This window comes from Pseudomonas sp. ANT_J12 (assembly GCF_008370045.1).
Classification (GTDB): Bacteria; Pseudomonadota; Gammaproteobacteria; order Pseudomonadales; family Pseudomonadaceae; genus Aquipseudomonas.
In genome coordinates, this window is sequence record NZ_VOBN01000004.1 from 57,672 (window position 1) to 288,357 (window position 230,686).

The following is a 230,686-nucleotide window of genomic DNA, read 5'->3' on the forward strand; positions in this document are numbered from 1 at the left end:
TCAAAACACGAGCAAAATCCCACATCTACTTTTCATACTAAAATTGATTAGCTTTCCTTTTGGCTGGATCGTCTGGACAGGGATATTGGGATCATTTATTCCAGGTCATGACGTAGCTAAATACTTGCAAGACTTGTCATTACTATTTTTTCTCGTTATTTCCACCGTTCTCATAGTTGGATCACTAACGCTTTACATGATGGGGAAAAAAATAGTCCATCACATGCACATCGTAGGTTTTTTTATTTGTGCAGGTATTGTGTATTGGCAAAAAGGATCTTTTTGGGGGAATGATGGGATACAAATCTCCCTATGGATCGGAGCCTTCCTCTACTTCATGGGTGCCATCGGTTTTGATTGCCTGCTCTGGCTCGACAGCAAAATCACCACCCACGACGGAAGCGAATTCAACCGCATCGACGGCATGCTCCGCTTCAAACGCCGTTTCCGCCGCCTCTTCGTTGCACCGTTCGAAGAGTTCGACCCAGTGCTGCAACTGCTTCCCAGCGGTTATGGCTCCCATGACTACGCCCTGTGGTTGCATCACCGCTATACCGATAACAAGATTTGTTTGGCTACCAAAGTCCACGCCTTGGGCCTCGACCAGGCGAATGCACTGGCCTTCTGGGATTGCCTGCAACGCTACATGGACGTCACGCAACCGCTGCCGGACCTGCCAGTGCTGGAGCAAAGTCGCCACCTCGATCCGGTAACTGCGGTCTACGACGCTAAAACGGGCCGTAATCCGAGACGCTGGCGCGACCAGTCGGAAAAGGGTTGGTTGGCGACAGGTCTCAAGCAGCTGACTCAACAGTTGCAGCAATACCCTTGGCAACAACAACCCTGCATCATCAAGGCTCGGATTGATCCGTCCCTGAGCATCGAAGCTTACTACCGCGCTCAAGAATCTAAAGGCATCCAGTCAACGCCGAAGGCCGATGACTTTGATGATGTTCATCGTGGTTGAACGTAAAGTTTAAAAGGGATAACTTATTTTCTTTGCATTCCTTGACTGGAGGTCGCGTAAAAATAAACCTATCCCATTTTTTTGTACTTCCGGAATAAAGAAGAAATGCACAAAGAAAAACCTGATAACGACATAAAACAAAATGAGGCATCAATAGAGCAAAGCGACTTCATCCACTCCATGGAAGGAAGCCAGTTGATGTCATGGACAAGTAAGGTCCTAAATCAACCTAGACGCGAAATAATCTTAGGTCCAATAATAATCCTAGGCCTAGCCATGACAATATGCCTGGCGATCACTTGGAAAATGTGGGGACAAATCGGAGAAAATCTAGATATTTGGTCTGGAATGTGCGTTATAGTCTTCACCATGTTAGGTGGTCTTCTATTAATAACAAGACAAAAAACCATATTTAATTACCGAGCTACTACAACCGGAATTGCAGTTGAGCACACTCTCTACTACCCTGAATTTGCTGGCCCTTTGTTCAAAGGCAGTGCAATATTCGTAGTTCTTTTATTCATCGGAATAGCGTTTTACACAAATTCATTGATATTTCTATTTGGTCCGGTAGCAATGTCCTTAGGCGCAGCGAAATTTTTACTCGGTTGGAAAAATGAAAAAAAATACGAAAAAAGCAGGCCATGGAACGAGTACAATTTTGTTACCGTTGATAGGCCCAGTTCTGTTGTAGTCATTCATCGGACCGACAAGACCGTAGGGTTTGAAACCCGCTTTGAAAACAAAAAAAATCTTGAGCAATATTTAAAGTTACTAAAAGAAACACTGCCTAAAACCGCAGTTTTCACAGAAGACACTTGGCCATATTGAAAAAGCATGAAGAAGAATATAAGAAACGGGACAGATTTATTGGCCAATAATCAGCCATGACTTCGTCCACGCCCGGCAACCGCTAGGGATTGGCACATCAAAACACTGAGTTCTCTGTATGACCGTACAAAAGGATACCCCGTACGTTGCCAGTGCTTATCGCAGCAACAGTCATGAGCCTTTACCACCGCCGAAATGGGCGGGAGATGCCAATCGCTCAGGGAACTTTGATACCCGTCTCGCCTTTGGTCATTACGCCAATTTTGAACCGGCGATGGAGATTACTACCCAATTGCAAGGTGAAGAGCACACGCGCTATCTACAGCAGCAGAAACTCGGAAAAAAAGAAGAAATTTACTGCGATGCTAAAAGTTGGCACTTTCAAAACTCAAGCAAGGTCCCACATCTATTATTCTTACTAAAACTGATGAGTTTTCCATTCATCTGGGTCGTTTGGGGAACTTGGATTTTGAGCTCGCTTCTACCCGGATTGGAGGTAGCGAAGTATCTGCGAGATTCGTCACTACTACTCTTGGTAGTGGTATTTCTTCTTTTATCATTAGGCTCATTAACTCTTTATATGACAGAAAAAAAAATAGTTCACCACGTACAGATTATTGGTTTTATTGTTTGCGCCGGAATCGTGCTTGGAATGACGGGTTCATTATGGGGCCATAATAAACTGCAAGTAGCCCTATGGACCGGAGCCTTCCTCTACTTCATGGGTGCCATCGGTTTTGATTGCCTGCTCTGGCTCCACAGCAAAATCACCACCCACGACGGAAGCGAATTCAACCGCATCGACGGCATGCTTCGCTTCAAACGCCGTTTCCGCCGCCTCTTCGTTGCACCGTTCGAAGAATTCGACCCAGTGCTACAACTGCTTCCCAGCGGTTATGGCTCCCACGACTATGCCCTATGGCTGCACCACCGCTACACCGACAACAAGGTTTGTCTGGCCATGGACATTGATGTGATGTTCAGATCAGGCGACGAAGCCCAAGCCGTTGAGCAAATGCACAAGTTGTTCGCGGCACTGAAATGGCAAAGCGCACCACCGCTGTTCCGCGAGCGCACGATGGCCGAACAGACCCAAGACATGGATTCAACCTGGGAGCTTCCGGGTGGCTGGTCGAAGGCTGCTGAGCTCGCGAAAAAGGCGCTGCCCGACGCCTTTTTCCCGGATGAAGTTGCGCGAGTGCAGACACTTATCGGTGTGTCGCAGTACCGGCACGGCGACCTCGATGCCGCTCGCAGCGCGCTGGGTTTGGCCGTACCTGCCTGGGAGAACGGCTCTATCAATGAAATCTTCTATCGCACTGCGCTGGATTACGCAGCGGACATCGCCTACCGCCAGGGCAGAACTCAGGAGGCCATCGCCCTGAACCGGAAGCTCATCGAATGGCAGCAAAGCGATGCGACGCTCGGCTGGGGAACACCGAAGGATGAAAATGCGCTAGTGAATAGCTGGAAAGGCATTCACCTGCCCTTGCGCGTGGGCGACTACCGTTTGAGAACGGACACGGAAAATCGTTTCTACTACGAAAACTTGCAAACAGGGGCACAGCTTGGCCTCACCGTGGATTCGGCTCAGACATCGGACGAAAATCTTGAGTCGTTGCTGCGTGCCTTCATGGTGAAAAAGCTGGGGCTACAAGCCGCAGATATGCGCAAGACGAAGTTCTCACCCAAATCGGCCGAACCAGGAAAGTCGCAAGCAACCGGGCAAATATGGGAGTTCGATGTGACGAAGCTGCCTGGCGAACAAGGCCCCGTGTCCGACGACTTCGTGGCTGGTATCCAGCGGAAAACGCCCACGAAAATGACGTTCTGGATTGTGGATCGCGAGGGGGTACGGTCGCTGCTACGGGCGCCAATCATGGAGGGTGGGCAATCCGGGAAAGAGGCGAATCAGATTGCGCAAGCGTTGCGCTGGTAGGATTGGACGATGTGTCGGTAGTCGTGAAGATTGGGGGGCGGCGAGCATCCTGCCCCCCCCAATAAAGAAAAAAGACGCTTAACCCGAGGCCTAATCCAAGTGAGCAGCAACCCGATCACCCCGAAAGACTTTGTCATTGGACTTAAAACGGCTGTCGTGGAGGAGAATATTTGTATTTACAGACAGCTTTTCGCCAACACGACCATTCACGATGCAACCGACGAATACTGGAAGCGAGCCTTAACCTTGTTCAACTCGCTACCTACCGAACAGCGAGAAGTTTTCTTTGAGGTCATCAGGCAGACAATGGTCGATACCACATCTAACCTTTTGGGAATCATGGATGGCGTCAGCACAATAGCGGGTGTAAACGATGCGTTTTCTCTGACTTACGGCATAGACAACGACACGCTGAAGGGTGACTTGCAGAGTCTGTTTTTGGCAGAAGAACAGCGCACATCGTAGAGAACAAAAAGCGTCGAGAAGGCTTAGATCGCCGACGAGCCTTCCGCTTGCCAGCCCGCCCCGTCGGCAGGCTGGGCAAGTCCGAATATCACATCTCCGGCTGGGTCAATAACCGCACCAAGGCGGGCTTCCCTAAAGAGGTTCAAAAATGGTCACAATCTCTTCCCACTGAACAACATGCTATGCCTGGTGAAGATCTGTTCAGGGAAAGCGCTGCAATACGGAAGGCTTTTGCCGACGGCCAAAACCTGTTGGATTACTTTAAGGTGACATTTGCCGAACCGACTCAATAACCCGAGACCTCTACTTGACGAGCCATACCCTTGAAAAATAGATATGACCGACTGCCTCAAGCAGGTGACATCGACAGAGAATCAGGCACTGAAACACTCTATTTATCACCAAAGCCAGTGCCAACCGGAGTGCAGCCTTTCAGTGCTCGCCAGCTACACCGCTATGCCGATGAAGTAGTCTTGGACTTTGCCGTTTCTAGAGGAAGCTTTGAGTTTATGACTCGAGCCGGAATCGGGGCGGTTATGTTCCTGTTGATTTTTCTGTTTTTCACAACGGGTTTCGGATCCTGGATAAGACGCGACATAGAACCTTTCTGGAGTAGCTGGCTGGATTTCTTTACAAGTATTGCCGTTTGGGGTTTTGTGGGAGCGCTGGCCACTCTCTACCTTTGCGTGTTTTTCTTTGCAATTCGTCGGGTTAGCAATCAACCTCCTGTACGCTTCAATCGTCAGCGTCGCGAGGTCGTCTTTGTTCCCAAAAAAGGCATGACCCCACGTTATGTACCGTGGGAGGAAGTCATTACGAGTGTCTCGATCAGCAAATTGATCACTCAATATGCTGTCATTCCTGAATTCAAATTAATGATTGGGCTACGTGAGACGAAAAACGGCGATGTGCTTTGGATCAGTGTTCCAAGTGGAAATTTGAATCAGGCGATCGCTGAGTGGGAGGCAATCCGTGTCTATATGGAAGATGGACCGCAAGCCTTGCCCGAGGGGCAATCGGATGAATTCGAAGCCGGCTCGGTCGCCTACTTCCATATGTGTAGAAAAGGTTATCGCTCCCATCATTCATTGCTTCGATATGTCTTCGGCTTCTTGATAGTTCAGTTTTTCAGTGGCTGGACGATTCCTTGTTACCTTGCCGCCTGGATCAATAACCGCCCTAAAGCAGGCTTCCCAAGGGAGGTTCTGGAGTGGTCGCTACCGCGCCCTATTAAAGAACATGCAGTACCTGGCGAGGAACTGATTAAGGAAAGTGCTGAGATCCGAAAGGCATTTTTAGAAGGAAAGAACTTGCTGGACTACTTCAAGATTAAGCTTGGCGAGTCGAACAAAATACCTACATAAAGCAGACAGATTTTTATCTGTGGCGGGGCTTCCCAGAGCCCCCTTCGACGCTAAACACACACGGCAAACCGGGAAGATTCCCCTGCAAGGAGCAGGACGCATGTTGAACATATCCGTCCGGCCAAGTCACCTAAATCCAACCCGCTACGCGGCAATAGCCCGTGGGTGTTGCCCGCTACCGTGAATCGGCGATTATTCAAACGCTCGCTGATGTGAGAACAGGGGATTTCAATGAATGTTGTGTCCTTTAGTCGACATATTCCATTCCAGCTTTCGCCTGATCTTAAGCTATTTTGTCGCGACTGAAGAAGGTGCTGTATCGGCTAGCTCTAAAGCTACCAACGACTAGATAAAACGCAAGATGGCCTCACTGTCCGCTTACTTCTGGATTAATATCGATACCGGACGGCCAAGGCGCACCGTTCACACCGCGCCGCGCCTAAAAGCGCGCATCTACTCAATGACAGGGACGCAAGCACTCATGCATTCAACCGACCTCCACGCTTCTTCCGCCACCGGCGAGCTGATCGCGACGTTCCGCCAGGGTAAGGCCTTTTTGATTTTCAACCTGATATTGGCCGCTGCGTTTTTGGGCCTCGCCGTGTTCGTCTTCTATCTGAGCACGATTTTGCCGATGGGCAATGACGGCCCGGTCAGTCTTCAGACGTCCCGAGGCATGACTCTCAATTTCGCCAGCACACACGTCATGTTTTATTTCACGACCGGTTTGTTGGCCATTGCGGGGCTGTGCATATTGGGTATCTACGTTTGGCAAAAGAAGCTGCGTAATACCCACTACGAAGTTTATGAACACGGCCTCGTGCGCATCACTAAAGAGCAGCGCGACTACATGCCGTTTGCTGAGATAGAAGACCTGTATCTGTTCAGCTCCGGGCAAACTGCATTGACCGGCCTGATCACAAACCTGGCCTATCGCCGTAATGCCGCGGAGCCGTTTCATCGGGTTCTCGAATCCCTCAAAGGCTTTCAGAAGTTTCAGGAACTGGTTCGTGAGTTGCACGTACGCGCGCGCCTGCCGTCTGTTGCACAAACGCTGGAGTCGGGCGGCTCCGTAACTTTCAACTGCATCAATTCAAAGCAGGTTTGGGGCAAGCGAGTGACCGGTAACTTCCTCAAAATAACTACCGCGCCAATTGTTGTGCGCCAGGATTTCCTCGAGTACCAAGGCAACAAAGTGCCGATGTCGTCGCTGCGTACGGTAGACCTCAACGCCTGGACCAAAAACGTGGTGATCAAGGACGAAAACGGCAAGCCCGTATTGTCGACCACCACCACCGGCATCCTGAGCCATGACCTGTGCCTCAATACGCTTGATGTCGTGTTGGCTGTTGAAGAGCAAGCACGCGAGTCAGCTGCAGATGTTTTCGAGATGAACAGCAAATGATGATCTATCGCGGCGCAGGCTGGATGACCTTGTTAACACCAATAGTCATGGTGCTGTTATTGATGTGGTTGTTGATGGATCCCAGCGTTAAGCCCGGCAATATATCGCTCATGCATTTTTTGATGGGGGTGGGTATCGGTTCAGCCATCAACGTTGTGCTGGGCTTTGTATTGAATCGCCAGGTTCACGCCGATGGCGTTCACCACCACTTCTTTTTCATGCCGATGCAGTGGCCGGCGCTGGCGATTGCGGTTGTCTGCGCAGTGATTGCCTTGCTGAAATAAGCTTACCGACCGCTCGGCAAGGGCGGTCGCGTTTCGACTTGTTCAAGGCTTACACGGTAGGTGGTGTAAGTATCGCCATCTTCCAGGTAAAGGTTGCTCTGGTAATCCGAGACTGCGCCTTTGAGCTTGATGTGCAGGCCGTTAGAGACTCGCTGGATGACCACGTCTTTCAAGTCAGTGTCCGAGACCAGGAAGGGCGGGGTCTTGCCGAGGCGCACCTTCATCGTCTCATTATTCCTACTGCCGCCGTTGTTGACGTAGAACCTCAGGCTTTTGGGCTCATCTGGATCCCTGGCATCCTGAACGATGTAGATCGACTGCCCCGGAATGAAGCCTTGCTTCAGGACTATCTCAGAAGGGAATTCCGGTTTGTGCAGGTATGCATAGATGAAAACGCCTACAAGGCAGAGAAAAAAGATAATCGAGAGATACTTTTTAACTCTGACTACAAGGGTTTGCAGTTCGGTCTTACTCATGGGATTCAGCTGTAATCGAAGGTGAATAGCACCAAGCCTTCAATCGGTTCGTAGAACATGACGATCAGGTCTGCGCCGGCCGTCCGGTAATGCCAGCCCGGAACGCTTGCCACGTGGAAAAACCGGTTACCCGCAGGGCTCAGGGGGTAGACATTCGAATCGCCGCGGTCGGGGTCCAGTTCAACGATGTGCATTGGAAATTCGACCGCCTCCACCCAGTTGGCGCAGCCATCGACTTCGCCGCCCAGTTGCGCGACAAATTCCACTGCATACAACGGTTCGCCATCCTCACGCGCCAGCACGCCGCTGGTTTTAAACCTTTCAACGGTGGCGGCAAACGCGCGGTGCTGATCGGCGTAGTGCCGCTCCAGATCCGCTCTCGCCTCCGGGTGAGGATCAGCCAGCTGTGCATTCCCCTCGTGCAGAAAGAAGTAGCGTGGATCGCCGCACAAGCGATACCGCCCTTGCTCGACCTTGAAGCCGATCCAGTTGGTTTTCAGCAGGTAGCCATGGTATCCGTCCCACTCGGTCAGCTCGCCGACAAAGCCCTCGTACGGCTCCAACGGGCTGAGCATGTGCAGCACGCCCGACCACTCGGGGTTTACGGTGCTGATATCGAGGCTGAACAAAGGGTGCAGATGGTTGGCCAGTTCCAGTTGATCGGCGACAAACATGTCTTCAACAGGCGGGAACGGCAGCATGCCGGTGGGGACTTTGGTGAAGTCGGGGGTGTGATCGTCGCTCATAAGAGGTTCTTCCTTGTGGGTCGCTACGGGTTGAGAACTTGGGTATCAATGGCTGTCTTGGTAAGCGCCCAGCGTGGCGCAGTGGCGACATTTGAACAGGTAGGCGGTAGGCCCATGATCCTTATCCAGGGCATTGAAGAACGCTTGCCACTGCGGACCGTTCTCCAACCCTGTTGAGTCCTGAACGGCGGCGATGGCTGCGGGGCCCAGTTCAAGCAACTCTGCATGGCCGACCTTACCGACAAACTCGGCTGCGTCGTCGCAGTGAGTGAACCAGCACTCTTGCTGCCAGCCGCTAAAACCAGGCGTGCGCTGGCTGACTTCGGCGATCTGCGCCTCGCTCAGCGTGTCTTCGCCGTCCAGGCCGATACTCTCGTCATCGACAAACGTCGCGCCCAGGCGCTGGTGCGCACTCCCGTCGGCAATGCACCAAGGGCAGATGCAGTTTTCGTATTCATCAATGGCGTATACCGGGCCCACATAAATGTAGCCTCGCGCCTGATTGCAGCTCACGCAAGTGGCGGAAGAGAGTTGCACCGAACCGCTACCGACGGGATCGGGATGGTAAATAAAGTGGGGCAGTGTCATGTACGCATCCTTGTTAAGTGCATGCCTTTCATTGCTCGACCTGCTCTAACCAAGTCTTGAATTCGAGGGCTTGCTCGGGGGAATTGAGTTGCGTAATCCAGGTGATTTCTTCCGGCACGCTTTGAAAGTCAGAGACTGTGAATACATAAATGGCGTTCTCAAACGCGCACGTCGTTAGCGGCTTCAAGGCCGCAACACAGTGTTCGAAGACGAGCGCGCGGTGACGTTCAAAATCTTCATCGGGAATCGAATCAGCCAAGTCCCACAACAGGTTCGACAGGGCGTTGAAGTGTTCGCCACCGAACGTTTCGTGGCTCCATTCAGCGGGTGACCATTTGAAGTACCGCTGCTCAGCAGGTTCTTCAGCCTGCATGCGCGTTAAGTGATCAGCCGTGTTGAACGACGGCACCAACGTCCGCGCATCGGCGTCTGAGTACAGCGCAAACCCACAGACATCGGCGGTGGGGTGCGCTTGGCGAAACTGCTCGATGGCCTTTTTGCACGCTACCTGAATATCTCGCTGAAAATGGTCGTTGATCTGGCCCGAGTCGCTCATTCAAAAAAGAACCTCATGAAACCATCCACATCCGTGCCCTCAACATCGCCGACCACTTCCCTGACCCTGGACAGAAAGGCAGGCGTATAGTCGTCGTCATCGTCACAAGTGGCATCATTAAACTCGTTCAATTGCACCGCGATACCCGCTTCCAGCGCGCGTATCAGCGCGAGAATATTCGCCGCTACCTTGAATGAGCGCTTTTGAATCGAGCCAAATATGGCGGAGTGTTCATCAAGGCGATCATAAACCAGCACATCGCCATGGCGATCAGCGAACACAGTGAAGCTGTCTTTCCAGCCCCACGCCGGATTTTCATCACCTGTTGCGTGCCATCCCTCCTGCGCTTTGGGCAAGTCGTCAGGACCATAGAGCGCGAGCATGAAATCCCCGCCGATCATGGGGCGATCAGGGAAGTCTATCCACTGGAAGTAGCTGCTCATGATTCCGGCTCTGGGGGCTTCGGCAATAGCCGTAAGGTCCGCTGGACTCTCGCGCAGGTGCAGTTGGCCGAGGGAGTCAGGCCACGTATTGAATAGCGTGACGAACTGCGTAAATGCTTGCGGTGCTTCATCAGGGGTCGTCATTAACAAATATCCTTATTTGATCAAAACAGCTGCGTTCGCCAACCCTCAATCGTCCAGCACTGTATTTAAGGTGCGGTGGGCTGGGGGCATTGGTCGGCCTAAATGGGGCATGGACACGTTCGTCCATCCACCTGTGCGGCAATAGCTGGTCAACCTCACTCGCCCGCTGCGTCGGCAGCGGCGTAAGTATATCCTTCAGATGGCTCCGTCATCGAGGTAGCGCGACAGCCCTCTGGCGCAGGCACCTGCATAAGCGAGTTTTTCTCGTTCTCCCCGTCATTCAAGGCTGGCACTATTGTTTGGCACACCAGAGTTGCCGGGCTGCCCACTGGATGGGTACCCATTGCCCGGGATGCGGGCGATTTTCTTATTTGTCGAATTTCAATACACACTCCACCCCTGTCGAGATGTTCGATCCAGAATCCGGCAGTACATGCTTTGTAGCTAACAGTTTTGATGATTTTGTTGGCTTATGGCGAGAGTAGGACAGGGATCAACATCAATGAAAACAACATTCGAAATAGCCATCGACAAACATGAAACTCCCGACTTCTTCAAAGGAAACGGCATTTACTAGAAATCCAACGATTAAAAACCTATGGCTGCAACCTCGACCTTGAAAGTCTTTAAATCATAAAAAACTTATAAACTCTGTTCCTCGCGCCTCAGTGAAGTGCATATATCAATTGAAAATCCCCACCGCATGGACGAATCCGATAACGCAACCCAAAGTTTAACCTGGCTTTTTGACGCCCACACAGGTTGAATACCCGCCATTTCGTCTGACGCATGCCGTCAGCCAATAAAACCGGATCACCACCCAGCAAAGGAATGACCCTTGTTTACCATCGCACGCCCCCTCGCCCTGCTTTTGGCGTTGTCCGTTTCTCTTGATGCCGCGGCATTGTCACTTCGTTCAGAAAAGCGCGCCGACGGTGCCACCGTGCTCGTGCTGTCCAACGCGCCCGCCGCTGCGCGGCCGCCTCAGCTCAATGAAGATCCGGCCGTACGCGCGGCATTGGTTGATTTCATCGGTTACGCCACCGGCAGCTACACCCTCGACGGCAGTTTGATCGTGTCGCAGATACTCGATGCCCTCGATTCGGAATTCACGATATTTGAGGAAGGCGTGCCGGCCGGGCGCACGATGCTGACCGCGATGGATGATGGTAACCACGGCGACGAGCGCGCCGCGTTGTTGTTGGACGAAAAGGGGCAGTTGATCGCTGTGGGGTTGGTCAATGGGCATTGCACCGTCAAATCCCGTACAGAGACGTTGTCCTGCAACCCGGGTCCCGAAACCGTGTTGACGATTTTCCAGGCCAAAGGCGCGAAAAAGAGCGACGCGGACCCGATGATTGTCTGGAGCAAACAGTTGCCTCCGCTGGTCGCGTATTGGGCTGAAAGCGAAGATCCGGAAACACGCGCCAAGGCGCAGAAGATCGGCTCGGTCGAGTACATCACCACGGACCCGAAAAAACCGTCCTGGACGACCTCGCAATTGCCGTCCGACCTTCCGAAGGCGATGCTCCCACTGCTGCCGACGAATTCCTTTCTCTCGGGCGTTGGCGCCGATGGGTTTTACATTTCGCCCGGAATCAAAGGCTCCCCGATGGAGGGTGAGTTCGACCAGATTGACGGCCGTCCCATGCATGAGTTCGAGGTCATGTTGCACACCTATATGCCGTTCGCCGACGTACTGAGGTTTTACAAACAGCACGCCAAGGGTGCCGAGTTACAGGCCAATGATGAAAAGGCACGGGTTGACGGCGTTGCGGGCGGCGGCACCTACAAAATCGACATCCGGGATAAAGAGGATGAAGGCACCGCCATCACGTTTACTGCCTGGAGAAAAGAGGTCTGATCTTTAACTGATAAAGATAAAAAAACGGGTGATCCTGAGATCGCCCGTTTTTTATATTACGACCGGTATATCAACTAACGCGTCATCCACCGCGTACTTGACCACCACCCTATTTCGATAAAGACATTCACTCTTCACCAACTGACTGTCCTGCCCTTTGGTGCGTACATCCCGCCATATTTCGTTCTCTCGAAACACCCGGCCACCGTCGCGCACAAACCGATGTTCCCGTTGATAAACGTGATACCGGTACTCCCGAATCTGGTCACACAACAACTCCCCTTCCAATTGTTGTTCGCCGACATTCAGTTTCAACTGAAAATGCCGATCCGTCGGGTTGTACAACACCAAATCAACATAGTTATAAAAAATCGCCGCCCCGGAGCCGAAGGGCAGTACCCGCCCTTCATCGGGAAAAGGATCAAAGCTGTGATTTGAGCGCTCAACCACCACCAGCGGCGAGTGAATCGCCATCCAGTGAATCAGGTTGCTCAATTGGCAGATCCCGCCACCGACGCCCGTGCGTGCCTCACCAAAGGATAATTCCATGCCTTCGACATACCCGCGCTGGCGAGTCGGTCGACCCACCAACCGGCAAAAAGAAAAATACTCACCAGGGGCAATGACGACGCCATTGACCGACGCCACGGCGAGTTTCAGGTTAATGACTTTGTTATGTTGCAGTGCAATATCGGAGTTGCCCAGTTTACGAATCAGTTTTGAGGTGTGTTTGAGGTAGCGATATGGCAAGCGGGTGCTGTCCAGCGACACGGTGTATGTCTTGCGGGAGAAGCGCCAGGCCAATTGGCGGAACAGTCGTTTTTGCCACACGCGCAGCCAATAGAGGGCCGGGTGGTAGAGGGAGAGTGGTTTCATCCGTGTCAGATCGGCGGCTGCCGTTTTCTTCCTTGAGTAAAAAGCCGCGCATCTTAACGTATTGCTGCAAGTGCGTGTCGCACTAAAAGAAGGTGTTCGCCCAGTGTAATGGCCTGGCAATCCATGCACCGGTAAAGAGCCCTGACACTGGGCGAACGAAAGGCATATTAATAGAAGTTGATGAAGATGTCCGCATACACATACATGAAATTTTATGTATACAACTTGGGTGGATATTTATCGGATATCAAACTTACAAACACTAAACTCACCAACTGGAACGTTACGCTGATTATTCTTATACAAGAGTCATACAAGAATAATCAGTTTATGTAGAGCTAATACTCAGCTCTGGTGCTGACGGTTCACTTTCAGTGAAATCGGCGTAAGTGACAACAACGACGACCATTGCTGCAGATCAGGGCGTGTTCGCCGTTTCTTGCGCGGTGGATTCGCCGCTGTCGGTGCCCTTGCTGTTTTCCTTGCGCTTGTTCGGGTCGGTGGGGCGCAGGGGGTCGTTGTCGCGCTCGGTTTCACCGGGTGGCCGGGGTTCGTCGGGGTGTTCGGATTCGGTAATGGGTTTCATGGGGGCTCCTCAGGCTTCAGGGTCGTCGACTTCCCGGGCGACGTTGACGGCAGGCGAATCCTTGTGGGATTGCTCGGCCTTGGCTTTCAGGGTTTGCCATTGTTCGAGGTCGATGGCGCCCTGCCCCAGCAAGTCGTCGGCCACCCGCAGCAGGTCGCTGTAGTGGGCGTCGGGGGATTGCTGCCAGTAGGCCTTGTCGTCGAACAGACGTTGCCAAGTGGCAAGATCCGGGGGTTTGAGGTCGTCGCTCATGGCGGACTCCAGGGAACGGGCTTCATAACGTAGGAGGACGTCGTTGCGGCGAGAGTTCCGATTCAATAACCGGTCATTTCCAGATACCCCTGCCCCGCATGACTGCCGCTCAAGCGCACCGGCCCTTCCCAATAAGGAATGCGCAAATCCATCCACGCATTCGGGTTCAATGCGCTGATGCTAATGTCGAGGTGTTTTCCGGGGATTTTTATCGACCAACGCACAGGCATGGATCGGCCGGCAACCTTGGCGGTGTCCCCGGGTGTGAGGCTGATGTCGTCGCCCTGCAACAACTGCGTTTTCCCTTGGGCATCGATCCAGGTGCCCGTCAAAAAAGGCGCGCCGTCCTTTTGCCGCATGCGGTAGAGCATTACCTGTTCGCCGCTGTCCAGGTGCAGGGAAAACCAGTCCCAGCCAGTTTGATTGGCCGTGAGGGGTTGGCTGCTCCATTCGCGATCGAGCCATGCGGGGCCGCTGACGGTGTAGGTTTTGCCGTCGATCTCCAGTGAACCATTGGCCTGGAAAAACGGCTGGCTGTAGTAATACGAGGCCTGGCCTTGCTCGGACTTTTGACTGAACCCCTGATCCCCTTGAAGCACCAGCGGACCGGTTGACGTCAGCCGCAGTTGATAGCTGAACCCCTTGTCCCGTGCGCTGAGTTGCAGATCGGTCATAGGACCGCTGAACTGCCAATCATCGATCCAGGCCTTGAACGGCGCCGCGTTCACACCCGCCTGGCCCACGCCGCCCCGCGCATAGCGTTCGGCAGCGTGATGCACCGTGGCCGAAGTGACCGCCGCGTGACCGAGCCAGATCGTCGGGTTGCTCCAGCCCGCCACTTCGGGCGTAGCGTTCAAGGCGCTGCGAAACAACGTCCATTGCACGCCAAACTCGTTGCCTTGCGCGTCCTTGAGATTGGCGGTGACGTACCACCACTCGATACGAAACCCATCATGCGGCCCATGATCCGCTGGAAAACTGAACACTCGTCCGGGCACCACCGGCGTAAACGCGGACGCCTCGCCGCCCATCCCGGCGAAGCCTTTTTCATCGGGTGCCGAGTTATCGCATCCGCTCAAGAGTGCCAAAACCAACCACAGCGCGGCCTTAATCCTCATGGGCAAACGTCCTCAGCAGGTCCGCCGGCCGGGTGCGGTACAAGGTGTACAACGGCCACGCCGACGCCAGCAGCGTGGCGAGCAACGCCAGCCCCATCAACTGCAACAGTTGCAGCGGGAATACCCGCAACGGCAGGCGCCAACCGAAGGCCTGGACGTTGATCACCGTGTCCAGGCACCAGGCCAGCGCAATGCCCAACGGCAGCGCCAGGACCAGCGTCAACAGCGCCAGCAGCCAGGTTTGCCCGAGGTTGAGCAGCATCAGTTGCCGTCGTGTGACGCCCAGCGCCCACAGCGGCGCGAGTTGGCCGAGACGGCTCTGGCTCTGGGTCAGCAGGCTGATGAACAGCGCGACGCCGGCCACGCCGAGGGTCAAGCTGTTGAGCGCGGCGGTGGCGGCGAAGGTGCGTTCGAACACTTGGGTCGACCAACCCTTGAGCCGCGCCTGATCGACGATGCGGTTGTCGTCCAGCGCGAAGCGGTTTTGCAGTGCAACAAGGAACGCCGGGGTCGCCGCCGGGTCGATGCGCAGGTTAAAACGGTTCGGCGTGAGTTGCGGCCAGCCGCGCAGCAGGTGATTGACGTTGACCAGCACATGGCCCTTGGGATTGCCATAGTCGGCGTAGATCCCGACCACCCGCGGCGCCCACGAACCATTCGGCGTCGGGATCGTCAGGTGATCGCCCAACTGCACCTTCAGGCGCCGTGCCAGTTGTTCGCTGAGCATCACCGTGTCGTCTTTGGTCAGGCGCTCCCACGGGTTGTCGCCCACCGCTTCCAGCAGCGGCCAGTGCTGGCGGTAGTTCGGGTGGTCGATCACGCCGTAGACGTCCGCCGGCCAACCTTGCAACTGGATCGACACTTGCCAGCTCGGCAACACGGCAGTGACTTGCGGTTGTTGTTTGAGCCAGGTGTGCAGCTCCCGGGCCTGGGCCGGGTTTTGCGGGTTGAGATAGAGCTCGGCGGTCAGGCGTTGTTCGAGCCAGTCACTGAAGGTCTGGCGGAACCCGGCGGTCATGCTGCCGGCACCGATGTTCGCCGCCAGCGCCAACAGCAGCGCCATCAGCGCCAGGCTCAGGGCCGGCAGTTGCTGGCGGCAATCGGCGAGAAACCATTGGCCGAGCACCGTACGACTGCGATGCAGCACCAGGTTGAGCACGGCGTTGAGCAACACCGGCAATGCCAGTGCTGCGCCGAGTAACAACACGGCCATCAGCACAAAACCGCTGGCCAGGCTGTCTCCCCAGATCAACGCCAGCAGCGCGATCACCGCCGCCAATGCGGCGACCCAACCCTGGCGCCGCAACCACCGCGCATGAGCCTGATGCCAAGCTTGCGGATTGGCCAGCGCCAGCAACGGCAAACGCGCCGCGCGCAACAGGCTGTTGGCGCCCGCCAGTAACGCGCCGAGCAAACTCAGGCCGACGCCGCTGAGCCACCACCACGGACTCAAGCTCAACTGCCCCGCCACCTCGGCGCCGTACAACCCGCGCAGGCTGGCGGCGACGTCCGGCAACAGCACACTCGCCAGCAGATAACCGCTGGCGACGCCGGCGATGCCACCGATCAGCGCCAACCCACCCAACTCGACAGCGAGGCAGCCGATCAACATCCGCGCACTGACCCCACAGGCGCGCAGGGTCCGGAGCAACCCCCGGCGTTGTTCCAGTGCCAGGCCGATCGCCGCATGCACGATAAACAGGCCGACCACGAAGGACAGAAAACCCAGGGCATCGAGGTTCAGGTGAAAGCTTTCGGTCAGGCGCGCGAGATTGTTTTCTTCGCCGCTGGTCTTGAGCTGGAGCTGGCCTTTGAATTGATCGGGTAAGGTCGCGGAAAAATCCTTGGGCAACAACAGGCGCGACAGTTGATCCGGCTGGCCGAGGATTCGCTGGGCGAAGCCGATGTCCACCAGCAACACACCCGGTGCCATGTCCGGCTGGGCATGCAGCGGCGGCAAGGTCTGCCCGCTTTCGGCAACCGGTGATTCACCTTCATGCAACCCCAAAGCCTGCAAGGTCTGCGGGGCAATCCAGGTACGGCCCGGCGGGCTGAAGAACTCGACAATGCGTTCCATCCCCAGCGCCTGCCCTGCCACCGCCGAACCGGCGGGCAACGACACCGGTTCGATGCCCATCAGTTGCAAGCGTTGATCATCGTGGCCCTTGAGTGTCAGCCGGCCTTGCAGCACCGGCGATACCGGCCAGCCCGCCCGCCGCAAGTCGACAAACAGTTGCTGAGAGAACACGCCGCCACTGGGCGCACTGAGGCTGGCCTGGGGTTCGCCGCCGATCAACTGACTGGCCTTGGCATAACTTTCCCGCGCCTGACTGTTCAGCGCCTGCACCCCCGTCAGCAAACTGGTGGCCAGCCACAACCCGGTCAGCACACTGAAAAACTGCACCGGATGCTGACGCCAATGGCTCAACAGCGCGCGCAAGGTTTCGCGAAAGACCCGCACCTCAGCGCACGTCCGCTTCAGCCAGACGACCATGATGCAGCACCACTTTCTCCGCCAGCCGCGCCGCCACCCGTGGACTGTGGGTGACCATCAATAACGTCGTGGGCGTGTCGTCGAGCAGCTCCAGCAACAAGTTCAACACCTCATCGCTGGTGGCTTCGTCGAGGCTGCCGGTGGGTTCATCCGCCAGCAGCAGTTTCGGTTGCGAAGCCAACGCCCGGCCGAGAGCAACCCGCTGCTGCTGGCCGCCGGACAACTGCTCCGGGTAACGCTTGAGCAAATCACTCAAGCCCAGGCGCCGCACCAGATGCGCCTGCCAACGCGCATCGTGGCGCCCGGCGAGGCGCGCCTGGAACGCCAGGTTGTCCTCCACCCGCAAGCTGCCGATCAGGTTGAACTGCTGGAACACCAGGCCGATTTCCGTGCGCCGCCAGTTTGCCAACTGCCCTTCGTTCATCTGCTCCAACCAGTGCTCGCCGCTGCGGATGCTGCCGTTGTCGACCTTGTCCAGCCCGGCGATCAGGTGCAGCAAGGTGCTTTTGCCACTGCCTGACTCGCCCATCAGCGCCAGGCTGCTGCCGGGTTTGAGGGTGAGGTCGATGCCTTGCAGCACCGGCAATGGACCTTGGGGGGTGGCGTAGCTTTTGAAAACACCGTGGACAGACAGCATGGGCAGACCCGATTGATAAGCGTGGAGCCAAGGATAGCGGACGGGCATCTGCCCATGGACGACCTGTTAGTTCTTACAGTAGCGGTCACTCAGGCGCAGGTATCTAATAACGTCACACAAGGAGCGTTTGATACCGGGATGTTAAACGCATTGCACGTTGGTGTTGCAGGATAGGTGCCTGGATCATGAAGACGTCTGTACACAGTCCGCAAAAGACCGACGCGAGAACGGTCGGCAAACACCGACGCAGGTCGACCATCCACGGGGTCATCGAAGTCGGTCGTGAACCCAACAGCCTGGCGCTGGCGCCCCTCGGTTCAGAGGCCTGGGTCTGTAACACCCAGGACTGCACGCTCTCGGTGATCGACACCGAAGCCTTGCGCGTGAGCGCCGTCTTACCGCTGCCCATCCGGCCCCAGGCCATCGCCTTCGACCCCACTGGCACCCGGGCCTATGTCACCGGGCTGGGCAAACCGTTGGTGGTGGTCGTTGACGTTCCGGCACGCAGGATCATCGGCCAAATCGCCGCCAGCGAAGGCCATGCAATCGCAATTGATGCCGAGGGCGAGCGCGTTTACATCAACGCCAACAGCCATGCCAGGGGCCAGATCTGTGTCATTGACGCCGTAGCCGGCAGATTGCTTGAGCGTATCGACACCGGTCCGTTTGCCAGCGCCGCCGTTCTCGGTCCTGACCGGCGCCTGTTCTTCTGCGACTACCTCCATCACGAGCTGAAGACAATGGATACGGCGACTGGCGAGATCACCACCGTCCTGTCATTGCCCGAGCCCTTCGAAGAGTTCGCCATCAGCCCGGCGGGTGACTTTGGGTACGCGCCCTATCGGACGGCCGACCGTGTCGTGGCGAAGATTGCTCTGTCGAGCTACGCCCTGGTGGACCTGTTGCCCGCCCCGCCCCTGCCCCACGGTTTCACCTTCAGCCCGGTCGGAGGCCTCGCGTGCTGTTGCAGCGCGGCTGTGCGCAGTGTCTCGATTATCGACACCCGGACCTGGCAGGTCGTCAGCCAGTTCCAGGCCGGTGAGTATCCACAGAGCCCGGTGTTCAGTGCCGATGCAAAACGCCTGTACCTCTGCGATTCAACCGGGAACGCCGTTTGCGTGATGGCGCTGGATTGAAGGGCGGGCGGGTCAACACCTCACTGCCCCACCGCCACACTCGTCGCCGCCTGCGCCGGCGTGACAATCGTCTTCAGATCGATATGTTTCCATTCCGGCTTGGCCCCCAACCGCGCGTTGAACCGGTAGTTGAAGGTGAACTCGTCCGCCGTCGCCACGCTCAGCGGCTTGCCATACTCCGCTTCAACCCCCGCCAGGTCATACCCCATCAACTGCAACAGCGTCGGGAAGATGTTGTAGTGACTCGACCGATCCTTGTTGCCGGCCAATTGCGCCGACCAGTCCAGGGTCTTCAACCCGCTGCCCTGAATCACCACCAACGGCACCAACCCTTCCTCCTCCACCGGGTCGCCGCCGCAGTGGGTATTGAGCCCCGGGTTGCCGCGTTCATGCAGATCCTGGCCATGGTCCGAGGTGTAGATCAGCGTGGCATGGCTCAAATCCGCCTGGGCGAACACCCGTGAGAAAAACTCCCCGACGTTCCACAGCAGCGTGTTCTTGTAGGCGTTGCGGTACAGCACCCAGTCGTCCGGCTGGCCATTGAAGCCATCGCGCTTGCCGGTGTCCGCCACTTCGACAAACTGCCCGCGGGGCAAGGTCGGGCGGTAGGCCATGAAGGCGTCGGGGTATTTGTCGTGCACCGGGAAATGCGCGCCGACCTTGTTGATCACCACCAGTTGCGGCTGGTCGTCATTGAGCAGCTCGATCAGCTTCGCCGCCGCCGCCATGTCGCGGTCGCGCACGCTGGTCTGGTCGAATTGCACGAACGCGTCGATGTCTTTTTTCTCGGCGTCGTTCATCAGGTTCTGCAGGTTGCCGCCGGTGCGCTGGGCGTCAATGTAGACGGTGCGCAGCCCGGCCTTTTTCGCGTACTGCCAGATCGACGGCAGCGTGGTGTTGATACGCATGTAGTCGGCGCGGGTGCCGCCGTAGCGCAGGGTGACGTTGGTGTCGGCGCTGCAATTGGCAATGGAGACGGCATAGCCATAGTTGAAGATGTCGACGCCGGGGCGGGTTTCCTTAAGGTTGCTGTGCACGCCGAACGGCGCGTTGATGTCCAGGTAGTTGCCGGAAATGCTCTCGTCGATGATCAATACGATGTCGTGGCCTACCGGTTGATCGTTGCGCCCCAGTTTCACCGGTTCCCGTGGGCCGACGGTGTTGTGCAGGGCTTCATAGGTGAACAGGTTCAGGTAGGCCAGCGGCGTGTACATGACCGGCAGGCCCCGGGCGCCCTCGCCGGCCCGCACAAACAGCACCGCACTGAGCAGCAACACCCCCAGCACCGGCGCCGCCGCCAGCAATGCCCCCGGCAGCGGCATCCGCCGACGGGGCTTGAGGCCGATGCCGAACAGCAGCAACAGGCCACTGAGCAGGCCGCTGATCAGCGGATCGCGGTACTGGTACGCCGCTTCCTGAATGAAACCGCCGGAATACACCAACGACACAAAACTGCTGTAAGTCAGGTAATCAGCGGTCACTTTCGTATAAACGTCAAAGAACACGGCCGACACAAACAGCGTTAAAGCGAATAGATGCCTGATGAGCGTCTGGCGGATGTACGCGGTCATGAACAGCGCCACCGTCAGCGCCACAAACATTGCGCAAAATAACAACAACGCAATACCGATGCCCATGGCGTTCAGGCGTTCAAGGTAATAGTCATAACTCTTGAATAAATAGAGAACTAACAGCAGTTCTTTTAAATATCGAATCATAGTATTTACGCTGCTCGTCGTAGGCATCTGGCCAATAGATTGTCGGCCATTTTTTGACACTAGCACCGGGCCATCAAACCGCAAGAAATGCCCGACTTTTTCGAAAAGCGTCAAAAAAACGTTGACTCAAATCTGACACACTCAAGGCGCTACAGCCCTTGTAATTCAAGCGTTTCGACCGTTTATCGTTTTCTTCGACATGTGAAAAACCCGTCAAAACCGCGGCAAATCCAGATACAGCAAGCACTTGATGGCCAATCGCCCCCAAAAATGGGGCTGTTCTAGCAAAGCAACATGTCATTTTGCTGACACGTTTTGCCGCGGCTGGGCTATACCCCTTTTGACAGTCTAATTCCTGATCTTTCCACCGTCTTACGAGGCACGCCAATATGGACGTGAGCGTATTTGGTACGGGCTACGTTGGCCTGATTCAAGCAGCCGCACTGGCCGATGTCGGACATCGCGTGCTGTGTGTCGATATCGATCCGAACAAGATCAAACAGTTGCAACAGGCAGTTCCACCAATCAGTGAACCGGGACTTTCCGGCACGCTGGAAGAAAACATCAAGGCCGGTCGTTTGCTGTTCACGACCCAGGCCAGTGATGCGGTCGAACATGCCGAATTGATCTTTATCGCGGTCGGTACGCCAGCCGATGAAGACGGCTCCGCCGACCTCAGCCATGTGCTGAACGTGGCCCGGCAGATTGCCAGTTTCATGGAAGCGGATCGCACCCTGATCATCAAATCCACCGTGCCGGTGGGCACTGCGGACAAGGTGGCCGAAGCCGCCAATGAAGAACTGCACCGCCGGGGCAAAGATGCGCTGTTCGTAAGGGTCGTGTCCAACCCCGAATTTCTCAAGGAAGGCAGTGCCCTCGCCGACTGCATGCGCCCGGACCGGATCATCGTCGGCACCAGCGATGACACCGCTCGCGAGCAGTTGAGCGAACTCTACGCACCGTTCTGCCGCAACCATGAAAAGCTCATGTTCATGGACAACCGCAGCGCCGAGCTGACCAAGTACGCGGCCAACGCGATGCTCGCCACCCGCATCAGTTTCATGAACGAGCTGGCCAACCTCACCGAACTGCTGGGCGCCGACATCGAAGCGGTGCGCAAGGGCATCGGCTCGGACCCACGCATCGGTTATCACTTTATCTACCCCGGTTGCGGCTTTGGCGGCTCGTGCTTTCCCAAGGACCTGCGTGCGCTGCTGCACACCGCCGAACACAACGGCATGCCGTTGCGTCTGCTGCGCAGCGTCACCGACGTCAACGACACGCAACGGCACATCCTGTTCAGCAAACTCAAAGCGCAGTTCCCCCAGGGCCTGGCCGGCAAGTCCATCGCCATCTGGGGCCTGGCGTTCAAGCCCAACACCGATGACATGCGCGAAGCCCCGAGCCGTTACCTGATGGAGGCACTGTGGGCCGAAGGCGCGAGTGTGCAGGCCTATGACCCGGAAGCCATGTCCGAATGCCGGCGCCTCTACGGCTACCGCAATGACCTGCACCTGTGCGCCACCCGCGACGACACCCTGGAAGACGCCGATGCGTTGGTGATCTGCACCGAGTGGAAGAATTTCCGGGTGGTGGAGTTCGACCTGCTGGCGAGCAAGTTGCGCTCCAAAGTGATCGTCGACGGGCGCAACCTCTACAACCCGGAACAGGTCGCCGCCGCCGGTTTGCACTACAGCGGCATCGGCCTGCGGCACATCGCGCCGGAGGGTCCGCGCCCATGAATATTCTGGTGACGGGAGCGGCGGGATTCATCGGGGCCCATTGTGTGTTGCGGTTGATGCGCGACGGGCATCGGGTCTGCGGGCTGGATAATTTCAACGACTACTACGACCCGCAACTCAAGCACGATCGCGTGCGCTGGGTGCAGGAGCACGTCGGCAATTTCCCCCTGGCGCAGATTGACCTGGCCGACGCCCCGGCCATCGAAGCCTTGTTTGCGCAAGAGCAACCGGAAGTGGTGCTTCACCTGGCTGCCCAGGCCGGGGTGCGCTACTCGCTGGATAATCCCAAGGCTTATCTGGACAGCAACCTCAGCGGGTTCCTGAACATTCTCGAAAGCTGCCGGCACCATCCGGTGAAACACCTGATCTACGCCTCGTCCAGTTCGGTGTACGGCGCCAATCAACACACGCCGTACTCGACCCATGACGGGGTCAATCACCCGCTGTCGTTGTACGCGGCCACCAAGAAAGCCAATGAGCTGATGGCCCACAGCTACAGCCACCTGTTCGGCATTCCCAGCACCGGGCTGCGCTTCTTCACCGTTTACGGCCCCTGGGGTCGGCCAGACATGTCGCCGATCCGTTTCGCCCAGGCGATTGTCAAGGGCAGCCCGTTGAAGCTGTTCAATTACGGCCAGCATCAACGGGACTTCACCTACATCGACGACATCGTCGAAAGCATCGCCCGCCTGGTCGATCAACCACCGAGCACCGCGCCGGATTGGGACCGTGAACAACCGGACGCCGCCAGCAGCATGGCGCCGTGGCGGATCTACAACATCGGTGGCGAACGCCCGGTGGAACTCAAGGATTACCTGGCCCTGATGGAAAAGCACCTGGGCCGTAAAGCCAATGTCGAGCTGTTGCCGCTGCAACCGGGCGATGTGCTCAACACCTGTGCCGATGTTCACGATCTGGAACGGGACACCGGTTTTCAACCGCGCATCGAACTCGACGAGGGCCTTCGCCGGTTCGTCGCCTGGTTCCGCGATTACTACCCATTGCACGCCCACGCGCCGCTTGCGGCTGAGCTACAGGGCTGAGAACTCCAAGCGGAGGAGTCTATGACTGGACATGAAAAAGGTGTGCCACTTCAGAATATGCGCCGTGACAAGCGCCTGGACCCCGAGCACCGAATGCGCCTCGACACCGCGATCCACATGCAGGGTCGCGGCTGGATGACCGGTCGCGACGGTGGCCGGCCCTGGACCTTGTCGCGCACCAACCGGGTTGTCGCCTGCTTCGGTGCCCTGCTGATCCTGATCCTGATTTCGCCGCTGTTGCTGGGCCTGGCCCTGGCGATCAAGTTCAGCAGCCCGGGCCCGATCATGTTCGTGCAAAAACGCACCGGCTATCGCGGTCGCGTGTTCGGCATGTACAAATTTCGCACCATGGTGGCCAACGCCGAGGAGCTTAAAGAGTCCCTGCGCCACCTGAACAAGCACGGGGCCGACGCCATCGATTTCAAGATCGACAAGGACCCGCGCATCACCCGCATCGGTGGGTTCCTGCGGCGCAGCAGCCTCGACGAGCTGCCCAACCTGATCAATGTCTTTACCGGCGACATGCGCCTGGTGGGCCCTCGGCCGACCTCGTTCAACGCCTACCGCTACAAGGATAACCACCTTGCACGCCTGAGCATCTACCCCGGCATGACCGGCCTGTGGCAGATCTCCGGACGCAGCAATATCGACTTCGACCAGCGCGTTGAGTTGGACCTCAGCTATATCGCCGAGCAGAGCCTCTTGCTTGATCTGAAGATCCTGTTGAAAACCCCCTTCAAAGTATTCAGCGGCCACGGAGCGAGTTAAATGGACGGTTCATCGAATAAAGCCCTAAGCATCGCCAACCCGAGCGAGTCCAACCTGACTTCGACCGTGCTCGATCAAGATCTGCGGATCCTATTCCTGACCGCCGCCAACCCCGGCGCAGGCACCACCACCAGCGCCCTGGTGCTGGCCAGCCAACTGGCGCAGATGAGCAGCGGTCAAGTGCTGCTGGTCGACGCCAGCCAGTCGGCGACCAACCTCACGGCCCAGCTCAGTCTGCAAAAGGAGCGCGGCTTCCGCGACCTGCTGTTCAGCACCGGCGCCCCGCCGTTGTTGCAGGATTGCCTGTTGCAGGTGTCGAGCCTGCCGTTCGATGTGCTGCCCAACGGCCGGCACCTGCGCGGCAACGAACACCTGACCGCCGAACGCCTGAGCCCGTTGCTCGACCAGCTCGGCAGCCGTTATCGCTTTGTGGTGATCGACGGCGACGCGGTGTATTCAGCCGCCGACACCCTGGTCATCAGCACCCAGGTGGACGGCGTGATCATGGTCGTGCGCTCTGAAGACACCCGCTGGGAAGTGGCCCAGGCCGCGGTCCAGCGCCTGACCCAGGCCGGGGCGAAACTGGTCGGCAGCGTGTTCAACCGACGCAAGTACTACATGCCCAAATGGCTCTACAAAAACCTGTAAGCAACCAGAAAAGGATGACGCCATGAACGCCAAAATGCTTGTCCTGCTGTTGCTGCCGCTTGCAGGTTGCTCCAGCAATTCCGACACCCAGAACATGCCGGTGAATATCCTCACGGCCTCGCCGGCCAATGCCCAGGCTACCGACATGCCCAGGGTCGAACAGACCTTGCGGCCCCAGGATGTGCTGGACGTGATCTTCCACATCAGCACCAGCGGCTCGGACGCCTACCGCGTGCAGTCCGGGGACCAGATCGGCCTGAACTTCACCGCGGCCAGCCAGCTCAACGGTAATCAACTGGTGCTGCCCGACGGCACCATCGAACTGCCGGGGGCCAACACGTCGGTGAAAATCGCCGGGCTGACCAGTGAAGAAGCGCGCACCGAGATCCAGCGTGCCTATCAGCGCAAACAACTGTTCCAGCCCAACCGTAATCAGCTGACCGTGCAGATCATCAGCCCGCTGAGCAACGAATCGAACCTCAAAAGTGCCCTGAACCACCCCGCTACCGGCATGAGCCGGGAGATCACCGTGGGCACCGACGGTTATGCGAGTTTCCCGGAAATCGGCGCGGTGCCGCTGCAAGGCATGACCGTCAATCAACTGGAAACCTTCCTCAACAAACGCTACGCCACCCTGCCGGGACGGATGACCGTCGACGTGCTACTCAAGTCCACGGCGGGCAACGAAATCTACGTGTTGGGTGAAGTCGGCCAGCCGGGTTCCTACCCGATTCGCCGGCCAGTCTCGGTGCTGGAAGCGTTGACCCTTGCCCGCGGCACCAACGTCAAAGCGCGGCTCGATTCGGTGGTGATCATGCGCCGCAACGGTAATCAGGTTCAGGCCCGGCGCTATGACGTGGAAAAAGCCTTGTCCGGCGATGCGTCGCAGATTGCCTATCTGCAACCGGACGACATGCTCTACGTGCCCAAGACGAAACTGGCCAGCGCCGGTGAGCTCGCACGGCAATTGGCGGATGTGGTGCTGTTCCAGGGCGTGGGCTTCAGCTTCGGCTACCGCGTCGACAACAAAGACAGCAATAACAACAACTGACTCCCAGGTGACCTGACATGAATCCAAAGGAAAACTACCTGCACGAGTTCTTCAGGATCTTCTTCGCCAATAAGCAGTTGGTGAAGCGCGTCTTCCTGGTCTTTGCAGTCATCGCGTTGATCTTGCCCCTGGTGCTCAAGCAAAGCTTCGACATCACCGCGCAAGTGATCGTCCAGTCGAAAAAACTCTCCCAGGGCGACGCGACCACGTCGCTGAATCAGGAAAACGCCAGTTTCATTCCGCCGTCACTGGCGGACATGGAAACTGAAAGCAACATCCTGCGTTCGCCGGCCCTGATTCGCCAGACCATCAGCGAACTGCGGGACAAGGGCGAGTACACACCCGCTCCCGGCATGTTCAACACAATGGTGTCCGAGCCGCTCAATCGCTATGTCACCACGCCGCTGCGCCAATACGTGATCAACCCGGCGAAATCCGCGTTGGGCATGGAGACCGATCCGGTGCGCGACACGGCGCTGGATACGCTGACCCAGGAGGCCATCGACAAGCTCAAGGTCGAAACGCTGCCGGGCTCCAACGTGATCTCCATCGTCTACAGCTTTGGCGATCCGAAACAGGGCACCCAGTTTGTCGCGACATTGCTGAAAAACTACCTGGTCAGCCGTCAGGAACTGCAGTCCATCGAGCTACCGCAAAGCTTCTATGAAACCAAGAAGCAGCAATACGAGGTGCGTCTCGACGGTCTGGAAGGCAACCGCCTGAAGTTGCTCGAAGCCATCGGCTCGTCTGATCCCAAGGAGGAAATCACCTTCCGCCTCAACGCCATCAACACCGAGGAGCAAGCACTCAATCTGTACCAGGACCGCCGTCTGCAAAGCCAACGCTGGCTCGAATACTTGAAAACCAGCCTGGCCGCGGCCAGTGCGTCGAAGCTCAACGACTACACGTTCCCTTACACCTTCACCACCACCGTGGACAACGTCGCCTTTGAAGATCGCGAGATCAAACAGATGGGCGAGGCACTGACCACCCAAGTCAGTCGCTACATGAACGACCTGGCGATCTTCCAGCCCGGCAGCGAACCGATGTTGCTGACCCGCGAGCAAATTGCCCGTACCCGCCAGCAGTTCCTGAAAGTGGTGAGCAACCGGATTCAGGAACGCACCAGTGACCTGGCGATTGTCGGCTCGGTGATCGATCAGAAAACCGCGCGCATCGCCGACTTCAAGAACCGCATCCACCAGTTGCAGGAAACCCAGAGCAAGCTGCGGCAGCTGGACACCGAGATCGACGCTCTGCATGCGGCGTTCGGCACCTACGCCCAACGCTTTGCCGAAAGCAGCTCGGCCCGCTCGCTGGACAACGACCTGTCCAACGCCCGGGTGCTCAGCCCACCGTATGAACCGACGGCCCCGGCGTTTCCCAAGCCGTTCCTGATCATTCCGTTCGGCTTGTTTACCGGTCTGTTACTGGCGATTGCCCTGGTCTACGTGCGTGAGTTCTTCGATCACCGCTTCAAGCATCCAGCGCAAATCACCCACGAACTGGGCCTGCCGGTACTGTTGGTGATCAACGATCAGAACACGCTGCCAAACAATCCGCACAAGAACTGGACCGTGCCGAGCTTCGTGCATTGGGTGCGCAATTGAACGCGCCGCTCACTCCCTCCAGCGCCCTGCCGATCATTCATTTGCTCAGCAGCGGCGGCTTCTATGGAGCTGAGCGGATGCTGTTGGATCACTGCCTGGCGACGCCGGGACAGCACCAGGTGCTGTTTCTCGATGCGCCGCCAGACCTGATCGAACGCTTCCGCGAAGCCGGGGTGGATTGCCAGGGCTGCACGGGGCTGGGGGCGTTGCTTGGGCATTTGCGTCAGCGTCGGGCGGAACAGCCGCTGATCAATACGCACAACTTCAAGGGCCTGCTGTTCGGCTGGGTCGGCGCAACGCTGTTGCGCTTGCCGCTGGTGATTACCCAGCACGGCTTCACGCCGCGCAGCCGCAAGCAGAAGTTCTACACCTGGTTGAGCCTGCAACTGTGCCGCACCGCCTCGGTCAATCGCGTGGTCTGCGTGGCCGAAAGCATCGCGACCCTGTGCCGTCAGGCCAGTGTCCGGGCGGAGAAATTGCAAGTGATCCCCAATGGCTTGCCGGCCACCAAGGGCTTGTTGCCGCACCGCGTCAATCGCCAGCGCTGGCTGGCCGGTTACGTCGGGCGGTTGAGCAGTGAAAAAGGCCCGGACCTGTTTCTCGATGCGCTGATTCCGCTGTGCCTGCAACACCCGCGACTGGACGCCGTGATGCTCGGCGACGGCCCGGAACGGGACACCCTGCTGGCACGGATCAGCGATGCGGGTTTGCAGGACCGCATCACCCTGCCGGGTTATCAGACCGACATGACGGTGTGGTGGCGCCGCCTCGATGCGCTGGTGATCAGCTCGCGCACCGAAGGCACGCCGATGATTTTGCTCGAAGCCATGCAGGCCGGTGTGCCGGTGGCGGCCTTTGGCGTCGGCGGTATTCCCGATGTCCTGGAAGACCGGCACAACGGCTTGCTCGCCACGCCGACCGACAGCGCCGCCCTCGCCCGGCAGATCGGCACCTTGCTGGCGGAACCGAAACTGGCCGGCGAATTGAGTAGCAACGCAAAACGTACACAACTGGATCGCTACGACCTCAAGGCCCTCGCCGAACGCTGGTCGCAGCTTTATATCCGTACTGCACGGGAGGCACGCGCGTGATCTTTCCGCTCTCGATCATCAGTCTGCTCGGCCTGGTCTGCCTCGGTTTGCTGGCCAGCCCTTATCCGTTCCTGGCCCCCGGCGCCGTACTCGGCCTGGTGGGTGTGGCGGTGCTCTATCGCAAGCCCGGCTGGGGTTTGCTGGGGATCGTCGCGCTGGTGCCGTTCGAGGGTTTCTTCAAGGACAGCGCGCTGTCGGGGACCAAATTCGTCGGCGCCTCGCTGGCGTTGATCCTGATGTTGCAACTGGCCCTGCACCAGATTCCGTCCGAACGCCTGCGCAGCAACATCTGGCGTTTCCTGATCTGGTTCATGGTGTTGTACCTGCTGAGCACGATCAATACCGATGACATGGGTGTATCGATGGGTCACCTGCGGGAACTGAGCGTTGGCCTGATTCTGTTTGTCATCACGCTGCTGGTGGGTCGCGAGCTGAACCTGGACCTGTTCGCCAAACTGGTCACCCTCAGTGTCACCGTGACCTGCGTATTAACGATGTTTTCCACCAAGTATCAGGACCAGGGCCGTGCCGCCGGCCTGCTGGAAGACGCGAACGCCTTTGCCATGCTGATCGCCTTCGCTGTCCCCCTGGGCCTGTTGCTGGTGATCCGCAGCCCGAACCTGTTGCACCGCATTTCCTGGGGCGTGTGCTGCCTGGCGCTGTTGGGCGGCATGACCAAGACCGAATCCCGTTCCGGGCTGGTGGTGCTGTTCCTCAGCCTGATGATCGGTGCCTGGCACTATCGCGCAGAATTGACGCGCATCCGGCCACGGCATTTAGGGTTTGCCATGCTCGGCCTGGCGATCGCGATTCCGCTGGCGCTCTACGCGATGCCCCCTGGTTATGTCGCCCGGATTCAGTCCTTGAGCATTCTGAGCGCGGGCGCCAAGAGCCAGGACGAATCCCTCGGCCGTCGCGCCTCCTACATCGTCGTCGGCGGCCAGATGATCCGCGAGAATCCGCTGCTGGGCAGCGGCCCCGGGACCTTTCCGCTGCACTACGCCACCACCGGTTACGCCAAGGCCTTTTCGGCCAACCGCAAAGTCGGCGACCTCTATCGCCGCGCCCACAACACCTACCTGGAAATCTTCAGCGAACTGGGGATTCCCGCCGGCCTGTTGTTCGTCGGCATGATGGCGCTGGGCGTATACAACCTGATTCGCGCCCGCCGCGCCTGGATGCTGCGCCGCAACTGGCCGGAGGCCGATTTCATGACCCACCTGGGCATGAGTTTCCTGTCGCTGACGCTGTTTTTGATGTTCCTCAGCGCCCCCAACCAAAAATACGTATGGATCATGCTGGCCCTGACCAGCGTCCTGCGCCTGAAGGCAGAACAAGCGCCACTGACAGAGGCCAAGGCATGAAACGAATCAGTATTGTGATCCCCATGTTCAACGAGGCCCGGCACATCGGCCGGACCTTGCTCGCCGCGCAAAAGGCCGCCGATGCGGCAGACGTGGAATGCGAGTTGATCGTGGTCGATAACGGCTCCGAGGATCACGGCCCGCAGGTTGCCCGGCAGTTCGGCGCGCAGGTGTTAGTGCTCCCCGGCTTGCTCATCGGAGCGCTGCGCAATCGCGGTGCTGCGCTGGCCACCGGGGAATGGCTGGCCTTCATCGATGCCGACGTCGAGATGCCGGAAAACTGGCTGAGCCTGCTGTTCGAACTTGAATCCCGCGCCCAGGCCGATGTCTTCGGCCTCGACCTGCACACCCCGGCGCAAGCGCCGTGGTACGCCGATGCCTGGCAACGTCGCACGCTACGTCCTGCCAGCCACACCCTGCACTCGGTGCAATGGCTGCCCACTTCCAACCTGCTGATGCGCCACACCTGGTTCGAGCAGATCGGCGGCTTCGACGAAACCCTGCGCACCGGCGAAGACAAGGACCTGACCATGCGCCTGCGAGCGGCTGGCGCGCGCTTGATGGCGGTCAATGAAAGCGTCGCCCTGCATTGGGGCTATGAAGCCAATTGGCGCGAATGGATGGGCAAGGAGATGTGGCGCCAGGGCAGTCACCTGCAACTGCTGCGCACCCACGGCTACAGCCTGCGGTTGTTACGGTTCCCAGTCCTGTCGCTATTGGTCTGGTTGCTCGACTTCCTGGCGGTTTCCGCGCTGCTGGACGGTTTCCCGCACCACGCGGCGGTGATGGTCATGATCACCTTACTGCCGGGGCTGCTCCTGAGCCTGCGCCAGAGCCTGAAACACCGTGACATTCTCCTGACCCTGCAACTGTGGGGCCTGCATTGGGTGCGCCTGCACCTGGCCGGCGCCGCGTTCATCCTCAGCCTGTGTCATTGGAATGCCAGGAGGCCCGCCCGTGGCTGAATTCATTTTCTGGTTGTGCCTGTTGCTGCCGGTTTACGCCTACGTTGGCTATCCGCTGTTGCTGACGCTGCTGGCGCCGTTGTTTGCGGTGCGGCGTCACGACCTCGCGCCGCCGCTGAACATCAGCATCGTAATCGCCGCGCACAACGAGGCGCGACACATCGAGCACAAGCTGCGCACCTTACTCGCCCAGGATTACCAGCCTTCGTCGCTGGAAATCATCCTGGTCAGCGATGGTTCCACCGATGACACCGTGGCTTGCGCGCACAAGGTCATCGACCCGCGCATTACCGTGCTCGACCTGCCGCGCCAGGGTAAGGCCGCAACTTTGAATGCCGGTGTGGCGCTGAGCACCGGCGCCATCCTGGTGTTCACTGATGCCGACAACCAATGGTCCCGCGACACCCTCGGCCACTTGCTCGCGCCACTGGCCGATCCTAAGGTCGGCGCCTGCGCCGGGCACATGGTGATCCCGGTCACCGGCGGTGGGCTGAGTGTCGGCGACAGCCTCTATCGTCACTACGAAGGCTGGTTGCGTCGGGTGGAAAACCGCACCGGGTGCATGGTCTCCGCCGATGGCGCCCTGCTCGCCTTGCGCCGCGAGTTGTTCGAGAACGTGCCGGCGGAGGTCAACGATGATTTCTTTATCAGCACCTGCGCGCCGGTGGCGTTCAAACGCATCGTCTATGTGCCCGAGGCCCAGGTGATCGACCACGGCGTCGATGAAGCCGACAAACAGTTCCGTCGTCGCCAGCGCGTCACCGTCGGTGGCCTGCAAAGCCTGGCGCAGCGCAGCGTGCTGCTCAATCCGCTGAAGTATGGGTTGTATTCGCTGGCGCTGATCAGTCACAAGCTGATCCGGCGTCTGGCACCGATCCTGTTGGTGCCGTTATTCCTGAGCAATTTCTGGCTGTGGAACGACCACGGTTTCTATCAAATGTGCCTGGTGGCGCAACTGCTCGGTTACGCGGTGGCCATTGCCGGTCTGCTGGATGTGCAACACCGTTTGCCCAAACCCTTTCGCCTCGCCGCGTTCCTTCTGGTGACCCTTGCCGGGATGAGTATCGGTCTGTGGCAGTTCCTGCGTGGCCAGCGGTATAGCCAGTGGAACCCCGAGCAAAATCGATGAGAGGCGCGTGCCATGGCGATCAAACAATTATTAAAACGCACCAGTGGCTGGCTCTACCTCAACTCCTCGGTGGGGCGCAATCAACTGCACGGCGCCGGGGTGATCCTGATGCTGCACCGGGTGCTGGCCAACGACCGCGCTGCCGAGTTGCCCCATCGCAATGAACTGTGCGTCGGGCCCAAAGCGTTCGAGCACTTGCTGGTCTGGCTGAAAAAACACTTCGACTGCGTGCCGCTGATGGACATCCTGCACCCCGGCACCTTGCGCTCGGAGCGGCCCAGGGTCTCACTGACGTTTGATGACGGCTGGCGCGACAACGCGGTGAATGCCTTCCCGCTGCTGCAAAAATATCAGGTGCCGGCAAGCATCTTCCTCTCCACCGATTTCATCGGCAGTCGCCAGCGCTTCTGGTGGGAAAGCCTGGGTGAAACCCTGTGGGGCAGCCATGGCGAACAAGCCCGGATGCACCTGATCGAATGCCTGCAACAGGTCGGCCGGCCCCTGCCGGTGTTGATGGATGACGTCGATGTGGACCGCCGCAGCCTGACCCTGTTGCACTACCTGCAAAGCCTGAAAACCCTGGCGCCGGACGACTTGAGCCGCCTGACCGACGAGTGCCCCGAAGAGTCGTTGCCCCAGGCGTTGGACTGGCAGCAAGTGCGTGCGCTGGAAGCCTCCGGGCTGGTGCGCTTCGGTCCCCACGGCGCCAGTCACGCGATCCTCACCGGCCTCGACGATCAACGTCTGGATGAAGAACTGAGCCGCAGCCGCGATGCGTTGTTGAACGGCTGCAACCGGCCGCTGCCGGTCTACTGCTACCCCAACGGCGATCACGATGCGCGCGTCCGGCAACAGGTCGCCGACCATGCCTTTCCCTATGCCCTGGGCACCGGCACCGGCATCTATCGCGGCGCCAGCGATCCATTGGCGTTGCCGCGCTTCGGTGTCAGCCAGCGCACGGCGCGTAATCCGGAGTTGCTGTCGTGGCGCATCTACCGCGGGGCACGGCCATGAGTCGCAGCCATTACCTCAAGCACCTGGCCCTGAGCATGGGCACCAAGCTGGCGATGATCGGCCTGCGCCTGCTGCGCAACGTGTTACTGGCGCGGATTCTCGGGCCGAGCGAGCGCGGCTTGTTTGCCCTGCTCAGCACCCTGCCCGACCTGATCAGCGCCGCCACCAGCGGCGGCTTGAATTCGGCGGTGGGTTATCAGGCGGCCAAGCAACGGCCGATGGGGTTGCTGCTGAGCCAGGTGCTGGTGTTTGGCTGCCTGCTGGCACTGCTGCTGACCTTGCTGGTGGTGGCGCTGACCCGGGAATTCGGCAGCGAACTGGACATTACCACCCAACTCGGTTTGCTCGCCTGGTTGCTGTTGCTGGCGGTGCCGCTGACCGTGCTCAAAAGTGGTTTGCTGACCTTGCACAACGCGTCCGGCGGCGTGGTGGCGTTCAACGCCTTGCGCCTGGTGGAGTCCCTGGCACCGTTGCTGCTGTTCCTGGCCCTGTTCTGGATGTGGAAAACCGCCGCCCTGGAAGCGGCGCTGATCAGTTGGCTGGCGGGCATCAGCCTGGTGGTGCTGGCGGGGTGGGTCTGGCTCAAGCGCAATCAACCGCTGACCCTGCAATGGGACCGCGCCAGTCAAAATGAGCTGCTGCGCTACAGCGCCCGCAGCCATCCCGATTTGCTGTTCCAGCAAGTGATCCTGCGTTCCGACTACCTGTTTATCGGCGCCTTGCTCGGCAGCACCGCGTTGGGGCATTACGCCATGGCCAGTGCGGCCGCCGAGTTGTTGCTGATCGTCCCGGAAGCAGTGACTACGCCGTTGATGAAACGCCTGCTGCAACAGGACGAAGGCATGGACAAAGTCACCCCGCTGGCCCTGCGCCTGACCGCCACGGTGATGCTCGGCGCCTGCCTGACCATGGCGGTGATCGGCGAATGGCTGATCGTCACGCTGTTCGGCGCCGCGTATCAGCCAGCGTATCCGGCCTTGCTCGCCCTGCTGCCGGGACTGTTGGGGCTGTGCTACGCCAGCATTCTGCGCCTGGACTTGCTGGGCAAAAATCGCCCCGGCACCGTGTCGCTGCTGATGGGGATCGGCGCGCTGCTTAACCTGGCCCTGAACCTGGTACTGATTCCGGCCTACGGCATCGTCGGCGCCGCCGCCGCTTCATCCATTGCCTATCTGGCGGTGACCGTCGCGCTGCTGGTGATGTATTGCCGCTTGAGTGGCGTGGCGGTCTGGCAAACCCTGATCATCCTGCCCAGCGACGTCGCGCCGATGCTGCTGATGCTGCAACGGAAGTCCGCATGAATCGCCTGGCGCTGTTGTTGAGTCTGGGCTTCGCACTCGACGCTCAAGCGGCATCGATGCGTTGGTCCGACATTCGTGACGGCAGCCTGTACCTGCAAGCGGATCGCCCCGACACCGTGACCGTGCGCTGGACGCCGGCGTGGCAGGCCGACGCCAACGAAGAACATATTTATCTGGTCGATGGCCAGGGCAAACTGGCGGGCGAACGCCTGATCGCCGCCAGTGAAGCCCGAGGGACCCAGAGCTGGCCATTGGCACCCGGCGCCGCCAGTTATCAGCTGGAGATTCCGGGCTACAGTTTCCGCCGCTACAAGGTCGAGCACGACGAACGCACAGTGGCCTTGTTCGCCCCGGCCAAGGTGCATTTCAGTGCCGAAGCCCGTGACGGCGACGAGTTGTACTTCAAGGTCGCACCGGGGGAACACGCGGTGCTGGCCGGCAAGTTCCACGGTGGCGTCGGCGCCCTGCAAGCCCAGCGCGTGGGCGACAACCAACCACTGTTGCTGGCGCTCAAACCCTATCGCGCCTATTGGCAGTTCGATCAAGTTGCACTGCCGGTCAGCAACAGCGAACAAACCTGGCGCCTGCGCCTGCGGGGCAGCGGCAAGGTGGCGTTCTGGCTCGACGGCACGGCCAATCTGTTCGCGCAGAACCCGCAGCAACTCAAACCGCTGCGTGAAGACAACGGTCAGACCCGGCTGACACTGCACAAAAAAGTGCTCGGGCCAACCCCGAACCTGGGCGTCGCCCTGCCCTACGTGATGCCGCCACCGTCGAGTTTTGCGGTGCTCGATGCGCTGGGTGCGAAGGCGGCCAGTTACTACAGTTTCGTCGATATCACCCAGCGCAAGCCGGATTACGAAGACGCGTTCCGCCGGGTCTATCAGGATCGCTTCGGCATCACCCAGGACATCACCTTGCTCGCCGGCAGCCAACGCCAAGCCGATTTGCGCGCCGACACCACGAGCAACAGCGGCCTCGACGCCTGGCTCGCCAGCACCCGCGCCCTCGGCGGCAAGGGCACCCACTACATCGGTTTCGCTGACGAGCCGAACCTCAACTACCCCGACTACGCCCATTACCAGAGCCTCTTCAACAGCATGGCCCGGCAGGTGCGCAGCAACCCCGGCAATGCCAAGGCCGGTATTCGCATCGCCATGCCGGCCAGTTCGCGGCTGGTCAACGGCCCCTTCGCCGACAACGCGGCGGACAAGCGTGGCATCGACTGGGCCCGGCGCCTGCTGGCGGAATCCGGCGAGCAGATCGACGCCCTGGCCTGGCACGAATGGATGATTCGCGACTTGCTCGCGACCCGGGTCTACCGCGACAGCGTGCGCCGCGCCGCCGACCTGGTGGGGCTGGACGCCAACGGGCGACCACGCAAGGCGCTGCTGCTGGACCAGACCAATATGTCCAGCGGCTCGAGCCTGAGCCCCTACGATCAGGAAACCCATTTCGCCTCGCTTTGGTGGGCTTCGGTGGCGATCAATTCGGCCCAGGACGGCTTGTTGGAGATGCTTAACTGGTTCCAGGCCGCCGATGAGCCGAACTACCCCAAGGGCATGTTCAAGGTCCTGGATGACGATCATTTCGAGATCAAACCAGTGGGCCTGGCCCAGCAGTTCATCCAGCAGCATTGGCTTCGCGATGTGATGCTCCTGGAGAACGACGCTTTCGAGGTCGACGTATTGGCCATGGCCACCGACCTGCAACGCGGCCTGTTGGGGGTCAACAAAGGCACGCGCTTGCAACGTATCGACCTGAGTGGGGCGAACTGTCCGCTGACCAAGGGTTCATTGCGCTACTTCGGCGCCGACAACCGCAGCCGCGACGCGCCCTTCCACTGCCAGGACGGTCGCGTCAGCTTCGACCTGCCGGGGCAAACCCTGTTCGCCCTGAGCTGGACTGCCTCATGACCGCCCTTCGAATGCATGGCCGCGCCGGCATGTCGCCGCGCGTTGTATTACTCCACTCACGGCCGATCCCGTCAGGAGTTAATAACATGAGAATTTTGAAGAAACTCAGCGAACACATTAAGCAAAAAGGACTGCGCCCCACGTTCAACAAAATATGGAAGCACTACGTCTTTTCTCACCAGGAATTGCTGTGGATGGAGCGCGATCTGGTCAGCCCGGTTCCGCCGCACAAACTCAGACCCTATCCGCCGCTGCGTGTCGTCAACATCACCCCTGACAACGCCAGCGCTTTCGCTCGTTACTTCGGCGACCGGGTGGGAACCATGGCTGAGCTGGCCCGCGAGGGTTACACCGGCCAAATGCACCTGGATGATCAAGGTGACGCGGTGGCCTTCATCTGGGGCGCCGCGCGCAACTACCACGACAAACACTATTACGGTTGCTGGTTCCCGGTGAAGCCTGGCGAATTCTTCGAATTTGGTGGCGAACTGACCCGTGCCTACTGGGGCACCACGCTTTCGGTGGACCTGCAACTGGACCTGTGGAAAGCCATGGCTGACCAGGGCTGCAACACCGTGGTGGATGTTTGTGAATTCCACAATATCCCGGCGCTCAAGCTGCACATTCGCATGGGGTACAAGGAGCAAGGACGAATCATGAACGTCTACGAGCTGTTTGGTCGCTGGCGTTTCTACCGTGAAACCCGCTACAGCGGCTCGCGTCTGGATGCCTTGCGCAAACCGACGCCGACCCCTGTTGCAGCAGAGGCGACCTGACCCGATGGCGACGCGATTCGAATGGCGCACTTCGCTGTGCGCCCCGGACTTTCCGGCAGTGGCTTATGAAGCCTTGCGCCTGCGAGTGACGGACCACACACCTTTCAACACCCTGGCCTGGCTGGTCGCTGCGGAACTGGCGCTCAAGGACGGCGAGCGCCTGCACGTGCTGCTCGGCTGGCGGGGTGATGAACTGGCGCTATGCCTGCCGTTGGTGGCGACTCGCGAACGGTTTGGCAGGTTACCGTTCCGGGTGTTGCATCACCTCGGCTACCCGCTGACCGATCGTCTGGCGCTCCTCGCTTGCCTGGATGCCGAGAGCATCCACAAGGCATTGATCGTGATTCGCCGTCGTTTGCCCCACGCGTTACTGCAACTCAACGAGTTGTCCGAACCCACGGGCGAAGAAAGTGCCCTGACGGTGTGGATGGCTCACTGTTCTACCGGTGAACGGCGCCTCAGTTGCAAGGTGCCGGTGCACCTGATCAGCGAAGCGGATCGCCAGGAAGTCTCGGGCGATCCGCGCTACAAACTGCGCCGCGCGCGCAAACGCATCGCCGCGTGTGGTGCCCAGGTGCGACGCATCACCCCGGACGCCGCGACCATGGGCCCGCTGCTGCAAGCCATCAGCGAAGTCGAAGCGGTGAGCTGGAAAGGCGATGAAGGCGTCGGCATTTTCGCCGACGAACGCCATCGACAATGGATGGATCGCGCCTTCACCGCCCTCGCCGCTCGTGGCCTGGTGCGAGTGGTGGTGCTGGAACTGGACGGGCGCTGCATCAGCTATCGCCTGGGCTTGCTGGAACAGGGCCGGCTGTACGATTACAACCTGGCGTTCCTGCCGCAATACGCCGACCTGGGCAGCGGCCGGGTCCTGCTCGAAGAGTGGATTCGCTGGGGCCTGGACGACAACTGGCGCTGGATCGATGCCTCGCGGGTCAGCCTGGAAAACTCCAGTCATCAACTCCACGAACGCATGACCGGGCAACTGGAGCACTGGCGCTGGAGCTTCTATTCCTGGCGCCCCAGCGGCCTCGCGTTGGGGCTGGCGTTGCGTGTGTGGCAACGGCTCAAACCGGCGTTGCAAACATGGCGGGCGAAACGGGCGGCGGCAGTTATATCGGCGCCCGCACCGGAGCCCAAAAGCCCTGCGCCCATTGAAAAAACCACGGAGGGCGAACATGCCGCACCAAGTCATAGTCAACGCTGACGATTTCGGCCTCAGCCCATGCGAAAACGCGGTGATCCTCGGCGCCTTCCAGGCCGGGGTCATCAGCTCCGCCACGGCCATGGCCAACATGCCGGCATTCGAAGCCGCGTGCCTGATGGCCCAGCATCCGCTGCTCAAGGGACGCATCGGCCTGCACTTCAACCTCACCTATGGCCGGCCGCTGAGCCAGGGCATTCTCGAACGCTCGACGTTCTGCGACAGCCAGGGCGAGTTTGACCTCAACCTGCCCCGCCACACCCTTTGGCTCAATCGCCTGGACCGGGAAGCGGTGATGGACGAGCTCCAGGCGCAATGGCAACACTGCGTGGATCACGACGTACGGCCCAGTCATATCGACTCCCACCAGCACGTGCACAACATCTGGCCCATCGGCGAGATCGTCGCGCGCTTTGCCGCACGACAAGGGGTGGCTGTGCGCCTGGCACGGAATCTGGGGCAAAACCTGAGCCTGCCCAAGCGCGCGTTCAAGGGGTTGCTCAATCGGCGCTTGCAGAACCTGGCCGGCGCGACGGCGGACTATGTCTGCACGCCCGTGGACCTTCGAAACGCCCCCGTGCCGACCGACGGCTTGCTGGAAATCGTCGCTCATCCCAACCAGCTCGGGGCGGATTTTGGCGATGCATACCTGAACCCCGGCGAGTCACTAACCCAAGTGCTAGAGCGGCGCCTTACGGGTGTCGAGCGGGTGTCCTACGCCGTTGTGAGCAGGGATTTGCCGGGCGGCACAGCTGCACTCGAATGAGTTACACAAGTTGCAACATATTCAAAGCTGGCGCTTTGACATGAAGTTACAGCGTTGATCTATACCCATCGAAAGCATCCCCCACATCACCTTGGCCTTGGCCATGGAGGGCTTTATGAACGTCATCGACAAGCTGCGCGAACGCATCAGGCAAAAAGGTCTGGGCAACCTGTTCAAAGCCTTCTGGAAGCGCTACGTGTACTTTCACTGGGAGCTGTTGTGGATGGAGCGTGACCTGGTCAGTCCGGTGCCGCCGCACAAGTTGCGGCCCTATGTCGGCTTGCGCCAAGTGACCATCACCCCGGACAACGCCATCGCCTTCACCAAGCACTTTGGTGACCGCGTCGGGACCATGGCCGAACTCGCCGCCGAAGGTCACACCGGGCACATGTACCTGGACGAGGAAAGCCACGCGGTCGCGTTCATCTGGGGCAGCACCCGCGACTACCACGACCGGCACTATTACGGTTGCTGGTTCCCGGTCAAGCCGGGTGAGTTCTTCGAATTCGGCGGTGAAATGACCCGGGCCTATTTCGGCACCAGCCTGTCGGTGGATGTTCAAGTCGCCCTCTGGGAAGCCATGGCCGCCCAGGGTTGCAACAAAGTGGTGGACGTCTGCGAAACCCACAACATCCCGGCGCTGAAACTGCACATCCGCATGGGCTACCACGAACAGGGCCGCGTGACCCACGTGTATGGCCTGTTCGGCGGCCGCTGGCGCCTCTACCGCGAAACCCGCTACACCGGCTCGCGCCTCGACACACTGCGCAAACCGGGCCGGCCCGTGGTGGCAGGGGCGCCGGCTGGGGCCTGAACACCATCAGCCAGTTTTAACACTCAACCTGTGCCTGGCGCCTTGCAGGAGCAAGGCTTGCCCGCGAAGGCGTCCCTGAGATTGCCTTCGCGAGCAAGCTTTGCTCCTACATTGGTTTTGTGCCGTTGATCGTTCCCACGCTCCGCGTGGGAATGCAGCCCGGGACGCTCCGCGTCCCTTTCCAGAGCTGGAACGCGGAGCGTCCCTTGAGGCGTTCCCACGCAGAGCGTGGGAACGATCGTGAGCAATGTAGGAGCAAGGCTTGCCCGCGACGGCGTCCTCGGGATTGCCTTCGCGGGCAAGCCTTGCTCCTACGGGGGATTGGGTACGCTGCAAACTCGGTTTAGGCAATCAGCGCTTCACCGCCACCCACGTAAAACACAACGGCAACTGCGCCACCTGCCGTTCATACCGGTCATACGCCTCTTCGCGGTTGGAATGCGGGTATTCCTTGAAGTGGCTGATCTGCAACCCGGCGTCGAGGGCGGCGGTGAAGATGGCGCTCAGGGTGTGGACGAACCAGTAGGACGCGGCCGCCGGTTGTTCGACTTTGCCTTCATAGACGATCGGCTGGTGCTGCACGAACGGCTCGCTACGAAAGTACGAGCTGTCCAGGCGATACGGGTCGGCGGCTTCGGGGTCGAGCATTTCCAGGAACGGGTGGGCTTCGTAGATCACCAGTGCCCCACCCGGTTTGAGGACTTGCGCGGCGTGGCAGAAGAACTCGGCGATGTCCGGCATCCAGTTCAAGACACCTATGGTGATCAGCGCCACATCGAAACGCCCCTCAAGCGCTGTCGGTAGATGATGGATGTCGGCTTCGATGAACTCGGCCTCATGGGGCGACCGGGCCCCCAGTTCCCGGGCCTGCTCAAGAAACGCGGCGGACTGATCCACCCCCACTACCCGCCGCGCGCCCAGGGCAAACAGTGAAAGACTTTCGCGACCGTTATTGCAGCCCAGTTGCACCACGTCCTGGCCCTCGACGCCCACCTGTTCCAGCACACCGCGCAGGGTGTCATCGATGCAGCAAAAATCAGCCTGGCTCACGGCATTGAGCACGCCCTGCCATTCGGGGCCGTCCTTGTGATGACTGGCGGAATCATTCCAGGCCTCGCGGTTACTGGCGACGGCTTGTTGTTTGGTCGGCATGTCCATTGCGCACTCCAGATCTCGTTTTTATTGACCGGCACGAGTCTAGATCAGCGTCCGGAAAAACCACATCGGGGCTTTGTTGCGATGTTGTAATCGGACCGTCGCGAACGCGTGGCCCTACGGCAGCTATAGTTAAAGGCCTTGGGGAAATGCGGGATAACCGATTGCACAGGTGCTGCCATGAAACACACGCTGTTCTTCTTAGCTGTCCTGACTGCCGCCAGCGCTGCATTCGCCGACGACAGCCCCCTGCAAACCGACAGTTCCAGCAGTGAAATGATCTACTACGGACCCAATCAGCCCTTCGCGCATCCAGCGCCGCCGACGTTGAACACGGTGCCGCCACGCGCGTACATCCCGACCGCGCCCCAGGACTTCATCCCCATCGCCAGCGAGCATGTGTTCTACGATTCCCGATTGCCCACTGTGGCGGATGCCAATGTGCGGGTGTTTATCCGTTCCTACGATCCGGAGCGCGGCATCTACGTGAATGACGAAGTGCTCGACCCGTCGTGCCTGCTGGCCTGCCTCACCCGTCAGGTCCAGGCGATGCCTTGAGCGTCAGTCACAGGGCCAGGTGTGGCGCAACGCCGCGCGGCGATCGATGGCCTCGCGCAGGCGGCGTTTCTGGCTTTCCCAGACTTCGCTGTCAACCTTGTCGGCGCGCATCATGTCCAGCACCGCTTGCTTGGCTTTGAGGTACTCGTCCCAGGCATCCTGACGCTTGAGCCGCAGGGCTTCATCGTCAGACATCTCCATGTGGCGCAGGGCCAGGGCGCAAGGATCGTCCAGCACCACCCCCAGCGTCAGTTGAATGCGATGGGGCGCACGGAATGCCGTCACCGTGTTGAGAATCGTCTGGGCGCAGGCGCAGCCCCATTCCAGCGCTTTCACCAGCGTTGGATGGCCCTCGCGGTCGTAAAACTCCTCTGCAATCGGCACGCCATCGGCGGCATACACCCCGACGAACACCTGGGTCACCTGCTCACGATTGAACCGGGCCTGTACGTCAATCTGCGTACCGTCCGGCAAGACCTCTTCGTGAATGCGGCCGTGTAATTGCCTGTTGCTCCAGAGCCAGTATTGCGTCCCTCTACGCCGCATAGCCCGCCTCTCCATCAAAGGGGAAAAATCAGTTAGGCACAGCCTCCGTGGATTTTCCACCGAGCGTCCCCACCTCTCGTCGTCCTCTGACAAACAACCGACCATCAGTCCATTTGCGCGCTTACCATTGGCGCTTGTCCGGGCGTGCCAGGCCCAGTTTTTCAATGCGGTAACGCAGCATGTCGCGACTCAAACCCAGCAGGCGCGCCGACTTGGTGACGTTCCAGTCAGTCTTGTCGAGCATCTTGCGCACCATGTCGCGCTCGACCTCCGGCAGGTTCATCGATTCGACGGGGTGGTGTGGCCGGGGTTCGATGAAGTGCGTTTCCGGCAAGACAAACGGTTCATCCACCAGGCTCTGGCACACATTCAATTGATGGGCGCCAATGGCGTCGCTCTGGGCCAGCAACACGGTTTGCTCCAGCATGTTGCGCAACTCGCGCACGTGCCCGGCCAGGTGTAGCTGAGCAGCAACTCTTCGGCCTGGTCACTGAAATACAAGTGCGGCTTGCCATAGCGTTTGCCGTGGATCGCCAGGAAGTGCCGGGCCAACAGCAGCACGTCGGCACCCCGGGCATGCAGGCGTGGGACCTTGATCGAGATGATGCGCAGGCGGAAGAACAGGTCGCGGCGGAACTTGCCCTGCTGGACCATTTGTTCGAGGTTGCAATTGGTGGCGCTGATCACCCGCAAATCGACTTTGCGCTCCTTCACCGAACCCACCCGGCGAATGGTCCGGTCTTCCAGCAGCTTCAGCAGTTTGGCCTGGAGCAACAGGTCCATCTCGCCGACTTCATCGAGAAACAGCGTCCCGCCGTCGGCGGCTTCCACCAGCCCGACCCGGCGGTCCTTGGCGTCAGTGAACGCGCCCTTCTCGTGGCCGAACAGCTCCGATTCCACCAGGTTGGACGGGATCGACGCGCAGTTGAATTCAATAAACGGTCCCTTGGCTCGCGGACCGTCGAAGTGCAGCGCCCGGGCCACCAATTCCTTGCCGGTGCCGGTTTCGCCTTCCACCAGCACCGGCGGCAGGTCGGTGTTGGCCATGCGGCGCTCGGCGTCGAGCAATTGGCCGATGGTGTCTTTGAGGTAGTGCATGGGTGCCGATTCACCAATCAACGCCTGCACCCCGGACTTCTGCGCCTCGCGTTCCTGATAGAACGACAGCGTGCGTTCCATGCGGTCGGTGGCCAGGGCCTTGTCCAGCAGCAACTTGAGCTCCGGCAGCGCCACCGGTTTGGTCACGTAGTGAAACGCGCCCTCCTTCATCGCCACCACGGCGTCTTCGACGTTGCCGTAACCGGTCATCATGATCACTTTCAGATCCGGCGCGCTGATGCGCAGCTTCTGGATCAGATCGTGACCACTCATGCCCGGCAGCGAATTGTCGGTCAGCACCACGTCCGGGACAAACGTGCCCAGCTGTTCCAGTGCGTCCTCGGCCGAGTGGCAAACCGTCACCTCGAAGTCTTTGCGCTCCAGGTAGGTCTGGATGTTCTCGGCGAGGAGTTCATCATCCTCGACCAGCAGTATGCTGTGCTCCATATTCCCCTCCCGTTGCCACTTTAAAGTTGAGACAAACGCGGGTTCCTTCCTGCTCCTGACTGGTCAGTTCGACCGAGCCCTGGAAGCGTTCCATTATTCGTTTGACCAAGGCCAGGCCGACGCCCAAACCGCCCTGCTTGGTGGTGAAAAACGGCTTGAACACCATCTCCATCTGTTGCTGCTGTTTGTTCATGCCCTTGCCGGTATCGGTCAGGGTCATGCACAACTGCCCTGGCTGCGTCGACTCGATATCAACGCTCAGCACACCGCCCTTGGGCATGGCTTCCAGGGCATTGGCGAACAGGCTGTTGAGAATCTGTGTGAGCAGCACTGGCTGGCTGACCACCGGCGGAAAACTTTGCGGGGTAAAACGCACCTCGACGTTCGAACGCCTGATCAGCGGGTCGAAGGCGCTCAGAGCGTCGTCGATGGCCAGCACCAGGTCCACCGATTCACTGTCGTCGCTCATCGGCCGCAACGACACCAGCAACTCCCGGACCCAGCGGGACATGCGATCGACCTGGTTGATGATGTCGCCGATGTTCTTCTGGGCGCCCTGGCTCGCGACTTCCTGAGCCAGTTCGGCGCTGGAGCGGATGGTGGCCAGCGGGTTGCGCAAGCTGTGCGCGACCGCCGAGGACATCTCCCCGAGGGCCACGAAGGTTTCGTTGCTGATCAGTTGTTTCTGCTGGCTCTGCAGCAGTGTCGCGGCGCGTCGCACGATCCAGAACAGCGCCAGGTAAATCGCCGCGCCGCCAAGCAGGGTCGCGATCCAGATCGACTTGAAGCCGCGCTCAATGCGCTCCACCAGGTCAGCAGGCTCTTTGTAGATCTCCACCATGGCGATCACTTTGCTTTTGTCGGCGTTGAACATCGGAATGTAGTTCTCGATAAACAATAGCTGCGGCTCGCGCAACAACATCTGCTCGGGGCGTTCGTCGTCGATCTTGTGGTAGCTGGAAGACACCGGCACCTTCATTTCGAAGGACTCGTCCAACTCCTCGTCGTCTTCGAAACGCATGCCAATCATCGCCGGGTTGGTCGACCAGATCACCGAGCGGTCGAGGGCAAAAACCGTGGCCAGCAAAATATCCGGCAGGTGCTCCACATGGTCGAGGAATTCGATACGGGCGGCGGCGCGGGCGCCCGGATCCACATCGGGATAAGCGTTGTCATGGCGCGGATCGAGCATTTCGCCCATGGTTCTGTTCGGATTAATCGAGGCATGGCGAATTTCGGCATCGCCGATGGCCTGAATAAACTGCGCCGTCAGCAAGGCGTCACGCTCAATACTTTCGGTGACCACAAAGCGCGTGGAGACATAGCCCAGGCCCAGCGCCACGGCGGCGATGATGAAAAAACTGGCCAGGGAAAACCAGCGCAGCAGATTGAACTGACCGCCCCAGCCCTTGCGCTCTGCTGCCGCCATAGGCGGCGCAGGTACTTTTTGTTGTTCTGATAGCTGCATGGGAATGTCCCTGGATGCTTGCCTCAAGCCTTTTTTAGCCGTGTCACGAACAGTGTAGGTGGCATTGATCGTGGTCGACGGGCCAATGATGTTATTTAGCCGCTAGTTCATCTGCGACACCTCTGGCGCCTGCTCTGCCAAGGGTTGCTGGCGGTCGGTTTCTTCCTGCAAAAAATCGATGATCGACTGCGCGGAGTGTTCATCCAGGCGCAGGTTGGGCATCGAAATCTTGTCGAAACGCTGATACAGCTCCAATGCAACCGGGTCTTTCTCCGCGAGCATGCGGTCCGGCTCACGAATCCAGCGGTTGAGCCAGGCCGGTTCGCGCAGGCGGGTCACGCCGATCAGGTCCGGGCCGATGCTGCGCATGCCGATGCCCTGCCCGTCTTGCGGCCCCAGGCTGTGGCACGAGGCGCAACGGGTGCGGAACAGTTCTTCGCCGTTGCTCGGCGGGCGAATCTCGGGCGCATTGGCGTAGCTTTCTTCAATGCTGGGCTGTTTCCAGTTCTGCAAAGTGTTGGCCAGTTGATCGGCGAGGATCCACGGGTTCTCGAAGGGTGAGGCCTTCATCCAGCGGCCCGTTTGCTGATTGCCGACGATCAGGCTCAGGTTGTGGTCCTTGCTGCGACCGTTGTCGACGCCTTCGATAAACAGCCCGAGCTTTTTGCGCAGGTCGGTGACGTCGGCAAATTCGCCGGTGAGGAACTTCCAGCCCGGCCCGACCTTGAAACGTTGCGCATACGCCTTCAGCACCTCGGGCGTGTCGCTGAGCGGGTCGATGCTGATGGAGTAGAAGAAAATGTCCTGACCGACCCGGTCGCCGAGCAATTTCTGTACTTGGCGCAGGCGTGCGGTTTCCAGCGGACAGGAATCGCTGCACGACGTGAAGATGAAATTGATCACCACCACTTTGCCTTTGATCAGGTCATCGAAAAAATGCACTTGCTGGCCGTCCTGGTCGGTCAGCAATGTGTTGGGGAAGTAGTCGCCACCCCACGGGGTGGCGGATTCCTGCGGTGCCAGTTCATGGGCGAGCAGCACCTGACTGGCCAGCAAACAAGTGACCAGAACCAGTATCAGGTGCATGCCCAGAGCGCGGGAGCGCGGCGTGTACAACGGCTTGTCGGCTCCCCGGCGCTTCATTTTTTCACCGCCACTTGTGGACCAAAGCCATCACCATTACGGAAGGTTGGCAGCGCGGCGGAGTTGACGTAGCGCACCCCGTCCCAGCTCGGCAGCGGGGTCGGCATCAACTGGAATTGCCCGGGTTTCTCAATGTCCCAACGCAGCAGCATCGAGTTGTCTTCGTGCTGGGTGTTGTGGCAGTGCTCCATGTAGGTCCCGGCGAATTCGCGGAAGTTGATCGCCATCTCGACGTTGTCCAGGCCATCGGCTTCCGAACCGATGCGGTACACGTCCTTGCGCGCCCATTTTTCCCATTCCGGTGGCGCCTTGCCGCCGCGACTGAGGATGATCCCCTCCTCGAAGTGCACGTGCACCGGGTGGCTCCAGCCCTTGCCGCCGGCCTTGATGTTCCACACTTCCAGGGTGCCGAAACCGCTGACACCGGCATCGGTCGGACCGGTTTTCAGCTGGGTGGCTGTGTTCAAGCGCCGTGGGTCCATGTGGAAGCCGAAGCCGCCGTCGGTCTTGACTGTCCACGGTGCTTCATCGGTGCCGTCGGAACGGCCGAAGGTGAAGGTACGGTGACGGGCCTGGGACAGCAGCACTTTGTCGGCGGCGTTGTCGCGATGGATTTTCAGCGGGATCATCACCATGCCTTCGGCTTTGCCCGGTTTGGCCGGTTCGTACGCTGCGGGGTCCATGGCCAGGTCTTGACCGGTGTAGGCCTTGACGTTGAGCTGCAAAACTTTGCCCACGCCCGGGTCGCCCTTGTCCCATTGCGGGCCTTTGCTCGATTGCTTGAGCACCGCCAGGTATTTCTCCGACAGCACATCCCCCAGGGCGATCGGCTCTTTCGGGCCTTTGCCATCGTCGTGGGCCATCAGGTTGACCACGAACAGTTTGTCGCCAGGCTTGATGCCGTTTTTCGCGAAGTTGACGATGATGTCGAAGCGCTCGGCGATGCCTTGGGTCGGCAGGATCGCGTTGTGGTTCTGTTTATCGCCGTCGGCGTCCAGGTCCATGGTGCCGTCGAACGGCACGCTGTGTTCCATGATGTTGCCGTCGTTGGCAATCATGTGGAACGGTACGCGGGCATAGGAAACACCCGAGTTTTTCGGCCCCTGGAACTCGCCGCTGGTACCTTTGATCTCACGCACCACCGCGAATTTGAAGTAGCGCGACACCGAACCATTGAGGATGCGGAACCGATAGCTGCGGGCGCGCACGTCCAGGGTCGGTTTCCACTGCCAGTTGACCAGCACCTGGTCACCAAGGAAGCCGTCGGTGTTGAACGGGTTGAACCACAACTGACCGTTTGCGTCCCAGGCCTTGTCGGCGAACACCAGGTTCACGTCGTAGTCGCGGTTACCCCATGGCAAGGCGCTGCCGCTGGGGAAACGCAGGTTGACGCCATCGTTGACCGACTCGTTGCCACGGTCCAGGGCGCTGTAGTAGTTCATCATCGCCGCGTTGCCCTTGTAGACGTTCTGCGCGGTGAAATCGAGCATGTGGTCGTGGAACCAGTGGGTGCTCATGGTTTCGCGCCAGTCGCCGCGGATCTTGATCGTGCCGTGGTCGCAGGTTTTGCGGCTGGGGCTGAGGTCGTTGGTCCACAGGGTTTCGCCGGGCGAGCACGGGAATGCCGCGCGGGGGTCATGGGCGTCGGTGTTAATGCTGTCGTAGCCGGCCAACTGGATCGGCCAGCGATAGTCGTAATACTGCCCCGGAAAGAAAAACGCGTTGGCATAGCCGTCGCTTTCCGCTGGCGCGTGGCCGTTGTGTTCGTGAGTGCTGATGGTGTGCAGGCCAAAACCCATGTTGGCCGACGGGTCGATCGGCAAACCGTTGTAGTGACGCATCATCACCGGTTGACCGTAACGCACCATCAACAGCTTGGGCGGCAAGGTGCCGTCGAAGGTCCACACTGAGTTGTGGTTCTGCACCGGCATGTTCGGGTGGAAACGCGGATCGACGCCTTTGGAGGTGCCATCGGTGGCCGGCACGCCCGCCACGTTGTGATACAGGCCACCGGGGCCGAATTCGCCCAGGGCATAGCCGTGCATCTGATGGCTGTCACGCCAGCCGCTGTTGAGCCTCGCCCCAGTCTGCACGGTCTTGTAGGCCACTTGCGGGTAGAACTCGTTCCAGCGCTGATGCGACCAACCCTTTCCAGGCGGACGACCTTCAGCGGAAGAACCGATATGCCGATTGAGGAACACCTCGATCTGCGCCTGCCACGGGTTGCGGTCCACCACGTTGGAGAACTGGCTGGGGAATGGTGTCAGCCCCGGTTGGCGCAAGAAAGCATCCAGCGCGGCACTCGGTGGCGCACTGCGGGCGGCATTGGTCGGGTCTTGTTGGGGCAACGGGCCAACGGCGGCCGGCGGGAAGCCCAATGGAGCCGCCGGGGTGGTGGGGTCGAGTTTTTCCGGGCCGAATTCTTCGAACAGCACCAGTTGCTGGGTGAACGGCTGGGCGCCGAACAACGGGCTCGGCTTGCCATTAGTGGGGTAGTTGAAACTGGTCTGTACCGTCGGCGGCAGGACGTTTTCCTTACGCGTGTCGTCGCGGCTGCCTTTGACCCCATCGGGCAGGTCGAAGGAATCTTCGTTGGCCTCCGGCATGGTCAGGATGGCGTTCAGGGCGGCGGGTTCATCAGCCGGTTCGTCGTAGTAAGCCGAGGGATCGGAAGGCTCGGGCTGGCGCTCATCGTCGATCGGGCTGGCGCGCAGCGGGCTCGCGCCCAGCGTCATCGTCAGGAGGATACTCAGTGGGGTCAACAGGCCAAACCACTTGCAGGGGTGCCGCGCTTTTGTGTCCATCACCAGCCGCCTCGAAGTCGTGAAGGGGGTGATAGGTGTTTTGCAATTACCTCGCCACACTTTGAAACAATTTACACAAAAGCATTAATACCTGAGTGAACAATGGCTTATGAACATCACCCTGCCACTATCGGTGCAATGACTGGGCCATGACACCCGCTAACGGGGAAAGTTCATCCCCGATTTCAGGGGATTAACTTGAACGACAGACGGACGCAAGTGCCCTCGCCTTCCCGGCTGCCGAGTGTCACCCCGCCACCGAAACGCTCCATGATGCGCTTGACCAGCACCAGCCCGACGCCAAGCCCGCCGGCCTTGGTGGTGAAGAACGGGCGGAAGGCCATGGTGCGCTGTTCTTCGTTCATGCCTTTGCCGGTATCGCTCAGCACCACGCACACGCCCTGGGCATCGGTCGGTTCCAGGGTGACGGTCAGCGTACCGCCCTTGTCCATGGCTTCCAGCGCATTGGCCATCAGACTGTTGAGGATCTGCGTCAGTTGTACTGGCTGGCTCAGCACCATGGGTGTCTGTCGTGGATTGAACACTACGCTGACTTTCGCCCGGGCAATCTGCTGCTCGAACGCCGTGAGGCTGTCGTGAATCGCCGCCACCAGGTTCACCGGTTCGGGGTCGTCGTTGAGCGGGCGCAAGGATTGCAGCAATTCGCGGACCCACTTCGACATGCGATCGACCTGGCCAATGATGTCGTTGATGTTCTTGTGCGCCGGGCCGCTGTCGAATTCCAGGGCCAGCTCGGCGCTGGAACGGATGGTCGCCAAGGGGTTGCGCAGGCTGTGGGCGACCGCCGAGGACATCTCGCCGAGGGCGACAAAGGTTTCGTTGGTGATCAGTTGTTTCTGTTGTTGCGCCAGCAGGATCGCGGCGCGGCGCACGATCCAGTACAAGCCCAGGTAAATCAGACCGCCGCCCAGCGCCGTGGCCAGCCAGATCAGCGCCAGGCCACGCTCGATGCGGCTGATCAGGTCCTTGGGTTCCTTGTAGATTTCGACCATGGCCGTGACGTTCTTGCCGTCGGCATCGAACAGCGGGATGTAGTTTTCGATAAAGATAAAGTCCGGGGGCACGACGAATTTCTGCTCCATCCGCGCCTCGTCAACGTCGTGATAGCTGGCCGAGACCGGGACCTTGAATTCGAAGGCATGGTCCAGGTCTTCGTCGGCGTGAATTTTTGTCCCCATCAGGGCCGGGTTGGTCGACCAGATCACCGTACGGTCGGGGGCATAGATGTTGGCCAGGATTACGTCCGGCAAGTTGGCGATGTGGTCGAGGAACTCGTCCCGGGCATTGGCCCGCGCTGCCGGATCGACGTCGGGAAAGTCCTTGTCCTGGCGCGGGTCGACCAGCTCGCCCATGGTCCGAATATGGGGGATCGCTACATGGCGCACCTCGGCCGAGGCAATCGCCTGAATGAATTGCGCGGTCAACAAGGCGTCGCGCTGCACGCTTTCGGTAATCACAAACTGCGTGGACACCGCCCCCAACGCCACCGCCACGGTGCCGATCACCGCCATGCTGATCAGCGAAAACCAGCGCAGCAGATTGAACGGCTGCTTGCGTGAGCTCAAGCGAATGTCGCCTTCCTCAGGCCGGTGCGTTGGTGCGTGCATGTTCATGGGCGATGATCCAGGCGATTCCCCTATAGAGGGGGTATAGCCCAGTGTTTGGGGTTTGACCCAATGCAAGCAAGCTAAGCAAATGCTGGGCGCTCGCGGAGCACCAGCCCGACGCCATCCCCGTAGGAGCGAGGCTTGCCCGCGAAGAACGATAACGCGGCGTGTCAGGCCAGACGCCATTCCCTGTAGGAGCGAGGCTTGCCCGCGAAGGGGCCGTGTCAGCCGACACGTGTATTGACTGACACACCGCTTTCGCGAGCAAGCTTCGCTCCTACAGGGTCCAGCGATTAGCCGGGCTTGTGGTTATCCAGCATCCGATTGGCCGCCATCTCACCCATCAGGAGCGACCGATGCAACACCAGCATCGTATGGCGTCGCGGGCCGTCCGTCAGCTCGACGAGATCGTTGACCATCTTGCGGGCCGTTGATAACGATTCGTAGACCTCGACCAGCAACGTTTCGTCATCCACCGCTGCGTCGATGGTGAAGAAGGTGCCGCAACTGCGGGGCGGTATCTGCGTTTTCGTCGCCCCGGGGTTGAGGTATTAGTCGAGTGCTCGATCGGCCGCCACTTTCATTTTTGTGGGGTCAAGATCGAAAGAGGCGTCGTAGGGTACTGGACCGATATTCGGGGGGTTGGGCGTTACTTTGAACATGGATGGAACCTTCACTTAGAGTATTAAAGGAGCCATCACCCTCGCTACCAAACGAAGAGTGGCGGCCATACGTGGGTTGGTAGACCGGTCTAAGTGAGAAACCCGGCGCTCACAAAGGAGCCCCACGCATGACCACCATTAAAGGTGACACCATGCGGCTCACATAGAGGCGGGCTACCAAACCCGATCACTGTTTTGCAGTGACCCGGAAACGATATAGCCCACCCCTCAGCCGCACAAGCCGGCGGATTCTGGCGTACGCGTAGGCAACGGCGCAAGGCGTTGTAGCCGTTTATGACGTAACACCGGGTGTCTTTAAACACACAGCAAAGAACGCGTTTAACCGCATTTAGAGTCGAGTCGTGTATTGAGTAAGTGACTGGATGCTTCGATTGCCATCCTTGAGGTGGCAGTGCACAAGGGCTCCGATGCACTGGATTGCAACCCCCAATTACCTGACCCAGGCTCGCGTGCCGGACCCGTGCCATTTATGCAGTGCAGCCCGATAGCAATGCAGCCCTGGGCCAATGTCTGGCCCAGGACTGTTAACCGGATCTAAAGCTTTTCGGATCGACCCGTGCCTTCGATAGCATTGAGCGATAGTGTTGCAAACCGTATTTAGTGTTGGTTATACATAACTCTCGCTTGTTAAATTTTACTAATCCAGCGTCCTGATTCGGTGTCCTCAATTCTTACTTTGTCACCGACAGAATATTTTTTTTCGTCTCCCTGCTGGCCATCTACCTCCACATTCGGGGACCCATCATCAGGTGTAACGGTGATGACGACCGATATAGGTCCACCCCGAATAATTGCTAGCGCACTGACGTTTTTTACAGTCCCAGTGAATCCTTCTTCAGACATATAGTTCTCCTTGCATTCAATAAAGTCAGGAATGTCACACTCAAAGTTGTGAGCGTCGACGTTATTATGAAACAGCAAGGCTTGGGGTATGACTACTGTCAGATTTGACAGGTGTAACGACCAAATCAGGTAAAAAACCTACCGTTTGTCATTTTTTCGGATCAGGCAGCTTCAAGGGAAACCCTGTAGAGGGGGTATGATGAAAAACTACCCTGAGTAAGTTCATGAACGATACCCCCCCTGCATGACTAAAAGTGACCTCACACATCATCATCCCCCACCTGCCCCACTCACCCCCAACTCTGGGGACACTCGCCCGCCCCAACCTCCCTTTCTCAATCCCCCTCCAACACCCCGCAGCGCCCAACCCCGGCCCTCTCCCGTCAATCCCCGCCGATTGGTATGCAATTTGCGCTAGCCCTCTCAACTGGCCCGTCTCCATGGGACAGGCACTCCGATAGAGGGATTAACTCATGCACCCTTTACTGTCCAAAACCGCGGCCGCGCTGGTCGTTTCCGCTCTGGCCCAAGGCGTTGCCCAAGCGGCGTTGTATGCGGTCGATCCAGGTCCTTACCTGCCCGCCAACGGCTCGTTCGCCGGCTGGTATCAAGACACCCACGGCCGAACCCTCGACCTGTGCCTGTCCAAAGCCGTCAGCTCTCGGGTGCCCAGTGCGCCGGGCGCGCCCACTTACATGTGCAACTTGCTGCCGGCACCGGGGATCTTCGACGACGCGCAACCGCTGGTCTTCCCGACCAACTTCCCTGACGAAGCCTTCTGGTTCACTGCCGACGGTGCAATCGTCGATGCGGCCAGGGGCATCGACCTGACCTATGTCAGCGCTGTCGAAGCCGCCTTCAGCGGCGGCGACCCGGTAGAGGGCGATCAGATCAGTTTCGCTCGTATCCGCATTCGCGTGGATGTGCCCACTGCCGGCACCTACATCATCACCCACCCCTATGGCGTCGAGGCGTTCACCGTCGATACCCCCGGCCGCAAAGCAATCAACATGACCCGGGACATCGGTATCGGCACCCCGAAAACCTACGATGGCGCCCTCAAGGGTGACATCGGACCGTTCCTGCGCAGCGTCAACGGCCCCTACACCGAAACCAACCCGGTGACCGGCCAGGCTGAGAAATTCATCGGCGACCCGAACCTCTCCGAAGCCGTGACCGGCAGCCCGTTCAATACCAACTTCATCCGCATCGAAGGCCCTAACGGTATCGACCTGCGCACCACGGTGTTTGCCATCTCCGGCAAGTTATCGACCGTGGTCCGGCCGACCCCGATGATCACCCAGCGCGGCACTTACTCGCGCAAATCCGGCGCCAGTGCGCCGGTGGCCCAGCAAGATGTGTTTGTCATGGCCCCGCCACCACCGGCCACCGTGACGCTGGACAGCAACAACCCGGCGCTGCACCTGACCGAAGCCGACACCACCGGCAACTGGTACGCGCAATCGTCGACCAACCCGAGCTTGCCCAGCACTTTGCAAGTGACCGCCGACAATCACCTGGCCATTCCCACTAGCACACCGACCACGCTGTCGATGCCGTTGACAGATCTGGTGGTGATTTCCCGCGCCGAATACAGCCTGAGCACCGGGCAACTGACCCTCGTGGCCTCGACCAGCGATGAAACTTCGCCGCCGGTGCTCACCGCTACATCCGGCAGTGGCGCCGCCATCGGCGCGCTAAGCGGTGACGGTGCGGTGAAAACCCTGGCCACCGGCATCTCGCCGATTCCGCCGGCCAAGGTGCGGGTGACGTCATCCAATGGCGGCAGCGATACCGAAGAAGTGGTCATCGTGCAATGAACGCTCTCATGCCCAGATCCGTATCAGGAGGCATCATGAACAATTGGCCACGCCTGGCGCTCAACGCCCTGGGACTGACTCTATCGCTGTCGGGAAGTGCTTTCGCGCAACTGGCGGCGGTCGATCCCGGCCCCTACACCTTCGCCACCGGGAAATTCCCGATGTGGTATCAGGACAACAATCTGCTGTCGATGGAACTGTGCCAGTCCCGGGCCGCGAGCTCGCGGGTACCGGCCAGTGTGCCACCGGCCTACATGTGCACCCTGCTGCCGACGCCGGGCATTTTCGACGACACCCTGCCGATGGTGTTCCCGGATAACTGGCCGGACGAAGCCTTCTGGTACCTGGCCGAAACCACCATCCCCAACAATGCCGCCGGTTACGGAATGGACGCCTACGTGGCCGGGATCGAAGCAGCCTTTGCCTCGGGCACCCCAGCAGATGGTGACCAGCAAAGTTTCGCGCGGATTCGCCTGCGGGTGAACATTCCCGTCGCGGGGACTTACACCATCACCCACCCGTATGGCGTGGAAACGGTCAACGTCACCGCCCCTGGCCGTCGGGCGATCAACATCACCAAGGATGTCGGCATTGGCGCCCCCGGTGATTTCAGCGGCGCATTGAATGGTGCCATCGGACCATTCCTGCGCAGCCTCAACGGCCCCTACACCGAAGTGAACCCGGACACCGGCGCCGTCGAAACCTTTGTCGGCGACCCGAACCTCACCGAAGCGGTGACCGGCAGCCCGTTCAACACCAACTTCGTGCGCATCCAGGGCCCGGCCGGGACCATCCAGACCAACCTGTTCACCGTCGCCGGCAAGGTCCTCGACAACCGTGCGCAAACCGCCGTGGAGATTGATCGCGCGACCTACCGCCGCACCACCTCCGGTACCGGTAACAGCGCCCGGGTGGAGGTCTTCGCCAAGTCGAACAACGGCTCTACTTTGTGCTTCCGGGATACCCTCGCTCTGGTGGTCGGCCCTCCGGCTTCGCCTTGCCAGACCAGCCTGATCGGCGACAACAACGGCTTGTTCTTCGGTCAACATCTGGCCACCGGCACCTTGCCGAAAACCGTGGTGGTCACCGCGACCAACCCGGCCGGCACCACACGGCCGACGGCGGTCTCAAGCAAACTCACGGACCTGGTGAAAATCCAGACCGCGCGCTACAGCTGGAGCAACCACAGTCTGCTGATCGAAGCCACCTCCACTGACGAAGTGGCCGTGCCTGAAATGGTTGCCCAAGGCTACGGACGCCTGTCCAAATCCGGGACCTTGCAACGCCTGACCGTGGCCGACCTGACCCAGCCACCGGCCAGCGTCACGGTCAAATCCGCCGCGGGCGGCAGCGACACCGAGGCCGTGGAGGTGGTCGGCACCGCACCGGACACCGGCGAAAACCAGGCGCCGCTCTCGGTGGCCGACACCGGCAGCACCAGCTTCGGCGTGCCGATCACCCTTAACCTGTTGGCCAACGACAGTGACCCGGACGGCAACGTGCCGCTGAGCATCACCGCCCTGACCCAACCCGCCGCCGGCCAAGGCACCGTCGCGTTGAGCGGCACCACGGCGGTGGTCTACACCCCGCCCGCCGTCGTCACCACGCCGTTGACCACGACCTTCACCTACAAGGCGCAGGACGTCAAAGGCCTGGCTTCGACCACCGCCGCGACCGTGACCATTACCGTGGCGCCGAACCGGCCACCGGTAGCGGTTAACGACAGCGTCGCGACCCTGGGCGTGGCAATCCCGATCAGCGTGTTGGCCAACGACACCGATCCGGAAGGCAACGTGCCGCTCGGCGTCGCCAGCCTGACCCAACCAGCGGCCGGTCGCGGCACCGTCAGTACTGACGGCACTGTGATCACTTACACGCCACCGGCCACGGTCACTACGGCGTTCACCACGACCTTCACCTACTTTGCCAAGGACAGCTTCGGCGCAGTGTCGACGGCACCGGCGACGGTCACCGTGCAAGTCTCGCCAAGACCTGCCGCGGAAACCTTCACCGTGACTACCGCCACGGTCCAGGCCCGCTCCAACAACCGCTTCAACTGGGACTTCGCCGGGACTTCATCGGTGACCACCGGCAACACCATCACCATCCAGGTGTCCACCCCGACCGGGCTGGTAACCCTGGGCACCACCACGGTGCCGGTGACCGGACGCTGGCGGTTAACGATCAACAACAGCACCACGGTGATTCCGTCGGCGAACCCGACAGCCACCATCCGCTCGTCCCAAGGCACCGTGCGTTCGGTGTCGGTGACCACGCTCTGAGCCTTCGCCCCGCCGACCTTTAACGTCGGCGGGGCCAGCCTCTTGACCAAGGACAACGCCATGCAAACGCCGACCGCCACCCTGCTCTGCCTGCTTCTGCTCTGCAGCAGCGCAGGCGTGCGCGCCGACGATTTGATGGACAACGACGATCTGGCCCCCAGCGCTGATCTCGGCGAGTTGCCAGCGCCGATTGGCCAGCAAGCGCTGATCAATCAGCTCGGCCAGGCCAACGTCGCGTTGTTGCAACAGAACGGTCAGGGGTTGCTCGGACGGATCGTCCAGTCGGGCAGCAATCAGGAAGCCTGGATCCTGCAACAGGGCAGCGACCTGATGGCCCAGATCACCCAGCAAGGTTATGGCAACGACGCCTCGATCACGCAGACCGGCAGCCACAACCGCGCGCAGATTTCCCAGAACGGCAATAACAACGACGCCAGCATCGACCAGGCCGGCACGGGGCTTTCCAGCGCCGTGACCCAGTCCGGGAACGGCATGAGCGTTTCGGTCAAACAATATCGCTAAGCACTGCAATAACCCTGGAGGTTTCATCATGTTCAAATTGACGCCCCTCACCGCTGCCATCCTGGTCATTGTCAGTGCCCAGGCTTTGGCGGACGACAGCGTGTCCACGCAGAATCAGGTCGGCACTGCGAACATTGCCGACGTGAAACAGACTGCGGCGCCGTTCAGCACCGCCACCCAACAGCAACTCGGCCAGGGCAACGACGCGGCCGCCGTACAAGACACCGCCACCAGCACCATCGACCAGAACCAGGTCGGTGATTACAACGCCGGTTACGCCGAGCAGTTGTTCGAAGACACCAGCACCATCCAGCAGCAACAGGTCGGCAGTTTCAACACCAGCCACGCCAGCCAGTCGATCGGCAGCGGCGAAAACCAGGTGCTGCAACAACAGCAAGGCAGCGGCAACTTCTCGTTCGTCTACCAGGATTCCCAGGAAGCCACCTCGGGCCAAACCTTCCAGTTCGGCGACAACAACGAAGCCAACATCGAACAGATCCAACCGGGCGTCGCCAACAACGCGGTGATCATCCAGTACGGCACCACCAACTACGCGACCGCCGAACAAGTCAGCCACATGGGCGGCCAGATCGGCATCAACCAGGCCGGTGGCGACAACTACGCCTACGGCGACCAGCGCAACGGCATCGGCGGCAACCTGAACATCAACCAGTTCGGCGACTTCAACGCCACGGAAGTCTGGCAAGACACTCAAACCGCCAGCCAGGCCACGGTCAACCAATACGGGCAGACCAACGAAACCGTGGTCGACCAGAGCTTCGGCGAAAACAACGTGGCGCAGGTGCTGCAAGTCGGCGACCTCAACGCGATCTACGCCGACCAGTTCGAGTCCATGGGCTCGACGCTCGCGCTGTATCAGCAAGGCAGCGGCAACGTGCACTTCACCTACCAGAGCGGCGACAGCCATGTGCTCAACGCCACTTCGCTGGGTAACGGCAACAAAGTCTACGCCAGCAACTGGAAAGGCCCGCAACTGGGCGGCCAGTTCGGCAGCAACCAACGCGCGACCCTCACCCAGAACGGCACCAACAACGTGGCCAGCTTCACCCAGAACGGCGCCGGCCACATCATGACCACGAACCAGACCGGCACCGGCAACAAAACCACGGTCAGCCAGGCCGATTCCTACAACGAGCTGTACTTCGACCAGAACGGCAGCGACAACATCCTCATCGCCGACCAGCGCGGCACCACCAACCTGGCCCAGGGCTCGTCCAACGGCTCGGGCAACAGCACCGAGTTCGACCAGTCCGGCACGGGTAACCAGGCGTACACCGCGCAGTTGTACGGCAGTGACAACCAGATCACCGTCAAACAGGCCGACAGCATGAACGTCGCGTACGTGACCCAGGGCGGCACCGGGAACATTGCCAATGTGGATCAAAGTGGCGTGACGCAAATGGCCACGGTGCAACAGTTCGGCTCGGCCAACCAGGCGACTGTGCTCCAGCAATAATCCCAAGGCATAAAAAAACCGCGACCCTTTATCGGGTCGCGGTTTTTTATGGCATGAACACAATCCCGTAGGAGCGAGGCTTGCCCGCGAAGGCGTCATCTGCCACACCATCAACACCGCGTCGCGCCCTTCGCGGGCAAGCCTCGCTCCTACAGGGATTGGTGGTGTACGCAGATTTTGCGTACAACGCCCCACCCTGTAGGAGCAAAGCTTGCTCGCGAAGAACGATAACGCGGTCCCTCTGACTGCACGCTTATTGTGGCGAGGGAGCTTGCTCCCATTGGCCTGCGCACCACCGCATTCTGATCGTTCCCACGCTCTGCGTGGGAACGCCGCCAGGGACGCTCCGCGTTCCGCCTCCAGAGGTGACGCGGAGCGTCACGGGATGCATTCCCACGCAGAGCGTGGGAACGATCGATCACCTACTCTCACGCCCCGCCACTTTTAGAACCGGTCAACACGATGGCTCACCATCTGGAACTCGAAAAAAGCGCCTACGAAGATTTCCAGGCCCTGTACAGCGCAGGACATTTCAGCGGGCAGCGATTGGGGCAGGCGTTCTACAACCATTTCAAACTGCACCGACTCGCTGATCAGCAGCCGTTGAAGGGGTTGTATGAAGCGGATGGACATTCAGCGATCAAGATTATTGAGCGAGTTTGTGTCTTCGGTTAGTGCTGGCGTACATCCGCAAGAGACTGATCGGCTGTCAGGCCGCCATCGCGGGCAAGCCTCGCTCCTACAGGGATTGGTGATGTACGCAGATTTTGCGTACAACGCCCCACCCTGTAGGAGCAAAGCTTGCTCGCGAAGAACGATAACGCGGTCCCTCTGACTGCACGCTTATTGTGGCGAGGGAGCTTGCTCCCACTGGCCTGCGCACCACCGCATTCTGATCGTTCCCACGCTCTGCGTGGAAACGCCGTCAGGGACGCTCCGCGTTCCGCCTCCAGAGGTGACGCGGAGCGTCACGGGATGCATTCCCACGCAGAGCGTGGGAACGATCGAATAAGAGCCGGTTTATTCGCTCTCCGGATCCACCTTGTTCTGGCTCAAATACCGCCCCAGCGTCTCATCCTGCACGGGCGTGGAGTTGTCCCCCGCCACCTGCCACAAATGCCGCTCGATCCCTTGGGCCAGGAGGTGCCCCACCGCCGATTCAATCGCCGACAGCACACACAACTGCGCCGGCTCATTGGTGGTGTAGCCCACTTCCGCCTCAAGCAATTTCTTGAACTCGATAAATTTGAACACCCCGGCACTGCGCCCGACGGAGTAGATGGTCTTGCTGGTCATGACGTTGGCCAGCACCTGCCCGCTGCGCACGTCTACAGCCCGCAGGTTGACCGAGACCTGGTCCACCCGATATTCCCGGGAGAGGTCGATCCCCAGGTACCGCGCCCCTTCCCCGCCGCTACGCACGTTTGTGTCGTAGGCAATGATCCCGCCCTCCAGCATCAGGTTCGCCGCTTGCAACGGCGGCAATTCGCCCTGGATATTCACCGGCGTATTCGGCTTTTTCTGCGAGGCGCGAATGATTTTGCGTTCGGTCAGCAGGTTCTGCAGCCCTTCACGTTCCAGCACCACGAACCAGCCGCTGGCCTGCAGCGCGTCCATCAACATGCTTGCCGCGCCCTGGGTCACGCTGGTGGAAAACGAGCTGGCCGGGGTCGGTTTGTATTGCCCGGTCTGGTCGCGGAAGCCGTACACCACCGCCATCAACCGGCCTTTGGGCCGTGGCATTTTCAGCAAGTCGTAGTAGGTCGACGCCCGTGGTGTGAGGGTCGGTGATTCGGTGTCCTGCTCGGCCGGCATGGTGTCGCGCAAGCTGCAACCCTGTAATGCCGCCAACATCAGCCCTAGCACAATTATATTTTTCATGTCCTTCTCTCCCCGGCAGCCGAATCCCTTCAAGGGTTGAGGCCGTTCACCTGGATTTCCGAAACTTCACCGGTCGCTCGGTCGGTCACTTCAATGCTCAGTGCGCCGGAGTCGTCGATGACGTTGACGATAAAACTGTCGGTGGACAGGCTCCCGGTGTTGCCCGTGGAGATGTTGTCCAGCAACTGCCCCAGCAACCGCGACTGCAATTGGCTGGTGAAGCGTTCAAGGGCCGAGGTGCCTGCCACCGCCGTGCGGTTTTTCAGGTCCGGGTCGTCGTAGTCGTTTTGCGCCTGGGCATTGTTGAGCAGCCAGGTGCCGTTCAACGGGTTGCCGCCGAACGAGGGATTGATTGGCGTGTAGACCAGCTCGGTGGCGTGGACCAGGCCGCAACTGCCCAACCCGAGGAGCCAAATGCCGGTGCGCTGTGAGAACGTTTTCTTGTTCATAATTCGTCCTTCTCCAGGTCGGTGGTGTCCTGCAATAACGTTTCCAGCTTGCGCTGGACGATTTGCCGGCGAACCCAGTCGGCGGCGTCGTACGCCTCGTCCTTGAGCTCCACGGTGTTCGGCGGCAGGAAGCGCCGGTAAACCAGGCGTTGCTGATATTCCACGGTCACCAGGCTGCCCCAGCGGGCCGAGGGTCGTTCGCGCACCACCAGGTTGAAATCCATCGGGCTGGTGGCGCGCAGGCGTTCACTGAACGAGTAATAAAAGTCGTGGCCGATGTGCGAGATCGTGTCGTCGACGATGAAGCCCATCATTTCGTCCTCTTCGCCGGCCGAGGCCAAAGGGGTCATCAAGATCAGCAGTAGCGCCAGGCAATATCGGTTCATGGCGCCAACGCCTGGGGGGTCGACGACTGGGGTTCGGGCCCGGACGCGCCATCGAGAAACGCCTTCTCGGCCACGAACTGCCAATCCTTGTAGCTGGCCATGCCGACGAAGTCCGACCATTGGCTGGGGAAATCGGTCTGTTTCAGCGGTGTGTCGGTCGAAGGGCTGTAGAGACCGGTGATGCGCCCGTCGAAGCCGCGCATCAGCGTCCATTCACCGCCGCCGATCGGGTCCGGGTAGAGCTGGCGCAGATGATGTTTGGGCGAAGGGAAACGCTCGTCCTGCAGCAGGTCGGCCAGGTCTTTGGGGTACTGCGCCAGCCCCGGCGAACTGCGGTAATAGCTGCGCAGCGCCTGGGCGTATTGCGTGCCGACCCACAGCAACTGGCGTTCGCGATCCCGCCGCGAGGCGGTGGACCACAACTCCCCGGCGCTGGCCAGGCCCATGCCCATCAGCACGATCAGGAACAGCACGCCCAGGTAAGTGAACCCACCCTCTCTGGCGGGCCTACCACTCGGAATAAAGGCTGCCATCACGCGCCCTCCCGGTAGCACCGCTCTTGATATCAGCCACCGCGCCCGGCACGCCGTCCGGTGGTGCGACCAGCACCCACAGGTCTTTGCGCTCGGCAATCGGGTCCACCGGCGGGTTGCGCAAATAACGCTGCTCCACCAACTGCTCGATGGAATCGGGATAGCGCCCGGTGTCGCCGTAGTAGTGATCCAGCGCTTCGCGCATCGCCGACAGGCTCTGGCGCAACGTGGTCTCCTTCGAGACTTCCAGGCTGGTGAAATAGCGGGGCAAGGCAATGGTCATCAGGGTCGCGATGATTGCCATGACCACCATCAATTCCAGCAGGGTAAAACCTTTTTCCCGGCGCATAGGTTCACCACTCGCGGTAGGCAATGCCGTTAAGGCCTTTGCCCCGGGCCTTGGAGTAGACGTCAAACACGTCTTCGCCTTCCCGGGGGTTTTGAGCCGTGCTGTCGTAGGAGCGCAGGCCCCAACCACCTTCGTCGTTACGCTTGACCGGCAGCAACGGGTCATGGGGCACCCGGCGCAGGAAGTAGAACTTGGCACCCTTGGCACTGCGCACATCGCGCACGCCGTCCACCAGCACTTGCAGGTTCGGCGGGTAGCCGCTGCTGTTCAGCGACTTCTCGATATAGCCGGCGTCGAAGGCGCGCTTGTAGGCGTCGATGGCGTCGCGAATCTGGTACAGCGCCGCGCGCATGTCCTGCTCCTTGCCCCGGCGCACCACGGTTTCGGTCAGGGGCGCGGCCATGCCGGCCAACAGGCCGATCAGGGCCAGCGTCACCACGACTTCAATCAAGGTAAAACCGCGTTGGGAGGCGTTCATGATCAAGGCTTCTCGACGACAACGTGGGCGGATGAGGCCACAGGGGTGGTCATGACGTCAGTGTGAATCGCCGTGTCCATGCCACGATCGGGTGCCTGGATGTGCATGCTGGTTTCGGTGCCGGTAGGGAATTCCATGTCCGACGGGCTCTGGTACGGCAGGTTGCGCACGATGCGCGGGGTGATCGACAGCACCAGTTCCGACTTGCCGACCGTGTCCTTGTTGCTGCCGAACAGACGGCCCAGTCCGGGGATGTCGCCCAGGCCCGGAATCTTGTTGCCGGTGGCGCCATGGTCGTTGCGCACCAGCCCGGCCAGGATCTGGGTTTCGCCATCGTGCAGGCGCAACGTGGTCTGGGCGTTGCGGGTGTCGACCTGCACCGGAATCGTGCCCTGGCGGGTCGGTTCCAGCGGCGTGGCGTTACTCACTTCCAGGGCAATCTTGATCGCCACTTCGTTGTTCAAATGCACGATCGGCTGCACTTCCAGCTTCAGACCGACATCCAGGTATGTGACGCTTTCAGTGATCACCGGCCCCTGGGTGGACGGCACCGACGTGGCGCTGATGATCGGCACACGCTGCCCGATATGGATCCGCGCCTGTTCGCGGTTGCTGACGCGAATCACCGGGCTGGCCAGGGTGTTGATGTCGTTGTCCTGGGCGTTGATCTTGGCTTGCGGCGACGGCGAGATTGAGATCCGGCTGGAGTTGATGCCCCGCAGTTGATCAAGAATTGTCACCCCCGAACCGTCGCTGTTGACCACGCCGAAGGTGTTCGGCCATTGCAGGCCCAGGTCAAGAATCCGCTGGGTGGCGACTTCCATCACTTCCACTTCGAGGATCACTTCCGGGTCGGACTGATCCTGGGATTGCAGGAGTTTCTCGGCCATGCGCACCGCGTCTTCGGTGTCGCGCATGGTCAAGGTGTTGAGGCGCTCATCGACGAACACGTCGCGGGTCTTGAGCATGGTTTTGATCATGTTCAGCGCGGTGTTGGCATCGACGCTGGTCAGGTAGAAGGTGCGCATCACCAGCTCCTGGTAATCCTTGACCTTCTGCGGCGAGTCCGGGTAGATCAGCAAGGTGTTTTCGTTCACCACCTTCTGGTGCAGCTGGTTCTGTTGCAGCAGCAGTTCCACGGCATCTTCGATGCGCACGTCACGCACGAAGATCGTGGCTTTCATGTCCGGGCGCAGGTCCTTGTCGAAGATGAAGTTCAGCCCGGCGACCTGGGACAGCACTTCGAAAATGGTCTTCAGGTTGGCGTCGCGAAACTCCAGGGTCACCGGCCGATCCAGCCGCGTGCGCAGTTGTGGATAGGGAATCACGTTGCGGCTCTGGACCAGGCGGATATTGCCTTGCAGCTCCAGGGCGCCTTCATTTTTCGGGTCGAGTTCGAGGATCTGTTTGACCTGGCGGTCGGCGCCGTAGATATCGCCCCGTCGCAGGTCGCCCCGGGCCAGTTCGAGTTTGTCGTCCTGGCTGCGCAGGTAGTCGAGTTGCTTCAGGGAATCCTGGGCCCGGCGGTTGCTCGGTTCGATGGTCAGCACCCGACCGTAGGCCAGGCGTGCCGCTGGAAAGTCCCGGCGCGCGCGGTCGGTATCGCCCGCGGTCAGCAGCGCGGTAATCGCCTTGGCCCGACCAGTGTTCAGCAGCAGGTGCAATTCGGTATCCCGAGGGTCTTCCCGCAAGCCTTCCTGGATGCGTGCCAATCCGGCTTCGTACTGACCTTGTTCGATCAGGTCGGACGCTTCTTTGTTAGCCACCTGCGCGGAACTGCACGCGGCCAGCGCTGTGGTCAGACACAGGCTCATCAGCAAACGGGATCTGTTCATTGCGTGCTCCCCACAGACAAAGTCTGGGCCAAATGCAGAGGCAGGTAGACCAGGCTCAATTCCACATCGGAAATGCCCTCGATCCGCCAGGTGTCGTCGATCACATCCCCTTTGCGTACGACGTATATTTTTTCGCCGTTCTGCAAAAACACTTGCAGATCGGCACGGTCATGGAGCTTGCCAACGAACTGGAACGGCATCGGCGGTGCGCTGGGGATTTGCACCACCGGGGTCAGGTTGACGGGTTGTTCGGTGACGCTGGCCAGTTGCGGTGCAGCCTTCCAGCTGCGGGCGGCGAACAGGTCGCCGGATGGGCTCAAGTCCTTGATCGGCGCGGCTTTGCCGCTGTCCACGGCGGCCGCTGTTTTGCTTTTGGCGGGTGTGGCCACGGTGGCGACGCTGAGCTCGCCGTCCTCCGGTGCTTTCAAGTAATCAGGCAACCAGGCCAGCGCCGCCGCCACGCCGAAGAACGCCACCCACCCTGCTACGCGCTTGGTATTCATCACGACCTCGACAGGTAAAGGGTCATGCGGATCCGTCCGGTGAGGTCGGTGTCGGCGATCTTCTTACGCTGGAACTCCACGTCCTCCACCACCACCGCCGGCAACTGCCCGAGCAAGGCATGCAGGAAACGCCGCAGTTGCGGATAGCTGCCCCGCACCGGCAGCAGAATCTGATAGCGGGCCAGATGGGTCTTGGGGTCGATGCCCAGCGAGTATTCACCCCGGGCCAACGTGATGTGTTCCAAAGCGGCCAGGGCGTAGATCTTGTCGATGGCCACCGTGGCCTGGGGCTGGGACGGCAGTTTGCTGCGGAAGTCATCGAGCTGGCGTTGCGGCACCACCGGTGGCGCAACGCTGCCGTCCTCGACCCTGGCCAGGTACTCGCCGGCTTCGCGGGTTTGCTGGCTGAGGCTTTGCAGTGACTGCCAGTCCGGCAGCAACCCGCCGAGGGCAAACACCAGCGCCAGCGCCACCAGCGCTATCCCGGCCAGGCCAGGAATGCCCAGGCCTTGCAGGTATTCATGAACGATCAGTCTAGGGATTTGCATCGCCAATCTCCCAGGTCGCCGACAGGTTGAATTGCACCGGGTGTTCCGGCACGTTGGCGACGATTTCGTGGCTGAGCAGGGACACGTCCGACAGCTCGTCGCTGGCTTCCAGACGTTGGTGAAATTCGAGCATCGCTTCCAGGTCCCGCGCCTCGGCGCTGATCCGCACCTGGCCCTTGCGTGCATCCGGGGTCAGGGTCAGCAAGGCAATGTCATCGCGGGGCATGGCTTCGAGCATGGCGAACAAGCGTTCCCAGGGCCGACGCAGTTGCTGGGAGACCTTGCGCATTTCGGCGAGGTTTTGCGCTTGCTCGCGGGTCTCGGCCGGGGTCAGGCCGACTTTGCCGCCCGTATCGCCGGTGAGTTCCCGTTGCGCGTGTTGCAAGTGACCTTGTTGTTGCGAGGACTGTTGGTCGAGGTGCTGCTGGGCAAAGAAGCAGGCCAGGGTCAGCGCCACGCCAGCGGTCAACAGGCTCCAGCCCAAGGGACCGGAGCGGCGGCGTGGCTGGAAGTCGAGGGTCAGGGCGCGCATGTCAGGCCACCGCCCGGGACATCACGTACAGGCAATCCCGTACCGATGTCCGGTCCTCTTCGAGGGTTCTGAGGTGCACACCCGGTACATCGGGCGGCGACTCGATGCGTGCCGGGGCGTGCAGATACACGTTCAATGGCCGTTCGCTGGCGGAGGCCTGCAACTGGTTTTCCCGGCCAATCAGCGCGGTGAGCGCGACATCACTGTCACTGCTGCCCACCGAACGCACCGAGGTCCAGCGCCCTTCCCTTGCCAGCAGCAACACGCTGCGCACCGGTTCGGCGACCACGAACAGGAAGTCCCCGGCATCGAAGCTTTTATCGAAGTGGTTGAACGCCGCCATCAGGTACGGTTGCACCGAACGCAGGCGCAAACCGCGACCGCTGACCAGTGTGCGCAGGCGTTCCAGCAAGTCCTGGGGCAAGGCCGCCGCGATGCGGTCGTAGCCCGCCGGTTCCGCCGACAGCACCAGGTTCCAGGGTTGGCTCGGCGCGCCATAAAGGTCTTCGAAACACAGTTGGGCGAAGCCGAGCAATTCGTCGGGGCTGCTGATCTGGTCGCTCCAGGGCACCAGGCAAAAGCGGCTGAAGTGCCCGGAAATCACCACGCTCAATTCGGCACCGGCGCGAGCATGTTCGCCGAGCAAACGGTCGAGGGTTTCCAGGGCGACGGTCCAGGCGTGGAAGCCTTCGTCGATAAACCCGACGCTGCCCAGCCAGCGGGTGTCGCTGCCCTGACGCTGACCGAGGCCGACGCCACTGGCGCCGAGCACGGCCACATAACGATCACGAGACAAAAGTGACACGATTGATCTCCTCGAGCGTGGTCCGCCCCGCTTGCACCAGTTCCAGCGCCGACTCACGCAACAAGCGCAAGCCACGTTTGCAGGCGTGGGCCTTGATTTTCGATATGGGTTGGCGCTCGACGATCATTTGCCGCAGTTCATCGTCGAGGTGCAGCAGTTCGGCAATCGCCGTACGCCCGCGATACCCGGTGCCCCGGCAATGGCCGCAGCCCTTGCCGTGGACGAAGTGGTAATGCGCAACGTGTTGCGGGTCGAGCCCGGACAGTTGCAGTTCTTCTTCGGTTGGCTGGTGCGGTGCGCTGCAACTGGCGCACACCAGGCGAATCAGGCGCTGGGCGAGCACAGCGTTGAGCGCCGAGACCAGGCTGTAGGGGTCGATTTCCATCTGGGTGAAACGGCCGATCACGTCGAACACGTTGTTGGCGTGAATGGTGGTGAACACCAGGTGCCCGGTGAGGGCCGATTGCACGGCGATTTGCGCGGTGTCGGGGTCACGGATTTCACCGACCATGATTTTGTCCGGGTCATGGCGCAGGATCGAGCGCAGGCCTCGGGCGAAGGTCAGGCCTTTTTTCTCGTTGACCGGGATTTGCAGCACACCAGGCAGTTGATATTCCACCGGGTCTTCGATGGTGATGATCTTGTCCACGCCGTGGTTGATCTCGGTGATCATCGCGTAGAGGGTGGTGGTCTTGCCGCTGCCGGTGGGGCCGGTCACCAGCACCATGCCGTAGGGTTCGGCGGCCAGGCGGCGCAGTTGCTTGAGGGTTTCTTCTTCAAAGCCCAGGGCCTGCAATTGCACGCCGCTGACCTTGTCCGCCAGGTCCTGTTTGTCCAGCACCCGCAGCACCGCGTCTTCGCCAAAAATGCTCGGCATGATCGACACCCGGAAGTCGATCTGCCGGCCGCTGATGCCGATTTTGAAGCGACCGTCCTGGGGCACGCGTTTTTCGCCGATGTCCAGTTCGGCCATGACCTTGACCCGGGAAATCACCTGTTCGGCGAACTCGCTGCCCTGGATCTTGCTGATGTTGTTCAACACGCCATCGATGCGGTACTTGATCACCAGGCCGCTGCCGGTGGTGCCCAAATGGATGTCGCTGGCGTGCATTTTCAGCGCGTCGTAGAGGGTCGAGTTGACCAGTTTGACCACCACGCTGGCGTCTTCGCTGATGCTGGTCAGGGACAGACTTTGCAGGTTGTCGATCTCGACGCCGGCCTCGGCCTGGGCGTTGAGCGACTCCACCGCGTGGAAGCTTTCTTCGTGGCGGGCCAGGTAGGCTTTCAGGTCGTCGGCGTGCACCAGATACAGCGGCGCGCCGTGCAGGCAGTCGTCGATCCAGGCCAGGCGCGCGGTGTCGAACGGGTCGGCAAACACGCCGATGACCGCGTCGTCGTGGCGCAGCAGGATGAATTCGCGCTTGAGGCATTGGGCCAGGGTGACCCGGTCGAACACCGGGGTGGCGCGGAACAGCGTGTCGGTGTCGAGCACCGGGTAATGCAGGGTGGCGCCGAGGCACTGAATGAAGGGCATGGGGGCCAGTTCGCACAACACCCCGAGGGCGTCCAGCACCCGTTCGCCGGAACTCGCGGCCCGCAGCCGCGCCTGGGTCAATTGCTCACTGGAAAAGCGTGAAGGTGCAGGGTCCAACGGTGCCGGTTCTACGGCCAGTGATAGACGTTCCATGGCTTGCTCTCCAACGCCGGGGGCTTAGAGCCCTGTCGGCGCGGCAGGCCATTGCGGCGGGAGCCGGAACGTCGTGTCGCGCCACTACTCCCCGGTGAGCAATTGTTCGTCGTCCGGTGCCAGCGAGGCCGATGTTCGTCGGCGGTCCGCCAGCACCCAACTGCCGTCGTACAACTGCAGCGGGAAACTCTCGGTCCTGCTCTGGCGTCGTTCGACGAAACCTTCGGAAGTGCTCGCGCCCGCTTTGCTTTCGCGTTCCATCCCCAGAAGGTCGCAGACTGCACGGGCCAATTCCGCCAATGGAAAGGGTTTGAACAGGATATGGCTGACACCTAACTGTCGGGCCCGCTCACAGACTTCAGCGGTGGGGTGCCCGGTGATCAGCACAAAATGACACTTCCTGTTCTGGCGGACGGCATCGAGCACCTCAAAGCCTTCCATATCCGGCAAGCGGTAATCGAACACCATCACATCGGGTGCAAAACGTTCGGCTTCGCCGATTGCCATGGCACCGTCGTGAGCTATCCGGACTTCCAACGCTTGCGCCTGAAGGTAATTCTTGAGGTTTTCGGCAAGCAGTTGTTCGTCTTCGACAACCAGTACTTTGTTTAACAAGGTCGACTCCTTGAAACCGCAGGTCCGAGTACCGAGCCTGGTGGAGTGTGTGCCTTACAAGGGCTAACGCACACTTCATGCCAGGCCAAGCGCCGGGATTAGTATCTCTTCATGTCCTTGAATTTGAAGACAATGCCATATCGTCCAGAATCCCCTCCCCCCAAAGCCGGGGAAGCGCATGGATTGGCATTGAAGCTTTTCCCCAGTATTGGGGGGAAGGTTCAATCATCGTCAATCCGCTCGATTCGATTGCTGGATCGCAGTTGCGCCAGAACGTCTCGACGAGCCTGGGCCTTTTGCTGTCGGGCAAGGTACACCCGGACTGTTGCAAGCCCCTGCTCCTCTGTGACATCGGTCGCCTCCTGGTGGTTCTGTAAATAGATCAAATGCCAGCCGACCGGTGTTCGCACCGGCTCACTGACCTGCCCCGGCTTCAGGGCGAACGCCGCCGCTTCGAATGCCGGCATCATGCGCCCACGTGCGAAATAGCCCAAGTCCCCGCCAGCGCTGGCCGAAGCGTCTTCGGAACCGCTGCGGGCGACGCGTGCGAAGTCTGCGCCTTGGGCGATTTGCACACGCATCTCCTCTAAGCGTAGTCGCGCGGCTTCGACTGTGGCGGCATCCGCGTCCTGGGGCACCTTGATCAGGATGTGCCGGGCCTGGATCTGCTCGGGGCTGCTCATCTCGGCGCGGTGCTGTTCAAAAAAGGCCCTGACTTGCTGTTCGTCCGGCTCCGCCACGCGGGTGAGGTCGGCGAATACCTCTTGGGCGGCCAGTTCGCGGCGGGTGTATTCGGCAAAACCGGCCTCGTCGAAACCGGCGTCTTGCAGTTTGCGGGCGAACACCTCGGCGCCACCGATGGCCTGACGGGTCAGCGCCACTTGGCTTTGCACCGTGACATCGCTGATCACCACCCCGCGCTTGACCGCTTCCTGCCACAGCAATTCCTTGTCGATCAGCGCATCGAGGGCGGCCTGGCGCAATTGCTTGTAGGCCTTGGGATTGCGAATGCTGGCCACGGCCCGGCCCTGGTCCTCCAGGAATTCGGCGAAATAGCGCTCCAGGCGAAACTCGGAAATCTCCGCGCCATTGACCCGCGCGGCGGCCGGCTCGTTATTGCTCAAGGCCACGGGCACCCAAAGCATCAGCAGCAACAGTAGCGTCTTCATGATCGAAGCCTCCCATCAGGGTGTGACGGCAATGGGTTTATAGGGCGCGACCAGATAAAAGCGTTGGTCGGTCAGGTCCACGGTGACGATATGCGCGCCGCTCAGGCCCAGTCGGCGGCCGGGGCCGAAGCTGATCCGCGGGGTCAGCCCGGTGTCGAAGTCGTGCAGGCCTTCGAGGGCGCTGATGAGTTTTTCGCGGCTGGCATCGCGCCCGGCCTGCTTCATGCCTTCGCTGAACAGCAGCATCGAACTGAACGCGCCCACTTGCAGCACCGCATGTTGAGCGCCGAGGCCCTGATGCTCGCGCAACATCGTCAGGGCCGTGCGCCCGGACTGAGTCCAGTCGCTGGGCACGAAGGGATAGGCGAGGAACACCCGCCGGGAAAATCCGCCGGGCACCTGCAGCAAATCCCCCGCCACCTGATTCGAGGCGGCGAACAGGTAAGGCACCTGCCCCGCCGTCTGCAAGCGCTCGGCCAGGTGCGTGAAGCCGCCGCTGCTGCCCAGGTAAAACACCGAGCGCGAGCCCAGCGGCAATTCGTCCTGGGCCGAGTCGTAGGCTTGCAGCCGCACCTCTTGCCAGTTGTGAGCCTGCAAATACTGGCCGAGGCTTTGCGCCGCCAGGCGTTGGCCCGGGTCCTGCGGGTAGACAATCAGCGTCGGCCCCGGCAGCACTCGCAGGCTGTCGGTGGCGTAGTCGGCCAGGGCGATCAGTTGCTCGCGCAAGCCTGGCAGCGGTTCGAAAATCTGCCGACTGGCCTGGGCCGTGCCCAGCAGCGACTGCGGGCCGATCAGCGGCACACCGGCGCGTTCCAGACGAGCGGCCAGTTCCGCGTCCAGCGCCGGGACCAACGGCGCAATCAGGGCGAACACCTGCTCTTGCTCGATCAACCGATCCAGGGCCTGCTCGGCGCTGGCGCGGTCCGGACCGGGATCAAGGATGGTCAGGCGCAACGTCCGGCCATGAATCCCCCCCGCCTCGTTGATCCGCGCCACGCTGCCCTGGAGCACCGCCGCCACCGTCGCGCCCTCCTCACTCAAGGGGCCCTGGCTCGGCAACAAGGTGCCCAGGTGCAGGCTGTCGGGGCTCAGGCCCGGATCGCGGTCTTCGCCCAGGCGCTTGAGGTAAGCGCTGAGATCCCGTTGATCCTTCATCGACAGCACGAACCGCGGCATGGCCGGGTCGAGCTGATTGTTGCCGGGGTCGCGCCCTTCCTGAATCGCCCGGGCCAGCGTGCCTTCGGTGTAGGCCGGATAATCGCGGCCGTTAATCTGCTGCTGACCATAGCGGCTGCTGAGCCGCGACCAGTTCAGGTCCGGCGGCCGCACTCCGCCCTCCGCTCGCCCCTGGCCGTCGGCGCCGTGGCAATTGGCGCACGGCAGGCTGCTGGCCGGCAGCACAATGTCCGCCGCGCCGACCCGCGCCATCACCGGTTCACCACTGCCCGATAACCCCTCGCGGTACAGGCGCTTGCCCGCACTTTCACTGGGGTTGAGCGGCAAGGCGCTGGAACTCAGGCTGAGGCTGGCGAGAACGATCAGGAGGGCAATGTTCATGGCCCGGACTCAGCGACCGACCACAGGCATTGTCAGCAACTGCAAGCGCTGGGCAATGGCGGCGGCCGGGGCATCGGGACGGATCTTGCTCCAGCGTTTGTTGGCCACGTCACCGACGATCAGTTGCGTGGAATGCTGCTCGGGGGTCGGCACGATCTGGCCGATGCGCCCCAATACCAGATCCATTTGCGCCTTGTCGCCGGTTAAAAAAAGCCAGTGCGGGTCATCGACGCCCTGCTTCAAGGTGTAAGCCTTGAGGACCGCCGGGGTGTCCCGCAGCGGATCACTGGTAAGGGAAATGAAGGTGATGCCGTCGGCCTTGTCGCCCAGTACCTCGCGCACTTCCTTGAGCTTGCGGGTGATCAGCGGGCAGGCATCGTTGCAACGGGTGAAAATCACGTTGAGCAGCACCACGCGGTTTTGCAGGGCATCGCTGTAGAAGCGCAGGGTGTTGCCGTTCTGGTCCTGCAATGGCGTGTCGGTGAACCAGGTTTTGGCATCGCGGGTGCCGGTGGCCGGTGCGGCGGCGGCCACGGTCGGCGTCGGTGCTTCGTGCTGTTCGTGGGAAAACGCCAGAAAGCTGATCACGCAAAAGCACATGGTCAGGAAGATCAGGATCAGGGCTTTCATGGCTGAGTCTCCATGGCGATCGCGGTGTGTTTGGCGTGGGCATTGCGTTGGCCGCTGAGTTTTTCCACTTCACGGGTCAACACCGTCGGGTCGGTGAAGCCGTAATAGCGGGTCCAGTGGCGGCTGTTGCCGTCGCCGACCATGATCAGCGGCGCGTGATTCTTGAAGTCACCGCTGAAGGTGCCGAGGCCCTTGAGGGTTTCGGTCACCGATTGCGGGGTGCCGGTGAGCCAGCTCCAGCCCGGGCCGTTCTGGAAACTGCGGGCGTATTCGTTCAAGCGTTTGGGGTCATCGCGCTGGGGATCGATGCTGATCGACACCAACTGCACCTCTTTGCCGACCCGGGCACCCAGTTGCTTTTGCACCTTGCCCATGATCGACGACACCACCGGACACACCGTGGTGCAACTGGTGTAGATGAAGCCCATCACCACAATCTTGTTGGTCACCAGGTCTTTTTCCAGGCGTACCGGTTTGCCGTACTGGTCCACCAGCGCGACGTCGGCGAATTTCACCTGGGCGCTTTCCTGGGTCTTGGCCGGCGGCGCATTGTGCCCGGCGTGTTCATCCGCCGAGTGCGCCAGGGCCTGGCCGATGCCGGTGGCCAACAGGCAGAACGTTAACAAGCCACGGTGTGCGAATCGGTTCATGTCAGTTTCCTCTTCGGTGAGCATCGCCGGGCAGGACCCGGACGCTGGCAAAGGTCTTGTCATCGAAACTCGCGCCCAGGGACGCCGCGCGGACATGCAGGTACCAGGCGCCGCTCTGGTCGAGGGTCACCGGCGCTTCATACACGCCGTCGCCGACATCCAGCGCCGCGACTTCCTGGGCCCGGGATGTCGGGGCGCGGAAGTAACGCACCTGCACGTCCTTGACCCCGCTGCGTTGGGTTTTCCCGGGGCCTTCAACGATGCGAAACCGCACGACATACGGGTCGCCCACTTTCGCGGTGTACTTATCGAGCAGGAATTCCACCTTCGGCACGCCCGGGTGTTGGGCCAGGTTTTTGTCCGGTTCTACCAATGCGGTGAAGCAATGAATGATGTTCGGTTGGTTGAGCAGGAACGCCACGTCGAAGCGCCCCGCCGCCGGCAGCTTGATCCGTGCGCTGTACAGCCCCGGCTCGACCTCGCGCAAACTGCGGTCGATGACCATCGCCGCCCGCGCCACTTGCCCGCGATTGGGGTAGCCGGACATCGGTGCGTTCATGCCTTCGGCGTAGAAGTAGGTGGTGTTGTCCACCGGGTTGACCACGAACACCGCGTTGTCGTCCCGAGACACCGCCAGGCTCGACGCCAGCGGTAAATCACCGGCCAGGCGTGGCACCTGGGGCCCGGCTTCGAAACCCTGGCTGATCGGCGTGCGACCTTCGCCCAGAGACGCGAGGTTGATCATCGTCACCTTGGCTGAGGCCAGTCCGCGCACGTAGGCATAGGCCTTGGTGAACACCACTTGGTAGGGTTCGGCGGAGACGTCGATGTTGTGGATCAGCGAATTGGTGGCGGCGTCGATGATTTCTGCACGGTTCTCCAAGGTGTTGAGCACCACGCCGAAACGGCCGTCGGCGCTGAAACCCATCGGGCCCAGGCCCTGGCTCAACTTGATCACCCGCCGCACCGCCAGGCTGCTGGTATCGACCACGGTCACGGTGCCGTCCTGGCCATCGGCGACGTACACCGCTTGAGACAGCGGCGAGTACGCCACCGACAACGGGTGCGCGCCGGTCTTGAGTTGTTGGACGATGGTCAGGCTGGCGATGTCGATGAGGCTCAGGGTGCCGTCGTCGCGGTTGGTGATGAAGGCATGGCGGCTGTCCTTGCTGAAAGCGATTTCGTGGTGGCCACGGCCGGTGGCGAGGTGTTTGAGGGTTTTGAGGCTGCGGCTGTCGATCACCGTGACCCCGGACTGTTCGGCCGTTTGGGCATTGTTGCCGACCCACAGCAGACGCTCGTCCGGTTGCAGCGCGACGCGCACCGGGTTGCTGCCAGCGGCGACCGAGTCGAACAACTTGAATTGTTCACTGTCGAGCACGGCCACTTCCCCGGCCGTCGGCATCGAGATGAACACGCGTTTGTTGTCTTTGGTGGTGACCCAGTCCATCGGCGGTTGCTTGAGATCGATCCGGGCCATGGTGCTGGTGATGCCGCCGACCGACACGGAAGGATCGACCACTGAAACGCTGGCATCGCGGCTCATCACCAGCAGGAAGTAGCTGTTCAGATCCAGCAGGGGCCGCGCGTTGATACTGGATTTAAGGAACACCCCGACCCGGGATTTGCAGCTCTGTTCACGGCCCTGGGCCTGGTCGGCAGCAACGGTTTCCGGGTCGAGCCAGGCGCCGGGGTTCACCCCCGACAGCGGCTGCCCCGAGCTGCTGTCGCTGACCCGGAACTGCACGTCGGCAAAACCGCCTTCGCGCAAGACGCCGTCCTCGGCCAGTGGTCGCACCTTGAAGTCCACCGCCACCCCGTCACGGGCCAGTGTCTGGCCGCTCCAGGTGTCGGGTAACGCGACCTCGCTGAGCAGCGTCGGCGGCGCCGTGCGCCAGATACCCAGCCACAGCAGCACCGCCGCGACAACCAGCGCACACCCGGCGATTTTTATTGTTCGGTTCATACCGCCTCTCCCTTACCCATCCACCACACCACACCCCTGTAGGAGCGAGGCTTGCCCGCGAAAGCGTCATCCGCCACACCGCCAAAACCACGTCGATCCCTTACCTGTAGGAGCGAGGCTTGCCCGCGAAGGCGTCATCCGCCACACCGCCAAACCACGTCGATCCCTTACCTGTAGGAGCGAGGCTTGCCCGCGAAAGCGTCATCCGCCACAACGCCAAAACCGAGTCGTCCCCCTCGCGGGCAAGCCTTGCTCCTACAGCGATGGCTTCATCCGCCACACCTACGGAGCCGGCGCCGGTTCAGGTTCATTGGTCACCCGCAACAATCCCCACAACCCGGCGGTGTTGCCGTAGGCGGCGTAGTCGCGGAACAGGTAGTCGCCCGGTATCGCATTGCTGCCCCCGGCGCTCGGGTGCATGAAGCTGAAGTGCGCCGCCGGCAGGATGCTTTCGTGGGCGCCGATGTACATCGACATCGGGTTGTAACCGAACCGCACCGAACCCACCCCGGGTGTGCTCATCGGATAGCCTCCGGTGTCGCTCTTCTCCGACTGGAACGGGTTGACCGACCACACATGCCCATCGAGCTGGAAGGTCGAGCCACGGCTGCCACCGGTCGGCATCAGGATGTGCGTGCGGAACGGTTGCCCCGGTTTGGCATACAGCACCGGTGTCTGTGGATCGCCCCCCACCAGCGCATTGCTATAGGCCATGTGCGCGTTGGGCACGTCGCCGTAGCCATTGCCATCGGCGTGCCCGAACGGTGCGTCCGGCGCCAGGCCGAAGCGGAACCACATCGGCTCGGTCTTGTAGTTGATCGCCATGCTCGAGTTGTCCTGGGGATCGGTCGGCACACCGTTGCCTTCTGCGGCGATGCCTTCCACCGGACGCCCATTGGCCCAGCGCATGTTCAACGCCTTTTGCCAGACCATCGCAAAGTCGCGATAGGTGGTTTGCCCTGGCGCAGTGACTGTCGCATTCACCTTGCGCGCGTCCTCAACCCAGGTCGCACCGATCGGCAGGATGCTCATCGCGCCACCGAGGCCTTTTTGTGGCTGCTTGATCACGTCCGCCGGGGTGAAATTCAAGCCGCCGAACTCCACCGCCGTGGCGTTGATGTTGTCGACGCTGCGCCCCAGTTGCGAGATCGGCTTGCCTTCGCGCTCCAGGTGCCCGGCGTAGTACTGATAGGTACGGGTCGGGTACGGACCGGTATTGCCAACGCGTGGCGGCACGGTCTGGATCGGGTTGGCGCCCACGTTGGTGCCGTCGGATTTGGTGATGTCATACGCCAGTAATTGCGCATGCAGACCCACCGTGCTGGATGGCCGCATCAGGTTGTTGCTGAAGGTCGTCGAGCCCTCGCCACCGTTGCGATCACGCTTGACCATCCCCATCATCGAGGCCGTCTGTGCCAGGTCCGGCATCACGCTGGGCAGACGGTTTTCCAGGGTGATGTTGATGCAGTCTCCGGCCGCCGCGCGCAGCACCAGCGGTTCGACAGGCACACCGGGTTTCAACTTACCGGTGACCGGATCGAGGTCAGCCTTGCGCACGTAGAGAATCGCCGTCGGATCATGCAACGGACCGCTTTGCCCGCCGATGGTGAAGGTCGTCCCGTCCTCAGGGTCGTTCACCGTGACTTGCGGAATGCTCACGGCCCGCGAGTTGTACACCAAGGTGCCACCCGCCGGATTCAACGGCCCGCCGACGTGTTGGCCGAGCCCCGCCGGGTCGGCCATGGACAGGTTCAGCGGGTTGCCGAGGATGTCGTTGGCCAGCGCCGCGACCACTTCATAGTTGCGCTGCACGGTGGGCCGGGTGCCGATGCCATTGGGGTTGGCGCCAATCCGTGGGCAAGTCCCGTCGAAGGCCACGGTGTTGCGCATGCCCGCCGGTTTCGGGTTGTTCGGCAGCGCAAACAGGTCGTTGCGCTGGGCCGTGTAGTTGCGCATCACGCCCCAGATCCCGCTCCAGTAACCTTCCAGGGACGCGTCCATCGAGTACAGATAATCCCCGGTGGTGGCCGCCGAACTGGAGAGCATCGACACTGGCGCAATAAAGCCCATCTGCTCGGAAATCCCGATCATCTGCGACGAGCGCCAGCCGGAGTTGGAGCTGTTACCGAAACCGGAACCGCTTTGCAGCCATTTCACGCCATGCAGGGTCACGTTGTGCTCCTCTTCGTGACCGCCGGCATGCACCCGCAGCCGCACGTTGTCACCGGTGTAGGTGCGCAGCATCGGGGTGAACGGGTCGCCTGGTTCGGCGCCGCCCTTGTTGATGTGCGGCGGGAACAGCGTGGTGCCGCCCGTTGGGCCGGTGGCTGCAGTGACCAGGTTCGGCGCCAGGTTCATTGCCGGAATCGCCCGATCAGTGCGGCTTTGCATGGCGTACGCAAGGTCGCCGCCGAGGCCGTCGGCCTGCATGCCGCGCTTGCCATCCGGGCCGACCTTGTTCGGGTCGTACACCCGCAGGGCGAGCGGTTCGTTGCGGTAATTGACCACGAACATCCCAGGATCATCCACCGAGATGGCTTGCGGGCAAGGTCGGCTTGGGCAACCGGGCGTCAGTCCACCGCGGGCTTCGACCACCTGCTCAAGCAGGGTCTCGGCTTCCTTGCGCACCGGAGGGTTGATCGCGTAGCGGAAGCTGTCCGCAGTGGCCGGGAACGCTTGTGGATTCGGCACACCATTGGGCCCGGCGCCCACGTACACGCCAGCTTCATAGGCGTGCTGGAAGTCGCTGTATTCGAGGAAGAACTCACGGAAGCTGTCGTTCTTGCCGTCGCCGTCCAGATCGCCCGTGGACACCACCGCTTGCCATGAAGTCGGCCCGCCATCCTGGCGCGCGCCGCTGTACAACGGCTCGCCGGTTTCGGCGTGGAACCAAGTGGAACCGGCCGGTTCGGCCAGCACGGTGGCGTACAAGCCAATCTGCTGGTGAGTCGATGGGCCGAGGTGGTCGTGGGTGAAAATCGTGCCCAGGCCACGGTCGACACCTTTGGCATTCACCACCGGGTCGACAAACCAGCGCTGCATCGCCGTGCGCGCGCCCATCCAGTCCGAGCGTCCATATTGGCCGAAGAACGGGTGCGCCTTGGCTTTCGGACAGGCCGGCGTGCCGTCCCGTGGGTCGGTGCCTTCGCACTGGTTGAACTCGCGAATGGCGTGGATGCGTTCTTGCACGGCGCCGGGGGAAAGCACGCCGTCTTCGTAGTTCCAGCCGTTGGCCGAACCGTCGGCGGCGGTCAGGTCCCATTTGGGCAGGTGGATGTGCTGGCCGATCACGTCGGTCGGCGTGCGCACCTGATAGTCGTCCATCTCATAGGTGGCCGGCACCAGGTTGGTTTGCTGGTACTGCACGCAGTCGAAGGTGTTCATGCGCATCACCAAAGGCTCTGGCGGACGCTGCTTGGTGATTACCGGCCAGGCGTCTTCCCACAGGGCGAGGATGCGCGCTTGCGGGAAGTGGTAGCCGACCTTGTTGTACACCGCGTCGAACTGGATATTCGCGGCTTTGTAGATGCGCGGACGGTCAGCGGTGAAGGTCGAGGAACCGGTGAAGGACAGGCCGTCGACCCGCTCGCCGCTGTTGAATTCGCCGGTACCGGCGCTGGCGGTCAGGCGTTTTTGCCGGTCGTCCATGCACGGTTCGTAGTACGGCGCACCGGCAATCGGCAACGCGCCGTTGGTGCGGAACGCCTTGGCCACGATTTGATTACCGGGCAGCAGCGCGAAGCTTGGGTGATCCTTTTTCGCGTGGAAGGCCATGGCCGCCTGCTCGACTTCGGTGCCCTCCTCCGGCATGTAGATCGGTTTGGCCCGGGTCACTTCCTTGGAGAAATCCAGGGACGTGGTCACGGTGTGCGCAGTGCCGCCAGAGGAAAAGCCATCCAGGGAATGCCGGCCCAAACCACCGTCCCAACCGCCGGACTGCGCCGGGTCGAGGTTGGCCCACAGGGCATTGCCACTGGTTTTCAAGGTTTGCGCCTTGGCGGCGTCGAGCATGTCCAGCGGTGGTGTTGGCGGACGTTGGCCGACCGAACTTTCCATGCCGCCGATCCAGAACGGATAGCCGGGGTTTTTCAGGCTGCCGTCGGCATTGCGATTGGCTTCGCTGCGATCCACCAGGGCCAGGGAGCCGATGGCTTGCGTGCCACCGCCCTGATGTTCGCCGTCATCATCGTCATCATCAGCCACCAGGGTTTCGCCGATTTTCGGCACCACGGCGACCTTGCCCGGCATCGGCGCCATGGCCTTGCCTGGCAACGGCACAACCGCAGGAATCGGCGTGCCGGCGACAATCTCGCCATCGGGCAAGGCCCGCGCGCCCGCCGCCGGTTTACCGCTGCGCAAGGCATAGGGTTCGCTGTGATAACCGTCGGCGCCCTGCTGCGACACTTCGAGTTTGGTGCCTTCTTCGAACACATCGTGGACCCGCCACATGCTCCACATGCCTTGGGCAAAATGCGGATAGAAGTGGCAGTGATAAATCGCATCGCCGGCCACGCGGTTGCGGTTGCCCGACCCGCCGTTGGCGATTTCGTAGGTGTAGCCGGCGCCCGGGCCGATGCCTTGGGCGTCCACGTAGTCAGAGTTATCGTCGTTCGGGTTGAACAGCCACTGATGGCCGTGCAGGTGAAAAATATGCTGTTCGTGGCCGTTATGGGTGTTGCGGAATTTGACGAAGTCACCGATATAGCTGTGGTTGACGTTGGCCGGCTCGGACGGATACAGCGCCATGGTCGCCTTGACCCCGACCTGATCGGCGCGCGGTGTTTCGCCGGGGCGAATGTTTTCCAGGCCGGCGTTGGCCGGCACATCCACCAGCATCGCTACATCGCCCACGGTGTGGGAACTGAGGAAGAATTCTTCATAGGCGCAGGACAGGCAATCGTGCATCGGCCCGACGCCCAAGCGGTTGGCCACCACCTCGGCGCCCATGCCGCCAGAGCCGTAGTTGATCATGAACGAGTCGCGGGTCGGTTCCAGCACGTGGGCCATCACCGGGTCCGCCCAATACGCGGGAAAGGCTTGAGTGGCGGCGGTTTCGTCCTGGAACTGCGAGGCGAAATCGCGGAACGGCTCCAGCCGATTCGGAATCGCCGGGTTGCGTTTGCCGATGGCTTCCAGCGGATAGGTCGAGGGCGGGAAGCTGCCGTCGGCGTTGCTGCCCATCACGATCGCGTCGCTCTCGCTGGAAATGATTTCATTGCCATCGACCATGCTGATGATCGGCGTGCCGGCCTTGCCTTCACGGATCCACGGTTCGCGCTGCGGGTAGCGCGCCTGGTAATCGACAATCGGCTGACCGGCGGGCGTGCGGCCGGTGCTGGCCAGGCGCATTTCTTCTTCGGTGACGGTATTGCGATAAGTGCGGCCGCCCTTGGGCACCACCACTACTTCGCCGAACAATCCGTTGGCGACGTTACCCGCATCGCCTTCGCCGCCGAAAGTCGCACCGCGACTGCTGGCGGCAAACGCGCCTTCGCGCTCGGCGTACAAGGTATAGGAACGGCTGGCGCCAGGGGCGATCAAGGTGTTGGCGTTGCGCCCGGTGTAGGACGCGATGTCGTCGATGCTGTTGACCGCTTGCAGGCCGTTGACCTGGAAGCCGACGTGGCGGTCAGTGACTTGCTCATCGACTTTGAAGTTGCCTTCGTTGCCAATGGCTACTTCACCCTCGATTTCACCCACCTCCCCGCTTTCGTGACTGCCAGGGTTGGCCTGATAGGCCAGCAGGTTTTGCAGGTTGACGGTCAGGCAGTCACCGGCAGCAACCCGCAACACCAGCGGCCGTGGACGCTTGTCGGGGCGCAGCGAGACTTTGCCCGGCACCGCCGAACCACCCAGCGCCAGGGAGCGGTCATGGTCATCGACCACATCGCGGCGCAAGGCGAACATCATGCCGTTGGCGTTCTGTGCGCCGAGGCGGTTGAACATCAGCGGCTGGTCGAGCGCCACGACGTTGGCCACCAGATTGCGCTCGCAACGGACGGCCGCTTCGGCCATCTCGATGCCCAGCACCGACGCTGCCAGCAGCAGCCAACTTAACAAGGACGGAATGTGGTGTATGCCGGTCATGATCACGGGCCTCGCTGTGGGTGCTCACAGGAATAATTCTCGACAAGTCCGGTTGAGCAATCTGCATGCCATAAATTATTTGTTTGTATATCAATCTGTTAGAGAAACGAGTTGATAAGCCGGGGGATATTCCCCACCCATTCCCCACATTCCGGGCGTACCCGGGTTGCCCCACATTTGGGGCAACCTGCCCCATCACCGTCGATCACAACGGCGCATCCACGGCCAGGCCCTGCAAACGCCGGTACTGGCGCAACACGCTGGGCACATAACGCTGGGTTTCGGCGAACGGCGGGATCACCCCGCCTCGGCTGAGCACCGCTTGAGGTCCTGCGTTGTAGGCCGCGACGGCGAGGCTGATGTCGTTGTCGAACAGGGTCATTAGGCGCTTGAGGTAACGGGCGCCGCCCTGGATGTTGGCCTTGGGGTCGTAGACGTCGGTCACCCCCAGCTCGCGGGCGGTGTCGGGCATCAATTGCATCAGCCCGCCGGCGCCTTTGGCCGATGTCGCGTCGGCGTTATAGCGCGACTCTTCCCGGATCACTGCGTGCAGCAGCGCGGCCGGTAATTGATTGGCCGTGGCCGCCGCCGACACCAGCGCGGCGTAGGGCTGATTGGCGATCATCTGCGGTTGCTGATCCATGCTCAGCTGGGCGGATTCGGGCTCGTGAATCACCCGTTCATAGTGCCGTCCGGGGCGGTGGACATTGGACAAAACGTAGCTGCCCTTGGCATCCATGGAAACGAAGACATCGGCCTGGGCGACGCCGCTCAGCAGCAGCGCGCCGAGCAGTCCTGCGGTGAGAGTTTTCATGTTTCATACCTCCCCTGGCCGGCCCCGAAAAACGGGGCTTATGCCCCAATGGCCGGTAGTCAACCAGCCATACGCAAGCACTGTGCCGTCGGCGCCAAGGCCCGGATCACAAGGGGTTCAGCGGTATCTCCAAGCGTGAGCATGGCAATTGCATACGCCTTGATAGCGACCCTGCTGCCCACTGGATTGAGGTCATCATGAATCAGCGTCCGTGTTCCGCCCCGCGCCTTCAACGCGGGTTCACCTTGCTCGAATTGTTGGTGGTGTTGGTGGTGCTGGGGTTGTTGGCCGGCATCGTCGCGCCGAAGTATTTCGCCCAACTCGGGCGCTCGGAAGTGAAGGTCGCCAAGGCGCAGATCGAAGGCCTGAGCAAGGCACTGGATCTGTACCGGTTGGAGGTCGGTCACTACCCGTCCACCGAGCAGGGTTTGCAGGCGCTGGTGACCGCGCCGAGCGATGAAACCCGCTGGACCGGCCCTTACTTGCAGAAAAAACTGCCGATGGACCCATGGGGTCGCGCCTACACCTACCGCTACCCCGGTGAAAACAGCGAGTACGACTTGCTGTCGATGGGCAAGGACGGGCAACCCGGCGGCGAAGGCGAAAACGCTGAAGTCACTAACTGGCAATAAGCGGAGCAACGCCCATGCGCTTTCATCTCAAGGCCGTCGGCAAGGCAGGGGTGGTGTCGATGACCGTCGAGGCCCCCGGCCACAGCGAGGCCCGACGCATCGTCGAAGACCAGGGCTTGCGCGTGGTCAGTCTGCAAGCCGAACGACACTGGCGGGCCCTGCGCCTGAGCCAGCGCGAGACGTTCAACCTGGTGCTGTTCAGCCAGGAGCTGACCACGCTGCTCAACGCCGGCCTGCCGCTGATCGATGCCCTGGAAAGCCTGGCGGAAAAAGAAACCGCGCCCCAGGCCCGCAAAACCCTGAGCGAACTGGTGCGCCTGCTGTACGAAGGCAAATCGTTTTCCCAGGCCCTGGGCCAGTTGTCGGCGGTGTTCCCGCCGCTGTACGTGGCGCTGGTGCAATCCAGCGAGAAGACCGGCGCGGTGGGCGAGGCTCTCGGGCGTTATGTCAGCTACCGCCAGCGCATGGACGAGGTGCGGCAGAAGATCGTCAGCGCCTCGATCTACCCGCTGCTGTTGTTGATCGTTGGTGGTGGCGTGGTGCTGTTTCTGATGGGCTACGTGGTGCCGCGCTTCAGCCTGGTGTTCGAAGGCCTGGGCTCGAACCTGCCGTGGATGTCGCAGATCCTGATGAGCAGCGGCATGTTCCTCCACACCCATCAGCTGGAATTTTTCGGCACGCTCACGGCGATCATCGTCGCCCTCGCCTTCCTGCAGCGGCAACCGGCCTTTCGTCGGGGCGTGGACCGGCTGATCGAAAAACTGCCGGCCGTTCATCAGCGAATCTTTATGTACGAACTGGCGCGCTTCTACCGTTCCCTGGGGATTCTGCTGCAAGGCGGCATCCCGCTCGTCACGGCAATGGGCATGGTCCGCGGCCTGCTCACCGTGGCCTCGCGCTCGCGCCTGGACCAGGCCTGCGAGCGGGTGCGCGAAGGGCAATCGTTGTCCACCGCGCTGGAACTCAACCACCTGGTGACCCCGGTGTCCCTGCGCCTGCTGCGCGCGGGCGAGCAGTCCGGCAACCTCGGGCAAATGATGGAACGCAGCGCCGACTTCTACGACGAAGAAATCAGCCGCTGGCTTGAGTGGTTCGTACGCTTGTTCGAACCGCTGCTGATGACCTTCATCGGCCTGCTGATCGGCGTCATCGTGATCCTGATGTACATGCCGATCTTCGAACTGGCTTCAAGCATTCACTAACCCCACTGAATAAATCCGCGCGTTGCAGTGTTCACCGATTGAATGAAGCAGCACGTTGCATTGTTCATCCACGTTCCAATCTGAAATAAGAAGACGGAGAACGACATGCACATCAACAAGCTTTTATTGGCAGTAGCGATAGGCGCGGTGTTGTCGGCGTCGACCATTTTGATTCCGGACAGCCTGTCCGGTGTATCGAGTGCACAGGCCAAGGAAGGCGGTAGCGGTGGTGGTGGTCATGGAGGCAGTGGCGGTGGTGGTGGTGGCGGAAGTGGGGGTGGCGGCGGTAATGGCGGCGGCCACGGAGGAAGTGGTGGTGGCGGTAATGGTGGTGGCGGCGGCGGTGGGAATGGCGGCGGTGGTGGCAGCGGCAATGGTGGCGGCAATGGTGGCGGTCACGGCGGCAGTGGCAGTGGCGGCAGTGGTGGCAGCAGCGGCAGCGGTCACAGCGGCAGCGACCACGGGTCAGGACACACCGGGGACGCGGCGTCCTCCGGGCGCAATGGCACACATGCCGAGACGGGGGATGATCATGGGGTACACCGGGCGGGCGAAGTGGGCGATGACCACGGCGTGCATCGCGCCGGTGAAGTCGGCGATGACCATGGCGTCCACCGCGCGGGTGAAGTCGGCGATGACCATGGTGTCCATCGCGCGGGTGAAGTCGGCGACGACCATGGTGTCCATCGCGCCGGTCAAGTGGGTGACGACAACGGTGTCCATCGCGCCGGTCAAGTAGCCGATGACCGTGGCGTCCACGTCGGCGGCGAGCCGGGGGACGACAAACGGGTCAACTGATCCCCCCGAATCCCTGTAGGAGCGAAGCTTGCTCGCGAAGGCGATTTCACATTCAACAGGGATGTTGGCTGACACACCGCTTTCGCGGGCAAGCCTCGCTCCTACAAGGTGGGGTAATGAGACAGATCTATTTGGTTTTTTGGGCCGCTGCGCCGCCCTACGGGATGGTGCGGCATTCCGACAAGCCCCCCTCGCCACAAAAATGAGTGAAGTCACGTCAGGAAGAGGCCTACAGACATGGCAGATGTTTCGGGCTTTTTGGCGGTTGACTGCCCTGACCTCTCTCCCTATCCTCGCGCCCGTCACGACTCATTCGTGATCGGGTTTGACGGCTCGGCTTTTATCCAGGACCTTGCGCGGCTTTATGGCAGCTGTGCGTGGGGCACTTTCGAGTGCGCCGGGTTCCTGGACCGGTCCGTCAACCTGCGTACAGTTGCCACCTATTCGTTTGACGGCGATGACGTGGCAACTCCATTTTTCAGGAGATGCACATGACCCACGCAACCACAAAATCCACCCCGTTCGCCCCCTGCGATCACACCGACCACCACCTCTTCGCCGTACAACCCGACATCCCCCTGCTCGATGCCCTGGAACACGCCTCAATCTTCCTCAGCGGCGCCGAAGCCCTCGCCCATCAAGCCCCCAACGCCACCCGCCCGGAACATATCGCAACCCTGCGCTGGGCCAGCAAGCACCTGCTCGACACCGCGCGTTCGCTGGTACAAGCCTCAATCGATGGTTTGCACGCCGCGCAAGCGGGAGGTGAGGCATGAATCCGCATATGCCGATGACCAGCAATGAATCCGACACCCCGGTGTTGCTGGTGGCCACGCAGGCGCCGTTGGACGTTTTGCACTGCCAGGCCGCCGCGCGGTTTCTGGCGGGGACGCAGATGATGGAGAGTCTGGCCAGCCTCGATATCAGTCAGGCCAAGGGCGCCGATGTGCAGCAATTGGCGCTGGCGGCGGCGCTGTTGTTGCGCGATGGGTGTGATGTGATGGATGTGTTGGGGCGGCGGATTCGGGCTCGGGGTTAAACGCCGGGTTTGAGGCCAGCCGTTAGGGCCTCTTCGCGGGCAAGCCTCGCTCCTACACGGGGGATCGTCGTACACAACATCTGTGTTCACCGCCGATCCCTGTAGGAGCGAGGCTTGCCCGCGAAGGCGGCGTGTCAGCCAATATCCTTGTTGAATGTGAAACCGCTTTCGCGAGCAAGCTTCGCTCCTACAGGGGCATGGGCCCGGCGTTATAACGCGCCCTCGCGCTGATCCAGCCGCTCGCGCAAAAACTCGATAAACGCCTGCACCGGCCGCGAGCTTTGGCGATGCTGCGGGTACACCGCCGACAACGTCAGCGGCTCCGGCCGGAAATCCTCCAGCACCGGCACCAACCGCCCGTCCTTCAGCGCCGCGCCGACAATGAACGTCGGCAGGTAGGTAATGCCCATCCCGGCAATCGCGGCGTCCTTGAGCAATTCCCCGTTGTTGACCCGCATCCGCCCGGTGACATTGACGGTCAGCGGTTTGCCTTGCCCTTCGAACCGCCATTGCACCTGGCGCCCGTGGCCATACGGCAGGCAGTCATGGCTCAGCAGGTCTTCCGGTTTAACCGGGGTGCCGCGTTCGGCGAGGTACGCCGGGCTGGCGCAGTACACCCGCTGGATCGAGGCGATGCGGCGGGCGATGAGGGTCGAGTCTTCCAGCACGCCGATGCGCAGCGCCAGGTCGTAGCCTTCGCCGAGCAGGTCCACCGGGCGGTCGCTGAGGTCGACTTCCACGGTGACGTCGCGGTAGCGCTGCAAAAATACCGGCAGCAAACAACCCAGGTGCGCCAATGCAAACGACAGCGGCGCGCTCAGGCGAATGGTGCCGCGGGGTTCGGTGGTCTGGCCGGCGATGCCCTGCTCCACTTGCTCGACTTCGCTGAGCAGGCGCAGGGCGGATTCGTAGTAGCTCTGGCCCAGGGGCGTGACGTCCAGGCGTCGGGTCGAGCGATTGAGCAGGCGCACGCCGAGGCGTTCCTCCAATTGCATCAAGCGGCGGCTGACGAATTGCTTGGACAGGCCCAGTTGATCGGCGGCGGCGGTGAAGCTGCCGGAGTCCATCACCTGGCAAAAAATACGCATATCTTCGAACGGGTTCATTGTCACGTCCTGGTTGACAGTCAAACACTTTATAGCCGCTTTTTCCGATTCTGGCACCCCATTAATCTGTGTCCACGGTGCAGCGACAGCCGCTGCTCCGGAACCCGAACCCGCATTCGAATACACAAATTAAAAAGGATTTACGCCATGAACCTCGTCAAAAAGACCCTGACCGCTTCCCTCCTCGCCCTCGCCGTTGGCAACGCTTTCGCCGCTGGCAGCCCTGGCGTTGAACACACCACCCAGGCCTTCCTCGAAGCCCTCGCCGCTGGCGGTGGCAAACCCCTTGAACAACTGAGCCCCAAAGACGCCCGGGCGGTGCTGACCGGTGCGCAGAACTCGGTAAAAGTGGACTTGTCGGGTGTGGACGTCAGCGAGCGCGCGATCAAGGTCGGCGAGCAAACCATCAACCTGAAGATCGTCCGCCCGGCCAAGGTCAAGGGTGAGTTGCCGGTGTTCATGTTCTTCCACGGTGGCGGCTGGGTGTTGGGCGATTACCCGACTCACCAACGCCTGATCCATGATCTGGTGGTGGGCTCCGGCGCGGTGGCGGTGTATGTCGATTACACGCCATCCCCGGAAGCGCAGTACCCGACCGCGATCAACCAGGCTTACGCCGCGACCCGTTGGGTGGCTGAGCATGGCAAGGACATCGGAGTCGACGGCAAGCGCCTGGCGGTGGCCGGCAACAGCGTCGGCGGCAACATGGCGGCGGTCGTGGCGTTGATGGCCAAGGAACAGAAAACCCCGGCGCTGCGCTTCCAGGTGCTGATGTGGCCGGTGACCAATGCGCAGTTTGATAGCGGCTCGTACCAGCAATTTGCCGAAGGGCATTTCCTGACCAAGGGCATGATGAATTGGTTCTGGGACAACTACACCCAGGACGCCGGCCAGCGCGCACAGATCCACGCCTCGCCGCTGCAGGCCAGCGCCGAACAGCTCAAAGGCTTGCCTGCTGCGCTGGTGCAAACCGCCGAGTTCGACGTGTTGCGTGATGAAGGCGAGGCCTATGCCCGTCACCTGGATGCGGCCGGTGTGCCAGTGACGGCGGTGCGCTACAACGGGATGATTCATGACTTCGGGCTGTTGAACCCGCTGAGCCAGATTCCGGAAGTGAAAGCAGCGGTGCGGCAGGCGGCGTTGGAATTGAAGACGCATTTGAACTGAGTTGTCCTGACTCGCCACACTGCAATGTGTGGCGAGTCTGCAATGTGTGGCGAATCTGCTTTTGTGGCGAGGGAGCTTGCTCCCGCTGGAGGGCGAAGCACTCCCAAAAATGGGTGCTGACCGTGAAGATTTGGGGTCTGCTGCGCAGCCCAGCGGGAGCAAGCTCCCTCGCCACAAGCAAGCTCCCTCGCCACAAAAGCAGACTCGCCACAAGCAAGCCCCCTCGCCACAGTTATCACTCGGCACAAAACCGCCCCAACCCGTCGTCCGGAGTTCTCCCATGTCCCTCATCTACGACCATCCCCTGTCCTGGAGTGCCCTGTTGCTGGTGATCGACGCCCTGCTCTGGCACCTCTCGCCACTGCAGCACCGTGTCACCCGCATCGGCCTGCGCCTTGGGCTGTTCCTGATCTTCAGCGCGGTGATCATCAACGCCGGCGTCAGCCCGTTGCAGGCGCCGATCTTTGCCGATGACCGCGTGGCGCAACTCGGGGCCACGGCGTTGGGGATCGTCTGGTGGCTGTACGCCGCGCGGGTGCTGACCGAGGTGATCGGCCTGGTGCTGATGCGCCGCATCGGTCACAGCGGGCGGTTGTTGCAGGATGTCATTGGCGCACTGGTGTTTCTGGTGGCCATCGTCGCGGCGGCGGGTTATGTGCTGGAACTGCCGGTCAAAGGCCTGCTGGCGACCTCCGGGGTGGTGGCGATCGTGGTCGGCCTGGCGCTGCAAAGCACCTTGAGCGATGTGTTTTCCGGGATAGTGTTGAACACCACCAAGCCGTATCAGGTGGACGATTTTGTGGTGATCGACGGGGTGGAGGGCAAGGTGCTGGACATCGACTGGCGCGCCACGCATCTGCTTACCAGCGCCGGAACCACGGCGGTGGTGCCGAATTCGGTGGCGGCCAAGGCGAAGATCGTCAACCTGAGCTGGCCGAACAACATGCACGGGGTGTCGATCAGCATCCAGGTGCCCAACCATATTCGCCCGCGTCGGGTGCTGGATGCGCTGGATCGCACGCTTCAGGGCAGCAGCACGCTGTTGCTGAATCCGGCGCCGAAAGCGGTGTTGAAAGAGGCTGGCGAAACCATGTCCGAGTACGTGGCCAGCGGTTTTATCGCCGAGTTGGGCAAGAAGGCTGAGGTGCGCAATCAACTGTTCGACCTGGCCCATCGGCACCTGGAAGCGGCGGGTATTTCCCGGCAGCTCGATGGCGTCATCGAACCTTCAACCCGGGCCAGGGCGTTGCTGGATGAAGTGAAAATCTTCCGCTCACTGAGCGAGGATGAACGCGATCGACTGGCCCAGGCGATGGTGCCGCAGCAGTACGCGGCGGGTCAGGTGGTGCTTGAACTCAATGAAGTGCCGGACAGCCTGTTCGTCATTGCCACCGGTGTGGTCAGCGCCACCGTACCCGATGGAACCGGGCACACCGAAGCCGGGCGCATGGGGCCGAGCGAAGTCATGGGTGAACAGAGCATCCTCACGGACACACCGTCCCAGGCCAGCTTCACGGCGTTGACTTCGTGCATCATTTACCGGATCGACAAATCCCTGACTCGCGATTGCATGGCGCAACGGGGTGAGGTTGGACGGGCGTTGAATAAATTGCAGACGGTGCGCCAGCAGAACAGTCGGTTGGCGTTGATGGCCGTGCCGGTGCCGGTCAAGAAGGGAGGATTTCTGGGGTGGCTGCAAAACCGCTGATCCACCCCGCTTTTGTGGGTGGAGTGGCTTTTGTGGCGAGGGGGCTTGCCCCCGTTGGAGCGCGAAGCGGTCCCCGCAATGGAGAGTGCTGCGCACGCTAACGGGGGCAAGCCCCCTCGCCACAGAGACCGCGCTCGCCTTAAACCGTAAGCAAGAAAATGCCCGCGCAATGGCGGGCATTTTTTACGGTGTGGCTTATTTGGCAGTCAACGCCGAATAGCTGTTCATCAAGTTGCGATAGTTCGGGATACGCGGCGACAGCAGGTTCGCCAGGCCTTCCATGTCGTTGCGCCAGTCGCCTTGCAGCTCGCAGGCTACCGAGAACCAGTTGACCAGTTGTGCACCGGCCGCCGTCATGCGCGCCCAGGCGGCTTGTTGCACGGTTTCGTTGAAGGTGCCGGACGCATCGGTGACCACGAACACTTCAAAACCTTCAGCCAGGGCCGACAAGGTTGGGAACGTCACGCAGACGTCCGTCACCACACCGGCAATGATCAACTGCTTGCGGCCAGTCGCTTTGACGGCTTTGACGAAGTCTTCGTTGTCCCAGGCGTTGATCTGGCCGGGGCGCGGAATGTACGGCGCGTCCGGGAACAGTTCTTTCAACTCCGGCACCATCGGGCCGTTCGGGCCGCTTTCGAAGCTGGTGGTGAGGATGGTCGGCAGTTTGAAGAACTTGGCCAGGTCCGCGAGGGCCAGCACGTTGTTCTTGAATTCGTTGGGCGAGAAATCCTGCACCAGCGAGATCAGGCCGGTCTGGTGGTCAACCAACAGTACAACGGCGTCGTCTTTGTTCAGGCGTTTGTACGGAACGTTGCTCATGTGAAACTCCTCGGTAGTGGGATGGTGCTGTGGGCGCCGGCACGTTGGGCCGGCGCTTTTTTATGTGCATTTAGAAAGCAAAACACGAGCAGCCAAAGGCGCCCCAGAAGCCGGCGAAATCGCTGACTGGCGCATTCGACAGACGCGCCTTTTCGTGGCTGTGGGCGTGCACGCCACACGGCCCGCTGCAATGGTGAACCTGGGCCTGCATCGGCGAGGTCGGCCGCCAGTGGCCCGGGACTTTCACCACCGGCGACCAGTCCGGCAACACCGGTACGCTGGCCGGCCCGAGTTTTTCGAAGTCACCGGCGGCGTACACCACTTTGCCGCCGACCACGGTCAACACGGACTCGATCCACTTGATCGCTTCCTCGTCCACGCTGAAGAAGTCAGCGCTCAGGGCCGCGACGTCCGCCAGTTGCCCGACCTTGATCTGGCCTTTCTTGCCCTGTTCGGAGGAGAACCAGGCGCTGCCATGGGTGAACAGTTCCAGCGCGGTCAGCCGCGACAGGCCTTCGGCGTGCAACTCCAGACCGCCCACGGTGCGGCCGCTGACCATCCAGTACAGCGAGGTCCAAGGATTGTAGCTGGACACCCGCGTGGCATCGGTGCCGGCGCCGACCGGTACGCCCTCGGCCAACATGCGTTTGATCGGCGGCGTGGCTTCGGCGGCTTTGGCGCCGTAGCGCTCGACGAAATACTCGCCCTGGAACGCCATGCGGTCCTGAATCGCAATGCCACCGCCCAGCGCCCTCACCCGCTCGATGTTCTGCGGGGTGATGGTTTCGGCGTGGTCGAAAAACCACGGCAAACCGTTGAACGGGATGTCGCGATTGACCTTCTCGAACACGTCGAGCATGCGGCTGATGGATTCGTTGTACGTGGCGTGCAGACGGAACGGCCAGCGCTGTTCCACCAAGTGGCGCACCACCGGTTCCAACTCGGCTTCCATGGTTTGTGGCAAGTCCGGGCGTGGTTCGAGGAAGTCCTCGAAATCCGCCGCCGAGAACACCAGCATCTCGCCGGCGCCGTTGTGCCGCAGGTAGTCGTCGCCCTGGTGCAGGGTCACGCTCGACGTCCAGTTCTTGAAGTCGCTGAGTTCTTCTTTCGGCTTCTGCGTAAACAGGTTGTAGGCAATGCGGATGGTCAGTTGCTGGTCCTTGGCCAACTGCTCGATCACTTGGTAATCGTCCGGGTAATTCTGGAAACCGCCGCCGGCATCGATGGCGCTGGTCAGGCCCAGGCGATTGAGTTCGCGCATGAACTGGCGGGTCGAATTGACCTGATATTCCAGCGGCAACTTCGGCCCCTTGGCCAGGGTCGAGTAAAGAATCATCGCGTTGGGACGCGCCACCAGCATGCCGGTCGGGTTGCCGTTCGAATCGCGGACGATTTCGCCACCCGGTGGGTTCGGGGTATCGCGGGTGTAACCGGCAACACGCAGGGCGGCGCGGTTGAGCAAGGCGCGGTCATACAGGTGCAGCACGAACACCGGGGTGTCCGGCGCGGCCTGGTTGAGTTCTTCCAGGGTCGGCATGCGTTTTTCGGCGAACTGGAATTCGTTCCAGCCACCGACGACGCGCACCCATTGCGGGGTGGGTGTGCGGTCGGCCTGGTCCTTGAGCATGCGCAACGCATCAACCAGCGACGGCACGCCTTCCCAACGCAGTTCGAGGTTGTAGTTCAGACCGCCACGGATCAGGTGCAAGTGCGAGTCGTTGAGGCCGGGGATGACGCAGCGGCCCTTGAGGTCGATGACTTGGGTGCCCGAGCCGCGCAAGGCCATGGCCTCGGCGTCGGTGCCGACCGCGACAAAGCGCCCGTCCTTGATCGCCACGGCGCTGGCCAGCGGGTTTTCGCGGTCAACGGTATGGAATTGGCCATTGAATAGAATCAGATCGGCGTTCATCACGTTTCCTTAGGCTGTGTGGAATGGGACAACCAAGGCGCGAACAATCGGGTCGCCCTGGGCATGAACAGGTACACCACCGACACCACGATGGTCACGGTGATCAGGAACGTGGCGACCACGTAATTGGACAGAATCGGGTGCAGCTTGAGCAGCGGCCCCCAGAGCATCGGCACCAGCAAGGTGTGCGGCAGAATCACCAGCAACGTGACCACCGCCTGCTTCCAGCGCGGCGGCGGTGGCGACGCGGCATCGACCGTGGGCGCGAACCAGAATTCGTTGACCGGGTTGACTTCGGTCTGGTCGCCGTCGGCCAGCATTGGCGTGGCCTGGTTGACCAGCTCAAGGCGTTGCGGCGAATCGAGCCAGTGTTGCATCGCCTCGGTGGAGCAAAAACGCAGCACGCAGGTGTACATGTCGAGGCCCGCGTTTTTGCCGCGCATCACGTCCACGCCAAGGTGCCCTTCCTGCTGCCCGGCAATCGTCACGATATTGCGCAACCAGGCTTCGTAGGGCACCTCGAAACCGGCCTTGACCCGGTGCTTGATGATCAGGGTCACGATCTCATCGAAACCCGGTTTTGCGGCGGCGGCGTGGTTGGCGTCAGGCATAACGTAGAACTCCGGCGAATCGATCATTGAGCGCCAGCCGTCCCGGCCCGGCGATAAGGATGCTGGTGAACACAATCATCAGCAGCCAGCCGAACTGCCCTTCAAACAGGCTCCATTGCGGATGCACGACCACCAACGCCACCAGCAGCAGAAACAGAATAGGCAAACACGCCAACCGCACCAGCACCCCGGCGACGATCAGCAGCGGGCACAACACTTCGGCGAAAATCGCCAGGATCAGGGTGAGATTGGCGCCGAGGTGAAACGGGTCTTCGATCTGTTGGAGTTGCGCGCTGTAGTCCAGCAACTTGGGCAGACCATGCACCCACAACAGAAACAAGCCGCCACTGACCCGCAGAAACAGCAACCCCCAGTCCCGAGCCCGTTCATCCCATGCCGATGCGTTCATGGCCTGTGCCCCCCCTTGAGAAATCACCGGCATGGCTTCGCCGGCACTTGGTCTGATAGTGCCGGGGTCAGGTTTTTGAAAATTGGATGTACGTGCTCTTTTTGCGCGCAGGCTCAAACACCGATCCTTGTAGGAGCAAAGCTTGCTCGCGAAAGCGGTATGTCAGTCAATATTGATGGCGACTGACACTCCGTCTTCGCTTCTTCAGAGATCTTCATTGGCACAAATATTTCAAGTCCTGCACATTCCTGTGTTGACGTAGGTTAAGACCGGAACTTAGGCAGGGTTTTAAATATTTAGCGCTTCCAGCAAATGCCTGGATAAAAGTTGCCGCGATAAGTAGTACCGATATCCCACCTGTTAAAGGTAGAAAACAACAATAAGCCCGCAGCGTTTTGAGCCGGATAATCATGACCATTAAAATAGACAGCATCGATAGACGCTGCTCCAAACATCAATCTTAAAAACTGAAATTGCGCAGTACTTTCATCGTCCATGTAACTCCCCCACGCGTTGCGAACCCATTGATCCACCTGAGCAGGCAACTGAGGCGTCGGGTTGTACAAGATCTTGGTCACATTCGCCGTATTTACCGTAAATGATTTCTCCTGCCCGATGCTGTCGCGCACCGTGACCACGGCCGTGCCATTGCCCTCACTGATCACTTCCCCGTTGTTGTTCACCGTTGCGATCTCCTCATTGGAGATGCGATAGGTGTAAGGCGGTACGCCCCCCGAGGCCGGGCGCCATCCGGAACTGTCGGCCGGTTGGTAAGGAAGGCGCGACCAGGGCAGCCCCGAACCTTTGATCGAGAGCGTGATACCGGTCAGGTTAAGTGGCGATGTATCTATCACCAGTCCAGCACGGTTGAGATGGACATCGATATAAGCAATGTCAGACTCCCAGAAATTACCGAGTTGGTCGAAGACGGTATAAGAAAACGGCGTTCTTGGGCGATCACCCACCTGCCTGAAAAAATCGCTGAAATGTGTCTCAGTCGGCAGTGCTTCGCCAGGCGCCACCAGGCGCACCGGTGCATCTGTCGCTTCTGCGGTCAAGTAGATCGTGTCATAGGGTCGCGTGTCGGAGTAGTTGAAGCCGAACGTCACTCCTTGCGCCGCCCGCTCGGCATCCACTCCGTTGGCCAGCACATCGGCGGGTATGTCCAGCCTGGCCCTCGGATCACGTTCGCCGGGACCAAACGCGTGATACAGAACTCTCAAAATGTCCGAGGTCTCTGGATTGCCACTAGGGCGGGTCACCCTGTAATAAATCTCGTTGACCCCCCACGCAGCAAGCCCTGGGGGACATACAGCCGCATCCGAATATTTTCCTCGCCCGGCTGGATAGTGTGGCCATCCACCGGCATTGGCCGATTGCCGAGGTGCAAATCCACCCGGTCATCGACGGCCAACACAATGGACCCTAGCGTGGTCAGCGGATCGATCAGGCACATCAAGCCGCGCGGATCATCGTGATAAAGCTTTTTGGAGATGCCGCCATCCGCCAGACCTGCCGGCTGAACCGGTGAAACCCAGCCTTGAATAATGACGGGGAACAGCCGAAGCGGGCCGACGTGAGTGTGTATGTGCATTGGGTGGTGCATGCTCTGCTCCTTCGAAAGGATGAAACATGTGGAACTGGGGGACTATCAAACCCCCGATGTGGGCAGGTGGCTACTGTCAAAAATTACAGGTTGACGGCTTTTCTGGACGGACGGTCGTGTGTAACGCGACGACGAATGCAGCGGTAGCGGGCTTGCTCGCGAAAGCGGTGGGTCAGTCAATATTGATGGCGACTGACACTCCGTCTTCGCGAGCAAGCTTCGCTCCTACAGGGGATCTCGTTTGATCGTTCCCACGCTCCGCGTGGGAATGCAGCCCGGGACGCTCCGCGTCCCATCCAGCGCCGAACGCGGAGCGTCTGTGGAGGCATTCCCACGCGGGAGCGTGGGAACGATCAGGTCTGCGGGGGTACGGTTACGGGGTCGGGATGTTGAGGGGTTCGGACATGAACTGGCTGATGCGTGAGCGCAGCCATTTCTCGGCCGGGTCGTTGTCGTGCACGCCGCTCCAGGCCATCGATAACTGTGCCGCCTCGATTTCAAACGGTGGGTCTTCGGCGCGCAGTGCGCAGCCTTCGACCAGGGCACACGCGGCGTAGTCCGGGACGGTGGCGATCATTTCGGTGCCGGCGAGCAGTGCGCGCAAGCCGCTGAATTGCGGCACCCCCAGGACCACGCGGCGACTGCGGCCGATTTTGGCCAGATCGAGATCGATGTTGCCGCTCAGGTCACCAGAGAACGACACCATCGCATGGGGCCGTTCGCAGTATTCGTCCAGCGTCAGCGGGCCGGGCCGTTTGTCGCCGCGCAGGACTTTGCAGGGAATGTCCCGCAGTTTCTTGCGCTTGGCATTGGCCGGCAGATCAGTGGTGTAGCTCACGCCCACGGAGATTTCCCCCGACGCCAGCAACGCCGGCATCAGCAGGTAATTGGCTCGGCGCACCACGACGATGATGCCCGGCGCCTCTTCTCGCAACTGGCTCAACAACGGTGGAAACAGACCGAATTCGGCGTCGTCCGACAGCCCGATGCGAAACACGTCGCAGCTGCTGGCCGGTTCGAATTCCTTGGCCCGGCTGACCGCGCCGGAGATGACGTCCATCGCCGGTTGCAGCTCCTTGAGAATCGCCAGCGCCCGCGCCGTCGGCTCCATGCCGCGGCCGTTGCGCAGCAGCAACGGGTCGTCGAACAGATCGCGCAAACGCCCCAGCGCGGCACTCACCGCCGGTTGGCCCATGAACAGTTTTTCAGCGACCCGGGTCAGGTTCTTTTCGAACATCAGGGCTTCGAAAATCACCAGCAGGTTCATGTCGACGCGGCGCAGATCGTTACGGTTCATCAGCATGTTTTCCTTGTGGTTACACCGAAGCTAAGTGGCCAATGCAAACCCCTGTGGCGAGGGGGCTTGCCTGTGGCGAGGGAGCTTGCTCCCGCTTGATGCGCAGCACTCACAAAATCCGCATCGCGATAAAGATTTGGGGGCCGCTTCGCAGCCCAGCGGGAGCAAGCTCCCTCGCCACCGGTTTTGTATTACCCCTGACATTAAGCGCAGCGCTGAAACTCTACTCGATCAACGGCACTTTCGCCGCTCGTTTATACGGACCGTATTCCACCGGCACCCATTCAAAATGCTTGCCCTCGGCGGCGATATGACCGATGCCCGGGAACGGCAAGTGTGCGGCCGTGACCCAGGTCTTGCTGGTGGCGGCGTCGGTAAAGACCTGGTTGCGGCTCTTGATCGCCTGCTGGCTGTTGACGTCAAAACCGATCGACACTTCAGGATGCAGGAATTGCACCGCCAGGTTATGCACCAGATCGCCCATGAACAGAATGCTCTGGCCCTGGGAGGTGAAGCGATACGTGGTGCTGCCCGGTGTGTGCCCGGCTTCCAGCGTGGCTTCGACACCCGGCACCGGTGACTGGCCGGCGTCGAAGGTCTTGAAGCGGCCCGCCGCGACGTATGGAGCGGTCGAATCCTGGGCGATTTTGAAGTACGGCTTGGCGCCTTCAGGGGCCTTGGCGAGGGCTTGCGGGTCGAGCCAGTACGCGGCTTCGGCCTTGGCGGCATAAACGGTGGCGTTGGCGAAGACCGGTTTTTGCTGGGCGTCGACCAGACCGCACACATGGTCCAGGTGCAGGTGGGTCAGCAGGATGGCGTCGACCTGATCCGGCTGATAACCGGCGGCTTTCATGTTGTCCGAGAGCATGCCGGCGGTGGCGCCGATGCACTGCCCTGCCCCGGTGTCCACCAGGATCAGTTGCTTGCCGGTGTTGACCAGAAACGCATTGAACGCGGTTTGCACCCCCGGCGTTTCAATCGAGCGACGGGCCAACAGTGCGCGGATCTGACTCTGGGTCAGGCCCTTGAGCAGTTTCGGCGACAGGTCGTTGTAGCCGTCGAACAACGCCGTCACTTCGTAATCCCCCACCGCCAAGCGAAAGTAGCCGGGCGCCTGGGTGCCGACCTGCGCCGGAGCCGCCGCCATCGAAATCCCGGACGCCAGCGCAACCGCCAGGCCCAGTGTGCCAACCACAGAATGCTTCATGCCTTCACCTTTGATGTCGCCAAAGAAAGCGGCCCGCCGAGGCCCGCCATACGTCACCCATCTTGCACCGCCCCACCCCCCGCGCACTTGCAGCGATGTGCTGAGTTAGCGCGGTTCTCGCAAAAAACCGGGCAAGGAATTAACAACGTTTAACTCGCCTGCCAACGCCCCGCGGCCAAGAATGAAGCCCACTGCACACACCTGCTTTCTGCAAAAGGGAAGGTGCTGATCCACCGTGCAGTGCGCCCGCGCATTCCCACCGACACGGAACTTTGTCATGGCCCATGTTCAGCATTACGCCGTCAGGGCGTCCGCCACGTCGCCGCAAAAAACCAGCACCGGCGGCCTCGCTCCCTGGCGCGAAAACCTGGTCAAGCAACTGATCCTCGAACGCCTGAGCGACAGCCTGGAAGTGACCGAACTGGCGAATGCCTGCGCGTTGTCGCGCAGTCATTTTTCCCGCGCGTTCAAGTGCAGCACGGGGTTGTCACCACAGGACTGGATTCGTTGCCAGCGCATCGCCAAAGCCAAGCAATTGATTCGCGACACCGACCTGACCCTGACGCAGATTAGTCTGGAATGCGGATTTTGCGATCAAGCGCATTTTTGCCACATCTTCACCCGCAGCGAAGGGATCAACCCGTTTGCGTGGCGGTGCAAGGTGGTGCGCGGCCCTGCCTTCAACGCTTTTTTGTAGAAGCAAAGCTTGCTCGCGATGGCGACCTCAGGAACGCCATCGCGGGCAAGCCATGCTCCTGCAAGAGCCCGAAATCAGGCTTTGAGGAACGCCAGCAGATCTTCGTTGAGCTGATCCTTATGGGTATCGGTCAGACCATGGGGCGCGCCCGGATACACCTTCAGCGTCGAGCCCTTCACCAACCGCGCCGAAGCAATCCCCGCCGCTTCAATCGGCACCACCTGATCCGCATCCCCATGCACCACCAGGGTCGGCACGTCGAACTTCTTCAAATCCTCGGTGAAGTCGGTTTCCGAGAACGCCTTGATGCAGTCGTAGGCGTTCTTGTGGCCGGAACTCATGCCCTGCAGCCAGAACCAGTCGATCATGCCCTGGGAAGGCTTGGCGTCCGGTTTGTTGAAGCCGAAGAACGGGCCGGCGGCGAGGTCTTTGTACAGCTGCGAGCGGTCGACCAATGAGGCCTGGCGAATCCCGTCAAACACCTCAAGCGGCAGGCCGCCAGGGTTGGCTTCGGTCTTGAGCATCAGCGGTGGCACCGAGGAAATCAGCCCCGCTTTTGCGACCCGGCCCGTGCCGTGGCGGCCGATGTAACGCGCCACTTCGCCACCGCCGGTGGAGAAGCCGAACAGCACCGCATCCTTCAGGTCCAGCAACTCGATCAGTTGCGCCAGGTCGTCCGCGTAGTGGTCCATGTCATTGCCGTCCCACGGCTGGCTCGAACGGCCATGACCCCGGCGATCATGGGCGATGACCCGATAACCCTTGGACGCCAGGAAGATCATCTGCGCTTCCCAGCTGTCGGCGTTCAGCGGCCAGCCGTGGCTGAAGACGACGGGCTGACCGGTGCCCCAGTCCTTGTAGTAGATCTCGGTGCCGTCGCGGGTAGTGAATGTGCTCATGTGGCGTGCTCCTTTTTTGGGTAGATGGATCAAAGCGGTGAGTGATGCAGGCGCTCGGCCAGGCGTGCGACTCGCTCGCCCAGGTGCGCGGCGGTGCTGCGATCTTCGGGCGGTGGCGCGTCGTCGGGGGATTGCTCGACATTCGACTGGGCCATGGCGCCGAGGGAGCTGCCGAGGCGATTGAGTTGCCCGTCGAACAGGCCGGTGCTGCTGCGTGCGGGCAACAAGTCGAGGCCGACCCAGATCATCGAATGCTGGGCGGCGAACACCGCCATCTGCAGCAAGGTGTTGAGCTTGTCGCCACACAGGCACCCGGAATTGGTGAACCCGGCGGCGAGCTTGTCGCGCCACGGCTGGGCCAGGTAAAACGCCGAGGTGGCTTCCATGAAGTGCTTGAAGGACGCCGAGGCGCTGCCCATGTAGGTCGGGGCGCCGAAGATGATCGCGTCGGCCCGGTGCAGACGCTCCCATTGGGTGTTCACGTCCTCCACCGAAATCAGCCGGCAGGTGCTGCCCACGTGCCGTTCCACGCCCAGGGCCACGGCTTCGGCCATGACCCGGGTGTGCCCGTAGCCACTGTGATAGACCACCACCACATCGCTCATGCCGGCATCCTCCAGAAGTGTCCATTCCTTTTACAACGCGAAGACGAAGGTCTTCGTTGGACTTGAAGCGCTAGAGTTTTGGGCGTAGACGTGACTTGCGACGAGTTAAACGTTGTTAATTTTCACCGCCGTACCCGGCGCGGCGCCGCCCTGTTTGTCACACTCGCGCCCAATAAATACGCAGCGCGCACCGACAGCGGCAACGCGTCAGTCACAGCGAACACCTGACAGTCAGTAGAACCCTCATTGCACTGCCGGACAATCCTGAGGAATATGCTCGGAAACCGCGTACTAGACGGATGCAAGCAGGAGTGACCCGTTGACCCTTTCCCCCGAACAGGCCGTGCAGTTCGGCCCTTACCGGATCTATCCCGGACAACGTCTGATCCTGGAAGGCGACCAGCCCCTGCGCCTGGGTCGGCGTGCCATGGACATTCTGTTGATCCTGCTGGAACACGCCGGGAACGTGGTCAGCAAGCAACAATTGATCGCCCGGGTCTGGCCCAAAAGCGTGGTCGAAGACATCAATTTGCGCGTGCACATGGCGGCGCTGCGCAAGGCGCTGGGGGACGGCCAGGCGGGGCAGCGCTACATCGTCACCGTGGCCCAGCGGGGTTACAGTTTTGTCGCGCCGTTTTCCCTGGAGTCCATCGCGCAAACTCCCGATGCGCTCGAACCACAACGGCACAACCTGCCGGTGCGCCGCACCCGCCTGATCGGCCGTCAGCCGCTGGTGGACAGTGTGGTCACGCACCTGGCTCGCCAGCGATTCATTACCCTGGTCGGCCCCGGCGGTATCGGCAAGACCACCGTGGCCCTGCGGGTGGCCGAGCAACTGATCGGACACTACCGCGACGGCATTCGCCTGCTGGACCTCGCCCCGCTGACTGACCCGGCGATGATCACCGCGCACCTGGCCACGCTGCTGAACCTGGCCCTGCACGACGGCGAGCCGATGCGCGATCTGGCGACCTGCCTGCGCGAGCGGCAGATGCTGCTGGTGATAGATAACTGTGAACACCTGATCGATGCGATTGCGCTGCTCTGTGAAAGCATTCTGCGCAGTGCGCCGCAGGTGCATATCCTGGCCACCAGTCGCGAGAGCCTGCGGGCCGAAGGTGAGTACGTGCAGCGTCTGGAATCCCTCGACTGCCCGCCGCCGATCGCGGTGCTGGATCGCGCCCAGGCCCTGAGTTTTTCTGCGCTGCAATTGTTCGTCGAGCGCGCGATGGCCAGCCACGACAGTTTCGAATTGAGCGATGCGGAACTGCCCCTGGCGATTGAGATTTGCCAGCGTCTGGACGGCATTCCGCTGGCCATCGAACTGGCGGCGGCGCAAGTCGCCCACCTCGGCATCAGTGGTTTGCACACGCAACTGCAAGGCAGTTTTCGCCTGCTGACCCAAGGCAGTCAGGCCACGTTGGGCCGACACCAGACCTTGCGCGCAACGCTGGACTGGAGCTTCGAACTGCTCAGTGCCTGCGAGCAAACCTGCCTGCGCCGCCTGGGGATTTTCAGGGACAGTTTCACCCTGGAGTCTGCGGCGGCGGTGATCATCGGTGAGCACATCGAGCCTGACGTAGTGTTTGCCTCGATCACCCAACTGGTGGCCAAGTCCTTGCTGAACGTGGAGGTCGGCGACGAAGAGGTGTTCTATCGCCTGCTCGACACCACCCGCAGCTACGCCCTGGAAAAACTGCATCTGGCCGGCGAACTGCCGGACACCCGGCAACGGCATGCCAAGCGCTGCCTGGCTTTGATGGACCAGGCCCAGGACGACTGGGAGAAAACCCCAACGCACCTGTGGATCGAGCGTTACGCCCGAAGCCTGGAAGACATTCGCGTCACCCTCGAATGGGGCTTGCACGCGAACGGGCCGCAGGCGCTGGCGATCCGTCTGACCGCCACGTCGATGCCGCTGTGGCAGGAACTGTCGCTGCTCAAGGAACACGGCGTTTACGTGCGCCGGGCCCTGGCCTTGCTCGAAGCCGCCGCCGAGCCCTGCCCTCACCTGACCATCGCCCTCAAGCTTGCCCTGGGCAGTTCCTGCTACCACGCCCAGGGCGGCACCGCCGAAACCGTCGACGCCTTCGTCAGCGCCCGGACCCTGGCCGAACGCTGCAACGATGTAGCCGGTCAGTTGCGGGCGGTGTCCGGGCACATGGCGGTCAATCTGTGTTGCGGCAACTACCAGATGGCCCTGGAGCAAAGCCGCCAGTTCGATCAATTGGGTGTACAGGGCGACCCGCTGTTGTCGCTCAGCACCCACCGTTTGCAGGTGCTGGCCCAGCACTTTTCCGGGGATCAGCCACGGGCGCGGGACAACGCCGAGCAGGTCATCCAGCGCATGACCCAGAGCGGCCACCTCAACCGCTTCACCCACGGTTTTGGCGTGCAGTACGACCAGAGCGTCGCCGCCCTGACCATTCTGGCGCGCATCCTCTGGCTGCAAGGCCACCCGGAACAAGCCTGGCGTACCGCGCGCCAGGCGCTGGACATTGCGCTGCAGATCAACCACGGCACGTCGATCTGCTACACCCTGGCGCTGGCCGGGTGCGTGATCGCCCAGTACAACGGCGACAGCGTTACCGCCCGCGACCTCCTGCGTCTGTTGCTGGAGCAGGCGCAGAAGCATTCGGTGCTGCTGTTTTACAACTGGGCGCGGCAATACGCGCAGGTGATCGAAGGTGTCGAGGGGCCGCTGCCCGCGCAGCCGAATGCCGGGTTGGTCAAAGAGATCATGCTGACGCTCAACGCAGGCGTTGCGGATGAGGCCCTGCTGGCGCGGGCGGAAAGTGGCGCGGCGGGTTGGAGCACGGCAGAGATTTTTCGGGCCCGAGGCGATGCGCTGCTCAGCGAAAAGCGCCCGGACGAGGCCGAGGCCGTGCTGCTCAAAGCCTTGGCGGTGGCGAAGGATCAAGGCGCGCTGGCCTGGGAGCTGCGCAGCGCGACGTCGCTGGCGCAGCTTTGGCAGCGTCAGGGGCATTGCCGGCGAGCCTATGAGCTGCTGGCGCCGATCTATGGGCGGTTCACTGAGGGTTTTGCCACGCCAGACCTGACGAAAGTCCGGCGCCTACTCGATGAGCTCGACGGGCAATTGCGCCCCTGAGATCCAGCGCGCCCGGCTGTTGTAGTGCGCATGACTGAGTTCCAGCGCGTGCAGGTGGCCACTGTTTTCGAGTTTCTCCAGGGCATAGGTGCGTGTGGTGTTGAGGAAGCGATAACGCGGTGTGCCGTTGACCTCCTCGACCGCCAGCAGCGATTTGCGCGCCAGTTGTTCGACCATGGCCAACAGGTGCATGGGCGGCAACACCGCACAACTGATCACGCCAATCGCCGCGTCGAGGGTGAAAGCCATTTTGAACACCGCCAGATGCTGCAACACCCTTTGCTCCAGCGGGCTCAGGCGCTCATAGCTCCAGTCCAGCGCAGCCTTGAGAGTCTGGTGGCGCGGCACGGCGGTGCGCCGGCCCTGGGTCAGCAACTGGAAGCAGTTGTCCAGTTGCGCTTGCAGGCCCACCAGCGCCAAGGCGTCGATTTGTGCAGCGGCCAGTTCGATGGCTAGCGGCAACCCGTCGAGTCGGCGGCAGATGTCGCGCACGGCTTTGAGATCTTGTTCGCGCAAGGTGAAACCCTGCTGCCGGGCGCGGGCGCGGCTGACAAACAGTTGCACCGCCGAATAGCCCATTGCCTCAGCCACGCTGTACAACGCCGACGCCGGCGGCACGGTCAGGGGTGGCAGGCGCAACACGGTTTCGTCCAGGGCTTGCAGGGGTTCGCGGCTGGTGACGAGGATCGACAGACGTGGCGCCGTGGCCAGCAAGTCCTCGACCAGCGTGCGACAACGTTCGAGTAGGTGCTCGCAGTTATCGAGCACCAGCAAGGCATGCCGGGAGCTCAAACCTGTGTCGAAGGCCAGGGTATGCGTCAGGTGATCGACCACCTGCGCCGGGTCGTCAATGCGCGTCAGGTCAATCAACCAGACCCCATCGCGATAGTGCTGCAACAGCAACTCGCCGACGCGCAACGCCACGGTGGTCTTGCCGACACCGGCCGGGCCGACCAGCGTCATGAAGCGGCGCACCGGCAACTGGCGCACGACGCTACCGACGATCGAGTCTCGACCGGTAACCGGCGTCAGCCGCGCCGGCAGGTTGTGCAGGGGTGGGTGCACGCTGTCGCTGAACACCAGCGTACCTTCCAGCGCCCGCAGCACCGGGGCGATGAAACTGTAGCCGCGCTGGGGAATGTTGACGATGTAGCGCTGGCCGTTCTGGCCATCGCCCAGCGCACGACGCAAAGCCGCAATGTGCACCCGCAGGTTGATCTCTTCGACCACCGACGTCGGCCAGACCCGGGCGATCAATTCGTCCTTGCTGACCACCTGCCCGGCACGCTCGACCAGCACCTGCAAAATGTCCAGCGCCCGCCCGCCCATGCGCAGCGGCCGATCCCCTTCCAGGATCAGCCGTTGGCTCAAGTGGAACGCGTAGGGGCCGAATCGCAGCACCGCATCGCTGTTTAGATCTGTAAGGCTGTTCATGCACGTTTACGTGCTGAAGACCGGGTTGGGCTCAAGGTACTGAAAGGTCCATCGCACACGTCCAACCAGGCTCCTGCATCTCCATCGCAAAGAGTTCACCGGTATCTTGGCAGGCCTCGATGAACGTACAACGACTGCACAGGGAGCGTTACGGACATCGCGGTGCGCAGAACGGACACAACAGCTCTAGCTGAACTGTTCGCGGTACTGCGCGGGGGTCAATCCGAGTTTCTCGCTGAATAGAAAGCGCATATGACGCACGCTGCCGAAGCCGCTTTTATAGGCCACGGTCTTGAGCGGCGCTTCGCTGGTTTCCAGCAGTTGCCGGGCGTGGTCGATGCGCGCGCTTTGCAGGAATTCCATGGGTGTCATGTTCACTTCCCGGGCAAACAGCCGGGCGAAGTGGCGTGAACTCATGTTCGCCAGGCTCGCCATGCGTTCGATGCTGAAGGCTTCATCGAGGTGTTCAAGCACGTAGTTCTGCACGCGGGTGATCGGCGTTTCGTGAGGTGCGACGGTGGCCATCAACGGACTGAACTGCGCCTGCCCGCCCTGGCGTTTCATCACCACCAGCAACACCTTGGCCACGTCCTGGGCAACTTTTTTGCCATGGTCCTGGGCGACGACCGCTAATGCCAGGTCGATGCCGGCGGTGACGCCGCCGGAGGTGATCAGGTTGCGGTCCTCGACGTAGATCTGATCGGTCTCGACCTTTGCCTTCGGAAAGCCCTTGATCAGGCGTTCGGTGTAGTGCCAGTGGGTGGTCACACGGAAACCGTCGAGCAACCCGGCATGCCCGAGCATGAAGGCCCCGGTACAGATCGAGCCATAACGCCCGGCGCGGGCCACGGCCCCCGGCAACCAGGCCAGCAAGGGTTGGGGTTTTTCGTTATAGGCGCCGGGGCCACCGGGGATCAGCAACAGGTCATAGCGTTCGCTGGCCTGATCGATGTGTACGTCGGCCTGGACGTTGACGCCGTTGGATGCGCGCAACGGACCGTGCTCGGTGCCGATGGTCGACAGCACGTAGTGATCGTCCGGTGGCAGATAACGGTTGGCGATGGAAAACACCTCCATCGGCCCGGCCATGTCGAGCAGCAGAAAGTTGGGGAACAGCACCATTGCCACGGTTTTCATGGGTTCAACATCATCGAAGTCATAAAAAGAGAATATTCCCGCTACCTGTTAACACCGCCTTCCCCTGTAGGAGCGAAGCTTGCTCGCGAAGGCGGTTTGATAGCCAACATCATTGGTGAATGTCAGGCCGCCTTCGCGAGCAAGCTTTGCTCCTACGCGGTTGTGTGGTTGGCATTATGGCCAAGTGTGGCGGTTGTGTCGGGGGAGATTACGTGAACGGCCCCACAAAACTGTCAACCTGAGAGGGACAGTATTTCAATTTTCATCTACTTATTGCGCCAGCCAGTAACTATTAACCTTCTCCTCACTCGGACGAATTCACGTCCTGACAGGAGATTTCATCATGCTGACCCTTCGCAAAGCCTCGGATCGCGGCGCGGTCAATCACGGTTGGTTGAAGTCGTTCCACACCTTTTCCTTCGCCAACTATCGCAACCCGAAAGAGCAGGGTTTTTCCGACCTGTTGGTGATCAACGATGACCGCGTGGCGGCGGGCAAAGGCTTTGGCCAGCACCCGCACCGGGACATGGAGATCTTCTCCTATGTGCTCGAAGGCGCGCTGGAACACAAGGACACCCTGGGCACCGGTTCGGTGATCCGCCCTGGCGATGTGCAATTGATGAGCGCCGGCAGCGGCGTGGCGCACAGCGAGTACAACCACTCGGCCACCCGTGGCGTGCACTTCCTGCAAATCTGGATCGTGCCTCAGGTCAGCGGCGCCAAACCGCGTTATCAGCAAGAGCACTTCAGCACCCAGAAAAAACGTGGGCGCCTGCAACTGATCATCTCCCCGGACGGGGCCAAGGGTTCGCTGACGGTGCGTCAGGATGCGCGGGTGTATGCCGGGCTGTTCGACGGCAAGGAAAGCGCGACGCTGGAACTGGCGGCCAATCGTTACGCTTATGTGCATGTGGCGCGCGGCAGCGTTGAACTCAATGGCATGCAACTGCAGGAAGGCGATGGCGTGCGGGTTCGGGATGAGCAGCTGTTGAGCTTGAGCAATGGCGTGGATGCCGAAGTGTTGGTGTTTGACTTGCGGCCGCAGGAACTGCCGCAAATGCCATGATCCTCAGATGAGGTAAAGTCGCGGCGACTACAACACCTGTGGCGAGGGGGCTTGCCCCCGTTGGACTGCGCAGCAGTCCCCTTCTTGGGGCCGCTTCGCGACCCAACGGGGGCAAGCCCTCTCGCCACAGGTTTTGTGTTTGCCAACGATTAATCACCCGTGCCGGAAAACCCGGCGACGATTTCATCAATCACCGCCCTCACCCGCGCCGTATGCCGCAGATCCGCATGGGTCACCAGCCACACGTCATAGGGCACCGGGCGCGTGCGCTCCGGCCATAACCGCACCAGCCCATCCCGCTCGCCCATGTACACCGGAATCTCGCCCACCCCGATCCCTGCTGCGATGGATCGACGCACCAGCAACCCAGACCCCAGACTTGAAACAATCCGCCCACGGGTCAGCGGTTCCGACACCAGAGTCATTTCTTTGTTGCCCGCCAGATACGGCTGGTACACCACCAGATCATGCCCTTCAAACGCCGAACCCGGCTCGGGCACGCCATGGGCGTCCACATAGCCTTGGGAGGCAAACAGCCCCACCGGCCAACGGGCGATGCGTCGGGCGATCAGGTCCGGGTTGTCCGGCCGGGCGTTGCGCACCGCGATGTCGGCTTCGCGCTTGGCCAGGCTGATCATTTGCGTGGACGCGTCCAGTTGCACCCGTACATCCGGGTGTTTGTCGTGCAACCGGGCAATCGCCGGGATCAGGAAATCGATCGCCAATGAATCGGTGGTACTGACGCGGACGGTCCCGGTCAGCCGGTCATCCAAACCCTGGATTTGCCGCTGCAACTCCAACGCCGACACCTCCATTTTTTCCACGGCCTGCAACGCCGCTTCGCCCACCGCCGTCAGCGCATAACCTTCGGAGGTCCGCAGGAACAACGTCGCGCTCAGGGACTTCTCCAGCGCCGTGACCCGCCGCCCGACCGTGGCCTGATCGACCCCCAGCACCCGCGCCGCGCCGCGCAATGTCGATTCGCGGCACACCGCCAGAAACACCCGCGCATCATCCCAATTCATAGCGTTCTCCTGCCGCTGCATATACGCATCACTGTAGCGCGAAATCGCTGCATTACTGCATCAATAAACCTCGATAGGCTGAAGGCCAGAGATAACCTCACAGGACCACTCTCATGCACAGCACATCAACCACCCGCCCCAGCGCGATCTGGCTGCCGATCTTCGCCGGCCTCTGCGCCAGCCTGGTCAGCATTGGCCTGGCGCGTTTTGCCTACACGCCGCTGATTCCAGCGTTGATCCAGGCGCAATGGTTTTCCGCCAATGACGTGGTGTACCTCGGTGCCGCCAACCTCGTCGGTTACCTGATCGGCGCGCTGATCGGTCATCCACTGGCGCGCCGCGTGGGCAACAGTAGCGCCCTGCGCCTGATGATGCTCGCGGTGACGCTGTCGTTTTTTGCCTGTGGCTTTGCGTTGTCGGTGAGCTGGTTCTTCGGTTGGCGCTTGCTGTCTGGGGTGGCCGGTGGCGCGATCATGGTGTTGGTGGCGGCGACCGTGCTGCCCCATGTGCCGGTGTCCCGTCGGGGCTTGGCCAGCGGTGCGATTTTTCTCGGCATCGGTCTGGGCATTGCCGGTTCGGGGACGATTGTGCCGCCGCTGTTGAGCCTGGGTTTGCAGAACACCTGGTTCGGCCTGGGTTTGCTGGCCCTGGTGCTGACCGCCGCGAGCTGGTTTGGCTGGCCGACCACCGCACCGCAACACGCGGCACCGGTGAACAGCGACAGCGTGAAGTCACCAACCCCGCCAGCCCTTTACCTGTTGTTCGCCCAGTACGCTTTCATGGCGGCCGGGCTGGTGCCGGCGATGGTGTTCCTGGTGGACTTCGTCGCTCGCGGCCTCGGCGCCGGGGCGCATGTAGGTGCGCTGATCTGGGTCATGTATGGCCTGGGGGCGATTGTCGGGCCGGTGAGCTATGGTTTTCTCGCCGACAAACTCGGCGCACGGTTGAGCATTCGGATTGTGCTGGTGGTGCAGGCGATTGCCCTTGCTTTGCTGGCAGCTTCCAGCTCATTCCTGGGCTTGGCGCTTCTGGCGGTGATCCTCGGTTCATTCCCGCCGGGCATCGTGCCGCTGGCGCTGGCTCGGGTGCATGAACTGGTGCCCAACCATCATCAACAGCAAATCGCCTGGAGCCGCGCCACGGTGTCGTTTGCCACGTTCCAGGCCCTGACCGGGTTTGCCTATTCGGCGATTTTCAACGCCAGTGGCGGGCATCACGCGTTGTTGTTTGTCATTGCCTGCGGGGCCATTGTGGTGGCATTGGTTTTGGAATTGGCGATGCGGTTAACCGCCAGGATCAAAGATCGCAGCCCTCCCCCTGTAGGCGCTGCCGAGAGCAACGAGGCTGCGATCTTTTGATCTTCGACCACAACTCACGGTCCCACCTGATAACCACCTTCCCCAACAGGAACCCAAAAATGACCCTGCCCCAAACCATGACCCTCATCGAAATCACCCAACCCGGTGGCCCTGAGGTCCTGCAACCGAAAGACGTGCCGATGCCCACGGTCGCCGCCGGTGAAGTGCTGATCCGCGTCCACGCCGCCGGGGTCAATCGCCCCGACGTGATCCAGCGCGCCGGCAAGTACCCGATGAAACCCGGCATGAGCCCGATTCCCGGCCTGGAAGTGGCGGGTGAAGTGGTCGCCATCGGCAAAGGGGTCAGTGAGTTTGTGTTGGGCGACAAGGTCTGCGCCCTGACCAACGGCGGCGGCTACGCGCAGTATTGCGTCGCCCCGGCCAGCCAGACCCTGCCGATTCCCGATGACATGGACTGGATTCAAGCCGCCGCCATCCCGGAAACCTTCTTCACGGTCTGGGCCAACCTGTTTGAAATGGGCGGCGCCAGCAAAGGCCAACGCGCGTTGATCCACGGCGGCACCAGCGGCATCGGCACCACGGCGTTGATGCTCTGCCGCGAGTTCGGTGTCGAGGCATTCGCCACCGCCGGCAGCGAGGAAAAGTGCGACGTGATCCGTAAGCTGGGGGCCAAGGCGATCAACTACCGCGATCAGGATTTCGCCCAGGTCATCGCCGAAAAAACCGCCGGCAAAGGGGTGAATGTAATCCTCGACATCATGGGCGGCTCGTACTTCAACAGCAACGTGGCAGCCCTGGCCATGGAAGGTCGGCTGGTGATGCTCGGCTTCCTCGGCGGCGCCCATGCCGACGGTGTCGACCTGCTGGCGATCATGGCCAAGCGCGCGATCATCACCGGCTCCCTGCTGCGCTCACGCACCCAGGAAGAAAAAGCCGCCATCGCCCAGGGCCTGTATGAATACGTTTGGCCGGTGCTGTCGGCCGGGCGTTGCCTGCCGATGATCGACAAGGTCTACCCGTTCACCGACGCCTCGCAAGCCCATGCGCGGATGGAGGCCGGCGATCACATCGGCAAGATCGTTTTGAAAATGGATCAGTAACCCTCGCCCGCCGACTGCGCGCCACCGATGATCGCGATGCCGGAGCTGCTGCCCAGACGGGTGGCGCCGGCCTCGATCATCGCCAGTGCAGTCGGGTAGTCGCGTACACCGCCCGAAGCCTTGACGCCGATGTCCGCGCCCACGGTGCGGCGCATCAGCGCGACATCTTCGACGGTGGCGCCGCTGCGGCTGAAACCGGTGGAGGTCTTGACGAACGCGACGTTCAGCTCGCGACAGATTTCGCAGGCCTTCACTTTCTCGGCGTCGGTGAGCAGGCAAGTTTCCAGGATCACTTTCAACGGCACACTGCCGCAGGTCTGTTTGACCTGGGCAATGTCGTCCTGCACCTCGGCGAACAAGCCGTCCTTCAGCCAGCCGATGTTCAACACCATGTCGATCTCGCCAGCGCCGGCGGCAATCGCCCGCTCGGCTTCGAAGGCCTTGGTATCACTCAAACCGGCGCCCAGCGGGAAGCCGATCACCGCGCAGACCTTAACGTTGTGGCCTGCCAGGCTCTGCGCGGCAAGAGGCACTTGCCCGGAATTCACGCACACCGAATAGAAACCATGCTCTGCGGCCTCTCGGCACAGGGTAGTGATTTGTTCGCGGCTGGCGTCCGGCGCCAGCAAGGTGTGATCGATGTACTGCGCCAGTGCCTGGGGTGGGAGATGGGCCATCGCAAAAAACTCCTGTTTGTATATTCAAATGCCCCTGCGCCACAATCGAGGATCATTTGCGCAAAAACGTTACAAAACTCACAATTAATGTTACTTAAATAACATCAACAATCAACCCCGGAATGCCTGTGGACAGTAAAAAAGCCGAGCGTCTCAAGCTGATTCAACAAGCCCTGCAAGACCAGAGCGCCATTCACCTGCGCGAAATGGCCGCGTTGCTGGACGTGTCGGAGATGACCCTGCGCCGCGACCTGACCAAGTACACCGACCACTTGCGCCTGCTCGGCGGCTACATCACCAAAATCCACGACGGCAACGAACCGGGCGATTACCGCGTGGCAGAACAGGACACCCGCCACGTCGAGGAAAAACGCCGCATCGGCAAACTCGCCGCACGGTTTATCCAGCCCGGCGACACGGTGTTTTTCGATTGCGGCACCACCACGCCATTCGTGGTGGACTTCATCCCTGATGAGCTCGAATTCACCGCCGTGTGCAACTCCCTGAACGTGCTGCTCAAACTCTCGCAAAAGCCCAACTGCCACATCGTGGTGTGCGGTGGCACGTTCCACCGCAAGAACCAGGTGTTCGAGAACCAGACCGAATTTGGCATCCTCGACAGCGTGCGCCTGACCTGGGCCTTCGTCTCCGCCGCCGGGGTCAGCCAGGACTTCGGCGTGACCTGCTTCAATTTCAATGAAGTGGAGGTCAAGCAGAAGGTCCTGCGCCAGGCGCAACAACGCTTGTTGCTGGCCGACCACAGCAAGTTCGACACCGTGCGCACCGCGCATTTCGCCGCCCTTGAGGATTTCCAGTACGTGGTCAGCGACAAGAAAATCCCCAAGGCTTACCGCGATGCCATCGAGGCCAGCGGCGCACAGTTGATTATCTGATCAAGGCTTGTTGCTCGGCCTGATTCAGATAACCGGTGGTGACCTTGAACGCCGCCGTCTCCCCCGACGCCAAGGCGCGCACATGGCCCTTGGCGGATTCGGCGCGATAGCCTTCCGGTTCGCAAGTGGCGGGCAAGATAAACGCCGCCACTTGCTGATCGGCGTTGTGCAGGATCCAGCGTGCAGCGTGGTCGAACTGGTCGGGCCGATAACGGGTGTAGAACGCGGCGCCGTCCGGGTGGCTCAGCAGGAAATGTGCATCGCCGTTGGCATCGGCCTTTACGCCGTCGAAGAAAAATACGATCTCCGGGTCGTAAAGCTCCGGCTGATCCAGGCAGCGGAACTGCTCCGGCTCCAAGGCCAACTGCTCCATGTAGCGGCTCCAGGCCGGTGTCGGCTTGACGTGGGCCGGCACGCTGCTGCGCAGGCGCACCTTGTCAAATCCCAACGGCTCGATAAACCGTGCGCCTTCGACGTAGGCGTAATTCATGTGGGCCATGTACATCAGGTCCATGGGTTTGCCGGCCAGGTTGGTCACGGTCATCGCGATATCGAACAGACCTGAATCAGCACGCAAAGTGACACTCGGGCTGGCGAGGTAGCGGTCGCCAAACCCCTGCGCATATTCGTATTCGCCGCCCAATCGCAGGAAGGGGCCGGCGCTGTCTTCACCGACGTCCAACCAGGCGCGATCCATTGCCGCACAGGGCATTTCGCCGTGCAGCGGATGGTCGTCCTCAGGCGTCGGACAACCGTTGCGCAGCAGGCCGCTGTGGAACATGAAACAGCCGTAGGTGCCAATTACCGTCGGGCTCGGTTTGGGCTGGCTGAACAGGTTGCTCATGGTCAGGTCGCAGCCGTCGAACACCGCATCCCAAATCATCTGGCCCTGATACGGCAGCACCACCAGTTTTCCACGGCTGTTGGTCAGTTCCAGCGCCAATACACCGCTGGGATAGATGCTGGCGCTGACGGTGAAACGCTCTGATTTCAACAGTACCTTTGGCGCCTCGCCAAACAGCGCCGGATAGAGATTGATCCGCGTGCTCATGAGGTCACCGCCGCACCCACCGGTGCCCGTTCGCTGGTGGAATGACGCAGACAACGCACGGCGTAGGCGACGATCACGATGAAGCACAGCAACGGTACGCTGTAGGCCAGTTGCATGTTGCCGCCGCTGTAATCGGAGAGCAGGCCCTGGAAGATCGGAATCACCCCGCCACCGACAATGCTCATCACCAGCAGCGAACCGCCGACGCCGGTGTCTTCACCGAGGCCATCGATGGTCAGGCCATAAATGGTCGGCCAGCACGGGCCGAGGAACACGCTCACGCCGACCGCTGCATACACCGCGGTGATGTTCGGCACCAGAATCGTGTAAGCCAGCAACACAATGCACAGCACGCCATACACCGCCAGCACCTTGGCCGGGTGCAGTTTGCGCATCAGCACGTTGGCGATCAGTTTGCCGATGAAGTACGCGGCGAAGGTCGTCAGCAAAAACCACGAGGCGCTGCGCTCGTTCATCCCGCCCAATTGCATGGCCAGGCGAATGGTGAAGCTCCACACCCCGACTTGCGCGCCGACGTAGAGAAACTGCGCCAACACACCGAAGGTGAAACGCTTGTTGCCCCACAGCCGCGACAGGCTCTGGCCGAGGCTGGCGGTTTTCTTGCTGGCGGTCTGCACGCCTTTACACGCCGGAAAACGGGTGATGGCGATCAGGATGAACATCAGCACCAGCACCGCGATCATCCATTTGTACGGCAGCAAGGTGGACTGGATCATTTGCAGCTGCTGCACCGCCGCGTCCGAGGCGCTCATTTGCGTGAGCTGCTCGCGGGTGGCGTCGGTGTCCTTGAACATCACGAAACTGCCGACATACACCCCAGCCATGGCGCCGAACGGGTGGAAGGTCTGGGAGATGTTCAGGCGCCGGGTGCCGGTTTCCCGTGGGCCCATCAGCGTTGAATAGGTGTTGCACGCGGTTTCGAGGAACGACAGCCCCGCCGCGATCACGAACAGCGCCAGCAGGAACATGCCGTACTTGGCCGTCGATGCTGCCGGGAAGAACAACAGGCAGCCCAACATGTACAGCATCAGGCCGATGAGGATGGTGGTCTTGTAGCTGAAGCGCCGAACCACCAACGCCGCCGGGATCGCCACGAAGAAGTAGCCCAGGTAAAACGCCGACTGCACGAAGGCAGTCTGGAAATCGCTGAGCAGGAAAGCTTTCTTGAAATGCGCGATGAGCACGTCGTTCATGCTCGCGGCCGCCGCCCACAGCGCGAAGATGCTGCACAGCAAGATGAAGGCGAACCATGGCGTGCGGTTCAGGTAGAAACCATCGGGCGTCTGTTGGAGCGGAGGCTTTGTCATTGTTGTTCTCCGGGTGGGGTTTTAAAGGGTGCCGAATGGGCGCTGGAATGCTGCGAACGCGCTGGCGTCCGGGTAGGAAGTCTGGGTGCCGAGACCGGTGACCGAGCACGCGGAATAGGCCACGGCCTGGGTCATGGCGGCGCGGATATCGCGGTCGCGGCTCCAGTGCTGGATGAAGCAACCGATGAAGGCATCGCCGGCGCCAGTGGTATCGCGGGCGTTGACGCGCAGGCCGGGAATCTGGAACTCGCCCTCCTCGCCGACGTACAGCGCGCCTTGTTGGCCGAGGGTCACGATCACGTGGCGAATGCCGCTGGCGACCAGGGTCTTGGCGGCTTTCAACGCGGACTCAGGCGAGTCGACGGTTTGGCCGCTGATCAGCGCCAGTTCGGACTCGTTGGGCACCAGGAAATCCAGTTGCGCCAGGTGTTCACGGCTCAGGCCCGCCAAGGCCGGTGCCGGGTTGAGCAGCACCGGGATGCTGTGTTCGCGACCGAATTCGATGGCGTGGTAGACGGTTTCCACATTGATTTCGAGCTGCAGCACGATCAGCGAACACTCGCGCAGGGCTGGCGCGGCGGCGTCGATATCCGCCGGGGCGAGATGGGCGTTGGCGCCTTTGACAATGAGGATGCTGTTGTGGGAATCGGCCTGGACAAAGATCGGCGCCACGCCGCTGGACACACCGGGCACACGCTGCACGTAACGGGTGTCGATGCCAAAGCGCTGGAAATTGGCCAGGGTGTTGTCGGCAAACATGTCGTCGCCGACCTTGGTCAGCATCAACACATCCGCCCCCAGCTTGGCCGCCGCCACCGCCTGATTGGCGCCCTTGCCACCGCAACCGAGGGCAAAACCCGGCGCTTCCAGCGTCTCACCCTGGGCCGGCATGCGGTCGATGTAGGTGATCAGATCCACCATATTGCTGCCGATGACTGCGATCTTGCTCATTGCTATCCCACCTTGATACGGCTTGCCTGACTGACGTCGGCGCTGTTGTTTTGTTATTTAAATAACATTTGGTGTGATTATTCAATCTTTTTTATTGAGCGAGTAGACAAGCAAAGACGAATGGCTTTGCGCCAATTCACTTGTAGGAGCGAGGCTTGCCCGCGAAGGCGGTGTGTCAGGCGACATCGATGCTGACTGTCCCGACGCCTTCGCGGGCAAGCCTCGCTCCTACAGGGGACTTGCGGCGAATGATCCTGCAACACACACGACCATCGAAATAATTCCCCTCCCCCACGCGCATCTGTTAAAACCCGTGCTTTCCCCTGATCGACTGGACTGCTGGATGCTTACTCCCCTCATGAGCCACTTGCGTCGGCGCTGGTTTTCATCGTTGTGCATGGCGCTGCTAATTGTCGGTTTGCCGGCGAGTTGCGGCGTGCTCAAGTACAAAGAGCGCGAGTTGCTGTTTCGGATCGAGCCGGGCACGGCCGGGTGGTATCGCGGCTTGCCGCAGGACGTTCAGGAATTCGACATCAAGCCTGCCAGCTTCAAGGGCAATCAAAACCTGCATGCCTGGTGGTGGCCGGCCGCGCGCCGTGATGCGCCGTCGATCCTCTATTTGCACGGTGTGCGCTGGAACCTCACCGGCCAGGCGTTTCGCATCGAGCAATTGCGGGCCATGGGCTATTCGGTGCTGGCCATCGACTACCGCGGGTTTGGCCAGAGCAAGGGCGATCTGCCGTCGGAAGCCAGCGTCTACGAAGACGCCCGGGTCGCCTGGGAGCGCTTCAAGGCGATGCAACCGGACCCGAACAAACGCCTGATCTACGGTCACTCGTTAGGTGGTGCGGTGGCCATTGACCTCGCGGCAGACCTGGCCACGCAGGCGAAAAAGGATCACGTCGCGGTGCCGGTGCGCGGGCTGGTGATCGAATCCACCTTCACCACGCTGGGGGATGCCGTCGCGCAAGTGGCCGACGAAAACCTGCCAGTGAAATCCCTGCCGGTGCGCTGGCTGCTGTCACAGAAATTCGATTCCATCGACAAGATCACCGACATCGACATGCCCTTGCTGGTGGTCCACGGTCTGGCCGATGCATTCATGCCGTCGCGCTTCAGCCAGCAGTTGTTCAACGCCGCCAACGAGCCGAAGCGCCTGTTGTTGATACCCGGCGGCACGCACAACAACAGCATGAGCCTGGGTGGCAGTCAGTATCGCCAGGCCATCGACAACCTGATGAAAGCCAAGCCGGCACAGGTCGCCGGGCCAACAGTTACTCAAGGTGCCCGCAAGGCCTAGCGATAACCCCGCGCCTGCAAATCGAACAGCTGCGCATAACGCCCGCCCGCCGCCACCAGGCTGTCGTGATCGCCACGCTCCAGGATCGCGCCCTGATCCAGCACGATGATGTGGTCGGCGTTGCGCACACTGGAAAAACGGTGGGAGATCAGCAGCGTCATGCGGCCCTGGGTGTGCTCGCTGAAATGCGCAAACACCGCCGCTTCCGCCGCCGGGTCGAGGGCCGAGGTCGGCTCGTCGAGGATCAGGATGTCGGCATCACGACGCATGTAGGCACGGGACAAGGCAATCTTCTGCCACTGCCCGCCAGACAGTTCCTGGCCCCCGGCAAACCAGCGTCCCAGTTGCGTGGCATAACCGCGATCCAACCCTTCGATAAACGGCGCGGCCATGCCTTCGGCCGCCGCTTCTTTCCAGCGTTGTTCATCGTCGAAGGCCAGGGTGTCGCCAACGCCGATGTTCTCCCCCACGGAGAACTGATAGCGAATGTAGTCCTGGAAAATCACCCCGATACGCCGCCGCAACGCGTCCTCTTCCCAGTCTTGCAGGTCGCTGCCGTCCAGCAGGATGCGCCCTTGATCGGGGCGATACAGCCGGGTCAGCAGTTTGATCAGCGTGGTCTTGCCCGAACCATTCTCACCCACCAGTGCCACGCTTCGGCCCGGCACCAGGTGCAAGTCGATGCCCTCCAGCGCCGCACGACTGGCCTCTGGATAACGAAAACCCACGTTCTCGAAACGCAGCCCATCGCCGGGCACCACACCCACGGTCAAATGGCCGGTATCGCTGACCACCGGTTCGGCCAGGTATTCGTAGAGGGCCGACAGGTAAAGGCCATCCTCGTACAGACCACTGATCGCGCTGAGGCTACTGCTGACGGCGGTTTGCCCCTGTTTGAACAGCACCAGGTACATGGTCATCTGCCCGAGAGTGATCTGGCCATGCACGGAGTCGACCACGACCCAGGCATACGCCAGGTAAAACGCCCCGGTGCCCAGCAGCCCAAGGACAAAACCCCAGCCATCGCGGCGCAAGGTCAGGCGTCTGTCTTCGGCGTAAAGCCGCTTGAACGTGTCGCGATAACGCTTCAACAGCAAGGGCGCAAAGCCGAACAGCTTGACCTCTTTGATGTAACTCTCATGGGACAGCAGCGTTTCGATGTAGCTCTGTTGCCGACTCTCCGGCGCGCGCCGGGTGAACAGCCGAAACGCATCCCCGGAAAAATGCGCCTCGGCAAAAAACACCGGCAACGCACCGACCACCAGCAACACCAGCGCCCACGGCGAAAAATGCACCAGCAGCACGCCGAAACTGATCAGCACAATCAGGTTCTGGATCAGCCCCAACGACTTCATCACCAACGCCAGCGGCCGGGTCGAAGCTTCGCGCCGCACCCGCACCAACTTGTCGTAGAACTCGGAGTTCTCGAACTGCACCAGCGATAACGTCTGGGCCTTCTCCAGAATCAGCGTGTTGACCTTCTGCCCCAACTGCACCCGCAACAGCGACTGCTGCACCGACAACGCCCGTTGCGTCCCGGACAACAACGCCAGCACACCCGCCTCAAACAACACATAACGCACCACCGGCCACAACGGCGCACTGCCCTGCTGCGCGTGTAACTGCATGGCGAACACCACCGCGTCGACTATGCGTTGGCCGAGCCAGGCGGCCAGTGCGGGGAGCACGCCAGCGATCAGGGTAGCCAGGACCAGGCCGAGGAATAATCCGCGGGAGGTGCCCCAGACCAATTGCAAGGCGCGTTTTGCCTGGTCGAGCAGAGCGGCGAAACGGTTAACTGCCGCGCTCATTCAGCACACTCCGCCGGGGGCTTGGAGGATTCGCCCTGAAACCGCGCCCGATACCGCCCCGGACTCTCCCCCGTCCACTTCTTGAACGCTCGGTGAAACGCACTCGCCTCCTGAAACCCCAGCTGCTCGGCAATATCCCCAATGCTCGCCCTGCTTTCACGCAACCGCTCAAACGCCACGCCGCGCCGTACTTCGTCCTTGATCTCCTGATACGAACAGCCCTCGCGCTCCAGTTTACGGCGGAAGGTGCTGGGGCTCAGGTGTTGTTCCAAAGCGAAGGCTTGCAGGGTCGGCCATTGGCTGTAATGGCTGTTGCGCAGGCGCTGATGAACTTGGGACGCGAGGCCGTGCTGGTTGCGGAAGCGGATCACCAGCCACTGCGGCGCGGTGCGTAGAAACACTTTCAAGGAGGCCAGGTCTTGAACCACAGGCAGACGCAGGTAGTGGCTGGCGAATTCGATTTCGGTGCGTTCGGCGCCGAAGGTCAGGTTGGGGCCCCAGAGCAAACGGTCGTCACTGAGGGAGACGCGGGCATGGCGAAAGTCGGCGCGGTCGATGGGGATGCGCCGTCCGCCGAGCCAGCACAGCAGGCTGATCATCAAGACCAGGAAGGTTTCTTCGCCCAGGCGGCTGACATCGCTGTCGGTCGAGCCGGTTTGCAGGCTGATCACCGCACGTTTGCCGCGCACGGTCAGCGTGCCGCGAAAGTCGCTGAGGAACAGGGCGAAGTTGGCCAGGCATTGGCGCAGGGCTTTGTGCAGGTCGGGTTCCTGAATCAACGCTCGGCAGATCAGGGCGAAACTGCCCGGCGGCATGCCGTGGCGGTCGAGACCGAAGAATTCGTCGTCGAGTTCGCGAATCTGGATCAGCCACAACGCGGCAAAGGCGCTGGCCGGCACCCGAGCGCTGGGCTGGTCGAGCAGCGCCGGGGCGATATTGGCCTGTTGCAACACCGCCGTCAGGCGCTGGGGGTTGTCCGCCAGCCGATGGATCATCGCCCGCACGAAGTAGGCCGCCACTGAATCCGTTTCCCGCATGTGAACGCTTTGCTCCCCATTGCCTGACTGGCAAAAAACACCAGTGCCGTTGAACAGTTGTGGCATAGGACAAGCGCCCTGCCCGCTCTAGACTCGCGGCCATAGTACGCCTTCGGCCGTTGTGGCGGCCAAGGTATCGACGGGTTTGATCGCAAGGACTTCCAGCATGAATCTGCAACACATCGGCGTGATTGGCGCGGGCACCATGGGCAACGGGATTGCGCAGGTCTGCGCGGTGGCGGGCTTCAGCGTGACCCTGATCGATATCAGCGAGAGCGCCCTGCAAAAGGCAGTGGCGACCGTCGGCAAGAACCTTGATCGACAGATCGCCAAGGCGACGTTGAGCGAAGAACAGAAACGCGCCGCCCTCGACAAGATCCGCACCAGCACCGATTACGCCAGCCTGAAGGACGTGCAACTGGTGATCGAAGCCGCCACTGAAAACCTCGACCTGAAACTGCGCGTCCTGCAACAGATTGCCGCGCAGGTCAGCGCCGAGTGCGTGATCGCGTCCAACACGTCCTCGTTATCGATTACCCAACTCGCCGCCAGCGTCAGCCAGCCCGAGCGCTTCATCGGCCTGCACTTCTTCAACCCGGTGCCGGTGATGGGGTTGATCGAGGTGATTCGCGGCCTGCAAACCAGCGACGCGACCCACGCCCTGGCGCTGGACATGGCCACGACGCTGGGCAAGACCGCGATCACCGCCGGCAACCGTCCGGGCTTCGTGGTGAACCGGATCCTGGTGCCAATGATCAACGAAGCGATCCTGGTGTTTCAGGAAGGCCTGGCCAGCGTCGACGACATCGATGCCGGCATGCGCCTGGGTTGCAACCAGCCAATCGGCCCGTTGGCCCTGGCGGATTTGATTGGCCTGGACACGGTGCTGGCGATTCTCGAAGCGTTCTACGACGGCTTCAATGACAGCAAATACCGCCCGGCGCCGCTGCTCAAGGAGATGGTCGCCGCCGGTTACCTGGGACGCAAAACGGGGCGCGGCTTCCATGCCTATGCCTGAGCGTTGTGAACGCTTTGCCGAATACCGGGACAAGGTGCTGGAGCTGTTCGCCAGCAAGGGTTTCGGCCAGGTCGGCATGCGTGAACTCGCCACCTGCCTGGGGCTCGCCCCGGGCTCGCTGTATCACCATTACCCGAGCAAGCAGCACTTGCTGGCGGACTTGATCGAAGAGTTCTACGAAGAGTTGTTGGCCACGCTTGGGCGCCTGGATAAAAAAGCCAAACGCGGCATGCTGCCCAGCCTGATTCAGGCGCACCTGAATCTGCATCGGGAAATGCCCTGGCACTTCCGGCTGGCGGAGCGGGACAGCGGTTGTCTGAATGAAGATCAGCAGCAACGGGTTCGGCAACTGCGCGAGCAATATGAACGTCGGTTGTTGCAGATGCTGGGCCCCAAGTTGCGGCTCAGCGAACAGGGCCAATTGGCGGCCGGGCACGCGATTGCGAATTTACTCAACAGCGCGCCCGGTTGGCTGACGCAGCATGCGCTGGGTGACGCGGAGCGAGATGAGCTGCTGGAAAACCTGGTGAGTGGCGCTGTCGAGCGTTTGCTGCGGCCTTCGGTGCCACGCGCAGTGGCTTGAGGCGATACAACGTGCCAGTACCCACGGCATACTGGCGCCCCCTCAAAACACAAAAAGGATTTCGTGTGTTCTCGCGCCGCAATACCCTCGTCTCAGGGCTCTTTCACGCCGTTTGCTGGCTCGTTGTACTCGTTTTGATTCTGCATGTGGCTTTCTTCAACTGGCAGTTGATGAAGCCTCTCAATGTCGGCGGCACCTTCATGGGCGGAGGCATGGCCACCGAGCTGTATTTAATGGGCTGGGGCGTGGCCACGCTGGGACTGATCGTCGCGATTTTGTTACGCCTGCCCGGCGCGATCTACGGCTGGATCGGCTCCGGCCTGCTGACGATGGGCATCGGCGCCTGGTGGCAACTGAACTACCCGGACAACGACACAGGAAATGCGATCTACAGCATCAGCGAACATGAGATTGGCTCCTTTATGATCATCGGCGTGATTGTGCTCAGCACCGGTTTCTACGCGCGTGAAAAACTCAAAAACCGCGTACCGGATCCAGAGCAAATGCCAGTGCAATTCATTGCCGCTGTCCTGCTGGGCGCCTTTTTTATCGGCGTGCCTCTCGCCAAGTACACAGAGAAGCCGCTCCCCTATTGCGCGTTCAACAAGGCCGGCCAGCAATTGTCCATCTGCATTGGCAAAGAACGCGTCATCGTCGATTGATCGAGCAATAAGCGGCGCCCGATCTATAGAAAAAACGTCTGAACAAACCCGGCAGAACCCGGCCTCTAACGCTTTGCTGTTTGAGGTCGAACCCTATTGAAGCTGGAGGCCGTCCTGGCCTCCAGCGCCACTCGGTTACCGGGAGCACACAATGAAAATCAATCCCTACCTGATCTTCAACGGCGACTGCAAAGCCGCCTTCACTTTCTACGCCAAAGCCCTGCCCGGCACCCTCGACGCCATGATGACTTTTGGCGAAACCCCAGCGAAGGAACACGTCCAGGCGGATTACCACAACCTGATCATTCATACCCGCCTGTCGGTGGGCGACCAGGTGATCATGGGCTCCGACACCACCCCCGACCGCCCCACTGACGACATGGCCGGTTTCTCGATCTCGCTGAACGTCGACAGCATCGCCGAAGCCGAGCGCGTCTTCGCCGCACTGGCGGAAGATGGCACGGTGCAAATGCCGCTGGAGGCGACCTTCTGGGCGGCCCGCTTCGGGATGCTGGTGGACCGGTTTGGCGTGGCGTGGATGGTCAATTGCGAGAAGGATCAGTAAATCGCTTATAGAAAAGCCCAACCTGAAAAGGTTGGGCTCGTTGAACCAGGCTCTGTGGCAAGTCCAAGACCATCTGCTACCGTCAACTCGCCGTCCCGCGTTGCGTCAACGGAGGTCGAATGAATCATTTGCTGATCGCACTGATCGTGTTCACCTGCCTGTTCGGCAGTGCCTTGGTGGGCTCGTACGTGCGGCAGCGATTGCCTTCGCATCATCTGAGCGACGATTCGGTCGCCGTCCTGAAACTCGCCACCGGCCTGATCGCCACCATGTCGGCGCTGGTGCTGGGCCTGCTCGTGTCTTCGGCCAAAGGCACGTTCGAAACCACCAATGCACAGCTGGAAGGCGCGGCGGCCAAAGTGGTCGAGTTCGACCGTTTGCTGGCACGTTATGGCCCGCAAACCCAACCCATCCGCACACAGCTCAAGCACAACTACGCGCAAATCGTGCAAGTCCTGCAATCGCGGGATTCCTCCCGACTGGCCATGCTCGACAGCCCCGAAGCGATCAGCCGTTCCGAAGCCCTGCAACAGCAAGTCGCCGCGCTCGCCCCCGACACCGACAGTCAACGCACCCTCAAGGCTTCGGCCTTGCAGATGATGGACGCCGTGTTCGCCGCCCGCTGGCTGACGATGCTACAAGCCAACCAGTCGATCCCGCCGGTCATGCTGGTGATTCTCATCACCTGGCTGTCGATCATCTTTGGCTCGTTCGGTTTGTTCGCCCCGCGCAATGGCACGATTGTGGTGGTGCTGATGATGTGCTCCGCATCCGCGGCGGCGACGATCCTGCTGGTTGAAGAGCTGAACCGGCCGCTGGACGGGTTGATCAGTGTGTCGCTGGAGCCGATGCTGCATACGATGGAGCGGTTGGGGCAGTAGCCTGTGGCGAGCGGTGTCACTGATTCACGCTTTTGCATTCAACCAACAGCCGGCTGTCCCCTTCCACGGTGCAATCGATAGTGACCGGCAGAAAACGCTCGATCACCGCGATATTGCTTTGCAGATGCTCGGTCATGCGCGGCGTGGTGAAGCTGCCGCCGCCCGCCATGGCCATGGGCAGCAGCAACTGATCGGCAAGGTGCTCGGCCACGGCGGTGGCGCTGTTCAGCCAATCCGCAGCCTGGTCGATGGCGCCATCGGCGACCTTCTCGGCACGCAGGGCCGCTTGGCCAAAACCACTGAACACTTCGGTGACGTGCTCAAACACGCATTCCACCAGCAGGACATTGCCCGGCCCCCGATCCTGATCGAGCGCGACGCAATGCAACACCTTCGGCGCCATTCCCAGTCGTTTGCCGACCCGCTCCAGTTCACGCTCAGCCACTTGCGGCGCAAGGCCCGCCACCAGGGCCGAAGCGCTCTGCGCCAGTAACGCGCCGCGCTCCAACAGATGCAGCGGTCGCAGCTGCGAAGGCTGGATGAAGACTTCGATCTCGCCACCACCGGCCGGCACAAACCCGTGGCGAATCAGTTGCAACTCAACCTTGGCCCCCATGCGCCGCAGCAGCGGCAGCCAGGCGCGCTCAAGGAAATCGCTGGGCGGCGCCAATGGATTATGCGTACCGCCCGAGATCCGTACACGACTGGCTTGCGGCGCCAGCAACAAGGCCGGCAACAGTGTCTGCAACACCAGTGTGCAACTGCCCGCCGTGCCAATGGCGAAGCTGAATTCGCCGCCACGAATCGGCCCCGGTTCAAAGGACAACACCTGCGAACCCAACTCCGCGCCCTGCACGGTGGCGCCACAGACCTCGGCCGCCGCCAGTACCGCCGTCAGGTGCTGGCGCAGCAAACCGGGACGGCTGCGCCGGGCCCGAATGTTCTTAATCTGCAGCGCCCGACCGGTCACCATCGACAGGCTCAAGCCACTGCGCAGTACCTGACCGCCGCCCATCGCGCCGTCCAGTTCAATCACTTCCTGTTTCATGTTCATCCTTAGGCGTAACGCTTTACCGTGTCTCTCAAATACTGATCCAACAGCCGGGAGTCTTCCTGGGTGCGCGGCAGTTTAGGCACTGCGCGCTCCAGTTCCGTAGCGATGAACTGGTGCAACGCGTGTCGACGTGGGCCGTAGGCACTTTCATCGGCGTTGCGCTTAAGCACCAGCAATTCGGCGACTTCATCCAGCAGAGCCGGGTCGTCGACGGTGCTGAGCAAGTCGGCGAAGGTCATCGGCGGGCGACCCCGGCCCTGGTCGATCCAGCGCACCGCCAGCAACGGACGCAGCACGTAGAAATACTTCTTGAACCGCACGCTCTCGCCTTGCAGGTAGCCGCGAAAGTTTTTCCGGGCCATCGACAGGTAATGATTGCGCGCGGCCGGCGGGCTGTAGAACGCCTCGGCCAGCTCACGCAGTTGCAGGGTCGCGGCCGTTTCGCTGCGATACACCAGGGGCGAATCGAGCCATTCCAGCAGCGTCGGATTGGACTTGCGCAACAGCCCGAGGGTCTTGCGCAGCTCCCAACCACTGACATCCAGTTCATCGTCCAGCGGCCGCTCGATCACATCCCGCGGCGTATCGACCTGGACGAACCACTCCGGTTTTTCCACGTAGACGAAGCGCACGTCATAGTCGCTGTCGGTCGAGGCAAAGCCCCAGGCGCGACTGCCGGACTCACAGGCGTAAAGCACGCTGACGTTACGCTCGCGCTCTATCCTTTCAAGCTCCTGTAACACCCGGGCGCGCATCTCGGGCGCCAGCGGGTGAGTTTCATAGTTGTCCATGTTCCCTATCCTTTTACGCACACCACCTGACGCAGGGTGTGCAGCACTTCAACCAGCTCGCGCTGGGCGTGCATGACTTTGTCGATGTCCTTGTAGGCCATCGGTATTTCATCGATGACGGCAGCGTCCTTGCGGCACTCCACGTGCGCGGTGGCGCGAATCTGATCTTCAAGGGTGAAGGTGTTCTTGGCCTTGGTCCGGCTCATGGTGCGGCCGGCGCCGTGGCTGCAGGAGCAGAACGATTGCTCGTTACCCAGGCCGCGAACGATGAAGCTTTTCGCCCCCATCGACCCCGGAATGATCCCCAACTGGCCCTTCTTCGCCGACACCGCGCCTTTGCGGGTCACCAGAATCTCTTCACCAAAATGCCGCTCTTTCTGCACGTAGTTGTGATGGCAGTTCACCGCCTCCAACGCCACCTCGAACGGCTTGCTGATCACTTGCCGTGTCGCCTGAATCACCGCTTGCATCATCAACGCACGGTTCTGCTTGGCGAAATCCTGGGCCCAACCCACCGCTTCGACGTAGTCATCGAAGTGCTGGCTGCCCTCTTCGAAGTACGCCAGGTCGCGGTCCGGCAAGTCGGCGATGTGCTGGCGCATATCCGCCTGGGCCAGTTGAATGAACAGGTTGCCAATGGCGTTGCCGACCCCACGGGAACCGCTGTGCAACATGAACCAGACCCGGTTGGCTTCATCCAGGCAGACCTCGATGAAATGGTTACCGCTGCCCAGCGTGCCCAGATGCCCACGGTTGTTGGTGTTAGCCAGCTTCGGATACTTGTCGGTGATCAACTTGAACCGTGGATCGAGCGCCGCCCAGGCGTGATCGGCCTGTCGGGGGATCTCGTCCCAGGCGCCTTTGTCCCGGCGCGAACGGGTCGAGCTGCGGCCGTGGGGCACCGCTTGCTCAATGGCGCTACGCAGGCCGTGCAGGTTGTCCGGCAAATCGGCGGCCATCAGCGAAGTACGCGCGGCGATCATGCCGCAACCGATGTCGACGCCGACCGCCGCCGGAATGATCGCACCCACCGTCGGAATCACACTGCCGATGGTCGAGCCCTTGCCCAGGTGCACGTCCGGCATCACGGCCAGGTGTTTGAAAATGAACGGCATCTTCGCCGTGTTCATCAACTGCTCGCGGGCTTCGCGTTCCACCGGGACGCCTTCGGTCCAGAGCTTGATCGGTTTGCCGTTGGCGACTTCCAGCAGTTGGTAGGTATGTTCTTGCATGATCTCTATTCTTTTCTTTTGGCCGATTATCCGGCGTTGTTCCAATACCCGGCAGCGACCAGGGGATACAGGCACATATGCTCTACCAACTGAGCTACCCGTTACCGGGGCGGGAGTCGAACCCGCGACACGATGTAGTACCTGTGGCATTCGCTGCCAAAATTTCAAATAGGTGGCACGACAAAAGTGAATGACTGTTGCGCGTTGCCGCGCACCGGACTGAACCGGTCGTTAGATGTACAGCCATTCGGCATTCGTGCCTTTCACCGACTCTGACAAGAATTTGATGAGACGCCTTCGATGTAGTCCCATTGGCATTCATTGCCGGTGAAAAAATCAATTCGTGTGGCGTGCGCCGTGTGACCGGCGCACGCGTTTGCTTACTCCATGGCCTCGATCACCTTCACCCAGTGCTGCGCACCGTAGTTGCCAGTGGCGAACTGCTCGATCACGTCGAACACCGCGTCGCTGAAACCGCCGACATTCAAGATGTCCTCACGGTCCGGCGCCTGGGTCGCCCAGCCCGGTTGCATGTCGATGCACACCAGCCGCGCGTGCGGGTTGATCTGCTTGATCCGCTCCCATTGCTGCATCGTTTCACTGCTGCCCCGGCGACGCGCGTCGAGCCAGGATTCATTGTCCGAGACCATGATCAGCGTATCGACCTTGGCCTTCTCGTCAGCCAGTTTCGCCAGTGGCGCCGAGCAGCTAGTCCCGCCACCACCGATGCCGGCGAGCTTCTCGGCGTTGCTCATCACGCTGTCACGCGGGTTGAGCTGGATATCCACCACCTTCATTTCAAACGGCATCACCCGGGCTTGCGGTTGTTTGCGCAAAACCGCCGCAGCAATCAGTGCAGCCACATCAATGCAGCGTACTGCGCTGGTCGCGCCCTGGCGATAACCGGTGACCGGGCTGTGCATCGAGCCCGACACGTCCGGGCACACCACGACATGCCCTTGCAGCGCCGGCACGTTGGCCAAGGACAGTTCCAATGCGTCCTGCAATGCCTCGCGCACTATGAGCGGCACGTCCTCCCCGGTCATGCGATACGCCGCCAATAACTGGTACGGATACACCCGCGCCTTCGCCACCGCCTCGGCGTCCGCCAGGCGTGCGGCCACATATTCAGCGCAACCCGGCACTTGAAACGCACCGTGGCGCGCCAGGGTGTTGAGGTTCATGCGCAGGGCTTGCCAGCCCATGTTCTGCGCCTGAGCCGCCCATTGTTCCTTGCTCAGGGCCTCGTTACCCAGCAGTTGGAACGGTACCGGCGGCACCTCCTGGCTCGCGCCGCTACGGAAGGCCAGCAACGAGCGGGTCAGTTCAGGCAAGGCCTGCACATCCACCGGTTTACCGATCAGCCAGGCGAAGAACGCTGCACGCCAGGCCTCGTTGGGCTTGGGGTGAACCATCTTCACCACATCCGCCAGCGACGGCTGGTTACCGATCGAGGCCTGGAGCAATTGGCGTTCGCTGGCGTTGTTCAACCAGTTCTGCACCAGGCGCTTGGGCTGCGAACCGAGGGACTTGCGCCCCGTGGCACCGCTGCGCAGGATCTGTACGAAGTTGCGCAACATCTTGCCGCTGTCCACCACCTGCTCGAACACCTCTGGCACCAGCGCCGAACGCTGTGCCGTGAGGGCGGCGAGCATCAAGGCCGGCATGTCTTTCATGTGACCCTTTTTACGAGCATACAAAGCGGCCTTCGCCACGTAGCGGCTGTCCAGCTCGGCGACCAATTGCAACACCTGATCCAGTTGGCTTTCGGCCGAAGCGTAGAACGTCGAGTTCAGGCACCCGGTCACGGCCAGTTGGGCCAACTTGTGTTTGGCGCTGTAGGCATAAGCCGGAGCTTGAGCGGCGTTCAGCGTGTCGCATGCCGGCAGGTTTGCCTGTTGGGTGTTGAACATTTTGAAGTTGGCCATCGTGGCGTCTCGCTTGTTGTCTCGTTCGTTGCCAGAGATATTGCAGCCGACGTGCCAGGTTTGTTTTTTTGTTCTGATTATTTTTTATCTTATTGATTTATATCGTTTTTTTTAATTTTTGTGATTTTTGAGAATTCTGAAGGCGACAAACGGCTCGCTATTTATCTATCCTTTGATATCGCTTTTTATCTTCAGGTATAAACATGTCAGCCAAGCGCACCGTCGCCATCGGTTTTATCGGCGCCACCCTCGATCGCGTCGGCAAGGGCGCCAATCGTTGGAGTCACTGGCGGCCGAGCGTAGGCCTGTGCCAGCAACCGGACGTGCTGATCCATCGGCTGGAACTGATTCACGGTGTCGACGCCCGGGACGTCAGCCTCGCCCAGCGGGTTCGCGAGGACATCCGCCAAGTCTCGCCGGACACCGAGGTGCGCCTGCATCCCATGTCACTGCGCAACCCCTGGGATTTCGAAGAGGTGTACGGCGCGCTGCACGACTTCACCACCGACTACACCTTCGACACCGAGCACGAGGATTACCTCGTACACATCACCACCGGCACCCACGTGGCGCAGATCTGCTGGTTCCTGCTGACCGAGGCGAGATTTTTACCGGCGCGGCTGATCCAGACCTCCCCGGCCCGGCGCCAGAGCGAAGCAGATAAAGCCATCGGCACCCACGCCCTGATCGACCTCGACCTGTCGCGCTACGACCGCATCGCCTCGCGCTTCGCCCATAAACGCCTCGAAGGCCTGGCGTTTCTGAAGTCCGGGATCGCCACCCGCAACGTCGCGTTCAACCGCTCCATCGAGCAAATCGAACGCGTAGCGGTGCGCTCCCAGGCACCGATGCTGTTGATCGGGCCGACCGGTGCGGGCAAGTCCTTCCTGGCCCGACGCATCTATGAACTCAAGCGCAGCCGGCACCAGATGCAGGGGCGCTTCGTGGAAGTGAATTGCGCGACCTTGCGCGGCGACGGCGCCATGTCTACGTTGTTCGGCCACATCAAAGGCGCATTCACCGGCGCACAGAATGCCCGCGACGGCCTGCTGCGCGCAGCCGATGGCGGCATGCTGTTTCTCGATGAGATCGGCGAGCTGGGCGCCGATGAACAAGCCATGCTGCTCAAAGCCGTGGAAGAGAAACGCTTCTTTCCCATGGGCTCGGACAAGGAAGTGGAAAGCGACTTCCTGATCATCGCCGGCACCCACCGCGACCTGCGCAGTCGCGTCGCCGAAGGCCTGTTTCGCGAAGACCTGTATGCACGGATCAACCTGTGGACGTTCGACCTGCCCGGCCTGGCGGGTCGGCGCGAAGACATCGAACCCAACATCGATTTCGAACTGGAACGCCATGCCCGCGACCAAGGCCATTTGGTGCGGTTCAACCTGGAGGCTCGACGCCGCTACCTGGCATTCGCCAGTTCCAGCGAAGCCGCTTGGCTGGGTAACTTCCGCGAGTTGTCGGCGTCCATCACGCGCATGGCAACGTTGGCCGACAGCGGGCGCATCGACGAGGCTCAGGTCGAGGAAGAAATTGATCGCCTGCGTTATGCCTGGGGCCTGACGCAACCCAGTGATGATTTGGATGGATTGCTCGGTGAGAACGTCGACATCGACCTGTTTGATCGCCTGCAACTGAAAGCTGTGCTCGACGTTTGCCGGCAGGCGGACAGCTTGTCTGATGCGGGACGACGTCTGTTTGGCGTGTCGCGCCAGGCCAAGGCGCAGCCGAACGATGCGGATCGCTTGCGTAAATACCTGGCGCGCTTCGGGATTGAGTGGAAGCAAATGGCTGATTTGCAGCGCAGGGCTTCAATTGAATGATGTGCAACTGGCTCAGGGGCGCATCGCAAAAAAGATTCGCCCCCGCTTACAACACGACAGCCTCTATCCTCCCCCGCGACATCCTGTCCATCTGCTGCCTGTGGTAGACGGCGACCCTCGACTGGTAACCTGCGCCCTGCTCTTTCAATGACGACGGTGACGCATTTGATCAGCAGTACCCCCACACTGGCCCGGGATATCGACGGTAAAGCCATTTCCGCCCAGGTGCTCGACGAGGTCCGCGAAGAAGTTCTGGCCCTGGCCGCGCAGCAGATTCATCCCGCCCTCGCGGTCGTGCTGGTCGGCGACGACCCGGCCAGCCACGTCTACGTGCGCAATAAACTGCTGCGAGCCAAGGAAGTCGGGATTCGCTCCCTCGAACATCGCTTGCCGGACGACGCCAGCCAGGCGCAAGTCCTGGAGCTGATCGCGCAACTCAACGCCGACGTCACGGTGAACGGCATTCTGGTGCAGTTGCCGTTGCCGGGGCATATCGATGAAGCCGCCGTGATTCATGCCGTCGACCCGATCAAGGACGTGGATGGGTTTCATCGCGAAAACGTCGGCGGTCTGGTGCAAGGCATGGACGTCTTGACCCCGTGTACGCCCAGCGGTTGCATGCGCCTGTTGCAGGAGACGTGCGGGGATATCAGCGGGCTGCACGCGGTGGTCATCGGCCGGTCGAACATTGTCGGCAAGCCGATGGCGACCTTGTTGTTGCAGGCTCACTGTTCGGTCAGCGTGGTGCACTCGCGCAGCGTCGATGCGCCGGCGCTGTGCCGGTTGGCGGATATTGTTGTGGCGGCGGTGGGTCGCCCTGGATTGATCGATGCCAGTTGGCTCAAGCCTGGAGCCGTGGTGATTGATGTCGGGATCAATCGTATTACCGACGCATCCGGCAGCCGTTTGGTGGGCGACGTCGATTACGCCAGCGCGCGTACCGTGGCCAGTGCGATTACGCCGGTGCCGGGTGGTGTCGGGCCGATGACGATTGCTTATCTGCTGAAGAACACGTTGATTGCGGCGCGATTGCAGCGTGCGGTGAAGGCGCGGGAGCCGGATCCGGATGGGTGTGATTCGGATATCAATTGAGCGACGTCAAACCTGTGGCGGGCGGTGAACCTGTGGCGAGGGGGCTTGCCCCCGTTCGGCTGCGAAGCAGTCGCCAAGCTGTGTGCACTGGGTGCAGGGGCCGCTGCGCGACCCAACGGGGGCAAGCCCCCTCACCACAAGGTTCAGTGTTAGCCACAGCGTTTCGCTTAGGGATCAAAACCGTGGCTTAACCGTCTTCCACTCCGGCTGATACTTCTGCATCTGTCTCACATCATCGCGCTGACGAATACCGCACGTCAGGTACTGATCATGCAGCTTGCCCAGCTGATCATGATCGAGCTCCAACCCCAGACCCGGCGCGCGGGTGATCTTCACGCAGCCATCGACAATCGGCAGCTTGCCGCCCTTGATCACCTCTTCGTCCGGCTCCTGCCACGGGTAATGGGTGTCGCAGGCGTAATCCAGATTCGGCACCGACGCCGCCACATGCGCCATGGCCATCAAGCTAATGCCCAAGTGCGAGTTGGAATGCATGGACACGCCAAGGCCAAAGGTCTGGCACATCTTCGCCAGCGCCTGGGTGTCGCGCAGGCCGCCCCAGTAGTGGTGATCGGCGAGCACGATCTGCACGCTGTTCAACGCCACGCTGCGGCGGAATTCATCGAAATCGGTGACCACCATGTTGGTCGCCAGCGGCAGGCCGGTGCGCTTATGCAGTTCGGACATGCCTTCCAGGCCCGGCGTCGGGTCTTCGTAATATTGCAGGTCATCGCCCAACAGTTCGGCCATGCGAATCGAGGTGTCCAGCGACCAGTTGGCGTTCGGATCGATGCGCAGCGGGACGCCGGGAAACGCCTTCTTCAGGGCCTTGATGCACGCCACTTCATGCTCCGGCTCTAACGCCCCGGCCTTGAGCTTGATGCTCTTGAAACCATAGGTTTCGATCATGCGCCGGGCCTGGGCGACAATCTGTTCTTCGTTCAGCGCCTCGCCCCAACTGTCCGGTTTATAGGGCGAATCAACATGCTGCGCGTACTTGAAAAACAGGTAGGCGCTGAACGGGATTTCATCACGAATCGCCCCACCCAGCAGATCCACCAGCGGCACGTTCAGCGAGTGCGCCTGCAGGTCGAGAAACGCCACTTCGAACGCCGAATAGGCGTTGCTGACGGCTTTGCTCGCATGGGAGCCCGGCGCCAGCTCCGCACCGGCGACGCTGGTGGTCTTGTTGGCCGCCACGGTGGCCTGGACGATGGCGCGCAACTGGTTGAGGTTGAACGGGTCGAGACCGATCAATTGATCCTTGAGTTGCATCTGGATCGCCAGCGCCGGGGCATCGCCGTAGCTCTCGCCGAGGCCGATGTAGCCGTTGTCGCTCTCGATTTCGATGATCGAGCGCAGCGCAAAGGGTTCGTGAATGCCGCTGGCATTGAGCAAAGGCGGATCGCGAAAGGCGATGGGGGTCACGGTTACGCGTTTGATTTTCAAAGGTCAGGCTCCGATTGATCTCTATCCAGGTCTTAACGTGTAGCGGCGTGGTTCGGCACCACCGCTTTGGTCGCGGTTTGCGTACTTGATTTCGGGGTAGTGCGAGCAAAGAAGATCACCACGGCGGCCACCAGCGACGTCGCCGCCAGGCCATACAGGCCGCCCTCGATGGAACCGGTGGATTGCTCGAGGAAACCGAACGCAGTCGGCGCAACGAAGCCGCCTAGATTGCCGATGGAATTGATCAGCGCGATGACTGCCGCCGCGATGCGCGCATCCAGATAACTTTGCGGAATCGGCCAGAACAGCGCAGAAGCTGCCTTGAAGCCGATGGCGGCAAAACAGATCGCGACAAAGGCAAAGATCGGGCCGCCCGTGGTGGACATGAACATGCCGAACGCAGCGATTACCAGAGTCAGCGCGACCCAGGCCTGTTGGAACTTCCACTTGCTGGCCAGGGCCGCGAAGCCGTACATCGCGACGATGGAAATGATCCACGGCACCGAATTGAACAGACCGACCTGGAAGTCGCCGAGGTTGCCCATCTTCTTGATCATGCTCGGCAACCAGAACGTGGCGCCATAAATGGTCAGGGCGATGGAGAAGTAGATGAAGCAGAACAACGCGATCTGCCGGTCGGCCAGCAGTTTGAACATCGACGGTTTGGGCCCTTTCGCCGCTTCGCGGGCCTGCTGTTCTTCGGCGATGGCCATGATCAATGCGCCCCGCTCCTCTTCAGTCAGCCATTTCGCCTCGCGCGGATGGGATTGCAGCCAGAACCAGACGAATCCGCAGAGCACAATGGAGGCAAAGCCTTCGATCAGGAACATCCACTGCCAGCCATGCAGGTTCAAGCCGTTGACGTTCAGCAGTGCCCCGGACACCGGGCCGGAAATCACCGAGGCAATCGCTGAACCGCTGAGGAACACCGCCATGGTCTTGCCGCGCTCAGACGCCGGCAGCCATTGGGTGAAGTAATAAATGATGCCCGGAAAAAAACCGGCCTCTGCCGCGCCGAGGATAAAGCGCAGCACGTAGAAACTGGTTTCGCCTTTGACGAAGGCCATCGCCATGGCGGCCGCGCCCCAGGTGAACATGATGCGGGTCAGCCAGACCCGGGCGCCGTAACGCTGCAGCAGCATGTTGGACGGTACTTCAAACAGCGCATAACCAACGAAAAACAAGCCGGCGCCCAGCCCATAAGCCGCGGCGCCAATGCCAAGGTCGGTTTCCATGTGGCTGCGCACGAAGCCGATATTGACCCGGTCGATGTAGTTGACGATGAACATGACCACGAACAGCGGCAGCACATGGCGTTTCACTTTGGCGGCGGCGCGGGCCAGCACCGTGGGCTCCGGCGAACTCTGGAGGGTTTTCAAGGGCGACTCCCGATCTTATTTTTTTGGGGACGAGCCGATCATGGACGCGGTAATTGATCCCGTCTAATCTAACTTGGCATTCGATTGATACCTGGATTAGATCAATGTTCGAACTCACCCAACTGCGCTGCTTTACCACGGTCGCCACCGAGCTCAACTTCCGTCGAGCGGCCGAACGCCTGAACATGACGCAACCTCCACTCAGTCGCCAGATTCAGCTGCTGGAGCACCACTTGGGCGTCGAGCTGTTCACCCGCACCACCCGCAGCGTCGCCCTGACGGCCGCCGGTCGCGCTTTTTTTATCGAAGCGCAGAACCTGCTGGAGCGCGCCCAGCAAGCGGCCGTCACTGCCCGGCGCTTCGCTGAAGGCGATATCGGCTCGGTCAATATCAGCTTCGTCGGCAGTGCGGTGTATGAATTCCTGCCCAAGGTGATTGCCGAAGCACGGTTGAAACAGCCTCACGTGAAAATCGATCTGTCGGAGATGAACACCTACCAGCAGCACGAAGCCCTGCGCGCCCGACGCATCGACCTCGGCATCGTCCGTGCGCCATTGCTGGAACCGGGCTACGCCACCGAATGCCTGGTGCGTGAGCCGTTTGTCCTGGCCGTGCCGAGTAATCATCGACTGGCCAGAGCCGAAAGCGTGTCGGTGCAGGACCTCGATGCCCAACCCTTTCTAATGTACTCCCACGCCGCCTACCCGCCGTTCAATGAACTGCTGACCGGCATGCTGCGCTCGGCTCGCGTGGCCCCGGAATACGTGCAATGGCTCGGCTCATCCCTGACCATCCTGGCGCTGGTCAACGCCGGCATGGGCCTGGCCCTGGTGCCGCGCTGCGCGACGAGTGTGGTGTTCAAGAATGTGGTATTCCGCGATATCGATCTGGGCGAAGGGGTGCAAAGCGAACTGCATCTGATCTGGCGCGAGAACAACGACAACCCGGCGTTTGCGATGCTGCTGGAGGGCATTCGACGGGCAGTTCGCGAGGGCTGGGGGGTATGAAAAAGCCCAACCTTTTCGGGGTTGGGCAAAGCACTAGTAGCGGTGGTATTCCTGACCTCCGTAGTAACGACCATGATCACGTCCATGCCCATGTCCATCATGCCAATACGGCCAGCAGCCACCGAGTAGCAGGGTGGCTGCAATTACCAACAGTAACGGGGTTGTACGTTTCATCTGATCATCTCCCGACAGGCGATGCCTGACGCTGTAAACATTTGAACGGCCTGGAAATGAGATGGTTCAACGTACCGGACATTGGGGAGATGAATTTTTTGGCATGAAAAAGCCCAACCTTCTCTACGCTGGCTGCGCCGTTGAAAAACAACGGCGGGAAGGCGTGCCGGAAAGGTTAACATTCACCAGAGCCCGCCGCTTTTTCGATACAAGGACAGCGATCAAACAACATGGAACGTAAGTGATGTCGATCTATTTAAGTATTAAATCCGTAGTCACCAAAACTATAAAAGTGCTGGGCTTGATCCTGCTTGAAATCATTAGAGCTGCGCTTAAATTGGTGCTTTTCGTGGCAGCCGTATTGGTTTTGATTGTTTTCTGTATGTGGCTTACCGCTGACTCTACCAGCCCCAAATTGAGCCCCTTGCTAACCGAACTGGTTAACACGGTAAATGAACATCGAATATCCCGTTACCACAATCAGGATTGGTGCAAAAGTATTGAATCCGAGACTGGCAACTACGCCGACAAGCCAAGCTCCACCTGTGGCAGCGATGATGAGAACAAACCTTTCGATGCGCACGGAGCGCAACTGTTCGCTCTGGTCAGTTACGCGGCTACAAAGGTGCACATAGCGCCTACCAGAATCGACATTCAATCAGAGCACGGCCGCGTAACGTTCGCGAGAATCGACCTTTCCTGCCTCTTCGGCTACGCGGCTTATGTCTATTCGCCGCAAAAAACCTATGTCACTCAAGAGAGAAAACCGACAGACGTCAGGGATATGACCGGGGGCTGGTATTACGAAAACAGGGGTATTTGAACGACCCCCTCCAGTTTCCTTGGCCGCCTAGCAGCCAGGCTGACAGAAACAAAAAAGCCCAGCGGGTGGGCCGGGCCTTATCGTTTCGGGAACAGATTCAATGGGGCTGGCGCTGTCTCTGTAACTCGGTCTTCAGCCACGTGCTCGTCGGCTGGACGCCTGCTGAACAATTCACTTCATAGGCTTTGCCATTCATGCTGCTTTTGGTGGCGGCCAGATCAATAAAGTCTTCGGCGCTGCTCACCATGTTTTTGCCTTCAAGATAATCCAGCTTCTTTTCGAGATGCGCTCGAGCCTGAGGTCCCGGGTATTCAGTGCCATTGCGCACAAACTTGCATTCACTGCGCTCCACAAAATCCAGCAAGCCCTTTATCTCCTGATCAGCCTTCGGCGTGGTTTGGGCCTGCGCACCGCCCGCCACTGCCAATAGACCGATAGAAACCGTGATCAACCATTGGCGAACAATGGTTCGGGTGGCCTCTGCTTTGATAATCCGCATGGTACTTCCTTGTTCTGAAAGTGGGCGACTTTAGCACCAGGGCGTCAGAAACGAAAAAGGGGATCAAGCTGCCAAACTTGATCCCCTTACGAAATAGGGTCGGGACGGAGTGATTCGAACACTCGCCCCCTAGCCCCCATCTCATTTTCCATACTAGTTCTTTGATGAGACCGGCAAGAAGACAGGCGTAACCCCTCAAATCATCATCTCGGATCACGCAGACAGACTGACCCTGAGCGAAGGATGCAAATTTCCAGACTACGTCCGGGACAACAGTCCGTGCCTGGATACCGCTAACAGTCCAATTTGGCGCCGGGCCTCGTTATCGCACATCACGACAAATCAGGTTACAACCCCGAGGGCCTGACTTCTCGGATGAACTCTATCTAATGGCGAAGGAAAAAAAAGGCTGCAGGAGCAGCCTCAAGGATGAGGGGGCAGAGATGACTAAGCATCACTCATGTTTTCTTATAGAGCGTAGCTTTGTCGGCCTGGCAACAAGATCAATCGTCTACATGGAACCTGGGTAGCATCCATTTCCAACGAATGGCGGCAATACGGCTGACAAAAACGAACGCAATGGCGATTGCAGACGCCACTTCAAGAGAAATCTGCAAATCCAACAGCGTGATATAGGCGACGGCACCCAAAATACTGATGGATGCATAAACCTCACGTTTAAACACCAACGGTATTTCGTTACACAACACATCACGCATCACACCCCCGGCGACTGCGGTAGCTACACCCATGATCACTGCGATGCTGGGAGGGAGGTTTTGCTGAAGAGCCATATCTGTTCCTCTGACCGTAAATACAGCCAATCCAAATGCATCGGCTACCAACAACACCCTCTCGTTGAAGGTTTTCAAGGTCCTCGCCCAAATCATGGTTCCTAGCGAAGCACTAACCCCTACCAAAAAGCCATTCTCATTGGAAACCCACTCGATCGGATAATGCGCCATCAGTACGTCACGCAAGGCACCGCCGCCTAAAGCGGTGACTAAACTGATGGTGATCACACCGAACCAGTCCAACGATTTTCGCCCTGCCATCAGGGTGCCAGTTACTGCGAAGGCTGCAACGCCTGACAACTCACAGTAATAAATCACCCAGCCAGCGTGGTAAGCCTTCATTTACGGAACCAGCCTGTACTGCAAATGGGAGAAGTTCTTGAAATGAAGCACCCTCAAAGACTCACATTGAGGTCTAATCACATTATCATAGTATGATAATAAAATCACAACTGAGGCGAGCGATGAATACGGGGCAAAAAACACAGCCGCGTATCGTTATGAGGGTTATCCACTCGGAAAAACCACTGTTGAATCAAGTGTGCGGGTCGAAACGATAGGTGACCTGACAATGGCGTACAGCCCAGGGGGGGGCGCGGCCCTGCTTGGCAATGGCCAAAAATCCGGACGACGTTTACCGCTTTACAGGTAATCAGCCGCAACGAGCGTACGGCGACCGAGTGTATGAGGCTGCTGCTGAACGTGGGTGCACACTCATCTCGTATGGACCCACGTAGTACTCGCCTGCAGCGGTGCTGAGGAGGGATTACATTATTCCCAAGCCGTTGGATGGGCGCCTGCATTCGGGGGGAGCTGGAGCAGTGGCTAGAGCGGCAATTGATTCGGGCGAGGCCATCTATCTCATTTACCCATTTCTGGTAGACGTACCGTCGCCATTTTCTGATCAAGGTCAATCTCGTTAACTGTAACAAACCTAATCGGTGACAAAAAAATCCCCGACCATTACAATTTGATTAACATCGACCGTTTTAGGGTATTGGCAACTCCATGGAAAACAAGACTGCACGACTAACTGTGCTCATTGATCCCGTCAAGAAAAAAGCGCTTGAAGAGCTGTGCGCGTCTCAGGATCTGACGCCCTCTCAGGTCGTTCGTCAGCTTATTCGGGACTATCTGGAGACGCATGGCGTGTCCTACGCCACAAAAAGCAAAACTGCGGCCAATGGCAAGTGATTCATCTGCGCATGAGCGGGCACGACGAATGCCTGCTCATCGCTCCTTCTACTCTCTTGCACCTGTCTCTAGCCCTGTGGCTTGTCGATCTCGGCGTAGCTGCCCAGTGCACCACTGAAGTCAGCATGATAATGCTGTGAGCCGAGTGCTTGAAGAACCCCTGCCTTGTCGAGCTTGCCAAGGACTTTTTCGTTGGCTTCACACAACTTCACGACAATGCTGCGTTTACGCAACTGCTCAATAACTTCGAGTAGCGTTTGTAAGCCCGTGATATCCATGAACGGCACCCGCTTCAGACGAATTATCAACTTCCGGGGATCGGTGTGCGTCTGAGCCAAAACGCGCTCAAAGGTTTCTACTGCGCCAAAGAAGAGAGGCCCCTCAATGGTGTAAACCAAAACACCAGGTGGAAGATGTACATGCCCATTCAAGCGCAACTCTGCCTCCAGCTCTTTTTCGACCATTAACTGCACCTCTACAGATGCAGCCATCCGACGCATAAACTGCAGCATGGCGAGAATGACCCCGATATTCACTGCAATCGCTAGATCGCTGAAAACGGTCAGGCTGAAAGTGATTAAAAGGATCGCAACGTCCGCTTTTGGGGCGCGTTTGACCATGCGTTTGAAGTGCTTCAGTTCGCTCATGTTGTAAGCGACCACGAATAAGATCGCAGCCAACGCACACAGTGGGATATCCGAAGCCAGAGGTGCCAGGAAGAAGATCAATAAAATCAACGTGACGGCGTGCGTAAAACCCGCAATGGGGCTGTTACCGCCGTTGCGGATGTTGGTCGCAGTTCGAGCGATCGCGCCTGTCGCAGCAAAACCACCAAACAGAGGTGTGACCAGGTTGGCAATGCCTTGTCCGATTAACTCCTGATTGGAGTCATGTTTTGTGCCGGCCATCCCGTCGGCGACAACAGCAGACAACAGCGACTCGATCGCCCCCAGCATCGCGATCGCGAACGCAGGACCAATCAATTCAATGATCTGCGGCAGCGTTATTTCAGGAAGGCCAATTTTGGGCAGTCCTTGAGGAATCCCCCCGAATGCACTCCCTATCGTTGCCACGCCATCGAATTTAAAACAGGAATGCAACGCCGTCACAACGACCATGGCAATCAGAGGACCAGGAACACGCCTGACGCCTGGAATTTTAGGCGCGAGAATCACCAGCAGCAGGCTCAAGATGGCTAACAGGGTCGTGGGCACATGGAGGCCAGGCAGCGCCTGAATGAGGTGCCAAAGCCGCTCATGAAAATGCTCGCCACTGATGTTCGGCAAGCCCAAAAAGTCTTTCCACTGCCCGACCCAAATGATCACACCAATACCGGCGGTGAACCCAACGATCACGGGATCGGGAATGAACTTGATGAGTGCGCCAAGCTTGGTGATGCCGAGCAGTAATAATATTGCGCCCGCCATCATTGTCGCGATCTGCAAGCCATCAACGCCGTACTTGGCCGTTACGCTGGCCAAAATGACGATGAACGCCCCGGTCGGGCCGGCAATCTGTAGTCGACTCCCGCCGAAAAGCGAAACCAATAAGCCACCCACAATTGCCGTGTAGATTCCTTGCTCCGGCTTGACGCCCGAGGCGATGGCAAATGCCATGGCCAAGGGTAACGCCACGACGCCGACGATGACCCCCGAGACGATATTTCGAAGCCAGTGCTTGCGCCCTAACAAGCCCGCTTTCCAAGCTTCTCGTATGGCAATCATGACTAGCCTCGCGCTGGTGGCATGTGCATACTATTCACACGTAGTGATAATAGTAAAGCAATTGGCCTAGCCTCGTACGACACCACCGACCCTGTAGTTACAGTGTCGAGAGCGCAGAAACATATGCCCGGAGCCCCCGAATGAAACGCGAAGACGTCAAAACCAAACACGGTGAAGGCATGCACTTCGACACGCATGTGATCGCCAACCCGGCCAATACACACGAGTGAATCATTCTTTTTAAAAAGGAAGCCGGGAGAAGCTATTTTCTGGTCAATGACAATGAGGAAATTGAGTCATTTGGACACCTTGATGAACTGATCCGCGAGCTTCGAGATCTGGGTATCAAGTCCGCCGAAGTACATTTCTGATTGTTCCACCCAAGGCGTTCGATCATGTCAGTAAAGGTTGATCATGGCCTCCTCCCCTTTCGCTCCCCGCTATTTTGATCCGCTACACCGCGCTCATCCGCGCCACTCGTTCACCCCATGACTTGAGTGTCTGACGCGCAGGACATTCGAGCGCGCAAAAAAATGGCCACACAAGGTGGCCTAAGACGGGTTCAAGCATAGGAGGATCTCTATTGGCCAACAGATACAGGCGCACCCTGAAGTCTTAGGGCCAATAGAGTAGGTCCGCTGGCTGATAAACCCCTTCATCAGCAGCGCGCAACTGGCAATTTGATCCTGGTCTGTGGGTCAGGACCTCGTTGCCTATCATTATAATAGTGTTAGCATGTGATTGTAATCAACATCTAATAAGGTGATCGCATGACTACCGACTTCAAGAAGGCTGCACTGGATTACCACGAATTCCCAACCCCAGGAAAAATCTGCATCGCGCTGACCAAGCCTGCCGACACAGCCGCCCAGCTCGCACTGGCCTACAGCCCAGGCGTAGCGGAGCCCGTACGCGAAATTGCGAAGAATCCAGAGAATGCTTACCGCTTCACCGGTAAAGGCAATCTGGTGGCCGTGATCACCAACGGCACGGCTATTCTGGGGCTCGGCAATCTAGGCCACTTGGCCAGCAAACCGGTTATGGAAGGCAAAGCATTGCTGTTCAAGCGGTTCGCCGGAATCGATTCGATCGATATCGAAGTCAATGCCGAGAGCTCCCAGGCCTTTATCGAGACCGTCGTGCGTATTGCCGACACCTTTGGTGGCATCAACCTGGAAGACATCAAAGCGCCTGAGTGTTTTGAAATCGAAGAAGCACTGATCGAACAGTGCAGCATCCCAGTCTTTCATGACGACCAACACGGTACGGCCATCGTCACTGCCGCCGGCATGCTCAATGCACTTGAGATTCAGGGCAAAACCCTGGGTAATGCGAGAATTGTCTGCCTCGGCGCCGGTGCAGCTGCCACTGCTTGCATGCGCCTGCTGCTTAGTCTCGGCGCTCAAAAAAGCAACCTATACATGGTCGATCGTGTCGGTGTTATCCACTCCGCTCGGGAAGGCCTCAATCAATACAAAGCACAGTTCGTTAACGACGGTGGCCCTCGTACGCTGATGGAAGCCATGACCGGTGCTGACGTGTTTGTCGGCCTGTCTGGAGCCAATCTGCTCCCCGCAGAAGCATTGGCAGCGATGGCACCTAACCCGATCGTGTTTGCCTGCTCGAACCCGGACCCTGAAATCAGCTACGAGCTGGCCATGGCCACACGTGATGACCTGATCATGGCGACCGGTCGCTCTGATTACCCTAACCAGGTCAATAACGTTCTGGGCTTTCCGTTCATTTTCCGCGGGACGCTGGATGTTCGCGCAACCCGGATCAACGAAGCGATGAAAATTGCGGCGGTGGAAGCACTGCGCCAATTGGCCAAAGAGCCGACGCCCGTGGAAGTGCTGAAAGCGTTCAACGTCGATAAGCTTGAGTTTGGGCGCGATTACATCCTCCCCAAAGCGCTCGATGCTCGCCTGCTCGGAGCAATAGCCGGTGCAGTGGCCAAGGCCGCTATCGACACCGGCGTTGCGAAGCTGCATTACCCGGCGCACTACCCGCTTTAAGCTGCTGCGCCAGCAGGCGATCCTCTGTTCACAGATCAGAAGAAACGGCAGCCATCGGCTTCAACACTCAACGAGCAGCCCCGTCTAAACCGCGGGTACCTGGTGATATCAGATATGCATAATCGGCTGGCTTCTTTGCTCCTCATACCCTTGAAACAAGGGTGAATAAATGCCGATCAAATATGTCAGGAGCCTCACCGGGCGAAGGCGCACCACCGCCGCAAACCGACATCTTGGGTTTGCCCTGGCTTTCGTCGCGGGAGCAATCAATGCTGGCGGTTTCCTGGCTGTGCATCAGTACACCTCACACATGACGGGCATCGTCTCTTCGATGGCAGACAACAGTGTGCTGGGAGCCTACGACCTGGTACTTAGTGGCGCCGGCGCATTGTTGTCTTTTCTGATGGGGGCTGCGTGCTCTGCGGTCATGGTCAATTACTCCCGACGCAGACGGATGCACAGTGAGTTTGCAGTGCCACTTTTGGTCGAGGCCTTTCTGCTTATCTGCTTTGGCTTTCTGGGCGCCCAACTATCCACCGTGGATGGTTTGTTCGTGTCAGTCACCGTGATGCTCCTGTGCTTCATCATGGGGCTACAAAACGCGGTGATCACCAAAATTTCAAAAGCCGAAATCCGAACGACGCACATCACCGGCATCATCACGGACATCGGAATTGAGCTGGGAAAACTCTTTTACTGGAATGCCACCAGCACATCGACACACCCAAAAGTTCTCGCCAATCGGACCCGGCTCAAAATACTGATACTGCTGGCGCTGAATTTTTTCTTTGGCGGCGTGATGGGGGCATTTGGGTTCAAGCACATTGGTTACATCTCAACGGTACCGCTCGCGATGGTTCTGGTGACACTGGCGATCGTGCCTGCCTTTGATGACGCCAGGCTTTTTGTGCGCCGCGCCATGCGAAAGTGAGCCAATGACTTTTGCTGAGCGCGCCTACCGCAAACATTACCATTGTATGTTAATGTTATGCACATATTCGGTGGAGCAGTGACAGCACGCTTGATCCGGTTGCTCGCCCCGTAACAGCAGCGTCCTCGAGCAGTTCTGTGCGGCGCGAGAGCTGACATCCGTCTCAGGACACCCGTCATTTGATCCGCGATGACCTGCGCAGTCACGGCGCGGAGGATGAAACACAGCACACTGGCGCGGCGAAAGCCGTCAGACAGTCAATGCCTATCAGCAGACTCGTGACACCAGTCTCAATGACCCAATCAATACAGCAGGCTGACAAAGCACTGTTAAGGAAGAGACCATGAGCAGAACAATCGCAATCATCAAGGGCGACGGCATCGGCCCCGAGATCATGCAAGCGACGCTACGCGTACTCGACGCCCTTGACTGCAATCTTCGCTACGACTTCGTTGAGGCCGGCCTGGAGGCGTTGCAGCAACATGGACAGCTGATGCCACCCGTCTCTATCGATACGATCGCCAAACATGGCATCGCACTTAAGGGCCCTCTGACGACACCGATTGGCCGTGGATTCTCATCGATCAACGTTCACCTTCGCCGCCATTTCGACCTCTACGCCAATGTCCGACCAGCGATCAGTTTCCCGGGAACCCGTTCGCGCTTCGAAGATATCGACATCATCACAGTGCGCGAAAATACCGAGGGGGCTTACTTACCCGAAGGACAGAGTATTTCAGAAGACGGCGAAGTCGCTTTGGCGAGCATCCGCGTAACACGCACCGCCTCCGAACGCATCGTGCGATACGCGTTCGAGCTGGCTCGTAGCAAAGGCCGCAAGAAAGTGACCGCGGTGCACAAGGCCAACATAATAAAGTCTTGCTCCGGTTTGTTTCTTGAGGTTGCGCGTGAGGTCGCTGCGGATTATCCGGAAATCGAATTCCACGAAATGATCGTCGATAACGCCTGCATGCAGTTGGTAATGAACCCCCATCAATTCGATGTCATTGTCACCACCAACCTGTTTGGTGACATCCTTTCAGACTTGTGCGCAGGCCTGGTGGGTGGATTGGGCTTGGCGCCCGGGTCTAACATCGGCGCCGATGCGGCCATCTTCGAAGCGGTCCACGGTTCGGCACCGGACATCGCGGGCAAGAACATCGCGAACCCTTGTGCATTATTGTTGGCTGCCGCGGACATGCTTGATTATCTGGGCATGGTGGACAAGGGGACACGCATTCGTACCGCTATCCGCGTTGTTTTGAAAACCGCCTGCGATCAGGTGACACCGGATATGGGGGGAACCGGAACGACTGAGTCCTTCGCTGACGCTTTGGTGGCCTACTTGCGTGACTAGATAGATGTAATCGCCAGCTCAGTCAGAGCTGGCGTTTTTATATCCTGCGCCACGCCTACCACCCCTCTTTGATTTAAGAGAAATTAAAATGCCTAAGGTGGGTAGATCGTTACTCATCAGCACCGACTACAGGCAAAATCGCCCAGGAATCACTGGCGCCCCTTCGCAACAGGAAGACAGGCCACCCGATTAAAAAATTTCCTGGTGCTCCTTTGATTGGGACTTATAACTCATCGAGTCTTGCATCACCCTCAAGCAGGGAATCTTGTTATTTTTGTTATGTTTCAATCTTTATAATAAAACAAGGGCAACATATTTAATTACTTACTGCAGTTTCTGTTGCCGGTTGCCGGCACTGCATACGGGTATATATGTGGAGCTTCGATACGCTCTTTCAGCTTTGCCGCATAGTCCTTCGCTCCCTGCTCATTGCGGAACTGAATTCGCCGGGCACCTACACACACGGACCATAGATCTTCACTCTGACTAGACAGATGTTCGACCCTGACAGACATGACGACACTCCAAGAAAAAAGAATTCAAAAATGAATTTCAGCCACCTTGATACCGATTTCACGCAGCTCATGAATCAAATCATCAAGGTGTCGGAAGGGTTCAATTTCTTCATTGTCATTGACCAGGAAAAAGCTTCTTCCTGCTTCCTTTTTAAAGAAGGCGATCCACTCCTGGGTGTTGGCCGGATTGGCAATTAAATGGGTGTCAAACTGAATGCCTTCAGCGTGTTTGATTTTTACGTCCTCACGTTTCATGCAGCTCTCCAAGCGCTCACATCTTTCTGTTCTCATGCGTGATTTTGCCTCCCTGCAGTTGAGCAAAAAACGTCGGTCCTGCCTGAGGCAAGGTCGAGCAGATTGCCTTTATATTATCACTGCATGATAATAGTATGCACATATGCCCCCTCGAAGGCTAGTCGTGAACAGAACCACCGTACTCTACGAGGTGCCCCGGTCTTAGCGCTCCCACCCAATGCTTTGACTCTGAAAGCCCACAACCTTGCGGGTAAGCGTCAAGTGATAACGCTCTGACGGCCAGATCGAGAACAAAACCGAACCCAAAAAGCACTCACGATCAGCAATGAGCTATCAGCTCCACACCCTGGAAGTAATTGCCTGTACGGGTTCAAAGTGACTTACTTCACCGTGATGATTGCACCTCGAAGTGCACATAGGACGTCATGTTCAAAGACATGAGATGAGTCCCACGCCGCAACGGATCGCCTTTACTTTTGATTTACCGCGTACGGTTTCTGAATTTTAAGGACGAAAGTCATCATGCGAAAAACAGAAATTAAGATGTGTGTCCCGCTCAATGTGCCGACACTCGAGCCTGGGCAGCGATTGTTGGTTTGCCTTGAGCAATGCGTCGTCGTCCAGCAGCGAGAAACAAAAATCTATCAGGTTGTTTTTGACTGCAAAGCACCTAAAACAACACGAATTCTTTGGACAGAGGACGAGTGGATTTTCATCGGCAGGCACAAGCAAAATGCTGAAAAAGATCCTTTGCTGGCTACCTTTGTATCAACACTAAAAACTGAATAGAGGGTTTCCTGTGAACGAGCCCCATGAAAGACAGGACACCGTTTCCCCCTTACGATAAGGGATAGGCAAACGGTTATGTTTATGACTAACAGCAACGATAAGAGTGGGGAGCTTTTGGGGCAGGAGCGGCGGCGCCGCTGGAGCCCAGAGCAAAAGCTGGCCATGGTTCGCGAGAGCCTTGAGCCAGGACAAAGTGTGTCGGGGGTCGCTCGACGCAACGGCATCAATGCCAACCAGTTATTCCTGTGGCGCAAGCTGTATCAGGACGGCGCCTGTCGGCGGTCAGTGCAGGCGAAGCCGTGGTGCCGGCCTCCGAGCTGAGCGATGCGCTCAAGCAGATCCGTGAACTGCAACGGATGCTGGGCAAGAAAACGATGGCAGCCGAAATCCTCAAAGAGGCCGTGGAGATCGCCCGGTCGCGAAAATGGATTGCGCACTCACCCTTGTTGCCGGGGGACGACCAGTGAAGCTGGTCAGTAAATGTCTCGGTGTAGCGCGCTCGCAATTAACGGTTCGAATCAAGCAATCGGTATCGCCCAAAGTACGGCGAAGCAGGCCTGTGGACGATACTGCGCTGGTGGTCGAAATCCAGCAACAGGTCAGCGAGCTGCCCAGCTATGGCTACCGTCGGGTCTGGGGATTGCTGCGTCGTGCACTTGAAAAGCGGTCGCTGCCCGCGATCAACGTGAAGCGGGTTTACCGGGTCATGCGTGATCACAATTTGCTGCTTGAACGCCGGATCAAACAGCCCGGCGTGCCGCGTCGGCACGAAGGCCGTATTGCCGTGGAAACCAGCGATACGCGTTGGTGCTCGGACGGCTTTGAGTTCCGCTGCGAGGACGGCGCCAAACTGAGCGTGACCTTCGCCCTGGACTGCTGTGATCGCGAAGCGATCGGCTGGGTCGCGAGCCCGACCGGGTACAGCGGCGATGACATCCGCGACTTGATGCTGGAAAGTGTGGAGAAGCGCTTCGGTGATCAACGGCCTGCAACGCCGGTGCAGTGGCTCAGCGATAACGGTTCGGCCTACACCGCCGAACAGACGCGCCTGTTTGCTCCACAGATCGGCTTGCAGCCGGTGACCACCCCGGTGCGTAGCCCACAGAGTAATGGCATGGCCGAGAGCTTCGTGAAGACGATCAAGCGTGATTACGTGGCGCACATGCCCAAGCCGGATCGAGAAACGGCGCTGCGTAACTTGGCAATTGCCTTCGAACATTACAACGAGCAGCATCCGCACAGCGCTTTGAACTATCGCTCGCCGAGGGAGTTCAGGCGCTTGGCCGCTGCCGTAATACAGGTGATTCAAATGCTGACCAGTCGGCAGGGTCAGCGTGGTCAGGTTGCTCAGCGGATCGTAGTCGTAGGACAGAGCGCCTTGCGGCGTGCGTCTCTTTGATCAGGCGGCCCAACAGGTCGTAGGAGAAATCGAGTGTCTCTTCGCTGACGCCGAGTTTCTTGCCGTTGGCGGTAGGCAGGCGCTCGATGGTGAGCAAGCGGTCTGCGTCGTCGTAGGTGTAGTCCTGGCGGGCATCGGCGTTGAGTTTAGCCAGCAGGCGGCCGATCGGGTCGCGCTCGAACTCGGTATGCCGTTGTGGCCGTTCGCCGCGTTCGCCGTAGCCGATTTCGTCGACACGCGTCAGGTGCCCGCCGAGGTTGTAGCTGAACTGGCGGGTCAGGTTGTCGATGCGTTTTTCTTCGATCAAACGATCGGACGCGTCGTAGGCAAACTGGTAAGCCGCGTTGTTCTCGTTGACCAGCGCGGTCAGGCGGATGGCCTGGTCGTATTCATAGCGGATGCGCTGGCCTTTGGCGTCCTGGCGGCTGCTCGGCAACCGCGAGCAGTGCGCAATAGACGCGTGGTCTGGCCCTTACCGTCGGTGTGCGTCAGGACCTGGCCGAGGGCGTTGTAGGTAAACGACTCGGCGCTGCCGTCCGGGTGCTGGATGCGCAGCACTTCGCCGTCGGGTTAGCGTTCCAGGGTGGTGGTCTGGTTCAGGGCATCGGTGATGGCGATCAAGTGATGGCGTTCGTCGAAACGGTAATGGGTGCTTTTGCCCGAGCAATCCTGGAAACGTTCGACTTGGGCCAGGGTATTCCACCACCGGTATTATTTAATTGTTCACATTATTAAAGAGCACATCAGACACCACTATAAAAAAATATTTATTGCTGGCAAAGATCAGAACACCCTACACTTCCAAGACTCAAATAACGACCAACTTACCCTTACAAAAGCCAACGGGCCAATGGCCTTTATAATACAGCTCCACTATCGTTCCCCACTTATCGTCCAAACCATAATACTCTTCAGACACATATTGCCTAAAGGCGAAACACACACCATTTCTTGCCGCATGGCTAAAATCATGCGGAGCACACGTAAATTTATTTTTATCAAGATTTTTGGTAGCAGCCATTACCGCCTTATTTACCTTCATTCGCATAGCGACAAGATCGGAAGGCGGCTTTGGCAAATTATAAAAAGGATCTGGCTGGGTTGGAGAGGTAGGCAGCCATTCGACATCATCATAGTACCCCTCGAACTCAGACATCGACGGTTCCACGAAAACCTTTCGGACGTCTCCTATATATATTAACGCGCTATCCGTTAAGCCGGCAGTTCCCATATTTGAGAAAAAATCACCTCTTTCGATTTTTATGAGCTCTTCATCAATATCAATCATACTAAAATCTCATATCAGTTATTGTTCCAGGTGGCAGAGCCTTTCTTCCTTGTTGAATCGTACTCCGAAGAACGCCGCCGGCCGCGTGTGGACCTGGGATTCCTGGCAAAGAATAATTAGGTAGCGCACCGTGTGTCGGCATCAGGTTCCACCACTTGTTCGCTCCACCACTTTCTAAAGAAATGATGTGGTGAGGAGTTGTACCCGATGGCCAAACTCTACCGGTACTTGCCTCCCATTGCTTCATCAAATAATTCTGACTCCCTACAAATTCTTTTCTCGCCATCTGGTTCTGAAATACAGTGCGTCGTTGAACGACAGGTAGATTACCTTTCAGTATCTGCGCCTGTTTGGCCGTTATTTCCCCCTCCCGTAGAGGCAATCTTGTTTGCATCATGAACTACCCGTTAATGGAGTGATGTACATCTAATCCTAATGGATCTATCCAACCTAACGGATTACTACCATATTGATAGAGGTTATCCCCTCCATTCAACCCAATCGGATCCTGCTTAACAAACCGCCCCACCTCCGGATCGTAATACCGAAACGTGTTGTAGTGCAGCCCCGTCTCGTCGTCGAAATACTGCCCCTGAAAGCGCAGATTCTGTTCGACTTCGTTGACGTCCAACCGCTCCAGCGAGCCCCACGCCTTGTACGTCGCCTGCCAGACGATCTGCCCTTCCCGGTCAGTCATCTCTAACGGCGTACCAATCTGGTCGGTATGAAAGTAGTAAAGCTTCTGTTCTTCTCCTTCGCTCTGATCGACTCTGGCTAAAGGTGCATAGCTCCCTGGCTCGTAAATGTACAGGCTGCTCTGCCCCGGCGTTTCCTCGCGCAGCATGCGCAAGCCTTGCCACAGAAAATGCTTCTGTTCGGTGACGCCGTTGACCGCTGACACCTTGGCCACACGACGCCCCAGGCTGTCATAGCGATAGTCGCCGCTGCTTTCCAGCTTCCCGCCCACCAACGTTTCAGCCTTGACCAGTCGATTCTCACTGTCATAGCTGAACGTCTGCAGCCGGCTCATCCCACTACGCTTTTCAATCAGGTTGCCCCACGCATCGTAGGCATATTCCTGATCCCGCCACTGCTTGAGCCGGTTGTCCTTCAAGTGATCAAACTGACTGGTGTTGAAGTTCAACCGGTTCGCCGCCGCGTCGTAGCGGAACTCTTCACTGTCCACCAACTTGCCGGTATCACGGCTGTGCAACTGGCCGTTGGCTTCGTACTCGTACTTGATCTCGCCGCGCAGTTTGTCGAGGGTGCGGATGAGTTCGCCGGCAGGATCGTATTGGTGACGGCGGTGAATCGGGTTGTAGGCGTGTTCTACCAACAGCTCAGGCTGGATGCCGGGATTGAGAATCTGCGAGAGTTTCTCTGCCGGCAACGTCGAGGCAAATTGCCCGGCTTTGCGGCCCATCGCGTCATAGCCAAAACAACTGGTGAGCGTGCCCTGGGTGCGTAACACCTCGCGGTGCAGGTCATCGCGTTCCATGTCGCTGATCAGTTGGCCGTCGAGGTTGAGTTGGTGCAGGTGGCCGCTGCCGTAATACAGGTGGTTCAGGTGTTGGCCGGTGGGCAGGGTCAGCGTGGTCAGGTTGCTCAGCGGATCGTAGTCGTAGGACAGAGCGCCTTGCGGCGTGGTTTCCTTGATCAGGCGGCCCAGCAGGTCGTAGGAGAAATCGAGTGTCTCTTCGCTGACGCCGAGCTTCTTGCCGTGGGCGGTGGGCAGGCGCTCGATGGTGAGCAAGCGGTCTGCGTCGTCGTAGGTGTAAGCCTGACGGGCATCGGCGTTGAGCTTGGCCAACAGTCGGCCGATGGCGTCGCGCTCAAATTCCGTGGTGCGCTGTGGGCGTTCGGCCCGTTCGCCGTAGCCGGTTTCCTCAACCTGAGTCAGATGCCCGCCCACGTTGTACGCGAAACGTCGAGTCAGGTTGTCGATGCGTTTTTCTTCAACCAACCGGTCGGACGCGTCATAGGCAAACTGGTAAGCCGCGTTGTTTTCGTTGACCAGCGCGGTCAGGCGGATGGCCTGGTCGTATTCGTAGCGGATGCGCTGGCCTTTGGCGTCCTGGCGGCTGCTCGGCAGGCCGCGAGCGGTGCGCAGTAGGCGCGTGGTCTGGCCTTTGCCGTCGGTGTGCGTCAGGACCTGGCCGAGGGTGTTGTAGGTAAACGACTCGGCGCTGCCCGACTTTTTTTACCAGCTTACACCACCAAGAAAGCTTGGAGCCGCTCCCTCGACTCAAACCAGACACGTATAGAAAAGTCGCACCCTATTCTGTAAGGCATGCTAAAAAACCATCAAGATTTCACACTGAGAAAATCATTCACCCTTAGAAAAGACAAAGAGTTTTTCCGCAACGCCACAAAAATCCATCACCTCTTCGACAGATCGATTTCTTATTAATTTATACTCATCTTTAGCGGGCGATAAGATTTCAATTACGTCGCCCTTATAGTTTGTTATTTCAACAAACCCACTTATTACGCCATTCAAATTTTCAACCTCAGCAACCAGCGTCTTAATTTTTAATAACGCACCGGCCTCGTAAGTTCCTGCTCCCGTCTTGGGATTATCAAAGTAGACTCTTAATTTTGGATACACATCCCTCTTCCATTTAAAAACTGGAAGCATACGCTGAGCCATATCCTTGAATTCTTTCTCGGTTTCACCCCCAGAAAACTCACACCTAAATATCGGAACACAAAGAAATAATTTATCCCGCTTTGAATCCAGATTGCCTTTTAAACTACCATGATAGTTATTAGGTACTGCAAATGCATGAGTGAAGCCATACACATTTTCTGATATCTTGAATAGCGTTGGTTTATCCTTAAAAAGCACTTCTGGTGACTGATCTAGCACAGCAGTCGCAAATTGACGATCATTTACATCTTCGGAAACGATTAAGACATCCTGATCGGCACTACTTTTTAGGCAATACCAGTACGTAGTTTTTGGTAAATTGTGCTGGAAGAAATAGTGCCCAGAATCATCTTCATCGACTACTGCAAAAGCCCCTAACAAATCTTGTTTAGAAAACATAATAAACCTCTCAGTCAAAGTCAGGACCCACATCCTGCCTGTATCTAACACCATCCGCAGCCATCTTTCCCCCATCCGAACTATTTGCGGAACGAAGACGAATGCTCATATTTTCCGAGTTATTGTAAAAGTCATTGCGCGCAGACCGTGAAGAATTATAACCCTGCTCATTCCAATGCTCAACAACCGGCTTATTATGCTCAATTGTTATTCGCGAATCCGTTCTTGGGACAACATCTAGGTCAGCTGTGATGATTTTACCCGCATCCGGTCCATCTTGAATAGTATGCGCATCTAAAACCTTATCCTTAACTCCGGCACGGTAACTACTTGGATATTGAGACTTTCGATTAAACTGGACAGGGTTTTCAGAACTCTTGAGAAACCGACCGTCAGGGCCACGTGTTGGCGGCTTTGGAGGCAAAGGCTCCGATACTGGAGTATTTTTTGGAATAATCTTCACATTCCCAAGATTCGACCCCAACCCCTGAACCTTAACCTCATACCGCGCATCAAACCACTTCCCGCCTTTCGCCCCCAGTCCGCCCCCAAGCAACGCACCACCAAACGCCATGAGCTTCTGGCCATTTGAACCTTGACCAAAAAGTTCACCGCCAGCCCAGTTCCCCGCCAACCCACCCGCGATCCCACCGACAAGGCCTGCGATTACGATTACCGGGCTTGCCAACACAAAAGCACTGGCCAAACCGACGATAAGAACTGCTCGTTCTAACCACTCAGGAACTTCTGGATCAATTGCATCCGTAGTCTCAGTCCCGCCACCAATAAAAACGTTCCCAGAACCAGCACTGATCTTGCCGTCACATACGGTTCTATCTCCAACACGCGCAGCAGGCTGGCCATTGATATAAACAGAGTCGCTACCCTGCGCCAGAATTTGAGGAGCGGGGCCATGCTGGTCACACACGGCGGTATCTACGTGAGCTCTAGCGGCGGCTTTACTATTGATAAAGACATTTCCAGAGCCCGTCTTGATTTGTCCTGCACCATGCCTGGCAAATGAGAGGCTACCGAACAATTGCCCTATTCCCGCACCGGTCGCGGCCCCGGCGCCGACCATCGCACACAGTGCGACTGCACCCAAGCCGCCTGTGCCGACAATGGCAATACCTACCAACACTGCACCAGCGCCAATCGCAAGCCCGGCTAACAGCCCACCTAACGCGCTCGAATGCTCAATCGGGTCGTCCAGGCGCGCCGCGGCTTCGCTCATGAAGGCAAAACCTCGTCGACGATCTCCTCCATGTCGATTTCAGGTGGGGAGCGCAACTCAAGCGTCTCAACCAATGCGTCAAACTGACGGCGCTCTTCGGAAGTCATGCCTTTCGGGTTGTTACTGGTCCCCGTTATTTGCATGAGCAATGGCTGTTGATGTTCATCTTGATGCAGAAAAATCAATTGCAGCTGATGAACTGGTTGCCCCTGTTGCCTCCAGCGAAATTCGACACGCCGCGCATCTACGCCCGCGACCTTTACAGGTGTGACCGGTTCGATCCTTTTGCCCGAGCAATCCTGGAAGCGTTCGACCTGCGCCTGGGTGTTCCACCACAGGTATTTGGACTTTTGGGTGGCGTCGATGAGGGTGTGCGGCAGGCCGTCATCGCTGTTGAGGTATTCGGTTTTGTTGCCCAACGCATCGACTTCGGCGATGAGGTTGCCCTTGGCGTCGTAGCGGGCTTTCCAGGTGCTGCCGTGGGGCTAATCGGCAAGGATGTTGAGAGTGGCAGAAAAATACTCACCGCCACTCCCGAACTCGAATTATTAAAGAACAAAATGGCGTAGCACGCACTTATGGAAAAAACAGTCCAGTACACAATACTTTAGGCTACAAACTCACACTCCTCATACTGCAATCAACTTATAAAATCATCAATTCGCACTCACTATGAGTCAAACCGAATTAGATGGTTGTACGCCATCACTATCGCTTCATATTTAACAATCTTAACATCCGATAGAATTATCTCATTTCTCTTCTCAAGCTTCTCCTTCAGATCTGTTATTGAAAAACTTAATCCCAGCCCTTTCTTGATAGCCAGCATTTCTTGTGGAGTTGGTTTGCCGCTCGCACTAGCCACTATATTAAACGTAGCCGACAGATCAGTTTCCTCGTCAGAAATATTATCAATCAGCTCGTCAATCGAATGAAATATCACGGCATCCTCTAAGAGTGGATCACCAGAATCGATTAGATAGAAAACATCTGAAATAGCTTTATCAATTAAAATAAGTCTGCCTCCAGAGTCATCGCCTATCAAAACCTGCTCTGGAAAATTGACGCCTATTTCATACGTTTGATTGCGTTCAACCATGTCATTTGTTGGGTACAACAAAACTTGATCATTAAGCAATGCACCGTCGTAGCGTGACCAAAATTTTACAATCCAGGCGCCTCTATCTACTCCGAGCGCTTGTATAATGTAAGCTAAGGATTTCGCTGATGCGGCGTGTTTTGTTTCTGTATATTTTATAGTCATTCAAACGCCCCCTAGCAAATCAAAATATTTGTATGACTTGCTTGCGACTTTTTAGCTGCATCAGAATTAACACCTGCATCAAGTAGTTCTTTGCATGCTGTTCCAAACTCCTCCTTGATAGTCCCATCAAATCCAGAAAGCCAACGCCTAGTTCGCTGAAGGGATGAGACAACAGCATGAGACTTACCTGAGGAATTTATCAGAAGAACAGCAGGTGCATCATTTCTCTTGTATCCAGTAACGTTTCTTTTTGCCCACTCATCTTGGATAAAGTGCTGCGACTGCACGAGTTTATCTTCCGAAATATTCTTTTGACCCGACGCTTTGTTAACGCCGGGTGACAAGTTACCGTGAGTATCAACATCACCAGCCTTATCGCCGCCCGGACGGTTGCAACTCCAGCCCCAAGGGTCAATCCAGCCGATAGAGTTTGGAGCATATTGGTATAGGTTATCCCCACCCACCAGTCCAATCGGATCCTGCGTAATAAACCGCCCCAGCTCCGGATCGTAATGCCGAAAAAGTATTGTAGCGCAGCCCCGTTTTGTCGTCGAAGTACTGCCCCTGAAACCTCAGATTCTGCTCAACCTCGTTCACCGCCAGCGTTTCGATGGAACCCACGCCTTGTACGTCGCTTGCCAGACAATGCTTCCGTCAGCGTCAGTCATTTCCAGCGGCGTGCCGATCTGCTCGGTGTGGAAGTAGTAAAGCTTCAGCTCTTCCCTTTCGCTTTGATCAACACGGCCAGCGGCGCGTAACCGCCAGCTCATAGACATACAGAATGCTCTGCCCAGGCGCCTCTTCACGCAGCATGCGCAGGCCTTGCCACAGGAATTCTTATGGGAGGGTTTCCGATCAGACAATCCATAGCATCGCAGGCGAAATAGATGAGCCGGCCGTTGGCACTCTGGCTCACACCATCGGAAGTCAGCAAACTACTTGGCAGGCACTTGATCTAATCAATTGTGAAATAACTTAAAAGATCAGAAAACACTGTAACTGAAAAGTCTTTTAGCAAATTTTCTGGATATTTAATCGAAGACCTTTTAACCCCGTTGACCGCTGACACCTTGGCCACACGCCGTCCCAGGCTGTCATAGCGATAGGCGCCCCTACTTTCCAGCTTGCCGTTGACCAACGTTTCAGCCTTGACCAGTCGATTCTCAGCGTCATAACTGAACGTCTGCAGCCGGTTCATTCCACTGCGCTTCTCAATCAGGTTGCCCCACGCATCGTAGGTATATTCCTGATCCCGCCACTGCTTGATCCGGTTGTCTTTGACGTGATCAAACTGACTGGTGTTGAAGTTCAGGCGATTCGCCGCCGCGTCGTACCTGAACTCTTCACTGTCCACCAGCTTGCCGGTATCACGGCTGTGCAGTTGACCGTTGGCTTCGTAGTCGTACTTGATCTCGCCGCGCAACTTGTCGAGGGTGCGGGTCAGTTCGCCGGCCGGGTCGTATTGGTGACGGCGGTGGATCGGGTTGTAGGCGTGCTCCACCAGCAGCTCGGGCTGGATGCCGGGGTTGTGCAGTTGCGAGAGTTTTTCCGCCGGCAGGCTCGAGGCGAATTGCCAGGCTTTGCGGCCCATGGCGTCGTAGCCGTAGCAGCTGGTGAGCTGGCCCTGGGTGCGCAGGACTTCGCGGTGCAGGTCGTCGCGTTCCATATCGCTGATGAGCTGGCCGTCGAGGTTGAGCTGGTGCAGGTGGCCGCTGCCGTAATACAGGTGGTTCAGGTGCTGACCAGTCGGCAGGGTCAGCGTGGTCAGGTTGCTCAGCGGATCGTAGTCGTAAGACAAGGCGCCTTGAGGCGTGATCTCTTTGATCAAGCGGCCCTGCAAGTCGTAGGAGAATTCAAGTGTCTCGTCGTCGCCCCCTAGCTTCTTGCCGCTGTCAGCATCGATATGCGTTAGAATCCGGCTAAGCCAATTACTCAAGGCGCGAACACTTCACCGTTACGACGTATCCCCCAACCGATAGATTAAGGTTCTTGGAGCCTGAAATGCAAATCAACCAACAACTCCCTGAACGAATCAAATATTATTTAAATATCAACGTCCGACTCATCTTTCAATCCTTCTATAAAATCCTGGAAAGAACTCGCGAGCCATCGATAAGCCTTGGCATGATTGGTGGAAAAACTACTGTTTGGATCAAATATATCATTGGCATAAAAGCAAATATTTCCATCAGTTAAATCTAAGCAAAAAAAGTTTCCTCCATCGTCAATAGCAAAAGGAAGCAGGGTTTGCGGAATAACATTTTTTAAGGTCATAGCCGCATAGCAACCACCCAGAAATTTTGTGTCTGCAGCGTCATCCGCACCGAATTTTGCGACTGATTTGAATTTCTTTACTCTTACAGGCTCGTATTCATCACCGCTGTCCCACCAATCTTTATCTGCGACCCCACCATTTTGTCCCAGATAAAATTTTCTAAAGGGCTCCGGCAACGAATACCCGATACTACTCTCTAGAAACTCCAAGTCAGATATATCAATAGCCGGCTCAGATTTAGACAGTTGAATTAAAACCATTTAAAACTCCTATTTAACAAGTCGATGAAGCAAGCTTAGGTGCGCGCCCTTTAAGCCATCCTTTAGATTGAGAAACGCCCACAGCATCAGTAGTACCGTACGCTCCGGAAGGTAAACCGAAGTGTTTTTCAAATTGCGCAACAGATCCACCATGTGGGAAGGTTGCTTCGTGTGCCGTTGTTTTCACCAATTGCATAGTGGTTTTACCAGTTTTCGGATCAAAATCATCAACATGGTGCCAAGTATAATCATCTGCCGCAGACGCTTTTATGCCTGCCTCTTTGTAGGCTTGGGTGAAATCTCGCCCCCTTGCACCTTGCATCGTGATGCTCACAATATTCTTCTGACTGCCCGAAACGGGGAACAAATCAGGTGACCCAGTAAAATCAACCCCTTTATATGCCCATCCCCAAGGGTCAATCCATGTATTAGCGTTTGGTGCGTACTGATAGAGGTTAATACCCCCGTCTAACCCAATCGGATCCTGCGTAACAAACCGCCCCACCTCCGGATCGTAATACCGAAACGTGTTGTAGTGCAGCCCCGTCTCATCATCAAAATACTGCCCTTGGAACCTCAGGTTCTGCTCTACCTCATTCACCGCCAGCGTTTCGAGGGCGCCCCAGGCTTTGTACGTCGCCTGCCAGACGATCTGCCCTTCCCGGTCCGTCATCTCCAACGGCGTACCAATCTGGTCGGTATGGAAGTAATAAAGCGTCTGCTCCCCACCCTCGGCCTGATCCACCCGCGCCAACGGCGCATAACTACCCGGCTCGTAAATGTAGAGGCTACTCTGCCCCGGCGTTTCCTCACGCAACATGCGCAAGCCCTGCCACAGAAAATGCTTCTGCTCGGTGACCCCGTTGACCTCCGACACCTTGGCAACACGTCGTCCGAGACTGTCGTAGCGATAAGCCCCGGTACTTTCCAGCTTGCCGCCCACCAAGGTCTCAGCTTTAACCAACCGATTTTCACAGTCGTAACTGAACGTCTGCAGCCGGCTCATCCCACTACGCTTTTCAATCAGGTTGCCCCACGCATCGTAGGTATATTCCTGATCCCGCCATTGCTTGATCCGGTTGTCTTTCACGTGATCAAACTGGCTGGTGTTGAAGTTCAACCGGTTCGCCGCCGCGTCGTAGCGGAACTCCTCGCTGTCCACCAACTTGCCGGTATCACGGCTGTGCAGTTGGCCGTTGGCTTCGTAGTCGTACTTGATTTCGCCGCGCAGTTTGTCGAGGGTGCGGGTCAGTTCGCCGGCCGGGTCGTATTGGTGACGGCGGTGGATCGGGTTGTAGGCGTGCTCCACCAGCAGGTCGGGCTGGATGCCGGGGTTGTGCAGTTGCGAGAGTTTTTCCGCCTGCAAGGTCGAGGCGAATTGCCAGGCCTTGCGGCCCATGGCGTCGTAGCCGAAGCAGCTAGTGAGCGTGCCCTGAGTGCGCAGCACTTCGCGGTGCAGGTCGTCGCGTTCCATGTCGCTGATCAGTTGGCCGTCGAGGTTGAGCTGGTGCAGGTGGCCGCTGCCGTAGTACAGGTGGTTCAGGTGTTGACCGGTGGGCAGGGTCAGCGTGGTCCGGTTGCTCAGCGGATCGTAGTCGTAGGACAGCGCGCCTTGTGGGGTGGTCTCCTTGACCATACGGCCCAGCAAGTCGTAGGAGAATTCCAGTGTTTCTTCGCTGACGCCGAGTTTCTTGCCGTTAGCGGTAGGCAGGCGCTCGATGGACAGCAAGCGGTCTGCGTCGTCGTAGGTGTAGTCCTGGCGGGCATCGGCATTGAGTTTGGCCAGTAGGCGGCCGATGGAATCGCGTTCGAATTCGGTCTGTCGTTGTGGGCGTTCAGCGCGCTCACCGTAGCCAATTTCGTTGACATGTGTCAGATGCCCGCCAAGGTTGTAGCTGAACTGGCGGGTCAGGTTGTCGATGCGTTTTTCTTCAACCAACCGGTCGGACGCGTCATAGGCAAACTGGTAAGCCGCGTTGTTTTCGTTGACCAGCGCGGTCAGGCGAATGGCCTGGTCGTATTCGTAGCGGATGCGCTGGCCCTTGGCGTCCTGGCGGCTGCTTGGCAAACCGCGAGCAGTGCGCAATAGACGCGTGGTCTGGCCTTTGCCGTCGGTGTGCGTCAGCACTTGGCCGAGGGCGTTGTAGGTGAAGGACTCGGCGCTGCCGTCCGGGTGCTGGATGCGCAGCACTTCGCCGTCGGGTTTGCGTTCCAGGGTGGTGGTCTGGTTCAGCGTGTCGGTGACGGCGATCAGGTGGTGGCGCTCGTCGAAGCGGTAATGGGTGTTTTTGCCCGAGCAATCCTGAAAACGTTCGACCTGGGCCAGGGTGTTCCACCACAGGTATTTTGACTTGTGCGTGGCGTCGATGATGGTGTGCGGCAGACCGTCGTCGCTGTTGAGGTATTCGGTTTTGTTGCCCAGCGCGTCGACTTCAGCGATGAGGTTGCCCTTGGCGTCGTAGCGGGCTTTCCAGGTGCTGCCGTCGAGGAAGGTGGTCTCGGTGACCAGCGTGGTGCTGAGGTGGTACTTGTATTTGATCTTGCGGCCCAGTGGGTCGGTTTCTTCGATCAAACGGGAAAAGTCATCGTACTTGAACGCCAGCTGATTGCCGTCGGGCAGCGTCAGGCCGGTCATGTTGCCAGCCTCATCGAGGTCGATGCCGTAGCGTTCACCGCCGACATCACGACTGGCGATGACGCGACGATCTTCGTTGTAGTGAATTTCCAGCTCACGTCCCAGCGCGTCAGTGGCCCAGGAAGTGCGCTGCTTGAAGTCGTAGCGCAAGTGATAGTGTTCGCCGTCGCTGGTCCAGTGCTCCACCACACGGGGTTGGTCATCAATGGTTTGCCAGCGGTAATGGCAGCTCAGACCCAGGGCATTGCTGTGGCTGGCCATGACGCCGTCGGCGTAGCTGAAGCGGCGGACCGAATCGTTATTGCGATTGATCACCTCGATGAGCTGGCCATTGTCGTCGTAGCGATATTGCACCAGGGTTTCGACGGCCTGGTTGTCGACGACGCGTTTGACATCGGTCAGGCGACCCAACGGGTTGTCGTAGTGCAGGTGAACACGTACGCCGCCGGTGGCGCTGATGTCGGTGAGCGTGCCTTCGACCGTATGGGTGAAATGCAGGAAATGGCCGAGGGCGTTTTCGATGCGTTGCAGCGGTACGGGGGCGTTGTCGTCCGGTACTTCGCCGAAGTAGAAGAAGATGTTGTCGAGGGTTTGCAGCAGGTAGTGACCGCCTTCGGTGCAAACCAGATAGACCTGCTCGTGAGGATTGTAGATGCGGCCCCCCGGCGGCACGTCCACAAACGGCACACTGCGCCCCTGGTTGTCGGTCAGGTAAACGAAGTTGCCACTGCGACGCAGGCTTTGTTCCCAGGGCAATACCCAGCCCCGGCCGAGCACGCTGTCGACGGTCAGGTCGCTGGCATAGAAGCGTGACCATTCGATGGGCATCAGGCCCGGGAGGCTGAAGTCGGTTTCGTCAGGAATGACCTTGCGCCCAGTGGTGGCGTCAACAGGGTTGCCCATCAGACCACCGACCGCACGCTCGATGGCCGGCCCGATCACGTAACGGCTGGCCACCTCACCGGCGACGAAGCCGGCGGTGAATTTCAACACGCAGGGCATGATGGCTTTCATGCCGGCCTGCGTCCCTGCCTTGATCAATTGAGCGATACCGCCCGCCGCACCGGCGACTGCCATTAGGATATCGACCGTGGTTCGTAGCCAGCCGGGAATTTCGTCGTCTACCGGCAGATAGCGGTGGGTGCCACCGCCAATGAATACGTTGCCAGAAGGGTCTCCGTTCATAGCGGGGTAAGTGGCTGCGCGAACCTCGCAACCACTTTTAATTAAATTATTAAAGAGCAAACCCAAAACGAATGCAGAAAGTACTCGAGCTGACACTCTCAACTTTCAGTAGTGCCAACACCTAAACTAATGTACAGCCAACAATACTACAAGCTGCTCAAAAGCCCCAAATCAAAATCTTTATTCTTAATTATCTTTTTATTTAACTTCACCTTCTCAAGATTTTCGCTGCTGATGATTTCTGAATTATAGGCAACAGCACAATGAATAAACAACGCGGGATATGCATAGTCAGTCGGAGATGCCAGCACATCATCAATAGTCCGGGCGCTTGGCAGTATGCACCCTGCCATGAGGGGGATATAGTGGCTTTCAAGCGCGCGCCGGATATGCGCACATATCGCACCAGCATCCTCTCGCTTAGGAGCACTTATGGTGCCATATATACTTGTGCCGAATTTTTTATCTTGCCTTCCTGATGTTGCAAATGAGAAACACGCAACACTACCCAAATTGCTTTTATAAGGAGGATTGACCTCAGAAGAACAGTCAAAAACAGGCCCCCCGAAGACCATGCCATTCAGGACATATGCATTCGAATTTACCAAATACTGAAAATCAAGCTCAGCTACTAATTTTTTTTCCCAGCGAAATTTAACCCCTCCCTTTACCGCCTTAATCGACAAGCCAGGCCATTCAAGATCCTTCAGATCTTTTAGCAGCTCACTCTCAAAATAAACCCTATCTTCTTTACTCATAAAATCACCCATATTTCAAAACATTGAACGTAGCATTATGAACGGCGCCTTTGCCGCCTAAGGATTTACCAGGTTTACCTTTAGTATCAACTTTGAATGTGCCTGCTGTGCCTTGCGATTGTTTTATGGTCCCACCACCCAGATGCTGCGTAGTGTTGGCAGGACTTGACATATCATAGACTCCAGCGGCTTTTTGATTCTTAGTGAGTCCACCAGAACCATGCTTAACCTCGAATACGTGATAATTCCCATGTGTATCTTGAGCGACTATATCGGCACGAACCCCACTGCCATTAACTTTCATCGTCACCTCTTCCGAAACCACCTTATATCCATTTCGTTCAAGATCATGCCGTACTTTATTTGTGCCTTTAACACCACTTGCAGAACTTTTGCATAGGCCAAACGGGTCAATCCAACCAGTGGTATTGGGTGCATATTGATAGAGATTACCCCCCCCCAACAAACCAATCGGATCCTGCGTAACAAACCGCCCCACCTCCGGATCGTAATACCGATACGTGTTGTAGTGCAGCCCCGTCTCGTCGTCGAAATACTGCCCCTGAAACCGCAGATTCTGTTCGACTTCGTTCACTTCCAGCTTTTCTACCGAGCCCCACGCATCGTAGGCATATTCCTGATCCCGCCACTGCTTGAGCCGGTTGTCCTTCACGTGATCAAACTGACTGGTGTTGAAGTTCAGCCGGTTCGCCGCCGCGTCGTACCTGAACTCCTCGCTGTCCACCAACTTGCCGGTGTCACGGCTGTGCAGTTGGCCGTTGGCCTCGTACTCGTACTTGATCTCGCCGCGCAATTTGTCGAGGGTGCGGGTCAGTTCACCGGCGGGGTCGTATTGGTGGCGGCGGTGGATCGGGTTGTAGGCGTGCTCCACCAGCAGTTCGGGCTGGATGCCGGGGTTGTGGAGTTGCGAGAGCTTTTCCGCTGGCGAGGTCGAGGCGAACTGCCAGGCTTTGCGACCCATGGCGTCGTAGCCGAAGCAACTGGTGAGCTGGCCTTGGGTGCGCAGGACTTCGCGGTGCAGGTCGTCTTACGGATGCTTGGTAGGCCACGGGAGGTGCGCAACAGACGCGTGTTCTGGCCTTTGCCGTCGGTTTGCGTCAGCACCTGACGAGAGCGGCAAGGTCACGGTGTATACGCAACACCTCGCGGTGCAGGTCATCGCGTTCCAGGTCGCTGATGAGTTGGCCGTCGAGGTTGAGCTGGTGCAGGTGGCCGCTGCCGTAGTACAGGTGGTTCAGGTGTTGACCGGTGGGCAGGGTCAGCGTGGTGAGGTTACTCAGCGGATCGTAGTCGTAGGACAGAGCGCCTTGTGGGGTGGTCTCTTTGATCAGGCGACCCAGCAGGTCGTAGGAGAAATCGAGTGTCTCTTCGCTGACGCCGAGCTTCTTGCCGTGGGCGGTGGGCAGGCGCTCGATGGTGAGCAAGCGGTCTGCGTCGTCGTAGGTGTAGTCCTGGCGGGCATCGGCGTTGAGTTTAGCCAACAGTCGGCCGATGGGGTCGCGCTCAAATTCCGTGGTGCGCTGTGGGCGTTCGGCGCGTTCGCCGTAGCCGATTTCGTCGACTCGCGTCAGGTGCCCGCCGATGTTGTAGCTGAACTGGCGGGTCAGGTTGTCGATGCGTTTTTCTTCGATCAGGCGATCGGACGCGTCGTAGGCAAACTGGTAAGCCGCGTTGTTCTCGTTGACCAGCGCCGTCAGGCGGATGGCCTGGTCGTATTCGTAGCGGATGCGTTGGCCCTTGGCGTCCTGGCGGCTGCTCGGCAGGCCGCGGGCGGTGCGCAGCAGGCGCGTGGTCTGGCCTTTGCCGTCGGTGTGCGTCAGCACCTGGCCGAGGGCGTTGTAGGTAAACGACTCGGCGCTGCCGTCCGGGTGCTGGATGCGCAGCACTTCGCCGTCGGGTTTGCGTTCCAGGGTGGTGGTCTGGTTCAGGGCATCGGTGACGTCGACTGGGGGCTGGCAGTCGTTGTAAACATAATAATTTCGTCGTACGAAGTCTAAATTTTTGTCAGCATCATACTTGGTTAAAAACCACAGTTCACGTCACCACCAACTAGCCCATCGATATAAGCAGCGCAGTGAACAAACTAAACGTACATAATCTCGTTAGAGTCAGAGTTCTCTAGAAAAATAGACATCCAAGCATCCATAACATCCCACATATTTATATTTTTATCTGGGAACTCTGGTTTTTCATGCCACCAAATATAAGCTTCATCAGCCGAGGATTTCAGTTCAACAGCTAAATAGTCACCAGCACCGCTTGAAAAAAAGCCTACTAAGGTCGGTAAGCTAGGTATGGCTTCATCGCACAGATCCTCTATCCACACAAAGTCTTCTGCGCGCGACGGCCCCATAGTGCAACCGATGTAAAAACCGAAGCCATCATGTAAAGTACGATAAAACTGCTTCAAATCGCCATTCAAATAGGCAAGCTTCCCACTCCAAACGCCATCACCCTCAATCGGAACACCTCCAATATAAAAATTAAGCTCATCATCTTCACAATAAACATACAACAAATAAGGCTTATCACTAACAGCCAAAAAAGTTCCTAAAACACACTTATCCAACCAAGAGGTTACCCACGGCAAGCGCTCTGCAAAGAGATCCCACGTATCGGGAATACGAGAGCTTTTACCGTCCACAAAGCCAAAATTTCTCCACGCAACTGGAAACTCAATACTTTCTGGAACGCTCTCAGGGGAAAAATAAATGTTGTAGCCTTGAAGTTCTTCAGCGATTCTTTTCTTAAGGTCATCAATATTTTTCATATAACGCACCCCACTAATACCCTGACAACAAATTGACAATATGCTGCTGGATCTCAGGTTCCAGCTTGGCAGCTTTGTCGATCATACTAGATCTAAACGCCGGATCAACATCAATTCCACCTTTTTTGTAACTCACCCACTCGCCGAAGGACTTAGCCCCTTTTGATGTGTTTGCTACCTCACTTAACCCTTGGAAGTTTTTTTCATAATTTAGAACTTTAATTTGATCAGTAAAGGTTAGCTTAGAGAAGCCATTCATCTCCGTTATGGTCTTCATTGGCACGATATGATCTGCGTGCAAAGATTTAGTCACTTGCAAACCTGGAAGAGCTGGATCCTTCATTGGAAGAACTACATCTTTGTTTACAGCTTTCCGTATTGCTGCGCTGGGAGTCTTAGCTCTTAGATCTTTATAAAGCTCAGGAGATACTTTATCAGTCTTCGCAGGTAAGATAGGTTTTTTAACAATCTTCACATTCCCAAGATTCGACCCCAACCCCTGAACCTTAACTTCATACCGCGCATCAAACCACTTCCCGCCTTTCGCCCCCAGCCCACCCCCAAGCAACGCACCACCAAACGCCATGAGCTTCTGGCCATTTGAACCTTGACCAAAAAGTTCACCACCAGCCCAGTTCCCCGCCAACCCACCCGCGATCCCACCGACAAGGCCTGCGATTACGATTACCGGGCTTGCCAACACAAAAGCACTGGCCAAACCGACGATAAGAACTGCTCGTTCTAACCACTCAGGAACTTCTGGATCAATTGCATCCGTAGTCTCAGTCCCGCCGCCAATAAAAACGTTCCCAGAACCAGCGCTGATCTTGCCGTCACATACGGTTCTATCTCCAACACGCGCAGCAGGCTGGCCATTGATATAAACAGAGTCGCTACCCTGCGCCAGAATTTGAGGAGCGGGGCCATGCTGGTCACACACGGCGGTATCTACGTGAGCTCTAGCGGCGGCTTTACTATTGATAAAGACATTTCCAGAGCCCGTCTTGATTTGTCCTGCACCATGCCTGGCAAATGAGAGGCTACCGAACAATTGCCCTATTCCCGCACCGGTCGCGGCCCCGGCGCCGACCATCGCACACAGTGCGACTGCACCCAAGCCGCCTGTGCCGACAATGGCAATACCTACCAACACTGCACCAGCGCCAATCGCAAGCCCGGCTAACAGCCCACCTAACGCGCTCGAATGCTCAATCGGGTCGTCCAGGCGCGCCGCGGCTTCGCTCATGAAGGCAAAACCTCGTCGACGATCTCCTCCATGTCGATTTCAGGTGGGGAGCGCAACTCAAGCGTCTCAACCAATGCGTCAAACTGACGGCGCTCTTCGGAAGTCATGCCTTTCGGGTTGTTGCTGGTCCCCGTTATTTGCATGAGCAATGGCTGTTGATGTTCATCTTGATGCAAAAAAATCAATTGCAGCTGATGAACTGGTTGCCCCTGTTGCCTCCAGCGAAATTCGACACGCCGCGCATCTACGCCCGCGACCTTTACTGGTGTAACCGGTTCGATCCATTCGACATGTGACAAGGACTTTTTCAGTTCACCCAGTAATTGTTGGGCCATGGTCTCAAGATCGGAGCCTAATTCAACTTGTGAACGCCCAACCACCAAGGAGAAAGGGCTTGGCCCTATGTCCGTCAGAGTGAATACGTGAAAAGTTTTGTCTTTGAGATTGGTCGGTCGAACAAAACTCAACTCATTGGTATGAAAACGCTCAGGAGGCGGTGGCACCGCATCAGCAATCTCCTGCTCGACACGCGCTTGCTCTTGCTCTCGAATACGCCGTTCAGAAAGGCGGTCGTAAATATTCCGGCGCATACGGGAATTCCTTGTCCGTCGGACTAATTAGTTAAGGTTGATTTTCGTGCTGCCAACAACGTCGATGTTCACGCCAGATAGCGTGATGGTGCCATCCGCTTTCATGACCAATTTGCTGGCACCCACTTCAAGCGTGATTGATGTCGCTGCCTTGATCTTCACTTCGCCGCTATCAACGGTGACGTAATAGGACCCTTCCTTAACCGCGATACTGGTTTCAAGCTTGATCGTCTCGGTGTGTTTCCCGTCGACTTTGATTTCGCGATTGCCACCGACCGTGTGGCTTTCGTCAGCCTCAATCTCGGTATCCAGGTTACGTTCGGCGTGAAGGCTAACTTGCTCGGCACCTGTCTTGTCTTCAAAGCGGAAAAAGTTAGCATTGGCGCCCTTCCCGTTAACCGACCGCGTCAAAAACCCGCTCTGCGTCTTGTTCGCCGGCAGTGACCACGGCGGTGTGTTCTGGCTGTTATAGAGGCTGCCCATGATCAACGGACGATCAGGGTTGCCGTCCAGAAAGACCACGACGACTTCATCGCCGACCCGCGGAATCAGAATGCTGCCGAAGCCGCCGCTGGCTCCGGATTGGGCCACGCGGACCCAGCACGAACTCTTGTCGTTGTGCTCGCCTTTGCGGTCCCAGTGGAATTGCACTTTCACGCGGCCGAGTTCGTCGGTGAAGATTTCCTCGCCCGGCGGGCCGACAACGATGGCGGTTTGCGGACCGGAAATGGTCGGGCGCGGTGTGGTCAGTTGGGGGCGGAACACGATCTTTTTGCGCACGCAGGAGAAGGTGTTGTAGTAACTCGCCGGGTACCCGTTGAGGTAGTTGTTGTGGCCTTCGCTTTCGACGCTCATCAGCAGAAACTGGCGATCGTCGGCCGAGCCTTGATCGTGGTCGTAATGCTGCAGCAGTTCGAAGGTGTAGCCGGGTTTCATCGCGCGGCAGTTACTCGCGCCTTGAAAGCTTTTGCCTTTCAGCTCCAGCGCTTCAACGCGCAACCGGACCAGCGTCTCACCTTCGTCGTACGTGCCGTGGGTGTACTGGCCGGGGAAATCGTAGATCTCGAAATCTTCGACATCGCCCTGCTTGTTCAGGCTCTTCATGGTGACCGGCAGGCGATTGGTTGGCTGGCGGTAATCGAAGGTCTGGACAGCGATCTTTCCGGACTGCAATTGGCGATTGCCGCTCCATTGGGTAATGGAGTCGGCAGTCTCGGTGACCGAAGCGGTGTGATAGCGAATCTGTGGCTGCTCAGGCAACGGCACCAGCGTGGTGGAGTCGTCGCAGATGATCATGACGTGGCCTTCGGCAGTGTGCTCGAAGTAGTAGAACATCCCCTCTTCTTCCAGCAGGCGCTGGACAAAGTTGAAATCGGTTTCGCGGTATTGGGTGATGTAGGTGTACTTTTTGAGCGGCTTGCTCAGGCGGAATTCATGCCGGGAAAACGCAGTGCATAAGGCGAACACCTGAGTCACTACGTCTTCGACGGTGCAGCCCTGGAAGATGCGGGTGTCGAAACGGTTTTTCAGCATCGAGAACCAGGGGTTCAGCGTCGCGGTGTAGCGGGCCATGCCGCCGTCACTGCCGATACTGGCGAAGCGTGTCAGGTAACCCGACAGATACCGTGGGCCCGCCTCGGCCAGCTCGATCTCCAGCACCACGTGCTGGCCCATCATCGACTTGAGCTCAACCTCCGAATCCTGGCACACCAGCAGCAATTCGAAGTTATAGGCACGTGACAGACCTTCAGTTCCCTTGAAGGACTCAAGCAATAATTGCTGGTCGGGATTGGCAAGGTTCGTGAATTTGAACAGGCGCCGATTCTGCGGCGAAAGCATCGCGGCAAGGTCCATCAACATGTGTATCTCCTTGAAAGCAGTGGAGAACGCTACCGTCCTCGCCAGCCACTGCGCATAACGAATCTGACAAGAGGGTCAAAACCCGATTGCAACATCATGGATCAGGGAAACAACCCGCCGCCTTGTGAGATGGCAGACCTAAATACCCGAAACTTTGTATGAAACTGCCTACAAGCTTTTACCCGTCATACTTTTGAGACCGTAGAAGATTTCTGAAAACGGGATTCAAAGTCTGGTACTGCGACCGTGGCGCAGTGCGAAAGTGCCACTAACCACGCAAAATTGAGAGAACGGTCACAGTCTGAGCAGCATAACGGCGCTTCGAAAGCAGCAAAGGAAACACCTTCGCCCTGCACCGTGTCAACCCGGAACCGGCCTTGCACAGCGATCTCCAGACGCGAACTCGTCCATCAGGAAAGTTTGAAAAATATTTATGAGCCCATTCAGCACCGTAGAAACGCCGATATATCAACGAGGAACGAGAATTAGGTGCTATTAAAAAGCGACTAGTGCCTCATTGACATCATTGCCGGGTGTAACGTGAATAATAAAAATGGGATCCACATTGAATTTTATTACCCGTAGTGCGGTCTAGACTGCGGCTAATGGCCAGTATCGCGGCTCACGCATAAGAGTCGAATATCCGACACTTAAAACGTAGCGACAGGGAAGCTTCTTCCACCCAAGGGCAGTGATGTGTAAATGGATCTTTTAGCGAATGTGCCCAACTGGGCCGACGTCGAACGAAATCTCGATCAGAAATTCAGCGAACTGAACCAGGGCGTCAATGAGGGCTTGCAAAGCGCTCACGACAACTGGAACGGTTTCACCCGACGCGTCGGCAACGGCGCGAGCCAAGCCTATGGCTACATGGGCGGGCACCGGATCGATGCGGTGACTCGCGCCATGACGCTCTCCTACCCGATCATCCAGATGGACCTCAAGCGCAAGTGGGCCTCGATCGAAATCGAGCAGATCCTCCCTGTGCTGCTGCAGCTGGTCAAAGAAGTCTCAATGATTCTGGGCGGTAGCGTTGCGGTCGGCACCATCGCCGGGGGCGCAGCGGGTGCCTTCGCATTTGGCGTCGGGGCTGGCCCTGGAGCCATAGTGGGCGGGGGAATTGGTTTACAAGTCGGTAACCTGATTCTTATGGGCCTGGGTTTGTCTGCCATCGCCGAATATTTTTACCAAGGCCTACCCGCCTGCCTATCTACATTGCAAGAAGGTATCGCCACGGCCTGGCACTCGGAAGAAGGCGTCAAACCTGCCGGCCTGGACCCTACTGGTGGTTCTGCCGCATTGGTGCAGGAACGTATCGAACGAGCGGCGCGACAACTGGCTCGCGGGCAAGAGCAATTGGTATTGCTGCTGCTCACTGCCATCGTCACCTACCTGACACGCGGCCAGGTGAAAGCCGGTGTCGTGGGCAGCATGGAAAGCATCGCGACGCGCAGCGCGAAGCTTCAGGCCGAGATATCGAACAAGCAATTGGCTGGGTGGCTCGCCAGGAATGAGCAGAAGTTGCTGGCGGAGCCGGCGTTAAGGGTGAATGAGCCGGTGCGGTTGACGAGACAGGAGCCCCCTCCGGCGCGCGAACGTTCTGACAGGCGGCCGGTAGACATTAATCCTCCTATGTTCAAACCTGGCTTCACTGCGGGTGATATTCTCGCAATACCAAAAGGCTCGAGGCCGGATCCGACGACATATCTAAATCCCGATTATATCGCTCAGCACCTTGCACAATTTCAGAAAGGCGCTTCACGTCTGATGCCAAAATCTAACTTTGAAAAATATGGAATAGCTCAAAAAGATGGTACTTCATTCATCATGGCCAACCATGAAGTAGACGAAATTTTGGCTAAGGCCGCTGGCGACAAAGGAGCCATGGAAAAGGCACTCGGTCTTCCAGAAGGCTTTTTGGAGAGAGAGACACTTGTGCGTATTGATATTCCTTCTCCTGACAAACTAGGGCTGCGCATCCCATCTGGCAATGAAGCGGGCGCCAACCAGTTTTGGCTTCCGGGCGGAAAATTGCCAGATGGTAACCTTGAAGCAGTAATTGACGCCGGGAAGATCTCCTCGGAGCTATTTAAGACAACTCCTTTAAAGTAGAGAACACGATGAAATTTCAAGACATTTATGTAAATCGCGAGGAACTTTTTTCGATAGGAATCGAGGAAACCTCCGGGAGGTTCTACGTTTCATTTCCAGTTAGCAACGGCATGGTTGACTATGAGGAATATTACGAAATAGATCGCGCAAGCTTCGAACTTTTTCAAAAAGACATTGATGCCGCAGTGGAATTCGTTATGAAATGCCGTCGTAGAGAACTGGACGAGTTGCTAATTGAGAAGCCTGGAACTAACAGAGGCTCGGCTATCTAAGACAACCCGGAGTTGTCCCTGGGGCCGGTATCGGCTGCAAGTCGGAAATCTGATTCTCATGGACCTGGGCTTGTCCGCCATTGCCAATTACCAAGGGCTACTCGCCTGCCTGTCTACATTTCAGGAAGACATGGCCACAGCCTGGCACTCGGAGGAAGGAATCAAACTTTCTGGCCTGAAGGGCCAGGGTAAAAGGAAGGCTTTAAGCTAATCAGTTCAGGTGAATGATGAAACCTTCGACCCCACTCGAATACGTCGACAAAGCCCTTGCGATCACCATCGATCGACGTGATGGCTGCCCACAGCTTCCTGTATATACGTCGCTGATAAACCAGCTTATGTACGTTAGGTCGGTATTTGATGGAACCGAACAGGACAAGTCCAGACTGCACGATCTGACACTGGGATTTATCGGTGCAAAAGAGTTCGAAGACACCGATGCCGAACTGGCAAGGGCGCTGATGGATGTCTACTACATAGCTGAGCAATCGGCAAATGGGCTAAAAATAGTATTACCGAAATGACTGGAGGCGAATCGCCAACCCTGTGCTGGCTCAAGGCACAGTTGGGCGATTGGTTCAGCAAGCAGATAAAATGAAAACTAATATTAATGAACTGAAAATAGCCGCACGCCTATTACGTGAAAAGCTCGAATCCTTTAAAGACAAAAATCAAACAGTGGCAATGCTATACAGTCAACTAGATTCACTACTATCAGCAGCTGAACGAGGCGCCTTATCGGAGAATATTGAACCCAGAGAAATCCCTGGCCACCGACTGTTCGATGAAACCAATCTCAGGGACTATAGCGACCTCAAAAGCGCTTACACCAACTTCTATATTGAATTAATAGGTGGCCGAGATTGGGGCGCCTATAAACTCATCAAAGAAAAAATCAGTAAAACATGAAGCAAAGTCGAGTACTCTTTGGGCGAAAAGAAAAATCATGACAAACTCACATTGCATAACACTGCTGATTGAGCTCAAAGAAATTTTTCACAAAGAACGCTGTAGAAATTTTGAATTGCTGAAATCACCTTGGCGCCGGGTGACTGCAACAGTTGACGTTATTATGAGTATAAAATTTTCCAACCTCCCATCAAAGGAATAGATCGAAGTGCACAAACGATTACGCACTTCTAAAAGCTCAATGCCTCTTCTGTTTTTCAGGCTGGGCGCTCTGGCTTCGTACTGTTAGCAATCAAGATCGGTTCGTTTTCGATGTATTAGCTCTTAAAATCGTACCTGTGGGTGAAAAAGGCATTTCCGACTACTCACCATTTTTCACTACCATGGAAGAATTGAAGGCGGCAGCCAAGTCCGATAAATCTCTAGCAGATGCCCTCGGCTTGCCGGTCATTAGTGAAAATTCCAGATATTCTATTTTTGAAGTTAAGCCACTTGAGCCTACTGAGGTTTTCGTTAGCAAGGTCGCGCCAACGGTAGAATTCGGGGGTAGAATCACGAGAACAGGAGAGACGGCTCAGTATCTAGTGCCTAATCGGCAAGAGCGGTCTGCAGTAAAGCTCATTGGCGAAATCGCAAACTAGGAATTAGCAATGGATATTCTAGCGTTAAAACAGACCGCAATGGAATTGCGAAAACAACTTGATTCGTATAAAGAAAAAGAACCGGCAGCGCTGACTTTGTACGAACAAATGGAATGTTTGATATCCGCAGCTGAGCGCGGTGAAATCAACACCCAAGTTGAAGCAAGGGATATACCAGGCCATCGCATCATGGATGAGTCAAACCTTCGGAAGTATCGGGAGCTTTCGGATGCTTACAGCAACTTTTATGTTGAACTTATCGACGGCCGCGGCTCGGGCACGCTTAAAATGATAGAAGAAATCATGAAGAAAGTCAGACCGTAAATAGCTGGCCTTGCAAAATGATCGGCAATCAGGAAGTGCGTATTCAGGTAGACGGCATGGGAAGCCTATAAACTCTTCAAAGAAAAAATGAGTACACATGAAGTGAAGTCAGCACTCTTTGGGCGAATAAAAAAATCATGACAAACTCACATTGCATAACACTGCTGATTGAGCTCAAAGAAATCTTTCACAAAGAACGCTGTAGAAATTTTGATTCTGGTATATATGCAATAATTCGAATTCTTTCTGAAGATCCTTTGTCGGACAGTAACGAGTGGAGCGAAGCAACATCCATATATAGAACAATGGCAGGAACCAAAGCAGGATTTTCTGACGTCTATATTGATAGAGATACCGTTGAGCAACGAGTCGCAGATAACGCACGGCTGGACACAATTCGAAAGGTGTTATGGGACACGTTTGATCGAAGCTAAATTCCTCATGACCACGCCCAAGTTGCCCAGAATGAAAGTATCTTTGAGAGCACACCAAACGGGAGAGAGCCCATGATCGATTTAAGAAGCTCAAACGAAGCGCTCTCCAAATACACTGAGCGCTACGACCATCTCCTCCCACCTCCATCCCCTCAACTGCGTCAACGCATGGATTTCATGTTGCAGCCGGACGCCCCCAAGTTGGCAAACGAGAAGCCTGGCTGGCTGTCTTCCAGACCTTGCACCCTCACTGAAGAACAGGCGCTGGACCGAGCAAAGGGTTGCCTGCTTGGGTTGGCGATCGGCGACGCAGTGGGTACAACGCTGGAGTTTCTGCCCCGTGATCGAGAGCATGTTAATGATATGGTCGGAGGTGGTCCCTTCAAGCTAAAACCGGGAGAGTGGACTGACGATACGAGCATGGCGCTGGCCCTCGCAGACACTTACGTAGCAAACAATAATTTCGATTTCCTCGATTACACACAACGGCTTTGTCGCTGGTATAAAAATGGCGAAAACAGCCATAACGGAAAATGTTTTGACATTGGCAATGCCACTCGTACCGCGCTGGAAGGACTACTGACCCATGGTGTTGACTGGTACGGCAACGATCACCCCTCCACAGCTGGCAATGGAACAATCATCAGACTGGCACCCACCGCCATCTTCCGCCGCCACTCTTTGTCCGGCACTTGGCGAGAAAGCTCGGCGCAAAGCCGTTGCACTCACCGGGCTGTAGAGGCGGTAAATAGCTGCGAACTGCTGGGCGCTCAACTGCACCTGGCCCTCAATGGGGCGGACAAAGAAGAAACCTTGTCGCCAATGGTTCGTGCTTTGTATCCCCGCCCCTTGATCATCAACGCTGGCGAATACAAACAAAAAAACCGCGATCAAATACGTTCCTCTGGTTACGTCATCGATACGCTGGAAGCAGCTCTGTGGGCAGTCTGGAACACGGACAACTTCAAGGATGCGATCCTGCTGGCTGCCAATCTGGCGGATGATGCCGACAGCGTGGCAGCTACGGCCGGCCAGATAGCCGGGGCGCTGTACGGAGTGACGGGCATCCCTGAAGAATGGGTCAAAACGATTGCTTGGTCAGAACATATACAACACCTGGCGCAACAGTTATTCGAAAACGCCCCACCCCATGACGACATGGACGAAGTGATTTATGGGAATTAAAGAAATGACCGAAACGTGGCATCGTGTTGAAAACGGAACCCTATGGATAGCAGGTCAACCCATTTACCTGCCTTACCCCGTCAAAGAGGCCTTTCAACACAACAACAGGCTGTTGATTCTGGTCGAGCCCGCGCCCGATGTGATTTTCAATAGAAACGTCTTCGCACTGTCGATGCACGGTGAACTGCTCTGGCAAATCGAAGAAAGCCCCCATGGCACGGAAGTCGACAAGCCCTACATGAACCTCTACTGCGACAAAGATGCGGCGGTGATTGCCGGTAACTGGAATGGCCTCAGCTACTTGGTCGACTTGCACAATGGCGCCGTCAGCGTTGCTGCTTTTGAAAAATAGGACACCGCTCACTCAATGGCTGACAACCTCAGCGGCTGCCAGCGCCCCCTCCGTTACGCCTGCTCATAGCGCTGCTGCAACAAATGCCGCGCCGTTCCTGCGTTCAGGTACGTACCAATCAGTTCCGCCAACTCCTTCTCCTTGAGTTTCTTGTCGTCACGACAAAACTGCATCAGCTGCAACTGGACCGAGCGTTTTTTCTTGTCGAGCCTCACATCAGGCGCATAGAACGGGCGCAAGGCCAGTTCTGGCATGGGCGCGTTCCTTGCGCATTTGCCGGCCCGTCGCGAAAGCTCCCTGGGACGTAATGGCACTGAACGCGCTATACAGCGATGCCAACCCTATGCAGCCCCGCAATGCCGTCCTACAAACAGAGCAACGAAATAAACTTTTTCCTTATTCCAAATACTCTGTATTGCCATCACTTCCAGGCGCAATAAATTCTCCCTTTTTCTCCGTTCACATTTTAGCTGGAACTCACCGAACCTGAATTTGGTGAACCGGTTCACCTTTTTTCAAATTAATTTCACTTGGAAATTGGATCCATAATCCTTCTCAAACCATTGAACTTGCTAGGTTTCAGAGTCTTCTGTCAGACAGATCCGTCAACTAATGGCAAGCGGACATCATTGCGGCATGTATCAAAAACGAGAAAAAATCCTTTTCTGTATGAACTTTTCTATTCGAGATGTTGCCATATACGACGTTGCTGGCCACTCGACATCCATATGCCAGCACCGTGTTCCTACAAATTCCTGCCAATGTGCATTTCCGATGTAGAAACGTCGGCCATCGCACTTTGTGAACAGGTGCTCAATTGAGAAATTCGTAGCTCTTCACGTTTTCCCTGAAGAATCGGGAAGCGGTCGTAAAGAGTTCAAGGAAGATACACCGATGACTCAGACGTTTGACGTTGAAGCACTGATCAAATTGCGAAGCCAGACCCGGGTCATTTCCGATGCGCTCAAGGCGCAGGCTTCGGATTATCTGTCGACCCTCGCATTGCTGATCCGTCCGCAGACGTTTTTCGGTGAATACCTGCAAGGCGCGCAGCGCAGCAGCGGCCGCGAAACCCAGCACCACTTCAAGGAGTTCAAGGAACTCTACGACCGCATCGGGTCGGCAACGCCCTTTCAGTTGGTCAATGAACTGGAAGTGCCTCTCAACCTGATCGGCACGACGCCGGAACTGTTTCCGCTGGAGTACGACAAGGTGCTCTCGCAAAGCGGCCAGACCATCCGCATCACCAGCCCTGTGCGCTGGGTCGTGGGCTTCAACTCGTTCGACCTGGCGCGCTTTCGCACCGTCATCAAAGACCCCAATCGCAGCAGCGCCGAGTTGTACCGCTTCGTCGTGCACTACCTGGTGTTGTTCTACTGCCTGAGCCAGTCACCTGGCCTGGGCCGTTTGTTTGGCGGCCTGCGCTTCCCCCTCAGTTTCGAGCGCCTCAAAGACTTTGGTGACCTGCCCTTCTGCGTCATCGGCTCACCGGTGCGCTCCCAATTGCCGGACGAATCGGTTATCCGCAGCAGCACGCAGATCGCCGGCAATACCAGCTTCGAAGAGTTGGTGGGGCACGAAAACATTATTGAAATGAACGATGAAATCCGTCAGCGCCTTCTGCTGACGATCGAAGGAATGTAACGCGCCCGGCCACCCGCTGGCCGGAACGCAAACGACTTGCAGCGAATTGGTTCGCACAGGAGATCACGATGGCGAAGAAGGAAAGTACCCAGCACAAACTCGACCGCGTTCGCGCGCCTCGGGTCCATATCACCTATGACGTGGATATCGGTGACGCTCAGGAAAAGAAAGAGCTGCCCTTTGTCGTCGGTGTGCTGGGCGATTTCTCCGGCAACCCGCTGGAGCCGCTGCCGAAGCTCAAAGAGCGCAAGTTCATTTTCATCGACCGCGACAACTTCAACGGCGTGCTCAAGGGCATCAAGCCGCGCCTGAGTTATCGGGTCGACAACACGCTGGTCAGGAACGGCACGCAGTTGGGCGTCGAGCTCAACTTCAACGCCCTCGAAGACTTCGAGCCGCAGAACGTGGTGAAGCAGGTCGAGCCGCTGCGCAAGCTGCTGGAAGTGCGCAACAAGCTGGCTGATCTGCGCAACAAAATGGGCGGCAACGACAAGCTCGAAGAGCTGCTCATGGACGTGTTGCAGAACACCGAAAAGTTGAAAACGCTGGGCAAGGAATTCGGCCGTGAAGCCGCTGTTCCAGCCACCGATGGCAAAGAGTAGGAGCCTGAAGATGAACGATAAGCAAACCGTGACTCAACAGGACGGCGATCTGGTTGAAGTGGAAAACTTCGCCCCGCAATCCTCGCTGCTCGACAGCATCATTTCGCAAAGCCGTGTGGCGCGCTCCGAGACTGAGCGCACCCGCACACGTGATTTGATCGGCGAACTGGTCAGCCAGGTGCTCGAAGGCGAAATGACGCCGAGCAAGGACCTGATTGCCGTGCTCGATGCGCGCATCGCCGAAATCGACGCGATGCTCTCCGAGCAGATGAACGAAATCATGCATGCTCGCGAATTCCAGCAACTGGAAGCGTCGTGGCGTGGCCTGAAGTATCAGGTGGACCAGACCGAAACCAGCACCACGCTGAAGATTCACCTGCTCAATGCGTCGAAGAAAGACTTGGTGCGCGACCTCAAGTCCGCCTCCGAATTCGACCAGAGCGCGCTGTTCAAAAAGATCTACGAAGAAGAGTACGGCACCTTCGGTGGTGCACCGTTCGGCATGTTGCTGGGTGATTACGAGTTCAATCGCAGCCCCGAAGACATGTACCTGCTCGAAGAGATTTCCCATGTCGCCGCCGCGGCCCATGCACCGTTTATCTCGGCGGCTTCGCCTGAGCTGTTCGGCTGGGATTCGTTTACCGACATGTCCGGCCCACGGGACCTGGCGAAGATTTTCGACACCGTCGAATACGCCAAGTGGAAGTCGTTCCGCGCCTCCGAAGACTCGCGTTATGTCGGTCTGACGTTGCCGCACGTGCTGGGTCGCCTGCCTTATGGCCCGGATACCACGCCAGTTGAAGAATTCAACTTCGTGGAAAGCGTCGATGGCCGCGACCACAACAAGTACCTGTGGATGAATGCCGCCTACGCGCTGGGCACTCGGGTCACCGACGCGTTCTCGCGTTACGGCTGGTGCGTGGCGATTCGCGGTGTCGAGGGTGGAGGTCTGGTGGAAGGCCTGCCGACGCACACGTTCAAAACCGATGACGGCGAAATCGCCCTCAAGTGCCCGACCGAAATCGCCATCACCGACCGTCGTGAAAAAGAGCTGTCGGACCTTGGCTTCATTCCGTTGGTGCACTGCAAAGGCACCGACTACGCCGCGTTCTTCGGCACTCAGTCGGCGCAGAAACAGAAGCACTACAACACCGACATCGCCAACGCCAACGCCCGGCTTTCCGCGCAGCTGCAATACATCTTCGCTACGTCGCGCATCGCGCACTACATGAAGGCGATCATGCGCGACAAGATCGGCAGCTTCGCGTCCCGCAAGGACGTCGAGATGTTCCTCAACAAGTGGCTGTCGAGCTATGTGCTGCTGGATGACACCGCCAGCCAGGAAGCCAAGGCCAAATTCCCGTTGCGCGAAGCGCGGGCTGAAGTGTTCGAGGTTCCCGGCAAACCAGGTGTGTACAAGGCCGTGACGTACCTGCGTCCACATTACCAACTGGACGAGCTGACCGCTTCGTTGCGCCTGGTCGCCGAATTGCCGCAATCGACTCGCGGCTGATCCACACCATTGCCAGGGAGGCTATATGAGTAGTCAACACAAGCTGTTGCCATCGTTGCTGGATCGATTGCTGGACGATCATCCGCATCAATCCATGGAAGCTTCATCGCAACGCTTGTGTTCGCTGGCCGATTACAAGGCCAGCATCGTTCGCGACCTGGAGGTGCTGGTCAACACGCGCCAGTCCCTGGTCGCCAACGAGCTGGAGGGTTTCGTCAATCTGGGCGGAACCATCCTCGACTACGGCATGCCGGATTTCACCAGTCGCAGCGTGCTTGATCCACAAGACCGCCTGTTGATTCAACGACAACTGGAGAAAGCGATCACCGTCGGCGATCGACGGTTTCGCAGCGTAAAAGTCCAACTGCTCGCCCAACAAACCGGCCAACGCATGCTGACCTTCCGCGTGGACGCAGTACTGCGCCTGCAGGACATCACCCGTCAGGTTTCCTTCGACGCGGTGCTGCAGGTCAACACCCAGGAATACAAAGTGCAGAACCTCAACTGATGCTCGACGATCTGCTGCCCTATTACGAAAAGGAACTGTCGCACCTGCGCTTTTTAGGGCAGGAGTTCGCGAGCCAGTACCCGAAGATTGCTTCGCGGTTGCTCATCGAGGGCGATAACTGCGAAGACCCGCATACCGAGCGCTTGATCGAAGCGTTCTCGTTCCTGTCGGCCCGCGTGCACAAAAAACTCGACGATGAGCTGCCGGAAATCGTCGAGTCGTTTCTCGAAGTGTTGTACCCGCATTACCTGCGCCCTACCCCGTCGATGTCGATCGTCGAGTTCAACATGGGCAAGCAGGAAAAGGTCACCGAAGCCTTCCGCGTCGCCCGCCACACCGAACTCAGCGCCAACCCGATTGATGGCGTGGTGTGCAAATTCCGCACTTGCTACCCGGTTGAACTGTGGCCGGTGGCAGTGCATCAAGCGTCGTTCATTGAAATGGAACGCTCAGCGTTCAACGGTCATCGCGCTGACTTGGTCGCGCGCCTGCGCATCGGCCTGACGGCGACCTCTGATGTGTTGTTCGGCAAGATGGAACTGGACAGCCTGCGTTTTTTCCTCGATGGCGAAAGCACCCTGATGCTGCAGCTCTATGAGCTGCTGTTCAACAACCTGGCCAAGGCTACGTTGTCGTTCGAGGATGAGGGGCGAACCCGCGAGATCTCGCTGCCAGCGAACGCGCTGAAAGCCGTCGGTTATGGTCGCGATGAAGGCCTGGTGGATTATTCGGAGCGCTCGTTCCTGGGTTATCGCTTGCTGCACGAGTACTTCACCTTCCCGGACAAGTTCATGTTCTTCGACCTGTCGGGTTTTGCGCGGTTGTTAGCGGGCCAGAACCTCGAGAAAATCGAGATCAACTTCTACTTTTCGGACTACGACCTGAGCGATCGCCTGGCGCGCCTGACGCAGAACATCGGGCGCAATAACTTCAAGCTCAACTGCACGCCGATCATCAATCTGTTCCGCCAACAGGCAGAGCCGATCAAGTTGACCCACGCCCAGCACGAGTATGCAGTAACGCCGGATGTGCGCCTGCAAGGCTCGGCGGAAGTGGTGTCGATCGATCGTGTGCGTCGGGTGCGCAAAGTCGGCGGTGTCGATCAGGTCAGCACCTGTCATCCGTTCTTCGAACCGCGTGGCGATCAAGGTCCCGGCCAGAGCTTCTGGATCGCACGACGTCGGCCGGTGCAGTCGCGCCAGCGTGATGGGTCGGATGTGTTTATCCGGGTGGTGGATCGCGAACTGGAGTTGATCAACTCCAGCAACGACACCTTGAGCTTGCGCCTGACCTGCAGCAATCGTGACCTGCCGTTGATGCTGCCGTTCGGCGGTGAGCGCGGAGACTTCAACATCCCCGGCAACTCGGTGATCCAGGACATCCGCTGCTTGCGCAAACCCACCGCAACCGCGCGCGTGCCGCTGGGTAACGGGGTGATCTGGCGGCTGATTTCGCACCTCTCGCTCAACCACATGTCGCTGGTGTCCCAGGGGCGCGAAGTGCTGCTGGAGCTGCTGTCGCTCTACAACTACCGCAATGTGTCGGCGCTGCGCAAACAGATCAACGGGATTGTCTCGGTCAGCAGCGAGCCGGTGGTGGCACGTATCGGCCATCCACGTCCGAACTTTGTCCGAGGCGTCGGTATCACCCTCAATTTCGATGAAAGCCAATACACCGGCAGCGGTGTGTTTTTGTTCGGCATGGTGCTCGACCACTTCTTTGGCCAGTACTGCACCATGAACAGTTTTACCCAATTAACCCTTCGCACCTTGCAGCGCGAAAAGAGAGTCGTCCAATGGCCACCGCGAACCGGCGATCAACCCCTGGTCTGATCGATCAGGCACGGGCTGAGCCGCACCGATTCGAGTTTTTCCAATTGGTGCGTTTGCTCCGTCTGCATTACAGCAGAACCGGGCGCATGGACCTGGACACTCGACCGCACGAAGACCCTTTGCGTTTTCGCTCGCAGCTGTCGCTGAACTTCCCTGCGAGTGAAGTCAGCGACTTGCAGTTTGAGCGTGAAGGCAAGGTGTCCGCGGCAGGTTTGCCCCTGTCTGAAGTGCAAGTCACGTTCATGGGACTGGTCGGGCCGTCCGGCGTGTTACCGCGTCCCTACACCGAGTTGTTGATCGAGCGGCATATCCAGCACCGAGATGATGCGGCCCACGCCTTCCTCGATATGTTCTCGCATCGCATGACCACGCTGTTCTACGAGGCCTGGCAGAAATACAAGTTCTACATCGAATACGAACGCAACGGCACCTCGGACTTCGATCGCTACCTGCTCAACCTGGTGGGCTTCGGGCCTGAGGCGCAGAAGCAGAAATTCGACAAGCAAGGCTCACCGCTGCGGCGCGAATTGTTCAGCTATTTCTCCGGCCTGTTTGCCCAGAAGCCGCGCAACTCACTGAACCTTGAAGTGATGCTGTCCTTCTATTTTTCGCTGCCATTCAAGGTCAAGCCATTTGCCGGACGCTGGCTGAAACTCGACGCCAGCCAATGCACGCAATTGGGCCGCAAAAACGCCGCGCTCGGGCAAAGCGCAGTCGCCGGTAACCGGGTCTGGGATTACCAATCGTGCGTGCGCATCGAGCTGGGTCCGCTGGACCTGGTCGACTATCAGCGCTTCCAGCCAGGCACCGTCGACTACCAGAAACTGGTGGAGCTGGTGCGGTTCTACGTCGGCGCCGAACTGGACTTCCAGTTGTCGCCCCGGCTCAAACCCGAAGCAGTCCCCGTGGCCCGCCTCGGTCGCCAGGGCAACGTTGCACTGGGCTGGCAAGGCTGGCTCAAACGTCCTGGTGTCGACGTGGAACCTTCCCGTTGTGCCCTCTTCCACATTCCTTTTGATGGGGTCTCCCTGTGAACCTGAAGTCCCTGTTTGCCAAACTGAACGACACCAGCCGCACCGCCACCGAAAGTGCCGCGGCCTTGTGCTTGTCGGAACAGCATTACGACGTCGAGATCGAGCACCTGTTATTGCAGTTGCTCGACAGCAACGACAACGACCTGCCGGCCATTCTGCGTCACTACGATGTGGTGCCGGATCGCCTGCAGGCTCAGTTGGTGACCGCGCTGGGGACCTTCAAAAAAGGCAACACTCGCACGCCTGCACTGTCGCCGCACATTACGCGAATGATCGAGCAAGCCTGGGTGCTGGCCTCTATCGAGTTCGGGCAAGGGCAGATTCGCACCGGTTATCTGTTGCAAGCATTGCTGGATGACAACGAGCTGCGCCGGGTAGTGATCGCGTCCGCCCCCGAGCTGGAAAAAATCAATGCCGACGACCTGCGGGTCAACCTCGGCGCGCTGGTCGAAGGCAGCGCCGAATCGCAGCAAGCCAAGCCGTTGGCGGGTGCGGACGTCGCTGCGCGCAGTACGGTTAAAGGCAACGGCAAGACCCCGGCTCTCGATCAATACACCATCAACCTGACGCAAAGTGCGCGCGAAGGCCGGATTGATCCAGTGCTGGGACGTGAGTTCGAGGTTCGGCAAATGGTCGACATCCTCACCCGTCGGCGCCAGAACAACCCGATCCTGACCGGTGAAGCCGGCGTCGGTAAAACCGCCGTGGTTGAAGGCCTGGCGCTGCGCATCATCCACGGAGATGTGCCGTCGGTGCTTAAAGACGTGGCCATCCACACCCTGGACCTGGGCTTGCTCCAGGCCGGTGCCGGGGTGAAAGGCGAGTTCGAAAGCCGCCTCAAGTCGGTCATCGAAGAAACCAAGCGTAGCCTGCACCCGATCATCCTGTTCATCGACGAAGCCCACACCCTGATCGGCTCCGGTGGCCAGGCCGGGCAAAACGACGCAGCCAACCTGCTCAAGCCAGCCTTGGCCCGAGGCGAATTGCGCACCATCGCGGCGACCACGTGGGCCGAGTACAAGAAGTACTTCGAGAAAGATGCCGCCCTGGCACGTCGCTTCCAGGTGGTGAAGGTCGAGGAGCCGGACGAAGACAAGGCGATCCACATGCTTCGCGGCCTGCTGGCCAAGATGCAGGATCACCACAAAGTTACGGTGATGGACGAAGCGCTGGTGCAAGCCGTGCGTTTGTCCAATCGCTACATCACCGGGCGCCAGTTGCCGGACAAGGCCGTCAGCGTATTGGACACTGCCTGTGCGCGGGTCGCCCTCGGCCAATCGTCGCAGCCGGGGCCGCTGGAAGACTGCAAAAGAACCATCGACAACCTTCAGGCTGAAATCTCGGTGCTGCAGCAAGAAGCCGCCAAAGGCAGCGACCATGCCCGGCGCCTGGCGATCCTCGACACCGAGTTACTGGCGCAACAGCAAACCCGCGATGCATTGGAGCAACAGTGGCAACGCGAACTGGAACTGGTGGAAAAACTCGGCGCGCTCAGCCATCCGGACAACCAGACACCCGATGCCCGCGAGATTGCAGCGGTACGCGCCGAGCTGACCAGCGTCCAGGGTGAACAACCGCTGGTGCACGCCCTGGTGGATGGCGGCACCATTGGCGAAGTGATCTCCGGCTGGACCGGCATCCCGTTGGGCAAAATGCTCCGCGACGAAATCGACACCGTCCAGCGCCTGCCCGCGCTGCTGGGCGAACGGGTACTGGGACAAGATCACGCCCTACAGGAAATCGGCAAGCGCATCAAGGTATCCCGCGCACGCATGGAAGACCCGAACAAGCCGATCGGGGTGTTCCTGCTGCTCGGCCCGAGCGGTGTCGGCAAGACCGAAACCGCGCTGGCCCTGGCCGACACCCTGTACGGTGGCGAACGTAACCTGATCACCATCAACATGTCCGAGTACCAGGAAGCCCACACGGTATCGAGCCTTAAGGGTTCGCCACCGGGTTACGTCGGTTATGGCGAAGGCGGCGTGCTGACCGAAGCCGTGCGGCGCAAGCCTTACAGCGTGGTGCTGCTGGATGAAGTGGAAAAAGCCCATCCGGACGTGCTCGAACTGTTTTTCCAGGTGTTCGATAAAGGTGTGCTGGATGACGGTGAAGGCCGGGAGATCAACTTCCGCAACACCGTGATCATCCTCACCTCCAACACCGGCACCGATCGCATCATGCAGTGGTGCCTGAATGCCGAGCAGCAACCGACGCCGGAAGACATCGTCGAAGGCCTGCGCGAGGAGTTGAACCAGGTGTTCAAACCGGCGTTCCTCGGCCGCCTGACCATCGTCCCGTACTACCCGGTCAAGGACGCCATTCTGGAGCGCATTGTCGCGCTCAAACTCGAACGCATCCGCAAGCGTTTCGAGCGCAACCATCAAGCCGTCCTGAACTACGACGAAGCACTGGTCAAAGCCATTGCCTCGCGTTGCACAGAAGTCGACAGCGGCGCCCGCAACATCGACAACATCCTGTCGAAAACCCTGATGCCGGAACTGGCGCAACGGGTCCTGGAGCGGATGGCGCAGGACAAGCCGATCCAGAGTTTGAACATCGCGTTGGGCAGCGACGGCGATTTCGCCTACAGCCTGTGCTGAATGAGTATTTAAAGGTAGCCATCGTGGATAACAGACATTCAAGGAAGCGCCCTGCGCAGCCGGCATTGGCAAAATGCCTGACCGCAGTGGCATTGATGATGGCGTTGACGGCCTGTGGCGTCACCGACCGTGTCAGCAAGCGGGTCGACGATACATGGGCCGGCGACATGCTGTTCGACGATAACGAGAAGGTCATCCTGACGTCGGATGGCGGTAATCAGCTCAATCCCGACGAGTCCGGCAAACCGCTGTCCGTAGTGATTCGCGTGTATCAGCTGACATCGCTGGAGCGCTTTTCGTCGATCGACGCCGACACGCTGTGGGACGACCCGCAAAAAGCCCTCGGCAATACGCTGCTCGAAAACCGTGAAATCACCTTGCTGCCGGGCATGGGCCAGGTCGACAAGTGGCCGTTGAACAAGGCCGCAGGCTACGTCGGCGTTGCCGCGTTTTTCCGCTCGGATGAAAACAGCCGCTGGAAGGTTGCGTTTGACGCCAACTCGCTGCGCAAGGATGGCATCTGGTTTTCCGCCGATGGCCTGCGGGTGTTGGTGGACAACAACACCGTTTCCGCCGTGAACGGTGTCGATGTCTTGAACAAACCCAAGACTCAGGAGCAGCTCGCCCAAGCCTCTGCCCTGCCCGACCCGTCAGCGAAGCCAACCCTCACCCAGCGTGTGCAGGACGCGGCCGTGCAACAGGCTGAAGACACGGCGACCAGCTCCGCGCAAAAAGCCACCGAGTCAAAATTAACCTCTCTATTGGAAGGCGTTCATGAGTAAGCAAAGCCGGGTGATGTGGTCGGAAGGCATGTTCCTTTTGCCACAACACTTCCAATATCAGGATGAGTTCCACCAGCATCAGTTGGCAGAGTCGACACTGCGCAACACGCCTTTCCATTGGGGTGTGCAAATGCTGCAGGTCGATGAAGAGGCGCTCGCAACCGGCTCTTTGCAGCTGAAACGGTTGAAACTGGTGTTTCCCGACGGCAGCCTGTACGACGCGCCGCAGCATGACCCGCTGCCGGCAGCGCGTGACTTGAAGGACTTGCTCAAGGGCAACGACCTGAAGGTCTACGCCGCGCTGAAACTGCCTGAGCCGTTCGGCATGAATTACGTCGAAGACGGCCAGGAACAAAAAAGCGCACGGCGGTTTCGCAAGCAGTTCGACACCTTGCCGGACCTCAACGAAGGCGACCTCGAGAACGAAATCACCAGCCTGCGCCTGAACGTGGTGATGCTGATCGACGGCGATAACCTGGATGGCTACAGCCACTGCCCGATCGCCCGGCTGTCGCGCAACAACATCGGCGGCTTCAACCTCGATGCACACTTCGTGCACCCGACCTTGCATGTCGGCACTCACGAAACCCTGACCGGTCTGGGCAAACGATTGCTCGGCGCGCTGCAATCCAAAAGCAAGGCGCTGTCGGGTCGTCGTCGCGAACGCGCGGACCAGATTGCCGAGTTCGGCTCCAGCGACGTGACCTTGTTCTGGCTGTTGAACACGGTGAACCGTGCGCACCCGGGCCTGGCGCACTTGCTCGCCCACCCGCGCCTGCACCCCGAGCGCTTGTATCTGTTTCTGGCGGAACTCGCGGGCGGCTTGCTGACGTTTTCGCTGGACACGCAACTCAACGACATCCCCGAGTATGACCATCACGACCCGGCGGCCTCACTGGTCAAGCTCGATGAAATGATTCGTGTACTGCTCGACAACGTCGTGCCTAACCAGTGCGTGATGATCAACCTGACCCAGACCAAGCCTTCGTACTGGCAGGGACAGCTGCTCGATCCGCGCCTGGCCGAGGCGGATTTCTATATTTCGGTGCACGCCGATATGCCCGGTTCCAGCCTGCTGGAACTGGTGCCGCGCGCGTTCAAGGTCGGCTCGCCGGAAGACATTGAAGTCGTGGTCAACAGCGCCATGCCCGGCGTCACGCTCAATCACTCGACCCGCTTACCGAACGCGATTCCAGTGCGACTGGACAATCACTACTTCTCCATCGAGCCCCATGGCCGGGTGTATGAACGCATGATGAGTGCCCAGGCCATCTCTTTTTACGCACCCAGCGCCTTTACCAATCTCAAGCTTGAACTGATGGCGGTACTCAAATGAACGAAGCCGTAATGCAAGGCGCCGTGGCGGCCGCAACTGAAAAACCGGTGTTGAAAGACCTGGTGCAAGACTTCATCAGCATGGCGCTGATCGTGCGCAAAGGCCGTCAAGTGACCTCGGTCATCGCTTTTGAGGCGAGCATCGATGCCTTCTTCTCGACACTGGAACGCGAAGCCCGTAACGCCAACTACAGCGTTGAACAGGTGAAGGATACGCAATACGCCCTGTGTGCGTTCCTCGACGAAAGCGTGTTGCGCTCCGGGGAAAACGACCTGCGTCGTCACTTCGAACTGCAGCCGTTGCAGTTCCGCTACTTCGGCGTGCACCTGGCGGGCGAAGGCTTTTTCGAGAAAATCGATTCGTTGCGCAGTGACGTCAAGCAAAACCTGGATGTGCTTGAGGTCTATCACCTGTGTCTGGCGCTGGGTTTCGAAGGCAAATTCAGCCTCGGTCAAAAAGACCAATTGCGCTATCTGGCCAACACCCTGGGCCAGGACATCGCGCGATACCGCAAGACGCCCAAGGCGCTCTCGCCGGATTGGGCATTGCCCGACCAGGTCTCGCAGATGCTGCGCCATGAAGTTCCCGTTTGGCTCTATCTGGCGCTCATTGCGCTGGTCTGCGTGGGTGTTTACCTGACGCTGGACTGGCTGTTGGCCAAGGACGTAGCCGCATTGTCCGAACAAATCAGCCAGCTGTTCAGTGCCTGAGCACACCTCAGGTAATCGAGTCAGGAAGACATGAAGACATTATTGCGTTTGTTGAAAAGCTTTTGGTTTGTCATCCCCGTGCTGTGGCTGGCGAGCCTGGTGGTTGGCTGGTTCGCGGCACCGCACGTGAGCTGGTTGCGTGGTTACACGCTGGAGGCGATGGCGATCATCAGCGCCTTCTATTTGCTGATCATTGTGCTGCGTCAGTACAAGCGGATCCGCGCTGAGCACAACCTTGAGAACCTGGTGCAGATCGAGGTCGATCGATCGCTTAAATCCACCGGTGAATTCCGCGACCAGCAAGTGCTGCGCGAACGGCTCAAGCACGCCATCGCGATGCTGCGCACCGACCGCTCGGCCGGTGGCGGCGGCTCGTCGGCGCTGTATGACTTGCCGTGGTACCTGGTCATCGGCATGTCCGGTGCCGGTAAAACCTCTTTGCTGACACGTTCCGGCCTGTCCGCGAGCATCGCCAACAGCGCCAATGACACACAAAGCGGTACGCAACATTGCGACTGGTACTTCAGCCCTGAGGCCGTGATGATCGACACGGCCGGTCGCTACCTGCGGGACGACCAGTCGGCCAGCGAATTCGCCGCGTTCCTGCGGATGCTGAAAAAGCAACGCAACAAAGCCGCCGTCAACGGCCTGGTGCTGGTGGTGAGCCTGCCTGAACTGCTGGCCGCCAGCGCCACCGAGCGCAACGAGCTCGCCGCGCAACTGGTGTCACGCATCGAGGAATACACCGACTGCCTGGACGCCAACCCGCCGATCTACCTGATGTTGAGCAAGACCGATCAACTGCCGGGTTTCAGCCAGGCTTTTGAAGGCCTGGACCTGAACGAACGTCAGCAACCGCTGGGCATGACCTTCGGTTTGTCGGAAATCCGCAACCAGGGTTTGCGCCCGGTGCTGGATGCCAAGCTGGCCAACCTGCACAGTCATATTCGCCGTCACGTCGACGCGCAGATGATTGCGTTGGGCGCCGATGCCAACAGCGCGCTGCTGAACTTCCCGAACTATTTTTCCGAACTGTCGGTGGTGCTCGAACAGTTTCTCCAGCACTTCGCCCAGACCGGTCATTCGGGTACGCAACTGTTGCTGCGTGGCCTGTATTTCACCAGTGCCCTGCAGACCGATCAGCAACTGAGCCAAGTGTATGAAGATGATCTCGCCGAGTCGTTTTCGCTGCTGCCGGAAGTCGAGCACGAAAAGCACACGCCAAGCAGCGGCAAAAAAATCAGTGACCGCAGCTATTTCATTACCGATACGTTCCGCCGTGTGATTTTCCCGGACCGCGACCTGACGCTTTACCAGTCGCGTTCCGGACACAATAAATCCTTCAGCCCGGCCTTGTTGGGCGTGGCCGTGCTCGCCGCACTGGTGTTCATTGGCTGGCAAACCCTGTCCTTCCAGAACAACCGTCAGTGGCTGGCCGCATTGCGCGAGCAACTCAACGAGCTGCAGCAATCACCGGAGCGCGCCGAGTTGCTGGCCTCGGGCCAAGGCCTGGAACTGCTCCGCGATCAACTCGCCGCCATCGAGAAGTACCGTGCCAAAGGTGTACCGCTGCAACTCAGCGCTGGCCTCTATCGGGGTGACGACATCTACCGCGTCGCACAGACTGCTTATTTGCAGCAGTTGCGTACTCAGGCGCTCGAACCGATCACCCTGCAACTTCAATTGCAGATGCGCGCCTTCAATGAGTTCGCAAAAACCATGGACCCGCAGAACAGCTTCGCGGCGGCGCCCGCCAAGGCCGGCAGTCCGTCAGCCAAGGCGCGCGCGCAAGGGCTGAAACTGCCAACCCGCTTGAGCAGCGTTCCGCGCAGCGCCGGGGATGTCACCAGTCGTTTGAGCGCTGCGGCCAAGGGTTCCGCGAACAAGGTGCGCGGGGATGCGTTGACCGCACTGCGTAATCCGGCCACGGCGAGCGACGCCGCAGAACTGTCGGCGACCACCGGCGGGCTCTCGTTGTCCGAGGAAATGCTCGGTCGACTGGATGAGCGCCAGGTCGCCTCCATCATCGAGTCCTATAACGCGCTGAAGCTCTACTTGATGCTGACGCAACCTGAAACCCATCCTGAGCCAGAGTTCGTCGGCGCGGCGTTGCCGGTTGCCTGGGCCAACACCGCCAATACCGACAACCCGGTCAGCACAGCAGTTATTCAGGACAACTCGCCGGTCTACGTGCAACTGCTGAAAAATGGCCAGGCGCCGTCCCTGCCACGTAACGAGCAATTGATCAGCGAAACCCGCAATAGCTTGAAGTCGTTCATGATTTCCAGCTCGCTGGTGGACCGTGAATATCTGCGCCTGCAACTGGAGTCCAGCCGCCAGTTCCCGGCCGTGGGCCTGAGCGATCTGGTGCCGCTGCCAGGGCGTCAGCTGTTGTACGGCAGCGAAGCGGTGCCGGCGATTTTCACCCGTCAAGGTTGGGAGCAGTTTGTGAAGCCTGAGCTGATCAAACTGCTGTCGGGCAACCTGCAAAACGAATCGGACTGGGTGCTCGATGGCGAAGGCGGCGACAGCCTTGTGCAGAAAGCCAACTTCATCCGTGAGTTCATGACGCGTTACAAACGCGACTACACCCAAGCCTGGTACACCCTGATCGACAGCGTCGGTGTTCGCCATTTCACTGACATGGCCAACGCGACCCAACAACTGTCGCTGCTAAGCGACGTGCAGAACTCGCCGGTGAAAAACCTGCTGGCAGCGGTCAACGACAACACCCAATGGGATGTGCCTGCACTGCGTGAAACGCAGCAACCGGGGATCAAGCACGATGACGGTTTCTGGGGCAAAGTCACGGGGATTTTCGATGGGCAGGACACCTCGCCCAATGCACTGATTTCGCCGTTGCCTGCGGTAGACGACGGCAGCCTGGCCAAGCGCTTCGAGCCGGTGTCGCGGGTCTTCGCCGTGCAAAACGCCGAGGGCGCCGACAGCACGATCATGGATCGCTACCTGGCGGCGTTGCGCAAACTCAAAGTGCGGATGAACAACATCCAGCGCTCTCAAGACGTCGGCAAAAGCAGCAAGCAACTGATCAGCGAAACGCTGGAAGGTCAGCCGAGCGAAGTCACCAGCGTGCGCAACTACGTGGAGACCACCGTCGACACCAGTCAGGGCGGCCTGTCGACTTCGCTACAAGGCCTGTTCAGTTTGCCGATTCAGTTCGCCTGGGAAACCCTGCGCGATCCGGCCGGCGAGCAGATCGCCAAGGCCTGGGCACAACAGATCGCCAAGCCTTGGGAACAAGTCATGGCGCACCGTTACCCGATCGCGGCAGAAAGTCGCAATGAAGCCTCGGTCAAGGACCTGCAGCGTTTCGTCGACCCGGAATCCGGCTTGCTGCCGAACTTCAAGCGCAACGAAATCGGCAATCTGTCCGGGGGCGAAGGCCTCGGCATGAGCAGCGCCAGCAAAGCAACGCCGTTGGTCAATCCGAACATGGTCAACAGCATCGACAAGGCCAGCTCACTGGGCCAGGTCATTGCCAGCCTGTCGGACCGGGAAAACGGTTTTGAGATCATGCTGGAGCCAGCGGCCTGGTTCACCGACATCATCTTCACCCTGGACGGGCAGGTGCAGCACTATCGCAACGGTAAGACCAGCTGGAGCCGCTTCTCCTGGCCGGGCACCACCACCGCACCGGGTGCGCGCATGGACGTGATCACGCTGAGCGGCGAACGCATCACTGTGTTCGATTACCCCGGTCGCTGGGGCCTGTTGCGCATGAATGACAGCGCCCGCGTCAGCGATCTGGATGGTATCCAGCAACGTTTCAGCTGGAACACCGCCAGTGGCCAGGTCAGCCTCGCCGTGCGCAACTACGGTGGCGTCAAGCTGACCGACCTGGCGAACGTCAAGGCACTGAGTGCACTCAACGCCAGCGGCGGACGGGTCCAGTGAGCACGCTCGCCTTGAATCAGGGACACGGCCAATGATTGGCTGTTTCGGAAAAGTGCCCGCGAGCCCGGACTTCGTCAGCCTGCACGGTGCAGCCGACGACGTCTGCGAGTTCGATGCCTGGCTGCAAGGCGCATTGGCCGCCCTGCAGCCTCTTGAGGACTGGCGAGCGTTGTTCGACGCGTTACCGGTGTGCTTTTTCAGCTACCGCGCACGCAGTGGCAACTGGTTGGTCGGCGGCTTGATCAGCTCGAGGGATTCCAGCCAGCGGCGTTATCCGTTTTTCATTTTTCAAACGGTCAAAGCCAGCGACTCCGGGACGTTGGTCAATCCTTTCACCCTGAGCGAACTGTTCAGCGGGCAGATCAGGCCGTTGCTGCACATGGCCACCCAGGGCGAAAGTACGTCCGTGCTGTTCGACCGCATCAAGGCCTTGCGCCCGTTGCAAGGTCAGGATTTCGAGTTGTTCCGGCGCGTGCATGACAAGTTCCTGGTGAACTTCAACCTGCGCGACATCGCCACCGCGCTGGAAGGCGCTTACCCGGAATTCGTCACCAATGCCGTACTGACCCGGCTGCTGGCGTTCAAAAGCCATCTGCATCAGCCAACGCCGATGGGGATTTCCCTGCCCTTGCCGGCGGAAAGAGGTTTGAAAAATCCGACCGCCGATTTGTGGATCACCTGGTTGGCGCGAATGACCGCAGGCAATGGCGTGCCGCAGGTCAGTCTGTTGGCAGACGACTTTATGCGCCCCCGGCTGATCTGCTTCCCGTCACGAAACAACAGCGATGCCTATCGTGTGCTGACCAGTAGCGCAAACCGCTTGCAGAGCCATGACGTGCTGGCGTCATTCGATGCATTTGATGAGCACCACCCAAAACACGCCTTTCCGGAAATCGACCGCCCTCTTGATGACGTTATCGACCGTTGTGTCGACGCGCTGGATTTGAAGTCCGTATGAACAAGATCAAGTATTACTTCTTGCGCTTCCAACCCTACATTCTGGGGGTTTGTTTTTTCCTCACCATTTTCGTGGTGTGGAGCATTGGTCGTGCGTTTGACTTCAGCTCGCTGAACAGCCTGCTGACCGGCATCGGCGTGTTCCTGCTGCTCTCGGCTGGTTACGTGCTGCTGCTTTATCGGGGCGTGTCGCGTCACCACAACCTTGAAGGGCTGCTGCGCGACGACGCCGATCAAGCGGTGCTCAACGCCAGCCCGGCGGACCGCGAAGAAGTCAGCCTGTTGCGCGAGCGCCTGTTGCAGAGCATCGAGCGGCTGCACAGCAACAAGCCGCGGGGGAGCAATCCCAAGGATGCGCTGTATGCCCTGCCCTGGTACCTGGTGATCGGCCAGCCGGCAGCCGGCAAAAGTACGATGCTCTATCAATCGGGCCTCAACTTCCCGTATGCGGAGCGTGAAGGTGCGCGTGTCGCCGGCCTGGGCGGCACCCGCAACTGCGACTGGTTTTTCAGTTCCGAAGCCGTCCTGCTGGATACCGCCGGTCGCTACATGAACAACCAGGAAGAGGCCGGCAAATGGCGGGCCTTTTTGCAACTGTTGCGTCAGCACCGCCAGCGTCGGCCGCTCAACGGCTTGATCGTTACCGTCAGCATTCACGACATTCTGCAAACGTCGCTCGAAGACCAGGAGCGTATTGCCAAGCGCCTGCGCGAACGCATCCAGGAAACCCATGCGCTGCTGGAAGTGCGCCTGCCGGTCTACCTGGTGTTCACCAAGTGTGACCTGGTGCCGGGTTTTACCCCGTTCTATCGCCAACTGGATGACGTTGCCCGCGGCGAAGTCATGGGCAAGACGTTTTCCCATAAAGGGTACGAACAGGCCGACTGGGGCCGTCAATTCGGCGTGGCGATGGACGAGTTGGTCAACTATTGGCAGCAGGTGGCGAGTCAACAACTGGTCATGCAGGACATTCAGATCACCCGCCAGGATTCAGCGGTGTATCGCTTTCCACTGGAACTGGCGGCGCTGAAGCCGAGACTGCAGTTGTTCGTCGATGCGCTGTTGCGCGCCAACCCGTACCAAAAGGCTGAACTGCTGCGCGGCTTCTATTTCACCAGTGCACTCGACGCCGACCAGCCGGAAATGGGTGGGCACACGCGCCAGGTCACCGAGCGTTTCTCACTGGACAGTGATCAAGAGATCGCCGGCGGCGATGCGCAACCGCGTCCGCTATTCATCAACAGCCTGTTCCGCAAAGTCATCATTCCCGACCAGCATCTGGTGGCGCTGTACACCACCAACCATCGCGAACGCCGGCGCAAGGCGGCGTGGATTGGTGGTGCCGGGCTGGTCGCGGTGCTGCTGTGCAGCTTGCTGGGCTGGTCCTATGTGAACAACAAAAACACCGTGCAGACTATGTCCACGGAACTGGCCCAGGCGGCCAAAGCCGACGCTTCGGCGACAGGGCAATACACCGACTGGCAAACGCTGGATCGCATGCGCTTCTGGACCGCCCATTACTACGCGCAGCACCACGATGAAGGTGTGCCGTTGCGAATGCGCCTGGGGCTTTACCAAGGCTACAAAGTCGAGCCGCTGGTGCGCAGTCAGTATTTCAGGCGGCTGGAAAGCGTGATGCTCAAGCCGACCGCCGACAACCTGACCCGCTCGCTGTACCTGTTGACCACCCTCAAGGTGTATCAGCGCAACAGCAAGGAACTGCTGCCCGTGACCGGCGTGGACAGTGTCGAACCCAAGGCGCTGCCTGACGACAACCGGGCGCAGTCCATCGCGGCGTTCGGCAAGACCACGCTGGACACCTACGTCATGCTCTCGCGTGCCCAACGCGAAAAGGCTGATCCGGCGATCCTGAAAGCGAAAATGCCAGATTACTGGTACCCGGCGATTGCCCGCCAGACCGGCAAAACCATCGGTGCTTCGAATGACGGTTCGGCCTCGAATCAGGATTACGAGTTTGCCAGCCGGCAGATCAATTTCTACAGCGACCAGATCCACGAGGAAGACGTGCCTCGGATCCTCGATAACGCGTTCCTGACCTCCAGTTCGCGTAACTACATCAACAGTTTGCTCACGCAATCGTTGCGCTCGATCGAGACCATCACCCTGGAATCGGACACCTTGTTCGCCTTTGGCCGTGCCGACTTCCAGAGCCTGAAAACCGAAGGTCAGGGCCAGTTGAGCGCCATCGCCGGCAAGCTGTTGAGCACGCCTGACATCGGCAAAATCATCATCTCCGGGCACGCCGATCAACTGGGCGAGCCACAGGGCAACCTGCAGGTTTCCCGGCAGCGCGCACAAACCATCAAGACCTACCTAGTGGGCAAAGGCGTGCCGGGTGAACTGGTAGAAGCCGTCGGCGAAGGCAGCACCAAGCCCTTGGTCAAATGCAACATGCAGCAACCAAGAGCCCAACTTATTCAGTGCCTGGAACCTAACCGGCGCGTGGAAATCGAAGTACGGGCGCTCAACTGAGACGGCCGCGCTTCTGAAAGGAAACCGCTGCCTGGGCCCGCTTGAAGTTCGGCCCAGGCCGGTAAGACACCTCTCTTGATCGTTCAAAGGGGTTAAAAACGAAGGGTTCGTGATCTGTCCGCAGGTTGTTACAGCCCTTTAAATGAAGGTAAGGAGAAATTAGAAATGGCATTTGACGCATACATTCAGATCGAAGGCATTCCAGGTGAAGTGCTCGACGACAAGCACAAGGACTGGATCGAAGTGCTGGGCTACGAGTACGGTGCAACTCAGGCGACTTCCGCAACAGCAAGCTCTTCGGGCGGTGCTTCGTCGGAGCGTGTGTCGTTGAGCGATTTCAGCATCCGCAAAGCCGTTGACAAGGCTTCTGCCAAGCTGTTCGAAGCCTGCTGCAAAGGCACTCACATCGCCAAGATCCAGCTGAACGTCAACCGCGCGGGCGGTGACAAGGTTACTTACCTGACCATCAACCTGGAAGAAGTCGTAGTCTCCTCCGTCAAGGCTGTCGCTGGCGGCAGTCAGGGCGGTGAAGACAAAGCGGTCAGCGATCTGCCGATTGAAGAAATCAGCTTCAACTTCGCGCGCATCAAGACTACCTACACCCAACAAAGCCGTGCCGATGGCCAGGGCGGCGGTAACGTCACCGGTGGTTGGGATCGCACGGCGAACAAAGTTTTCGCTTAAGCCCGTAGCGATAGCGGACCGCGCACGCAGTCCGCATTCAGCACCGTGCCTGCCAAACAGGCGCGGTGTTCTTTTATTTTGATCAGAGTTGCCTATGTCTGAATTTCTCAACGACCTTTCGCTGGCCGAACTGACAGCGCCCATCAATGAGGGGAGCGGTGAAGACTTGAGCTTTTCCACCTTGTTCGATCAGGTGAAGGAAGCTCGTCGAGCAGACCCCGATTACCTTACCCAAGGTGACTGGCAAACCGATCTCAAGGCTTCCGATTGGGATCTGACCATTGCCTTGGCGGCACAAGGCCTGGCTCGACAGAGCAAAGACTTGATGCTGGTCGCCTGGCTCAGTGAAGGCCTGGCGCACAAGTACCATTTTGTTGGTATTACCTTCGGCCTGACGCTGGCCGAGCGCATTCTGCAAACCTTCTGGGCGGATCTCTTTCCCTCCTTGGAGGACGGCGTCGATGAACGCGCCGCACGCCTGGCGTGGATGAAAACCTCGCTGGCGGACATCGTCGGCTCATTGCCGATCACCCAGGGGCAATATTACGGTCTGCTTCGCTATGACGAATCCAGGCACATCGAAAACCTGGCGCTGCAAAACCCTCAGGCGATGCGGGCCGCCCTCGACGAAGGCAAGATCAACGCGGAAGTCTTCCAGCGTTCGGTGGTGCTGACCGACTCGGATCATCTGCGCCTCAAGGCCGGCGAGATAGCCGCCTGCCTGAAAGCCTGCCAGCAGCTTCAGAGCACCGCAGACAGGCACTTTGGCCCTGAAGCACCGAGCTTTGCTGGGCTCAATGACATTCTGTTCCGCGCAGGACAACTGGCGGAAAAACTGCTCAAGGACCGGGGCATCGAACTGACCCCGGCCCCTGTCGCGCCGGCTCCGGCCATCCCTGAAAGCACTGGCGAACAACCCGCAGGTTCCGCAATGACCCAGCCTGAACAAAGTCTTTCAAGCACACCGCTTCGAACCACCCCGCAGACCCGCGATGAAGCGTTCACCCTGCTGGCGGGCATCGCCCAGTTCTTCAAACAGACCGAGCCCCAAAGCCCCGTCCCTTATCTGATCGAACGAGCGATCAAATGGGGCAACATGCCGCTCGAGGGTTGGCTGAACGATGTGATCAAAGACAGCAATGTGGTGGACAGCATCCGCGATGTGCTGGGGACCAAGGAAGCGAAGTCCTGACATACCGCCTTCAAGCCCTGAGGCCTTTCGTCAACACAATGGAAGGCGCTCAAGCTTCCCGACTCAAGCACCAGTTCTACCGCTACCAGCGAAGACCACGATCCGGGATGGTAAAGACGGCTGCTGACCCACTGGCCGACTCGCTCACAAGGCACGTAACCTTGGCTATCGCAGTTTCGCGTCAATGACTTCGGTGAAACCTGCGATCTGCATGGTGTCGGCGATTTTGTTGTTGCTTTGGTTCGGCGTGACCCGGGTGACACGAATCAGCCAACCGCTGGTTGCCACCGGCAGATCGATGCGCCGATTGCGTTCGTAGGTACTGGTGGTCTTACCGTCCACGGCCTCGCCCAGCACCTGCTGATAGGCGCCTCCGTCGGTGGCCAGTTCGACCTTGTACTCGATCCGGTAGCCATTCACGTTGCCGCTGGCATCGACCGACTGAAGAGCTGGCCAGGCGAAGCGCAGGCGCACCGCCGACAACTCCGTGTTGCTGATCGCTCGCACCCAGGGCATGCCACTGCGCAGCTCAATGCCCAAGGTGGTCTCATTCTCTACCGAGGGAATGCCCTGAATGTAACTTTGCTCGACGGAGCCGTTGCGGTACTCCCACTTCACGTTCGGGAAGTTCATGTTGCCCTGGCCGAGTGATGAAGCTGGGCGGCACCATTGCCGAGCCAGGTGAAGTCGTCCCGGTCCACCAGCAGTTCCTGGTGCCCGATCCGAAACGCCGTGGGCAGACCTGGGCAACGTTTGTTGCCGAGCTGCAGCACTTGGGCTATGTCGTCGATTGGCGCGTAATCAAAGCTTGCGACTTCGGCGCGCCGACCAGCCGGGAACGGCTGTTCATGATCGCCCGCTGTGATGGCGAGCCGGTTGTCTGGCCAGCGCCTACCCACGCAAAGCACCCCGTCAAAGGTCAGCAAAAGTGGCGCACCGCCGCCGAGTGCATCGACTGGACGATCCCGAGCAAAAGCATCTTCGACCGGCCCAAGCCGCTGGCACCCGCCACCCTGCGCCGAATCGCCAAGGGCATGAAGAAGTTCGTCATCGGTGCCGCCGACCCGTTCATTGTGCCAATTGCGAACTGGTCCGGCGAAAGTGTTCAGTCAGCGCACGACACGCTGCGCACCGTTACCTCTTGGCCGCGCGGCGGCTCGTTCGCCATGGCCAGCCCGATCATCGCCCCAGCCAGCAGGTGCACATGTGCGGGAACAGCGTCAGCCCGCCGCCAATGGCAGCATTGGCTCGCGCCAACGACCCGTGGAGAGCAATAGAAAGGCAGGCGGCCGCCGCTTAATCCCATACCCCAGAACCGCAAAACCCCCTCCATTGCTGGAAGGGGTTTTGTGGAGAGGATGGGATTCGAACCCATGGAACGGTTACCCATTCGCCGACTTATTAGGACGGTGCAATCGGCCACTCTGCCACCTCTGGAAAGCTTTTGCTTTCCGCAGGAGGCTGAGCGGCAGGAAATTTAACTCACCGTCAAGAAAATATCAATACGCCACTACCGGCGAGGACGCTCCATGCCCACAGAAAACAAACCGGCCGAGCCGCTGCCGACATTGGCGACCGGCGCCGCGCTTGATGCTTCGACCTGGACCGACTTCGTCGAACGCCTCCGTCATCACTGCAACGGCGCCGGCGTTAAATGGCACCACACTGCAGCCGCGATTTTCACGGTGCAGGCCAAGCGAATCGATTACGGCTACGAGATCGACTACTCGGAAGGTCGAATTGTCTGCCTTGAGGATCGCCGGTGGTTCAGCCCGAAAGAATACTGGGAAGACCTCGACGACGAGGAGCGCGCAGAAATCGACCAGGCCCTGATGGCTGATCGGGAATGCAGCTTTATGGATCTGGACGAGGACGACCAGTGGGAACATCTCGCCGAGTGCGATGACCACACCGTCACCGGCTGGAACAAGCGCTGGGAGATCGTGAATAGCCATTTCACCAAGGAAGCCGCCGAGGCTTTCATCCGGCGCAAGCAACACGTCTACGGCGAGATGCGCGTCAACGTTGAATCCCAGTATTACGCTTGGGAGTTCGAGGCCGTCAAGGGGGCGATTCTTGACGGCACTCTGACTTACAAAAATTGGAAACGCGACTAGTTCAGCAATCTTTTCATGGCTAGTAAGTCGCTAAGAAGGTATGAGCAGCCTATTACCATGACGGCCGCAATAAAAATGACAACCGCCCCTGAGAAACACCTATAAACAAAGCGTAGATCACCAAAATCGTTTTTTTTATCCCCCCAAAGCGCCACTTGAACGCAAGCAAAGACGCAGCCTATACCCACGAGCACAACAACCATAGTCGCTGCTATCGACCAAGCAATTTGTCTAACATTTAAATCATCGACCATTCCATTCGCGGTCAGCAAAGACATACCCGTAATCGAAGCCACAGAGCTAATTACGCTTAACACTTCAGACGACTTCATATCCGTTCCTTAGAAATTCGCGACGGATCTTCGCACAAACTATCTGAAAAGCCACCTTTCTGCCGCTATAGCGGCAAGGACGAAGTCATGCCTGAAGAAACTGTTTTGATCCAGCCGCTGCCGATTCATCGAGACGCCACTGGTTGCTGGACTCACCCGGCTTGGCCATCCACCGATGACGAACTGATCCTTTACGCATGGTTCACCGAGCGGGGCCTGGAGGTTCGTGAGCGAAATTTCGAGGGTGACGCCCCGGAGGAACTGCAAGCGGCCTGGTTCGCCAGCGGGATCGCAAATTGCTCGGCCTGGGAGCCAACTCCGCCCGCCGGCGAAGGCTGGTTCATCTTCTCGATCCACGACACTGATGATGGCCCGATCTGCGTTTGGGTCCGGTATGTGCCGAGCTTGCAGCGTGAAGTCGATGCAGTAGCCGCCGGCAAAGAGTTCTGCGGCGCCTGCGGTGATGGTTGCGGGTCGTGCAAGGTCGCAGAAGAAAGTCCGCAGGTGACGCGATGATCGCCCTCGCCTGGTTCGCCTACGTGTACTGCTACAAGGGGCCGCGATGATGACCTCAGTCTTGCTTCTTCCCCTTGGCCCATCCGCACACCATCAAAACCAAGCCTGGGATCCACAAGCCAGGCGCGGTGATAGCAAAGCCACAAACGGTCAGTGGTAGCCCTGTTAGAAACAACGGGTTTCGAAACGCGTTTTCCATAGCAACTTCTCCTTAATTTCTCTCATTAAACCACAAGGCCTGCCGGTGAAAAGGCGGGCGAGGCTCAATCATGTCCGAAATAGAACGAATGCTAGAAGCAATGGCTGCGCCTTCGCCACCAGCACCCGAAGTCGTCACCGTACCCCGCATCCTTGCAGAAGCAGCATTGACGGCGCTCGAGGATAAAGGCGCGACACCATCTGAAGTTCTGGCGCTCCAGGGCATTCTGGCCGAGCCAGTCTTGCAGCTCTGGGCAATCCACAGTGTTGGCCCGGGCGAAGAATATCCCTGCCTCAATAGGGAAGATGCCGAGCGCCGAGCAAAAGAGCTGCGAGCCATGGGCGACACGATGAAGGCTGAACGCATCGCACGCGGCGAAAGTGTTGAGCACTGGCCCGACTGGGTAACGAACGTCGTCCCATCCCCATGGGAGCCTGCCGAACACTTCGAAATAATGGCCGAGGAATGGATGGAAGACGCTGGCCAGCTCCGCAAGGAGGTGATCAAGCTGACGGATCAAAGCAAAGAACTGCTGGAAAGCCTCACCAATCTCGTCGGCCTGGCCAGGCTTGGCGCCGCACGACTCGACAAGTACCACGCCGCCCTCGCCCAAGCTGAAGCAGTAATCGCCAAAGCCGCCCAATAACCACCTTCTGCCGCCACGCGCGGCATGGAGCACTTATGTCTGCAGAACTGGCGCAGGCGCCCTCCCGGCCCCGGCGCGGAAGCATCCTCCCCCGCTTCATCCGTGCCGGCGCTGCGCCCATCTATTTGGGAATGTGCCGGGCCGAATTCGACAAAACAGTCCGCCCCTATGTCAGCGAGTTTCCTATCGGCGAGCGCGGTGTCGGTTTCGACCGGCAGGAGCTGGATGACTGGGCAACGGCGTACGTCGAGGCCAAAGCAATTGATAAAAAACGCGCCCCGGAGCAACAATTGCCCCGCAGCGAGCGCCAGAAAGGAGATAAATCATGGCGCGAAAATCGATCACAGGCCTCTCCGAGAGGAAAGGCATCTGGCATATCGACAAGAAAATCAACGGAGAAAGACTTTACGAAAGCACTGGAACTGGTGACCGGGAAGAAGCGGAACGCTACCTGATCTACCGGCTGGAGCAGATCCGACAACAAAAGGTGTACGGCGTAAAGAAGGTCAGAATATGGCGGGAGGCGGCAACTCGCTTCCTGCTGGAGTTCAAGGATCAGCCTTCGATCAAGCTTTCAGCTCACCACCTTTCTCAATTGGACCCGTTCATAGGCGACATGCGGCTGACCCACATTGATGACCAGGCCCTGGTGCCGTTCATCAAGGACAGGTTGGCGACCAAGAAGCTTGAAGGCGGCAAGGTAAAGAAAGGCGTCAGCAACAGGACGGTGAATATCTCGATTGAGCGTGTGATTCGGGTTTTATCGTTATGTGCCAGGAAGTGGCGAGATGATGAGCGCAGGCCGTGGCTGGACAGCGTGCCGATGCTCACGAAGCTGGAAGAGAAGAAGTCGAGCCGCAAGCCGTACCCGATGTCGTGGCCGGAGCAGTCGATTCTTTTCGGGGAGTTGCCGGCCCACCTGCAAACGATGGCGTTGTTCAAAGTGAACACAGGCACCCGGGAGCAGGAGGTTTGCAAATTGCGATGGGATTGGGAAATTTCGGTGCCAGAGCTCGTTACCAGCGTGTTTCTGATTCCGGCTGATTTTGGCGGCAGACACGAACGGTCTGGAGTGAAGAACGGTGATGAGCGACTGGTCGTGCTCAACAGCGTGGCCAAGTCGATCATCGAGCAACAGCGCGGCGTGAGTAAGGAGTGGATTTTCCCCTACAACGGCAACGCGATGCATCGAATGAATGACTCGGCTTGGAAAAAGGCGCGGGTGAGAGCGGCGAAACTCTGGCAGGAGGAAAACCTTCGCCCCGCTCACCCAGGTTATACATCCATTAGGATTCATGACCTCAAACACACATTTGGCCGCCGGCTGCGCGCAGCAGGTGTAACCGAGGAAGACCGCAAGGCACTTCTGGGCCACAAGAAAGGCAGCATCACCAGTCACTACTCTGGCGCTGAGCTTGGGCATCTGATTGAAGCTGCGAACATGGTATCAGCAACCGATTCGCGTGGGCCGGTCCTGACAATCTTGAAGAGGAAGCAGGCGTGAAAAATAGAGAATTCACGCAAAAATCACGCACATGAAAAAGCCCAACCTTTTCAGATTGGGCTAAGTCATTGAAAAATATGGTCGGGACGGAGTGATTCGAACACTCGACCCCTAGCACCCCATCTCCTTTTTCATACTTCTTGAAAGCTTCCAGAATTTTACTCTGGATTTTTCTAAGCTAGTATTTACTTGAGCTCCAGCGGTGTTCTGCTCTACGAGAGTCCAGTAACGTCCATCAAGAGCCGGCGTTTTTGTGGGGGTAAAAGTAGGGGGAGTCCGTTTCATGGCTAAAATCACTATCAAAGAACTCGAGTCGCTGACTCCCAACGATGCCGGCCGAATCCTCCGAGAGGATGGCAATCTAGCCGGTCGAATCTCAGTCCGTAAGGACGGCGTGTCGGTCAGCTTTTTCTATCGGTATCGCTGGGGCAACCAGAACAAAGAGTACGCCTGCGGAACCTGGCCGCGCAAATCCTTGACCGACATCCGCAAGGCCCGCAACCAGGCCCGAGCGCTCATTGATGAGCAAATCAATCCCAACGAACACAAGAAAACCGTTAAGGCACAAGCATACGCCGCTGCTAACGTAGAGGCTGAACAAGTAAAAACCACGAAGGTGCAAACACTGACCGTCCAGAATCTGGCCGACGCCTGGCTGCTGGATGGCGTGGCGCGTAAAGACGGCAATGCCGAGTTGCAACGACGCTTTAACAAGGACCTTTTGCCAGCACTCGGCAGGACAGCGGTGAACAATGTTTCCGAACACGACGTTCGGGCGCTGATCCGGGCCGTGGTCAACCGCGGCGCTCACCGGCAAGCCATCAGTTTCTTCGCCGACCTCACCCAGATGTTCAGCTGGGCTAGAAAGCGTCAACCTTGGCGGGCGTTACTGGTTGAGGGTGATCCGACGGAACTGGTCGACATCTCCCCATTGATCCCTGTCGACTACGAAGCTGAAAGAAGCCGCATCCTTTCGCCGACTGAGCTGTTGGAACTGCACAACCGCTTCCAGCAAATGACCGCCGACTACAACGCCCTCCCCGCGGGCCAAAAATACGATGGCATTCGGCCGTTAAAGAAGGAAACGCAGCTCGCGCTCTGGATCAGCCTGGGCACGCTGTGTCGGATTGGCGAGTTGCTCCAGGCCGAATGGAAAAATATCGATTTGGACCAGCAGACCTGGTTCCTCCCCAGCGAAAACGTCAAAGGCACCCGCGGCAAGAAACAGGACCACCATGTGTTCCTCTCGCCCTTTGCGCTGCATTTCTTTCAGGAGCTCAAGACCCTGACGGGAGACTCCCAGTGGTGCTTTCCAAACAAGCTGGATGATGGGCATGTGGACGTGAAAGTGGTGAGCAAGCAGGTCGGCGATCGCCAGGCCCGGTTCAAAAACCGCAAGGCCCTCTCCAGACGGTGCCATGACGACACGCTGGTCCTTGCCGACGGCCAAAACGGCGACTGGACGCCGCATGACCTGCGCCGTACGGGGGCGACCATGATGCAAGCCTTAGGCGTTAGCCTGGATGTCATCGATCGCTGCCAAAATCATGTGCTGGCCGGCTCTCGGGTGAGACGCCACTACTTGCATCACGACTATGCCGACGAGAAGAAAAACGCCTGGAACCTGCTGGGCGATCGACTCAGTGCGGTGCTGTCCTCGACCTACGAGCACACGCCAAACGAGTCGAAGTTGTCTTTTCCAGCGTACACGACGAAAGAGACCCGGACATCCTCATAGGGCTGTTTCACCCTGCGTTCACCGGAATTTAACGTCCCCATGCTGTGATCCATAATTCGCGATGAGCAAAGGTGGCAGATTGCATGTACACATTCGTGAGCTTTACCGTCGAGGAACTGTTCGAAAAAGTGTGGCAAACACCCATGGTCAAACTGGCCCACGACATTGGTGTTTCCGACGTCGCCGTCGCCAAAGCTTGTCGCAAAGCCGGCATCCCTCTCCCTGGGCGTGGCCACTGGGCCAAATCGGAAAAGCAGCGACAACGCAAACCCAAATCTCCTCAGGTCGAAGGTAATGTCCGATTCCAAGTGCTCGACCGTGACAACTCGCTCGCCAAGACTGGCACTGATTTGAACTCGCCTATACTCCGGAGGAATATTGAAGCCCCCTATCAATTAACGGAAACTCACGCGCTAGTGAGTCAATGGCTAAAGACCGCAAAAACGTCGAAGGTCAAGGACGGCTACCTCGATTACGCAGGCAAGCGTGTATTGAATGTGATGATTTCATCGACATTGATAGAACGCTGCGCAATCCTTTTTGATGCGCTGATTAAAGAGGGTGAAGCTGAAGGTTATTCATGGAAGATCAACGCTGAAGGAAAAACAATTGCCACTGTTAACGGCGAGACCATGGCCGTGCGACTCATAGAGCGATTAGACAAACACGCGTTACCAGCACCTCCTCCCCCAAAACGCCGCCCAGGTACTCCTTGGGAGCCTAATTTCATGTCCCTGCGAAGCCCACAGTTTGAATGGACCTCAACGGGTGAACTGACATTTCAGATCGAAGCGCGGATGGATTACGGAGAACGGAAAAACTGGAAGGACACCAAGACCGCGCCGCTCGAGAAAAAACTTTCTAGCATCCTGGCGGGCTTAAGTTCCGCATCAGTTTCTATCAAGGCCCTCAGAGAGAAAGAGGAGGCAAGAAATCATGAATGGGCTGAAGATGAAAGACGACGTCTTGAACGAGCCCGTGCAACAGAGACTCAACGTCGCCTCAGATTGAGCGTTGTTAAACATACAGAGCGATGGGAACGAGCCGAGCGCTTACGAGCCTTTATAAAAGCGGTAGAAGATCGGCTGAAAGTTGCCCCGATCGCAGATCAAGAAACGGCAAATCCTTGGATCGATTGGGCTCGCAAGCAGGCTGATCTCTTGGATCCTTTGCAGGGGAATCTGGCATTAATTACCACGTTGGACGTAGAGCTAGAAAGCTGGTTCAGTGGCTCACACTACGGACAGGCAGAGAAAGGTTGGTGGTCTGAGTAGTCGGCAACAATGTAGACCTCAGGAAACACGATTTTAATGGGCTCTAATCGCGACGTTTAGACAATTGGTCATCGCAAATTTTCCTACTGCTACGCTGTTCTCACACGGAGAATAACCAATGATCAATTCAGACCTGCTCCCTTCTTTGCTTTTCAAGATCAATCAAAACCAACTCGCCCTCGAAGCTGCCATCATGGAGCTAACACTTTGGGTAGAGCATCGCGGTTCTGCTGACGTCGCCGAGAATGTTCGCGGTGCGCTAGACACAATCAGCAATAACGAAGAGTTCATCAAAATGACACTCGCGGTGCTGATGACGCCGGAGTGACTTCGTCTAACGTCACAAGACGCGCGCCGCCTAACGCCTCTATCCTCGACTGCTTTCAGCTGTTGACAACAGGCAGCAATCGGCCAATTGCAGTCCTTCGCGACAGGCATTAACCGGCCAAAGCGGACGGTCGTACAAGCGCTGCGCCCACTGGCTTCTGTCTACAGGGCAATGGGTAAGACGCGTTCATGAGGAGACTCCATTCCATGGCAATCTAATTGCATTTGCAATCATATTAAGGCGTGCAGTATGGTGCAAGCATGACGGAACGCACGGAGATTTTTGGAATATGATCGGCTTTTCCAGCTTCAGCAAAACACCAGATACCCGCCTTGCCGCTCAGGCCTGCATCGATAAAATCCGAACCCCGGCACACCAATACACCGCTGGCTTCTCCTCTCCGCTCTACACCATGATCGATATCGCCAACCAACTGGAAAGGGATCCGGGAACGGCCAGGCATGTCTGGGTCATCCGGTCCGACAAGCAGTCTCAAGTCGAAAGCTGTCACACACGTATCAGCGCCTGGCCTCTGCGCTTTAGCCCTACTGCCTGCGCCAGCGAAAAACCGCTGTTGTACCTGACCAGTTCTGCGACATCAGCCGAACTTTGCGCACTTTCAAACGAGTCCGCCCGCCGGGGCATTCTGTGCAATGACATAGAAACCCTGCCCTCCCGCTGGCCTAAAGGCGCTCACCCCTGGGTTCCGCTTTGGCTGGCCGCCAACCCGCACTGCCTGCCCTTCGACCCCGCCAGCGGTGCCGAAGCGCACGCCATTGCGCTAGCTGCGTTGCAAAGTTTGTATGTGGAAGGCAATGCCGGCTTCTATTACATGGCGCTTCACGATGAACCCAATGATTTCGTCGCCCCCATCAGCCACCTTAGTGCGAGCCAGGCCTTCAAGGGCATGTACAAACTCAACGAGATTGATACAGATGCCGGGCAACCCCGGGTCCGCTTGTTGGGCGCGGGGCTGGCCTTGCAGTCGGTAGCCTCAGCGGCGCAGATGTTGCGTGATGACTGGGGCGTCGAAAGCGAACTCTGGAGCTGCCCCAGCTACACCCGCCTGGCCCGTGATGCAGACAAGGCACAACGCTGGAACCGGATGCATCCTGACATGCCGCGGCGGTCGTCGCATTTGGTCGACTGCCTGAGCGCCGATGATTGCCCGGTGGTGGCTGTGACCGGTTATGCCCAGCATGTCGCCGATCAGATCGGTGGGCATATCCAGTCACGGTTCGTGGCGCTCGGCGCGGACTCAATCGAAACATCTTCGAGCAAATCGGTGGATAAACGCTGGATCGTGGCACTCGCTCTGCGAGCCCTGGCCCAGGAAGGTGTTATCGCGCAGGCGTGCGTCGAACAGGCCATGGGGCGTTATCTGCTGCAATGACAGGACAACGCTCAGCCCGCTCGCCCACTGTTGCGCGCTGCCATTGCGGCCCGCTCAAGCGCGTCACTGAGGAATCGCTGTTGCTCGTCGTCGAATTGCGACAAAAACAGCTCGTCCACCGCCCCTTCATAGATTTTCCACATTTTTTTACGCAGCACTTTCCCGCTCTCGGTAATGGCGGCATACGCACCACGGCCGTCATCGCTGGCACGGCTGCGTGTGACCAGGCCTTCGGCCTCCAGACGGTCCACCAACCGGGTGAGGTTGTAGCGCTCGATCGCCATCACGTCAGCCAATTCGCTCATGCGTCTGGTGCCTTCAGGGCCGCTTTCCAGGCCCCATAACGCGTCGTACCACGCGTACGCCGGCAGCCCGGCAGCCGCCAGTCGACGCTCGATTTCCCGGATCAGGGAGTGGTGGGCCCTGACGAATCTGAACCAGGTATCCGGATCGCTTGAAGACATGCATCACCCTTTTCATGACATCGATTTAGTTGCAATTGTAGCGTGTGGCAGGCTAAGTTCTCGCATATAGTTGCAACTGCAATTATAAATATTCTTTTAGGTTGGCGTCGACCCACGCCCCTTAGCCAGACACCCAACGACTCGGTGCTGCTGCACTGTCCAGGAGACGACGATGGCACAACAACCCCTGTTTCTCGACGAGGATCCACAAGAAACTCGCGAATGGCTCGAATCCATCGAATCGGTGGCGAGCGTCGAAGGGCGTTCTCGCGCTCACTACCTGATCGATCAGATGCTGGATTTCGATGCCAGCCGCCATGGTGATTTTTACGGGCGCGTCACCACGCCCTACGTCAACACAATCCCGGTCGACCGTCAGCAGCCCTACCCCGGAGACCTGACAATAGAGCGCCGGATCAATGCTTATATCCGTTGGAACGCTTTGGCCATGGTGCTGCGCGCCGGAAAACATTCGAACGTGGGCGGGCACATCGCTTCCTATGCCTCGGCAGCCATTCTGTACGACGTCGGCTTCGAGCATTTCTTCCGTGGGCGCACCGAGCAGTTTGGTGGCGACATGGTGTATATCCAGGGCCACTCTTCACCGGGCATCTACGGGCGCGCCTATCTGGAAGGTCGCCTGAGCGAAGAACAGCTGGACAACTTCCGCCGCGAGACTGACCGCGACGGTGTCTCGTCATATCCGCATCCAAGGCTCATGCCGGACTTCTGGCAATTTCCGACGGTGTCCATGGGACTAGGACCGATCACCGCCGCGTATCAGGCCAGATTCATGCGCTACCTCGAAGACCGTGGCCTGAAAGAACATCAAGGGCGCAAAGTATGGGCGTTTCTCGGTGACGGAGAAATGGACCAGCCGGAATCCCTGGCGGCGATTTCCCTGGCGGGTCGGGAGAAGCTCGACAATATTATTTTTGTCGTCAACTGCAACCTCCAGCGTCTGGACGGACCGGTGCGCGGCAACAGCAAGGTCATTCAGGAGTTTGAAAGCCTGTATCGGGCGGCCGGCTGGAACGTTATCAAGGTAATCTGGGGCAGCGGTTGGGATGCCTTGCTGGAAAAGGACAAAAGCGGCCTGCTACGCCAGCGGATGATGGAATGCGTGGACGGCGACTATCAAAACTACAAATCCCAAAACGGCGCTTACGTCCGTGAGCATTTTTTTGGCAAATACGCCGAGTTGCTGGAACTGGTCAGCGACCTGAGCGACGAAGAAATCTGGAAGCTCTCTCGCGGCGGCCATGACCCGGAAAAAGTCTACAACGCCTACGCCGCCGCGATGCGCCACACCGGCGGGCCGACGGTCATTCTGGCAAAGACCGTGAAAGGCTTCGGCATGGGCGAAGCAGGCGAAGGCCAGAACATCAACCATCAGCTCAAGAAGATGGGCGAGGACGCTGTCAAAGCGTTCCGTGATCGTTTCGCGCTGGACCTCACCGACGATCAACTGGGCGACATGCCTTACCTCAAACCGGCAGCGGACAGTATCGAGGTCCTTTATCTGCAAGCCAGGCGTACCCAACTGGGCGGTTACGTGCCTGCACGCTTCAGTGCAGTCGAGCCGTTGCAGATCCCGCCATTGTCGGCCCTGGACACCCAGCTCAAAGGCACTGGCGAGCGCGGTATTTCCACCACCATGGCGTTTGTGCGCATCCTCGGCACGTTGCTCAAAGACCCGAATATCGGAAAGCTGATCGTGCCCATTGTCCCGGACGAATCACGCACCTTCGGTATGGAAAGCCTGTTTCGCCAGATCGGCATCCATTCCCACATCGGCCAGTTGTATACCCCTCAGGACGCCGGTCAACTGAGTTATTACAAGGAGGCGCGGGATGGGCAGATCATGCAGGAGGGACTGAACGAGTCCGGCGGGATTTCTTCGTGGATCGCAGCGAGTACTTCGTACAGTACGCACGGCGTGACGACAGTGCCCTTCTACATCTTTTATTCGATGTTTGGCTTCCAGCGCGTCGGCGATCTGGCCTGGGCGGCAGGCGATGCCCGTGCCCGAGGTTTTCTGCTGGGCGCCACGTCCGGCAGGACCACGCTGATGGGCGAAGGCCTCCAACACGACGATGGTCACAGCCATGTGCTGTCCTCAACCGTACCGTGCTGCGTGTCCTACGACCCGACGTTTGCCTATGAGCTGGCCGTGATCATCCAAGATGGCATGCGGCGTATGTATGTCGAAAACGAAGACATCTATTACTACATCACGTTGCTGAACGAAAACTACGCCCATCCGCCCATGTCCGAAGGTATCGAGCAGGACATTCTTAAAGGCATGTATCGGCTCTCAGCCCCGGCGCAGCCAATCGAAGGCAAGCATGTACAACTGATGGGTTGCGGTTCAATCCTGCAAGAAATCATCGCCGCCGCGCAGTTACTGGAGCAGGACTTCGACGTCAGCAGCGAAGTGTGGAGCGTTACCAGCCTGACCGAACTGCGTCGGGACGGCCAGGATGCCGAACGCTGGAATTTGCTGCACCCTGATGAGGCGCCACGTATCGGTCACGTTGAAAGTTGCCTGCAAGATAAGCAGGGTCCGGTGGTGGTAGCGACTGATTACATGAAGATATTCGCCGACCAGATCCGCCCGTTCGTGCCCATGCGGCGCTTCGTGGCATTAGGCACCGACGGTTTCGGCCAATCGGATACCCGAGAATCGCTGCGCAGGTTTTTCGAAGTGGATCGCCACTTCATCGCGCTGGCGGCCTTGAAAGCGCTGGCAGATGACGGAGGGGTGCCGAGGGAAAAAGTAGCTGAGGCGATTGCGCTTTATGGGATTGACCCGGAGAAACAGAACCCAGCGAAAGTTTGAGTCTTATCTGTTGTAACTGCCTCCCACTGTAAAACGGGAGACGGCTTCTGGCCGCTGTGTTTTGCAGCGGCCTTTTTATGGACTCTATTAACCTACCTGCTATTTCTTCGCGCAGATACGAAACTTCAAACCAGCCCCCCGCAGCCCGGCGATTTGACAGTTTGTTTGTGAGGAGACCTCGGCAAACTCAAGCCAACAGCTCGGTGATCCACCGGGGCCTACCGGGCGATATCCTGCACCTTCTCCTTGTTTGCGGCCCCTCACCACAGGCAGAAAACGGCCAAAAAGAGTCAACCGGATGTGTCTACGATTTTGAGGCCGATTCAGTACGGTCATTCTCTCGTCCACCTGAAGAGCTGAGAGCATGGCCGCACTCGAAAAGCGCTATCCCCTGAGTCGTTCACCAGAAAGCTGGAGCGGATCTGCCAGAGACTAGACGATGCATCCGTCCGCACCATCGCTCACAAAGACTTCTTGTTGGCGTTGATGGAGTTTTGAATCAGGCTACCGGAATTAATTGACCCACCCGAGCGTTCAAAAAATGATGACCTTGCGGGTGATCTCGGAGGCAGCATGTGGGTCAGTCGAAATCAGCAGCCTGGATCAAAATCCCATCAGCGCCAACACCCTGACGTATGGTTCATCAGACCTCGCTTTGGCAGGGTCTTTTTCTGAGCACCTTCAACAAGCGGTTGGCGGGCCAAGGGGTTGGTGCGGCACGCAGGAGCGAAGCGACGAGGACTCGGCCCCTTGACGCGGCAGAAGCGACCAACGCTCATGGCATGGGTGTAGGGGATCAAGGCCGGAGGCCTCCCCTGCACCCTTGACGACAGAAAGGGAGACTCGCTCCCTTCCCGCTTGCGGGAAGGGCAGCGGGATTGGCTATGGAAGAACGCTAACACTATGAATCTAATGAACCAATCGCAAAAACAAGACAATTTCAGCGTTCTTGTTTTGATGACTCATGCTTGCAATCCCATCCCGGAACGGGTGGTCACTTGGTCCAGTAAATCCGTCGAAACCCTGCCCTGCCGGTATAAAGCCGCTTACAGATCTTTATGGACAGAACGCCTACGAGTGCGAAGACAATCCGGAAACAACCCACAACACTGTCGAATTGGTAGTCAGGTAATCGTGAACGAGCTTCGCCGCATACCAGTCTGCTGCCACCGAAACGATAATGAAAACGACGATACTTGCCCGAGGGGTGCCATAGGAAATTTCAGCATGACAGCCTCATGAACCCGACCGGGTCAAGCGGCGACGATATCCGCGATTTGATCGCTGCATCGCATTCGACTTGCGACGCACTTCCGGAATCAACTAATAACGGCCCCCTTTGGACCACTTGCAATCAGACTCGCACCACAAGCGGTTTTCATACCGTGCAGTGCAATTGGGGTACCACCGACTGAATACGTACTGCTGCCATCTGAGATGGGAAAAATACCTTTGCAAAGTGGACAACTGACCTTGTGGCCGACACCCGAAATCGGTTTCCCATTGAGATCGGTCTGGGGAAACGCTTCGAGCACCACTCCACCATGGCTGGTGGAGTCGCCTAAGCGAATGATGTCTTTCACTTTGCATATCCTTGATCAGAAGTGATCGCCATAATATGAGATGCTCGCAGGAGATTATGTCAATTATAAACTGTGCTGTACCCGAGCCGGCACTACTCGAAGTGAAATAGCGAATGCCCGGTGTATTGCACACTTATCCTCCTTCGGTCTCAGCTCCAAAGCCGACAGCTAGCGGGACACAACTCTCGTATAGCCTCCAAGCAAATCTCAAGGACCAAATCACGTTTAAACAACAACCTGAAAAACATGACCTTTTCCCGGAAGAATTAAGAAAGTTCACTCATTCTGTCGGATCCAGCTCAGCCATCCAGACATCCTCGTAACCCTCTCTGTCGATAATGAATTTCGCACCTTCAGGTAGAAAAAGATATTTCACTACTTCCGGAAGCTCCTCCATTAAATGCCCAGTGTGAAGCGCTTGGTAAAAGCCACTAGCAGGCGAATGTTCTCCACAGTGAATAAACCAACTGATCGTGCCACCCTCAGGCAGTTTGACTCTAGTCCCGTATATTGGAGATTTATGCAGGGTTCCTAAGGCAATAGCGACCATATCCTCGGGAGCCTGTGAGGGTACTCCATACTTAGCACACACCTGCTTTTGAGATTCATCAGGAGTAATCAGATCGGCCTGCTTCATATCTAAATTCCTAGTTTACTTTTCATACATTTTGAAAATGCCGAAGCGTGTCCTCCCTGCTGACGAGAGCAGGTAGGACAATGGGGCTGTACTGCGTCTAATGATGTTTGAGCTGCAACATCATTAGTACCCGTTCGATAATATTCTACTACAAGCGCGTCTTTGTGATCCGCGACCATTTTAGGAGCTTTGCTTCCGCACCTGACACAGCCAAGGCCCTGCATCTCCGACGTTTGCCCTCTAGTGGGCCCACAATCCGGAGCTCTCTTATAAGCTGTGGTTATGTTGGGCTTCGGATCGAAAAGCTTCCCATCGGGAACTCCAAGATCACTAAGAGGTACGTTTTTCCCGGTTCCATCGGATGTACTTGTCAGTCCGAGGGGGTCAACCCAGCTGGTTGGGTTAGGGGCATAAGTATATCCATTTAAGCCACCTGCATAACCGATAGGATCTTTGCTGATATAGCGGCCAACCTCTGGATCATAATAACGATGACGATTGTAATGTAGCCCCGTCTCATGATCGTGATATTGCCCCTGGAACCTGATCGGGTTCATCACACCATGCTGCGTCGCCCATTCCGAGCGCTGCTCCATCACCCGCCCCCACGCCTTGTACTGCGCGGTCCAAGCCATGTGGCCTTGTAAATCGGTCAGTTCCTGCGGCGTACCCAAGTGATCGCATTGATACCAGGCCAACGCATCAAACGGTAATGATGTCGCCCTATGACTCCACAGCGGATCTTCACCAAGGCTGTATTCACCGCTGTAATCCGGTTGGCCCGTCAGGTTGATTGGTGCGTGACGCACGGCCTGCGCGACGGGAACGAAAGTGCCCGGTTCGAAGACGTAATGAACTGTACGACCCGGTTCGCCATCACTCTGCGCCGGGCTGCTTTCCCAAGCGAGGTTGTCGCCGTCCCAGCCGTACAAGGTGAATCCGCAGCCCAGTTCGCGCTGTTTTCTGGCGTGCTCGTTGCGATTCCAGAGAGAGCCCGCCTCAGGGCGCTGTTTGTAGTGTGCTCGGGAGTTTTTGTGCAGGCGCCTTCCCAGTGCGTCGTAAGCAAATTCAACGGACAGGCGCGGATTTTCGAAATGCACCAGTCGATCAAACAAGTCCCAACGCATATCGCTACGCTGACCGTTGTGCCAGCGCTGTATTTGATTGCCGCGCTCGTCGTAGTCGTAGTGGGTGCCGGCGTATTCGCGCAGCAGGTTGTCGACCAGTTTGCTGCGCGGCGGAGTTTGGTCCAGTGGGCGGCGGATTTCATTTGCCTTGTTGTCCAGCAGGTTGCTGGCCGGGTCGAAGGCGAAGGTTTCTACGCCTTGGCGGGTGGTGGCGCTGAGCAGGCGGCCGACCGGGTCGTAGCGATAGGCGAGCGGGCCGCGACGGCTGTCGTTGATGTCGGTCAGTTGGCCGGCGGCGTCGTATATGTACTCGCGCTTGAGCAGCGTGGACGGGTCGTCGCTGCGTCCCAGCAGTTGCTCTTGCAAGCGGCCGGCCGGGTCCCATTTTTGGGTTTGCAGCAGGTGGTTGCCCTGATGGCGGGCGACTTCGCGGTGCAGGTCGTCGCGTTCGTAGCCGATCAGTTCGTGATCGTCCAGACGCAGGCCCAGCAAGTGGCCGCTGCCGTAGGTCAGCCAACTGACGCGGTGACCGTCCGGGCGCACGGTGGCAACTCGCTGGTTGAGCACGTCGTACTCGTGTTGCCAGATCGCGACCGAGGGTTGTTCCAGACCGAGGTAGTGTTGGTGCTCGCGCAGCAGGTTGCCGGCCGGGTCGTGGAACCATTGCAGGCGGCTGTCGGCGTTGTCGGCCAGTACCATGTTGCCGTTGCCGTCGTAGGCGAAGGTCTCGCTTTGCAACTGTTCGCCCAAGCTCGCGCGACGCTCGGTCAGCAGTTGGTCAAGGGGCTCGACGGCGGGCGTGAATTCCAGAATCAATTCGAGCGTGCCTCCGCAAGGCAGGCCGAAACGGTGCGCCTCGTCGGCGCTTACGCCATAGCGAACCACCTCGGGCAACCGCTCCGGTAAGCCGACTGCGCCGTAAGCGGCGGTGTATTGGTGGATGAGGTCGTCTTCGATGCAGCCGCCGGAGACGCTACCCACTACACGCCCATCGTTGCGCAGCGCCATCATCGAACCAACCGGCCGTGGTGATGAGCCCTAGGTTCGCGCCACGCTTACCAGCAGCACGCGGTCGCCCGCAGCAAGCCAATCGCGGGCGGTGCGCAGTACTAGCAGATCAATGCTTTCCATCAAGCCTCCGCAGGGTCAGCGCATGTGCAAGATAATTGGCGTGGGGCTGGCCGGGTCGGTATGCGCGCGCAGTCGGGAGACCGCCTGCGCATCAACCTCGCCACCCCGATTACCCCAGGTAGCGCGGACAAAAGACAACACCTGCGCAATCTCTACGTCCGAGAGTTGTCCGCGAAAGGCAGGCATTCGGTACGCATCTGGAACCCCGGCCGTGACCACCCGCATTGATCCGTTGAGGCTGATATTGATGGCTGAGTCAGGTGTCGCCGTCAGTGCTGAAGTGGCCCCGGCCAGTGGCGGCATCCACGGTGCCTGTCCCTTCCCATCCAGACCATGACAGGAGGCACAGCGCGTCTCGTAAAGGTGTCCCCCGGCGCTGGCGAATGCCGAAGCAGCTGCCGCCTCGTATTTCCATGGCGCGCCATCGCGCTGTGGATCACCCGGCAAAGACTTGAGGTAATGAGCGATAGCCGCGAGGTCGGCGTCGGTCAAAAATTGCGTGGAGTTGTTGAACGCCTCGGTCATCGAACCAAACACCACCGCATGCTGATTGCGCCCGGTTTTCAGGAATTGCGCGATATCCGCTTCGCTCCAGCGCCCTAGCCCCGTGTTGGGGTCGTTACGCAAACTGGGAGCGTACCAGCCGTCCAGCAGGGCGCCGGCCAGGAATTGGTCGCTGGCATCACTCAACGCTTTTTCATTAAAAGCCGGGCCGCGTGGCGTATGGCAACTGCCACAGTGGCCTGCGCCCTGGACCAGGTAGGCGCCACGATTCCACTGGGCGTCTCTGGCGGGTTGTTCAATGAAAGTTGCAGCCTCAGTGAAAAGACTATTCCACAGCGAGATGGGCCAGCGGATGTTCAGCGGCCAGGGAATTTCGCTCGGTTTATTGGGTTTTGCAGCCGGGGTGACGCCCTGCATGAAGAAGGCATACAAGGCCCGCACATCTTCGTCTGTCAGCTTGGCGTACGAGGGGTAAGGCATCGCGGGGTAAAGCCGGCGCCCTTCAGGGGCCACGCCGTTGCGAACGGCACGATCAAAGTCAGCCAGGCTGTAGTGACCGATACCGGCCGCGCGGTCGGGGGTAATGTTGGTCGCGTAAATGGTCCCCAGTGGCGTAGCCATCGCCAGGCCGCCAGCGAATGGGGGACCCTCCGGCAAGCTGTGGCAGGCCACGCAGTCGCTGGACCGGGCCACATACTCGCCGCGCTGCACCAGTGCCGCGTCGCCCGCGGCAACGCTGCTAGCGGGGTCAAGCGCCGACGCCGGCACCCGGGTGCCATACCAAACCAGCAGGACCAACGCGACGAGGCCGACCAATGCCAGTGTGCCGGCAGCTTTTGCGTAATGCCGTTTGCTCATGGACAGATCTTCCCGTCAGGCTGGTTGGTTAAAAGGTGTAGTTGGAGAACGGCATGCTGCGAAGGCGCTGGCCGGTAAGCCTGGCCACGGCATTGGCCACTGCCGGCGCCACCGCCGGCAGCGGCGGCTCACCGATGCCGCCCATCTTGGCGCCGCTCTCAATCACTTTAACGTGCACCCTTGCCATGCGGGCGGGCGACAAGATCGGGTACAGATCGTAATTACGCGCGCGCGGTTTTCCGTCGACGTACACCGCTTCTTCCACCAACGCCTGGGACAAGCCCAAGGCCACCGCCCCATTGACCTGCGCTTCGACAATGGCAGGGTTGACGATGCTACCGGGGTCTATCGCCTGCCAAATGTCGTGAACCTTGACCTGGCCATTCTCAATCGACACCTCGGCGACCACCGCTGTTTCCGTACCAAAGGGCGAGGCCATAGCAACACCCCGCGCGCGTCGGGAACCATCTTCAGCGGTGAACGGCCCACGCCTCCAGCCGCCCGACATTTCAGCGACGGACTGGAGCAGATGGGTCAACCGCGCATTGCCTTGCAACAATCGCAAACGAAGCTCAAAGGGGTCATGGCCACCCTTGTCGGCCAGCTCGTCCAGAAACGCCTCGTAAAAGAAGTCATTGAGCGAATTGCCCACCGAGCGCCAGTAGCCAAGCATGACTGGGCCCTTGACGTAGATCTGGGCAATGCGCCGGTTGGGAATTGCATACGCCTTGTCGGTCAAGCCTTCAATGGCCGACGGGTCGAGCTTTGCACCTTGCTTGCCGGCAAGCCCCTCGGTCGGCCCCTCGGTGGCGCTCACCGCTTCGAGTGCGACGGGGAAACCCTTGTCATCCAGCCCGGCGCGAAACTTAACGACGGCCATAGGGCGCAGCACGTCGCGCAGAAACTCTTCCTCTCGGCTCCAAATCAGCTTGATCGGGCGCCCGACTGCCTTCGCCAATTCGATGGCCTGCGGGTAGGGGTTGGCGGTGTCGTATAGGAAGTGCCGCCCGAAAAAGCCGCCGAGCAACGGCGTATGCAGTGTGATCTTTGAAGGGGTCAAGCCGGTACGTTTCGCAATGTCCGCCAAGAAAAAGTCCTGCGCCTGATTGGGCAACCAGATTTCCAGCGAACCATCGGAATGAAAGCGGGCCAATGCTGAAGGGGGTTCGAGTTGCGCGTGATTGACGTACTGGTTGTGGTAGCTGGCTTCAACGTGCGTAGGCGACTTTGCTAACGCGCCGGAGAAATCCCCTTCTACCTCAGCATCACGCCCCGGCCCTGGCTCATTGGCAAGACGCTCACGGAACGCCACCGTGGAGAAATCGGCGGGCATCACCCGCAGAGGCGAATCAGCAGCGGGCTCCTGCCATTGTACCTGTATGGCTTCGACGGCACGTTTGGCGTGCCACCAGCGCTCGGCGACAACCGCCACGGCGCCGGGCAAACGGTGCACAGAGTGCACCCCCTTCATCGCCTTGACCTGCGCTTCGTTGCGCAGTTCGCCCACCGTCATGCCCAGGCGTGGGGCGTGTTGCACGGCGGCGTGGAGCATGCCGTCCACCTGCATGTCGATGGTGTACAGCGCTTTGCCGGTGGACTTGTCGTAGCTGTCCAGACGGCGTACCGGCTTACCAATCCAGCGAAACTGGCCGGGGTCACGCAGCGTGATGCTCTCGACAGCGGGAACTGCCAGGTCTAACGCAAGGCTGGCCAGCTCGCCGTAGCTCAGCGAACGTCCAGAAGCCACATGCAAAACGTGGCCAGGCTCGGTGGTCAGCTCAGCCACCGGCACGTTCAGACGTGCACTTGCGGCCTGTAGCAGCATCGCGCGGGCCAGGGCTCCCAGCCGACGCATGGTCGGGTAACTCATGCGCACCGACATACTGCCGCCGGTAATGCGCAGTCCATTTTCCATCACCACATACGCTCCGCCGGGCGGCGCGCTTTCGACCACAAAGTTCGTTGGATCGGCATCCAATTCCTCGCCAACTATTTGTGCCATGGCGGTATAGGTGCCCTGACCGCCCTCAATGAAGGGGCATAGCAATCGGATGGTGTTATCCGGGCGGATCTCAAGAAAAGCGCTAACTTGAGTTCCTGCCGCTTGGCGCTCGGCCGCCATCGCCTGCATACGTGCAGAACCCAGAGGCACGCCAAAACCGAGCACCAACGCGCCAACAGCAGTGCCAGCAGAGGCCACGAGAAAGCGGCGTCGGGATAGATTGATCGGCTCACCAAGAGCGGTATCACCATGCTTACTCATCAGACCTTCTCCCCGGCTGGCGCCGCAGCGGTTGCAACGTCTGTTGCCAGATCGTGGACGGCAGCATTGATGGCGTTGTAGGTGCCGCAGCGACACAGATTGACCATCGCCGCCGCGATCTGCACATCGCTGGGCTTGGGGTTGCGCTTGAGTAGGGCTGTCGCGGCCATAACCTGGCCAGACTGGCAATAGCCGCACTGGGCGACCTGATGCTCAACCCACGCAGCGACCACACGCTTTCCGACATCGTCTGCTTCTATCGCCTCAATCGTGGTGACCTCCCGGCCCACCACCCCGGCTATCAACTTGCCGTTGCTCTGGGCCGAGGCCAGGTTGCAGGGGTTCACCCAAGATCGTTGGCTGACCTTCAACCAGACCAAAAAAGCCGGCGGGCACATCCGTAAGGGTGAGCACAGTACCTTGGCGGTGCTCTACAAGCCGATGGAACGTGAAGAACAGACCGATACAGGCCAACCCATTTTCGATGAGAATGGTCAGCCCAAGGTCACTCACTTTGGCATTCTCAGGACGCATTTCCTGTTCAATATCGAGCAAACGGAGGGGCTCGAAGCGCTCGATGAAACGTTGCTTGAACCGGAACCGAGCGATCCCTTCCAGGCCAACAGCGTTGCGGAAAATCTGCTGTTAAGTTCAGGTGCACGCATCGTTCATCGGTCTGCCGACGAAGCCTTTTACCACCCGATCAGGGACCTCATCCAACTGCCGACAAAAGCGCAGTTTCAAGATGAAAGTGGATACTACTCCACGGCACTGCATGAGCTGACACATTGGACTGGACATCAGTCTCGGTTGCAGCGCGAGGGCGTGACGTCAGCCTGTCCGTTCGGCTCGCCAGGCTATGCATTCGAGGAGTTGATCGCCGAGATGGGCGCTGCGTTTTTATGTGCCTATGCCGGTATAAAGGGAGAGTTACGGCACGAGGGCTACATCGAGTCCTGGCTCAGTCTGCTAAAGGCAGACAAGCATGCGATCTTTCGTGCCAGTGGCCAAGCCAGAAGCGCATCGGAGTACTTGCGTAATTTGGAGCAGCAGGTGAAGCCAGCGCACTTGGATGACTTACCCTGCATGAACGACGAGGTTTAATCGTCCACTATGCAGAGACTCACTGCTACAGATGCTTCATTGAGCCCGACGCAAGTTGGGCCTTTTTTTGCCTCCAGAACCAACGACTTCCAGGAGCGGCACGTTGCCACATCTGATCATACGCCCAACAAAAGCGCTTTTCGATGTGCAGATCAAATGCCATCTAGCTGCGACGAGCAGTGCTGTTCAGTAAGTAATCAATCCGTTGCAACCAGCCTACTCCGTGACATGTAGAGATTTATCCACAGATATACACACGCCTTTCGTGGACAACTTTTAATCTGTCGCGACAGACTTCCGCCCCCGTTTGACTCTACCAAACGCTGGATCAGTCATCCGGGTGATCCGCTAGAAACCCGACCAGCTCAAGTGGGCTTTGGCTGTCGATCACCTTGTAGATCAGATCTCGCTTGCTGCGCGGTAACTTCTTGACCACGCTCTTCGCCGAAGCTCTGACAGCTTCGTCGGTCCCATGGATACGTGCCGCAAGGAGCAGCACCAGCGTGGCGTCAGTGAGGTTCATGGCAAGACCCTGGAAAATTCGCACCACAGTCTACCGACTCTTCCCTTTCTGTCCCAGCACGTGCCCAACAAACCGATGCAAAGTGGTATCGATATTCCCATTGCCACAAAAAAGGACACGAGCCAAAAAGGATCGGTAAGGGTTGGAAGGGAATAGGGAATCAAGGGTAAGAGCCCTATCCGAAAAGGCTAAAAGGCCACAGGTCCAACCGCCGCCCGGAGATCACGATGCTCTTCAACCTGTTTCACCGCAAAAGGCAAAAGCTCCCTCCCCTACTGACCGTGAGCGTCACTGAAGGTTACCTACCCATTGAGTCAGCCCATACCCTGTTAGCGGCCGAGCACCGCCGCCAGTTACTCGATCGCATCTGGCAGTACACCGCCCTCTCCCACGCCCAATTCACCCAACTCTATTTAAACCCTATCCATCGCTACGCCGAACAGGTCCAGCAACTCCCGGCCAGTGAGACGCACCATCATGCTTATCTCGGCGGCATGCTAGACCATGGCCTGGAACTGGTCGCCTGTAGCCTGAAATTGCGTCAGTCGTATTTGCTGCCCACCGGTGCCGCACCCGAAGACCAAGCCGCCCAAACCGATGCCTGGTCCGCCGGCATCGCCTATGGTGCACTGCTGCATGACATCGGCAAGATCGCCGTGGACCTGCTGGTCGAACGCCAGGATGGTCTTGTTTGGCATCCTTGGCAGGGCACCCTGGATCAGCCCTACCGCTTTCGTTACCTCAAGGGTCGGGACTACCACCTGCACGGTGCTGCCGCAGGCTTGCTCTACACCCGGATTCTCGACCGCCCGATCCTGGACTGGCTCAGTAGATTTCCGTCGTTGTGGGCCAGTCTGCTGTATGTCCTGGCCGGTCAGTACGAACGTGCCGGTGTACTCGGCGAGTTGGTCATTCAGGCGGACCGCGTTTCCACCGCACAGAACATTGGTGGCAACCCAAGCAAGGCACGCAGTTCTTCAGGGTTTAATTGATCGAGATTAGGATGCGAAGTCATGGCGCCGATTTTGCCAGAGAGGGCAAGTAGCGGCGATAGACTAATGGGCCAATTGCGCTGGCAAGCGCGCCATAGCAGACGAGTTAGAGCACCGTGATGGCTCCTCCGGAACCGACGCGTTGCCAAGGTAAACCGAGCACTAAAGCTTGAAGTTGCTCTGCATCCAACTCAACTTCAGAACCGTGCCGCACGCCTGGCCAAAAGAAACGACCTTGATTCAAGCGCCGGGCAGCCAACCAAATCCCCACACCGTCATGCACCAGCACTTTCACACGATTGGCGCGGCGGTTGGCGAACAGATAAGCACAGTGCGGCTTCGCCGCACCGAAGACCGCCACGACCCGCGCCAGAGCGGTTTCAGTGCCGGCGCGCATGTCCATGGGCTCGATGGCGAGCCAGATGGTGTCGATGCGGATCATCGCAGCAGGTCTCGCAGGAAAGCGGAACATGTCGCTGCATTTTCTGCTGGCCAGCTCACCACGACTACGCCTTTTGAATGAGGCAGTTCGATTCGAATCGTGGCCGGAAGAACTTGAGGGGCCGCTGTCGAAGACAAGGCCTTGACCGGAATAAAAGCAGTTTGCAGTGCCAGGTTTTTCTGCCCATGCACCCGAATCCATTTATGGACGAGGTTGGCATTGAGGTTGTGGGTCAAGGCGACATTGGCAATCGAGGTGTCAGCCTGCGCACACTCGGCGATGACCTGGGCCTTAAAGGACTTGGAATAGGAACGGCGTTCTTGTGGCATGGGCGTCCGCTTAAAAAGGCTAAAAATGGTGTCCACTTAATTTAGGTGGACACCATCGCCTTAAACGATGGCATCAGGAAGGTGTGTTGCCCGGACGGTTACAGCTCAACATCCATCTGCTGGCAAACTAGCTGATAAATAACGGGGACGGGCTTCATGACCCCCGCCTCATAACTGAAGGCGAAGCCATCCATGTGCGGGAAAATTTTCCGGACTTTAGGGCCATAGGGGCTGGAAAGATTCGAGCAAATCCCGGTTTTGACTCCTGCCTGTTTCAACAGTGATATGGCCTCGACAGCGTCCGGATAGAGCTCGATCGAAGAGATCATCTCCAACTTCAGTTGCGTAATTGCATTGCCTCTGACCACCCGTTTGCATTCAACTTGACCACCCAATTGCACTGCCACTGACCAATCATTTGCATTCGACTTGACCAGCAGGTTCGCTGCGCCTGTGGTGCACAATCGAGGGTCGATAGAAAAGACACTGAAGCGTTTTTCATAGGCCGCGAGCGCCGTAAGCAAATCAGTCTGCGTACTCTGGAACGCAGCCACGCAGCTTATCGTCAAGCCGAAGGGCAAGGTGACCAGATCCGGTTGGTCAGCGGCCACGGCCTGGAAATATCAGGCCACCCGCGCCAAGAGTGGAACGACCTGTAGCTATTGACTCAGGTCATCCATGAAGGCAAGCAACTACAGGTTTTCAACGAGAACATCAGCAGTGGCAACACTGACAACAAGGATGACTTTCATCAGAGCTACCGCAACCGCTTTATGGTTCTTCCGTGGGGCGCGTTCTAACGTCCGCCTCCTGTCCACAAGAAGCCTCGGGGCCAGGCAGCCCTACCGCTGTGGTCACCGCCCTGGCAGACGAAGAGATCCAGTGCAATCAGTTCGGTAGGGTGAGCTGATTGAGGCCTTCCTGGGCTAATTGCTAAAGATCTTCGACTCAAAGTAGCAGCCTAGAGGCCCTCCGACTCCAGGTCCTCAGCGGCTGCCGTCGCGTCATCGGCCCTACAATGACAATGCTTGCGCAATCAGATTCGCCTCAGCCTTGGTTTGACCACCGTCCATGATTGGTGCCCGTAGTAACGACCTCTGCCCCTTGCGATCCACGATCCAGAACGCCATCTTTATAGGTGTTTCCCGCAGGACACCAGTTGCAGGGGCCTCTTCGGAAGCGCCTTTGCCATCCGGCAGCTTTGTCACATCGAACTCCCATTTACGGCCGGTTGCCTGCGGCTCTCCATGCTCGGCTGGCTTGGGCGAAAACTTCGTTATGTGCATTTCTCCGGCTTGCAGCCCCAATTTTTTCGTCATGAAGGCGCGCAGCAACGATTCAAGCTCCTGATCAGATGATTGAGCCAAGCCTACTGTGAGACCAAGTTGTGCCCCCGTTTGCAAGTTTTCGTAGTAAAAATGATTGGCATCACCCAATCTCAGGCGGTAAGTGCCCACACGCAAGGGCAACCGCATGCCTGCCCAATGGTTAACAAAAGCATTTTCGCCCTTCGGTATTCCCCAGCCCATCGAAGCGTCGCTTTCCTGCCATTCGATGAACGTCCGGTTCAGGGCGACAGCCTCTGTGTCTCTTCTCTGACGGTAGGCGATATCCGCAGCATAATCTAACGCGGCCTTATAAAACTTCTCATTTTTGGCAGAGCCATCCCCCCAGGCAAGTACGGCCAGATCTAGCGTGCGTCGGGCCGCATCCAACGCGCCACGCCGGTACTGCGCCACGCCGATAAATGTTTGTAATCGTGCAATTTCCTCGGAAAAAAACGCATCGGGCTTAGCCTGCTCCGCCAGTTCAGCGGCCTTGGACCAGCCGCCAGGTGTATTCCAGTGCGAATCCATGTCTCGGTTCTGCTCGGCCATCGTGCGCTCACGAAACAGCTGTGGTGCGCTTTGCCATTTCAACGCCGCGAACAACTTTCGCACTTGCTCAACTGCTTGGGCCTCGTCTCGTGATCTGAAAATCACATCGATCTCCATACGCCAGTCGCCACGTAGCGCAGTCCAATAAACGTTGGTGCACGGCTCGCCGTCACAGGGTTCTGGCCTCTGTAGTTTGACGGCGGTTAGTCCGTCGAAGGGTAGATCGGGCATCGCCGATGCACGCGCTTTTTGCTCACCCAACTCGTCGTAGGATTTGAGCCATTCCTGCCGCTGTGACGATGTCTTCTTGCGTTGTAATTCGTCATAAGACAGCGAAATCTCGGCGCTCAAGTGGCTGTCTGCCGATTTCTGTGTGTAGAGGACGCGGGAGTCGAAATCCCGGCTATTAGCAGGTTCAAACTTCGTCAGTTTCCACTGCCCTAGTATCAACGGCAATGATAAACCGGCCAACTCGTAATGTAGACGTGGCTCATCCGGCGACAGGCGCCATAGTCCGGAATAGGGTTTGGCGACGGAGTAGAGTTTTTCCTGCAGGCGGACGACCGCTGCCCTGTCACCCGCCGCCATGCTTGCTTCGATAGCTAAGCCTAACAGCGCTGCGCCGTGAAGGTCTGGGGTAACCGTGCTACCGAAAGACGCTGTCTGCTGCTCTTCATACTCCACTTGCTCTTCGGCGGCAGCACGGGCCTCTGCGTACTTCCCCTGCTTGTACAGTAGATTCACCAGCAAGCTTCCCCCGTCCAACATCGCGACAATACCATTGACCCCTTCGCGACGGCCTGCCTCCATCGCCACCCGCGCCGCAGTCGTAGCCGCCGGCCAGGATTCCTCGCGATTCAGGTGCTGCGCCTCAAGCAACAGTATATGGGCGAGCTTCGGTTGCGGCTCCGCCGCCCAAGCTGCGGTACAGGCTGACAACAGAACTGCGGCCAGGAGGGATCCGTACCGGCTTGGTAGTAAACGCTTCATATTCGTCCCTCTGGCACGGGTCTAATGGGTGAGCTACACAAACTCAACAGCAAGGCACGGTGTGAACGAGGCGCGGATCTTGGGGATAGGCGCTGTAGCGATGGATGCATAAATACTTCCTTGTGGCTTTACATAAGCCCGTAGCCCGAAAACGGGGTTTTCGACAAACAGTTAAAGCCTTTATTACACGCTGCGCAGCGGTAAAAAGGCAGGCGCACATTTTGACTGGCATCCAGCCAAAAGCGTGGATGACCGCACACTGGGCACTCGACCGGTGATTTATTGGGTAGCTCGTGCAGATAGCGGATAAAGGCACCCGCTTGGCTGTGGAGCTCGGCGGGTAGGCATCTGTGGTAGTCGGGTGGAGCACGAGTATCGGGCATTGAACTTGAGTTTTTCATGGGGAATCTGGTGAGTTAACCGGCCAAGCTCGAGACTCGGGCTGACCGGAAGACACGCATCGCAATCGGGCAACTCCTCGTGACCGGGGATGGGGTCGAGCGAAGTTTTCCAGGAACGACCCACGTGTTAGCCATATCAAAGACGCTACCGGTTTGTGCGTATTCCATGCACAAACCGGTAGACACTCCCACTAAACAATGGAATCGATGTCCAACGTATGAGGCATGCCGCTGCGAGAGGCAAACATCAAACCGTCATCGACCTGCCGAGGAATCATTGCAATCTGCACCAGCCGCTTGTTCTCCCGTTGGTTTTTCCAACGAAGCAGAGCGTCTTCCAAGTTGGGAGATTGCGCTGCGCTTCCGTAGACATCGACCAGTGTCAGACGACGTGCTTTTTCCTTTTTAAGACGCTCCACCGAATCGAAAAGCTTTTGCGACTCTTGGTTCAAATCATCCGATGTTTGTATGTACTCAGGGTCATTGTTGATATAACGCTGAGTGTTCCTTGTTTGCTTACCTTGATCTTGTACTTTGGTGCGCATCGTCTCCAATGCCGCCGCCACCAGATCGTATTCACGCTTAGTGACCACCGTCCCGCCAGTTTCCTGAGTTTGCTGCCAACGTCGAAAGGTCGCCCAGGAGAACGGGATATAGGACCCCGGTATGCTGTGGTCACCTAAACTCATAGCTTGATCGATAAAACCACCACGAAATGGAAGATCGCCATCTTTGGCGAGCGCCCGAGTGCAAGCGGCCTCTTCTATGGAGGCACAGCCCGGATCCCAGAGAATCGCCGACTCTTCCTTCCCGGTAAAATCCACGGGCATGAAGTGATGCAGCTCGCCATGGTGTTGATAGGGCGCGCCACCGACACGAACCAGACCTGCGACGAAGATCAAGATGCCTAAAACAGGGTTGGTAATAAAAAGTGCCGCAAGCCCAGGAATCCAGATGGATCGCCGTGCGTTCATCCAGGGCGCGGGTACACCGGGAATCATGTCGTTGTTGTTCACCATCCGGTGGTGCGTCAGCGGCTTGGCAGCGGCGACGAACGTGGCATCACCCGCGCGTGGCGATCCATAGGTGTAGAGGAGAATGTCGTAATCGTTATCAGTGGAGTTGCGAAGAGCTTCAGCCAGCAGCAATGCAATCGCGCCCCCCAGACTATGACCGCTGATAATGATTTTTTGCCCGACGTGAAACCGATCCAAATAGTCCTGAACAAACTTCTTCAACGCCTGATAGGCATCGTAAAAGCCATTGTGGACCTTTCCTTTACCTTCTTTGAAGGGCACCTGTGCCGCATCCGCGTCACGCCACCAATCTGACAATTCCAGTGTTCCACGGATAGCAATCAGTATGACTTCATCATGGTGAGTGATGAACGCCTGCGTGCTCTTTTCGCTAACCCAACACTCATTGATGTCATCAAAAAAATGCAGATTGGCAGGGTGCTCCTGAGTGTCGCTAGGCTTATTCTGCTCATACACCGTTGGGTCGAACGGCAAAATTTCAAAGCGCTTTGAGTAAGGCACTTCTTCGTACAGTGGATAGTAACGGTGAACCGACGACTGCGAACTGTCTACCTTCCAACTTTCTCGATAGTTCGAAAGCGCGTCACCAAAAAAGTTACCGACGCTGGGATCCAGCGGAAAACTCACGAAGTCCACAGGATTTTTAACGGGGTTTTGACCGAAATTGGAGTAGCTCAAGTCCGACATGATCGCGAGCTGGTACAGGTTCAGTGCGCTGAAGGCATTATCCGTTGACAGCATCGGTCTAAACGCACGCAGTGGGCGCACTTGTAGCAGCGTGTGCCGGTTCGACAGTAGCCCAACACCTACTTGAGATAACGGTTCTGGACCAAAACTCAGCTCATCAAGCGCCCTAACCAAGATGTCATCTGGAGGGTATTTGCGGTCAACGCGCGGGGGTAAATGCGCGCTACGTTTGACCAGATCCCGCACCTCTACCTGGATGAATTTATCTCCGGCTTTTTGCGCAGGGTTGTGGTCGACAGGGAAACCATCTTTGTGAAAGAAATGAGTTTGCTCGGCGCGAACCTGGAGCTCGGTAATCGGAAGTGGATAAGATTTTCTATCCACGATCTTTTCATACCAAATATCAACGCCTCCTTGATACTCACTATCGACCGTTAATACGACAGGGCCTCGATAGCAGTCTTCAATCTTGGCAAACCCTTTGGCGTCCAGCACCCCCGTGTACTGTTGCTTCGCGCTGTCCTGAAGGATATAGGCAAGACCAGCATACGGTTTGCCATCACCGAACTCGTCTACCAACTGAAAACTAACCCAGTGCCCTTTGTTTGGGCAGGTAAACATCTTGCCGCTGAATGCCGGCTTATCCCCATCTTCCATGGGTTTATACGAACTCATCCTTTGATGTCCTTATTCGGTGCAGTTGGGGTAGACGGAGCAGTCACGTCCATCGGGCATTTTGAAATCGGTGAAAGTCGGCGGAGTTTGGCAGCGGAACGTTTCCTTCGTTTCGATACAGGGCTTCCAGCCCTTAGGTGTTTCTAGCCATGAACGCCCAAAATACGGCTGTTCCTCTTTCGCTACCGTCAGTACCAATTTCACAGTCTTGCCCGCTAACTGATCGCGCTGCAACGCTCCGCCCGCCAGGCTTTTCTGCACGACGCCATTCGCGTCGAGCGCCCGGCATTCTAGGATTTTCCTGATAAACCGTTTCGATCCCACCGTGCGAAATAACCACTGGCACTGGCCCTGAAAGACCAGAGGTCCCGACGTGGGGAAAGGACGGGCTGTTTCTGATGGCTCATCATGAATTGATAAACCGGCAGTCTGTAGACTCATGTCCAGCTCACGCTTGCCCCACTGTCCTTCGATATGCAGCACCACATTTGTCAAAACCATTGAACAACCCTTCGCGGTGTCCGTCAGTGGCAGCTTGAACTCAACCGGACGCACTCCCTTGGGCTGCTCGCTTTGGATAAGGTTATGCCCGGAACACGACTCGCCGGAGGCCGACTCGTAGTAAGCCATCGGACTAACGGTGAAGTTCTCTGGGATGTCGGCTTGAAAGGTAAAACTTTCTGTCTGTGCCATTGAGCAGCCCGAAGCGACCAAGGCCATTGCGCTCACAAATAAGACCCGCAGGAAATGGGGTGTAATGTGTCGTACGTGCATCATGCTGATTGCTCTCCTGACCAGAACTTCGCTTCATTAAAAAGGCGCTCGAAGTGAACCTGCGGCGCTTCACCGGCATGAGGTAACCAGCTTTTTATGATGGTCGGCTCAGTTTCATTGAGTTTGTTGATGATCAAGAAATGCACTTGCTCAGGGGCAGACCATCCCCATTTTTGAGCCTGCGAGAGTTGTTCTGAAAGCCAAGTGCTTGGGTCTTGGTGCTGGCTGAGTCTCATCAGATCGTCGCTGTGTTCTGCCCACAGATACCGGTAGATATTGGACTGAAGCATCTCCATCGACTGACTCGCTGGTGCAGGGATATTCAGCCATATTGGGTCAGCAGGAAGCGGGTATTCTCCGGGAGCAGAATTGTGGGCGACTTCCCAGCTTGCGCCTTGCCAGTAACACATACTGACCGTTGGCCCCAAATACTCAGGGCGCGCTTCTTCAGGAGTATGTCCCAAGGCACGGGTTAGGACGCGATTGTCGTGGAAGCGGTACAGCGCCTGATTGGGCCGCGTGCCGATAATCAGCCGTTCGCGCCAGTGTTGAGTCAGCGTAGGCAGATCACCTCTTCGAATACTGGCAAGCCAGCCCCAATTACGCTCAGGCGCCTTGAGTAGGGCTCTGATGTGTTCATTGTCAGGATCGTCGACGAGGAATATGAATGGCCCCGCATCAGCTAAATCGGAGACCTGAGTTTCGCTGTACACACTGATATGCTGATCAGGGCCACTGTTTTTCAGCAAGGCTTGGCGGACGTCGAGCTCGCCTTCCGAATCCAGAATCAGGCACAGAGCATGGTCGAGCTTTAGCTGATCGATCATCCATTGCCGAGGGGCGGCAGCTATCATGATGTCATTCCTTTGGGCAGGCAAAGACCGTTTTTACAAGCCTCGCAAAGCGGGCAGAAGTCAGCGCCTTTAACTTTACTGGCCACCATCAGCGCATTTTGTGTCGGGGCCATCATAGGCAGTGCGGGTGGGGTCGCCAGGGCCGCTAATACGCCCGGCAACAATGGATTGGCAGCCGTTCCTCCAGCAGGTGCACCGCCGATTTGAATCTCGGTGCTACTAAAAATACCACCGGCCCCAATTACTATGTGTTGACCACCAGCTTTCAAGGTGATGCTGGCCCCGGCATCAAGGATTAAATTAGCCCCGGCTTTGAGGTGTACTTCCTGGCCCGCTTCGACCACCAGCGTTTGACCGACACGGGTGTGGCTGCTGCTGGCTACCTGTAAGTAGTCATTGGCTTTGAGATCGACCTTACGGTCAGCGGTGACGGTACGCTGCTCTTCAGCCTCCAGCACAGCGATGCTGTTGCCCTTGATGGTTTCCCGGCGTTCGTTACCCACTTCCAGCCGACTGTCATGTTCGACCTTCTGCTCCATGTCACGCTGAGCGCGCAGGTAGATCAACTCCTGGCCGCTGCGGTCTTCAATCGACAGCTCGTTGTAGCCGCCACTGGCGGGTGAACTGTGGCTGCGCAGGACCGTTTTGGTTTTGTTCTCGGGCAAGGGGTACGGCACAGGCGTGACCTTATTAGGCACGCAACCGGTAATTAACGGATTGTCGGGGTTACCTTCCAGGTAGGTCACCACCACTTCCATGCCGATACGCGGGATGGTTACCGCACCGAAACTATCCCCGGCCCAGCTGGATGAAACCCGTAGCCAGCAACTGCTCTTATCGCTGCCCAGTTCGGCGCGATCCCAATGAAACTCGACCTTAACCCGCCCGTACTCATCGCAAAAGATTTCTTCCCCCGCTGGACCGGTGACACGGGCTGTCTGGCTGACCAGCATCGATTTTCGCGTGAGTAGCGGCGGACGGTAGAACACATCCCAGGGAATCGCGCTGAAGCTGTTGCGGTAACCTTGGGTAAAGCCGTCTTCAGGACTCACGTCGCTGGTGATCGCTTCTTCAAGGGCTTGGGGTTGTTTTCCAACGTGATTGACACTGAGCAACAACCACAACGCGTTGCACTGCTGACGCGGGTGCTCGGTCAGGTCGAAGAAGTGGCCGCTGCGCAGGATTAGCTGGTCGCTTTTACCCTCAGCCAACTGGTAGTCGCTTCGGTGCCGCTCCAGGGCCTGCCGGGCAAGCTGTTTGCCGAGCTTTTCATTTTCGTGCAGCACCGGGTAACGGTAGTCTTCGAGCGCAGGATTAAACTCGGCAGTGAATTGGCTTTCCAGCAACAGGCTTGGGCGTTTTAAATCATAGCTCCTGCACGTGGCCGTGCTGGTACGAGTACTAAAGCGCATGGAGAATTGGCTAACGACCGGGTGATCAGCCGCCAGGCCTGAGCCTTGCTGATACGGTGTGCCCCCCAGCTTGGGGAAATAGGTCTGATCATCGGTGAATACCAGCTGATGGCCATCCTGGCTGTGTTGATGGTGCCACGAAATCCCATCCTCACTGCACAACCTCTGGATGAACTCGAAGTCGTTTTCGCCGTATTGAGTGCAGTATTCGCGCTCAGTGCTTGTGCTGACATGAAAGGTATAGGCATCGGCCTGAATGCCATGACCGTTAAGGACCTGGGCGATGATTTGCGGCACCGTCAGGTGCTGGAAGATCCGCTGGTTATGGCTGAACTGCAAATAGTGCAGAGCGGGCACCAATGTCAGTTGATAACGGGTCAGGCGTTTACCGGCCTCCCCCACGAACACATCTTCGATTCGCCCATGGATACCTTCGCCATTCAGGCCGAACTGAAGGAAAGCAGGCTGACTTAGCAGACTTTGCAGATCGAAATCAGGCGACTCGCTGACCAGCTCAATCTGGATCGAATACAAGCTGCTGATGGCTTCGGTGCCGTGAAAGGCCAGCACCTTAAAATCGTTACGAACAGATGGGATCAGTAACGTGAAGTGCGCAGCATTAGCCGGCGCGAACATACGCTTATCCTTAAGCTGAGAGAGGAGACAAAACGCGAAGCCAAAGCCATACCTAGCCTGAGCAAGCTTAAATTTTCGAGCACGCTAACAAAACGGCAGAAGAATTGATGTAGGAAACGTCCTAAATCGCGTCAGAATTTTCGTTTGTTCAGAATGTTTCTTCGGTGAACGACAGAGACAGCGAAAATGATGCTGAGTTCATTTTTCACCTGTATGAGCGCACTCTTTGAAACAATTCGTCTGCGGCAAACTGTTTGGCAAGCACAAAATTGCTCCAAATCTGTCGCTACTAACAACCGCTGAAAGCTTTGTAGGCCGCATACTGCGAACTTCGCTAATCGACGGCGCATGCGCTCAACATCTGACAGTTGCCGGCCAACAATTAACCGCGACCAAGGCGTGAAGAGGACGTCTCGATTGTTCGGAGGGAATGAAATAGGATGGTCAAGCTGCCGGCCAAGCAAATTGGCAAGTGACATTCTGCAACAACATCTGTACCCCTTTCAGAAGCCTGAGCCTAGGGTTCAATACCTACTACCGGACAGCCACGCAGCTATTTGAAGACATAACATTGTCCTACGCGGACCACACGCTTCCGAAGCTGCGCTGGAAGTTGATCATCGACGATTTGGGAATCGGCGGTATTGATTCCCAGCTCGGTCCCTTCCTCCTAGATGTCATCGATCAGCAGTCACGCAATGGCTCCTTGCTGATCACCAGCCAGTACCCCAAGGAAAAATGGTACGACCTTTTCACCGATCCGACGATTGCCGATGCCGTGTTGGACCGAATCGCTCACAAGGCGCATGTGATTCCGCTCAAGGGCGAATCAATGCGCAAACTTAAGAGCAGGAAAAGCTGAAGACCCCGACCACTCCGCCAGCCGGTGGAGTGGTCAAGTCGAATGCAATTGAGTGGTCAGTGCGAATGCAAATGACTGGTCAGCAACAATGCAATTGGGTGGTCAGCGTAGATGCAAACGACTGGTCAGTGGCAATGCAATTACCTGGTCAAGTGAGATGCAATTTCGCATTCAGTCTGTGGTTCAGCTCTTCGCGCTTGAACGGCGTAAGCGATATACCCAGCAAAGACGCCATGCCG

191 protein-coding genes, 1 tRNA gene and 22 pseudogenes are annotated in these 230,686 nt (G+C 58.6%); 102 read left to right on the forward strand and 112 right to left on the reverse strand.

The genetic code is table 11. The features are described from left to right. Positions 1–337: 337 nt before the first annotated feature. From FQ192_RS11035 to FQ192_RS11070, 8 genes and pseudogenes are all read left to right on the forward strand, one after another. Positions 338–967, forward strand: a complete 630-nt coding sequence (locus FQ192_RS11035; protein ID WP_149658958.1) for a hypothetical protein — start codon at positions 338–340, stop codon at positions 965–967. Between the two features lie 105 nt (positions 968–1,072). Continuing rightward, positions 1,073–1,798, forward strand: a complete 726-nt coding sequence (locus FQ192_RS11040; RefSeq protein ID WP_149658656.1) for a permease — start codon at positions 1,073–1,075, stop codon at positions 1,796–1,798. Between the two features lie 721 nt (positions 1,799–2,519). After that, positions 2,520–2,759: pseudogene (locus tag FQ192_RS34865) on the forward strand (hypothetical protein); the annotation flags it as partial. A 1,077-nt stretch (positions 2,760–3,836) separates the two neighbouring features. Then, positions 3,837–4,202, forward strand: a complete 366-nt coding sequence (locus FQ192_RS11050; RefSeq protein ID WP_256672258.1) for a hypothetical protein — start codon at positions 3,837–3,839, stop codon at positions 4,200–4,202. A 47-nt stretch (positions 4,203–4,249) separates the two neighbouring features. Then, positions 4,250–4,495 carry a hypothetical protein gene (locus FQ192_RS11055; protein WP_178129089.1) on the forward strand — a complete coding sequence of 82 codons (246 nt, stop codon included), beginning with the start codon at positions 4,250–4,252 and terminating at the stop codon, positions 4,493–4,495. 30 nt (positions 4,496–4,525) lie between these two features. After that, a complete protein-coding gene (locus FQ192_RS11060) occupies positions 4,526–5,566 on the forward strand; it encodes a DUF6708 domain-containing protein (RefSeq protein ID WP_256672259.1) in 1,041 nt (346 codons plus the stop codon). A gap of 361 nt (positions 5,567–5,927) precedes the next feature. Then, the gene (locus FQ192_RS11065) at positions 5,928–6,971 is read left to right on the forward strand and encodes a hypothetical protein (RefSeq protein WP_256672260.1); all 1,044 of its coding nucleotides are present in this window, start codon (positions 5,928–5,930) and stop codon (positions 6,969–6,971) included. Then, positions 6,968–7,255 (forward strand): hypothetical protein, encoded by a 288-nt coding sequence (locus FQ192_RS11070; protein WP_149658657.1) that lies wholly within the window; start codon positions 6,968–6,970, stop codon positions 7,253–7,255. Before FQ192_RS11065 ends, FQ192_RS11070 begins: the two co-directional genes overlap by 4 nt. A 2-nt stretch (positions 7,256–7,257) precedes the next feature. On the opposite strand, the gene FQ192_RS11075 is transcribed toward FQ192_RS11070, so the two are convergent. From FQ192_RS11075 to FQ192_RS11095, 5 genes are read right to left on the reverse strand one after another with little or no spacing between them, the layout of a single operon-like run. Then, entirely contained in the window at positions 7,258–7,731 is a 474-nt protein-coding gene (locus FQ192_RS11075; RefSeq protein ID WP_149658658.1) for a hypothetical protein, read from the reverse strand. Positions 7,732–7,736: 5 nt separating this feature from the next. Next, the gene (locus FQ192_RS11080; protein ID WP_149658659.1) at positions 7,737–8,477 is read right to left on the reverse strand and encodes a hypothetical protein; all 741 of its coding nucleotides are present in this window, start codon (positions 8,475–8,477) and stop codon (positions 7,737–7,739) included. Positions 8,478–8,522: 45 nt separating this feature from the next. After that, on the reverse strand, positions 8,523–9,065 hold the full coding sequence (locus FQ192_RS11085; protein WP_149658660.1) for a CbrC family protein: 543 nt from the start codon (positions 9,063–9,065) through the stop codon (positions 8,523–8,525). Between the two features lie 28 nt (positions 9,066–9,093). Then, positions 9,094–9,621, reverse strand: a complete 528-nt coding sequence (locus tag FQ192_RS11090; RefSeq protein ID WP_149658661.1) for a DUF4303 domain-containing protein — start codon at positions 9,619–9,621, stop codon at positions 9,094–9,096. Then, a complete protein-coding gene (locus FQ192_RS11095; RefSeq protein ID WP_149658662.1) occupies positions 9,618–10,208 on the reverse strand; it encodes a hypothetical protein in 591 nt (196 codons plus the stop codon). Before FQ192_RS11095 ends, FQ192_RS11090 begins: the two co-directional genes overlap by 4 nt. Before the next feature lie 838 nt (positions 10,209–11,046). Between FQ192_RS11095 and FQ192_RS11100 the strand changes: the two genes are divergently transcribed. Continuing rightward, positions 11,047–12,072, forward strand: a complete 1,026-nt coding sequence (locus FQ192_RS11100) for a hypothetical protein (protein WP_149658663.1) — start codon at positions 11,047–11,049, stop codon at positions 12,070–12,072. 51 nt (positions 12,073–12,123) lie between these two features. Here the strand turns inward: FQ192_RS11100 and FQ192_RS11105 are convergent, their stop codons facing one another. The 6 genes from FQ192_RS11105 to FQ192_RS11125 form a co-directional block, all read right to left on the reverse strand. After that, positions 12,124–12,948: a VanW family protein gene (locus FQ192_RS11105; RefSeq protein WP_149658664.1), complete on the reverse strand. Its 825-nt coding sequence runs from the start codon at positions 12,946–12,948 to the stop codon at positions 12,124–12,126. A gap of 418 nt (positions 12,949–13,366) precedes the next feature. Next, entirely contained in the window at positions 13,367–13,534 is a 168-nt protein-coding gene (locus FQ192_RS34015) for a hypothetical protein (protein WP_178129090.1), read from the reverse strand. Between the two features lie 9 nt (positions 13,535–13,543). Then, the gene (locus tag FQ192_RS11110) at positions 13,544–13,786 is read right to left on the reverse strand and encodes a hypothetical protein (protein ID WP_149658665.1); all 243 of its coding nucleotides are present in this window, start codon (positions 13,784–13,786) and stop codon (positions 13,544–13,546) included. A 62-nt stretch (positions 13,787–13,848) separates the two neighbouring features. After that, on the reverse strand, positions 13,849–14,904 hold the full coding sequence (locus FQ192_RS11115; RefSeq protein WP_149658666.1) for a lipocalin-like domain-containing protein: 1,056 nt from the start codon (positions 14,902–14,904) through the stop codon (positions 13,849–13,851). After that, positions 14,894–17,365, reverse strand: coding sequence for an FtsX-like permease family protein (locus tag FQ192_RS11120; RefSeq protein ID WP_149658962.1), 2,472 nt, complete (start codon positions 17,363–17,365; stop codon positions 14,894–14,896). Before FQ192_RS11120 ends, FQ192_RS11115 begins: the two co-directional genes overlap by 11 nt. 1 nt (position 17,366) lies before the next feature. Continuing rightward, positions 17,367–18,035 (reverse strand): ABC transporter ATP-binding protein, encoded by a 669-nt coding sequence (locus tag FQ192_RS11125; RefSeq protein ID WP_149658667.1) that lies wholly within the window; start codon positions 18,033–18,035, stop codon positions 17,367–17,369. Between the two features lie 185 nt (positions 18,036–18,220). On the opposite strand from FQ192_RS11125, the gene FQ192_RS11130 reads away from it, so the two are divergent. Beyond that, positions 18,221–19,171, forward strand: coding sequence for a YncE family protein (locus tag FQ192_RS11130; RefSeq protein ID WP_149658668.1), 951 nt, complete (start codon positions 18,221–18,223; stop codon positions 19,169–19,171). A gap of 20 nt (positions 19,172–19,191) precedes the next feature. On the opposite strand, the gene FQ192_RS11135 is transcribed toward FQ192_RS11130, so the two are convergent. Beyond that, on the reverse strand, positions 19,192–20,889 hold the full coding sequence (locus FQ192_RS11135; protein ID WP_149658669.1) for a sulfatase-like hydrolase/transferase: 1,698 nt from the start codon (positions 20,887–20,889) through the stop codon (positions 19,192–19,194). Positions 20,890–21,278: 389 nt separating this feature from the next. Between FQ192_RS11135 and FQ192_RS11140 the strand changes: the two genes are divergently transcribed. The 17 genes from FQ192_RS11140 to FQ192_RS11220 all read left to right on the forward strand — a co-directional run bounded on the left by FQ192_RS11140 (position 21,279) and on the right by FQ192_RS11220 (position 40,094). Further along, positions 21,279–22,631, forward strand: a complete 1,353-nt coding sequence (locus tag FQ192_RS11140; protein WP_149658670.1) for a UDP-glucose/GDP-mannose dehydrogenase family protein — start codon at positions 21,279–21,281, stop codon at positions 22,629–22,631. Continuing rightward, positions 22,628–23,674 (forward strand): NAD-dependent epimerase, encoded by a 1,047-nt coding sequence (locus FQ192_RS11145; protein WP_149658671.1) that lies wholly within the window; start codon positions 22,628–22,630, stop codon positions 23,672–23,674. Before FQ192_RS11140 ends, FQ192_RS11145 begins: the two co-directional genes overlap by 4 nt. Positions 23,675–23,695: 21 nt before the next feature. Continuing rightward, on the forward strand, positions 23,696–24,442 hold the full coding sequence (locus FQ192_RS11150) for a sugar transferase (RefSeq protein ID WP_149658672.1): 747 nt from the start codon (positions 23,696–23,698) through the stop codon (positions 24,440–24,442). Beyond that, on the forward strand, positions 24,443–25,090 hold the full coding sequence (locus FQ192_RS11155) for a CpsD/CapB family tyrosine-protein kinase (RefSeq protein ID WP_149658673.1): 648 nt from the start codon (positions 24,443–24,445) through the stop codon (positions 25,088–25,090). A gap of 22 nt (positions 25,091–25,112) precedes the next feature. Beyond that, entirely contained in the window at positions 25,113–26,141 is a 1,029-nt protein-coding gene (locus FQ192_RS11160; protein ID WP_149658674.1) for a polysaccharide biosynthesis/export family protein, read from the forward strand. 17 nt (positions 26,142–26,158) lie between these two features. Beyond that, entirely contained in the window at positions 26,159–27,751 is a 1,593-nt protein-coding gene (locus FQ192_RS11165) for a Wzz/FepE/Etk N-terminal domain-containing protein (protein ID WP_149658675.1), read from the forward strand. Continuing rightward, positions 27,748–28,842, forward strand: a complete 1,095-nt coding sequence (locus FQ192_RS11170) for a glycosyltransferase family 4 protein (protein ID WP_149658676.1) — start codon at positions 27,748–27,750, stop codon at positions 28,840–28,842. The genes FQ192_RS11165 and FQ192_RS11170 overlap by 4 nt, the downstream gene beginning before the upstream one ends. After that, entirely contained in the window at positions 28,839–30,206 is a 1,368-nt protein-coding gene (locus tag FQ192_RS11175) for an O-antigen ligase (RefSeq protein ID WP_149658677.1), read from the forward strand. The genes FQ192_RS11170 and FQ192_RS11175 overlap by 4 nt, the downstream gene beginning before the upstream one ends. Then, positions 30,203–31,171 carry a glycosyltransferase family 2 protein gene (locus tag FQ192_RS11180; RefSeq protein WP_149658678.1) on the forward strand — a complete coding sequence of 323 codons (969 nt, stop codon included), beginning with the start codon at positions 30,203–30,205 and terminating at the stop codon, positions 31,169–31,171. The genes FQ192_RS11175 and FQ192_RS11180 overlap by 4 nt, the downstream gene beginning before the upstream one ends. Further along, on the forward strand, positions 31,164–32,300 hold the full coding sequence (locus FQ192_RS11185) for a glycosyltransferase (protein ID WP_149658679.1): 1,137 nt from the start codon (positions 31,164–31,166) through the stop codon (positions 32,298–32,300). The genes FQ192_RS11180 and FQ192_RS11185 overlap by 8 nt, the downstream gene beginning before the upstream one ends. 12 nt (positions 32,301–32,312) lie before the next feature. Beyond that, positions 32,313–33,314, forward strand: coding sequence for a polysaccharide deacetylase family protein (locus tag FQ192_RS11190; protein WP_149658680.1), 1,002 nt, complete (start codon positions 32,313–32,315; stop codon positions 33,312–33,314). Continuing rightward, positions 33,311–34,615, forward strand: coding sequence for a lipopolysaccharide biosynthesis protein (locus FQ192_RS11195; protein WP_149658963.1), 1,305 nt, complete (start codon positions 33,311–33,313; stop codon positions 34,613–34,615). Before FQ192_RS11190 ends, FQ192_RS11195 begins: the two co-directional genes overlap by 4 nt. Beyond that, positions 34,612–36,531, forward strand: coding sequence for a hypothetical protein (locus FQ192_RS11200; protein ID WP_149658681.1), 1,920 nt, complete (start codon positions 34,612–34,614; stop codon positions 36,529–36,531). Before FQ192_RS11195 ends, FQ192_RS11200 begins: the two co-directional genes overlap by 4 nt. 86 nt (positions 36,532–36,617) lie before the next feature. Beyond that, positions 36,618–37,307 carry an N-acetyltransferase gene (locus FQ192_RS11205; RefSeq protein WP_149658682.1) on the forward strand — a complete coding sequence of 230 codons (690 nt, stop codon included), beginning with the start codon at positions 36,618–36,620 and terminating at the stop codon, positions 37,305–37,307. Positions 37,308–37,311: 4 nt separating this feature from the next. Next, positions 37,312–38,517: a GNAT family N-acetyltransferase gene (locus FQ192_RS11210; protein ID WP_149658683.1), complete on the forward strand. Its 1,206-nt coding sequence runs from the start codon at positions 37,312–37,314 to the stop codon at positions 38,515–38,517. After that, positions 38,489–39,280: a ChbG/HpnK family deacetylase gene (locus FQ192_RS11215; RefSeq protein WP_149658684.1), complete on the forward strand. Its 792-nt coding sequence runs from the start codon at positions 38,489–38,491 to the stop codon at positions 39,278–39,280. The genes FQ192_RS11210 and FQ192_RS11215 overlap by 29 nt, the downstream gene beginning before the upstream one ends. Positions 39,281–39,395: 115 nt before the next feature. Further along, positions 39,396–40,094, forward strand: a complete 699-nt coding sequence (locus FQ192_RS11220; RefSeq protein ID WP_149658685.1) for an N-acetyltransferase — start codon at positions 39,396–39,398, stop codon at positions 40,092–40,094. Between the two features lie 351 nt (positions 40,095–40,445). Here FQ192_RS11220 and FQ192_RS11230 read toward each other — a convergent pair whose 3' ends face one another. Beyond that, complete coding sequence (locus tag FQ192_RS11230; protein WP_149658687.1) at positions 40,446–41,252, reverse strand: class I SAM-dependent methyltransferase; 807 nt, start codon at positions 41,250–41,252, stop codon at positions 40,446–40,448. Positions 41,253–41,429: 177 nt separating this feature from the next. On the opposite strand from FQ192_RS11230, the gene FQ192_RS11235 reads away from it, so the two are divergent. Next, complete coding sequence (locus FQ192_RS11235; protein WP_149658688.1) at positions 41,430–41,807, forward strand: hypothetical protein; 378 nt, start codon at positions 41,430–41,432, stop codon at positions 41,805–41,807. A gap of 3 nt (positions 41,808–41,810) precedes the next feature. On the opposite strand, the gene FQ192_RS11240 is transcribed toward FQ192_RS11235, so the two are convergent. The 8 genes and pseudogenes from FQ192_RS11240 to FQ192_RS11280 form a co-directional block, all read right to left on the reverse strand. Continuing rightward, positions 41,811–42,353, reverse strand: coding sequence for a hypothetical protein (locus FQ192_RS11240; RefSeq protein WP_149658689.1), 543 nt, complete (start codon positions 42,351–42,353; stop codon positions 41,811–41,813). A 121-nt stretch (positions 42,354–42,474) separates the two neighbouring features. Next, positions 42,475–43,898: pseudogene (locus tag FQ192_RS11245) on the reverse strand (sigma-54-dependent transcriptional regulator). Next, entirely contained in the window at positions 43,867–45,366 is a 1,500-nt protein-coding gene (locus FQ192_RS11250) for a sensor histidine kinase (protein WP_149658690.1), read from the reverse strand. The pseudogene FQ192_RS11245 and the gene FQ192_RS11250 overlap by 32 nt, the downstream one beginning before the upstream one ends. A 102-nt stretch (positions 45,367–45,468) precedes the next feature. After that, entirely contained in the window at positions 45,469–46,509 is a 1,041-nt protein-coding gene (locus tag FQ192_RS11255) for an SCO family protein (protein WP_149658691.1), read from the reverse strand. After that, the gene (locus FQ192_RS11260) at positions 46,506–49,313 is read right to left on the reverse strand and encodes a multicopper oxidase domain-containing protein (protein ID WP_149658692.1); all 2,808 of its coding nucleotides are present in this window, start codon (positions 49,311–49,313) and stop codon (positions 46,506–46,508) included. Before FQ192_RS11260 ends, FQ192_RS11255 begins: the two co-directional genes overlap by 4 nt. A 185-nt stretch (positions 49,314–49,498) precedes the next feature. After that, complete coding sequence (locus FQ192_RS11265) at positions 49,499–50,947, reverse strand: sensor histidine kinase (RefSeq protein WP_149658693.1); 1,449 nt, start codon at positions 50,945–50,947, stop codon at positions 49,499–49,501. 287 nt (positions 50,948–51,234) lie between these two features. Further along, the gene (locus FQ192_RS34385; protein ID WP_256672278.1) at positions 51,235–51,462 is read right to left on the reverse strand and encodes a DUF6124 family protein; all 228 of its coding nucleotides are present in this window, start codon (positions 51,460–51,462) and stop codon (positions 51,235–51,237) included. A gap of 789 nt (positions 51,463–52,251) precedes the next feature. Then, complete coding sequence (locus FQ192_RS11280) at positions 52,252–52,467, reverse strand: hypothetical protein (protein ID WP_149658694.1); 216 nt, start codon at positions 52,465–52,467, stop codon at positions 52,252–52,254. Between the two features lie 473 nt (positions 52,468–52,940). Between FQ192_RS11280 and FQ192_RS11285 the strand changes: the two genes are divergently transcribed. Genes FQ192_RS11285 through FQ192_RS11300 form a run of 4 tightly spaced genes read left to right on the forward strand, consistent with a single transcriptional unit; the run spans position 52,941 to position 58,568 of the window. After that, positions 52,941–54,287: a hypothetical protein gene (locus tag FQ192_RS11285; RefSeq protein WP_149658695.1), complete on the forward strand. Its 1,347-nt coding sequence runs from the start codon at positions 52,941–52,943 to the stop codon at positions 54,285–54,287. A 35-nt stretch (positions 54,288–54,322) separates the two neighbouring features. After that, a complete protein-coding gene (locus FQ192_RS11290; protein WP_149658696.1) occupies positions 54,323–56,569 on the forward strand; it encodes an Ig-like domain-containing protein in 2,247 nt (748 codons plus the stop codon). A 60-nt stretch (positions 56,570–56,629) separates the two neighbouring features. Further along, on the forward strand, positions 56,630–57,091 hold the full coding sequence (locus FQ192_RS11295) for a curlin (RefSeq protein WP_149658697.1): 462 nt from the start codon (positions 56,630–56,632) through the stop codon (positions 57,089–57,091). 28 nt (positions 57,092–57,119) lie between these two features. Next, positions 57,120–58,568, forward strand: a complete 1,449-nt coding sequence (locus tag FQ192_RS11300) for a curlin (RefSeq protein WP_149658698.1) — start codon at positions 57,120–57,122, stop codon at positions 58,566–58,568. Positions 58,569–59,012: 444 nt separating this feature from the next. Here FQ192_RS11300 and FQ192_RS34870 read toward each other — a convergent pair whose 3' ends face one another. From FQ192_RS34870 to FQ192_RS11405, 21 genes are all read right to left on the reverse strand, one after another. Continuing rightward, positions 59,013–59,201: a hypothetical protein gene (locus FQ192_RS34870; RefSeq protein WP_178129092.1), complete on the reverse strand. Its 189-nt coding sequence runs from the start codon at positions 59,199–59,201 to the stop codon at positions 59,013–59,015. A gap of 387 nt (positions 59,202–59,588) precedes the next feature. Beyond that, complete coding sequence (locus FQ192_RS11310) at positions 59,589–60,449, reverse strand: CsgG/HfaB family protein (protein ID WP_123513776.1); 861 nt, start codon at positions 60,447–60,449, stop codon at positions 59,589–59,591. Positions 60,450–60,478: 29 nt separating this feature from the next. Continuing rightward, positions 60,479–60,898 carry a curli assembly protein CsgF gene (locus FQ192_RS11315; RefSeq protein WP_149658700.1) on the reverse strand — a complete coding sequence of 140 codons (420 nt, stop codon included), beginning with the start codon at positions 60,896–60,898 and terminating at the stop codon, positions 60,479–60,481. Further along, on the reverse strand, positions 60,895–61,284 hold the full coding sequence (gene csgE, locus FQ192_RS11320; RefSeq protein ID WP_149658701.1) for a curli production assembly/transport protein CsgE: 390 nt from the start codon (positions 61,282–61,284) through the stop codon (positions 60,895–60,897). Before csgE ends, FQ192_RS11315 begins: the two co-directional genes overlap by 4 nt. Continuing rightward, complete coding sequence (locus FQ192_RS11325; RefSeq protein ID WP_149658702.1) at positions 61,281–61,817, reverse strand: type II secretion system protein; 537 nt, start codon at positions 61,815–61,817, stop codon at positions 61,281–61,283. The genes csgE and FQ192_RS11325 overlap by 4 nt, the downstream gene beginning before the upstream one ends. Continuing rightward, positions 61,792–62,166, reverse strand: coding sequence for a type II secretion system protein (locus tag FQ192_RS11330; protein WP_149658703.1), 375 nt, complete (start codon positions 62,164–62,166; stop codon positions 61,792–61,794). Before FQ192_RS11330 ends, FQ192_RS11325 begins: the two co-directional genes overlap by 26 nt. Before the next feature lie 4 nt (positions 62,167–62,170). Continuing rightward, the gene (locus tag FQ192_RS11335; protein ID WP_123406547.1) at positions 62,171–62,644 is read right to left on the reverse strand and encodes a type II secretion system protein; all 474 of its coding nucleotides are present in this window, start codon (positions 62,642–62,644) and stop codon (positions 62,171–62,173) included. 2 nt (positions 62,645–62,646) lie between these two features. Beyond that, entirely contained in the window at positions 62,647–64,479 is a 1,833-nt protein-coding gene (locus FQ192_RS11340; protein ID WP_149658704.1) for a secretin N-terminal domain-containing protein, read from the reverse strand. After that, entirely contained in the window at positions 64,476–64,982 is a 507-nt protein-coding gene (locus FQ192_RS11345) for a hypothetical protein (RefSeq protein WP_149658705.1), read from the reverse strand. Before FQ192_RS11345 ends, FQ192_RS11340 begins: the two co-directional genes overlap by 4 nt. After that, a complete protein-coding gene (locus tag FQ192_RS11350) occupies positions 64,982–65,530 on the reverse strand; it encodes a GspMb/PilO family protein (protein WP_149658706.1) in 549 nt (182 codons plus the stop codon). Before FQ192_RS11350 ends, FQ192_RS11345 begins: the two co-directional genes overlap by 1 nt. Next, positions 65,517–66,062 (reverse strand): PilN domain-containing protein, encoded by a 546-nt coding sequence (locus FQ192_RS11355; protein ID WP_149658707.1) that lies wholly within the window; start codon positions 66,060–66,062, stop codon positions 65,517–65,519. The genes FQ192_RS11350 and FQ192_RS11355 overlap by 14 nt, the downstream gene beginning before the upstream one ends. Before the next feature lies 1 nt (position 66,063). Then, complete coding sequence (locus tag FQ192_RS11360; RefSeq protein ID WP_149658708.1) at positions 66,064–66,867, reverse strand: hypothetical protein; 804 nt, start codon at positions 66,865–66,867, stop codon at positions 66,064–66,066. Beyond that, complete coding sequence (locus FQ192_RS11365) at positions 66,848–68,554, reverse strand: GspE/PulE family protein (RefSeq protein ID WP_149658709.1); 1,707 nt, start codon at positions 68,552–68,554, stop codon at positions 66,848–66,850. Before FQ192_RS11365 ends, FQ192_RS11360 begins: the two co-directional genes overlap by 20 nt. A gap of 84 nt (positions 68,555–68,638) precedes the next feature. Beyond that, the gene (locus FQ192_RS11370; RefSeq protein WP_149658710.1) at positions 68,639–69,169 is read right to left on the reverse strand and encodes a response regulator; all 531 of its coding nucleotides are present in this window, start codon (positions 69,167–69,169) and stop codon (positions 68,639–68,641) included. A gap of 221 nt (positions 69,170–69,390) precedes the next feature. Next, the gene (locus FQ192_RS11375; protein ID WP_149658711.1) at positions 69,391–70,338 is read right to left on the reverse strand and encodes a peptidylprolyl isomerase; all 948 of its coding nucleotides are present in this window, start codon (positions 70,336–70,338) and stop codon (positions 69,391–69,393) included. Between the two features lie 15 nt (positions 70,339–70,353). Further along, entirely contained in the window at positions 70,354–71,895 is a 1,542-nt protein-coding gene (locus FQ192_RS11380; protein ID WP_149658712.1) for an ABC transporter substrate-binding protein, read from the reverse strand. A gap of 9 nt (positions 71,896–71,904) precedes the next feature. Further along, positions 71,905–72,525 carry an SCO family protein gene (locus FQ192_RS11385; protein WP_149658713.1) on the reverse strand — a complete coding sequence of 207 codons (621 nt, stop codon included), beginning with the start codon at positions 72,523–72,525 and terminating at the stop codon, positions 71,905–71,907. Next, positions 72,522–73,175, reverse strand: a complete 654-nt coding sequence (locus FQ192_RS11390) for an SCO family protein (protein WP_149658714.1) — start codon at positions 73,173–73,175, stop codon at positions 72,522–72,524. The genes FQ192_RS11385 and FQ192_RS11390 overlap by 4 nt, the downstream gene beginning before the upstream one ends. A 1-nt stretch (position 73,176) precedes the next feature. Beyond that, the gene (locus FQ192_RS11395) at positions 73,177–75,141 is read right to left on the reverse strand and encodes a YncE family protein (protein WP_149658715.1); all 1,965 of its coding nucleotides are present in this window, start codon (positions 75,139–75,141) and stop codon (positions 73,177–73,179) included. Between the two features lie 282 nt (positions 75,142–75,423). After that, on the reverse strand, positions 75,424–81,228 hold the full coding sequence (gene mnxG, locus FQ192_RS11400; protein WP_149658716.1) for a manganese-oxidizing multicopper oxidase MnxG: 5,805 nt from the start codon (positions 81,226–81,228) through the stop codon (positions 75,424–75,426). Positions 81,229–81,433: 205 nt separating this feature from the next. Next, positions 81,434–82,042: a lytic transglycosylase domain-containing protein gene (locus tag FQ192_RS11405; protein ID WP_149658717.1), complete on the reverse strand. Its 609-nt coding sequence runs from the start codon at positions 82,040–82,042 to the stop codon at positions 81,434–81,436. A gap of 197 nt (positions 82,043–82,239) precedes the next feature. Between FQ192_RS11405 and gspG the strand changes: the two genes are divergently transcribed. The 5 genes from gspG to FQ192_RS11435 all read left to right on the forward strand — a co-directional run bounded on the left by gspG (position 82,240) and on the right by FQ192_RS11435 (position 85,713). Further along, complete coding sequence (gene gspG / locus FQ192_RS11410; protein ID WP_149658718.1) at positions 82,240–82,674, forward strand: type II secretion system major pseudopilin GspG; 435 nt, start codon at positions 82,240–82,242, stop codon at positions 82,672–82,674. Between the two features lie 14 nt (positions 82,675–82,688). After that, positions 82,689–83,876, forward strand: a complete 1,188-nt coding sequence (locus FQ192_RS11415) for a type II secretion system F family protein (RefSeq protein WP_149658719.1) — start codon at positions 82,689–82,691, stop codon at positions 83,874–83,876. 105 nt (positions 83,877–83,981) lie between these two features. Beyond that, positions 83,982–84,674, forward strand: coding sequence for a hypothetical protein (locus FQ192_RS34395; RefSeq protein ID WP_256672261.1), 693 nt, complete (start codon positions 83,982–83,984; stop codon positions 84,672–84,674). Between the two features lie 491 nt (positions 84,675–85,165). Beyond that, entirely contained in the window at positions 85,166–85,450 is a 285-nt protein-coding gene (locus tag FQ192_RS11430; RefSeq protein ID WP_149658722.1) for a DUF3077 domain-containing protein, read from the forward strand. After that, the gene (locus FQ192_RS11435; RefSeq protein WP_149658723.1) at positions 85,447–85,713 is read left to right on the forward strand and encodes a short-chain dehydrogenase; all 267 of its coding nucleotides are present in this window, start codon (positions 85,447–85,449) and stop codon (positions 85,711–85,713) included. The genes FQ192_RS11430 and FQ192_RS11435 overlap by 4 nt, the downstream gene beginning before the upstream one ends. Before the next feature lie 209 nt (positions 85,714–85,922). On the opposite strand, the gene FQ192_RS11440 is transcribed toward FQ192_RS11435, so the two are convergent. Then, entirely contained in the window at positions 85,923–86,819 is an 897-nt protein-coding gene (locus FQ192_RS11440) for a LysR family transcriptional regulator (protein ID WP_149658724.1), read from the reverse strand. 147 nt (positions 86,820–86,966) lie between these two features. Here FQ192_RS11440 and FQ192_RS11445 point away from each other — a divergent pair, with 147 nt between their 5' ends. Further along, on the forward strand, positions 86,967–87,986 hold the full coding sequence (locus FQ192_RS11445; RefSeq protein WP_149658725.1) for an alpha/beta hydrolase: 1,020 nt from the start codon (positions 86,967–86,969) through the stop codon (positions 87,984–87,986). Positions 87,987–88,266: 280 nt separating this feature from the next. Beyond that, positions 88,267–89,694, forward strand: coding sequence for a mechanosensitive ion channel family protein (locus tag FQ192_RS11450; RefSeq protein ID WP_149658726.1), 1,428 nt, complete (start codon positions 88,267–88,269; stop codon positions 89,692–89,694). A 195-nt stretch (positions 89,695–89,889) separates the two neighbouring features. Here FQ192_RS11450 and ycaC read toward each other — a convergent pair whose 3' ends face one another. From ycaC to FQ192_RS11490, 8 genes are all read right to left on the reverse strand, one after another. Beyond that, entirely contained in the window at positions 89,890–90,516 is a 627-nt protein-coding gene (gene ycaC, locus FQ192_RS11455; protein WP_123406586.1) for an isochorismate family cysteine hydrolase YcaC, read from the reverse strand. 70 nt (positions 90,517–90,586) lie between these two features. Continuing rightward, positions 90,587–92,425 carry an amidohydrolase gene (locus FQ192_RS11460; RefSeq protein WP_149658727.1) on the reverse strand — a complete coding sequence of 613 codons (1,839 nt, stop codon included), beginning with the start codon at positions 92,423–92,425 and terminating at the stop codon, positions 90,587–90,589. Next, positions 92,425–93,036, reverse strand: coding sequence for an antibiotic biosynthesis monooxygenase (locus FQ192_RS11465; protein WP_149658728.1), 612 nt, complete (start codon positions 93,034–93,036; stop codon positions 92,425–92,427). Before FQ192_RS11465 ends, FQ192_RS11460 begins: the two co-directional genes overlap by 1 nt. After that, entirely contained in the window at positions 93,029–93,445 is a 417-nt protein-coding gene (locus FQ192_RS11470) for a DoxX family protein (RefSeq protein WP_149658729.1), read from the reverse strand. The genes FQ192_RS11465 and FQ192_RS11470 overlap by 8 nt, the downstream gene beginning before the upstream one ends. 296 nt (positions 93,446–93,741) lie before the next feature. Next, positions 93,742–94,707 carry a hypothetical protein gene (locus tag FQ192_RS11475; protein WP_149658730.1) on the reverse strand — a complete coding sequence of 322 codons (966 nt, stop codon included), beginning with the start codon at positions 94,705–94,707 and terminating at the stop codon, positions 93,742–93,744. Further along, entirely contained in the window at positions 94,704–95,051 is a 348-nt protein-coding gene (locus FQ192_RS11480; protein ID WP_149658731.1) for a hypothetical protein, read from the reverse strand. The genes FQ192_RS11475 and FQ192_RS11480 overlap by 4 nt, the downstream gene beginning before the upstream one ends. 373 nt (positions 95,052–95,424) lie before the next feature. Next, the gene (locus FQ192_RS11485; RefSeq protein WP_123406592.1) at positions 95,425–96,348 is read right to left on the reverse strand and encodes a LysR family transcriptional regulator; all 924 of its coding nucleotides are present in this window, start codon (positions 96,346–96,348) and stop codon (positions 95,425–95,427) included. A gap of 223 nt (positions 96,349–96,571) precedes the next feature. Then, positions 96,572–97,555, reverse strand: coding sequence for an MBL fold metallo-hydrolase (locus FQ192_RS11490; protein ID WP_149658732.1), 984 nt, complete (start codon positions 97,553–97,555; stop codon positions 96,572–96,574). Between the two features lie 277 nt (positions 97,556–97,832). Here FQ192_RS11490 and FQ192_RS11495 point away from each other — a divergent pair, with 277 nt between their 5' ends. Next, positions 97,833–98,252: an AraC family transcriptional regulator gene (locus FQ192_RS11495; protein WP_178129094.1), complete on the forward strand. Its 420-nt coding sequence runs from the start codon at positions 97,833–97,835 to the stop codon at positions 98,250–98,252. Positions 98,253–98,326: 74 nt separating this feature from the next. On the opposite strand, the gene FQ192_RS11500 is transcribed toward FQ192_RS11495, so the two are convergent. Both FQ192_RS11500 and FQ192_RS11505 read right to left on the reverse strand, forming a co-directional pair. Then, positions 98,327–99,151 (reverse strand): alpha/beta fold hydrolase, encoded by an 825-nt coding sequence (locus FQ192_RS11500; RefSeq protein WP_149658733.1) that lies wholly within the window; start codon positions 99,149–99,151, stop codon positions 98,327–98,329. 29 nt (positions 99,152–99,180) lie between these two features. Next, on the reverse strand, positions 99,181–99,756 hold the full coding sequence (locus FQ192_RS11505) for a flavodoxin family protein (protein WP_149658734.1): 576 nt from the start codon (positions 99,754–99,756) through the stop codon (positions 99,181–99,183). A gap of 319 nt (positions 99,757–100,075) precedes the next feature. Here FQ192_RS11505 and FQ192_RS11510 point away from each other — a divergent pair, with 319 nt between their 5' ends. Beyond that, complete coding sequence (locus FQ192_RS11510; protein ID WP_149658735.1) at positions 100,076–102,865, forward strand: winged helix-turn-helix domain-containing protein; 2,790 nt, start codon at positions 100,076–100,078, stop codon at positions 102,863–102,865. Here FQ192_RS11510 and FQ192_RS11515 read toward each other — a convergent pair. Both FQ192_RS11515 and FQ192_RS11520 read right to left on the reverse strand, forming a co-directional pair. Continuing rightward, positions 102,830–104,299: a winged helix-turn-helix domain-containing protein gene (locus tag FQ192_RS11515; protein WP_149658736.1), complete on the reverse strand. Its 1,470-nt coding sequence runs from the start codon at positions 104,297–104,299 to the stop codon at positions 102,830–102,832. The genes FQ192_RS11510 and FQ192_RS11515 overlap by 36 nt on opposite strands. 186 nt (positions 104,300–104,485) lie before the next feature. Continuing rightward, entirely contained in the window at positions 104,486–105,436 is a 951-nt protein-coding gene (locus FQ192_RS11520) for a GlxA family transcriptional regulator (RefSeq protein ID WP_149658737.1), read from the reverse strand. A gap of 343 nt (positions 105,437–105,779) precedes the next feature. On the opposite strand from FQ192_RS11520, the gene FQ192_RS11525 reads away from it, so the two are divergent. Continuing rightward, positions 105,780–106,502, forward strand: coding sequence for a pirin family protein (locus FQ192_RS11525; protein WP_149658738.1), 723 nt, complete (start codon positions 105,780–105,782; stop codon positions 106,500–106,502). A gap of 149 nt (positions 106,503–106,651) precedes the next feature. On the opposite strand, the gene FQ192_RS11530 is transcribed toward FQ192_RS11525, so the two are convergent. Next, positions 106,652–107,527, reverse strand: coding sequence for a LysR family transcriptional regulator (locus tag FQ192_RS11530; protein WP_149658739.1), 876 nt, complete (start codon positions 107,525–107,527; stop codon positions 106,652–106,654). A gap of 113 nt (positions 107,528–107,640) precedes the next feature. Between FQ192_RS11530 and FQ192_RS11535 the strand changes: the two genes are divergently transcribed. Then, positions 107,641–108,885 carry a YbfB/YjiJ family MFS transporter gene (locus FQ192_RS11535; protein WP_149658740.1) on the forward strand — a complete coding sequence of 415 codons (1,245 nt, stop codon included), beginning with the start codon at positions 107,641–107,643 and terminating at the stop codon, positions 108,883–108,885. A gap of 59 nt (positions 108,886–108,944) precedes the next feature. Further along, positions 108,945–109,946: an NAD(P)H-quinone oxidoreductase gene (locus tag FQ192_RS11540; protein ID WP_149658741.1), complete on the forward strand. Its 1,002-nt coding sequence runs from the start codon at positions 108,945–108,947 to the stop codon at positions 109,944–109,946. On the opposite strand, the gene deoC is transcribed toward FQ192_RS11540, so the two are convergent. Further along, a complete protein-coding gene (deoC, locus tag FQ192_RS11545) occupies positions 109,940–110,623 on the reverse strand; it encodes a deoxyribose-phosphate aldolase (RefSeq protein WP_149658742.1) in 684 nt (227 codons plus the stop codon). The genes FQ192_RS11540 and deoC overlap by 7 nt on opposite strands. 128 nt (positions 110,624–110,751) lie before the next feature. Here deoC and deoR point away from each other — a divergent pair, with 128 nt between their 5' ends. Then, entirely contained in the window at positions 110,752–111,516 is a 765-nt protein-coding gene (deoR, locus tag FQ192_RS11550) for a DNA-binding transcriptional repressor DeoR (RefSeq protein WP_149658743.1), read from the forward strand. Here deoR and FQ192_RS11555 read toward each other — a convergent pair. From FQ192_RS11555 to rbsK, 3 genes are read right to left on the reverse strand one after another with little or no spacing between them, the layout of a single operon-like run. Next, positions 111,509–112,567 (reverse strand): aldose 1-epimerase family protein, encoded by a 1,059-nt coding sequence (locus FQ192_RS11555; RefSeq protein ID WP_149658744.1) that lies wholly within the window; start codon positions 112,565–112,567, stop codon positions 111,509–111,511. The two genes, deoR and FQ192_RS11555, sit on opposite strands and share 8 nt — an antisense overlap. Then, complete coding sequence (fucP, locus tag FQ192_RS11560; RefSeq protein WP_149658745.1) at positions 112,564–113,895, reverse strand: L-fucose:H+ symporter permease; 1,332 nt, start codon at positions 113,893–113,895, stop codon at positions 112,564–112,566. The genes FQ192_RS11555 and fucP overlap by 4 nt, the downstream gene beginning before the upstream one ends. Before the next feature lie 21 nt (positions 113,896–113,916). After that, a complete protein-coding gene (gene rbsK, locus FQ192_RS11565) occupies positions 113,917–114,846 on the reverse strand; it encodes a ribokinase (protein WP_149658746.1) in 930 nt (309 codons plus the stop codon). A 343-nt stretch (positions 114,847–115,189) separates the two neighbouring features. On the opposite strand from rbsK, the gene FQ192_RS11570 reads away from it, so the two are divergent. Continuing rightward, positions 115,190–116,146 (forward strand): alpha/beta hydrolase, encoded by a 957-nt coding sequence (locus FQ192_RS11570; protein WP_149658747.1) that lies wholly within the window; start codon positions 115,190–115,192, stop codon positions 116,144–116,146. On the opposite strand, the gene FQ192_RS11575 is transcribed toward FQ192_RS11570, so the two are convergent. Then, positions 116,143–117,957, reverse strand: coding sequence for an ABC transporter ATP-binding protein (locus tag FQ192_RS11575; protein ID WP_149658748.1), 1,815 nt, complete (start codon positions 117,955–117,957; stop codon positions 116,143–116,145). The two genes, FQ192_RS11570 and FQ192_RS11575, sit on opposite strands and share 4 nt — an antisense overlap. After that, positions 117,954–118,994 carry an AraC family transcriptional regulator gene (locus tag FQ192_RS11580; protein WP_149658749.1) on the reverse strand — a complete coding sequence of 347 codons (1,041 nt, stop codon included), beginning with the start codon at positions 118,992–118,994 and terminating at the stop codon, positions 117,954–117,956. The genes FQ192_RS11575 and FQ192_RS11580 overlap by 4 nt, the downstream gene beginning before the upstream one ends. A gap of 166 nt (positions 118,995–119,160) precedes the next feature. On the opposite strand from FQ192_RS11580, the gene FQ192_RS11585 reads away from it, so the two are divergent. The 5 genes from FQ192_RS11585 to FQ192_RS11605 all read left to right on the forward strand — a co-directional run bounded on the left by FQ192_RS11585 (position 119,161) and on the right by FQ192_RS11605 (position 122,703). After that, complete coding sequence (locus tag FQ192_RS11585) at positions 119,161–120,012, forward strand: 3-hydroxybutyryl-CoA dehydrogenase (protein WP_149658750.1); 852 nt, start codon at positions 119,161–119,163, stop codon at positions 120,010–120,012. Beyond that, positions 119,999–120,595 carry a TetR/AcrR family transcriptional regulator gene (locus tag FQ192_RS11590; RefSeq protein WP_149658751.1) on the forward strand — a complete coding sequence of 199 codons (597 nt, stop codon included), beginning with the start codon at positions 119,999–120,001 and terminating at the stop codon, positions 120,593–120,595. The genes FQ192_RS11585 and FQ192_RS11590 overlap by 14 nt, the downstream gene beginning before the upstream one ends. A gap of 65 nt (positions 120,596–120,660) precedes the next feature. Next, positions 120,661–121,257: a hypothetical protein gene (locus tag FQ192_RS11595; protein ID WP_256672262.1), complete on the forward strand. Its 597-nt coding sequence runs from the start codon at positions 120,661–120,663 to the stop codon at positions 121,255–121,257. 151 nt (positions 121,258–121,408) lie between these two features. After that, positions 121,409–121,822: a VOC family protein gene (locus tag FQ192_RS11600; protein ID WP_149658753.1), complete on the forward strand. Its 414-nt coding sequence runs from the start codon at positions 121,409–121,411 to the stop codon at positions 121,820–121,822. A 119-nt stretch (positions 121,823–121,941) separates the two neighbouring features. Continuing rightward, positions 121,942–122,703 (forward strand): DUF4239 domain-containing protein, encoded by a 762-nt coding sequence (locus FQ192_RS11605; RefSeq protein ID WP_149658754.1) that lies wholly within the window; start codon positions 121,942–121,944, stop codon positions 122,701–122,703. Positions 122,704–122,719: 16 nt separating this feature from the next. Here the strand turns inward: FQ192_RS11605 and rtcA are convergent, their stop codons facing one another. The 4 genes from rtcA to FQ192_RS11625 all read right to left on the reverse strand — a co-directional run bounded on the left by rtcA (position 122,720) and on the right by FQ192_RS11625 (position 127,708). Then, positions 122,720–123,751, reverse strand: coding sequence for an RNA 3'-terminal phosphate cyclase (gene rtcA / locus FQ192_RS11610; protein WP_149658755.1), 1,032 nt, complete (start codon positions 123,749–123,751; stop codon positions 122,720–122,722). 8 nt (positions 123,752–123,759) lie between these two features. Further along, complete coding sequence (locus FQ192_RS11615; protein WP_149658756.1) at positions 123,760–124,548, reverse strand: nucleotidyltransferase domain-containing protein; 789 nt, start codon at positions 124,546–124,548, stop codon at positions 123,760–123,762. Between the two features lie 5 nt (positions 124,549–124,553). Beyond that, positions 124,554–125,780 carry an RtcB family protein gene (locus tag FQ192_RS11620; RefSeq protein WP_149658757.1) on the reverse strand — a complete coding sequence of 409 codons (1,227 nt, stop codon included), beginning with the start codon at positions 125,778–125,780 and terminating at the stop codon, positions 124,554–124,556. Between the two features lie 380 nt (positions 125,781–126,160). Next, positions 126,161–127,708, reverse strand: a complete 1,548-nt coding sequence (locus tag FQ192_RS11625) for a TROVE domain-containing protein (RefSeq protein WP_149658758.1) — start codon at positions 127,706–127,708, stop codon at positions 126,161–126,163. Between the two features lie 203 nt (positions 127,709–127,911). On the opposite strand from FQ192_RS11625, the gene rtcR reads away from it, so the two are divergent. Further along, positions 127,912–129,534: an RNA repair transcriptional activator RtcR gene (gene rtcR, locus FQ192_RS11630; protein WP_149658759.1), complete on the forward strand. Its 1,623-nt coding sequence runs from the start codon at positions 127,912–127,914 to the stop codon at positions 129,532–129,534. 147 nt (positions 129,535–129,681) lie between these two features. Next, positions 129,682–130,626, forward strand: coding sequence for a bifunctional methylenetetrahydrofolate dehydrogenase/methenyltetrahydrofolate cyclohydrolase FolD (folD, locus tag FQ192_RS11635; RefSeq protein WP_149658760.1), 945 nt, complete (start codon positions 129,682–129,684; stop codon positions 130,624–130,626). A 174-nt stretch (positions 130,627–130,800) separates the two neighbouring features. Here the strand turns inward: folD and FQ192_RS11640 are convergent, their stop codons facing one another. Next, on the reverse strand, positions 130,801–132,075 hold the full coding sequence (locus tag FQ192_RS11640; RefSeq protein WP_149658761.1) for a glucarate dehydratase family protein: 1,275 nt from the start codon (positions 132,073–132,075) through the stop codon (positions 130,801–130,803). A gap of 32 nt (positions 132,076–132,107) precedes the next feature. Further along, a complete protein-coding gene (locus FQ192_RS11645) occupies positions 132,108–133,454 on the reverse strand; it encodes an MFS transporter (RefSeq protein WP_149658762.1) in 1,347 nt (448 codons plus the stop codon). Between the two features lie 104 nt (positions 133,455–133,558). Here FQ192_RS11645 and FQ192_RS11650 point away from each other — a divergent pair, with 104 nt between their 5' ends. From FQ192_RS11650 to FQ192_RS11660, 3 genes are all read left to right on the forward strand, one after another. Beyond that, positions 133,559–134,461 carry a LysR substrate-binding domain-containing protein gene (locus FQ192_RS11650; RefSeq protein ID WP_149658763.1) on the forward strand — a complete coding sequence of 301 codons (903 nt, stop codon included), beginning with the start codon at positions 133,559–133,561 and terminating at the stop codon, positions 134,459–134,461. Positions 134,462–134,696: 235 nt separating this feature from the next. After that, positions 134,697–134,876 carry a hypothetical protein gene (locus tag FQ192_RS11655; RefSeq protein WP_149658764.1) on the forward strand — a complete coding sequence of 60 codons (180 nt, stop codon included), beginning with the start codon at positions 134,697–134,699 and terminating at the stop codon, positions 134,874–134,876. A 3-nt stretch (positions 134,877–134,879) separates the two neighbouring features. Further along, positions 134,880–135,458: a hypothetical protein gene (locus FQ192_RS11660; protein ID WP_149658765.1), complete on the forward strand. Its 579-nt coding sequence runs from the start codon at positions 134,880–134,882 to the stop codon at positions 135,456–135,458. A 97-nt stretch (positions 135,459–135,555) separates the two neighbouring features. On the opposite strand, the gene FQ192_RS11665 is transcribed toward FQ192_RS11660, so the two are convergent. Next, complete coding sequence (locus FQ192_RS11665; RefSeq protein ID WP_149658766.1) at positions 135,556–135,957, reverse strand: DUF5329 domain-containing protein; 402 nt, start codon at positions 135,955–135,957, stop codon at positions 135,556–135,558. A 503-nt stretch (positions 135,958–136,460) separates the two neighbouring features. Next, complete coding sequence (locus tag FQ192_RS11670) at positions 136,461–137,093, reverse strand: trimeric intracellular cation channel family protein (protein WP_149658767.1); 633 nt, start codon at positions 137,091–137,093, stop codon at positions 136,461–136,463. 666 nt (positions 137,094–137,759) lie between these two features. Here FQ192_RS11670 and FQ192_RS11675 point away from each other — a divergent pair. Then, positions 137,760–137,945: a ribbon-helix-helix protein, CopG family gene (locus FQ192_RS11675; RefSeq protein ID WP_045060687.1), complete on the forward strand. Its 186-nt coding sequence runs from the start codon at positions 137,760–137,762 to the stop codon at positions 137,943–137,945. A gap of 68 nt (positions 137,946–138,013) precedes the next feature. Here the strand turns inward: FQ192_RS11675 and FQ192_RS11680 are convergent, their stop codons facing one another. Beyond that, positions 138,014–139,669, reverse strand: coding sequence for a SulP family inorganic anion transporter (locus tag FQ192_RS11680; RefSeq protein ID WP_149658768.1), 1,656 nt, complete (start codon positions 139,667–139,669; stop codon positions 138,014–138,016). A gap of 140 nt (positions 139,670–139,809) precedes the next feature. Here FQ192_RS11680 and FQ192_RS11685 point away from each other — a divergent pair. The 4 genes and pseudogenes from FQ192_RS11685 to FQ192_RS11700 all read left to right on the forward strand — a co-directional run bounded on the left by FQ192_RS11685 (position 139,810) and on the right by FQ192_RS11700 (position 143,972). Continuing rightward, a pseudogene (locus FQ192_RS11685) lies at positions 139,810–140,040 on the forward strand (hypothetical protein). Positions 140,041–140,439: 399 nt separating this feature from the next. Continuing rightward, positions 140,440–141,684, forward strand: coding sequence for a malic enzyme-like NAD(P)-binding protein (locus tag FQ192_RS11690; protein WP_149658769.1), 1,245 nt, complete (start codon positions 140,440–140,442; stop codon positions 141,682–141,684). A gap of 169 nt (positions 141,685–141,853) precedes the next feature. Continuing rightward, positions 141,854–142,615 carry a YoaK family protein gene (locus FQ192_RS11695; protein WP_149658770.1) on the forward strand — a complete coding sequence of 254 codons (762 nt, stop codon included), beginning with the start codon at positions 141,854–141,856 and terminating at the stop codon, positions 142,613–142,615. 343 nt (positions 142,616–142,958) lie between these two features. Next, positions 142,959–143,972 (forward strand): isocitrate dehydrogenase, encoded by a 1,014-nt coding sequence (locus FQ192_RS11700; protein WP_149658771.1) that lies wholly within the window; start codon positions 142,959–142,961, stop codon positions 143,970–143,972. Between the two features lie 539 nt (positions 143,973–144,511). Here the strand turns inward: FQ192_RS11700 and FQ192_RS11710 are convergent. Next, positions 144,512–144,742: a hypothetical protein gene (locus FQ192_RS11710; protein WP_045060682.1), complete on the reverse strand. Its 231-nt coding sequence runs from the start codon at positions 144,740–144,742 to the stop codon at positions 144,512–144,514. A gap of 522 nt (positions 144,743–145,264) precedes the next feature. Here FQ192_RS11710 and FQ192_RS11715 point away from each other — a divergent pair. Then, a complete protein-coding gene (locus FQ192_RS11715) occupies positions 145,265–145,531 on the forward strand; it encodes a hypothetical protein (RefSeq protein WP_149658773.1) in 267 nt (88 codons plus the stop codon). Between the two features lie 81 nt (positions 145,532–145,612). Continuing rightward, positions 145,613–146,819 (forward strand): annotated as a pseudogene (locus tag FQ192_RS11720) (IS3 family transposase); the annotation flags it as partial. Here the strand turns inward: FQ192_RS11720 and FQ192_RS11725 are convergent. The 19 genes and pseudogenes from FQ192_RS11725 to tssI form a co-directional block, all read right to left on the reverse strand. Next, positions 146,799–147,641, reverse strand: a pseudogene (locus FQ192_RS11725) (type IV secretion protein Rhs); the annotation flags it as partial. The pseudogenes FQ192_RS11720 and FQ192_RS11725 sit on opposite strands and share 21 nt — an antisense overlap. A gap of 97 nt (positions 147,642–147,738) precedes the next feature. Continuing rightward, positions 147,739–148,218 (reverse strand): hypothetical protein, encoded by a 480-nt coding sequence (locus FQ192_RS11730; protein WP_256672264.1) that lies wholly within the window; start codon positions 148,216–148,218, stop codon positions 147,739–147,741. A gap of 427 nt (positions 148,219–148,645) precedes the next feature. After that, positions 148,646–150,409, reverse strand: a pseudogene (locus tag FQ192_RS11735) (RHS repeat-associated core domain-containing protein); the annotation flags it as partial. A gap of 135 nt (positions 150,410–150,544) precedes the next feature. Further along, complete coding sequence (locus FQ192_RS11740) at positions 150,545–151,267, reverse strand: hypothetical protein (protein WP_149658775.1); 723 nt, start codon at positions 151,265–151,267, stop codon at positions 150,545–150,547. A gap of 10 nt (positions 151,268–151,277) precedes the next feature. After that, positions 151,278–152,501 (reverse strand): PAAR domain-containing protein, encoded by a 1,224-nt coding sequence (locus tag FQ192_RS11745; protein WP_149658776.1) that lies wholly within the window; start codon positions 152,499–152,501, stop codon positions 151,278–151,280. After that, positions 152,498–152,782, reverse strand: a pseudogene (locus tag FQ192_RS34400) (DcrB-related protein); the annotation flags it as partial. The pseudogene FQ192_RS34400 and the gene FQ192_RS11745, both read right to left, overlap by 4 nt. A 3-nt stretch (positions 152,783–152,785) precedes the next feature. Further along, positions 152,786–152,986: pseudogene (locus FQ192_RS34985) on the reverse strand (hypothetical protein); the annotation flags it as partial. 185 nt (positions 152,987–153,171) lie between these two features. Then, complete coding sequence (locus FQ192_RS11755; protein ID WP_149658777.1) at positions 153,172–153,765, reverse strand: SMI1/KNR4 family protein; 594 nt, start codon at positions 153,763–153,765, stop codon at positions 153,172–153,174. An 11-nt stretch (positions 153,766–153,776) separates the two neighbouring features. Next, positions 153,777–154,599, reverse strand: a pseudogene (locus tag FQ192_RS34405) (RHS repeat-associated core domain-containing protein); the annotation flags it as partial. A gap of 202 nt (positions 154,600–154,801) precedes the next feature. Beyond that, a pseudogene (locus FQ192_RS11765) lies at positions 154,802–155,653 on the reverse strand (RHS repeat domain-containing protein); the annotation flags it as partial. 155 nt (positions 155,654–155,808) lie between these two features. Next, complete coding sequence (locus FQ192_RS11770; protein ID WP_149658778.1) at positions 155,809–156,300, reverse strand: SMI1/KNR4 family protein; 492 nt, start codon at positions 156,298–156,300, stop codon at positions 155,809–155,811. A gap of 13 nt (positions 156,301–156,313) precedes the next feature. Next, positions 156,314–160,105, reverse strand: a pseudogene (locus tag FQ192_RS11775) (RHS repeat-associated core domain-containing protein); the annotation flags it as partial. A gap of 161 nt (positions 160,106–160,266) precedes the next feature. After that, positions 160,267–160,878 (reverse strand): hypothetical protein, encoded by a 612-nt coding sequence (locus FQ192_RS11780; protein WP_149658780.1) that lies wholly within the window; start codon positions 160,876–160,878, stop codon positions 160,267–160,269. 4 nt (positions 160,879–160,882) lie between these two features. Continuing rightward, a pseudogene (locus tag FQ192_RS34990) lies at positions 160,883–161,920 on the reverse strand (RHS repeat-associated core domain-containing protein); the annotation flags it as partial. A gap of 130 nt (positions 161,921–162,050) precedes the next feature. Further along, a pseudogene (locus FQ192_RS34995) lies at positions 162,051–162,848 on the reverse strand (type IV secretion protein Rhs); the annotation flags it as partial. 134 nt (positions 162,849–162,982) lie between these two features. After that, positions 162,983–163,669 (reverse strand): hypothetical protein, encoded by a 687-nt coding sequence (locus FQ192_RS11800; RefSeq protein ID WP_149658781.1) that lies wholly within the window; start codon positions 163,667–163,669, stop codon positions 162,983–162,985. Between the two features lie 13 nt (positions 163,670–163,682). Then, the gene (locus FQ192_RS11805) at positions 163,683–164,915 is read right to left on the reverse strand and encodes a PAAR domain-containing protein (protein WP_149658782.1); all 1,233 of its coding nucleotides are present in this window, start codon (positions 164,913–164,915) and stop codon (positions 163,683–163,685) included. Further along, the gene (locus FQ192_RS11810; protein WP_149658783.1) at positions 164,912–165,505 is read right to left on the reverse strand and encodes a DcrB-related protein; all 594 of its coding nucleotides are present in this window, start codon (positions 165,503–165,505) and stop codon (positions 164,912–164,914) included. Before FQ192_RS11810 ends, FQ192_RS11805 begins: the two co-directional genes overlap by 4 nt. Positions 165,506–165,532: 27 nt before the next feature. Further along, on the reverse strand, positions 165,533–167,365 hold the full coding sequence (tssI, locus tag FQ192_RS11815) for a type VI secretion system tip protein TssI/VgrG (protein ID WP_149658784.1): 1,833 nt from the start codon (positions 167,363–167,365) through the stop codon (positions 165,533–165,535). A gap of 702 nt (positions 167,366–168,067) precedes the next feature. Between tssI and FQ192_RS34415 the strand changes: the two genes are divergently transcribed. The 8 genes and pseudogenes from FQ192_RS34415 to FQ192_RS11865 all read left to right on the forward strand — a co-directional run bounded on the left by FQ192_RS34415 (position 168,068) and on the right by FQ192_RS11865 (position 173,594). Next, positions 168,068–169,477, forward strand: a complete 1,410-nt coding sequence (locus tag FQ192_RS34415; protein ID WP_256672266.1) for a DUF6861 domain-containing protein — start codon at positions 168,068–168,070, stop codon at positions 169,475–169,477. A gap of 8 nt (positions 169,478–169,485) precedes the next feature. Next, a complete protein-coding gene (locus FQ192_RS11830; protein WP_149658786.1) occupies positions 169,486–169,749 on the forward strand; it encodes a hypothetical protein in 264 nt (87 codons plus the stop codon). 5 nt (positions 169,750–169,754) lie between these two features. Further along, positions 169,755–169,939: pseudogene (locus FQ192_RS34420) on the forward strand (DUF6861 domain-containing protein); the annotation flags it as partial. Between the two features lie 37 nt (positions 169,940–169,976). Beyond that, on the forward strand, positions 169,977–170,273 hold the full coding sequence (locus FQ192_RS11840) for an immunity protein Tsi6 family protein (RefSeq protein ID WP_149658787.1): 297 nt from the start codon (positions 169,977–169,979) through the stop codon (positions 170,271–170,273). 70 nt (positions 170,274–170,343) lie between these two features. After that, positions 170,344–170,658, forward strand: coding sequence for a hypothetical protein (locus tag FQ192_RS11845; protein ID WP_149658788.1), 315 nt, complete (start codon positions 170,344–170,346; stop codon positions 170,656–170,658). Positions 170,659–171,308: 650 nt separating this feature from the next. After that, positions 171,309–171,623, forward strand: coding sequence for a hypothetical protein (locus tag FQ192_RS11850; protein WP_149658789.1), 315 nt, complete (start codon positions 171,309–171,311; stop codon positions 171,621–171,623). A gap of 506 nt (positions 171,624–172,129) precedes the next feature. Then, positions 172,130–173,242, forward strand: a complete 1,113-nt coding sequence (gene tri1 / locus FQ192_RS11860) for an ADP-ribosylarginine hydrolase Tri1 (protein WP_178129098.1) — start codon at positions 172,130–172,132, stop codon at positions 173,240–173,242. After that, positions 173,232–173,594 (forward strand): hypothetical protein, encoded by a 363-nt coding sequence (locus FQ192_RS11865; RefSeq protein WP_256672267.1) that lies wholly within the window; start codon positions 173,232–173,234, stop codon positions 173,592–173,594. Before tri1 ends, FQ192_RS11865 begins: the two co-directional genes overlap by 11 nt. Before the next feature lie 53 nt (positions 173,595–173,647). Here FQ192_RS11865 and FQ192_RS11870 read toward each other — a convergent pair whose 3' ends face one another. Beyond that, positions 173,648–173,848 (reverse strand): hypothetical protein, encoded by a 201-nt coding sequence (locus FQ192_RS11870; RefSeq protein WP_256672268.1) that lies wholly within the window; start codon positions 173,846–173,848, stop codon positions 173,648–173,650. Between the two features lie 640 nt (positions 173,849–174,488). Between FQ192_RS11870 and FQ192_RS11875 the strand changes: the two genes are divergently transcribed. The 15 genes from FQ192_RS11875 (at position 174,489) to tssA (ending at position 195,396) form a co-directional block, all read left to right on the forward strand. Then, complete coding sequence (locus tag FQ192_RS11875) at positions 174,489–175,238, forward strand: hypothetical protein (RefSeq protein WP_149658791.1); 750 nt, start codon at positions 174,489–174,491, stop codon at positions 175,236–175,238. Positions 175,239–175,306: 68 nt separating this feature from the next. Beyond that, entirely contained in the window at positions 175,307–175,840 is a 534-nt protein-coding gene (tssB, locus tag FQ192_RS11880; RefSeq protein ID WP_149658792.1) for a type VI secretion system contractile sheath small subunit, read from the forward strand. Positions 175,841–175,850: 10 nt separating this feature from the next. Next, a complete protein-coding gene (gene tssC, locus FQ192_RS11885; RefSeq protein ID WP_059404744.1) occupies positions 175,851–177,353 on the forward strand; it encodes a type VI secretion system contractile sheath large subunit in 1,503 nt (500 codons plus the stop codon). Positions 177,354–177,378: 25 nt separating this feature from the next. Then, the gene (gene tssE / locus FQ192_RS11890) at positions 177,379–177,861 is read left to right on the forward strand and encodes a type VI secretion system baseplate subunit TssE (protein ID WP_149658793.1); all 483 of its coding nucleotides are present in this window, start codon (positions 177,379–177,381) and stop codon (positions 177,859–177,861) included. Beyond that, complete coding sequence (gene tssF / locus FQ192_RS11895) at positions 177,861–179,693, forward strand: type VI secretion system baseplate subunit TssF (protein WP_149658794.1); 1,833 nt, start codon at positions 177,861–177,863, stop codon at positions 179,691–179,693. Before tssE ends, tssF begins: the two co-directional genes overlap by 1 nt. Then, positions 179,657–180,727 (forward strand): type VI secretion system baseplate subunit TssG, encoded by a 1,071-nt coding sequence (gene tssG / locus FQ192_RS11900; RefSeq protein ID WP_149658795.1) that lies wholly within the window; start codon positions 179,657–179,659, stop codon positions 180,725–180,727. The genes tssF and tssG overlap by 37 nt, the downstream gene beginning before the upstream one ends. After that, complete coding sequence (gene tssH, locus FQ192_RS11905; RefSeq protein WP_149658796.1) at positions 180,724–183,327, forward strand: type VI secretion system ATPase TssH; 2,604 nt, start codon at positions 180,724–180,726, stop codon at positions 183,325–183,327. Before tssG ends, tssH begins: the two co-directional genes overlap by 4 nt. Before the next feature lie 23 nt (positions 183,328–183,350). Then, positions 183,351–184,109, forward strand: coding sequence for a type VI secretion system lipoprotein TssJ (tssJ, locus tag FQ192_RS11910; protein WP_149658797.1), 759 nt, complete (start codon positions 183,351–183,353; stop codon positions 184,107–184,109). Next, complete coding sequence (gene tssK / locus FQ192_RS11915; RefSeq protein WP_149658798.1) at positions 184,102–185,445, forward strand: type VI secretion system baseplate subunit TssK; 1,344 nt, start codon at positions 184,102–184,104, stop codon at positions 185,443–185,445. The genes tssJ and tssK overlap by 8 nt, the downstream gene beginning before the upstream one ends. Continuing rightward, entirely contained in the window at positions 185,442–186,155 is a 714-nt protein-coding gene (gene icmH, locus FQ192_RS11920; RefSeq protein WP_149658799.1) for a type IVB secretion system protein IcmH/DotU, read from the forward strand. Before tssK ends, icmH begins: the two co-directional genes overlap by 4 nt. 30 nt (positions 186,156–186,185) lie before the next feature. Continuing rightward, positions 186,186–190,070 carry a type VI secretion protein IcmF/TssM N-terminal domain-containing protein gene (locus FQ192_RS11925; protein WP_149658800.1) on the forward strand — a complete coding sequence of 1,295 codons (3,885 nt, stop codon included), beginning with the start codon at positions 186,186–186,188 and terminating at the stop codon, positions 190,068–190,070. Positions 190,071–190,101: 31 nt separating this feature from the next. Continuing rightward, complete coding sequence (gene tagF / locus FQ192_RS11930; RefSeq protein WP_149658801.1) at positions 190,102–191,028, forward strand: type VI secretion system-associated protein TagF; 927 nt, start codon at positions 190,102–190,104, stop codon at positions 191,026–191,028. After that, complete coding sequence (gene tssM / locus FQ192_RS11935; protein WP_149658802.1) at positions 191,025–193,520, forward strand: type VI secretion system membrane subunit TssM; 2,496 nt, start codon at positions 191,025–191,027, stop codon at positions 193,518–193,520. Before tagF ends, tssM begins: the two co-directional genes overlap by 4 nt. 165 nt (positions 193,521–193,685) lie before the next feature. Continuing rightward, complete coding sequence (locus tag FQ192_RS11940; protein WP_059404755.1) at positions 193,686–194,204, forward strand: type VI secretion system tube protein Hcp; 519 nt, start codon at positions 193,686–193,688, stop codon at positions 194,202–194,204. Between the two features lie 94 nt (positions 194,205–194,298). After that, complete coding sequence (gene tssA / locus FQ192_RS11945) at positions 194,299–195,396, forward strand: type VI secretion system protein TssA (protein ID WP_149658803.1); 1,098 nt, start codon at positions 194,299–194,301, stop codon at positions 195,394–195,396. A gap of 168 nt (positions 195,397–195,564) precedes the next feature. Here tssA and FQ192_RS11950 read toward each other — a convergent pair. Next, positions 195,565–196,038 (reverse strand): annotated as a pseudogene (locus tag FQ192_RS11950) (host specificity protein); the annotation flags it as partial. Between FQ192_RS11950 and FQ192_RS11955 the strand changes: the two are divergent. Further along, positions 196,038–196,592 (forward strand): annotated as a pseudogene (locus FQ192_RS11955) (DNA cytosine methyltransferase); the annotation flags it as partial. The pseudogenes FQ192_RS11950 and FQ192_RS11955 sit on opposite strands and share 1 nt — an antisense overlap. A 154-nt stretch (positions 196,593–196,746) precedes the next feature. Here FQ192_RS11955 and FQ192_RS11960 read toward each other — a convergent pair. Next, positions 196,747–196,831 (reverse strand) — tRNA-Ile (locus FQ192_RS11960). Positions 196,832–196,925: 94 nt separating this feature from the next. Between FQ192_RS11960 and FQ192_RS11965 the strand changes: the two genes are divergently transcribed. Next, positions 196,926–197,513, forward strand: coding sequence for a hypothetical protein (locus tag FQ192_RS11965; RefSeq protein WP_149658804.1), 588 nt, complete (start codon positions 196,926–196,928; stop codon positions 197,511–197,513). On the opposite strand, the gene FQ192_RS11970 is transcribed toward FQ192_RS11965, so the two are convergent. Continuing rightward, positions 197,510–197,845 carry a hypothetical protein gene (locus FQ192_RS11970; protein ID WP_149658805.1) on the reverse strand — a complete coding sequence of 112 codons (336 nt, stop codon included), beginning with the start codon at positions 197,843–197,845 and terminating at the stop codon, positions 197,510–197,512. The genes FQ192_RS11965 and FQ192_RS11970 overlap by 4 nt on opposite strands. A gap of 87 nt (positions 197,846–197,932) precedes the next feature. Between FQ192_RS11970 and FQ192_RS11975 the strand changes: the two genes are divergently transcribed. The 8 genes from FQ192_RS11975 (at position 197,933) to FQ192_RS12005 (ending at position 205,443) form a co-directional block, all read left to right on the forward strand. After that, positions 197,933–198,361 carry a hypothetical protein gene (locus tag FQ192_RS11975; RefSeq protein WP_149658806.1) on the forward strand — a complete coding sequence of 143 codons (429 nt, stop codon included), beginning with the start codon at positions 197,933–197,935 and terminating at the stop codon, positions 198,359–198,361. Positions 198,362–198,630: 269 nt separating this feature from the next. Beyond that, positions 198,631–199,206 (forward strand): hypothetical protein, encoded by a 576-nt coding sequence (locus FQ192_RS11980; RefSeq protein WP_149658807.1) that lies wholly within the window; start codon positions 198,631–198,633, stop codon positions 199,204–199,206. A gap of 35 nt (positions 199,207–199,241) precedes the next feature. Further along, positions 199,242–199,661 carry a hypothetical protein gene (locus FQ192_RS34425; RefSeq protein ID WP_256672269.1) on the forward strand — a complete coding sequence of 140 codons (420 nt, stop codon included), beginning with the start codon at positions 199,242–199,244 and terminating at the stop codon, positions 199,659–199,661. After that, positions 199,547–200,710, forward strand: a complete 1,164-nt coding sequence (locus FQ192_RS11985; protein ID WP_256672279.1) for a tyrosine-type recombinase/integrase — start codon at positions 199,547–199,549, stop codon at positions 200,708–200,710. Before FQ192_RS34425 ends, FQ192_RS11985 begins: the two co-directional genes overlap by 115 nt. A 283-nt stretch (positions 200,711–200,993) precedes the next feature. Further along, entirely contained in the window at positions 200,994–202,448 is a 1,455-nt protein-coding gene (locus FQ192_RS11990; protein ID WP_149658809.1) for a site-specific integrase, read from the forward strand. Positions 202,449–202,531: 83 nt separating this feature from the next. Next, positions 202,532–203,722 carry a hypothetical protein gene (locus tag FQ192_RS11995; RefSeq protein WP_149658810.1) on the forward strand — a complete coding sequence of 397 codons (1,191 nt, stop codon included), beginning with the start codon at positions 202,532–202,534 and terminating at the stop codon, positions 203,720–203,722. A gap of 118 nt (positions 203,723–203,840) precedes the next feature. After that, a complete protein-coding gene (locus FQ192_RS12000; RefSeq protein ID WP_149658811.1) occupies positions 203,841–204,050 on the forward strand; it encodes a hypothetical protein in 210 nt (69 codons plus the stop codon). Positions 204,051–204,339: 289 nt separating this feature from the next. Next, entirely contained in the window at positions 204,340–205,443 is a 1,104-nt protein-coding gene (locus FQ192_RS12005) for a pyruvate dehydrogenase (protein ID WP_149658812.1), read from the forward strand. A gap of 11 nt (positions 205,444–205,454) precedes the next feature. Here FQ192_RS12005 and FQ192_RS12010 read toward each other — a convergent pair whose 3' ends face one another. After that, the gene (locus FQ192_RS12010; protein ID WP_149658813.1) at positions 205,455–205,907 is read right to left on the reverse strand and encodes a MarR family winged helix-turn-helix transcriptional regulator; all 453 of its coding nucleotides are present in this window, start codon (positions 205,905–205,907) and stop codon (positions 205,455–205,457) included. 172 nt (positions 205,908–206,079) lie between these two features. On the opposite strand from FQ192_RS12010, the gene aceE reads away from it, so the two are divergent. Then, positions 206,080–208,749: a pyruvate dehydrogenase (acetyl-transferring), homodimeric type gene (gene aceE, locus FQ192_RS12015; RefSeq protein ID WP_149658814.1), complete on the forward strand. Its 2,670-nt coding sequence runs from the start codon at positions 206,080–206,082 to the stop codon at positions 208,747–208,749. A 1,319-nt stretch (positions 208,750–210,068) separates the two neighbouring features. Here aceE and FQ192_RS12020 read toward each other — a convergent pair. The 7 genes and pseudogenes from FQ192_RS12020 to FQ192_RS12045 form a co-directional block, all read right to left on the reverse strand. Beyond that, positions 210,069–210,332: a PAAR domain-containing protein gene (locus FQ192_RS12020; protein ID WP_149658815.1), complete on the reverse strand. Its 264-nt coding sequence runs from the start codon at positions 210,330–210,332 to the stop codon at positions 210,069–210,071. A gap of 280 nt (positions 210,333–210,612) precedes the next feature. Further along, on the reverse strand, positions 210,613–210,969 hold the full coding sequence (locus tag FQ192_RS12025; RefSeq protein WP_149658816.1) for a hypothetical protein: 357 nt from the start codon (positions 210,967–210,969) through the stop codon (positions 210,613–210,615). A 2-nt stretch (positions 210,970–210,971) separates the two neighbouring features. Then, positions 210,972–212,867 (reverse strand): annotated as a pseudogene (locus FQ192_RS12030) (RHS repeat-associated core domain-containing protein); the annotation flags it as partial. Continuing rightward, positions 212,865–213,227 (reverse strand): annotated as a pseudogene (locus tag FQ192_RS34035) (XdhC family protein); the annotation flags it as partial. The pseudogenes FQ192_RS34035 and FQ192_RS12030, both read right to left, overlap by 3 nt. 15 nt (positions 213,228–213,242) lie before the next feature. Beyond that, positions 213,243–214,589: a cytochrome c gene (locus tag FQ192_RS12035; RefSeq protein WP_149658817.1), complete on the reverse strand. Its 1,347-nt coding sequence runs from the start codon at positions 214,587–214,589 to the stop codon at positions 213,243–213,245. A gap of 28 nt (positions 214,590–214,617) precedes the next feature. Continuing rightward, entirely contained in the window at positions 214,618–216,852 is a 2,235-nt protein-coding gene (locus tag FQ192_RS12040) for a xanthine dehydrogenase family protein molybdopterin-binding subunit (protein ID WP_149658818.1), read from the reverse strand. Next, positions 216,852–217,154: pseudogene (locus FQ192_RS12045) on the reverse strand ((2Fe-2S)-binding protein); the annotation flags it as partial. The gene FQ192_RS12040 and the pseudogene FQ192_RS12045, both read right to left, overlap by 1 nt. Here FQ192_RS12045 and FQ192_RS12050 point away from each other — a divergent pair. Continuing rightward, positions 217,150–217,956 (forward strand): annotated as a pseudogene (locus FQ192_RS12050) (ArdC family protein); the annotation flags it as partial. The pseudogenes FQ192_RS12045 and FQ192_RS12050 overlap by 5 nt on opposite strands. Before the next feature lie 328 nt (positions 217,957–218,284). Here the strand turns inward: FQ192_RS12050 and FQ192_RS12055 are convergent. Further along, complete coding sequence (locus tag FQ192_RS12055; RefSeq protein WP_149658819.1) at positions 218,285–218,479, reverse strand: hypothetical protein; 195 nt, start codon at positions 218,477–218,479, stop codon at positions 218,285–218,287. 227 nt (positions 218,480–218,706) lie between these two features. On the opposite strand from FQ192_RS12055, the gene mobH reads away from it, so the two are divergent. Next, positions 218,707–219,471, forward strand: coding sequence for a MobH family relaxase (gene mobH / locus FQ192_RS12060; protein WP_372242339.1), 765 nt, complete (start codon positions 218,707–218,709; stop codon positions 219,469–219,471). Positions 219,472–219,577: 106 nt separating this feature from the next. Here mobH and tnpB read toward each other — a convergent pair whose 3' ends face one another. The 3 genes from tnpB to FQ192_RS35000 all read right to left on the reverse strand — a co-directional run bounded on the left by tnpB (position 219,578) and on the right by FQ192_RS35000 (position 220,571). Further along, a complete protein-coding gene (gene tnpB / locus FQ192_RS34430) occupies positions 219,578–219,913 on the reverse strand; it encodes an IS66 family insertion sequence element accessory protein TnpB (RefSeq protein ID WP_178129100.1) in 336 nt (111 codons plus the stop codon). Then, positions 219,910–220,242, reverse strand: coding sequence for a transposase (locus FQ192_RS12070; RefSeq protein ID WP_256672270.1), 333 nt, complete (start codon positions 220,240–220,242; stop codon positions 219,910–219,912). The genes tnpB and FQ192_RS12070 overlap by 4 nt, the downstream gene beginning before the upstream one ends. A gap of 98 nt (positions 220,243–220,340) precedes the next feature. Beyond that, the gene (locus FQ192_RS35000) at positions 220,341–220,571 is read right to left on the reverse strand and encodes an HAD family hydrolase (RefSeq protein ID WP_372242342.1); all 231 of its coding nucleotides are present in this window, start codon (positions 220,569–220,571) and stop codon (positions 220,341–220,343) included. 168 nt (positions 220,572–220,739) lie between these two features. Here FQ192_RS35000 and FQ192_RS34435 point away from each other — a divergent pair. Further along, a pseudogene (locus tag FQ192_RS34435) lies at positions 220,740–221,146 on the forward strand (type VI secretion system tip protein VgrG); the annotation flags it as partial. 109 nt (positions 221,147–221,255) lie between these two features. Here FQ192_RS34435 and FQ192_RS12085 read toward each other — a convergent pair. From FQ192_RS12085 to FQ192_RS12105, 5 genes are all read right to left on the reverse strand, one after another. Continuing rightward, positions 221,256–223,109: a hypothetical protein gene (locus FQ192_RS12085; protein ID WP_149658823.1), complete on the reverse strand. Its 1,854-nt coding sequence runs from the start codon at positions 223,107–223,109 to the stop codon at positions 221,256–221,258. 592 nt (positions 223,110–223,701) lie between these two features. Next, positions 223,702–225,909: a lipase family protein gene (locus FQ192_RS12090; protein ID WP_256672271.1), complete on the reverse strand. Its 2,208-nt coding sequence runs from the start codon at positions 225,907–225,909 to the stop codon at positions 223,702–223,704. Between the two features lie 12 nt (positions 225,910–225,921). Further along, on the reverse strand, positions 225,922–226,686 hold the full coding sequence (locus tag FQ192_RS12095; protein ID WP_256672272.1) for a hypothetical protein: 765 nt from the start codon (positions 226,684–226,686) through the stop codon (positions 225,922–225,924). Next, positions 226,683–227,537, reverse strand: coding sequence for a DUF4123 domain-containing protein (locus tag FQ192_RS12100; RefSeq protein ID WP_149658824.1), 855 nt, complete (start codon positions 227,535–227,537; stop codon positions 226,683–226,685). Before FQ192_RS12100 ends, FQ192_RS12095 begins: the two co-directional genes overlap by 4 nt. Continuing rightward, on the reverse strand, positions 227,534–229,585 hold the full coding sequence (locus FQ192_RS12105) for a type VI secretion system tip protein VgrG (protein WP_149658825.1): 2,052 nt from the start codon (positions 229,583–229,585) through the stop codon (positions 227,534–227,536). Before FQ192_RS12105 ends, FQ192_RS12100 begins: the two co-directional genes overlap by 4 nt. Positions 229,586–229,817: 232 nt before the next feature. On the opposite strand from FQ192_RS12105, the pseudogene FQ192_RS34440 reads away from it, so the two are divergent. Then, positions 229,818–229,934 (forward strand): annotated as a pseudogene (locus FQ192_RS34440) (phosphatidate cytidylyltransferase); the annotation flags it as partial. Between the two features lie 123 nt (positions 229,935–230,057). Next, on the forward strand, positions 230,058–230,447 hold the full coding sequence (locus FQ192_RS12115; protein ID WP_256672273.1) for an ATP-binding protein: 390 nt from the start codon (positions 230,058–230,060) through the stop codon (positions 230,445–230,447). The last annotated feature ends 239 nt before the right edge of the window (positions 230,448–230,686 follow it).

Bases quoted from the DNA above. Each gene is read 5' to 3' on its own strand.
- FQ192_RS11035 (WP_149658958.1), top strand. From the start codon at position 338: ATGGGTGCCATCGGTTTTGATTGCCTGCTCTGGCTCGACAGCAAAATC.
- FQ192_RS11040 (WP_149658656.1), top strand. From the start codon at position 1,073: ATGCACAAAGAAAAACCTGATAACGACATAAAACAAAATGAGGCATCA.
- FQ192_RS11065 (WP_256672260.1), top strand. From the start codon at position 5,928: ATGGCCTCACTGTCCGCTTACTTCTGGATTAATATCGATACCGGACGG.
- FQ192_RS11070 (WP_149658657.1), top strand. From the start codon at position 6,968: ATGATGATCTATCGCGGCGCAGGCTGGATGACCTTGTTAACACCAATA.
- FQ192_RS11075 (WP_149658658.1), bottom strand. From the start codon at position 7,731: ATGAGTAAGACCGAACTGCAAACCCTTGTAGTCAGAGTTAAAAAGTAT.
- FQ192_RS11080 (WP_149658659.1), bottom strand. From the start codon at position 8,477: ATGAGCGACGATCACACCCCCGACTTCACCAAAGTCCCCACCGGCATG.
- FQ192_RS11085 (WP_149658660.1), bottom strand. From the start codon at position 9,065: ATGACACTGCCCCACTTTATTTACCATCCCGATCCCGTCGGTAGCGGT.
- FQ192_RS11090 (WP_149658661.1), bottom strand. From the start codon at position 9,621: ATGAGCGACTCGGGCCAGATCAACGACCATTTTCAGCGAGATATTCAG.
- FQ192_RS11095 (WP_149658662.1), bottom strand. From the start codon at position 10,208: ATGACGACCCCTGATGAAGCACCGCAAGCATTTACGCAGTTCGTCACG.
- FQ192_RS11105 (WP_149658664.1), bottom strand. From the start codon at position 12,948: ATGAAACCACTCTCCCTCTACCACCCGGCCCTCTATTGGCTGCGCGTG.
- FQ192_RS34015 (WP_178129090.1), bottom strand. From the start codon at position 13,534: ATGAAACCCATTACCGAATCCGAACACCCCGACGAACCCCGGCCACCC.
- FQ192_RS11110 (WP_149658665.1), bottom strand. From the start codon at position 13,786: ATGAGCGACGACCTCAAACCCCCGGATCTTGCCACTTGGCAACGTCTG.
- FQ192_RS11115 (WP_149658666.1), bottom strand. From the start codon at position 14,904: ATGAGGATTAAGGCCGCGCTGTGGTTGGTTTTGGCACTCTTGAGCGGA.
- FQ192_RS11125 (WP_149658667.1), bottom strand. From the start codon at position 18,035: ATGCTGTCTGTCCACGGTGTTTTCAAAAGCTACGCCACCCCCCAAGGT.
- FQ192_RS11130 (WP_149658668.1), top strand. From the start codon at position 18,221: ATGAAGACGTCTGTACACAGTCCGCAAAAGACCGACGCGAGAACGGTC.
- FQ192_RS11135 (WP_149658669.1), bottom strand. From the start codon at position 20,889: ATGATTCGATATTTAAAAGAACTGCTGTTAGTTCTCTATTTATTCAAG.
- FQ192_RS11140 (WP_149658670.1), top strand. From the start codon at position 21,279: ATGGACGTGAGCGTATTTGGTACGGGCTACGTTGGCCTGATTCAAGCA.
- FQ192_RS11145 (WP_149658671.1), top strand. From the start codon at position 22,628: ATGAATATTCTGGTGACGGGAGCGGCGGGATTCATCGGGGCCCATTGT.
- FQ192_RS11150 (WP_149658672.1), top strand. From the start codon at position 23,696: ATGACTGGACATGAAAAAGGTGTGCCACTTCAGAATATGCGCCGTGAC.
- FQ192_RS11155 (WP_149658673.1), top strand. From the start codon at position 24,443: ATGGACGGTTCATCGAATAAAGCCCTAAGCATCGCCAACCCGAGCGAG.
- FQ192_RS11160 (WP_149658674.1), top strand. From the start codon at position 25,113: ATGAACGCCAAAATGCTTGTCCTGCTGTTGCTGCCGCTTGCAGGTTGC.
- FQ192_RS11165 (WP_149658675.1), top strand. From the start codon at position 26,159: ATGAATCCAAAGGAAAACTACCTGCACGAGTTCTTCAGGATCTTCTTC.
- FQ192_RS11180 (WP_149658678.1), top strand. From the start codon at position 30,203: ATGAAACGAATCAGTATTGTGATCCCCATGTTCAACGAGGCCCGGCAC.
- FQ192_RS11190 (WP_149658680.1), top strand. From the start codon at position 32,313: ATGGCGATCAAACAATTATTAAAACGCACCAGTGGCTGGCTCTACCTC.
- FQ192_RS11195 (WP_149658963.1), top strand. From the start codon at position 33,311: ATGAGTCGCAGCCATTACCTCAAGCACCTGGCCCTGAGCATGGGCACC.
- FQ192_RS11200 (WP_149658681.1), top strand. From the start codon at position 34,612: ATGAATCGCCTGGCGCTGTTGTTGAGTCTGGGCTTCGCACTCGACGCT.
- FQ192_RS11205 (WP_149658682.1), top strand. From the start codon at position 36,618: ATGAGAATTTTGAAGAAACTCAGCGAACACATTAAGCAAAAAGGACTG.
- FQ192_RS11210 (WP_149658683.1), top strand. From the start codon at position 37,312: ATGGCGACGCGATTCGAATGGCGCACTTCGCTGTGCGCCCCGGACTTT.
- FQ192_RS11215 (WP_149658684.1), top strand. From the start codon at position 38,489: ATGCCGCACCAAGTCATAGTCAACGCTGACGATTTCGGCCTCAGCCCA.
- FQ192_RS11220 (WP_149658685.1), top strand. From the start codon at position 39,396: ATGAACGTCATCGACAAGCTGCGCGAACGCATCAGGCAAAAAGGTCTG.
- FQ192_RS11230 (WP_149658687.1), bottom strand. From the start codon at position 41,252: ATGGACATGCCGACCAAACAACAAGCCGTCGCCAGTAACCGCGAGGCC.
- FQ192_RS11235 (WP_149658688.1), top strand. From the start codon at position 41,430: ATGAAACACACGCTGTTCTTCTTAGCTGTCCTGACTGCCGCCAGCGCT.
- FQ192_RS11240 (WP_149658689.1), bottom strand. From the start codon at position 42,353: ATGCGGCGTAGAGGGACGCAATACTGGCTCTGGAGCAACAGGCAATTA.
- FQ192_RS11250 (WP_149658690.1), bottom strand. From the start codon at position 45,366: ATGCAGCTATCAGAACAACAAAAAGTACCTGCGCCGCCTATGGCGGCA.
- FQ192_RS11255 (WP_149658691.1), bottom strand. From the start codon at position 46,509: ATGAAGCGCCGGGGAGCCGACAAGCCGTTGTACACGCCGCGCTCCCGC.
- FQ192_RS11260 (WP_149658692.1), bottom strand. From the start codon at position 49,313: ATGGACACAAAAGCGCGGCACCCCTGCAAGTGGTTTGGCCTGTTGACC.
- FQ192_RS11265 (WP_149658693.1), bottom strand. From the start codon at position 50,947: ATGAACATGCACGCACCAACGCACCGGCCTGAGGAAGGCGACATTCGC.
- FQ192_RS11280 (WP_149658694.1), bottom strand. From the start codon at position 52,467: ATGTCTGAAGAAGGATTCACTGGGACTGTAAAAAACGTCAGTGCGCTA.
- FQ192_RS11285 (WP_149658695.1), top strand. From the start codon at position 52,941: ATGCACCCTTTACTGTCCAAAACCGCGGCCGCGCTGGTCGTTTCCGCT.
- FQ192_RS11290 (WP_149658696.1), top strand. From the start codon at position 54,323: ATGAACAATTGGCCACGCCTGGCGCTCAACGCCCTGGGACTGACTCTA.
- FQ192_RS11295 (WP_149658697.1), top strand. From the start codon at position 56,630: ATGCAAACGCCGACCGCCACCCTGCTCTGCCTGCTTCTGCTCTGCAGC.
- FQ192_RS11300 (WP_149658698.1), top strand. From the start codon at position 57,120: ATGTTCAAATTGACGCCCCTCACCGCTGCCATCCTGGTCATTGTCAGT.
- FQ192_RS34870 (WP_178129092.1), bottom strand. From the start codon at position 59,201: ATGTCCATCCGCTTCATACAACCCCTTCAACGGCTGCTGATCAGCGAG.
- FQ192_RS11310 (WP_123513776.1), bottom strand. From the start codon at position 60,449: ATGAAAAATATAATTGTGCTAGGGCTGATGTTGGCGGCATTACAGGGT.
- FQ192_RS11315 (WP_149658700.1), bottom strand. From the start codon at position 60,898: ATGAACAAGAAAACGTTCTCACAGCGCACCGGCATTTGGCTCCTCGGG.
- csgE (WP_149658701.1), bottom strand. From the start codon at position 61,284: ATGAACCGATATTGCCTGGCGCTACTGCTGATCTTGATGACCCCTTTG.
- FQ192_RS11325 (WP_149658702.1), bottom strand. From the start codon at position 61,817: ATGGCAGCCTTTATTCCGAGTGGTAGGCCCGCCAGAGAGGGTGGGTTC.
- FQ192_RS11330 (WP_149658703.1), bottom strand. From the start codon at position 62,166: ATGCGCCGGGAAAAAGGTTTTACCCTGCTGGAATTGATGGTGGTCATG.
- FQ192_RS11335 (WP_123406547.1), bottom strand. From the start codon at position 62,644: ATGAACGCCTCCCAACGCGGTTTTACCTTGATTGAAGTCGTGGTGACG.
- FQ192_RS11340 (WP_149658704.1), bottom strand. From the start codon at position 64,479: ATGAACAGATCCCGTTTGCTGATGAGCCTGTGTCTGACCACAGCGCTG.
- FQ192_RS11345 (WP_149658705.1), bottom strand. From the start codon at position 64,982: ATGAATACCAAGCGCGTAGCAGGGTGGGTGGCGTTCTTCGGCGTGGCG.
- FQ192_RS11350 (WP_149658706.1), bottom strand. From the start codon at position 65,530: ATGCAAATCCCTAGACTGATCGTTCATGAATACCTGCAAGGCCTGGGC.
- FQ192_RS11355 (WP_149658707.1), bottom strand. From the start codon at position 66,062: ATGCGCGCCCTGACCCTCGACTTCCAGCCACGCCGCCGCTCCGGTCCC.
- FQ192_RS11365 (WP_149658709.1), bottom strand. From the start codon at position 68,554: ATGGAACGTCTATCACTGGCCGTAGAACCGGCACCGTTGGACCCTGCA.
- FQ192_RS11375 (WP_149658711.1), bottom strand. From the start codon at position 70,338: ATGAAGACGCTACTGTTGCTGCTGATGCTTTGGGTGCCCGTGGCCTTG.
- FQ192_RS11380 (WP_149658712.1), bottom strand. From the start codon at position 71,895: ATGAACATTGCCCTCCTGATCGTTCTCGCCAGCCTCAGCCTGAGTTCC.
- FQ192_RS11385 (WP_149658713.1), bottom strand. From the start codon at position 72,525: ATGAAAGCCCTGATCCTGATCTTCCTGACCATGTGCTTTTGCGTGATC.
- FQ192_RS11390 (WP_149658714.1), bottom strand. From the start codon at position 73,175: ATGAACCGATTCGCACACCGTGGCTTGTTAACGTTCTGCCTGTTGGCC.
- FQ192_RS11395 (WP_149658715.1), bottom strand. From the start codon at position 75,141: ATGAACCGAACAATAAAAATCGCCGGGTGTGCGCTGGTTGTCGCGGCG.
- mnxG (WP_149658716.1), bottom strand. From the start codon at position 81,228: ATGACCGGCATACACCACATTCCGTCCTTGTTAAGTTGGCTGCTGCTG.
- FQ192_RS11405 (WP_149658717.1), bottom strand. From the start codon at position 82,042: ATGAAAACTCTCACCGCAGGACTGCTCGGCGCGCTGCTGCTGAGCGGC.
- gspG (WP_149658718.1), top strand. From the start codon at position 82,240: ATGAATCAGCGTCCGTGTTCCGCCCCGCGCCTTCAACGCGGGTTCACC.
- FQ192_RS11415 (WP_149658719.1), top strand. From the start codon at position 82,689: ATGCGCTTTCATCTCAAGGCCGTCGGCAAGGCAGGGGTGGTGTCGATG.
- FQ192_RS34395 (WP_256672261.1), top strand. From the start codon at position 83,982: ATGCACATCAACAAGCTTTTATTGGCAGTAGCGATAGGCGCGGTGTTG.
- FQ192_RS11430 (WP_149658722.1), top strand. From the start codon at position 85,166: ATGACCCACGCAACCACAAAATCCACCCCGTTCGCCCCCTGCGATCAC.
- FQ192_RS11435 (WP_149658723.1), top strand. From the start codon at position 85,447: ATGAATCCGCATATGCCGATGACCAGCAATGAATCCGACACCCCGGTG.
- FQ192_RS11440 (WP_149658724.1), bottom strand. From the start codon at position 86,819: ATGAACCCGTTCGAAGATATGCGTATTTTTTGCCAGGTGATGGACTCC.
- FQ192_RS11445 (WP_149658725.1), top strand. From the start codon at position 86,967: ATGAACCTCGTCAAAAAGACCCTGACCGCTTCCCTCCTCGCCCTCGCC.
- FQ192_RS11450 (WP_149658726.1), top strand. From the start codon at position 88,267: ATGTCCCTCATCTACGACCATCCCCTGTCCTGGAGTGCCCTGTTGCTG.
- ycaC (WP_123406586.1), bottom strand. From the start codon at position 90,516: ATGAGCAACGTTCCGTACAAACGCCTGAACAAAGACGACGCCGTTGTA.
- FQ192_RS11460 (WP_149658727.1), bottom strand. From the start codon at position 92,425: ATGAACGCCGATCTGATTCTATTCAATGGCCAATTCCATACCGTTGAC.
- FQ192_RS11465 (WP_149658728.1), bottom strand. From the start codon at position 93,036: ATGCCTGACGCCAACCACGCCGCCGCCGCAAAACCGGGTTTCGATGAG.
- FQ192_RS11470 (WP_149658729.1), bottom strand. From the start codon at position 93,445: ATGAACGCATCGGCATGGGATGAACGGGCTCGGGACTGGGGGTTGCTG.
- FQ192_RS11480 (WP_149658731.1), bottom strand. From the start codon at position 95,051: ATGCACCACCCAATGCACATACACACTCACGTCGGCCCGCTTCGGCTG.
- FQ192_RS11485 (WP_123406592.1), bottom strand. From the start codon at position 96,348: ATGAACCGTAACGATCTGCGCCGCGTCGACATGAACCTGCTGGTGATT.
- FQ192_RS11490 (WP_149658732.1), bottom strand. From the start codon at position 97,555: ATGAAGCATTCTGTGGTTGGCACACTGGGCCTGGCGGTTGCGCTGGCG.
- FQ192_RS11495 (WP_178129094.1), top strand. From the start codon at position 97,833: ATGGCCCATGTTCAGCATTACGCCGTCAGGGCGTCCGCCACGTCGCCG.
- FQ192_RS11500 (WP_149658733.1), bottom strand. From the start codon at position 99,151: ATGAGCACATTCACTACCCGCGACGGCACCGAGATCTACTACAAGGAC.
- FQ192_RS11505 (WP_149658734.1), bottom strand. From the start codon at position 99,756: ATGAGCGATGTGGTGGTGGTCTATCACAGTGGCTACGGGCACACCCGG.
- FQ192_RS11515 (WP_149658736.1), bottom strand. From the start codon at position 104,299: ATGAACAGCCTTACAGATCTAAACAGCGATGCGGTGCTGCGATTCGGC.
- FQ192_RS11520 (WP_149658737.1), bottom strand. From the start codon at position 105,436: ATGAAAACCGTGGCAATGGTGCTGTTCCCCAACTTTCTGCTGCTCGAC.
- FQ192_RS11525 (WP_149658738.1), top strand. From the start codon at position 105,780: ATGCTGACCCTTCGCAAAGCCTCGGATCGCGGCGCGGTCAATCACGGT.
- FQ192_RS11530 (WP_149658739.1), bottom strand. From the start codon at position 107,527: ATGAATTGGGATGATGCGCGGGTGTTTCTGGCGGTGTGCCGCGAATCG.
- FQ192_RS11535 (WP_149658740.1), top strand. From the start codon at position 107,641: ATGCACAGCACATCAACCACCCGCCCCAGCGCGATCTGGCTGCCGATC.
- FQ192_RS11540 (WP_149658741.1), top strand. From the start codon at position 108,945: ATGACCCTGCCCCAAACCATGACCCTCATCGAAATCACCCAACCCGGT.
- deoC (WP_149658742.1), bottom strand. From the start codon at position 110,623: ATGGCCCATCTCCCACCCCAGGCACTGGCGCAGTACATCGATCACACC.
- FQ192_RS11555 (WP_149658744.1), bottom strand. From the start codon at position 112,567: ATGAGCACGCGGATCAATCTCTATCCGGCGCTGTTTGGCGAGGCGCCA.
- fucP (WP_149658745.1), bottom strand. From the start codon at position 113,895: ATGACAAAGCCTCCGCTCCAACAGACGCCCGATGGTTTCTACCTGAAC.
- rbsK (WP_149658746.1), bottom strand. From the start codon at position 114,846: ATGAGCAAGATCGCAGTCATCGGCAGCAATATGGTGGATCTGATCACC.
- FQ192_RS11570 (WP_149658747.1), top strand. From the start codon at position 115,190: ATGCTTACTCCCCTCATGAGCCACTTGCGTCGGCGCTGGTTTTCATCG.
- FQ192_RS11575 (WP_149658748.1), bottom strand. From the start codon at position 117,957: ATGAGCGCGGCAGTTAACCGTTTCGCCGCTCTGCTCGACCAGGCAAAA.
- FQ192_RS11580 (WP_149658749.1), bottom strand. From the start codon at position 118,994: ATGCGGGAAACGGATTCAGTGGCGGCCTACTTCGTGCGGGCGATGATC.
- FQ192_RS11585 (WP_149658750.1), top strand. From the start codon at position 119,161: ATGAATCTGCAACACATCGGCGTGATTGGCGCGGGCACCATGGGCAAC.
- FQ192_RS11590 (WP_149658751.1), top strand. From the start codon at position 119,999: ATGCCTATGCCTGAGCGTTGTGAACGCTTTGCCGAATACCGGGACAAG.
- FQ192_RS11600 (WP_149658753.1), top strand. From the start codon at position 121,409: ATGAAAATCAATCCCTACCTGATCTTCAACGGCGACTGCAAAGCCGCC.
- FQ192_RS11605 (WP_149658754.1), top strand. From the start codon at position 121,942: ATGAATCATTTGCTGATCGCACTGATCGTGTTCACCTGCCTGTTCGGC.
- rtcA (WP_149658755.1), bottom strand. From the start codon at position 123,751: ATGAAACAGGAAGTGATTGAACTGGACGGCGCGATGGGCGGCGGTCAG.
- FQ192_RS11615 (WP_149658756.1), bottom strand. From the start codon at position 124,548: ATGGACAACTATGAAACTCACCCGCTGGCGCCCGAGATGCGCGCCCGG.
- FQ192_RS11620 (WP_149658757.1), bottom strand. From the start codon at position 125,780: ATGCAAGAACATACCTACCAACTGCTGGAAGTCGCCAACGGCAAACCG.
- FQ192_RS11625 (WP_149658758.1), bottom strand. From the start codon at position 127,708: ATGGCCAACTTCAAAATGTTCAACACCCAACAGGCAAACCTGCCGGCA.
- rtcR (WP_149658759.1), top strand. From the start codon at position 127,912: ATGTCAGCCAAGCGCACCGTCGCCATCGGTTTTATCGGCGCCACCCTC.
- folD (WP_149658760.1), top strand. From the start codon at position 129,682: ATGACGACGGTGACGCATTTGATCAGCAGTACCCCCACACTGGCCCGG.
- FQ192_RS11650 (WP_149658763.1), top strand. From the start codon at position 133,559: ATGTTCGAACTCACCCAACTGCGCTGCTTTACCACGGTCGCCACCGAG.
- FQ192_RS11655 (WP_149658764.1), top strand. From the start codon at position 134,697: ATGGTTCAACGTACCGGACATTGGGGAGATGAATTTTTTGGCATGAAA.
- FQ192_RS11660 (WP_149658765.1), top strand. From the start codon at position 134,880: ATGTCGATCTATTTAAGTATTAAATCCGTAGTCACCAAAACTATAAAA.
- FQ192_RS11665 (WP_149658766.1), bottom strand. From the start codon at position 135,957: ATGCGGATTATCAAAGCAGAGGCCACCCGAACCATTGTTCGCCAATGG.
- FQ192_RS11670 (WP_149658767.1), bottom strand. From the start codon at position 137,093: ATGAAGGCTTACCACGCTGGCTGGGTGATTTATTACTGTGAGTTGTCA.
- FQ192_RS11675 (WP_045060687.1), top strand. From the start codon at position 137,760: ATGGAAAACAAGACTGCACGACTAACTGTGCTCATTGATCCCGTCAAG.
- FQ192_RS11680 (WP_149658768.1), bottom strand. From the start codon at position 139,669: ATGATTGCCATACGAGAAGCTTGGAAAGCGGGCTTGTTAGGGCGCAAG.
- FQ192_RS11690 (WP_149658769.1), top strand. From the start codon at position 140,440: ATGACTACCGACTTCAAGAAGGCTGCACTGGATTACCACGAATTCCCA.
- FQ192_RS11695 (WP_149658770.1), top strand. From the start codon at position 141,854: ATGCCGATCAAATATGTCAGGAGCCTCACCGGGCGAAGGCGCACCACC.
- FQ192_RS11700 (WP_149658771.1), top strand. From the start codon at position 142,959: ATGAGCAGAACAATCGCAATCATCAAGGGCGACGGCATCGGCCCCGAG.
- FQ192_RS11710 (WP_045060682.1), bottom strand. From the start codon at position 144,742: ATGAAACGTGAGGACGTAAAAATCAAACACGCTGAAGGCATTCAGTTT.
- FQ192_RS11715 (WP_149658773.1), top strand. From the start codon at position 145,265: ATGCGAAAAACAGAAATTAAGATGTGTGTCCCGCTCAATGTGCCGACA.
- FQ192_RS11730 (WP_256672264.1), bottom strand. From the start codon at position 148,218: ATGATTGATATTGATGAAGAGCTCATAAAAATCGAAAGAGGTGATTTT.
- FQ192_RS11740 (WP_149658775.1), bottom strand. From the start codon at position 151,267: ATGTTTTCTAAACAAGATTTGTTAGGGGCTTTTGCAGTAGTCGATGAA.
- FQ192_RS11745 (WP_149658776.1), bottom strand. From the start codon at position 152,501: ATGAGCGAAGCCGCGGCGCGCCTGGACGACCCGATTGAGCATTCGAGC.
- FQ192_RS11755 (WP_149658777.1), bottom strand. From the start codon at position 153,765: ATGACTATAAAATATACAGAAACAAAACACGCCGCATCAGCGAAATCC.
- FQ192_RS11770 (WP_149658778.1), bottom strand. From the start codon at position 156,300: ATGGTTTTAATTCAACTGTCTAAATCTGAGCCGGCTATTGATATATCT.
- FQ192_RS11780 (WP_149658780.1), bottom strand. From the start codon at position 160,878: ATGAGTAAAGAAGATAGGGTTTATTTTGAGAGTGAGCTGCTAAAAGAT.
- FQ192_RS11800 (WP_149658781.1), bottom strand. From the start codon at position 163,669: ATGAAAAATATTGATGACCTTAAGAAAAGAATCGCTGAAGAACTTCAA.
- FQ192_RS11805 (WP_149658782.1), bottom strand. From the start codon at position 164,915: ATGAGCGAAGCCGCGGCGCGCCTGGACGACCCGATTGAGCATTCGAGC.
- FQ192_RS11810 (WP_149658783.1), bottom strand. From the start codon at position 165,505: ATGCGCCGGAATATTTACGACCGCCTTTCTGAACGGCGTATTCGAGAG.
- tssI (WP_149658784.1), bottom strand. From the start codon at position 167,365: ATGTTGATGGACCTTGCCGCGATGCTTTCGCCGCAGAATCGGCGCCTG.
- FQ192_RS34415 (WP_256672266.1), top strand. From the start codon at position 168,068: ATGGATCTTTTAGCGAATGTGCCCAACTGGGCCGACGTCGAACGAAAT.
- FQ192_RS11830 (WP_149658786.1), top strand. From the start codon at position 169,486: ATGAAATTTCAAGACATTTATGTAAATCGCGAGGAACTTTTTTCGATA.
- FQ192_RS11840 (WP_149658787.1), top strand. From the start codon at position 169,977: ATGAAACCTTCGACCCCACTCGAATACGTCGACAAAGCCCTTGCGATC.
- FQ192_RS11845 (WP_149658788.1), top strand. From the start codon at position 170,344: ATGAAAACTAATATTAATGAACTGAAAATAGCCGCACGCCTATTACGT.
- FQ192_RS11850 (WP_149658789.1), top strand. From the start codon at position 171,309: ATGGATATTCTAGCGTTAAAACAGACCGCAATGGAATTGCGAAAACAA.
- tri1 (WP_178129098.1), top strand. From the start codon at position 172,130: ATGATCGATTTAAGAAGCTCAAACGAAGCGCTCTCCAAATACACTGAG.
- FQ192_RS11865 (WP_256672267.1), top strand. From the start codon at position 173,232: ATGGGAATTAAAGAAATGACCGAAACGTGGCATCGTGTTGAAAACGGA.
- FQ192_RS11870 (WP_256672268.1), bottom strand. From the start codon at position 173,848: ATGCCAGAACTGGCCTTGCGCCCGTTCTATGCGCCTGATGTGAGGCTC.
- FQ192_RS11875 (WP_149658791.1), top strand. From the start codon at position 174,489: ATGACTCAGACGTTTGACGTTGAAGCACTGATCAAATTGCGAAGCCAG.
- tssB (WP_149658792.1), top strand. From the start codon at position 175,307: ATGGCGAAGAAGGAAAGTACCCAGCACAAACTCGACCGCGTTCGCGCG.
- tssC (WP_059404744.1), top strand. From the start codon at position 175,851: ATGAACGATAAGCAAACCGTGACTCAACAGGACGGCGATCTGGTTGAA.
- tssE (WP_149658793.1), top strand. From the start codon at position 177,379: ATGAGTAGTCAACACAAGCTGTTGCCATCGTTGCTGGATCGATTGCTG.
- tssF (WP_149658794.1), top strand. From the start codon at position 177,861: ATGCTCGACGATCTGCTGCCCTATTACGAAAAGGAACTGTCGCACCTG.
- tssG (WP_149658795.1), top strand. From the start codon at position 179,657: ATGGCCACCGCGAACCGGCGATCAACCCCTGGTCTGATCGATCAGGCA.
- tssK (WP_149658798.1), top strand. From the start codon at position 184,102: ATGAGTAAGCAAAGCCGGGTGATGTGGTCGGAAGGCATGTTCCTTTTG.
- icmH (WP_149658799.1), top strand. From the start codon at position 185,442: ATGAACGAAGCCGTAATGCAAGGCGCCGTGGCGGCCGCAACTGAAAAA.
- FQ192_RS11925 (WP_149658800.1), top strand. From the start codon at position 186,186: ATGAAGACATTATTGCGTTTGTTGAAAAGCTTTTGGTTTGTCATCCCC.
- tagF (WP_149658801.1), top strand. From the start codon at position 190,102: ATGATTGGCTGTTTCGGAAAAGTGCCCGCGAGCCCGGACTTCGTCAGC.
- tssM (WP_149658802.1), top strand. From the start codon at position 191,025: ATGAACAAGATCAAGTATTACTTCTTGCGCTTCCAACCCTACATTCTG.
- FQ192_RS11940 (WP_059404755.1), top strand. From the start codon at position 193,686: ATGGCATTTGACGCATACATTCAGATCGAAGGCATTCCAGGTGAAGTG.
- tssA (WP_149658803.1), top strand. From the start codon at position 194,299: ATGTCTGAATTTCTCAACGACCTTTCGCTGGCCGAACTGACAGCGCCC.
- FQ192_RS11965 (WP_149658804.1), top strand. From the start codon at position 196,926: ATGCCCACAGAAAACAAACCGGCCGAGCCGCTGCCGACATTGGCGACC.
- FQ192_RS11970 (WP_149658805.1), bottom strand. From the start codon at position 197,845: ATGAAGTCGTCTGAAGTGTTAAGCGTAATTAGCTCTGTGGCTTCGATT.
- FQ192_RS11975 (WP_149658806.1), top strand. From the start codon at position 197,933: ATGCCTGAAGAAACTGTTTTGATCCAGCCGCTGCCGATTCATCGAGAC.
- FQ192_RS11980 (WP_149658807.1), top strand. From the start codon at position 198,631: ATGTCCGAAATAGAACGAATGCTAGAAGCAATGGCTGCGCCTTCGCCA.
- FQ192_RS34425 (WP_256672269.1), top strand. From the start codon at position 199,242: ATGTCTGCAGAACTGGCGCAGGCGCCCTCCCGGCCCCGGCGCGGAAGC.
- FQ192_RS11990 (WP_149658809.1), top strand. From the start codon at position 200,994: ATGGCTAAAATCACTATCAAAGAACTCGAGTCGCTGACTCCCAACGAT.
- FQ192_RS11995 (WP_149658810.1), top strand. From the start codon at position 202,532: ATGTACACATTCGTGAGCTTTACCGTCGAGGAACTGTTCGAAAAAGTG.
- FQ192_RS12000 (WP_149658811.1), top strand. From the start codon at position 203,841: ATGATCAATTCAGACCTGCTCCCTTCTTTGCTTTTCAAGATCAATCAA.
- FQ192_RS12005 (WP_149658812.1), top strand. From the start codon at position 204,340: ATGATCGGCTTTTCCAGCTTCAGCAAAACACCAGATACCCGCCTTGCC.
- FQ192_RS12010 (WP_149658813.1), bottom strand. From the start codon at position 205,907: ATGTCTTCAAGCGATCCGGATACCTGGTTCAGATTCGTCAGGGCCCAC.
- aceE (WP_149658814.1), top strand. From the start codon at position 206,080: ATGGCACAACAACCCCTGTTTCTCGACGAGGATCCACAAGAAACTCGC.
- FQ192_RS12025 (WP_149658816.1), bottom strand. From the start codon at position 210,969: ATGAAGCAGGCCGATCTGATTACTCCTGATGAATCTCAAAAGCAGGTG.
- FQ192_RS12035 (WP_149658817.1), bottom strand. From the start codon at position 214,589: ATGAGCAAACGGCATTACGCAAAAGCTGCCGGCACACTGGCATTGGTC.
- FQ192_RS12040 (WP_149658818.1), bottom strand. From the start codon at position 216,852: ATGAGTAAGCATGGTGATACCGCTCTTGGTGAGCCGATCAATCTATCC.
- FQ192_RS12055 (WP_149658819.1), bottom strand. From the start codon at position 218,479: ATGAACCTCACTGACGCCACGCTGGTGCTGCTCCTTGCGGCACGTATC.
- mobH (WP_372242339.1), top strand. From the start codon at position 218,707: ATGCTCTTCAACCTGTTTCACCGCAAAAGGCAAAAGCTCCCTCCCCTA.
- tnpB (WP_178129100.1), bottom strand. From the start codon at position 219,913: ATGATCCGCATCGACACCATCTGGCTCGCCATCGAGCCCATGGACATG.
- FQ192_RS12070 (WP_256672270.1), bottom strand. From the start codon at position 220,242: ATGCCACAAGAACGCCGTTCCTATTCCAAGTCCTTTAAGGCCCAGGTC.
- FQ192_RS35000 (WP_372242342.1), bottom strand. From the start codon at position 220,571: ATGATCTCTTCGATCGAGCTCTATCCGGACGCTGTCGAGGCCATATCA.
- FQ192_RS12085 (WP_149658823.1), bottom strand. From the start codon at position 223,109: ATGAAGCGTTTACTACCAAGCCGGTACGGATCCCTCCTGGCCGCAGTT.
- FQ192_RS12090 (WP_256672271.1), bottom strand. From the start codon at position 225,909: ATGAGTTCGTATAAACCCATGGAAGATGGGGATAAGCCGGCATTCAGC.
- FQ192_RS12095 (WP_256672272.1), bottom strand. From the start codon at position 226,686: ATGATGCACGTACGACACATTACACCCCATTTCCTGCGGGTCTTATTT.
- FQ192_RS12100 (WP_149658824.1), bottom strand. From the start codon at position 227,537: ATGATAGCTGCCGCCCCTCGGCAATGGATGATCGATCAGCTAAAGCTC.
- FQ192_RS12105 (WP_149658825.1), bottom strand. From the start codon at position 229,585: ATGTTCGCGCCGGCTAATGCTGCGCACTTCACGTTACTGATCCCATCT.